This window comes from Plantibacter sp. T3 (assembly GCF_902506515.1).
GTDB lineage: Bacteria > Actinomycetota > Actinomycetes > Actinomycetales > Microbacteriaceae > Plantibacter > Plantibacter auratus.
The window spans coordinates 3351075-3574390 of record NZ_LR733286.1 but is presented as its reverse complement, the minus strand read 5'-3'; the positions used below and the strand labels follow the sequence as shown (position 1 = coordinate 3574390).

195 protein-coding genes (1 of these 195 only partly in view) are annotated in these 223316 nt (G+C 69.4%); 113 read left to right on the top strand and 82 right to left on the bottom strand.

Annotated features, from left to right (window positions below; all coding sequences use genetic code 11):
- Window positions 1–29 precede the first annotated feature (29 nt).
- Window positions 30–581, top strand: a complete 552-nt coding sequence (locus GV015_RS16865; protein WP_079706975.1) for a GIY-YIG nuclease family protein — start codon at window positions 30–32, stop codon at window positions 579–581.
- A 39-nt stretch (window positions 582–620) separates the two neighbouring features.
- Window positions 621–1562 carry a linear amide C-N hydrolase gene (locus GV015_RS16860; RefSeq protein ID WP_079706976.1) on the top strand — a complete coding sequence of 314 codons (942 nt, stop codon included), beginning with the start codon at window positions 621–623 and terminating at the stop codon, window positions 1560–1562.
- A gap of 10 nt (window positions 1563–1572) precedes the next feature.
- On the opposite strand, the gene GV015_RS16855 is transcribed toward GV015_RS16860, so the two are convergent.
- Complete coding sequence (locus GV015_RS16855) at window positions 1573–2556, bottom strand: LacI family DNA-binding transcriptional regulator (protein ID WP_159879509.1); 984 nt, start codon at window positions 2554–2556, stop codon at window positions 1573–1575.
- Between the two features lie 36 nt (window positions 2557–2592).
- On the bottom strand, window positions 2593–3321 hold the full coding sequence (locus GV015_RS16850; RefSeq protein ID WP_064296395.1) for an SDR family oxidoreductase: 729 nt from the start codon (window positions 3319–3321) through the stop codon (window positions 2593–2595).
- A 221-nt stretch (window positions 3322–3542) separates the two neighbouring features.
- On the opposite strand from GV015_RS16850, the gene GV015_RS16845 reads away from it, so the two are divergent.
- Window positions 3543–4235, top strand: a complete 693-nt coding sequence (locus GV015_RS16845) for a nucleoside/nucleotide kinase family protein (RefSeq protein WP_159879508.1) — start codon at window positions 3543–3545, stop codon at window positions 4233–4235.
- An 85-nt stretch (window positions 4236–4320) separates the two neighbouring features.
- The gene (locus GV015_RS16840) at window positions 4321–5814 is read left to right on the top strand and encodes a mannitol dehydrogenase family protein (RefSeq protein WP_159879506.1); all 1494 of its coding nucleotides are present in this window, start codon (window positions 4321–4323) and stop codon (window positions 5812–5814) included.
- Window positions 5815–6714: 900 nt separating this feature from the next.
- On the opposite strand, the gene GV015_RS16835 is transcribed toward GV015_RS16840, so the two are convergent.
- The 3 genes from GV015_RS16835 to GV015_RS16825 form a co-directional block, all read right to left on the bottom strand.
- Window positions 6715–7929 (bottom strand): DUF222 domain-containing protein, encoded by a 1215-nt coding sequence (locus GV015_RS16835; protein WP_159879504.1) that lies wholly within the window; start codon window positions 7927–7929, stop codon window positions 6715–6717.
- Between the two features lie 329 nt (window positions 7930–8258).
- A complete protein-coding gene (locus GV015_RS16830; RefSeq protein ID WP_159879502.1) occupies window positions 8259–8879 on the bottom strand; it encodes a type II CAAX prenyl endopeptidase Rce1 family protein in 621 nt (206 codons plus the stop codon).
- 225 nt (window positions 8880–9104) lie between these two features.
- A complete protein-coding gene (locus tag GV015_RS16825) occupies window positions 9105–10313 on the bottom strand; it encodes an HAD-IA family hydrolase (RefSeq protein WP_159879500.1) in 1209 nt (402 codons plus the stop codon).
- A gap of 356 nt (window positions 10314–10669) precedes the next feature.
- Between GV015_RS16825 and GV015_RS16820 the strand changes: the two genes are divergently transcribed.
- The 6 genes from GV015_RS16820 to GV015_RS16795 all read left to right on the top strand — a co-directional run bounded on the left by GV015_RS16820 (window position 10670) and on the right by GV015_RS16795 (window position 16262).
- Entirely contained in the window at window positions 10670–11707 is a 1038-nt protein-coding gene (locus tag GV015_RS16820) for a LacI family DNA-binding transcriptional regulator (RefSeq protein WP_159879498.1), read from the top strand.
- Window positions 11704–12798 carry a class I mannose-6-phosphate isomerase gene (locus tag GV015_RS16815; protein ID WP_159879496.1) on the top strand — a complete coding sequence of 365 codons (1095 nt, stop codon included), beginning with the start codon at window positions 11704–11706 and terminating at the stop codon, window positions 12796–12798. The genes GV015_RS16820 and GV015_RS16815 overlap by 4 nt, the downstream gene beginning before the upstream one ends.
- 130 nt (window positions 12799–12928) lie before the next feature.
- Window positions 12929–13690, top strand: a complete 762-nt coding sequence (locus GV015_RS16810) for an ATP-binding cassette domain-containing protein (RefSeq protein WP_079707372.1) — start codon at window positions 12929–12931, stop codon at window positions 13688–13690.
- Window positions 13687–14772, top strand: coding sequence for an ABC transporter permease (locus GV015_RS16805; protein ID WP_079707371.1), 1086 nt, complete (start codon window positions 13687–13689; stop codon window positions 14770–14772). The genes GV015_RS16810 and GV015_RS16805 overlap by 4 nt, the downstream gene beginning before the upstream one ends.
- A gap of 71 nt (window positions 14773–14843) precedes the next feature.
- Window positions 14844–15839 (top strand): ABC transporter substrate-binding protein, encoded by a 996-nt coding sequence (locus GV015_RS16800; protein ID WP_056013014.1) that lies wholly within the window; start codon window positions 14844–14846, stop codon window positions 15837–15839.
- A gap of 123 nt (window positions 15840–15962) precedes the next feature.
- A complete protein-coding gene (locus GV015_RS16795) occupies window positions 15963–16262 on the top strand; it encodes a hypothetical protein (RefSeq protein WP_159879495.1) in 300 nt (99 codons plus the stop codon).
- 38 nt (window positions 16263–16300) lie between these two features.
- On the opposite strand, the gene GV015_RS16790 is transcribed toward GV015_RS16795, so the two are convergent.
- Together GV015_RS16790 and GV015_RS16785 are read right to left on the bottom strand one after the other, a co-directional pair.
- On the bottom strand, window positions 16301–17119 hold the full coding sequence (locus GV015_RS16790; protein WP_159879494.1) for a class II fructose-bisphosphate aldolase: 819 nt from the start codon (window positions 17117–17119) through the stop codon (window positions 16301–16303).
- A gap of 55 nt (window positions 17120–17174) precedes the next feature.
- Entirely contained in the window at window positions 17175–17945 is a 771-nt protein-coding gene (locus GV015_RS16785) for a DeoR/GlpR family DNA-binding transcription regulator (protein WP_159879493.1), read from the bottom strand.
- A 132-nt stretch (window positions 17946–18077) separates the two neighbouring features.
- On the opposite strand from GV015_RS16785, the gene GV015_RS16780 reads away from it, so the two are divergent.
- The 13 genes from GV015_RS16780 to GV015_RS16720 all read left to right on the top strand — a co-directional run bounded on the left by GV015_RS16780 (window position 18078) and on the right by GV015_RS16720 (window position 32923).
- Window positions 18078–19667 (top strand): FGGY-family carbohydrate kinase, encoded by a 1590-nt coding sequence (locus tag GV015_RS16780; protein WP_159879492.1) that lies wholly within the window; start codon window positions 18078–18080, stop codon window positions 19665–19667.
- The gene (locus tag GV015_RS16775) at window positions 19664–20449 is read left to right on the top strand and encodes a DeoR/GlpR family DNA-binding transcription regulator (RefSeq protein ID WP_159879491.1); all 786 of its coding nucleotides are present in this window, start codon (window positions 19664–19666) and stop codon (window positions 20447–20449) included. The genes GV015_RS16780 and GV015_RS16775 overlap by 4 nt, the downstream gene beginning before the upstream one ends.
- Window positions 20446–21495 (top strand): 1-phosphofructokinase family hexose kinase, encoded by a 1050-nt coding sequence (locus GV015_RS16770; protein WP_159879490.1) that lies wholly within the window; start codon window positions 20446–20448, stop codon window positions 21493–21495. Before GV015_RS16775 ends, GV015_RS16770 begins: the two co-directional genes overlap by 4 nt.
- Window positions 21492–22979, top strand: a complete 1488-nt coding sequence (locus GV015_RS16765; protein WP_159879489.1) for a rhamnulokinase family protein — start codon at window positions 21492–21494, stop codon at window positions 22977–22979. Before GV015_RS16770 ends, GV015_RS16765 begins: the two co-directional genes overlap by 4 nt.
- Complete coding sequence (locus GV015_RS16760) at window positions 22976–23818, top strand: class II aldolase/adducin family protein (RefSeq protein ID WP_159879488.1); 843 nt, start codon at window positions 22976–22978, stop codon at window positions 23816–23818. The genes GV015_RS16765 and GV015_RS16760 overlap by 4 nt, the downstream gene beginning before the upstream one ends.
- On the top strand, window positions 23815–24561 hold the full coding sequence (locus GV015_RS16755; RefSeq protein ID WP_159879487.1) for an SDR family oxidoreductase: 747 nt from the start codon (window positions 23815–23817) through the stop codon (window positions 24559–24561). The genes GV015_RS16760 and GV015_RS16755 overlap by 4 nt, the downstream gene beginning before the upstream one ends.
- 57 nt (window positions 24562–24618) lie before the next feature.
- Window positions 24619–25386, top strand: a complete 768-nt coding sequence (locus GV015_RS16750) for an SDR family oxidoreductase (protein WP_159879486.1) — start codon at window positions 24619–24621, stop codon at window positions 25384–25386.
- A gap of 64 nt (window positions 25387–25450) precedes the next feature.
- Window positions 25451–26506, top strand: a complete 1056-nt coding sequence (locus GV015_RS16745) for a DUF4432 family protein (RefSeq protein WP_159879485.1) — start codon at window positions 25451–25453, stop codon at window positions 26504–26506.
- Window positions 26507–26665: 159 nt separating this feature from the next.
- Entirely contained in the window at window positions 26666–28075 is a 1410-nt protein-coding gene (locus GV015_RS16740; protein ID WP_201299404.1) for an L-fuculokinase, read from the top strand.
- Window positions 28076–28163: 88 nt separating this feature from the next.
- Window positions 28164–29084, top strand: a complete 921-nt coding sequence (locus GV015_RS16735) for a hypothetical protein (RefSeq protein ID WP_197479028.1) — start codon at window positions 28164–28166, stop codon at window positions 29082–29084.
- Window positions 29085–29171: 87 nt separating this feature from the next.
- Complete coding sequence (locus GV015_RS16730; RefSeq protein WP_159879483.1) at window positions 29172–30161, top strand: LacI family DNA-binding transcriptional regulator; 990 nt, start codon at window positions 29172–29174, stop codon at window positions 30159–30161.
- 74 nt (window positions 30162–30235) lie between these two features.
- Window positions 30236–31387: a CPBP family intramembrane glutamic endopeptidase gene (locus GV015_RS16725; protein WP_159879481.1), complete on the top strand. Its 1152-nt coding sequence runs from the start codon at window positions 30236–30238 to the stop codon at window positions 31385–31387.
- Window positions 31388–31468: 81 nt separating this feature from the next.
- Window positions 31469–32923 (top strand): LCP family protein, encoded by a 1455-nt coding sequence (locus tag GV015_RS16720; protein ID WP_159879480.1) that lies wholly within the window; start codon window positions 31469–31471, stop codon window positions 32921–32923.
- A 12-nt stretch (window positions 32924–32935) separates the two neighbouring features.
- Here the strand turns inward: GV015_RS16720 and GV015_RS16715 are convergent, their stop codons facing one another.
- Together GV015_RS16715 and GV015_RS16710 are read right to left on the bottom strand one after the other, a co-directional pair.
- A complete protein-coding gene (locus tag GV015_RS16715; RefSeq protein WP_159879479.1) occupies window positions 32936–33841 on the bottom strand; it encodes a LysR family transcriptional regulator in 906 nt (301 codons plus the stop codon).
- 130 nt (window positions 33842–33971) lie between these two features.
- Entirely contained in the window at window positions 33972–34835 is an 864-nt protein-coding gene (locus GV015_RS16710) for an endo alpha-1,4 polygalactosaminidase (protein ID WP_159879478.1), read from the bottom strand.
- Between the two features lie 60 nt (window positions 34836–34895).
- Between GV015_RS16710 and GV015_RS16705 the strand changes: the two genes are divergently transcribed.
- From GV015_RS16705 to GV015_RS16695, 3 genes are all read left to right on the top strand, one after another.
- The gene (locus GV015_RS16705; protein WP_079707354.1) at window positions 34896–35090 is read left to right on the top strand and encodes a hypothetical protein; all 195 of its coding nucleotides are present in this window, start codon (window positions 34896–34898) and stop codon (window positions 35088–35090) included.
- Between the two features lie 99 nt (window positions 35091–35189).
- Entirely contained in the window at window positions 35190–35765 is a 576-nt protein-coding gene (locus GV015_RS16700) for an isochorismatase family protein (protein ID WP_159880357.1), read from the top strand.
- A 78-nt stretch (window positions 35766–35843) separates the two neighbouring features.
- Window positions 35844–38114 carry an efflux RND transporter permease subunit gene (locus tag GV015_RS16695; protein ID WP_159879477.1) on the top strand — a complete coding sequence of 757 codons (2271 nt, stop codon included), beginning with the start codon at window positions 35844–35846 and terminating at the stop codon, window positions 38112–38114.
- Window positions 38115–38247: 133 nt separating this feature from the next.
- Here GV015_RS16695 and GV015_RS16690 read toward each other — a convergent pair whose 3' ends face one another.
- Window positions 38248–39042 carry an alpha/beta fold hydrolase gene (locus GV015_RS16690; protein ID WP_236555515.1) on the bottom strand — a complete coding sequence of 265 codons (795 nt, stop codon included), beginning with the start codon at window positions 39040–39042 and terminating at the stop codon, window positions 38248–38250.
- Window positions 39043–39076: 34 nt separating this feature from the next.
- On the bottom strand, window positions 39077–40801 hold the full coding sequence (locus GV015_RS16685) for a thiamine pyrophosphate-binding protein (RefSeq protein WP_159879476.1): 1725 nt from the start codon (window positions 40799–40801) through the stop codon (window positions 39077–39079).
- A 222-nt stretch (window positions 40802–41023) separates the two neighbouring features.
- Between GV015_RS16685 and GV015_RS16680 the strand changes: the two genes are divergently transcribed.
- Window positions 41024–42211, top strand: a complete 1188-nt coding sequence (locus GV015_RS16680) for a DUF4192 family protein (protein WP_159879475.1) — start codon at window positions 41024–41026, stop codon at window positions 42209–42211.
- Here GV015_RS16680 and GV015_RS16675 read toward each other — a convergent pair.
- The gene (locus tag GV015_RS16675; protein ID WP_124769726.1) at window positions 42196–43653 is read right to left on the bottom strand and encodes a helix-turn-helix transcriptional regulator; all 1458 of its coding nucleotides are present in this window, start codon (window positions 43651–43653) and stop codon (window positions 42196–42198) included. The two genes, GV015_RS16680 and GV015_RS16675, sit on opposite strands and share 16 nt — an antisense overlap.
- Before the next feature lie 123 nt (window positions 43654–43776).
- Between GV015_RS16675 and GV015_RS16670 the strand changes: the two genes are divergently transcribed.
- Complete coding sequence (locus tag GV015_RS16670) at window positions 43777–45642, top strand: phosphoenolpyruvate carboxykinase (GTP) (RefSeq protein WP_159879474.1); 1866 nt, start codon at window positions 43777–43779, stop codon at window positions 45640–45642.
- A gap of 43 nt (window positions 45643–45685) precedes the next feature.
- Here the strand turns inward: GV015_RS16670 and GV015_RS16665 are convergent, their stop codons facing one another.
- The 7 genes from GV015_RS16665 to GV015_RS16635 all read right to left on the bottom strand — a co-directional run bounded on the left by GV015_RS16665 (window position 45686) and on the right by GV015_RS16635 (window position 54293).
- Window positions 45686–47614 (bottom strand): ABC transporter ATP-binding protein, encoded by a 1929-nt coding sequence (locus tag GV015_RS16665; RefSeq protein ID WP_159879473.1) that lies wholly within the window; start codon window positions 47612–47614, stop codon window positions 45686–45688.
- 182 nt (window positions 47615–47796) lie between these two features.
- Window positions 47797–49143: an MFS transporter gene (locus GV015_RS16660; protein ID WP_079707347.1), complete on the bottom strand. Its 1347-nt coding sequence runs from the start codon at window positions 49141–49143 to the stop codon at window positions 47797–47799.
- Window positions 49144–49346: 203 nt separating this feature from the next.
- Window positions 49347–49817 (bottom strand): 6,7-dimethyl-8-ribityllumazine synthase, encoded by a 471-nt coding sequence (ribH, locus tag GV015_RS16655; protein WP_064294813.1) that lies wholly within the window; start codon window positions 49815–49817, stop codon window positions 49347–49349.
- Between the two features lie 83 nt (window positions 49818–49900).
- Window positions 49901–51184: a GTP cyclohydrolase II gene (ribA, locus tag GV015_RS16650; protein WP_159879471.1), complete on the bottom strand. Its 1284-nt coding sequence runs from the start codon at window positions 51182–51184 to the stop codon at window positions 49901–49903.
- Complete coding sequence (locus tag GV015_RS16645; protein WP_159879469.1) at window positions 51181–51876, bottom strand: riboflavin synthase; 696 nt, start codon at window positions 51874–51876, stop codon at window positions 51181–51183. Before GV015_RS16645 ends, ribA begins: the two co-directional genes overlap by 4 nt.
- Window positions 51877–51897: 21 nt before the next feature.
- Window positions 51898–52974 carry a bifunctional diaminohydroxyphosphoribosylaminopyrimidine deaminase/5-amino-6-(5-phosphoribosylamino)uracil reductase RibD gene (ribD, locus tag GV015_RS16640; protein WP_236555514.1) on the bottom strand — a complete coding sequence of 359 codons (1077 nt, stop codon included), beginning with the start codon at window positions 52972–52974 and terminating at the stop codon, window positions 51898–51900.
- 332 nt (window positions 52975–53306) lie between these two features.
- Complete coding sequence (locus GV015_RS16635; protein WP_064294816.1) at window positions 53307–54293, bottom strand: sugar-binding transcriptional regulator; 987 nt, start codon at window positions 54291–54293, stop codon at window positions 53307–53309.
- A 134-nt stretch (window positions 54294–54427) separates the two neighbouring features.
- Here GV015_RS16635 and GV015_RS16630 point away from each other — a divergent pair, with 134 nt between their 5' ends.
- The 3 genes from GV015_RS16630 to glpK all read left to right on the top strand — a co-directional run bounded on the left by GV015_RS16630 (window position 54428) and on the right by glpK (window position 58680).
- The gene (locus GV015_RS16630) at window positions 54428–56164 is read left to right on the top strand and encodes a glycerol-3-phosphate dehydrogenase/oxidase (protein ID WP_159879467.1); all 1737 of its coding nucleotides are present in this window, start codon (window positions 54428–54430) and stop codon (window positions 56162–56164) included.
- A gap of 147 nt (window positions 56165–56311) precedes the next feature.
- Entirely contained in the window at window positions 56312–57064 is a 753-nt protein-coding gene (locus GV015_RS16625; protein WP_079002885.1) for an MIP/aquaporin family protein, read from the top strand.
- Between the two features lie 101 nt (window positions 57065–57165).
- Complete coding sequence (glpK, locus tag GV015_RS16620) at window positions 57166–58680, top strand: glycerol kinase GlpK (RefSeq protein ID WP_079707342.1); 1515 nt, start codon at window positions 57166–57168, stop codon at window positions 58678–58680.
- Window positions 58681–58772: 92 nt separating this feature from the next.
- Here the strand turns inward: glpK and trpS are convergent, their stop codons facing one another.
- From trpS to GV015_RS16605, 3 genes are all read right to left on the bottom strand, one after another.
- Complete coding sequence (gene trpS / locus GV015_RS16615) at window positions 58773–59777, bottom strand: tryptophan--tRNA ligase (protein WP_159879465.1); 1005 nt, start codon at window positions 59775–59777, stop codon at window positions 58773–58775.
- Between the two features lie 71 nt (window positions 59778–59848).
- The gene (locus GV015_RS16610) at window positions 59849–60694 is read right to left on the bottom strand and encodes an exodeoxyribonuclease III (protein ID WP_079707339.1); all 846 of its coding nucleotides are present in this window, start codon (window positions 60692–60694) and stop codon (window positions 59849–59851) included.
- Window positions 60695–60703: 9 nt separating this feature from the next.
- Entirely contained in the window at window positions 60704–62011 is a 1308-nt protein-coding gene (locus tag GV015_RS16605; protein ID WP_159879463.1) for a YihY/virulence factor BrkB family protein, read from the bottom strand.
- 57 nt (window positions 62012–62068) lie between these two features.
- Between GV015_RS16605 and ptsP the strand changes: the two genes are divergently transcribed.
- Window positions 62069–63727 carry a phosphoenolpyruvate--protein phosphotransferase gene (ptsP, locus tag GV015_RS16600; RefSeq protein WP_159879461.1) on the top strand — a complete coding sequence of 553 codons (1659 nt, stop codon included), beginning with the start codon at window positions 62069–62071 and terminating at the stop codon, window positions 63725–63727.
- Between the two features lie 84 nt (window positions 63728–63811).
- On the opposite strand, the gene GV015_RS16595 is transcribed toward ptsP, so the two are convergent.
- The 5 genes from GV015_RS16595 to corA form a co-directional block, all read right to left on the bottom strand.
- Entirely contained in the window at window positions 63812–64579 is a 768-nt protein-coding gene (locus GV015_RS16595; protein ID WP_064294822.1) for a succinate dehydrogenase iron-sulfur subunit, read from the bottom strand.
- Window positions 64580–64581: 2 nt separating this feature from the next.
- On the bottom strand, window positions 64582–66384 hold the full coding sequence (gene sdhA, locus GV015_RS16590; RefSeq protein WP_086474106.1) for a succinate dehydrogenase flavoprotein subunit: 1803 nt from the start codon (window positions 66382–66384) through the stop codon (window positions 64582–64584).
- Window positions 66385–66410: 26 nt separating this feature from the next.
- Complete coding sequence (locus tag GV015_RS16585; RefSeq protein ID WP_064294824.1) at window positions 66411–66857, bottom strand: succinate dehydrogenase hydrophobic membrane anchor subunit; 447 nt, start codon at window positions 66855–66857, stop codon at window positions 66411–66413.
- The gene (gene sdhC, locus GV015_RS16580; RefSeq protein ID WP_255376691.1) at window positions 66857–67285 is read right to left on the bottom strand and encodes a succinate dehydrogenase, cytochrome b556 subunit; all 429 of its coding nucleotides are present in this window, start codon (window positions 67283–67285) and stop codon (window positions 66857–66859) included. The genes GV015_RS16585 and sdhC overlap by 1 nt, the downstream gene beginning before the upstream one ends.
- A gap of 194 nt (window positions 67286–67479) precedes the next feature.
- Window positions 67480–68604: a magnesium/cobalt transporter CorA gene (corA, locus tag GV015_RS16575; RefSeq protein WP_071262530.1), complete on the bottom strand. Its 1125-nt coding sequence runs from the start codon at window positions 68602–68604 to the stop codon at window positions 67480–67482.
- 107 nt (window positions 68605–68711) lie between these two features.
- Here corA and GV015_RS16570 point away from each other — a divergent pair, with 107 nt between their 5' ends.
- Together GV015_RS16570 and GV015_RS16565 are read left to right on the top strand one after the other, a co-directional pair.
- Window positions 68712–69827, top strand: a complete 1116-nt coding sequence (locus GV015_RS16570) for a mannose-1-phosphate guanylyltransferase (RefSeq protein WP_064294827.1) — start codon at window positions 68712–68714, stop codon at window positions 69825–69827.
- Between the two features lie 13 nt (window positions 69828–69840).
- Window positions 69841–70329: a hypothetical protein gene (locus GV015_RS16565; RefSeq protein ID WP_079707335.1), complete on the top strand. Its 489-nt coding sequence runs from the start codon at window positions 69841–69843 to the stop codon at window positions 70327–70329.
- A gap of 40 nt (window positions 70330–70369) precedes the next feature.
- Here the strand turns inward: GV015_RS16565 and GV015_RS16560 are convergent, their stop codons facing one another.
- Entirely contained in the window at window positions 70370–71371 is a 1002-nt protein-coding gene (locus GV015_RS16560) for a hypothetical protein (RefSeq protein WP_159879459.1), read from the bottom strand.
- A 263-nt stretch (window positions 71372–71634) separates the two neighbouring features.
- Between GV015_RS16560 and GV015_RS16555 the strand changes: the two genes are divergently transcribed.
- From GV015_RS16555 to GV015_RS16505, 11 genes are all read left to right on the top strand, one after another.
- Window positions 71635–73341, top strand: a complete 1707-nt coding sequence (locus tag GV015_RS16555; protein WP_236555513.1) for an ABC-F family ATP-binding cassette domain-containing protein — start codon at window positions 71635–71637, stop codon at window positions 73339–73341.
- A 296-nt stretch (window positions 73342–73637) separates the two neighbouring features.
- On the top strand, window positions 73638–74744 hold the full coding sequence (locus GV015_RS16550; protein WP_159879457.1) for a BMP family protein: 1107 nt from the start codon (window positions 73638–73640) through the stop codon (window positions 74742–74744).
- 140 nt (window positions 74745–74884) lie between these two features.
- Window positions 74885–76399 carry an ABC transporter ATP-binding protein gene (locus GV015_RS16545; RefSeq protein ID WP_124769712.1) on the top strand — a complete coding sequence of 505 codons (1515 nt, stop codon included), beginning with the start codon at window positions 74885–74887 and terminating at the stop codon, window positions 76397–76399.
- Entirely contained in the window at window positions 76396–77682 is a 1287-nt protein-coding gene (locus GV015_RS16540; RefSeq protein ID WP_124769711.1) for an ABC transporter permease, read from the top strand. Before GV015_RS16545 ends, GV015_RS16540 begins: the two co-directional genes overlap by 4 nt.
- Window positions 77679–78980, top strand: a complete 1302-nt coding sequence (locus tag GV015_RS16535) for an ABC transporter permease (protein ID WP_085512244.1) — start codon at window positions 77679–77681, stop codon at window positions 78978–78980. Before GV015_RS16540 ends, GV015_RS16535 begins: the two co-directional genes overlap by 4 nt.
- A 2-nt stretch (window positions 78981–78982) precedes the next feature.
- Window positions 78983–79402 (top strand): cytidine deaminase, encoded by a 420-nt coding sequence (locus GV015_RS16530; RefSeq protein WP_064294834.1) that lies wholly within the window; start codon window positions 78983–78985, stop codon window positions 79400–79402.
- Window positions 79399–80691: a thymidine phosphorylase gene (locus tag GV015_RS16525; RefSeq protein ID WP_159879455.1), complete on the top strand. Its 1293-nt coding sequence runs from the start codon at window positions 79399–79401 to the stop codon at window positions 80689–80691. The genes GV015_RS16530 and GV015_RS16525 overlap by 4 nt, the downstream gene beginning before the upstream one ends.
- A 119-nt stretch (window positions 80692–80810) precedes the next feature.
- Window positions 80811–81728 (top strand): DUF559 domain-containing protein, encoded by a 918-nt coding sequence (locus tag GV015_RS16520; RefSeq protein WP_159879453.1) that lies wholly within the window; start codon window positions 80811–80813, stop codon window positions 81726–81728.
- A gap of 5 nt (window positions 81729–81733) precedes the next feature.
- A complete protein-coding gene (locus GV015_RS16515; RefSeq protein ID WP_124769708.1) occupies window positions 81734–82921 on the top strand; it encodes an adenosine deaminase in 1188 nt (395 codons plus the stop codon).
- A 120-nt stretch (window positions 82922–83041) separates the two neighbouring features.
- On the top strand, window positions 83042–83509 hold the full coding sequence (locus GV015_RS16510) for a PTS sugar transporter subunit IIA (RefSeq protein ID WP_079707326.1): 468 nt from the start codon (window positions 83042–83044) through the stop codon (window positions 83507–83509).
- Window positions 83506–83778, top strand: a complete 273-nt coding sequence (locus GV015_RS16505) for a PTS sugar transporter subunit IIB (RefSeq protein ID WP_064294838.1) — start codon at window positions 83506–83508, stop codon at window positions 83776–83778. Before GV015_RS16510 ends, GV015_RS16505 begins: the two co-directional genes overlap by 4 nt.
- Before the next feature lie 57 nt (window positions 83779–83835).
- On the opposite strand, the gene GV015_RS16500 is transcribed toward GV015_RS16505, so the two are convergent.
- The gene (locus tag GV015_RS16500; RefSeq protein ID WP_159879451.1) at window positions 83836–85539 is read right to left on the bottom strand and encodes a phospho-sugar mutase; all 1704 of its coding nucleotides are present in this window, start codon (window positions 85537–85539) and stop codon (window positions 83836–83838) included.
- Window positions 85536–86369, bottom strand: a complete 834-nt coding sequence (locus GV015_RS16495; protein WP_079707324.1) for a purine-nucleoside phosphorylase — start codon at window positions 86367–86369, stop codon at window positions 85536–85538. Before GV015_RS16495 ends, GV015_RS16500 begins: the two co-directional genes overlap by 4 nt.
- Window positions 86370–86497: 128 nt before the next feature.
- Between GV015_RS16495 and GV015_RS16490 the strand changes: the two genes are divergently transcribed.
- Window positions 86498–87934 (top strand): NAD(P)H-quinone dehydrogenase, encoded by a 1437-nt coding sequence (locus GV015_RS16490; protein WP_079707323.1) that lies wholly within the window; start codon window positions 86498–86500, stop codon window positions 87932–87934.
- A 38-nt stretch (window positions 87935–87972) separates the two neighbouring features.
- Here GV015_RS16490 and GV015_RS16485 read toward each other — a convergent pair whose 3' ends face one another.
- From GV015_RS16485 to GV015_RS16475, 3 genes are all read right to left on the bottom strand, one after another.
- Window positions 87973–89610 (bottom strand): LuxR C-terminal-related transcriptional regulator, encoded by a 1638-nt coding sequence (locus GV015_RS16485; protein ID WP_159879449.1) that lies wholly within the window; start codon window positions 89608–89610, stop codon window positions 87973–87975.
- Between the two features lie 54 nt (window positions 89611–89664).
- Window positions 89665–91425, bottom strand: coding sequence for a biotin carboxylase N-terminal domain-containing protein (locus tag GV015_RS16480; protein ID WP_079707321.1), 1761 nt, complete (start codon window positions 91423–91425; stop codon window positions 89665–89667).
- Window positions 91426–91521: 96 nt separating this feature from the next.
- Window positions 91522–92172, bottom strand: coding sequence for a nucleoside triphosphate pyrophosphatase (locus tag GV015_RS16475; protein WP_159879447.1), 651 nt, complete (start codon window positions 92170–92172; stop codon window positions 91522–91524).
- 62 nt (window positions 92173–92234) lie between these two features.
- Between GV015_RS16475 and GV015_RS16470 the strand changes: the two genes are divergently transcribed.
- The 4 genes from GV015_RS16470 to GV015_RS16455 all read left to right on the top strand — a co-directional run bounded on the left by GV015_RS16470 (window position 92235) and on the right by GV015_RS16455 (window position 96571).
- Window positions 92235–93539: a class I SAM-dependent RNA methyltransferase gene (locus GV015_RS16470; RefSeq protein WP_159879445.1), complete on the top strand. Its 1305-nt coding sequence runs from the start codon at window positions 92235–92237 to the stop codon at window positions 93537–93539.
- A 77-nt stretch (window positions 93540–93616) separates the two neighbouring features.
- The gene (locus GV015_RS16465; RefSeq protein ID WP_079707415.1) at window positions 93617–94273 is read left to right on the top strand and encodes a response regulator transcription factor; all 657 of its coding nucleotides are present in this window, start codon (window positions 93617–93619) and stop codon (window positions 94271–94273) included.
- 67 nt (window positions 94274–94340) lie between these two features.
- Window positions 94341–95513: a sensor histidine kinase gene (locus GV015_RS16460; protein WP_159879443.1), complete on the top strand. Its 1173-nt coding sequence runs from the start codon at window positions 94341–94343 to the stop codon at window positions 95511–95513.
- The gene (locus GV015_RS16455) at window positions 95510–96571 is read left to right on the top strand and encodes a hypothetical protein (protein ID WP_159879441.1); all 1062 of its coding nucleotides are present in this window, start codon (window positions 95510–95512) and stop codon (window positions 96569–96571) included. Before GV015_RS16460 ends, GV015_RS16455 begins: the two co-directional genes overlap by 4 nt.
- Window positions 96572–96831: 260 nt before the next feature.
- Here GV015_RS16455 and GV015_RS16450 read toward each other — a convergent pair whose 3' ends face one another.
- The 3 genes from GV015_RS16450 to GV015_RS16440 all read right to left on the bottom strand — a co-directional run bounded on the left by GV015_RS16450 (window position 96832) and on the right by GV015_RS16440 (window position 100660).
- Window positions 96832–98103 carry an HNH endonuclease signature motif containing protein gene (locus GV015_RS16450; protein ID WP_159879439.1) on the bottom strand — a complete coding sequence of 424 codons (1272 nt, stop codon included), beginning with the start codon at window positions 98101–98103 and terminating at the stop codon, window positions 96832–96834.
- A 707-nt stretch (window positions 98104–98810) separates the two neighbouring features.
- Entirely contained in the window at window positions 98811–99062 is a 252-nt protein-coding gene (locus GV015_RS16445; protein WP_159879437.1) for an acyl-CoA carboxylase subunit epsilon, read from the bottom strand.
- Complete coding sequence (locus tag GV015_RS16440) at window positions 99059–100660, bottom strand: acyl-CoA carboxylase subunit beta (protein ID WP_071262519.1); 1602 nt, start codon at window positions 100658–100660, stop codon at window positions 99059–99061. Before GV015_RS16440 ends, GV015_RS16445 begins: the two co-directional genes overlap by 4 nt.
- Window positions 100661–100799: 139 nt before the next feature.
- Here GV015_RS16440 and GV015_RS16435 point away from each other — a divergent pair, with 139 nt between their 5' ends.
- Window positions 100800–101591, top strand: a complete 792-nt coding sequence (locus GV015_RS16435) for a biotin--[acetyl-CoA-carboxylase] ligase (RefSeq protein WP_159879435.1) — start codon at window positions 100800–100802, stop codon at window positions 101589–101591.
- Here GV015_RS16435 and GV015_RS16430 read toward each other — a convergent pair.
- Entirely contained in the window at window positions 101575–102387 is an 813-nt protein-coding gene (locus GV015_RS16430; RefSeq protein ID WP_159879433.1) for an EI24 domain-containing protein, read from the bottom strand. The genes GV015_RS16435 and GV015_RS16430 overlap by 17 nt on opposite strands.
- Before the next feature lie 101 nt (window positions 102388–102488).
- On the opposite strand from GV015_RS16430, the gene GV015_RS16425 reads away from it, so the two are divergent.
- Entirely contained in the window at window positions 102489–103046 is a 558-nt protein-coding gene (locus GV015_RS16425; RefSeq protein ID WP_231884331.1) for a PH domain-containing protein, read from the top strand.
- A 129-nt stretch (window positions 103047–103175) separates the two neighbouring features.
- Window positions 103176–104321, top strand: coding sequence for a 5-(carboxyamino)imidazole ribonucleotide synthase (locus GV015_RS16420; protein ID WP_159879431.1), 1146 nt, complete (start codon window positions 103176–103178; stop codon window positions 104319–104321).
- A 62-nt stretch (window positions 104322–104383) separates the two neighbouring features.
- Here GV015_RS16420 and GV015_RS16415 read toward each other — a convergent pair whose 3' ends face one another.
- Window positions 104384–106219 carry a sulfite reductase subunit alpha gene (locus GV015_RS16415; protein WP_079707414.1) on the bottom strand — a complete coding sequence of 612 codons (1836 nt, stop codon included), beginning with the start codon at window positions 106217–106219 and terminating at the stop codon, window positions 104384–104386.
- Window positions 106220–106242: 23 nt separating this feature from the next.
- Window positions 106243–111825, bottom strand: a complete 5583-nt coding sequence (locus GV015_RS16410) for a glutamate synthase-related protein (RefSeq protein ID WP_236555510.1) — start codon at window positions 111823–111825, stop codon at window positions 106243–106245.
- Window positions 111826–112215: 390 nt separating this feature from the next.
- Here GV015_RS16410 and mvk point away from each other — a divergent pair, with 390 nt between their 5' ends.
- The 5 genes from mvk to GV015_RS16385 are packed head-to-tail and all read left to right on the top strand — an operon-like array spanning window position 112216 to window position 117740.
- Entirely contained in the window at window positions 112216–113154 is a 939-nt protein-coding gene (mvk, locus tag GV015_RS16405; protein WP_079707312.1) for a mevalonate kinase, read from the top strand.
- The gene (gene mvaD, locus GV015_RS16400; RefSeq protein WP_236555508.1) at window positions 113151–114209 is read left to right on the top strand and encodes a diphosphomevalonate decarboxylase; all 1059 of its coding nucleotides are present in this window, start codon (window positions 113151–113153) and stop codon (window positions 114207–114209) included. Before mvk ends, mvaD begins: the two co-directional genes overlap by 4 nt.
- Window positions 114206–115423, top strand: a complete 1218-nt coding sequence (locus tag GV015_RS16395; protein ID WP_071262515.1) for a phosphomevalonate kinase — start codon at window positions 114206–114208, stop codon at window positions 115421–115423. The genes mvaD and GV015_RS16395 overlap by 4 nt, the downstream gene beginning before the upstream one ends.
- Complete coding sequence (locus GV015_RS16390) at window positions 115420–116487, top strand: hydroxymethylglutaryl-CoA reductase (RefSeq protein ID WP_079002857.1); 1068 nt, start codon at window positions 115420–115422, stop codon at window positions 116485–116487. Before GV015_RS16395 ends, GV015_RS16390 begins: the two co-directional genes overlap by 4 nt.
- Before the next feature lie 59 nt (window positions 116488–116546).
- Entirely contained in the window at window positions 116547–117740 is a 1194-nt protein-coding gene (locus tag GV015_RS16385; RefSeq protein ID WP_159879425.1) for a hydroxymethylglutaryl-CoA synthase, read from the top strand.
- 221 nt (window positions 117741–117961) lie between these two features.
- Here GV015_RS16385 and GV015_RS16380 read toward each other — a convergent pair whose 3' ends face one another.
- Together GV015_RS16380 and GV015_RS16375 are read right to left on the bottom strand one after the other, a co-directional pair.
- Entirely contained in the window at window positions 117962–120055 is a 2094-nt protein-coding gene (locus GV015_RS16380; protein ID WP_159879423.1) for an acyltransferase family protein, read from the bottom strand.
- Window positions 120056–120187: 132 nt separating this feature from the next.
- A complete protein-coding gene (locus GV015_RS16375) occupies window positions 120188–121291 on the bottom strand; it encodes a VIT1/CCC1 family protein (RefSeq protein ID WP_079707308.1) in 1104 nt (367 codons plus the stop codon).
- A gap of 146 nt (window positions 121292–121437) precedes the next feature.
- Between GV015_RS16375 and purE the strand changes: the two genes are divergently transcribed.
- Window positions 121438–121959, top strand: a complete 522-nt coding sequence (gene purE, locus GV015_RS16370) for a 5-(carboxyamino)imidazole ribonucleotide mutase (protein ID WP_079707412.1) — start codon at window positions 121438–121440, stop codon at window positions 121957–121959.
- Window positions 121956–123329, top strand: a complete 1374-nt coding sequence (locus GV015_RS16365) for an LCP family protein (RefSeq protein WP_236555507.1) — start codon at window positions 121956–121958, stop codon at window positions 123327–123329. Before purE ends, GV015_RS16365 begins: the two co-directional genes overlap by 4 nt.
- A 40-nt stretch (window positions 123330–123369) precedes the next feature.
- Here GV015_RS16365 and GV015_RS16360 read toward each other — a convergent pair whose 3' ends face one another.
- The 3 genes from GV015_RS16360 to GV015_RS16350 are packed head-to-tail and all read right to left on the bottom strand — an operon-like array spanning window position 123370 to window position 125944.
- A complete protein-coding gene (locus GV015_RS16360) occupies window positions 123370–124506 on the bottom strand; it encodes a glycosyltransferase family 1 protein (RefSeq protein WP_159879421.1) in 1137 nt (378 codons plus the stop codon).
- Complete coding sequence (gene rfbD / locus GV015_RS16355; protein WP_124769689.1) at window positions 124503–125354, bottom strand: dTDP-4-dehydrorhamnose reductase; 852 nt, start codon at window positions 125352–125354, stop codon at window positions 124503–124505. Before rfbD ends, GV015_RS16360 begins: the two co-directional genes overlap by 4 nt.
- Window positions 125351–125944: a GtrA family protein gene (locus GV015_RS16350; RefSeq protein WP_159879419.1), complete on the bottom strand. Its 594-nt coding sequence runs from the start codon at window positions 125942–125944 to the stop codon at window positions 125351–125353. The genes rfbD and GV015_RS16350 overlap by 4 nt, the downstream gene beginning before the upstream one ends.
- Window positions 125945–126044: 100 nt before the next feature.
- Here GV015_RS16350 and GV015_RS16345 point away from each other — a divergent pair, with 100 nt between their 5' ends.
- The 6 genes from GV015_RS16345 to GV015_RS16320 all read left to right on the top strand — a co-directional run bounded on the left by GV015_RS16345 (window position 126045) and on the right by GV015_RS16320 (window position 133140).
- Window positions 126045–126650, top strand: coding sequence for a dTDP-4-dehydrorhamnose 3,5-epimerase family protein (locus tag GV015_RS16345; protein WP_124769687.1), 606 nt, complete (start codon window positions 126045–126047; stop codon window positions 126648–126650).
- A 2-nt stretch (window positions 126651–126652) separates the two neighbouring features.
- A complete protein-coding gene (gene rfbA, locus GV015_RS16340; protein WP_079707304.1) occupies window positions 126653–127522 on the top strand; it encodes a glucose-1-phosphate thymidylyltransferase RfbA in 870 nt (289 codons plus the stop codon).
- 2 nt (window positions 127523–127524) lie between these two features.
- Complete coding sequence (locus GV015_RS16335) at window positions 127525–128811, top strand: glycosyltransferase family 1 protein (RefSeq protein ID WP_201299402.1); 1287 nt, start codon at window positions 127525–127527, stop codon at window positions 128809–128811.
- Complete coding sequence (locus tag GV015_RS16330) at window positions 128804–129733, top strand: NAD-dependent epimerase/dehydratase family protein (RefSeq protein ID WP_159879417.1); 930 nt, start codon at window positions 128804–128806, stop codon at window positions 129731–129733. The genes GV015_RS16335 and GV015_RS16330 overlap by 8 nt, the downstream gene beginning before the upstream one ends.
- A gap of 108 nt (window positions 129734–129841) precedes the next feature.
- Complete coding sequence (locus tag GV015_RS16325; protein WP_159879415.1) at window positions 129842–131809, top strand: cell wall-binding repeat-containing protein; 1968 nt, start codon at window positions 129842–129844, stop codon at window positions 131807–131809.
- A gap of 107 nt (window positions 131810–131916) precedes the next feature.
- On the top strand, window positions 131917–133140 hold the full coding sequence (locus GV015_RS16320) for a cell wall-binding repeat-containing protein (RefSeq protein ID WP_159879413.1): 1224 nt from the start codon (window positions 131917–131919) through the stop codon (window positions 133138–133140).
- Window positions 133141–133206: 66 nt separating this feature from the next.
- Here the strand turns inward: GV015_RS16320 and GV015_RS16315 are convergent, their stop codons facing one another.
- Window positions 133207–134301: a glycosyltransferase family 2 protein gene (locus tag GV015_RS16315; RefSeq protein WP_236555506.1), complete on the bottom strand. Its 1095-nt coding sequence runs from the start codon at window positions 134299–134301 to the stop codon at window positions 133207–133209.
- Window positions 134302–134345: 44 nt separating this feature from the next.
- Window positions 134346–135206: a glycosyltransferase family 2 protein gene (locus tag GV015_RS16310; protein WP_159879411.1), complete on the bottom strand. Its 861-nt coding sequence runs from the start codon at window positions 135204–135206 to the stop codon at window positions 134346–134348.
- 146 nt (window positions 135207–135352) lie between these two features.
- Between GV015_RS16310 and GV015_RS16305 the strand changes: the two genes are divergently transcribed.
- From GV015_RS16305 to GV015_RS16285, 5 genes are all read left to right on the top strand, one after another.
- Window positions 135353–136264, top strand: a complete 912-nt coding sequence (locus tag GV015_RS16305; protein WP_159879409.1) for an ABC transporter permease — start codon at window positions 135353–135355, stop codon at window positions 136262–136264.
- A 2-nt stretch (window positions 136265–136266) separates the two neighbouring features.
- Window positions 136267–137466: an ABC transporter ATP-binding protein gene (locus tag GV015_RS16300; RefSeq protein WP_159879407.1), complete on the top strand. Its 1200-nt coding sequence runs from the start codon at window positions 136267–136269 to the stop codon at window positions 137464–137466.
- A gap of 99 nt (window positions 137467–137565) precedes the next feature.
- The gene (locus tag GV015_RS16295) at window positions 137566–137811 is read left to right on the top strand and encodes a hypothetical protein (RefSeq protein ID WP_079707297.1); all 246 of its coding nucleotides are present in this window, start codon (window positions 137566–137568) and stop codon (window positions 137809–137811) included.
- A 1-nt stretch (window position 137812) separates the two neighbouring features.
- The gene (locus GV015_RS16290) at window positions 137813–138643 is read left to right on the top strand and encodes a rhamnan synthesis F family protein (RefSeq protein ID WP_236555505.1); all 831 of its coding nucleotides are present in this window, start codon (window positions 137813–137815) and stop codon (window positions 138641–138643) included.
- Window positions 138644–138646: 3 nt separating this feature from the next.
- The gene (locus tag GV015_RS16285; RefSeq protein ID WP_159879405.1) at window positions 138647–140707 is read left to right on the top strand and encodes a glycoside hydrolase family 99-like domain-containing protein; all 2061 of its coding nucleotides are present in this window, start codon (window positions 138647–138649) and stop codon (window positions 140705–140707) included.
- 69 nt (window positions 140708–140776) lie between these two features.
- On the opposite strand, the gene GV015_RS16280 is transcribed toward GV015_RS16285, so the two are convergent.
- The 3 genes from GV015_RS16280 to GV015_RS16270 all read right to left on the bottom strand — a co-directional run bounded on the left by GV015_RS16280 (window position 140777) and on the right by GV015_RS16270 (window position 144596).
- The gene (locus GV015_RS16280) at window positions 140777–143140 is read right to left on the bottom strand and encodes a hypothetical protein (protein ID WP_159879403.1); all 2364 of its coding nucleotides are present in this window, start codon (window positions 143138–143140) and stop codon (window positions 140777–140779) included.
- Complete coding sequence (locus tag GV015_RS16275; RefSeq protein WP_159879401.1) at window positions 143137–143595, bottom strand: hypothetical protein; 459 nt, start codon at window positions 143593–143595, stop codon at window positions 143137–143139. Before GV015_RS16275 ends, GV015_RS16280 begins: the two co-directional genes overlap by 4 nt.
- Before the next feature lie 110 nt (window positions 143596–143705).
- Window positions 143706–144596 (bottom strand): class I SAM-dependent methyltransferase, encoded by an 891-nt coding sequence (locus GV015_RS16270; RefSeq protein ID WP_159879399.1) that lies wholly within the window; start codon window positions 144594–144596, stop codon window positions 143706–143708.
- Between the two features lie 206 nt (window positions 144597–144802).
- Between GV015_RS16270 and GV015_RS16265 the strand changes: the two genes are divergently transcribed.
- The gene (locus GV015_RS16265; protein ID WP_159879397.1) at window positions 144803–146725 is read left to right on the top strand and encodes a hypothetical protein; all 1923 of its coding nucleotides are present in this window, start codon (window positions 144803–144805) and stop codon (window positions 146723–146725) included.
- On the opposite strand, the gene GV015_RS16260 is transcribed toward GV015_RS16265, so the two are convergent.
- Together GV015_RS16260 and GV015_RS16255 are read right to left on the bottom strand one after the other, a co-directional pair.
- Window positions 146695–148278 (bottom strand): DUF2142 domain-containing protein, encoded by a 1584-nt coding sequence (locus GV015_RS16260; RefSeq protein ID WP_159879395.1) that lies wholly within the window; start codon window positions 148276–148278, stop codon window positions 146695–146697. The genes GV015_RS16265 and GV015_RS16260 overlap by 31 nt on opposite strands.
- A 16-nt stretch (window positions 148279–148294) precedes the next feature.
- Window positions 148295–149863 carry a DUF2142 domain-containing protein gene (locus GV015_RS16255; protein ID WP_159879393.1) on the bottom strand — a complete coding sequence of 523 codons (1569 nt, stop codon included), beginning with the start codon at window positions 149861–149863 and terminating at the stop codon, window positions 148295–148297.
- A 234-nt stretch (window positions 149864–150097) separates the two neighbouring features.
- Here GV015_RS16255 and GV015_RS16250 point away from each other — a divergent pair, with 234 nt between their 5' ends.
- The 4 genes from GV015_RS16250 (at window position 150098) to GV015_RS16235 (ending at window position 154835) form a co-directional block, all read left to right on the top strand.
- A complete protein-coding gene (locus GV015_RS16250) occupies window positions 150098–151297 on the top strand; it encodes an acyltransferase (RefSeq protein ID WP_159879391.1) in 1200 nt (399 codons plus the stop codon).
- Between the two features lie 59 nt (window positions 151298–151356).
- Window positions 151357–152424 carry an NAD(P)-dependent oxidoreductase gene (locus tag GV015_RS16245; protein WP_079707288.1) on the top strand — a complete coding sequence of 356 codons (1068 nt, stop codon included), beginning with the start codon at window positions 151357–151359 and terminating at the stop codon, window positions 152422–152424.
- Entirely contained in the window at window positions 152408–153703 is a 1296-nt protein-coding gene (locus GV015_RS16240; protein ID WP_159879389.1) for a hypothetical protein, read from the top strand. The genes GV015_RS16245 and GV015_RS16240 overlap by 17 nt, the downstream gene beginning before the upstream one ends.
- 76 nt (window positions 153704–153779) lie before the next feature.
- Window positions 153780–154835, top strand: coding sequence for an acyltransferase (locus GV015_RS16235; protein WP_159879387.1), 1056 nt, complete (start codon window positions 153780–153782; stop codon window positions 154833–154835).
- Here GV015_RS16235 and GV015_RS16230 read toward each other — a convergent pair.
- From GV015_RS16230 to GV015_RS16220, 3 genes are all read right to left on the bottom strand, one after another.
- A complete protein-coding gene (locus GV015_RS16230) occupies window positions 154768–155166 on the bottom strand; it encodes a DUF2304 domain-containing protein (protein WP_236555503.1) in 399 nt (132 codons plus the stop codon). The two genes, GV015_RS16235 and GV015_RS16230, sit on opposite strands and share 68 nt — an antisense overlap.
- Complete coding sequence (locus GV015_RS16225) at window positions 155163–155906, bottom strand: glycosyltransferase family 2 protein (RefSeq protein WP_079707285.1); 744 nt, start codon at window positions 155904–155906, stop codon at window positions 155163–155165. The genes GV015_RS16230 and GV015_RS16225 overlap by 4 nt, the downstream gene beginning before the upstream one ends.
- 126 nt (window positions 155907–156032) lie before the next feature.
- Window positions 156033–156920, bottom strand: coding sequence for a glycosyltransferase (locus tag GV015_RS16220; protein WP_159879385.1), 888 nt, complete (start codon window positions 156918–156920; stop codon window positions 156033–156035).
- 90 nt (window positions 156921–157010) lie between these two features.
- Here GV015_RS16220 and gmd point away from each other — a divergent pair, with 90 nt between their 5' ends.
- The 5 genes from gmd to GV015_RS16195 all read left to right on the top strand — a co-directional run bounded on the left by gmd (window position 157011) and on the right by GV015_RS16195 (window position 163635).
- Window positions 157011–158042 (top strand): GDP-mannose 4,6-dehydratase, encoded by a 1032-nt coding sequence (gmd, locus tag GV015_RS16215; protein WP_201299401.1) that lies wholly within the window; start codon window positions 157011–157013, stop codon window positions 158040–158042.
- Window positions 158043–158047: 5 nt separating this feature from the next.
- Window positions 158048–158983 carry an NAD-dependent epimerase/dehydratase family protein gene (locus GV015_RS16210; RefSeq protein ID WP_079707283.1) on the top strand — a complete coding sequence of 312 codons (936 nt, stop codon included), beginning with the start codon at window positions 158048–158050 and terminating at the stop codon, window positions 158981–158983.
- Window positions 158980–160167, top strand: coding sequence for a DegT/DnrJ/EryC1/StrS aminotransferase family protein (locus GV015_RS16205; protein WP_124769667.1), 1188 nt, complete (start codon window positions 158980–158982; stop codon window positions 160165–160167). Before GV015_RS16210 ends, GV015_RS16205 begins: the two co-directional genes overlap by 4 nt.
- A gap of 124 nt (window positions 160168–160291) precedes the next feature.
- On the top strand, window positions 160292–161119 hold the full coding sequence (locus tag GV015_RS16200; RefSeq protein WP_079707406.1) for an HAD family phosphatase: 828 nt from the start codon (window positions 160292–160294) through the stop codon (window positions 161117–161119).
- The gene (locus GV015_RS16195) at window positions 161116–163635 is read left to right on the top strand and encodes a glycoside hydrolase family 65 protein (RefSeq protein WP_159879383.1); all 2520 of its coding nucleotides are present in this window, start codon (window positions 161116–161118) and stop codon (window positions 163633–163635) included. The genes GV015_RS16200 and GV015_RS16195 overlap by 4 nt, the downstream gene beginning before the upstream one ends.
- A 109-nt stretch (window positions 163636–163744) precedes the next feature.
- Here GV015_RS16195 and GV015_RS16190 read toward each other — a convergent pair whose 3' ends face one another.
- A complete protein-coding gene (locus GV015_RS16190) occupies window positions 163745–164839 on the bottom strand; it encodes a glycosyltransferase family 1 protein (protein WP_159879381.1) in 1095 nt (364 codons plus the stop codon).
- A 73-nt stretch (window positions 164840–164912) separates the two neighbouring features.
- Between GV015_RS16190 and GV015_RS16185 the strand changes: the two genes are divergently transcribed.
- Window positions 164913–165902 (top strand): glycosyltransferase family 2 protein, encoded by a 990-nt coding sequence (locus GV015_RS16185; RefSeq protein WP_159879379.1) that lies wholly within the window; start codon window positions 164913–164915, stop codon window positions 165900–165902.
- On the opposite strand, the gene GV015_RS16180 is transcribed toward GV015_RS16185, so the two are convergent.
- Window positions 165899–167179, bottom strand: coding sequence for a lipopolysaccharide biosynthesis protein (locus tag GV015_RS16180; RefSeq protein WP_159879377.1), 1281 nt, complete (start codon window positions 167177–167179; stop codon window positions 165899–165901). The genes GV015_RS16185 and GV015_RS16180 overlap by 4 nt on opposite strands.
- 102 nt (window positions 167180–167281) lie before the next feature.
- Window positions 167282–168127, bottom strand: coding sequence for a glycosyltransferase family 2 protein (locus GV015_RS16175; RefSeq protein WP_159879375.1), 846 nt, complete (start codon window positions 168125–168127; stop codon window positions 167282–167284).
- Between the two features lie 120 nt (window positions 168128–168247).
- On the opposite strand from GV015_RS16175, the gene GV015_RS16170 reads away from it, so the two are divergent.
- Window positions 168248–169312: a glycosyltransferase family 4 protein gene (locus GV015_RS16170; protein ID WP_159879373.1), complete on the top strand. Its 1065-nt coding sequence runs from the start codon at window positions 168248–168250 to the stop codon at window positions 169310–169312.
- The gene (locus GV015_RS16165; protein WP_159879371.1) at window positions 169312–170424 is read left to right on the top strand and encodes a glycosyltransferase family 4 protein; all 1113 of its coding nucleotides are present in this window, start codon (window positions 169312–169314) and stop codon (window positions 170422–170424) included. The genes GV015_RS16170 and GV015_RS16165 overlap by 1 nt, the downstream gene beginning before the upstream one ends.
- Here the strand turns inward: GV015_RS16165 and GV015_RS16160 are convergent.
- On the bottom strand, window positions 170310–171647 hold the full coding sequence (locus tag GV015_RS16160) for a hypothetical protein (protein WP_159879369.1): 1338 nt from the start codon (window positions 171645–171647) through the stop codon (window positions 170310–170312). The two genes, GV015_RS16165 and GV015_RS16160, sit on opposite strands and share 115 nt — an antisense overlap.
- Window positions 171644–172564 (bottom strand): polysaccharide pyruvyl transferase family protein, encoded by a 921-nt coding sequence (locus tag GV015_RS16155; protein WP_159879367.1) that lies wholly within the window; start codon window positions 172562–172564, stop codon window positions 171644–171646. The genes GV015_RS16160 and GV015_RS16155 overlap by 4 nt, the downstream gene beginning before the upstream one ends.
- Window positions 172565–172747: 183 nt before the next feature.
- Between GV015_RS16155 and GV015_RS16150 the strand changes: the two genes are divergently transcribed.
- Window positions 172748–174193, top strand: a complete 1446-nt coding sequence (locus GV015_RS16150) for a sugar transferase (RefSeq protein WP_159879365.1) — start codon at window positions 172748–172750, stop codon at window positions 174191–174193.
- A gap of 22 nt (window positions 174194–174215) precedes the next feature.
- Here the strand turns inward: GV015_RS16150 and GV015_RS16145 are convergent, their stop codons facing one another.
- The 3 genes from GV015_RS16145 to GV015_RS16135 are packed head-to-tail and all read right to left on the bottom strand — an operon-like array spanning window position 174216 to window position 178163.
- On the bottom strand, window positions 174216–175493 hold the full coding sequence (locus GV015_RS16145; protein ID WP_159879363.1) for an O-antigen ligase family protein: 1278 nt from the start codon (window positions 175491–175493) through the stop codon (window positions 174216–174218).
- A gap of 7 nt (window positions 175494–175500) precedes the next feature.
- Window positions 175501–176928, bottom strand: coding sequence for an O-antigen ligase (locus GV015_RS16140; protein ID WP_159879361.1), 1428 nt, complete (start codon window positions 176926–176928; stop codon window positions 175501–175503).
- 56 nt (window positions 176929–176984) lie between these two features.
- The gene (locus GV015_RS16135; RefSeq protein ID WP_086474313.1) at window positions 176985–178163 is read right to left on the bottom strand and encodes an acyl-CoA dehydrogenase family protein; all 1179 of its coding nucleotides are present in this window, start codon (window positions 178161–178163) and stop codon (window positions 176985–176987) included.
- Between the two features lie 197 nt (window positions 178164–178360).
- Here GV015_RS16135 and manA point away from each other — a divergent pair, with 197 nt between their 5' ends.
- Window positions 178361–179560: a mannose-6-phosphate isomerase, class I gene (gene manA, locus GV015_RS16130; protein WP_159879359.1), complete on the top strand. Its 1200-nt coding sequence runs from the start codon at window positions 178361–178363 to the stop codon at window positions 179558–179560.
- Window positions 179561–179591: 31 nt separating this feature from the next.
- Here the strand turns inward: manA and GV015_RS16125 are convergent, their stop codons facing one another.
- Entirely contained in the window at window positions 179592–180572 is a 981-nt protein-coding gene (locus GV015_RS16125; protein WP_159879357.1) for a GlxA family transcriptional regulator, read from the bottom strand.
- Window positions 180573–180665: 93 nt separating this feature from the next.
- On the opposite strand from GV015_RS16125, the gene GV015_RS16120 reads away from it, so the two are divergent.
- From GV015_RS16120 to GV015_RS16100, 5 genes are all read left to right on the top strand, one after another.
- Window positions 180666–180809 (top strand): hypothetical protein, encoded by a 144-nt coding sequence (locus GV015_RS16120; RefSeq protein WP_159879355.1) that lies wholly within the window; start codon window positions 180666–180668, stop codon window positions 180807–180809.
- A 54-nt stretch (window positions 180810–180863) separates the two neighbouring features.
- Window positions 180864–181826 carry a UDP-glucose 4-epimerase GalE gene (gene galE / locus GV015_RS16115; RefSeq protein WP_159879353.1) on the top strand — a complete coding sequence of 321 codons (963 nt, stop codon included), beginning with the start codon at window positions 180864–180866 and terminating at the stop codon, window positions 181824–181826.
- A gap of 186 nt (window positions 181827–182012) precedes the next feature.
- Window positions 182013–182342: a WhiB family transcriptional regulator gene (locus GV015_RS16110; RefSeq protein ID WP_079002812.1), complete on the top strand. Its 330-nt coding sequence runs from the start codon at window positions 182013–182015 to the stop codon at window positions 182340–182342.
- A 111-nt stretch (window positions 182343–182453) separates the two neighbouring features.
- Window positions 182454–185804, top strand: a complete 3351-nt coding sequence (locus tag GV015_RS16105; protein WP_159879351.1) for a glycosyltransferase — start codon at window positions 182454–182456, stop codon at window positions 185802–185804.
- The gene (locus GV015_RS16100; protein ID WP_159879349.1) at window positions 185794–187227 is read left to right on the top strand and encodes a DUF5719 family protein; all 1434 of its coding nucleotides are present in this window, start codon (window positions 185794–185796) and stop codon (window positions 187225–187227) included. Before GV015_RS16105 ends, GV015_RS16100 begins: the two co-directional genes overlap by 11 nt.
- A gap of 16 nt (window positions 187228–187243) precedes the next feature.
- Here the strand turns inward: GV015_RS16100 and GV015_RS16095 are convergent, their stop codons facing one another.
- Window positions 187244–187681 carry a metallopeptidase family protein gene (locus tag GV015_RS16095; protein WP_159879347.1) on the bottom strand — a complete coding sequence of 146 codons (438 nt, stop codon included), beginning with the start codon at window positions 187679–187681 and terminating at the stop codon, window positions 187244–187246.
- Window positions 187682–187788: 107 nt separating this feature from the next.
- Here GV015_RS16095 and GV015_RS16090 point away from each other — a divergent pair, with 107 nt between their 5' ends.
- Window positions 187789–187998 (top strand): DUF3499 family protein, encoded by a 210-nt coding sequence (locus tag GV015_RS16090; RefSeq protein WP_369808449.1) that lies wholly within the window; start codon window positions 187789–187791, stop codon window positions 187996–187998.
- Window positions 187999–188080: 82 nt separating this feature from the next.
- On the top strand, window positions 188081–189571 hold the full coding sequence (gene ahcY / locus GV015_RS16085; RefSeq protein WP_121292048.1) for an adenosylhomocysteinase: 1491 nt from the start codon (window positions 188081–188083) through the stop codon (window positions 189569–189571).
- Window positions 189572–189593: 22 nt separating this feature from the next.
- On the opposite strand, the gene GV015_RS16080 is transcribed toward ahcY, so the two are convergent.
- Window positions 189594–190454, bottom strand: coding sequence for an RDD family protein (locus GV015_RS16080; protein WP_085513390.1), 861 nt, complete (start codon window positions 190452–190454; stop codon window positions 189594–189596).
- Between the two features lie 67 nt (window positions 190455–190521).
- On the opposite strand from GV015_RS16080, the gene GV015_RS16075 reads away from it, so the two are divergent.
- The gene (locus GV015_RS16075) at window positions 190522–191517 is read left to right on the top strand and encodes a stage II sporulation protein M (protein WP_079707261.1); all 996 of its coding nucleotides are present in this window, start codon (window positions 190522–190524) and stop codon (window positions 191515–191517) included.
- Window positions 191518–191520: 3 nt separating this feature from the next.
- Here the strand turns inward: GV015_RS16075 and GV015_RS16070 are convergent, their stop codons facing one another.
- Entirely contained in the window at window positions 191521–191916 is a 396-nt protein-coding gene (locus GV015_RS16070) for a DUF5997 family protein (protein ID WP_056012681.1), read from the bottom strand.
- 98 nt (window positions 191917–192014) lie between these two features.
- Here GV015_RS16070 and GV015_RS16065 point away from each other — a divergent pair, with 98 nt between their 5' ends.
- The gene (locus GV015_RS16065; RefSeq protein WP_159879345.1) at window positions 192015–192881 is read left to right on the top strand and encodes a LysR family substrate-binding domain-containing protein; all 867 of its coding nucleotides are present in this window, start codon (window positions 192015–192017) and stop codon (window positions 192879–192881) included.
- 60 nt (window positions 192882–192941) lie between these two features.
- Here GV015_RS16065 and GV015_RS16060 read toward each other — a convergent pair whose 3' ends face one another.
- The 5 genes from GV015_RS16060 to GV015_RS16040 are packed head-to-tail and all read right to left on the bottom strand — an operon-like array spanning window position 192942 to window position 198611.
- Window positions 192942–194249 carry a DUF58 domain-containing protein gene (locus GV015_RS16060; protein WP_159879343.1) on the bottom strand — a complete coding sequence of 436 codons (1308 nt, stop codon included), beginning with the start codon at window positions 194247–194249 and terminating at the stop codon, window positions 192942–192944.
- Entirely contained in the window at window positions 194250–195239 is a 990-nt protein-coding gene (locus GV015_RS16055) for a MoxR family ATPase (protein ID WP_159879341.1), read from the bottom strand.
- Window positions 195236–196453 (bottom strand): DUF4350 domain-containing protein, encoded by a 1218-nt coding sequence (locus tag GV015_RS16050; RefSeq protein WP_159879339.1) that lies wholly within the window; start codon window positions 196451–196453, stop codon window positions 195236–195238. Before GV015_RS16050 ends, GV015_RS16055 begins: the two co-directional genes overlap by 4 nt.
- On the bottom strand, window positions 196450–197118 hold the full coding sequence (locus GV015_RS16045; RefSeq protein WP_159879337.1) for a DUF4129 domain-containing protein: 669 nt from the start codon (window positions 197116–197118) through the stop codon (window positions 196450–196452). Before GV015_RS16045 ends, GV015_RS16050 begins: the two co-directional genes overlap by 4 nt.
- A complete protein-coding gene (locus tag GV015_RS16040; protein ID WP_159879335.1) occupies window positions 197115–198611 on the bottom strand; it encodes a hypothetical protein in 1497 nt (498 codons plus the stop codon). The genes GV015_RS16045 and GV015_RS16040 overlap by 4 nt, the downstream gene beginning before the upstream one ends.
- A 163-nt stretch (window positions 198612–198774) precedes the next feature.
- Here GV015_RS16040 and mtrA point away from each other — a divergent pair, with 163 nt between their 5' ends.
- The 5 genes from mtrA (at window position 198775) to hpf (ending at window position 204465) form a co-directional block, all read left to right on the top strand.
- Entirely contained in the window at window positions 198775–199458 is a 684-nt protein-coding gene (mtrA, locus tag GV015_RS16035) for an MtrAB system response regulator MtrA (protein ID WP_064295232.1), read from the top strand.
- Window positions 199459–199464: 6 nt separating this feature from the next.
- Window positions 199465–201156 (top strand): MtrAB system histidine kinase MtrB, encoded by a 1692-nt coding sequence (gene mtrB, locus GV015_RS16030; protein ID WP_124769640.1) that lies wholly within the window; start codon window positions 199465–199467, stop codon window positions 201154–201156.
- Window positions 201149–202882 carry an LpqB family beta-propeller domain-containing protein gene (locus GV015_RS16025; RefSeq protein WP_159879333.1) on the top strand — a complete coding sequence of 578 codons (1734 nt, stop codon included), beginning with the start codon at window positions 201149–201151 and terminating at the stop codon, window positions 202880–202882. The genes mtrB and GV015_RS16025 overlap by 8 nt, the downstream gene beginning before the upstream one ends.
- A 95-nt stretch (window positions 202883–202977) precedes the next feature.
- Complete coding sequence (locus GV015_RS16020) at window positions 202978–203679, top strand: ComF family protein (protein ID WP_159879331.1); 702 nt, start codon at window positions 202978–202980, stop codon at window positions 203677–203679.
- A 141-nt stretch (window positions 203680–203820) separates the two neighbouring features.
- Complete coding sequence (gene hpf / locus GV015_RS16015; protein WP_064295235.1) at window positions 203821–204465, top strand: ribosome hibernation-promoting factor, HPF/YfiA family; 645 nt, start codon at window positions 203821–203823, stop codon at window positions 204463–204465.
- Here the strand turns inward: hpf and GV015_RS16010 are convergent.
- A complete protein-coding gene (locus GV015_RS16010; protein WP_124769637.1) occupies window positions 204440–205060 on the bottom strand; it encodes a PadR family transcriptional regulator in 621 nt (206 codons plus the stop codon). The genes hpf and GV015_RS16010 overlap by 26 nt on opposite strands.
- A gap of 226 nt (window positions 205061–205286) precedes the next feature.
- Between GV015_RS16010 and secA the strand changes: the two genes are divergently transcribed.
- Window positions 205287–208115, top strand: a complete 2829-nt coding sequence (gene secA / locus GV015_RS16005) for a preprotein translocase subunit SecA (protein ID WP_079707252.1) — start codon at window positions 205287–205289, stop codon at window positions 208113–208115.
- A 94-nt stretch (window positions 208116–208209) separates the two neighbouring features.
- Here the strand turns inward: secA and GV015_RS16000 are convergent, their stop codons facing one another.
- Window positions 208210–208710 carry an Rv3235 family protein gene (locus GV015_RS16000; RefSeq protein WP_236555501.1) on the bottom strand — a complete coding sequence of 167 codons (501 nt, stop codon included), beginning with the start codon at window positions 208708–208710 and terminating at the stop codon, window positions 208210–208212.
- 147 nt (window positions 208711–208857) lie between these two features.
- Here GV015_RS16000 and GV015_RS15995 point away from each other — a divergent pair, with 147 nt between their 5' ends.
- Window positions 208858–209448, top strand: coding sequence for a hypothetical protein (locus GV015_RS15995; RefSeq protein ID WP_159879329.1), 591 nt, complete (start codon window positions 208858–208860; stop codon window positions 209446–209448).
- 32 nt (window positions 209449–209480) lie between these two features.
- Here the strand turns inward: GV015_RS15995 and GV015_RS15990 are convergent, their stop codons facing one another.
- The 4 genes from GV015_RS15990 to GV015_RS15970 form a co-directional block, all read right to left on the bottom strand.
- Window positions 209481–209777: a helix-turn-helix domain-containing protein gene (locus GV015_RS15990; protein ID WP_159879327.1), complete on the bottom strand. Its 297-nt coding sequence runs from the start codon at window positions 209775–209777 to the stop codon at window positions 209481–209483.
- A gap of 1253 nt (window positions 209778–211030) precedes the next feature.
- A complete protein-coding gene (locus GV015_RS15980) occupies window positions 211031–212113 on the bottom strand; it encodes a DUF4062 domain-containing protein (RefSeq protein WP_159879323.1) in 1083 nt (360 codons plus the stop codon).
- 60 nt (window positions 212114–212173) lie between these two features.
- Complete coding sequence (locus tag GV015_RS15975; protein WP_159879321.1) at window positions 212174–212686, bottom strand: hypothetical protein; 513 nt, start codon at window positions 212684–212686, stop codon at window positions 212174–212176.
- The gene (locus GV015_RS15970) at window positions 212644–213087 is read right to left on the bottom strand and encodes a hypothetical protein (RefSeq protein WP_159879319.1); all 444 of its coding nucleotides are present in this window, start codon (window positions 213085–213087) and stop codon (window positions 212644–212646) included. The genes GV015_RS15975 and GV015_RS15970 overlap by 43 nt, the downstream gene beginning before the upstream one ends.
- A gap of 966 nt (window positions 213088–214053) precedes the next feature.
- Here GV015_RS15970 and GV015_RS15960 point away from each other — a divergent pair.
- A complete protein-coding gene (locus tag GV015_RS15960) occupies window positions 214054–214368 on the top strand; it encodes a hypothetical protein (RefSeq protein WP_159879315.1) in 315 nt (104 codons plus the stop codon).
- Window positions 214365–214634 (top strand): hypothetical protein, encoded by a 270-nt coding sequence (locus GV015_RS15955; RefSeq protein ID WP_159879313.1) that lies wholly within the window; start codon window positions 214365–214367, stop codon window positions 214632–214634. The genes GV015_RS15960 and GV015_RS15955 overlap by 4 nt, the downstream gene beginning before the upstream one ends.
- Before the next feature lie 220 nt (window positions 214635–214854).
- Here the strand turns inward: GV015_RS15955 and GV015_RS19325 are convergent, their stop codons facing one another.
- Window positions 214855–215073, bottom strand: coding sequence for an MT-A70 family methyltransferase (locus GV015_RS19325; protein WP_371416585.1), 219 nt, complete (start codon window positions 215071–215073; stop codon window positions 214855–214857).
- 89 nt (window positions 215074–215162) lie between these two features.
- On the opposite strand from GV015_RS19325, the gene GV015_RS15945 reads away from it, so the two are divergent.
- Complete coding sequence (locus GV015_RS15945; protein WP_201299445.1) at window positions 215163–215720, top strand: hypothetical protein; 558 nt, start codon at window positions 215163–215165, stop codon at window positions 215718–215720.
- 159 nt (window positions 215721–215879) lie between these two features.
- Here the strand turns inward: GV015_RS15945 and GV015_RS15940 are convergent, their stop codons facing one another.
- Window positions 215880–216503 (bottom strand): hypothetical protein, encoded by a 624-nt coding sequence (locus GV015_RS15940; protein WP_159879307.1) that lies wholly within the window; start codon window positions 216501–216503, stop codon window positions 215880–215882.
- Between the two features lie 74 nt (window positions 216504–216577).
- Between GV015_RS15940 and GV015_RS15935 the strand changes: the two genes are divergently transcribed.
- From GV015_RS15935 to GV015_RS19315, 4 genes are all read left to right on the top strand, one after another.
- Complete coding sequence (locus GV015_RS15935) at window positions 216578–216718, top strand: hypothetical protein (RefSeq protein ID WP_159879305.1); 141 nt, start codon at window positions 216578–216580, stop codon at window positions 216716–216718.
- 57 nt (window positions 216719–216775) lie between these two features.
- Window positions 216776–217285: a hypothetical protein gene (locus GV015_RS15930; protein ID WP_159879303.1), complete on the top strand. Its 510-nt coding sequence runs from the start codon at window positions 216776–216778 to the stop codon at window positions 217283–217285.
- On the top strand, window positions 217248–217466 hold the full coding sequence (locus tag GV015_RS19320; protein ID WP_159879301.1) for a phage terminase large subunit: 219 nt from the start codon (window positions 217248–217250) through the stop codon (window positions 217464–217466). The genes GV015_RS15930 and GV015_RS19320 overlap by 38 nt, the downstream gene beginning before the upstream one ends.
- Before the next feature lie 315 nt (window positions 217467–217781).
- Window positions 217782–217952 carry a Mu-like prophage major head subunit gpT family protein gene (locus GV015_RS19315; protein ID WP_371416575.1) on the top strand — a complete coding sequence of 57 codons (171 nt, stop codon included), beginning with the start codon at window positions 217782–217784 and terminating at the stop codon, window positions 217950–217952.
- A 410-nt stretch (window positions 217953–218362) separates the two neighbouring features.
- Here the strand turns inward: GV015_RS19315 and GV015_RS15915 are convergent, their stop codons facing one another.
- From GV015_RS15915 to GV015_RS15905, 3 genes are read right to left on the bottom strand one after another with little or no spacing between them, the layout of a single operon-like run.
- Entirely contained in the window at window positions 218363–218995 is a 633-nt protein-coding gene (locus tag GV015_RS15915) for a hypothetical protein (RefSeq protein ID WP_159879297.1), read from the bottom strand.
- Between the two features lie 20 nt (window positions 218996–219015).
- Entirely contained in the window at window positions 219016–219543 is a 528-nt protein-coding gene (locus GV015_RS15910) for a hypothetical protein (protein WP_159879295.1), read from the bottom strand.
- 19 nt (window positions 219544–219562) lie between these two features.
- Complete coding sequence (locus tag GV015_RS15905; protein ID WP_159879293.1) at window positions 219563–220120, bottom strand: hypothetical protein; 558 nt, start codon at window positions 220118–220120, stop codon at window positions 219563–219565.
- 251 nt (window positions 220121–220371) lie between these two features.
- Between GV015_RS15905 and GV015_RS15900 the strand changes: the two genes are divergently transcribed.
- The 4 genes from GV015_RS15900 to GV015_RS15885 all read left to right on the top strand — a co-directional run.
- The gene (locus tag GV015_RS15900; RefSeq protein WP_159879291.1) at window positions 220372–220641 is read left to right on the top strand and encodes a hypothetical protein; all 270 of its coding nucleotides are present in this window, start codon (window positions 220372–220374) and stop codon (window positions 220639–220641) included.
- A 117-nt stretch (window positions 220642–220758) separates the two neighbouring features.
- Window positions 220759–221079 (top strand): Lsr2 family protein, encoded by a 321-nt coding sequence (locus tag GV015_RS15895; RefSeq protein ID WP_159879289.1) that lies wholly within the window; start codon window positions 220759–220761, stop codon window positions 221077–221079.
- A gap of 625 nt (window positions 221080–221704) precedes the next feature.
- Window positions 221705–222361 (top strand): hypothetical protein, encoded by a 657-nt coding sequence (locus GV015_RS15890; protein WP_159879287.1) that lies wholly within the window; start codon window positions 221705–221707, stop codon window positions 222359–222361.
- Window positions 222361–223316: the 5' portion of a P-loop NTPase gene (locus tag GV015_RS15885; RefSeq protein WP_159879285.1), read on the top strand. The gene runs 310 nt beyond the window's last position; 956 of the gene's 1266 nt are visible here — the first part of the coding sequence; the start codon lies at window positions 222361–222363; the stop codon falls past the right edge of the window. Before GV015_RS15890 ends, GV015_RS15885 begins: the two co-directional genes overlap by 1 nt.

Genomic DNA, 223316 nt, shown 5'->3' with positions numbered 1-223316 from the left:
GTGTCGGCGGGGTGGGGGACACTCGGGGGATGCCCCACAGACGATGCGTACAACCCGGGTGCGACGCCGCGGCACCGGTCGACGCGCCCGTCGCGCTCTGCGAGGATCACCTGGCCCTCGCCGCCGACTGGGCGGAGCGCCGCTGGGGTGTGGTCGACGCCCTGCCGTCGCCGTGCATCATGTGCGGCTCGCGGCTCGGCCGTCACTACCCGTCCGCGTGGTTGTGCGCCGCGTGCGAGTGGCGGCAGGGGGACGTGCCCGACGACGACCTCGCCCGGCCGCGGATCGACGTCGTCTACTACCTCCGTCACGGCGACCGCGTGAAGATCGGCACCACGACGAACCCTCGCCAGCGGTTCGCCGCGATCTGGCATGACGAACTGCTCGCGCTCGAACGCGGCGACCGGCACGTCGAGCGTGCGCGTCACGAACAGTTCGCCCGCGAGCGCCTCGAACGCTCCGAATGGTTCACGGGGTCACCCCGACTGCTCGCCCACATCGCCTCGGTCGCCCGCGACGTCGACCCCTGGGACCTCTACAGCCGCTGGCTCAGCGAGGCCGCGGCGCTGCGTGGGCGATAGCCCCTCCGGTGGGCACCACGCGCGGGGTACGCTCAGCGCGTGTGCACTCGAATCTTCTGGAACGACAACGCGGTCGCCAAGACGGTCAGCCGCTGCATGGACTGGTCGGAGAGCGACGAACCCGAGCTGTGGTTCGTCCCGAGCGGTACCGACCGAGGTGGCACGGGCGACGCCACCTCGCACCGGTGGACCTCCCGGTACGGCAGTGTCGTCACGAGCATGTGGGGGATGGGGACCGTCGACGGCCTGAACACGGCGGGCCTCGGAGCACACGCGCTCTACCTCGACCCGGAGGACGTGACGTTCGCCGAGCCCGACGGCCGTCCGACGGTCTCGAACGCGCTGTGGGTGCAGTACCTCCTCGACAGCTACGCCTCGGTCGCCGAAGCGATCGCCGACATCGACACCGTCCGCATCACGTCCCCGATGTTCCGCGGCCTGCAGATGGGGATCCACATCGCGATCGAGGACGCCTCGGGTGACTCCGCGATCATCGAGCCGATCGACGGCCGGCTCGTCGTCCACCACGGCCGCGAGTTCACCGTGATGGCCAACTCGCCGAGCCTCGACGAGCAGATCACCAACCGCGACCGCTACCGGCCGTTCGGCGGCGAACTGCCGCCTCCCGGCGACATCACCTCGGTCGACCGGTTCGTGCGCGCCTCCTACTTCCTCCACTACCTGCCGGAGCCGGCGGACACCGTCGAGGCGGTGGCGGGCGTGTTCCAGCTGATCGCGAACGTGTCGGTGCCGTACGGCGCGCCGTACTCGACGGGCGACGTGTACCCGACCTGGTGGCGGGCCGGTGCCGACCTCACGAACCTGGTCTACTACTTCGGCTCGACACGGAGTCCGAACATCTTCTGGATCGAGCTCGACGAACTCGCGGACGTCGGTGAGGTCCGTCGCCTCGACCCGCGCGACCCGAGCCGCGTCGGCGACCAGACCGCGGAGCTCGCGCCGGCGACGTTGAGCTACTAGCCGGGAAGGCTCAGAGCACCGCAGGCGATACCCGACAGGAGTCGCGCTCGACGAGGTGCACCGGGAGGACCGTGCTCCGGCGGTATCGCGCGTCGGGGCGGTCGAGTCGGTCGATGATCCGTTCCGCAGCGAGTCGGCCGAGGGCCTCCGGGTCCTGCGTGATCACGGACACCGAGGGTCGCAGGAGCTCGGCCAGCGGGAAGTCACCGAACGCGACCAGTGGGAGCGGTTGCTCGGCGAGTGCGGGCAGCAACGCCATCGTGCAGACGGCGTTCGACGAGAAGAGAGCAGTCGCCTGCGAGTCGATCGCCGCCAGCGCACGCGCCGCCCCTTCGCGGGTCGCCGCACCGAGGGCGATGAGCTCCTCGTCGGCGGGCAGCCCGGCTTCGGTGAGTGCCGCCCGGTACCCGCGCAGCCGCTCGGCGGTCGTCGGGAGGGCCAGCTCGTCGCCGACGAAGGCGATCCGGCTGTGGCCGTGCTCGACGAGGTGGGTCGTCGCCGCGAACGCCCCGCCGAAGTCGTCCTGCGTGAAGGCGTCGGCAGCGAGCCCGCCTGGCGCGCGGTCGACGAACACGAACGGCGTCCGCGACGCCCATGCACTCAGCGAGCTCTGGTCGTCGCCGATCGGCGCGAGCACCACTCCGGCCAGCTGACGCCGGAGCATCGGCTCGAGGACCGCGCGCTCGCGGTCCGGGTCGTCGCCGAGGCTCGTCACGAGCGTCGACATGTCGTGATCGCGCGCCGTCCGCTCCACCGCACGCGCGATCTCGGCGAAGAACGGGTCGACGATGTCGGGGACGGCGACCCCGATGACCGACGGGCGGCCCGAGCGGAACGCCGTCGCGAGGGAGTTCGGCACGTAGTCGAGCTCCCGCATGATCGACTCGACCCGTTCTCTGGTCGCCGGGAGGACGTGCGGGTCGTCGTTGAAGACCCGCGAGACCGTCTTCGCGCTCACGCCGGCGGCAGCGGCGATCTGGCGCATCGTGGCCATGCTCGGGTCCCTCCCGTTCGGTCCTGCCGGATCGGGTCAGCGCGCGGTGTAGCCGCCGTCGATCGGCAGCGAGACGCCCGAGATCATGCCGGCGGCGTCACTCAGCAGGAAGGTGATCGGGCCGGCGATGTCGTCCTCGGTGGCCCACTTGCCGAGCGGCATCGCCTCGAGGAAGGGACCTTCGATGTCGGGGCGGCCCCAATACCAGGCGGACATCGGCGTCATCACGACCGTCGGGTTGACGGCGTTGACCCGGATGCCGTACTTCCCGAGTTCCAGGGCCGAGACCCGCGTGATGTTGTCGAGCGCGGCCTTCGACGAGCCGTAGGAGATGTGGCCGGAGAGGGCGACGAGGCTCGCCTGGCTCGAGACGTTGACGATCGCCCCGCCGCGCTCTTGGCGGATCATCTCGCGGGACGCGTACTTGGTGACGAGCAGCGACCCGCGTGCGTTGATGCTGATGACCTTGTCGAACACGTCGATGTCGGTCTCCTGTGGGGAGGCGATCTCGCCGCCCCAACCGCCGGAGTTGACGACGCCCCAGATGTCGCGTCCCTCGATCGCGTCGCGGATGCTGTCCTCCGAGGTGAGGTCGAAGGGCAGCGGTTCGGCGCCCGTCTCGGCGGCGATGGCGTCGAGGTGCTCGACGTTGCGACCGGAGGCGATCACCTGCGCGCCCGCTGCCACGAGGTGGCGGACGGTCGCGCCGCCGATGCCGCCGCTCGCTCCCGTGACGAGGATGGTGCGGCCGTTGAAGTCAGTCATGAGGTGGTCCGATCGACGTGATGAGGCCCGTGCGTCGGTGCACCGGGTCGGGAGCATCATAACCACGGAATGGCAACCATGTCACCCGTGACATGGATTTCACCAGCAGATCATGACACCGGTGACATCCGGTGTTGACACATGCATCCCCTGGACCTACCGTGAGTCGGGCGACGGCGCGTCCGCGACCGGTCGGCTCCCAGGAGAGGTCAGGCATCACGATGAGCGGCATCACGATCGGGACCGACCTCGACGGCCTCATCGATCACGCCCGTTCGCTCGCCGCCACCGGGTCCCGCCGGATCCTCGGGATCGTCGGTGCGCCCGGTGCGGGTAAGTCGACCGTCAGCGACGCGCTCGCCGCCGCGCTTGGCGACCAGGCCGTCATCGTCGGGATGGACGGCTTCCACCTCGACAACGCCGAGCTCGTCCGCCTCGGGCGACGCGACCGCAAGGGCGCGCCCGACACCTTCGACGTCGACGGCTACGTCGCACTGCTGTCCCGCCTCGCGCGTGCTGGACGCACCGCCGATTCTCCGGGCACACCGATTTACGCACCCCGGTTCGACCGCTCGCTCGAGGCGTCGATCGGCAGTGCCGTCCTCGTCCGCCCCGAGGTGCCGCTGGTGATCACGGAGGGCAACTACCTCCTGTTCGACGACCACGGCTGGCAGGGTGTCACCGCGCATCTCGACGAGTCCTGGTACGTCGACGTGGACGACGAGGTGCGCCGCGACCGACTCATCGCCCGACGCCTCGGTCACGGCCACCCGCTCGACGAGGCCGAAGCCTGGGTGCTCGGCGTCGACGAGCCGAATGCCCGCCTGGTCGACGCCACCAAGCAGCGTGCCACCCGCATCGTCACGCTCGACGCGTCGACGCCGGTGGAGACCGAATCCACCCACGGCACCTGATCCACCCTGCAGCCGCAGCACGCTCGACCTGCACCACCCTCGACCTGCACCACCCGGAACCCGCTCACCGACGAGAAGGCACCACATGACCCAGCTCTCCGACGCCGCCCTCACCGCTCTCGACGAGCAGGTGGCCGTCCCCGCCTACGACCGCTCGGCCATCCGACCCGGCATCGTCCACTTCGGGGTCGGCGCCTTCCATCGTGCGCACGGGGCGATGTTCGTCGACCGCGTGCTCGGGCTCCCCGGCGACGAACACGCGTCCTGGGGACTCGTCGGCGTCGGCACACTGCCCGGTGACGCCGCCATGCGGGACGCGCTCGGCGCTCAGGACCGGCTCTACACGCTCGTGACGACGAGTCCGGACGGCGAGGTCGAGGCGCGCGTCGTCGGATCGATCGTCGAGTACCTGTTCGCTCCCGACGATCCGGAAGCGGTCCTCGCGCGGGTGAGCGATCCGTCGACGCGGATCGTGTCGCTCACGATCACCGAGGGCGGCTACGGGGTGAACGATGCGACCGGGGCGTTCGAGCCGAGCGACGGTGCGACGCTCGCGGACCTCGACGGGCTGCCTGCGGGGGCGCTGCCGCAGAGCCCGCTCGGGTTCATCACGGCGGCCCTCCGTGCCCGACGCGACGCCGGTGCGGTTCCGTTCACGGTCATGTCGTGCGACAACATCCAGGGCAACGGGCACGTCGCCCGGACCGCGATCCTCGCCTTCGCCGAGCGCATCGACCCGGCGCTCGCCGCCTGGATCGCCGCCGAGGTGCGGTTCCCGAACTCGATGGTGGACCGCATCACGCCGGCGACGACGGACGAGCAGCGCGCGTTCGTCTCCGAGCGGTTCGGGATCGACGACCGCTGGCCGGTGCTCTCGGAGTCGTTCGAGCAGTGGGTGCTCGAGGACGACTTCTCGGACGGCCGTCCGCCGTACGATCAGGTGGGCGTGCAGCTCGTGGAGGACGTCGAGCCGTATGAGCTGATGAAGCTCCGGTTGTTGAACGCTTCCCACCAGGCGATGAGCTACCTCGGGCTGCTGGCGGGGGAGACGTACGTGCACGACGTCTGCCGTGACGAGCTGTTCTCGCGGTTCCTCCTCGGGTACATGCACGAGGAGGCGAGGCCGACGCTCGCGCCGGTCCCGGGGATCGACATCGACGCGTACTGTGCAGAGCTGATGCGCCGGTTCGGCAGTGAGGCGATCAAGGACACGTTGGCGCGGCAGATCGTCGACGGCTCGGAGCGCATCCCGAAGTTCCTGCTCCCGGTGGTCCGTGAGCAGTTGCGGACCGGCGGCGGGATCGCGCGCTCGGCGCTCGTCCTCGCAGCGTGGAGTCGGTTCATCGAGGGTGTCGGTGACGACGGGCGGGAGCTTGCCCCGGTCGACCGGCGGTTGGCCGAGTTGCAGGCAGCCGTCGCGCAGGAGGCGGAGCGCCCCGGCGCGTTCCTCGACCTGGAGGTCGTGTTCGGCGACCTCGGATCGGACGCGCGACTGCGCGAGGCGTTCATCGCGGCCCGTGCGCGGCTGGCGGCCGTCGGTGCGCGGGTGGCGGTGGAAGAGGTCGTCGCCGCGGGGTGACCCTGCGGCGGTCGGACGGGGCCTTGACGGCCCTTCGGCCGGTTGAGGGGGCGCTCGGTCGCTGCGTCGTTCCCGTCCTCGAGTGCTGGTGGTTCACGTCTCGGTCCTTGAGCTTGTCGAGGGGCAGGTTCAACGGCTGTTCGTGTGCCCTTCGACAGGCTCAGGGACCGGGGTGGCCGGGTTGTCGAGGACGGCGTCGGTCGCTGAGCGTGTACGAGGCATGGTGGTTCCCGTCTCGGTCCCTGAGCTTGTCGAAGGGCAGGTATGACGGTTCGTCGTGGGCCCTTCGACAGGCTCAGGGACCGGGGTGGCCGGGTTGTCGAGTAGGGCGTCGGTCGCTGGGCGTGTCCGAGGCAGTGTGGTTCCCGTCTCGGTCCCTGAGCCTGTCGAAGGGCAATGGGGCGGTTCCTCGTGGGCCCTTCGACAGGCTCAGGGAACGGCGCCCCGGATGCGGAGCCTGCGTTCGGCCGGCGGGCGTGTCGAGACGTCATGGTGTCCCGTCTCGGTCCCTGAGCTTGTCGAAGGGCAGGTATGACGGCTGTTCGTGGGCCCTTCGACAGGCTCAGGGACCGGGGTGGCCGGGTTGTCGAGTAGGGCGTCGGTCGCTGGGCGTGTACGAGGCAGGGTGGTTCCCGTGTCGGTCCCTGAGCTTGTCGAAGGGCAGGTATGACGGCTGTTCGTGGGCCCTTCGACAGGCTCAGGGACCGGGGTGGCTGGGTTGTCGAGTAGGGCGTCGGTCGCTGGGCGTGTCCGAGGCAGGGTGGTTCCGGTCTCGGTCCCTGAGCTTGTCGAAGGGGGGGTCCCGTGTCGGTCCCTGAGCTTGTCGAAGGGTGGTTCCCGTGGCGGTCGCTGAGCTTGTCGGAGGGCAGGCGGGTGTGCAGGCAGAGGGGTGCCCCGGGTTCAGGCGGCGAGGTGGAGGCGTCCGCCTCGGATGGGGGTTTGGTGGCGGTCGATGTGGCTGGGTGGGATGAACCAGGGGACACCGTTTTGGATGGTGATGGTCCAGTGGTCGTCGTGGATGCGGTGGTGACCGGTTTCGAGGGTGTCGTGGTCGGCGCGGATGATGACGGTGACGGGGGTGAGTTCGGTGGCGGCGCTGCTGCAGCCGGCCAGGTGTCGGAAGGTCTCGGTGAGGGCGATGGCGCGTCGCCGGTCGGTGGGGATGAGCGACGGCCCGTCGGGCATGGGGTTCCCGGACCCGTCGGGTTGGTCGGCGGGGTCGGCCGTGTCGGGGTGGGTGAAGTGGGGTTTGCGGTGGGTGGCGGCGATGAGGGCGTCGAGGCCGGCGCGGATGAAGGCGGCGCTTTCGGGGGCGAGTTCGGCGCGGAGGAGGGTCATGCCGGTGGGGAGTTCGTGGATGGTGCAGCGTTCGGCGCGGCGGAGGAGTTCGTCGCGGGGTTCGCGGCCGTCTTGGTCGAGGCGGGTGCGGACGAGTTTCGCGATGCGGGTGACGTCCTGCAGGGGCGCGTGTGCAGCGTGCTCGATGGCGATGACCGACGCCGCCTGGAGTTCGGGTTTGGTGCAGATGCGGCTGGCGTTGCGGAGCTCGCGGACGATGACCGCGGCACCGTCGACGCTCAGGGGTGCCGGAGGGCTGCCGAGGGCAGCCGACGCGTCACCATCCGTGGTGGCCGACGAGGATGACCCGCTGGGTCCGTCGGCCGGGGCGGTTGTGGCGTCGGAACCGGGTGCCGGTTCGAGGGCGGCAGCGACCGCTGGGAACGGGCATTCCTCCAACTCGCCGAGCAGCCCGCGCGGCTGGGTGATCGCGGCACCGACCTCCGCGATCGCTGCGCCGCGGGCGCGCGCCACCCGCCACCGCTCGGACACCATGACGCCCGGGTTCGCGTAACCGGCGGCGCGCACGAGCGTGCCGTCGCGGCGGGTGGGCGACGGGCGCAACGCGATCGCGCCGACGACGCGGGCAGCGAGGACCTCGACCGCGTGCTGCACGGCACCGAGTTCGTCCAGGACCCGGAGGACCGCCTCGTCGTTCATGTTCTCGAGCTGCTCCGCGACACCGGAGCCCGGACGGATCGCATCGAGCGCGCCCTGCCAGACCGCATCGAACCCGGCCGCGGCGGCGGCGAGCGGGTTCGGTGCGGTGCTGGTCATGGATCCATCCAAACACGGACCACTGACATTCGAACGTGCACCGAATCGGTCCCTGATCTGGGAGTTTTATCCGACACTTGATGTTTGCTCGGGGTGCCCTTCGACAAGCTCAGGGACCGGCCGTGACACGGTCGCCGAGCCGGTCGAGGTGCGAAGGGGGAGGTTGTTCGTGGGCCCTTCGACGGGCTCAGGGAACGAGTCTCCGCAGTCGTCGAGGTGCATTGCGGAAGGGATCAGTGAGAGCGTCCGCAGGACCAGGGGTTCAGCGCTCGGTCGTCAAGTCGGTCGAGGTGCTCGCCGATGGTCGCGTTCGGACGTGCGGCCGGACCTCACGCGAAGACGAAGTAGAACGACAGGTGGAGCGTCAGGATGAGGTGCATGGTCGTGAACCGGCGACGGAGCCACGCGAGCAGGAGGCCGAGTGCGAGCATGCTCAGTGCCGGGAGCGGGTTCGGCACGAGCCCGAATTTGTCGGGGAGCAGGATGACGTGTCCGAGGGCGAACAGGACGGCGACGACGGGGATGACCGCGCGCGACGGCAAGCGCGCGGCGAGATGGTGTTGCAGGAGTCCGAAGGTCAGGTAGTCCTGCCAGAACACTGAGACGGTCATCCAGAAGATGTAGAGCAGCACCGGGAACTCGAGCTCGTAGTGCAACGGCAACGCGAGTGCGAGCACGACCGGGATGACGTACAGGAACCGCTGCCGAGACGGTGCGAAGAGTTCACGGGTGTGGGTCTGCTGCAGGATGGCGATGGCGATCACCAGGAGGCCGGCGATCAGGGACTCGAGGAACACCACGAGGGTGTCCTCCTGCACCGCGAGACGGACGGGGCCTCGGTCGGTGATGCCCGGGGTCAGGCACCACAGGGCGAACCACGCCGCGGCTATCGCGAGTGCGGAGAACAAGCGGAGGGATTGGCGCGAGGGGGCGTTTTCGACGGTCGACATGGCAGTCGATATGTTAGCAGTGTTATTTCAGATGCAAGGCAAGGGGGATCGCAACCGCCCGAGGCGGCGGCGGAGAACGAGCCGTCGTCGTGGGGTAGTCGTCACGATCGAGGAGGGGTTCGGAGGCCCTTCGACAGGCTCAGGGAGCGAAGGTGCACGGTTGTCGACGTGCGGTGGGGAGGGTACTCGGAGGCCCGTCGACAGGCACCGGGATCGGGCTGCCGCTCAGCCGAGCGAAGCCGGGACGAGTCGGAACCCGCCCTCGGCGACCGGCTCGAGCCGCAGTTGGAAGAGGCCGTCGATCACGAGGTCCGCATCGAGTTCGTGCGCCTCGTGCGTCCCCGCGATGCCCACCGTCCAGCAGCCGGCGGCGCGCGCTGCGGCGAGCCCGGCCGGTGCGTCCTCGAACACGACGCACGGCTGCGAGTCCATGCCCAGCCGGGTGCGGCCGAGCAGGAACGGTTCGGGGTCCGGCTTGCCCTTCGTGACGTCGTCGAAGGTCACGACGACCGCCGGCCGCACGAGCCCGGCGGCGGCGATCCGGTTGGCGGCGATGAGCCTCGTGCCGCTCGTGACGATCGCCTTCGCGTCGTCACCGAGCGCCGCGAGCGCCTCCGCCGCCCCTGGGAGCGCGATGACGTCTGCGACCTCGTCGGCCTCGATCTCGATGATCCGCGCGAGTGCTCCGGCGACCTGCTCGGGCGGGAAGATCGCGGCGAGCACCTGGGCAGCGGGCTGGCCGTGTCCCGCGGCGAGCAGGTCGCCCTCGAGGCCGTACTCGCGGGCGAGTTGCGCCCATGACCGGTTCACGGCCGGCGTCGAGTCGATGAGGGTCCCGTCGAGGTCGAAGAGCCCGGCGGCGAAGACCTGGTCGAAGATCGGTGCGGAGGCCTGGATGGTCCGTCCGAGACCGAGCGCGCGTTGGACGGCGGCGAGCTGCTGCGAGGTGGACAACGCGGCTTCGATCGACAGGTGCTCGATGGCGGGCGGGGTGTCGGTGGACGGGTCGACGATGTGTGTGTCCCGCTCGGCACCGCGTTCGGCGCGGCGAGCCGCGAGCGTGGCGGCATCGGCGTGCAGCCAGACGACCTTCGGGACGACCCCGGCCGCCTCGACGAGCGCGTCCCATTCGGCGCCGCCACGGAGCTCCGCGGTGAAGGGTGCGACGAGTACCGCGCCGACGCCACTGTCGCGCTGGTCGGCGAGGACCGCTCGGAGGGCCGCGTACCGCGCAGGGCGCATGGTCGGGCGCAGCTTCGCATCGTTCCAGTGGAGTGGTTCGGCGCTGTCGGGATCGCTCACCGCGCCGAGACCGTCGAGCAACGGATTGGTGATGGTGTCGAGGTCGAGGAGCGGGAGTCGGAGGGCTCTGGCGAGCTCACGTCCGAGGGTGGTCTTGCCGCTTCCGGCTGCTCCTGCGACGACGACGATCACGCTGACTCCTCGATGATTCCGGGGTGGCGACCCGCATCCGAGGGGTCTGAACGCCTCTTCGATGCGAGTTCCAAATGAATTTGATCTCTTTCAGACAACGTTGCTTGACAACGTTGTCGGTCTGCGGTCAGTATAGGCGCACGAAGGAACGACGGGGTTCTGCAGCTGCACCACCCCGACCAATGACAACGCTGTCAGGAGGTGGAGCCCATGGGCACCTGCAACCCCGCGATCACCGCGACCAGTCCGATCCGGACACGTGCGCACGTCCCGTCGCTCCGGACCGGCTGCGACGTCCGACCCGTTCCGCTTCCCGTCAGGGGGACCCGCTGATGCGGCCGCCCGGGATCAAGGATGTGGCTGCGCAGTCCGGCGTCAGCATCAAGACCGTCTCGCGGGTGGTGAACGGCGAACCGTCCGTGCACCCCGAGACCCGAAGCCGCGTGCTCGAGGCGATCGATCGCCTCGGGTACGTGCCCAACACGGCCGCCCGTTCTCTGAAGTCCGGCACCGGCGGCGCTATCGGCGTCCTCATCGACTCGCTCGCCGACCCGTTCTTCGCCTCGCTCGTGAGCGCCATCGAGGCCCGTGCGCTCAAGGAGGGCCTCAGCGTCCTCGTGGCGAGCACCGGGCTCGACGAGGGGCGCGAGCGCGACCAGCTCACCGGGTTCATCGCCGGCCACCAGGTCGCCGGCGTCATCATCGCCCCGGTCGCCGCGGAGCTGCCCTACCTCGAGGCGTTCCGGAACGTGACGCCAGTCGTCGCCGTCGACCGTCCGCTCGCCGCCTTCGACAGCGTCGTGGTCGACGACTACGCCGCCACCCAGCTCGCGATCCGCCAGTTCGTCGAGCTCGGCCACACCCGCATCGCCTTCTACGACCGGGACGAACGCTTCCTCACCATCCGTCGGCGCTACCAGGGCTACACCGACGTCCTCGCCGAGGCCGGCATCGACCTCGACCCGTCGCTCGTCTCCTGGACCATCGACGGCTCGCTCGACTACGCCGCCGAGACGGAGCGCCTGCTCGGACTCGAGGACCCGCCCACTGCGTTCTTCGCGTCGAACGCGAAGGCGGCGATCGGTCTGACGACCTCCCTGCACCGCATCGGGCGGGAGGGGACGGCGCACATCGCGTTCGGCGACTTCACCCTCGCCGACGTCCTGCGACCGGCCGTCAGCTGCATCAACCAGGATCCGTTCGTCATCGGTACCGCCGCGATCGAGCGACTCCTCGAACTGCGCGAATCACCGGCCGACGAGCCGCGCGAGTGGGTCGTCCCGACCTCGCTGGTGTCGCGTGGTTCCGGGGAGATCCCCGGCCCGGCACAGCGTCACACCGTGGACGCGCGTACCGCGTCCACCACGAGCATGGTCGGAGGACCAGCAGCATGAGCACGACCCAGCCCACGAGGCTCGCCCAGCCGACGCGACTCGCGCCGAACCTCATCGAGCACTTCTACCGCGGCGGCGACCGCATCGCCGGCCTGCGCGGCATCGAACAGCAGAGCGAGTTCCAGCCGGAGGAGTGGCTCGGGGCGACCGTGAGCCGCGCCGACCAGGAGCCCGGCGGCGCCATCGGCCTCGCCCGCACCGTCGACGGCGTCCTCCTCCGCGACCTCGTCGCGGCCGACCCCGCGCACTGGACCGGAGCGGGACCGGACCACGGCACCCACGCCGCCGACACCGGCATCCTCGTCAAGCTGCTCGACGCGCGTCAGCGGCTCCCCGTCCACGTGCACCCGGATCGGGCGTTCGCCGCCTCCCACCTCGACTGCGCCTACGGCAAGACGGAGGCCTGGTTCATCCTCGACGCCGAGCCCGGTTCGGCCGTCCACCTCGGATGGAGCGAGGACGTCGACCCCGACGAACTCGACCGTCGTCGTGACGCCCAGGACAGCGAGTGGATGCTGTCGCACATGAACCGGATCGTCGTCGAGCGCGGCATGGGCATCCTCGTCCCGGCCGGCACGGCCCACGCGATCGACGGCGGCATCTTCCTCGCGGAGGTGCAGGAACCGACCGACCTCTCCATCCTCCTCGAGTGGTCGGTCACGACCTCGACGCGCGACGAGTCGCACCTCGGTCTCGGATTCGAGACCGTGATGGGCGCGGTGTCGACGACGGCACTCCCGCAGTCCGAGATCGAACACCTCGTCGTGCTGCACGACCTCGACGCCCGCACGGACGCGCCGGTGTCGCTGTTGCCCGAGGCCGCCGACCCCTACTTCCAGCTCTTCGCCGTGGCGCCCGGCACCGATGGCAGCGCACCCGTGGACGCCGGCTTCTCGGTGGCCCTCGCGCTCACCGGCGCAGGCGCACTGGTCTCTGAGACCGGCGCCGAGGCCGTCGAGTTCTCCGCCGGAGAGGTCTTCGCCGTCCCGGCCGGGTTCGGGCCCTGGACCGTCAGCGGCTCGGGCACCGTGCTCGCCGCCGGCCCCGGTGCGGGCTGGCCGGCGACCCTCGCGTCGGGAGGCATCCGATGACGCCACCCCTCGACGCAGGACCCACGATCACGCAGCAGCTCACCACACACCACCGCCTCGAACGGCGGTACGACAGCCACCACACGCCGGACCCGTCCACCGGGGCCGGCTGGAAAGGAACGAGAACGACATGACGACTCCCGTCTTGGAGGCCAGAGGCCTCACCCGGCAGTTCGGGCACGTCCGCGCCCTCGACGAAGCGGACTTCGAGGTCTACCCCGGCGAGGTCACCGCCCTCATCGGCGACAACGGGGCGGGCAAGTCCACCCTGGTCAAGGCACTCTCCGGCAACCTCGCGGTCGACAGCGGTGTGATCAAGTTCGAAGGCGAACCGATCACCCTCACCTCGCCCATGCAGTCGAGTGCGCTCGGCATCGAGACGGTCTACCAGGACCTCGCCCTCGCGCCCCACCTCGACCCTGTACAGAACGTCTACCTCGGCCGCGAGATCATGCGGCCCGGCCTCGGCGGGCTGCTCGGCCTCATGAACGTCAAGGAGATGAGCAAGCAGTCGCGGCACGCCTTCGACGAACTCGGCGCGACCGTCCGCTCACTCACCGACCCGGTGGGCGCGATGTCCGGTGGGCAGCGCCAGGCGATCGCCATCGCCCGCGCGGTGCACTGGGCCAACAAGGTCGTCTTCCTCGACGAACCGACGGCCGCCCTCGGCGTCCGCCAGACGAAGAACGTGCTCGAGACGATCCGCCGGGTGCGCGACAAGGGCATCGCGGTCGTCTTCATCAGCCACTCGATGCCGCACGTCATGGAGGTGTCCGACCGCGTGCAGGTGCTGCGGCTCGGCCACCGCGCGGCGACGGTCGATACGAAGGACACGAACATGGAAGAACTCGTCGGTCTCATGACCGGTGCCAGCACGAGGAACGTCGCATGAGCGCGGTGAAGCAGGCCGAGATGGGGCCGGAGACGACCGCCATCGAGACGGCCAAGGATCGGGAGACCCCGATCAGGAAGCTCTTCAAGGCCCAGGCCTTCCAGATCTTCATCGTCCTCCTCGTCGTCATCGCGATCTTCTCCGCGATCGCGCCCGACACCTTCGCGCAGCTGTCCAACCTGCGGCTCGTCGTGCAGAACGCCTCGATCCTCGCGGTGCTCGGCGTCGGCATGACCTACGTCATCATCACCTCCGGCATCGACCTCTCGATCGGATCCGTCCTCGTCTTCTCGGGCGTCGTGTCCGCGACGACGATGCGGGCCATGGGCGGCGACGACTGGGGGACCGCGATCGTCGGCATCATCGTCTCGATCGGCGTCGGCATCCTCTGGGGCACGTTCAACGGCATCCTCATCTCCAAGGCGAAGGTGCCGCCGCTGATCGTCACCCTCGGTAGCCTCGGCATGGCGCTCGGCCTCGCCCAGATCCTCACCGGCGGTGTCGACATCCGCGAGGTGCCGTCGGTCCTCACCGACTCGATCGGGTACGGCAACATCTTCGGCGCGGTTCCGATCATCTCGGTCATCGCCCTCGTCGTCGTCATCATCGGTGCGCTCGTCCTCCACAAGACGAAGTTCGGCCTGTACACCTACGCGGTCGGCTCGAGCGAGGAGGCGGCACGACGCGTCGGCGTGAAGGTCGACCGTCACCTCATCCGCATCTACGCGATCTCCGGAGGCCTCGCTGGTCTCGCCGGCATCCTGTCGCTGTCGCAGTTCGGCACCACCGCGATCGCCGGTCAGTCGCAGACGAACCTGAACGTCATCGCCGCGGTCGTCATCGGTGGCACCTCGCTCTTCGGCGGCTACGGGACGATCTTCGGCACCGTCGTCGGTCTGTTCATCCCCGCCGTCCTCCAGAACGGCTTCGTCATCACCGGCGTGCAGCCCTTCTGGCAGCAGGTCGCGGTCGGCGCCGTCCTCATCCTGGCCGTCTACGTCGACCAGGTCCGCCGTTCCTCCGCAGCCCGCGGTGGGTCCACGAGCTTCTGGCGAGCCCTCGTCAGCAGGAAGAAGAAATAACCCCTTACACAGATCAACACCCCCCGCACCATCCCAGTAGTCCAGCAGTTCAAGAGAAACGGGTAATCACAATGAAGTGGAAGAAGTCAGTTCTCGGAGTCCTCGCGCTCGGCGCGTCGGCAGGCCTCATGCTCACCGGTTGTTCCGGTGGCGCGAGCTCGGGCGGCAGCAGCGCAGGCGCAGGTTCCGACGGCTACAAGATCGCGTTCATCCAGGGCGTCGCAGGCGACGAGTTCTACATCTCGATGCAGTGCGGGATCGAATCGGCGGCGAAGGATGCCGGCGCGACGGTCACGACCCAGGGTCCGGAGAAGTTCGACCCGACGCTGCAGAAGCCGCTCGTCGACTCGGTCGTCGCCTCGAAGCCGGACGCGATCCTCGTCGCCCCGACCGACGTGAAGGCCATGGAGGCACCGCTGAAGGCTGCGGCCGACGCGGGCATCAAGGTCGTCCTCGTCGACACCACCGTCGACGACCCGTCGTTCGCGGTCTCGCAGATCTCGAGCGACAACAAGGGCGGCGGCGCTGCGGCGTTCGACGCGATCAAGGAAGCGCACCCCGAGGGCGGCAAGGTCCTCGTGGTCTCGGTCGACCCCGGCATCTCGACCACGGACGCCCGTGCCGAGGGCTTCCAGGAAGCGGTCAAGGGCGATGACAAGTTCACCGACCTCGGCGTGCAGTACAGCCACAACGAGCCGTCCACGGCTGCCGAGATCGTGACCGCGGCGCTCCAGAAGGACCCCGACATCGTGGGCATCTTCGCAGCGAACCTGTTCGCGGCCGAAGGTTCCGCGACCGGTGTCAAGCAGGCCGGCAAGGAGGACTCGGTCACCATCGTCGGGTTCGACGCAGGTCCCGCCCAGGTCAAGCAGCTGAAGGAGGGCACCGTCCAGGCGCTCGTCGCTCAGGAGCCGGCCACCATCGGCAAGGACGGCGTCGCCCAGGCGATCGCCGCACTGAACGGTGACAAGGTCGAGGCCAAGATCGAGACCGGCTTCACCATCATCACCAAGGACAACGTCGACGGCGACGCGAAGGATGCCGTCTACCAGTCCAAGTGCGGCTAGGCCCTCAGGCCACCCCGCACCACCAGACCGCGACGGCGTCGGAGCTTCGAGCTCCGGCGCCGTCGCGCTGCGTCCGGCAGCTCCGCCTCGACGCCACCCTCCACGGGGTGCGAGAATCGCGACATGACCCAGGTGATCGTCGCGGCGACCGCGGTGCGCCGGCTGTCCGACGATGCTCCGGGACGGATCGAGGCCGAGATCGTCGATGCAGCGGGGCGAGCCCACCGCCTGGTCATCACGGTCCCCGAACGCGCGAGCCGGACGGTCACCGCGTCGACCGACGTCCCGTTCCGACTCGGGCTCCGGGCCGAGTACGTGCGTATGGAGGGACGGGCCGTGGTGATCCGGTTCGCGGACGGCGTCACCACCACCGAGGGCCTCGGCGGGGTCTGCCTGGACCCGGACATCGTCCACTGGTTGTGAACGACTCGATCGACCGACGGTCGGGTCTGCGACGAGTCCTATGCGACGAGGGTGAGGAGCCGCGCGACCTCGGCGGCGACGGCGTCGCGTGCCGGGCCGAGGTACTTCCGCGGGTCGACGAGTGACGGGTCCGCGTCGAGGCGCTCACGGACGGCTCGGGTGAAGACGCCGTTGATGTGGGTCGAGATGTTGATCTTGCGCATGCCCGCGTCCACCGCCCGCACGAGGTCCTCGTCGCTCACGCCGCTCGAACCGTGCAGGACGAGCGGGACGGGGACGGCTGCCGCGAGTTCGCGGATGAGGCCGAAGTCGAGGGTCGCGCTCCGCGAGGTCATCGCGTGCGAGCTGCCGACCGCGACCGCCAGGCCGTCGACGCCGGTGCCCGCGACGAACGCCGCGGCTTCACCGGGGTCGGTCCGGACGCCGGGCGTGTGTGCGCCGCCCTTCCCGCCGATCGCCCCGAGTTCCGCCTCGACCCACACGCCCTGCGCCTGGGCTGCGCGGGCGACCGCTGCGGTGCGCTCTCGGTTCTCCTCGTCGGGGAGGGTCGCTGCATCGAACATGACCGAGGTGAATCCGAGCCGCACCGCCTCCTCGACGAGCGTCTCGTCCTCGGCGTGGTCGAGGTGCACGGCGGTCGCGGTGCCGGCCTCGCGGGCGAGCTCCAGGCTCGCGAGCCCGATCGGCGCGAGGCCGCCGTGGTACCTCGCCGCGTTCTCGGACACCTGCAGGATGACGCCCCGGCCCGCGAGCTCCGCGCCGCGGAGGATGGCCTCGCCGTGTTCGAGCTGGATGACGTTGAAGGCGAGCACGGCGCGCTGCGCGTCGAGGAGCGCGGCGGTGGAGACGAGCGTCATGGTGGTTCCTCTCGGGGTGCACGCGGGATGATCGACCCGGTGCCGGTGGGGATGGTCAGGTGGTGGCCAGCAGCAGCTCTGGACCGCTCTCGGCGAGCGAGTCGACGGTGTCCGGGTCGAGCCCGTCGTCGGTCACGATCTGATCGAACTCGTCGAGTCCCGCGGCCCGGTGGAACGAGGTGGTGCCGAACTTCGCGGCGGTGACGGCGAGGATGCGTCGTCTGGAGATACCGAGCATCGCCCGCTTCACCTCGGCCTCCTCCGGCAGGGTCGTCGTGGCTCCCGAGGTGAGCCCCACCCCGTTGGCGCCGAGCACGGCGACGTCGGCGTGGAGTCCGGACAGCCGTTCGACGGTCCACGCACCGACGGTCGCCTGCGTGACGGCGCGGACCCGCCCGGGCAGGGCGAGCACGGTGAGTCGCGGTCGGCCACCGAGCAGAGCGACGATCGGCAGGCTGTTCGTCACCACGAGGAGTCGGCTGGAGTGGGGGAGGAGTGCGGCGACCTCGAGGGTCATCGCACCGGAGTCGAGCAGGACGACCCCTTCCTCGGGGAGCTGCTCGACGACGAGGCGGGCGACGGCGGCGCGCTCGATGCGCTCGCCCTCGCGGCGTCGTTGGAGGCTGGGCTCGAACGCGGGTCGCCGGGCGAGGACCGCGCCACCGTGGTGGCGGCGGATGAGCCCCTGTCGTTCGAGCACCGCGAGGTCGCGACGGATGGTCTCCGGTGTGACGCCGAGTCGGCTGCTCAGCTCGGCGACCGACAGTGCGCCGTCGCCGTCGCGGGCGCCCGCGAGGATCGCGGCGTGACGCTCTGCTGGGTACATGACTGCTCCGTCCGGTCTGGCCAGCGTATCCGAATCTGTCCGATATCCCTTCCGATTCGGTGGGATCGGTGCAAAGATCAACATGATCGGGCGCACCCGACGACGACGATGACGACGAACGGAAGGCCGCCGATGGCTGAGCACGGGCCGCACAGCGCACCCCACGAGTCGGGGTCGCGGTTCCTGCTCGGGATCGACGTCGGGCAGACCGCCGTCAAGGCCGTCCTGCACGACGAGCGGTTGCTGCCGGTCGCGGTCGCTCGGCGCGCGAGCCCCGTCGACCGCCCGGTCGCCCGGCACGCCGAGCGGTCGCAGGACGCCCTGTGGGCCGCGGTCGCCGATGCGGTGTCGGAGGTGATGGCGACGTCGGGTGTCGACCCGACCCTGGTCGCCGCCGTCGGGATCACCGGCCACGGCGACGGCCTGCACCTCGTGACCGCCGCCGGAGAGCCGGTCGGCCCGGCCATCACGGCGATGGACTCCCGGGCGCACGTCGAGGCCGCCGAACTCGCGGCTGACCCGGACCGGCTGCGCGTGGTGCTCGAACGCTCCGGACAGCTGCCGACGCCGGGCGCCGCCGGCAACCTCCTCCGCTGGTTGCTCCGCCACGACCCGGAGCGTGTGGAGCAGGCAGACGCGATGCTCTTCTGCAAGGACGTGGTCCGCCTGCGGCTCACCGGCGAGATCTCCACCGACTACTCCGACGCCTGCGCCTCCTTCCTGGACGTCGGGACCGCCACCTGGGGCGCCGAGGTCCTCGATGCCTACGGCCTGCCCGCCGAACTGCTCCGTCTGCTGCCGCCGATCAACCCGAGCGGCACGATCGTCGGCTCGGTGCTGCCGGAGGCCGCCGCGGTCACGGGCCTCGTCGCCGGGACACCGGTCGTGTCGGGACTCCACGACGTGCAGGCCTCGTCGATCGGTATGGGAGCGCTCGTCCCCGGACGGCTCGCCCTCGTGGCCGGCTCGTTCAGCACCAACGGCGTGACGACGACCCAGCCCGACGTGGACCCGCGGTGGCAGTCCCGCCTCTCGATCACCCCGGACCTGCGGATCGCGATGTCCACCTCGGCGACGGCATCGCCCTCCTTCGACTGGACGCTCCGGCTCCTGGGCGTGACTGACGCCACCGGCCGTGACGCGCTGATCGCCGAGGCCGCAGCACTCCCTCCGGAGGAGCAGGTGCCGCTCGTCCTGCCCTTCCAATCGGACTCGCCGCTCGGCGCCGAAGCCTCGGCCACCCTCGCCGGCGTCCGAGACTGGCACACCCGGGCGCATGTGCTGCGCGGAGCACTCGAGGGCATCGTGCTCATGCACCGCTGGCACACCCGGGCGCTCGGCGAACGGTTCCGGTGGGACGAGCCGATCGTCCTGGGCGGCGGCCTCGCGCGGTCGCGGCTGTACGTGCAACTCGTGGCCAACGCGCTTCGAGCGCCCGTGACGGTCGTCGACTCGGAGGAGGCCGGAGCCCTCGGCGCTGCGATCGTCGCCGGGGTCGCCACCGGACTCCTGCCGTCGGTGGAACAGGCCCAGCACGACGTCGTCCGACACGCGCCCGCCGTCCTGCCGACGGACGCCTCGGCCGCGTACTGGGCCGGGGTCGGACACGCGTTCGACGAGCTCGTCGAGGCCCTCGGCCCCTGGTGGCGACGACGGGCCGAGGAGTCGAGCCCCGACGGTCCGGCGTCCGAACGCGACGACCGTGCCGGGGTGGAACGATGAGCGCGTCCGTCGGCGGCCGCGGGACGGTCACGTCCAGTCCGGTGGACGACCGGCGTCGGGAGATCCTCACCCGACTCGACCAGGACGGGCGGGTCGAGGTCGGCGTGCTCGCAGTGGACCTCGGCGTGACCGAGGAGACGATCCGGCGCGACCTCCGCGTCCTCGAACTCGACGGACGTCTCCGACGCGCGCACGGCGGGGCGGTGCGTACCGACCTCGACCCGGGCCAGGATTCCGGGGTGTCCGGTGCGCTCGCGGCGCAAGCGCTGACCCTGGTCGACCCGGGCTCAGCGGTCTTCCTCGGCGCGGGCTCGGCCTGCGAGGCGCTCGCCGCGGGTCTCGCCACGACCGCCGGGACCGTCATCGTGACCGCTTCGGTGCCGGTGGCGTTGGCCGCTGCCGCTGCCGAGGAATCGGCCGTCGTCCACCTTGTCGGCGGGACGGCGGACGGGCGGGGCGTCCTCACCGGCGCCTGGGCGCGCCAGCAGCTCGCCGGCCTCCGCCTCGACGTCGCGGTCGTCGAGGCGCTCGGTGTCTCCGCGGACGGCCGACTGCTCCACGCCTCGCCGGAGGAGGCGGCGGTCGTCGCTTCGGCGGTCGAGCTGGCCTCCACGACGATCCTCCTGGGCGACCCGGCGACGTTCGGCGCAGACGGCCTCGCGGCCTCCGTCCCGGCCGCTCGTCTCGAGGTGGCGGTGGTGCATCAGGGCGTCGACGAACCGACCCTCGACACCCTCCTCGCGACCGGCGTCCGCGTCGAGACGGTCGGGGTGGACGCATGAGCGGCATCGTCACGGTCACGCCGGCGGCCGCGATCGACCAGACCTACCGCGTCGACGGGCTGCGACTCGGCGACGTCAACCGGGCGGTGGGCGTGTCGATCGAGCTGAGCGGCAAGGGCGTCAACGTCGCGCGGGCGGTCACCCTCTCTCGGCTCGCGGTCCGTGCGGTGGTGCCGATGGGTGCGGACGGACGGATCCTCGCCGACGACCCGGCACTCCGGACGTTGCTCGCCGTGGTCCCGACCGACGGTCGGACGCGGGTGAACACGACCATCCTGGACGCCGCGACCGGGACGACCAAGGTCAACGAACCGGCGATCCCGCTGCGCGCCGAGGACTGGGCCGCCGTCGTCGCGACCGCCGGGGCCGAGATCGACCGGATCGGCGCGGACTGGCTCGTCCTCTCCGGCACGATCCCGACTGTCCAGGGTGGCACCGGCCTGGTCGACATCCTCCAGTTGCTCCGTCAGGCGGGTGATCGGGGAGCGCGCGTGGCCGTCGACACCGCGGGTGCGGCGCTCGAGACCGCCGTCGCGAACCTCGACCTCGTCCACCTGCTCAAGCCGAACGCGCACGAGCTCGCCGAGCTCACCGGCCGTGAGCTGCTGACGATCGGTGATGTCGCCTCCGCCGCCGACGAACTGCACCGTGCCGGCTGCGACCTCGTCTACGTGAGCATGGGGGCCGACGGGGCGCTCCTCCGCACGGCGGCGGGCTTGTGGCACGCGCACGTCGCAGCCACGGTCGTGAACACGGCCGGTGCCGGCGACGCCTCGTTGGCCGGATTCCTCGTCGGACTCCACGGCGAGGACGGACGGGACGATCCGGCGGCGGCGGTCGCTTCGGCCGCCGCCTGGGGTGCACTCGCCGTGTCGAGCGCGACGACCATCCTCACCTCCCTCGAGGCGCTGACCACACCGGTCGCCGTCCAGGACCCCGACCCGACGACGCCGCTGAGCGAACCGGCCACGCCGCCACACGACGAGGCGACGACGCCGCTGAGCGAACCGGCCACGCCGCCACACGACGAGGCGACGACGCCATGACCGATCAGACCGTTCCACGCTTCCACGCCGCCGTGGACCTCGGTGCGTCGAGCGGTCGCGTCATGCTCGGGCGCTGGGCCGACGGCCGCTTGGAACTCACCGAGGTACACCGGTTCCCGAACGGCCCGATCATGCAGGACGGTCGACTCCGGTGGGATGCGGAGCGCCTGTTCGAGGAGACCATCGTCGGGCTCGCGGAGGCCGTCCGGATCGCAGCGGCCGCCGGCGGCGTGCTCGACGGGATCGGGGTCGACAGCTGGGGCGTCGACATCGCACTCGTGGGGGTCGGCACCGGTACGGCGTTCCCGACCGTGCTGCATCACCGCGGCGCCGACGCTGATGGACCGGCCCGTGCCGCCATGCTCGTCGACGCCGTGACGGCCTACGCGGTGACCGGCGTGCTGGAGCAGACCATCAACACCTCGTATCAGCTGCGGTCCCGCGCCGAGGAGCTCGAAGCGCGCCGCGCCGACGGCGATCGCCCGACCGTGTTGCTCGTCCCGGACCTCTGGGTGTGGCTGCTCACGGGCGTCGTCGGAGCGGAGCGCACGATCGCCTCGACGACGCAGCTGCTCGATCAGGGCACCGGCGACTGGGCGGCGGAGCTCATCCGTCGCTGGGGTCTCGACGGCTTCGACTTCCCGCCGGTGGTCGCACCGGGGACGGTCGCCGGCCCGACGACGCCGGAGGTCACCGCGCGTCTCGGGTCGAGCGTGCCGATCCCCGTCCACCGCGTCGCGGAGCACGACACCGCGTCAGCCCTCGCCTTCGCCCGCCCGGACGGCGCGGAGCTCCTCGTCTCGAGTGGCAGCTGGTCCCTCGCCGGGGTATGTCTGCCGGCGCCGGTGCTCACCGAGCGCGCGCGGGCCGCCGGCTTCACGAACGAGGCCGGTGTCGCCGGATCCTCACTGCTCCTCCGCAACCTGGCTGGGATGTGGCTGCTCACGGAGTGCGCCCGCGCCTGGTCCGCCGAGGACGGCAGCGCGGTCGACCTCGTCGAACTCGTGGCGGCCGTGTCGGAGATGGAACGAGACGCAGCCACGGACGTCACGCCCGCCGTGTTCGACGTCGCCGACCCCCGGCTGCTCGTCCCGGGTGACATGCCGGAACGGATCGCGACCCTCTGCCGGGAGACCGGACAGCGTCCACCGGGGGGACGGAGCGACGTCGTGCGCAGCGTGGTCGAGAGTCTCGCGGTCGCCTACGCCGAGACGGTCCGGGCCTGCGAGGCGATCACCGGGGTGACGATCCGTTCGGTCCGCATCGTCGGCGGCGGATCGCGCAACCGGCTCCTGTGTGCCCGCACGGCGGCACGGACCGGTCTTCCCGTCACCGCTGGTCCTGCGGAGGCCTCGGCGCTCGGCAATCTGGCCGTGCAACTCGTCGCGGCCGGCCACGCACCGTCACTCGACACGGTCTACCGGCACGGCCAGGACGGCCAGGACGACCACGACAACCACGACCATGAGCGGACACCGACATGACCGACCGCATCGACCAACCGGAGACCGAGACGGACCTCCTCGACCGCTTCGTCGCCTTCTCGCGCGACCTCGGGCGTCCCGATCGGGCGTGGGCGCTCCTGGCGGAGGGCAACACCTCCCTGCTCCTGACCGAGGACGGTGCTCGGGCGATGCTCGTGAAGGCGAGCGGCGCGTCCCTGGCCGTGGCGACCACCGAGGACGCGGTCCGTCTCGCGATCGGACCGGTGCTCGACCTCGTCGACTCGCACACGGGCGGGGATACCGAGGTGGCCGCGCTGTTCGATGCCGCGGCGCTCGCCGGGAACGGTCGGCGCCCCTCGGTGGAGGCGATCCTCCACGCCGTCTGCCTCGACCTGCCCGGCGTCGTCGCGGTCGGCCACACCCATCCCGTGCCGGTGAACGCGCTGTTGTGCTCGCCGTCGGCCGACGCCCTGACCCGCGGGTCGCTCTTCCCCGACCAGATCGTGGTCCTCGGCACCGATCCGCTGCTCGTGCCGTACGTCGACCCCGGGCTCGAGCTCGCCCGCACGGTCCGCCGCCTGGTGCGCGAGCAGCTCGCAACGACCGGCCGGGTGCCGAAGGTCGTGTACCTGCAGAACCACGGGATGTTCGCCCTCGGATCGAGTACGGCCGAGGTCCTCCGGATCACCGAGATGGCTGTGAAGGTCGCCCAGGTGCTGCTCGGAGCGCTCGCCGCCGGCGGGCCGGTCTACCTGAGCGACGAGGCCGTCGCCCGCATCGACACGAGACCCGACGAACTGCTGCGTCGAGCCGCGCTCGCCGCGCAGGAATCAACCACCGACCGCGCCGGGACGGCGCACGGAAGGACCACGACATGAGCGTGTCGACAAGCGCCACCGACCTCACCGGGCAGGTCGCGATCATCACCGGAGCGTCCTCGGGCATCGGCCGCTCGTACGCCCAGGCGCTCGCCGCTGCCGGGGTGCGCACGGTGCTCGTGGGACGCTCCACCGAGCGACTCTCGGGCGTCGCCGACGCCCTGCCGACACCGAGCGTCTTCCTGGCGGGTGACCTCGCCGACCCCGCCGTGTCCGAGCAGGCCGTCGCCCTGGCGCTCGCCGCCTTCGGACGCCTCGACATCGTCCTCGCCAACGCTGGCCTCTACGTCGGCGGTGACGTCGTCGACACCCCGATGACAGCGATCGAGGAGCTCGTCGGCGTCAACGTCCTCGGAGCGATGGCGACGGTTCGCGCAGCGCTGCCGCACCTCGTCGAGCAGGGCGCGGGCGACGTGCTGGTGACGAGCTCGGTGTCCGGGCACCAGGACATCCACTGGGAGCCCGTCTACTCCGCGACGAAACACGCCATGCAGTCGTTCGTCCACACCACCCGGCGGAACCTCGTCGGATCCGGGGTGCGGATGGGCGCGGTCGCCCCCGGCGTGGTGCTCAACGAACTGTGGGGGATCGCCGAGGGGGCCTCAGGCGTGGAGGACCAGATCGCCGCGCGCACCGGCATCCGTTCCGAGGACGTCGCCGAGGCCGTGCTCTTCATGCTCACCAGACCCCGGCACGTCACCATCCGCGACCTCGTCATCCTGCCCACCGACCAGGAGATCTGAGCGACTCGCGTCGCCCGACGACACCTCCACCAGTCCGCCCCGATCGAAGGACCGCACATGTTCTCTGACCTCCACGGCCGCACGGCCGTCATCACCGGCGGGGCCCGCGGGCTCGGCTACTCGATCGCCAGGGCGCTCGCCGCGCAGGGCGTCCAGGTGGCGCTGCTCGACCTCCTGCCGACCGTCCACGAGTCGGCCGAGCGGTTGGCGTCCGAGTACGGCGTCCGCACCTCGGCGCATGCGGTCGACGTCACCGACGCCACCGCCGTCGAGGCCGCCTTCGCCGCTGCGGAGGCCGAGCTCGACGCGCCGTCGCTGCTCGTGACCGCGGCGGGCATCACCATCTGGGGCGACAGCGTCGACGTGCCGGCGGACACCTGGCGGAAGGTGCTCGCCGTGAACCTCGACGGCACCTTCTTCGCCGCGCAGTCCTTCGCCCGTCGTGCCATCGCGGCGGGTCGGCCCGCCTCGGCCGTCTTCATCTCGTCGATGTCGGCGTTCATCGTGAACCAGCCGCAGTTCCAGGCCTCGTACAACGCCTCGAAGGCGGCGGTCAGTCACCTCGCGTCGTCACTCGCGGTCGAGTGGGCACCCTCCGGCGTCCGGGTCAACGCGATCGCCCCCGGGTACTTCCTCTCGGACATGACCCGCGAGTTCACCGAGGCGAACCCCGACCTCGCCGCCGAGTGGACCGCGGGCATCCCGGCGGGCCGGATGGGCCAGCCTGAGGACCTCCACGGGCTCGTCCTGCTGCTCGCGTCCGACGCGTCCTCGTACCTCACGGGCCAGAGCCTCGTCATCGACGGCGGCTACACCGCCCTCTGAGCCAGCCCCGCCCGCCGAACCGTTCGACCCGACCGCACCGACCGCACCGACCCGAGGACCCGCCATGACGACGCCGCCGCCCGAACAGACGCCTGACGACCAGGCCGACCGCGACGCCGTGTGGGGCGCCCGGCGTCGACGCTTCGTCGAAGCCCGATCCGGTGCCGTCGAGCGTGCGTGGGCTCCGCGTGCGGTCCGCGTCGACGACGGGCCGTCGACGGGCCGGCGCCAGATCGAACTGCGCCATCTCGGCGGACTCGAGGTCACGGTCGAGGTCGACCAGTTCCTCGACCTCGGCGAGGCCTCCTGGAACGGCGAGGTCGTGTCCTTCGTCGCGCCGACGACCGCTCCGCAGGCCGAGAGCTGGGCCCGTCGCTGGCAGGGCGGTCTGCTGACGACCTGCGGGCTCACCGCGGTCGGTGTGGCCGCGGAGGCGGACGGTGGGATGCACGGTCGGGCGCATCGCATCCCGGCGACCCTCACCCGACGGGAGGGGCGATGGACTGCGGCGGGCCGGTACGAGCTCCTCGTCGACGGCCTGCTCCGCGAGGGCGCCGTCTTCCAGCAGAACCTCACGGTGACCCGCAGCATCCGAGCCGAGGTCGGTGTCGCGCGGATCCGTCTGCACGACGTCGTCCGGAACGAGGGGTTCGTCGCCGAGCCGGTGCGCCTGCTCTACCACGTGAACCTCGGCTGGCCGGTGCTGCACGGCGGTGCCGTCGTGGCGGCTGAGGCCGACGTCCCCGGCGGGGCGGGGTCCGAACGCCCGGACGCCGGTGGCTGGCGGCGGGTGATCGGCGAGCCCGAGCCGGCGGCCGACGAGCAGGTCGACGCCCTTGACGCGGTCGCCGGGCCCGACGGCTGGTCCCTCGCGACCCTGTCGGGCGAGGCAGGCACGGTCACGGTCCGGTTCCGGCCGGAGCAGTTGCCGTTCCTCACGGTGTGGCGGAGCACGGCCGCGGGGTCGTACGCCCTCGGTATCGAACCCGGCACCTGCTGGCCGAGTCACGCCGCCGGTCCGGATCGCGGGAAGGCGGGTCGGATCGTGGAGCCCGGGGAGTCGTTCGAAGTCGACCTCGAGATCGTGTTCGAGCCGGCGGCGGACGACTTCGGCGACTGAGCCCACCGGCCTCCGCCAGCATCCGGTTCCCGGTTTCCGAAGAATTCACGCTGGGGTATGTCATCGATGACATGAACGATGTATGCTCGCCATGACATCGATGACATGAAGTCATCGTCGGAAGCCGACACGGACGTCGGAACCTGAACGGACACCGCCGTGCACCCTGCTGCGAACCTCGACTCGACCGCCGTCACCTCCGTGGCCTCGGATCGACTCGTCGCCGGCCTCGACCTCGGCAGCACCGGCGTCAAGATCCTCGTGACCGATGCCGACGGCGCCGAGGTCCTCATCCACCAGCTGCCCACCCCGTGGCTCGCCGGTCCAGGCGGCACGACCGTGATGGAGGCGGCGTCCCTCATCGCCACCGTCAGGGAGCTCCTCGACCACGTCGGTGCGGAACTCGTCGACCGGTTCGGGCCGGCCGCGCGGGTCCGGGCGCTCGCCGTCTCCGGCATGGGGGAGTCCGGGATCGTCCTCGACGCCGTCGGCCGGCCCGTCGCGCCTGCGATCGCCTGGTTCGATCCGCGCGGCGCCGAACAGCTCGCGGCCCTCCCGGCCGAGATCGCCGAGCAGTTCGCCGGTCGGACCGGCCTGCCGCTCGGCGTGCAGGTCTCGGTCATCAAGCTCCTCCACCTCCGAGACGCCGGACTCGACCTCGCCGGAACGCGCTGGCTCAACCTGCCGGAGTACCTCGTCTCGGCGCTCGGCGGCGAGGAGGCCGCCGAGTACTCGCTCTCGTCGCGCACCGGCCTGCTCGACCAGGACACGGGTGAGCCGTGGCTCGAACTGCTCGACCACCTCGGCGTCGACGCGTCGTTCCTCCCGCCGTTCACCGACGCCGGTGCCCCGCTCGGCGCCGCGAGCAGCCCGTGGGTGCCGCCGGTCTTCTCCGGTGCAGCCCTGACCGTCGCCGGCCACGACCACCTCGTGTCGGCCGTCTCCACCGGCTCGTTCCCCGCCGAGCGGTACCACGTGTCGATGGGCACGGCCGAGGTCCTGCTTCGACGCCTCGACGAACCACTCCCGTTCGCCGCCCGGGAACGCCTCGCCGAGGTGTTCATCAACTGCGTCCGTCACGTCGTGCCGGGCACCTGGGTGCTCGTCGCCGGCGTCAAGACCGGCCTGCTCATGCGTCGCACCCTCCAGCTCGTCGGGGTGACCGACCGCGCAGGGCGCGACCGCCTGGACGACGAGATCATGGCGCTCCCGGCGGGCGGGCTGCTCGGCGACGGTGACATCTCGGTCGCGGGCGCCCGGAACGACGACGGCGTCCTCAAACTCACGGTCCGTGCCGACGGCGCAGGACCGGCAGAGATCTTCGAAGCGGTGCTCCAGCACGGCAACGACGAACTCGCCGTGCTCATCGCGGCGATGGACCGCGAGGTCGCACCCGCCACCTCGGCGCTGCTCACCGGCGGCTGGGCCAGCATGCGGTCCGTGCAACGCGCCCGAGCCGCCGTCCTGCCCGGCGTGCAGGTGTCGCACCGATCCCAGGACACGGCATACGGCGCAGCCGTCTTCGCCGGGGCCCTCCTCGAACCAGCCATCTCCCGACCACACCCCTGACCGACCGACCACCCGACGACCCAGACCGATCCTCCCCGGCGCGACCGCTGCCGGGATCAGACCCCATCCGAAGCACAAGGAGCACCTCATGAACGCAGTAGCCACCAGGACCAACGAGCTGACGACGCTCGAACGCCGCGCCATGGCCACGATCAGCACCCCGGGCGGCGGCATGCTCATCGTCGCCGGCGACCAGCGCAACGGCATGAAGGCCGTCATGACCGACGCCCCGAACGGCGCGGCCGGCATCAGCCGTGACGAACTCGCCGAGGCCAAGAGCGACCTCGTCCGGTTCCTCGGCAACCACGCACCCGCCATCCTCCTCGACCCGGAGGTCGCCCTCCCGCTCGTCGTCGACGAGCGCACCCTCTCCCGCACGACCGGTCTCGTCGTCGGCATGGACTCCTCGGGCTTCGACACCGAGAACGGTCTGCGCCGGACGAAGTACGTCCCCGGCATGGACGCCCGCCGAGTCCGCGAACTCGGTGGCGACGCCGCCAAGATGCTCTTCTACCTGCGCTCCGACCAGCGCGAGGCCGAGCAGGTCGTCATCGACGAGATCGCCCGCCTCGTGGAGGAGTGCACCGCCGAGGGCGTGCTGCTCATCGTCGAGATCCTCGTCTACCAGCTCGACGGCGAGAGCGACGAGGCCTACGCCGAGATCTTCCCCGAGCTCGTGCGCGGCGCCGCGGAGATCTCCGTCGCCGCCGGTTCCAAGGTCCTGAAGCTCCAGTACCCGGGCTCCGCAGAGGCCGCCGCAGCCGTGACCGAGGCCGCCGCCGGCGTGCCGTGGGCCGTGCTCTCCGCCGGGGTCGACCACGAGACCTTCGTCGGCCAGGTCCGCACCGCGGTCGAGAACGGTGCCGGCGGCGCGATGGCCGGTCGTTCGCTGTGGAAGGATAGCCTTTCGATCTCGTCGGCGAAGCGTGAGGAACTGCTCACCAACCGTGCGCTGCCTCGCCTCCGTGAGCTCGAGCAGGTCATCGAGACCGCGCTCGCCGGTCGCTGACGGATCGCGGGCGGCGTCCTCGGTCGCCGCCCGCGAACCAGCCCGATCCGACCACGCCACCAAGGCGGAACCACCCGAGGAGCAGCCATGGCCACGATGCAGGACGTGGCGTCCCTCGCCGGGGTGAGCTCGAAGACGGTCTCCCGCGTGTTCAACGACGACCCGCACGTGCTCCCGGAGACGCGGTCGCGGGTCGAATCGGCCATGCGGGAACTGAACTACGTCCCGAACGTCCTGGCGCGCACCTTCCGCGCCGGGCGGTCCTCCTCCGTCGGCGTCGCGGTCCCGGACGTCGTCGACCCCTTCTTCGCCGCGGTCGTCCGCGCCGTCGAGGAGGTCTGCTCGGTGTCGGGCATCACCACCCTCGTCACGAGCATCGGCGACGACCCGGCGCGCGAGCGTGCCGTGCTCGACTCGCTGCTCCGCTCGCAGCTCATGGGGCTCGTTCTCGCGCCCGTCGCGGAGGACCAGTCGTGGCTCGCGCCGTGGGCCGAGCACACGCCCATCGTGTTCGTCGACCGGGCCCCCGGTGGACTCGACGCCGACAGCTTCGTCGAGGACGACCACCGCGGCGCCTACCTCGCGACGAGGCACCTGCTCGAGCATGGGCACACCCGGGTCGCCTTCATCGCCGACTCGGCACACCCGCCGAGCACCCGTCGCCGACTCGAGGGCTACCGTTCGGCGATCGCCGAGAGCGGGATCGACCTCGACGACACCCTCGTCAGCCTCGACGCGACGGACCGCGAACCGGCCGCCGCCGTGGTCGACGGTCTCCTCGGCCTCGCCTCCCCGCCGACGGCCCTGTTCTCGGCCAACGCGCGGGTGACGATGGCGCTCGTCCCAGCGTTGCGCTCGCGGGGGATCGCCTCGCTCGGCTTCGGCGACTTCCCGATGGCAGACCAGCTCGATCCGGCGGTCAGCGTCATCGAACAGGACCCGGCACGACTGGGCCGCCTGGCCGCTACCCGGGCGCTCGCCCGCTTCGGTGACGCGGACGGTGAGCACGAGCGCAGCACCGTCGTCCCCGTCGGGCTCCTCCTGCGAGAGTCCTGCGGCTGTCACCTCACCGCGTGATCCCCCGGGCGGCGGATGCGCCCCGCGCCGTCGCTCCGTAGCGTGGGAAGCTGTTCGCGACCACGGGGGATCACATGCAGCGACCGGACGACACACCGACCGAGGGCGGCTGGGCGCCGATCGGACAGCCCGCGCCTGGACCGATCCGGACGCCGCTCGCCGGCGGATCACCTGCACCGGCCGCGGCTCCGGTGATCGGTGCCGCCGGGCGGGCCGTGCTCGCGCAGCAGCCGGAGTCGGCGGCGGACCGCCAGCGCCGGCGCAACCGCGAGCTGGCCCCGATCCTGCCCACCAGGGTCCCGTGGGTCGCCGTCACGGTCTTCACCGTGCTCGCCGTGGGCCTCGCCTGGCTCATCGCCGCACCGCTGTGGCTGTCGGGTGAGGGACTCGCGAACCCCTGGTTCCAGCTCATCGCCCTCGGCATGATGTACACCCCGACCATCGCCGCGCTCGTCGTGGTGCTGTTCGTCGCCCGCCCGAGGAGCATCCCGCGGCTGCTCGGACTCGCGCCGCTGCGTCCCCTCGGCCGGACCCTCGGGCTCTGCGCGGCGGCGCTCGTCGGGTTCCCCGTCCTCGCGTTCTGCTCCATGCTGCTCGGGCAGGCCATGGGGCTCATCGAGCTCGACCTCGTCGGCCTGTCCGGTCTCGCCGCCATCATGACCGCCTCGGGCGCCGGCGAGCTCGGGCGGGACGACCTCACCACGGTCGCCCTGGTCCAGCTCCTCACCCTGCCCCTCGGCGTCCTGGTGGCATCGCTGTCCGCGTTCGGGGAGGAACTCGGCTGGCGCGGCTGGTTGCTGCCGAACCTCCTGCCGCTCGGCACCTGGCCCGCCCTCCTGCTCTCCGGGGCGATCTGGGGCGTGTGGCACGCACCGCTCATCCTCCTCGGCTACAACTACCAGCGGACCGACGTCCTCGGCCTGCTCCTCATGGTGGGCTGGTGCGTGCTGCTCGGCGTTCTCATCGGCTGGTTGCGTCTCCGCTCCGCCTCGGTCTGGCCGGCGGTGATCGCCCACGGCGCGGTGAACGCCGCCGTCGGGGCACTGCTGCTGTTCGCCAGCCCGACGTCGATGCAGGACACCGGCAGTGTGTTCGGCACCCTGCTCGGCTGGCCGGGCTGGATCCTCCTCGCAGCGACGACGCTCATCCTGGTCGTCACCGGCCAGTTCGGTAAGCGTGCGGTGCCCGGGCTGCGTGGCTCGGAGGTCGCCTCGCCCGTGAGCTGATCTCCGACGCATGCGCGCCGCGTATGAGTCGCACCGGGCAGGCTGCTTGTCCGCCGCTTCGACGCTTGGTGCACTGGGACGATGCGCAGACCCGATCTCCCCGAGGCACCCGTCCGTCCACGTGCCGCTCACGCTCGCCGTCACGGCGGTGGGGTGAGCGCGCGGGTCCGCCGTCGGCGCCTCATCGTCGGCATCGCAGGCGGCCTCGTGCTCGCGCTCCTCGGGGGTGTCGGTGCGCTCGCACTGCGGCTGCAGGGCAACCTCAGCTCCGAGGCCATCGCCGCCCCGACCGGACGTTCGACCGAGCCCGCGCAGCCGGGCGCACCGGACCCGGCGGTCAACGTCCTCCTCCTCGGCTCCGACAGTCGTGACCTCGCGGTCGGCGACTACGGAGAGGACACCGGCACCAAGCGCAGCGACGCGATGGTGCTCGTGCACGTCTCCGAGGGCAACTCCCGGATCGACGCGATGCAGATCCCACGTGACACGCTGACCGACCTGTCGATGTGCACGGACACCGGCCGGGGGACGCCCGACGACTACGGCATGGTGAACGCGGCGTTGAACTCGGGGGCCGCCTGTTCGGTCGCCGCGGTGCAGGCGATGACCGGTGTGCCGATCGACCACTTCGTCGAGCTCGACTTCAGCGGCTTCCAGGCGATCGTCAACGGCATGGACGGGCTGGCGGTGTGTCTGCCGTCGGACATGGAGGACCCCTATTCGAACCTCGCGCTGCCCGCAGGAGCGCAGGTCATCGACGGGACGCAGGCGCTCGCGCTCGCCCGCACCCGGCACGCGGTGGGTGACGGCAGCGACATCTCCCGCCTCGGCAACCAGCAGATGGTGATGTCCGCGATCGTGCAGCGGGCGCTGAGTGCCGAGGTGCTCACCCGGCCGGACCGCCTCATCCGCTTCCTGGACGCGGTCACCTCCTCGCTCACCGTCGACACCGCGCTCGGCGACCTCGCGAGCCTGACCTCGCTCGCACACCGGGTCTCGCAGGTGCCGGCGTCGGCCATCACCTTCCTGACGATGCCGTGGACCGAGGCGCCGTCGGACGCCAACCGGGTCGTCCCGAGTGATGACGCCGCGATCGTCTTCTCGAGCCTCGCCACCGATGTCCCGGTGCCGATCGCGGGAACCGCTGATGCGTCCCCCGCCGAGCCGGTCGCCCCGGTCGAACCGGTGCGGGTCGAGGCGGTCAGCGTCCTCAACGGCTCGCAGACGAACGGGGTTGCGACGGCGACGGCCGACCGACTGACCGCCCTCGGTTACACCGTCGCGTCGATCGGCGACGCGGAGACGGACACCCCGGTCACGGTCCTGCTCGCGCGCGACTCGGACGCGGCTCGGGCGACGGCCGCCTCGCTCGCCCAGGAGTTGGGGATCACGGTCGTCGTGAGCGGCGAACCGGGACCGGACGAGGAGGACGTCGTGCTCGTCATCGGCGACGACTTCGCCTCACTGACCCCGCCTGCCGCGCCCGCGCCCGTCGAGGTCGAGTCCCGCAACGCCGCCGCGGACCTCTGCGGGTGACGCGGGGCGTCGTCAGTCCCCGGCTGGGACCCGCCCCGCCAATCGGAGGAAGGCACTCACGGCGGGTGTCCGGACGCTGTCGTGGCGCACGAGCAGGCCGATGCTCCTCGTGACCGGTGTCGGGAACCGGCGGACCCGGGCGCCGTTCGCCGCAGCCCAGTCGGCGAGACGCTCGGGCACCACGGTCAGCCCGACGCCGGCGGTCGCGAACCGCGTGAGCGCGTCGCGCTGGGTGGTCACGATGACCCGCGGTGGCTGCACGCCGAAGCGGGCGTAGGCCTCGTCGGTCACGGCGCGCATCGACGTCCCGCGCGGCAGGGTCACCAGGGTGTGTGCGGCCAGCTCGTCGCCGGTGATGGTCGGCGGCGTGTGCTCGGCCTCGCGCTCGGCGACGGTCCTGAGGCCGGGGAGGACGATCGCGAACCGCTGTTCCTCCAGGAGCCGCACCTCGACACCGGGGCCGGCGGTGGCCACATCGGCCACGCCGAGGTCGATGCGCCCGAGGTCGACGGCGTCGAGCAGTTCGGCGGAGTCGACGGCGCCCGTGACCTCGATGCGGACGTCGGGGTGCGCGGCGTGGAACCGGGCGACGAGCTCCGGGACGTGGGTCGCGACGAGCGAGGGGAGCGCGCCGATCCGGAGCGTACCGGCGGTGAGCGCCTGCTGGGCGTCGGCGAGTGCACGGAGCCCGTTCGCCTCCTGGAGCATCCGCCTCGCCGGGCCGAGCACGGACCGTCCGGCGTCGGTGACCTGCATGCGCCGACCGACCCGGGTGAAGAGCGCGAGCCCGAGGTCGGTCTCGCAGCGTTGGATGCGTCTCGTGAGCGAGGGCTGCGAGATCCGGAGGACGTCGGCAGCTGCGGCGTACGAGCCGTAGTCGACGACCGCGACGACCGCTTCCAATTGCTCCAGGTTCATGCGTCGTGGGTCCGGATCATGCCTCCACGCTACCGACACCTGCTGGAGATGCCTGGGCGCCGGGGCCCACCCCGCAACAGGACGCTTCGCCGCGGAAGCTCCTGCCCCGGGGCGGATCTCCTGCCGGGGCCTACCGAGCGCAGGCTTCGAAGACGTGGGCGGGGTCGCCGGCCGTCCGGAGGTCGCGGTCGCGCAGGATCGTGGAGAACGGGACCTGCGGATCAGCGCACACCTCGTCGAAGGTGCCGCGCAGGTCGTCGGTGTACTCGATGTCCAGCACGGCGCCTCCGTACACCTCGGTGTAGGTGGCGCACTCGTCGAAGCGGTGGCACTCCTCCGCGACGGCGAAGTCGAACCCGACGTCGTCCCGTCCTCGCGTGCCCAGCTCGGCGGCGTTCTTCTGCCCGATGAGGAGGCCCGCGTCGTGTGCGAGGTCGGCGTACCGGGTGGCGAGGGCGATCGCGTCCTCCACGGTGAGTCGACCGTCGGACCGGGTGTACGAGTCGAGGTTGTCGATCTCGACGGCGTCGAAGCCGGCCTCCGCGCAGCGGGTGATGCTCGCACCGACCCGCTCGGCGATGCGCGCGCGACGGTCGTCGGTGGAGAGGTCGAAGATGAGTTCGTCGGGCCAGTTCTCGTCGATGACCGGTTCACCGGCGTCGTCGGTGAGGACGAGGTCCGGCTCGGCCAGCCAGGCCTCGCGATCGGCCGGCTGGCTCTGGAACCCGTTGACGTAGCAGATCGAGTACCGGTCGGGGTCGGGGGAGTCGGTGCTGTCGCGGGCGACGCCGCCCACGCCGGCCGCCGGCTCGTAGCCGCCACCGAGCTGGTAGTCGAAGACGACGTCCGTGGGGAACCCGCCTGCCGAAGGAGCCGACTCGGCGCCGGAGCGTGCACCGCTCGGGAAGGTGGAGCAGCCGGCGGCGGTGACCGCGAGCAGGAGGGCGGCGCCCGCCGCGATGAGTAGGTGCGCGCGACGGGGGAGACGGGTCATGGCTCCAGCCTAGGTCGCGGTCCCGTCCCCTGGTCGCCGCTCAGCCGGTACCGTTGGGGCATGAAGTATCTGGTGTTGTTCTCCGCGGGTGCCGCGCTCATCGTGCTCGGGGTCGTCTTCGCGTTGCTTCTGGAGCTGCCGGTCGGGTTCCGGATCGCCGGGCTCGTCGCCATGCTCCTCGGCACCGTCGTCATGGGTGTGAACATCGGTCTCCAGTTCTTCGACCGCCGCAAGGAGCGCGCACGTCGGCTCTGAACCCTGACTGCGCAACCACCTGACCCGGTCGGTTCCCCGGCGTTACCCTCGATGGAACCCACCTCCACCGAGGCGGGACGACGACAACCCGGAGGCATCGTGGCGCGCGCGCTCTTCATCATCGACGTACAGAACGATTTCACCGAGGGCGGTGCGCTCGGCGTGGACGGCGGCGAGGCCGTCGCCGCGGGGGTCACGCAGCTGTTGGCCGAGCACGGGGCCGATTACGCGCACGTGTTCGCCTCACGCGACTGGCATGATGCCGAGGGCGACAACGACGGTCACTTCGCGACGGGTGAGCCCGACTACGTGACGAACTGGCCGGTGCACTGCGTCGCGGGGAGTTCAGGCGCCGAGTACCACCACGCGCTCGACACCAAGAGCGTCGACACCCACATCCGCAAGGGCCAGGGCGCCCACGGATACTCGATCTTCGAGGGCGTGACGCCCGAGGGGCTGAGCCTCGACGAGGTCCTCACGGATGCCGGCATCACGGAGGTCGACGTCGTGGGTCTCGCGACCGACTACTGCGTCCGCCGGAGTGCGCTCGACGCCATCGAGCACGGCCTGCAGGTCCGCGTCCTCGCAGGTCTCGTCGCGCCCGTCGACCGGGCCGCCGGGGATGCGGCGCTCGCCGAGATCGCTGAAGCCGGGGGAGTCGTCGTCCTCGCCTGAACTCCGTCGCCGGGCACCCGACGCAGATAGTAAGCTAGCTGCATATTATTCGGAGCAGGGCGAGAACGGGGCGCGCGCATGACGCACGGACGACACGGCGGAACGCAGACGGACGCGGACACCCGGACGCAGCAGCGGGACCGTGCGGGTGCGCCGCGGTGGCTGCGGGTCCTGCTCCCCGCGGTCCTCATCCTCCTCTGGCTCACGGCCGCCGGCGTCGGCGGTCCGTACTTCGGGAAGGTGAGCGAGGTCGCGACCAACGACCAGACGAGCTTCCTCCCCGCGAGCGCGGATGCGACCGAGGTGCAGACGGCACTCGACGGATTCCGGGAGGGTGACGACATCCCGGCCCTCGTGCTGTTCGTCCGCGACGGCGGGATCACCGACGAGGACCGGGCAGCGATCGACGACGAGCTCTCAGCCCTGTCCTCCACCGAGGGCGTCGCCGACGGCGTCTCTCCGGCCATCCCCTCCGAGGACGGCGACGCGGTCGAGGTCTTCGTCCCGATCAGCGGCGACGCTGAGGTCGGCGACGTCGTCGAGGCCCTTCGTGCACAGCTCGCCGAAGCTGCCCCGGCGGGCCTCGACGTCTTCGTCACCGGCCCGGCAGGGTTCACCGCCGACCTCACCGACGCCTTCGCCGGCATCGACGGCATCCTCCTCCTGACCGCGCTCGGCGCCGTCTTCCTCATCCTCATCGTCGTGTACCGCTCGCCGGTCCTCCCGTTCCTCGTGCTCGGCACCTCGCTGTTCGCCCTCTGCACCGCACTCCTCACCGTGTGGTGGTTGGCGAAGGCCGGCGTCGTCCTGTTGAACGGGCAGGTGCAGGGCATCCTCTTCATCCTCGTGATCGGTGCGGCGACCGACTACTCACTGCTCTACGTTTCGCGGTACCGGGAGGCCCTCCGCGACCACGAGCGGCGGTGGGATGCGACGTGGGCTGCGCTCCGCGGATCGTTCGAGCCGATCGTCGCGTCGGGCGGCACCGTCATCGCCGGTCTGCTCTGCCTGTTGCTCAGCGACCTGAACTCGAACAAGGCGCTCGGACCGGTCGCCTCGATCGGGATCGTCTTCTCGGTCCTCGCGGCGCTCACCTTCCTGCCGGCGCTCCTGCTGGCCTGCGGTCGCACCTCGTTCTGGCCGTTGCGCCCGAAGGTCGGGAGCGAGCACCGGGTGCGCGCCTCGTCGACCGACGACACCGCCGTGCCGACCACCGGCCTGTGGGGTGGGATCGCCCGCCTCATCTCCCGTCACGCCCGCGTCGTCTGGATCGGGAGCACCCTGCTCCTCCTGGTCGCGAGCCTCGGCGTCTTCCAGCTCAAGGCGGACGGCGTCGCCCAGAGCGACCTCATCCTCGGCACGTCCGAGGCCCGCGACGGTCAGGCCGCCCTCGGTGAGCACTTCCCGGCCGGTTCGGCGAGCCCCGTGTACGTCCTCACGCAGGAGGGCGATGCCGCGCAGGTCATCGGGATCCTCGAGAAGGCCGACGGTCTCGACAGCGTCCAGGTGCTGTCGAGCGACTCCGCGACGGGCGCCGCGGATGCGACGGTGAGCGACGGGGAGGCGGTGTTCACGGCTCCCGCCGCGGGACCCCCGGGGACCCCGGTGGCGTCCGCCGAACCGACGGTCGACGACGGCCGCATCCTGCTCCAGGCGACGCTCGACGCGGCCCCGGACTCCGCGTCGGCGGAGGAGAGCGTGCGACAGTTGCGCTCGACCCTCGACGCCGAGGTCGGCACCCACACACCCGTCGGCGGCGTCACGGCGACCGCCATCGACTCGAACGACGCGTCCATCCACGACCGGAACCTCATCATCCCCGTGGTGCTCGCCGTCATCCTCCTCATCCTCATGCTGCTGCTCCGCTCGGTGCTCGCCCCGGTCCTGCTGATCCTCAGCGTGGTGGTGTCCTTCGGGGCGGCCCTCGGGGTCTCCGCGCTCGTGTTCAACCACGTGCTCGGGTTCCCGGGCGCGGATCCGAGTGTGCCGCTCTACGGCTTCGTCTTCCTCGTGGCGCTCGGGATCGACTACAACATCTTCCTCATGACGAGGGTCCGCGAAGAGTCGCTGCGGGTCGGAACGAGGGCCGGCGTGCTGCGGGGGCTGGCGATCACGGGTGGCGTGATCACCTCGGCCGGACTCGTGCTCGCGGCCACGTTCGCGGCGCTGGGCGTCATCCCGATCCTGTTCCTCGCGCAGATCGCGTTCATCGTGGCGTTCGGGGTCCTCCTCGACACGATCATCGTCCGGACGCTGCTCGTCCCAGCCCTCAGTCACGACATCGGGAGCGCCATCTGGTGGCCGTCGAAGCTCGCGAAGGGTCGGGTCGAGCACCGGCACGCGGCCTGACCGAGGGGGTCGCGGGGGAACCGTCTCCGGCCACTGAGCTCACCTTCCGGTCACTGAGCGCCCCTTCCGGTCACTGAGCTTGTCGAAGTGCCCCGGACAGGTCCTCCGCAGCGAGTACCCTGACCCAGGACGGCTAGCCTTGCTCGGCGAGGAACGCCAGCACGGCGTCCTTGAACGCCCGCGACGAGACCGCGTTGAAGTGTTCGCGGCCGGGCAGCCCCACGTAGCGGGCACTGGCGGCTTCGGCGAGCCGCCGACTCCCGGCGGCGACCGCGTCGTCGTCTCCGGTCACGAGCAACATGGGCAGTGGCGGCACCTCGGCCGTGCTCGGCTGCGGTCCTCCGCGGAGGCCGTCCACCAGGGCGATGAGCGCCTCAACGTCGTTGCCCGGGACGCCCTCGGCCATCGTCACGTACGTGTCGGTGAGGGCGTGGGCGATCGTCGTCCCGGTCCTCACGTGGTGACGGGCCGCCTCCAGGTCGAAGTCGCGGAGCGAGTCGCCCTCGGGGAGGCCGCCGAGACTGAGGGAGCGCACGCGGTCGGGGTGCCGGACGCCCAGCCGCCAACCCACCCGGGAGCCCAGCGAGTACCCGAGGTAGTGCGGCTCGTCGACGCCGTAGCCGTCGAGGACGGACAGGACGTCGTCGACGAGGATGTCGAGGCGGTATGCGGCCGGATCCGTCGGTTTGTCCGAGGCTCCGTGACCGCGTTGGTCGAGGGTCAGCAGGCGGTACCCGGCGCGCGTGAGCGTGCGTGTCCACCCGGCGAGGTCCCAGTTGAGTCCGGCGCTCGAGGCGAAGCCGTGCACTGCGATGATCGTGCCGAGGTCGCCTGTGCCCGGAGCCGGTTCGTGGAGGTACGTCGCGATCCGGATACCGTCCGTCGACATGACGTAGGTGGGTGCGGTCGGGGCAGGCTGAGGAAGCACCCGTCAACGATACCCGCGGTGGCACCGCGCAGGCTCAGTCGACGGCGACCGGTCGTGGTCCCTGCTGCATCATCTCGGAGAGGTACGGGGCGACGACGCTCGTGGAGATGCGGCAGTCGAGCAGGAGGACGCCCTGCGCTCCGGCGTGGACCCAGTCGGTGAGTCCGTCGAGGTCCGCGAGCGTGTCGATCGTCACGCCCTGGCCCCCCAAGGCCCGCGCGAGGGCGGCGAAGTCGACCTCGTCGATGAGCATCGGGGTCTGGTCGAGTCCACGCGAGCCGTACTGGTGGACCTCGGCTCCGTAGGCCGCGTCGTTGAAGACCACGATCACGCCGCTCGGCACCGTGCGGATGACGGTGTCGAGGTCGGGGAGCGCCATGAGGCCGCCGCCGTCGCCGGTGCAGAGGACGGTGGTGCCCGTGTGCCCGGCCGCCGCGGCACCGACGGCGCTCGGGAACCCGAGTCCGATCGACTGGTACGCCGTCCCGACCATGACGAGGCGGTCGGGGGAGGGGATGTCGAAGTACATCGGCGCCCAGCCGATGAAGTGGCCGCCGTCCTGCACGACCGTGCGGTCGGCCGGGAGCAGCTCGTCCAGTCGGTGCGCGACGCTTCGTGGGTCGAGGCGCCCGTCCGCGCACAGCCCGTCGCCGGTCGAACCGTCACCCAGGTCGCGGTCGAGGTGCGGTGCTGGGCGGGCGCGGCCGGCCGACGCGACCCATCCGGACCCCGCGCTGTCGGAGAGCCGTTCCAGGAGACCTGCGGCTGCGAGGGCCGCGTCACCGTGGATGAGCTCGTCGACCCTGGCGTTCGTCGGGGCGTCTGCGAGGTCGACCTGGATGACGTGCGCATCGGCGGAGAAGGCCTCGCCGAACCGCATCGTGAACTGGTTGAGGCCGGCGCCGACGACGAGCACGACGTCCGCTTCGGCGATGCGTGTCGCGGCGTGCTCCGTCGCGAAGCCGCCGGCCACCCCGAGATCACGGGGGCCGGAACCGAAGAGCCCGCGTCCGAGCGCCGTGGTGGCGGTGTGGGCGTCGAGCCGCTCGGCGAGCTCGCCGAGGACGGGTCCGGCGTCGGCCAGCCAGGCTCCACGCCCGGCCAGGATGAGCGGACGGTGTGCGCTGCGCAGGGCGGCGGCGGCGGTGTCCAGGCGCCGTGCGACGGGCTCCACGCGGGACGGCCGGACGAGCGCCGGGTGGTGTGGTGTCCCGTCCGCCCGCAGCGGCTCGTCGGACGCCACGGCGGCGAGGTCGTAGGGGATCGCGAGCACGACCGCGGTCCGGCGGTGGACGGCGTGCTCGATGGCCCGCAGCGTGGTCGCGGTGGCGTCGTCACGACCGACGGTGAAGGTGGGGGCACCGAGCCCGGCGGCGATCTGGAACTGGTCGACGTCCCAGGGGCGGGCACCGGTGGTCGGGGCGTCACCGACGACGAGGACCAACGGGATCTGGGCCATCACCGCCTCCGCGAGGGGTGTCAGGGTGTTGGTGAATCCGGCTCCGTAGGTCGCGGTCGCGGCAGCGAGACCGCCGCCCGCGCGGGCGTAGGCGTCGGCTGCGGCGACACCGCCGGCCTCGTGCCGCATGGCGGTGAAGCGGGTCGTGGTCGAGGCGAGGGCGTCGAGGAGGTGCGCGTTGCCGTTGCCCATGACGCCGAACACCTCGGAGACATGGCGGCTGAGTGCCTGTGCCACCCGGGCGGAGACGGTGGAGGAGCGGATCGACGTGAGAACGGTCGACGAAGCGTGTTCGGACATGGGAGACCTTCGAGAACGTGGACGGATGGGATTCCGTGTGTGTCTCGCCGGTGCTGGCCGCGCTATCGCCCTTTTTTCGAGCAACGACCCCGTGTTGCGGAGTCTGACGAGCACACTCTACTCCGCGGTGACCGCGCTGCACAGTGCGGCCGCGACAGCATCCGCTCCACATGCGTGACGCCTGCCGGGCAGTCGGACCCGGGTTCGATCGAGGCTTGCTCCATGACCCACATCGTGCAGGCCAATGCGGCCGAAGACCTCCTCGCCCTCATCCCCGGACTCGTCGGAAGCACTCCGAGATCGAGTCTCGTCGTCGTCCTGTTCGCGGGCCGTCACAGCCGCGGCGCACTCCAGGTGCACCTGCCGGCCGGAACGGACGTCGACCGGCAGGTGGCGGACGCCGCCGCGGAGCGCGCCCTCGGATTCGCCTGCCGGGCCCCGGGTGTCGACGCCATCGTGCCCGTGGTCTACACGGACGACGCGTTCGGAGCAGGGGCGGAGCCGCCGGGCAGGACCATCGCCGACGCGGTCCTCGAGCTGGCGAGTGCACAGGGGTTCACGGTCAAAGACGCGCTCTGCTCGGCCGCTGACGGCTGGGGCTCCTACCTCGACCCTGGACTCCCCGCCGGAGGGCGCTCGCCGGGGATCGTGGCCTCGGCGGCGGTCCCGCCGGTCCCGCCGCTCCCGTGGGAGCTCGTCACGACCGAGGTCCCGCGGGTGGACGTGGCGACGTTCGCAGCCGTCGACCTCGAGTACCGGGTGCTCTGCGCTCGACTGGCCTCCATGCTCGACGCGGCCGCCGATCACGCGCGCACGACCTGGCGGATCGACGTCGGAGACGCCGTGGAACGACTCGACGGCCTTCCTGCGGTCTTCGAGGACGCGCTCGCCCGCGGCGTCGATGCGATGACCGCTCGGGAAGTGGCCTTCCTGTTGCTGAGCCTGTCACGCCCGTGGGCGAGCGATCTCGCACTCATGCAGTGGGCGTTCGGGCGCGAGCTGGGCGAGGAACTCGACGACGCCGAACGCGCGTACGGGCATCTGCCGGTCGGGACGGACGACCCGGAGGTGTTCCACCGGGTCGCCCACCTGCTGGTCGGCGACGGACCGCATCCCGACGTCCAGCGCATCCGTGCGGCGAGCAGCCTGCTCCTCGGCGTCGCGGCGCGAGCGTCGGAGCCGGCACGCGTCGCGCCGCTCGCCATGCTCGCCTGGCTGTCGTGGGCGCTCGGTCAGAGCACGCGCACGGCCGCCTTCCTCACCGAGCTGATCGACGAGGAGCTGGACCACCCGCTGGCGGCGACCGTCGGTTCGCTGATCCGCCAGGGGCACCTCCCGGCCTGGGCGTTCTGCAGCACCCCGGGAACACGCGAAGGCGTCGCCGCCCCCAGCGATCAGCCCGCCGCGTGACGCTCGAGGAAGTCGTAGACCTCGGAGTCGTCGACGCCGGGGAAGGTGCCGCTCGGCAGCGGGGAGAGGATGTGGGTGTGCAAGCGGGCGCTCGGCCAGGCCTGCTCCCGCCACTTGTCGGCGAGGTCCGACGGCGGTCGACGGCAGCAGGTCGGGTCCGGGCAGGTGGAGACCGCACGCGTCGTGGTCTCCCGTCCGCGGAACCACTTCGCCTCGCCCCAGGGCACGCCGACCGAGATCGAGAACTCCCCGGCCTCGGTCGTGCCGGTCTGCGTCGCGCACCAGAAGGTACCGGCCGGGGTGTCGGTGTACTGGTAGAGCTCCGTGGTGCGGTTCGTCCGCGCGAAGGCGTTCCGCGCGCTCCACTTCCGGCACACGATCTGGCCCTCCACCGCGCCCGTCACGTCGACGGGCAGCGGCAGCGCATCGTTCTCATAGGCCTTCGAGATCGCCCCGTCCTCGGAGACCCGCAGGAAGTGCAGGCGCATGTCGAGCCGGGCGGTCGCCAGGTTGGTCAGGCGCAGCGCCGCGGCCTCATGGGTGACCCCGAAGGCGTCGCGGAAGTCCTCGACGGCCAGGTTGCGATCGCGCTTGGCCTGCTGCAGGAACGACACCGCGGCCGTCTGCGGCATGAGCGCCGCCGCAGCGAAGTAGTTGATCTCGAGCCGTTGCCGGAGGAACTCGGCGTAGCTCGTCGGACGCTGGTGCCCGAGCAGGCGGTGCGCCATCGCCTGCAGGGCCATGGACCGCAGGCCGTGCCCGCCGGGGATCGACGCCGGTGGCAGGTAGATGCGCCCGTTCTCGAGATCGGTGACGCTGCGCGCGGAGTGCGGCAGGTCGTTGACATAGATGAGATCGAAGCCGAGCTGTTCCGCCATGATGCTCACCGTGCGGTGGGTGAGTGCGCCGGTGCTGTGTCCGGCACGCAGCACTCGCGACTCCGCGAGTTCCTCGATCTCGGGCAGGTGGTTGTCACGCTCCCGCATCCACTCCCGCAACTCGGTGTTGGCACGCCGCGCCTCCTCCGGGGTCGCGATCGCCTCGCTCGCGTGCCGCTGCAGTTCGCGGTGCAGGCCCACGAGTGCGCGGAGGGCCTCGTCGGGGATGCCCTTCGACGGTTTGACGATCGGCAGGGTCAACTCGCCGTAGAGGGCACTGCGCTGGAGGCGGTCCAGCTCGATCTCCAGCGCCGCGCGGGGGTTCGGTGCCTCCTTCGACAGGAGGTCGGTCAGGTCGACCCCGAGCGCGGTCGTCAGCTCCTGCAGCACCGACAGCTTCGGCTCGCGCTTCCCGTTCTCGATGAGGGAGAGCTGGCTCGCCGCCAGCCCGACCCGTTCGCCGAGGTCGTCGAGGGTGAGGCCTCGCCGGGTCCGGAAGTGCCGGATCCGATGGCCGAGCGTGAGGAGCTCGGCGGCGGCGTTCGAGGCAGGAGTCGGCGTCATTCCTTCACCGTATCGAAAGAACCGCGATTCTTGAAGGAGGACAGGCCATCAAGATCGACCGAAACGGGCGCATGGTGGCTCTACGACCACTTCTTGACCGTCCCACCAACGCCGGAGGAACGCATGTCCATCGCAGCACTGATTCCCGATACCGCACCCGCTCCCGCCGCCGGCGTGGGGCTCCGAGCGGTGCCGCGCCCGAAGCGGACCGGCCTCGACGAGCTGCACGCCTGGGTCGACGAACTGGCGGCCCTCCTGGAGCCGTCCGCGATCCACTGGGTCGACGGCTCCGCGAGTGAGTCGCACCGGCTCACCCACCAGCTCGTCGAGGAGGGGAAGCTGATCAAGCTCAACCCGGAGTGGCGGCCGAACAGCTTCCTCGCCCGCAGCGATCCGCGCGACGTCGCGCGCGTCGAAGACCGCACCTTCATCTGCTCCGAGCAGGAGGAGGACGCCGGCCCGACGAACAACTGGCGGGATCCCGCGGTGATGCGCGACGAATTGCACGGGGTCTTCGCCGGCAGCATGCGCGGTCGCACGATGTACGTCGTACCGTTCTCGATGGGCGCGGTCGGCGGGCCGCTCTCGCAGCTCGGCGTCCAGATCACCGACTCGGCGTACGCGGTCCTCAGCATGGGCATCATGACGCGGATGGGCGACCGCGTCCTCGAGCTCATCGCCGACGGACAGCCGTGGGTCCGGACCGTCCACTCGGTCGGCGCTCCGCTCGAAGCAGGGCAGGCCGACGTGGTCTGGCCGTGCAACGACACCAAGTACATCGTCCAGTTCCCGGAGACGCGCGAAGTGTGGTCGTTCGGTTCCGGCTACGGCGGTAACGCACTCCTCGCGAAGAAGTGCTTCGCGCTGCGGATCGCCTCGGTCATCGGACGCGACGAGGGTTGGTTGGCCGAGCACATGCTGCTGGTCCGGGTCGTCTCGCCAGAGGGCCGGGCGTTCCACATCGCCGCCGCGTTCCCCTCTGCCTGTGGCAAGACCAACCTCGCGATGCTGCGGCCGACGATCCCCGGGTGGACGGTCGAGACCCTCGGCGACGACATCGCGTGGATCCGGCCCGGCGACGACGGCCGTCTGTACGCCATCAACCCGGAAGCAGGCTTCTTCGGGGTCGCACCCGGCACGGGCGCCGGCACGAATGCGACAGCCGTCGACACCTTGTGGGGCAACACGATCTTCACCAACGTCGCGCTCCGCGACGACGGAGACGTCTGGTGGGAGGGACTGACCCCCGAGCCGCCCGCCCACCTCGTCGACTGGCAGGGGCAGGACTGGACGCCCGAGTCGGGGCGCCCGGCGGCCCACCCGAACTCGCGGTTCACCGTCGCGGCGGCGCAGTGCCCGTCGATCGCCGACGACTGGGACGCGGCCGACGGTGTCCCGCTCGACGCGATCCTCTTCGGCGGGCGTCGTGCCACGAACGTCCCGCTCGTGGTCGAGGCCAGCAGCTGGGAGCACGGCGTGTTCATGGGTGCGACGATCTCCTCCGAGCAGACCGCCGCCGCCGAGGGCACGGTCGGGGAGCTCCGTCGCGACCCCTTCGCGATGCTCCCGTTCTGCGGCTACAACATGGCGGACTACTGGAGTCACTGGTTGCGGGTCGGCGGTGCACTCGAGCACGGCAAGGCGCCGCGGATCTTCCAGGTCAACTGGTTCCGGAAGGATGCCGACGGCTCCTTCCTGTGGCCTGGCTTCGGCGAGAACTCGCGGGTCGTCGAGTGGATCGTGCGGCGGCTCGAGCACGAGGTCGATGCACGGGAGTCGGCGATCGGCCGGCTGCCCGTCCTCGACGAGCTGAACCTCGACGGCATCGACGTGCCGGACGCCGACCTCGACGCCCTGTTCGCCGTCGATCGCGAGTCCTGGCTCGTCGAGTGCGACCTCACCGAGTCCTTCTTCGACACCTTCGGCAACCGGGTCCCGGCCGCCCTCCGTGCGGAACTCGCCGCCCTGCGCTACCGCCTCCGGTCCTGATGCGTCCGCTCGCTCGCCCGACCACGGTCGGGCGAGCGGAGCGTCACACGAGGAGCTGGTGCTTCGCGAGTTCGCGGTAGAGCGGGACCTCGGTCACGAGGTCGCTGTGGGTGCCGACGCCGACCACCCGACCCTCCTCGAGGACGACGATCTGATCGCTGTCGACGACGGTCGAGAGCCGGTGCGCGATGACGATGAGCGTGCGTCCCGTCGCGACCGCGTCGATGGCCTCGCGCATCATCTGCTCGTTGACGCCGTCGAGGCTCGAGGTCGACTCGTCCAACAACAGGATCGGGGGAGCCGCGAGGATGGCGCGCGCGATCGCGAGGCGTTGCCGCTCGCCACCCGACAACATGATGCCGTCCTCGCCGACCGGAGCGGCGAGACCGAGCGGGTTGCGGTCGAGGACCCCGCCGAGGTTGACCGCGTGCAGCACGCGCTCGCAGTCGGCGTCGCTCGCATCAGGTGACGACAGCAGCAGGTTGTCGCGCAGCGTGCCGGCGAGGACCGGGGCGTCCTGCTCCACGTATCCGATCTGGTCCCGGAGGTCGGCGCGGGGGATCGTGCGGATGTCCACGCCGCCCAGGCGGATGGCTCCGGCCGTCGGGTCGTAGAACCGTTCGATGAGCCCGAGGATGGTGCTCTTGCCGGCGCCGGACGGTCCGACGAGCGCCGTGCGTCTGCCCTGCATCGCGGCGAAGGACACCCCACGGAGCACCTGACGACCGAGCGCGGACTGCGCCTCGGTGAGTCGGGCGGCATCGGCGGCGACGACCTCCGGCGCGCTGGTGCCCTCGCTCAGCGCCTCGGTGGCAAGCGCTTCCGCTGCGGCCCGTTCGCGCTCGATGACCGCCGCGTCCGGGTAGGCGAACTCGACCCCGTCGAACTCGATCGCCGGAGCGGACGCTGAGGCGGTCCCGGGACGTCCGACCCGCGCGGCGATGGCCGCGTCGTCGTCGCCCTCGTCGGGCAGGTCGAGGATCTCCTGGATCCGACCGAGTGCTCCGAGCGCCTGGTTGACGCTCGTGATCGCGCCGAAGGCCTGGCCGAGCGGCATGATCATCATGAACAGGAAGAGGATGAACGCGACGAGACTCGCGATGGTGATGGCCCCGGACGCGACGCGGAACCCACCGACGCCCAGGACGACCAGGAACGAGGTCTGCATGGCGATGCCTGCGACCGGGACGACCAGCGAGGAGATCTTCGCGATCCGCACGCCGACGCCGTAGACCTCCTTGGCCACGCCGTCCACCGCGTCGATCTCGCGGTTGGTCGCGTTGGACGCCCGGATGGTGCGGATGGAGCTGATGGCTCGCTCGACCGCGGCGGCGAGCTCACCCACCTTGGTCTGCTGCTCGCGGCTGGCGACGCGGATGCGTCCGCTCAGGGCGACGACGACGACGACCGAGACGATGACGACGAGGAGGGTGAGGCCGAGCAGGACGGGGTCGATGATCGCCATGGCGATGAGCGCGCCGAGGAAGGTGATGGCACCGCCGACGGCGTCCACGAAGCCCTGCGTCAGGACGGCGTAGAGCATGGTCGTGTCGCTGCCGACCCGCGAGACGAGGTCGCCCGTCCGGCGCGTGTCGAACTGGCTGATCGGCAGCCGGAAGATGCGCGCGATCAGCTGGCGCCGGGAGGAGTACACGACCCCGGTGCCGGCGCGCTGGAGGAGGTAGTGCTGGTACCCGCTGATGACGCCGGAGACCACGACGAGCCCGACGAGGAGCCACGCCAGGTTGCCGAGCGACCGGCCCGCCTCGACGACCCCGATCACCTGGCTGACGATGAGCGGCTGGGCGAGTGACGCGGCCGCTCCGATGACGCTCAGGATGATGACGACGATGAGGATCGAACGGTGCTCGAAGATGTACGGCATGAGCTGCTTGAGGCTCGCGCGGGGACCGTCGTCCTTCGGTCGGCTGAACGGGTTGCGGCTGCGGGCCGGGCGCGCTGGGGTGCTCATGGTGCTCTTCCTCCGAGGTGCGGTGCGCGGCTCCGAGACGTCCATGGCGACGGCGCACCGTGGTTCAACTCTAGGCGACGGTCGCACGCGCCGGGCCCGAAGCCGACGCACCGAGCGCGGACGCACCGAGGGCCGGTGCGCGGAGACGTCCTCCACGCACCGGCCCTCGGTGGTCGCCTCGATCAGGCGTCGATGTCGACGTCCTTGGTCTCCTTGGAGACGATGAGGGCGACGAGCGTGATCAGGGCCATCGCCGAGAGGTAGACGCCGACCCAGAACGGGCTGCCGCCGCCGGCGCTCCACAGCGCGACGGCGATGAACGGTGCGACCGCGGCACCGAGGATCGACGACACGTTGTAGGAGATCCCGGACCCGGTGTACCGCACGTTCGTGGGGAACAGCTCGGGCAGCAGGGCGCCCATCGGTCCGAAGGTGAACCCCATGAGGCTGAATCCGATGATGAGCCAGATCATGACCCCGGTGAACCCGGCGCCGAGCAACGGGACCCAGACGAGACCGAACACGAGGATCGCGCTCGTCACGACGATGAGCGTCTTGCGGCGTCCGTACTTGTCGGCGAAGGGACCGGACACGAGCGTGAAGATCCCGAAGAAGACCACGCCGGCGATGAGCATGAGCACGAAGGTCGTGTAGCTGTAGCCGAGCCCGGCGACCGGGGCGTCGAGTGGCGCACGGCCGTAGCTCAGGGAGAACGTCGTCATCAGGTAGAAGAGCACGTAGGTGGCGAGCATGAAGAAGGTGCCGAGGAGCAGCTTGCGCCAGTGCAGCTTGACGACGCTCGCGAGCGGCGACCGCTGCACCTTGCCCTGCTCCTTCGCGTTCGTGAACGCGTTGCTCTCGACGAGACGGAGACGGACCCAGAGGCCGACGATGACCATGACGACTGAGAAGAGGAACGGGATGCGCCAGCCCCACTCGAGGAACGCCTCGGACGGCATGGACGGGTCGTCGCTCGGCAGGATCGCCGCGATGATCAGGAACAGTCCGTTGGCGATGATGAAGCCGATCGGCGCACCGAGCTGCGGGAACGTCCCGAACAGGGCGCGCTTGCCGGTCGGCGCGTTCTCCGTCGCGACGAGGGCGGCGCCCGACCATTCGCCGCCGAGCGCGAAGCCCTGACCGATGCGGAGGATCACGAGGAGCAGCGGGGCGACCCAGCCGACGAGCTGGTAGGTCGGCAGCAGGCCGATGAGGAAGGTAGCGATCCCCATGGTGAGGAGGGCGCCGACGAGGGTCGCCTTCCGACCGCGTTTGTCGCCGAGGTGCCCGAAGATGACGGCACCGACGGGGCGGGCCACCATCGCGGCGCCGAACACGGCGAAGGAGGCGAGGAGACCCGCGGTCGGGTCCTCACTCGGGAAGAAGAGGTGCGGGAAGACGAGGACGGCGGCCGTCGCGTAGACGTAGAAGTCGTAGAACTCGATCGTCGTGCCGATGAGGCTGGCGAGGACGACTCGGGAGCGCGGATTGACCGGGGCCTTGGTGACTGGGGTTGCTTCGAGAGACATGCGTGCGCGTTTCGGTTCGGGAATGGACGCCGTCGAAGCATCAGCACCGGTCGCGCACGCCCGCCGACGACGGCAGGATCAGAGGTTCGCCCGCTTGTGGCAGGACCATGACACTGTACGCCGAAGTACGGCATTCCGGTATTCGGTTGCCCGGACGGGCGTATACCGATACCGGAATGCCGCGTGATGCGCCTCTGCTCGGGTCAGCCGCGCAGCTCGCGGAGGACGACCGCGGTCGCGACGGCGGCATCAGCGGCCTCCGCCCCCTTGTCCTCCTTCGACCCGGGCAGCCCTGCGCGGTCGAGCCCCTGCTTCTCGTCGTCGAGGGTGAGCACGCCGAAGCCGACGGGCTTGCCCGTCTGGATGCTGACCTGCGTGAGGCCACTCGTCGCGGCGTCGGAGACGTACTCGAAGTGCGGTGTGCCGCCACGGATGATGACCCCGAGTGCGACGACCGCGTCGGCCCCGGCCTCGAGGGCGGCCTTGGCGACGACCGGGAGTTCGAAGCTCCCGGGGACCCGCACGAGGCGGTGGTTGGCGCCGCTCGCATCGAGGGCCTTGACTGCTCCGGCGATGAGACCGTCGGTGATGGTCTCGTGCCAGGTGCCGGCGATGACGACGATGTCGAGGCCGGTGCCGTCGACGCTGATGGTGGGGGATCCTTCGCCGCTCATGCGGTCTCCTGTCTTCTTCCCTCGAGCGCGTCGAGGGGTTGGTGGTGTTCTCGCTCCTCGAGGGAATCGAGGGCGGCGGTGGACTACTGGTGGGGGTGCGGTTCGGGTGCGAGCTCGAACCCGATGCTGTGGCCCATGCGGTCGCGCTTCGTCTCGAGGTAGCCCTCGTTGAACAGGCCGACGCCGACCACCAGGGGGACGCGCTCGCTCACGGCGATGCCGTGGTTCGTGAGCTGTCGCTCCTTCTCCGGGTTGTTCGAGAGCAGGCGCACGGAGGTGATGCCGAGGTCCGTCAGGATCGCGCTCGCCGCCGTGTAGTCGCGGGCGTCGGCCGGCAACCCGAGCGCGAGGTTGGCGTCGAGGGTGTCGAGACCGTCCTCCTGCAACCGGTAGGCGCGCAGTTTGTTGACGAGGCCGATGCCGCGCCCTTCGTGCCCGCGCAGGTAGACGACGACTCCGCCGTGGCGCTGGATGGTGTCCAGAGCACTGTCGAGCTGCGGACCGCACTCGCACTTGAGCGAGCCGAACGCCTCGCCGGTCAGGCACTCGGAGTGGACGCGCACGAGCGCACCGGTGGCCTGCGGGTCGCCGGCGATGATGGCGACGTGGTCGGCACCGGTCCTGCGGTCGCGGTAGGCGCGCAACCGGAACGAGCCGTGCGTGGTCGGGACGGTCGTCTCCACCTCGAACGACACGTTCGACGATTCGGGGATGGCCGCCTGGGCGGCGCGTTCCTCGGCGCAGACCGCAGCCGCATCGGGGTTCTCCTCGAGGAAGGCGATGAGTGCGGCGATCGTCGTGACGAGCACGTCCTCCCGCTCCCCGAGCGCGATGAGGCCGGGCAGGCGCATCATCTCGCCGTCGTCGGCGACGATCTCGGAGATCGCCCCGACGGGGACGAGCCCCGCGAGCTTCATGAGGTCGACGGCCGCCTCCGTGTGGCCGTCGCGCTCACGCACCCCGCCGTCGACGGCGCGCAACGGGACGATGTGTCCGGGGCGCGAGAGACTGGCGGGCACGGACGCCGGGTCGGCGAGCACGCGCAGGGTGTGGGCGCGGTCGGCGGCGCTGATGCCGGTGCTGAGCCGGTCGGCCGCGTCGACCGTGACGGTGTACGCGGTGCCTCTGGGGTCCTCGTTGAGCGCGACCATCGGCGGGAGGGCCAGGCGGTCGGCGATCTCGTTCGTCATCGGCGCACAGATGAATCCGGAGGAGTGTCGGACCGTCCACGCGATCCACTCCTGGGTGGCGGACTCCGCGGCGAGGATCACGTCGCCCTCGTTCTCTCGGCCTTCGTCGTCGGCCACGATGACCGGTCGGCCCTGGCGGAGTGCCGCGAGGGCCTCCGGGATGCTGGCGATGCTCATGCGTTGCCCCTTCCGGTGCCGGTGGTGCCGACCGGGTCCGCGGACTGCGGATCCTGGCCGATGCTGCTGGGGAATGCCGACTCGAGACGGCTGAATGCGAGCATGCGCTCGACGTGCCGGGCGAGGATGTCGGTCTCGAGGTTCACACGATCGCCGGGGACGCGCTCACCGAGCGTCGTCGCGGCCAGCGTCTCGGGGATGAGGGACACCTCGAACCAGGCTTCCGGTGCGTCCGGTGCGCTGATGGCGCTGACGGTGAGCGAGACGCCGTCGACGGTGATGGATCCCTTGTCGACGACGAGCGGCGCGAGTGCCGCGGGGAGCGAGACGCGCACGACGCGCCAGGCCTCGCCGGGCACCGTGGCCAGGACGGTGCCGGTGCCGTCGACGTGCCCTTGGACGATGTGGCCACCGAGGCGGTCGCCGACGCGGGCCGCACGCTCGAGGTTGACCGGAGATCCGACCGTGACGCCGTCCAGCGAGCTCATCGCGAGGGTCTGGGCCATGACGTCGGCCGTGAACGTCTCGCCGGTCTGCTCGACGACGGTGAGGCAGACACCGCTCACGGCGATGGAGTCCCCGTGCCTGGTGCCCTCGAGGGCGAGCGGGCCGCGGACGGTGAACCGTGCCGAGTCCTCGCCGTGGTCGATGGCGACGATCGTGCCGAGTTCTTCGATGATGCCCGTGAACATGGGTGGTCCGTTCTCTGGGGGTCAGGCGGTGAGGTCGTGGGCGGCCGAGGCGGAGGCGCTGCGGTCGGGTGTCGTGATGACGAGGAGGTCGTCGCCGAGTGGTTCGACGCCGACGGTGGTGAGGCGGATCACATCGCCGATGGTGTCGACACCGAGGTCGCCGATCGCGAGGCGAGGGCCGCCGAGGAGCACCGGGGCGAGGTAGGTGAGGACCGTGTCGGCGAGTCCCGCGCGGAGGAACGCTGTGGCGATGGTCGGGCCGCCCTCGATGAAGACGCTCCGGACGCCCGCGGCGCGGAGCTCGGCTAACAGCGCAGCCGGATCATGCCCGTGGTGGACGACGACCGGCCGGGGGTGGCGGTGGACGGAGGCGTCCAGGGGGATCTGGCGATCGCCCATGACGACGGGCAGGGGCTGCTCGGGTAGGAGGTCGCCTCGGTCGTCGCGAGCGGTGAGGCTCGGATCGTCGGCGAGGACCGTCCCCGTGCCGACGAGGATCGCATCGTGGGCGGCCCGTCGACGGTGGACGTCGTCGCGTGCGGCATCGCCGGTGATCCAGCGGCTCGTGCCGTCGCTCGCGGCGATCCGCCCGTCGAGACTCGAGGCCCACTTCACCGTCACGAGCGGACGCCCGAGGCGGGCGGTGGTGAGCCAGTCACCGAGGAGGTCCTCCGCCGGTCCGGCGAGTACGCCGCCGACGACGGTGACGCCGCCGTCGCGGAGTCGTTCCGCTCCACCTCCGGAGTGGTGGCCGGGGTCGTCCACGGCGAACACGACGCGCTCGACGCCGGCCTCGAGGAGGGCGACGGCACACGGTCCGGTCCGGCCCGTGTGGTTGCAGGGTTCGAGGCTGACGACGGCGGTCGCGCCGCGGGCCGCTCCGGGCGCGAGGTGGGACAGGGCGTCGACCTCCGCGTGCGGGGTGCCGGCTCCACGGTGCCAGCCCTCGGCGAGCACGGTGCCGTCGGCGTCGAGGACGACGCAGCCGACGCGGGGGTTGACGCCGCGGGCCGGGCCGTTGGCGGCGAGTTCGAGCGCGCGCAGCATGGCCTGCTCCTCGCGGACACTCGCCTGCGGTGCCTCAGTTCCTGCGCTCATCTGTCCGTCATCTCGGTCGGTACTGACACGAGTTCCGGGGTCGCGGGCAGGTGCTCGCCGGCGTCGACGATCGGCCGACGCCCGTGCTTCCTTCCATCCGGACTCGAACGCCGCCTGCGAGCAGACGCGTTCATAACCGTCGGTCCTGGAGTTCCACCAGGTCAACCGGGCCTCGCTTGCGCGAGACACGGGTCGCGGACTATCACCGCCGGTTCGGACTCTCACCGACCCCGGAGCACGTTACGTGTTGTCGATTCTAGGTCAACGGGCTGAGTGGGTGCCCTATTCCCGGTTCGGATGACGCCCGGTTGCAGCGCCTGATGCGGCCGGGGTCAGCGCTGGGCGTCGTGCTGGTCGATCGCCGCGCGGGCGGTCCCCTCGTCGACCACGAGGTCGGAGATGAGCCCGCCCGCCAACGCCCCGAGGAGCGGGGGCACCTTGGCGGCTCCCGCGACCACGCAGATCCGACGGGAGACGCCGCGCAGCACGTCGAGATCGGGCCCGGACGCACGATTGTTGAAGGGGATGTCGCGCCAGGAACCGTCGGCGCGGAAGAACACGGTCGCGACGTCCCCGACCGCCCCGGCGCTCGCGAGCGCCTCGAAGTCGCTGTCGTCGAGGTAGCCGCCGACGTAGACGTGGCTGGGCACCCCCGAGAGCTGCGAACCGAGACCGAACAGCGCGACGTCCATGCGGCGTTGGATCTCGAGCACGCGTCGGATGCTGCGTTCCCGCCAGAGGGCCAGCTTGGTCGACGGGTCGTCGAAGAAGGCGGGCACCGCGAACTGCTGCGCGTAGGCCCCGTAGGCGTCCGCGTACCGATGCAGGATCTCACTCGCGTAGAGGATGCCCGAGGTGCGCGTGTTGGCCGCACCGTTCAGCTGGACGATCTGCGAGTTGTGGGTCCGCTTGGGGGTGAGGTGCCTCGCCACCGCACTCACGGTCGAGCCCCATGCCAGGCCGAGCGTCATGTTCGAGTCGAACACCGAGCCGAGAAAACGTGCAGCCGAGAGGGCGACCCGCTCCAGGCGGTCGATGTCGCTCGTGTGGTCGGGGACCGGGACGATGTGGGCGGTCACGCCGAACCGGTCGCGGAACTCCGCCTCGAGCCGCGACGGCATGTCGTGCGGGGAGCGCACCTGGATGTCGACGAGCCCGCTTTCCCGCGCATATCCGAGCAGGCGGGAGACCGACGACCGGGAGGTGTGGAGCTCCTGGGCGATGGCCTCCATGGTGAGGTCCTGCACGTAATACAGCTGTGCGGCGCGGAGCGCCTCGGCCGTCCGGTCCGGCTGGCTGAGCGCGTCTGCGAGCGACATCGGGTCTCCTTGCACGTTTGTTCACTAGGGCTGTTCAGAGTTGCAGCGGGTGTCACGATGTATTCAGTCACATCATTCAGCGGCGCGCAATCCCGGCAGCGTCGCGTACCAACCGCGAAGAAGCGAGGCATCTCATGTCCCTCAAGTCGTCAGCTCCCCGTTCCACCGTCCAGTCCGTCATCGACCGCCCGCAGGCGTCGGTGCTCATCATCGGCGGCGGCATCAACGGCATCGCGACCTTCCGCGACCTCGCGCTCCAGGGCGTCGACGTCACGCTCGTGGAACGCAACGACTGGGCCTCCGGCGCCTCCGCCGCGTCGAGCCACATGATCCACGGCGGCATCCGGTACCTCGAGAACGGCGAGTTCCGTCTCGTCCAGGAGTCGGTGCAGGAGCGCAACGGGCTCATCAAGATCGCCCCGCACTACGTGAAGCCGCTCGAGACCACGGTCCCGATCTTCTCGACCTTCTCCGGCATCCTCTCCGCACCGCTGCGCTTCCTCACCCACAAGCAGGGCAAGCCGCAGGAGCGTGGTGCGCTGCTCATCAAGGTCGGCCTCACCGCGTACGACTCCTTCTCCCGCGACGGTGGCAGCGTGCCGCGTCACCGCTTCCACGGCCGGAAGAAGTCCCTCGCCGACCTGCCGAAGATGAACCCGGGCCTCAAGTACACGGCGACCTACTACGACGCCTCCATGCACGACCCGGAGCGTCTCGCACTCGACGTCCTCATGGACGGCCTCGCCGCCGGCCCGCACGCCCGCGCCGTCAACTACGTCGAGGCGGTCGGCATGGGAGCCGACGGCGTCGAGCTCCGCGACACCGTCACCGGCCAGACCTTCACCGTGACGAGCGACGTCGTGGTCAACACCTCCGGCCCCTGGACCGACCTCACGAACGCCGGCCTCGGCGAGCCGACGACCTACATGGGCGGCACGAAGGGCTCGCACATCGTCCTCGACAACCCGGAGCTCTACGCGGCCACCAAGGGGCGCGAGATCTTCTTCGAGCACGAGGACGGCCGCATCGTCCTCATCTACCCGCTCAAGGGCAAGGTCATGGTCGGCACGACTGACATCGACGCCGACCCGAGCACCCCGAGCGTCTGCACCGAGGAGGAGGTCGACTACTTCTTCGACCTCGTGAAGCACGTCTTCCCGACCATCGCGACCTCGCGCGAGCAGATCGTCTACCGGTTCTCCGGCATCCGCCCGCTGCCGAAGCACGACGACGAGGCCCCCGGCTTCGTGTCGCGCGACTACCGGATCGAGCGTCGGGCCGCCGCTGCACGTCCGTCCACCACCGTGTTCAGCCTCGTCGGCGGCAAGTGGACCACCTTCCGGGCCCTCGCCGAGCACCTCAGCACGGACGTGCTCAACACCATCGGGGCCCCGCGCCCCGTGGAGACCCTCGGCCTCGCGATCGGCGGCGGCGCCGGCTTCCCCCGCACCGACTCGGCGACGCGCACCTGGGTCGCCGCGCACGAGGACGGCATCGGTGCCAAGCGTGCCGAGCAGCTGCTGGGCCGGTACGGCACGAAGGCCGCCGCACTCCTCGAGCACCTGTCCGAGCACGGCGACGACCGCTTGCAGGGCGCTGCCGACTACAGCGTGCAGGAGCTGGAGTTCCTCGTCGAGCAGGAGCAGGTCGTGCACCTCTCCGACGTGCTGCACCGTCGTACGAGCCTCGCCTTCACCGGATCGCTGACCGCCGGCCTCGTCGACGAGATCGCCCGCGTCGTCGGCGGTGTCCTCGGGTGGGACGACGCCGAGCGGGCCGCGCAGATCGCCGCAGCGCTCGACCGCCTACGCGACGCCCACCAGGTCGACCTCCGGGTCGACGCCGCCAAGGAGGCCCCGGCGTTCTCATAATGCACGAATGTGCAGGCAAGGCCCTTGTCCTGTGCAACAGGAGCTGGCTACCTTACAAGCAACTGGTCAGTGCAACCTCGCCCAGCGGGGGCTCGCGCCTCGGCGTCGGGCCCCACACGGCCACACCTATGAAAGGTCAATGAAGACATGAACCTCGGAACCATCTTCCTCTCCGAGACCGTGGGGACGGCGATGCTCGTACTCCTCGGTACCGGTGTGGTCGCCACGGCGATCCTCACGAAATCCAAGGGCCTCGGTGGCGGCTGGCTGCTCATCAACTTCGGTTGGGGCCTCGCGGTCTTCGCCGGTGTCACGGTGTCCTACGCCTCGGGCGGACACCTGAACCCCGCCGTCACGATCGGCTTCCTCACCACGGGGTCGATCGACTTCGGTACGGCGCTCGTCTACTGGGCGGCGCAGATGGTCGGTGCCTTCATCGGTGCCGTGCTGACGTACTTCGCCTTCAAGCAGCACTTCGACCAGGAGGAGGACCCGGGCAAGAAGCTCGGTGTCTTCTCGACCGGTCCGGAGATCCGCAGCTACGGCTGGAACCTCGTGACCGAGGTCATCGCGACCTTCGTCCTCGTCTTCGTCGTGATGTCCTTCGGCAAGACCGGCCCCGACGCGGTGGTCATCGAGGGCGTCCCCGGGGGACTCGCAGCCCTGGGCGCCCTTCCCGTCGCCCTGCTCGTCGTCGGCATCGGTGCCTCCCTCGGTGGCCCGACGGGCTACGCGATCAACCCGGCACGTGACCTCGGTCCGCGCATCGCCCACGCCCTCCTCCCCATCAAGGGCAAGGGCAAGAGCGACTGGTCCTACGCCTGGGTGCCGGTCGTCGGCCCCCTGCTCGGTGGTGTCCTCGCGGCCCTCGCCTCGATGGTGCTGCTCCCGGCCGTCTGATCTGACGCTGCGGCGGTGACCGGACACGATCACCGCCGCGGCACCCCGGGGTACCGGTTCCGGTGCCTCACCTCGCAACGCACGCAACGAAGGAGTATCCAATGGCGGACTACGTCATCGCAATCGACCAGGGGACGACGAGTTCCCGGGCCATCGTCTTCGACAAGAGCGGATCGATCGTCTCGACGGGCCAGCTCGAGCACGAGCAGATCTTCCCGAAGGCCGGCTGGGTCGAGCACAACCCGAACCAGATCTGGAACAACACCCGCGAGGTCATCGGCCAGGCGCTCAGCAAGGCCAACATCACCCGGCACGCCATCGCGGCCATCGGCATCACGAACCAGCGCGAGACCGCCGTCGTCTGGGACAAGACCACCGGTCAGCCCGTCTACAACGCGATCGTCTGGCAGGACACGCGCACCCAGGACATCGTGAACCGCCTCGCTGCGGACGGTGGCGTCGAGCGCTTCAAGAAGACCGTCGGCCTGCCGCTGGCGACCTACTTCTCCGGCACGAAGATCGTCTGGATCCTCGAGAACGTCGAGGGTGCTCGCGAGAAGGCCGAGGCGGGCGACCTCCTCTTCGGCACGACCGACAGCTGGGTCATCTGGAACCTCACCGGTGGTGTCAACGGCGGCGTGCACGTCACCGACGTCACCAACGCCTCGCGCACGCTCTTCATGGACCTCGAGACCCTGCAGTGGGACGACGAGATCCTCAAGGCGTTCGGCGTCCCGAAGTCGATGCTCCCGGAGATCAAGAGCTCCTCCGAGATCTACGGCCACGCGTCCGACGACAGCCTCCTCCGCGAGACGCCGATCGCCGGCATCCTCGGCGACCAGCAGGCGGCGACCTTCGGTCAGGCCGCCTTCCAGCAGGGCGAGGCCAAGAACACCTACGGCACCGGTAACTTCATCATCTTCAACACCGGTGAGGAGATCGTCCACTCCGAGAACGGTCTGCTGACGACGCTCGGCTACAAGCTCGGCGACGCGAAGCCGCACTACGCGCTCGAGGGTTCGATCGCCGTGACCGGTTCGCTCGTCCAGTGGCTGCGCGACAACCTCGGCATGTTCTCCTCCGCTCCCGAGGTCGAGGCGCTCGCCAAGACCGTCGAGGACAACGGTGGCGCGTACTTCGTGCCGGCGTTCTCCGGGCTGTTCGCGCCGTACTGGCGTCCGGACGCCCGCGGTGCGCTCGTCGGGCTCACCCGGTACGTCAACAAGGGCCACATCGCCCGGGCCGCCCTCGAGTCGACCGCGTTCCAGACGGCCGAGGTCATCGACGCCGTCAACGCCGACTCGGGTGTCCCGCTGACGGAGCTCAAGGTCGACGGCGGCATGACCGCCAACGACACGCTCATGCAGTTCCAGGCCGACATCCTCGGTGTGCCGGTCATCCGACCGGTCGTCGCGGAGACCACGGCGCTCGGCGCTGCCTACGCGGCCGGTCTCGCCGTCGGCTTCTGGTCCGACCTCGACGACCTCGCGAAGAACTGGCAGGAGGACAAGCGCTGGGAGCCCAACATGGACTCCGCGGAGCGCGACCGCCTCTACCGCAACTGGAAGAAGGCGGTCACGAAGACCTTCGACTGGGTCGACGACGACGTGCAGTAGTCCCGACCGACCGGAACGGCCCGTCCTCCTCGCGGAGGGCGGGCCGTTCTGTCGTGGTCCGTTCGCCCGAAGATGGGCGAACGAGGGCGGGATCAGGCGCGGCGGAGGAGTCCGACGCGGTCGTAGACCTCTGCGAGGGTCTGCTCGGCGACCTCGGTCGCGCGGGCGGCGTTGACCGCGAGCAGGCGGTCGAGCTCGGCGGGGTCGTCGAGGAGCTCGAGCGCGCGCGCACGGACCGGCTCGAGTTCGCCCACGACGACCTCGGCGAGACCCTTCTTGAGGTCGCCGTAGCCACGACCCTCGAACTCGCCGACGACGGCCTCGATGGGGGAGCCGGTGATCGCGGAGTAGATGCTCAACAGGTTCGAGACACCGGGCTTCTCCTGTGCGTCGAAGGCGATGACGCCGTCGTTGTCGGTGACCGCACGCATGATCTTCTTCTGCGTGACCTTCGGCTCGTCGAGCAACCAGATGATCCCCGCCGGGGTCTCGGCGGACTTCGACATCTTCGATGTCGGGTTCTGGAGGTCGTAGATGCGTGCGGAGTCCTTCTGGATCTGCGCCTTCGGGACGACGAAGGTGTCGCCGAAGCGGGCGTTGAACCGCTCGGCGAGGTCGCGCGTAAGCTCGATGTGCTGCCGCTGGTCGTCGCCGACCGGCACGATGTCGGTCTGGTAGAGCAGGATGTCCGCCGCCATGAGGATCGGGTAGGCGAAGAGCCCGACCGACGAGGCGTCGCGTCCGTGCTTGGCCGACTTGTCCTTGAACTGCGTCATGCGCGCGGCCTCGCCCATGCCGGTGATCGTGTTGAGCACCCAGGCGAGCTGTGCGTGCGCCGGGACGTGCGACTGGACGTACAGGGTCGACGCCGAGGGGTCGATGCCTGCGGCGATGTACTGGGCGGCCGTGCGACGGGTCTTCTCGCGGAGCTCGGCGGGGTCCTGCGGCACCGTGATCGCGTGCAGGTCGACGATGCTGAAGAAGGCGTCGTGCTCCTGCTGCATCTGCTTCCACTGCAGGAGGGCACCGATGTAGTTGCCGAGGTGGAGCGAGTCGGCGGAGGGCTGCATGCCGGAGTACAGGCGTGGCTTGGTCATGTGGGTTCTCGCAGAGGGATGAGCGGCCGGAGCCGGGGCACGGAGTGGTGGGGTGGCGTGATGCCGGAGGGTCAGACGGCGTAGTCGACGACGACGGGGGCGTGATCGGACCATCGCTGGTCGTACGCGGCGGCCCGGTCGATCGTGTAACCGGACGCGAGGGCTGCGAGCTCGGGCGTGGCGAGCTGGTAGTCGATGCGCCAGCCGGTGTCGGTGTCGAAGGCCTGGCCGCGCTGGGACCACCAGGTGTAGGGACCGGGGACCTGGCCGGCGGACTGACGCCCGATGTCGACCCAGCCGAGGCCGGTGCCGGTCACGCCGTCGACCCCCGTCACGGTCTCGCCCGCCGGGCCGAGGTAGCGGTCGAAGTAGGACCGCTCGGCAGGCAGGAAGCCGGCACGCTTGACGTTGCCCTTCCAGTTCTTGATGTCGAGCTCGGTGTGGCCGACGTTGAGGTCGCCGACGACGAGGGACAGCGGGTTGTGCTCGCGCAGCGCGGGCAGCCGCTCGAGCATCGCCTCGAGGAAGCGGAACTTCTCGACCTGCTTGGGTGTGTCGACCTCGCCGGAGTGCACGTAGGTGCTCACGACCGTGACGAGGGTGCCGTCGATGTCGAAGTCGGCCTCGATCCACCGACCCGCGCTGTCGAAGTCGTCGGCTCCGAGGGCGACGCGGTGGATGCCCGCCGAGCGACGGCTGACGATCGCGACGCCGGCGCGCCCCTTGGCGGTCGCGGCATCGTGCAGGATGTTCCACTCCGGTCCGAAGAGCGTCTCGAGGTCGCTCGTCGCGGCGCGGACCTCCTGCAGGGCGAGGATGTCGACCCCGCGGTCTTCGAGCCAGTCGCCCATCCCTTTGCGGAAGGCCGCGCGGACTCCGTTGACGTTGACACTGGCGATGCGGAGGGGTGCAGACATGCCTCCAGCTTAGTCGCGGGGGCCGACAACGCCCTGGCCCCGGCGTCCGCCCGGGCGTCGGCGATGGGGTGGATCCGACGCGTCCGCCGCTGGCGACTCGGGGGGTTCGCCGTGCTCTCGGATGAGCTCGGCCGAGGCCTCCTCGGCGTGCCGGACGCGCCGACGGGCGAACCAGACCGCCGGGCCCTTGGCGCGCCGAAGGGATTCGCGAGCCTCCCGCAGTTCCGCCTCGGCGATCAGCCTCCTGGCCGCCAGCTCTTCGGCCGCCTGCTCCTCCGGCGTCGTCGTGCGCACACTGATGCCCTGGTCGTCGAGCCCCACGGCGATCCACGCGGCGGAGGCGAGGATGACGCGGCTCACGAGGTTGAACCACAGCATGAGGCCGATGAACACCGCGAAGGTCGCGAGCAACGGGTTCCGGGAGGCCCCGGCGATCACCGCGCTGCTCGCGACGCTCAGGAGCGAGAGCACCAGACTGCCGAGGAGCGCGCCGCCGAAGAGGTTGCGCCACGGGATCCGGATCCGGCTGAGCACGCGGTACATGGCGCCGAGGGTGACGAGGTTCACGACGACCGCGACGACCAGACCGACGACCCGGCTGCCGACGGTCACCCAGAAGGTGCCCTCCAAGCCGACGAGCGACAGCAGCCAGCTGAGTGCCTGTGTGCTGGCGACCGACAGCGTCGCGGAGACGAGGAGCAGGACGCCGAAGGCGAGTGCCAGGACGAGGTCGACGACCTTCAGCAGGAAGAAGCTCGCGGCGACCTTCGGGAGCGCGAAGATCGACCTGACCGCCTGCCGGGTGTAGTACAGCCAACCGATCGCCGTCCAGATGAGACCGACGGCGGCGATGACCCCGGTCCAGCCGAGCAGGGAGGCGCTCGACAACTGCTCCTCGGCGATGATGCCTTCGCCGTCGGCGCCGATGAGGCCGGGGACGGCGCGGTTGATGATCTCCACCAGCGCTTGGAAGACCTCGGCATTGTTGCCGAGCCAGATGCCGGTGATGGCGAATCCGACGTAGACCGCGGCGAACACGGCGAAGACGGCCTGGAAGCTGATCCCGGCGGCCAGGAGGTTGCCGTCCATAGCGAGATACCGATGGATGACGCGATAGGGCTTCAGCCGCATGACCCACGTCGTGGCGCGCTCCGCTCTCGCCGCGCGGGGCGCGAGTCGCCGGATGAACGGGTTCTCGCTGTTCTGGATCCATTGGAACACCAGTGGAGGTGGCGTCTGCTGGAGCCGCACCCTGGGGGTGGTACTCACGTCCGGCGCGTCGGCGGAGTCCTTCCTCGGCGCACGCGGATTGGTCACCGGACCAGCCTACAAGCGGGCCGGACCGGGGGAGAGGCGGTGCACTAGGGTCGAACCATGCGCGAGGCGGAGGGGCAACGCACGTTCACCGGCACCGGCGTCGGACGCGGCGTCGTGGCCGGTCCCGTGCTCCGCATGCCGGAGCCGCTTCCCGAACCGAGTGCCGACCCGTTCCGCGGGGACGTCACGCTCGAACAGGCCCGTGCCGTCGCGGCGCTCAGCGCGACGCGGGCCGACCTCGAGGAGCGGGCTCGACGAGCCGGCGGACATGCGCAGGACGTGCTCGAAGCGCAGGCGGTCATGGCCGACGATCCGGCGCTCGCGGAGGACGTCGCGACGCGCATCGCAGCGGGGCGTTCCGCGGAGCGCGCCGTGTTCGAGGCCCTGGCGACGGTCCAGCAGGTCCTCTTCAACCTGGGGGAGCCGATGGCGGCGCGCGCGACCGACGTCGGCGACGTCTCGCAACGGGTCATCGCGCGGTTGCTCGGTAGACCTGTCCCCGGACCACCCGAGTCGGACGAGCCGTTCGTCCTCGTCGCCGCGGACCTCGCTCCGGCAGACGCCGCGCTCCTCGATCTCGAGCGCGTGCTGGCACTCGTCACGAGTGGCGGCTCGGCGACCTCGCACACGGCCATCCTCGCGCGTGAGCAGTCGCTCATCGCCGTCGTCGGTGTCGCCGGGGCAGAACAGTTCGAGGACGGTGAGATCGTCCTCGTCGACGCCGGAGCCGGGGTCGTCACCGGGTCGCCGACGAAACGCGAGGTGCGGTCGGCCAGATCCACCGCGGCCGAACGCGTGCGGGTCTCGCCGCGCTCGCCGGGCGAACTGGCCGATGGCACTCCGGTTCCCCTGCTCGCGAACCTCGGGTCCGTCGCCGGCGCGGCCGGTGCCCTGGCCCTCGGCGCCGAGGGCGTCGGGCTGTTCCGCACCGAGTTGCTCTTCCTCGACCGCGCGGAAGCGCCGGGCGTCGCCGAACAGGCCGACCGCTACGGCGAGTTGCTCGCGGCGTTCCCGGGCAAGCGCGTCGTCGTCCGGGTGTTCGACGCCGGAGCCGACAAGCCGCTCGCTTTCCTCCGACCGGACGAGGCCGAGCCCAACCCGGCGCTCGGGGTGCGGGGCATCCGGGCGCTCCGCGCGCGTGACGAGGTGCTCCGAGACCAGCTCACGGCGCTCGCGCTCGCACAGGACGCCCACGAGGCGGACCTCTGGGTGATGGCCCCGATGATCGCCGACCTTCCCGAGGCCGCGGCGTTCGTGACCCTCGCGAAACGGCTCGGGCTCCGCACGGTCGGGACGATGATCGAGGTGCCGTCGAGTGCGCTGCTCGCCGCGCAGATCCTCGGGGTCGCGGACTTCGTGAGCATCGGGACCAACGATCTGACGCAGTACACGCTCGCGGCGGACCGTCTGCTCGGGCCGCTCGGCTCGTATCAGGACCCGTGGCACCCGGCCGTGCTGCGGCTCGTCAAGCTCGTCGGCGACGCCGGTCTCGCCTCAGGGCGCTCGATCGGCGTCTGCGGGGAGGCGGCAGCGGACCCGGCCCTCGCGGTCGTGCTCGTCGGCCTCGGGGCGACGAGTCTCTCGGTCACTCCGGCCGCGCTCGGCGACGTCCGGAGCGAGCTGCGCCGCTACACGCTCGAGGCGGCTCGTGCCATGGCCATGGATGCCCTGAGCGCGGCGTCACCGGCTGAAGCCAGAGCTGCCGCGCTGGCCTGATGTCGCACGACGCCCAGGTCGTCCCGCACGAACACGTCCGGCCCAGCGCAGTGCGCTGGGCCGGACGGACGAACCGGGTGTGGGCTAGGAGACCTTGCCGGAGATCATCGCCTGCTTGACCTCGGCGATCGCCTGCGTGACCTGGATGCCGCGGGGGCACGCCTCGGTGCAGTTGAAGGTGGTGCGGCAGCGCCACACGCCCTCCTGGTCGTTGAGGATGTCCAGACGGACCTGCGAGGCGTCGTCGCGGGAGTCGAAGATGAAGCGGTGCGCGTTCACGATCGCCGCCGGGCCGAAGTACTGGCCGTCGGTCCAGAAGACGGGGCACGACGAGGTGCACGCGGCGCACAGGATGCACTTCGTGGTGTCGTCGAAGCGGGCGCGCTCGGCGACCGACTGCACGCGCTCCTTGTTCTTCTCCGCGGGCTTGCCGGGCATGAGGAACGGCTGCACCTCGCGGAACGACGCGAAGAAGGGGTCCATGTCGACGACGAGGTCCTTCTCGAGCGGCAGACCCTTGATCGCCTCGACGTAGATCGGCTTCGAGATGTCGAGGTCCTTGATCAGCGTCTTGCAGGCGAGGCGGTTCCGGCCGTTGATCCGCATGGCGTCGGAGCCGCAGATGCCGTGTGCGCAGGAGCGACGGAACGTGAGGGTCCCGTCCTGTTCCCACTTGATCTTGTGGAGTGCGTCCAGGATGCGGTCCGTCGGGAACATCTCGACGTCGAAGTCCTCCCAGCGCGGCTCGGCGTCCACGTCCGGGTCGAACCGACGGATGATCAGGGTGACCGTGAAGGACTGGATCTCCTCCGGTGCTGCGGCCGGCGGGTTCTCGAGCGTTGCAGTGCTCATCGCTAGTACTTCCTCTCCATCGGCTGGTACCGCGTGATGACCACGGGCTTCCAGTCGAGCCGGATGTGGTCTGCCGCGTCGGACGAGTGCGGGTCGCCGGACAGGTACGCCATCGTGTGCTTCATGTAGTTCTCGTCGTCGCGCTTCGGGTAGTCGTCGCGCATGTGACCGCCACGGCTCTCCTGACGGTTGCGAGCGGAGTAGACGACGACCTCGGCGAGGTCGAGCAGGAAGCCCAGCTCGATCGCCTCGAGGAGGTCCGTGTTGAAGCGCTTGCCCTTGTCCTGGACGGCGATGTTCTGGTACCGCTCGCGCAGGTTGTGGATGGTGGCGGTGACGCCGGCGAGGGACTCGTCGGTCCGGAACACCTGGGCGTTACGGTCCATCTCCTCCTGCAGCTCCTTGCGGATCGTGGAGATCCGCTCGGTGCCGTTGGAGTTCCGCATCTGCTCGATGAGGCCGGAGACGAAGCCGGCGGGGTTCTCGGGCAGTGGCGTGAAGTCGACGCCCTGGACGTACTCGACGGCGTTGTTGCCGGCGCGCTTGCCGAACACGTTGATGTCGAGGAGCGAGTTCGTGCCGAGCCGGTTCGAGCCGTGGACGGACACGCACGCGCATTCGCCGGCCGCGTACAGACCGGGGACGACGGTGTTGTTGTCGCTCAGGACCTCGGCCTTGACGTTCGTCGGGATGCCGCCCATGGCGTAGTGCGCCGTCGGCATGACCGGGACGGGCTCCGTCACCGGGTCGACGCCGAGGTAGGTGCGCGCGAACTCGGTGATGTCGGGCAGCTTGGTCTCGAGGACCTCGGCACCGAGGTGGGTGCAGTCGAGGTAGACGTAGTCCTTGTTCGGCCCGGCACCGCGGCCTTCCGCGACCTCCTGGACCATGCAGCGCGCGACGATGTCTCGCGGGGCGAGGTCCTTGATGGTCGGGGCGTACCGCTCCATGAAGCGTTCACCGCTCGCGTTCCGGAGGATCGCACCCTCACCTCGCGCTCCCTCGGTGAGGAGGATGCCGAGACCGGCGAGGCCGGTGGGGTGGAACTGGAAGAACTCCATGTCCTCGAGCGGGAGACCCTTGCGCCAGATGATCCCGACGCCGTCGCCCGTGAGGGTGTGGGCGTTCGAGGTCGTCTTGTAGATCTTGCCGAAGCCACCGGTGGCGAAGATGACCGCCTTCGCCTGGAAGACGTGGATCTCGCCGGTGGAGAGCTCGTACGCGACCACACCGGACGGCTTGTCGACGCCGTCGACGTTCGTCATGATCAGGTCGAGCGCGTAGTACTCGTTGAAGAAGTTGATGCCGAGGCGGACGCAGTTCTGGAACAGCGTCTGCAGGATCATGTGGCCCGTGCGGTCGGCCGCGTAGCAGGCACGGCGGACCGGCGCCTTACCGTGGTCGCGGGTGTGGCCGCCGAAGCGACGCTGGTCGATCTTGCCCTCGGGGGTGCGGTTGAACGGCAGACCCATGTTCTCGAGGTCGATGACCGCGTCGATGGCCTCCTTCGCGAGGATCTCCGCCGCATCCTGGTCGACGAGGTAGTCGCCGCCCTTGATGGTGTCGAAGGTGTGCCATTCCCAGCTGTCCTCCTCGACGTTCGCGAGCGCAGCGGCCATACCGCCCTGCGCCGCTCCCGTGTGGGACCGCGTCGGGTAGAGCTTGGAGATGACGGCCGTCTTCGCTCCGGGGCCGGCCTCGATCGCGGCGCGCATGCCGGCACCGCCGGCACCGACGATCACGATGTCGAACTGGTGGTAGTGGATGCCGTCGATGACGGTGGACTCGGTGGTTTCTGTAGTCACGGTTTCCGTTGCTCGGTCTCGGTTGCTCAGTTGGCGGGGCAGAACGACGCGAGCAGGTCTGCAGGTGCGCCGGCGGGGCACGGGTCGAAGGTGAAGACGACCAGGGTCCCGAGGATGATGAGGATGGTGACGGCGGCGAGGATCGCGACCTTGAGGACACCGCGGATCGTGCGACCCGTGGCGTAGTCGTTGACGATGGTGCGCATGCCGTTTCCGCCGTGGATCAGCGCGAGCCACAGCATGGCGACGTCCCACCACTGCCAGAAGGGGTTCGACAGCTTGCCGCCGACGAAGGCGAAGTCGATGGCCTTGATGCCGTCACCGACCATGAGGTTGACGAACAGGTGGCCGAAGATGAGGACCAGCAGGATCACGCCGGAGACGCGCATGTAGATCCAGCCCCACTTCTCCCAGTTGACGCCCTTGCGGCGCGCGGGACGAGCGGGGGTGCGGGGAGCGGCGATCGTCGTCATCAGTGGCCCATCTCGCTGAACACGTTGATCAGGTGGCGCGGCGTGAAGCCGAGCATCGTCACGACCCAGAGACCGATGACGATCCAGAACATGGGCCGCTGGTACTTGGTGCCCTTCGACCAGAAGTCGATGAGGATGATGCGGATGCCGTTGTACGCGTGGTAGGCGATGGCGGCGACGAGCGCGACCTCACCGAGCCCCATGATGGGGTTCTTGTACGTGCCGATGACCGCGTTGTACGCCTCGGGGGAGACCCGCACCAGCGCGGTGTCGAGGACGTGCACGAGGAGGAAGAAGAAGATGGCGACGCCGGTGATCCGGTGGAGCACCCACGACCACATGCCTTCACGGCCCCGGTACAGGGTGCCGGCCGGGCGTTTGGATGTCGTGGATTCCAACGGTGACGTTCGCGTGAGACTCGCGGTCACGAGGTCCTCCCTGATAGTCGCTATCTGCGGCAGATCGTTCTGCCGTGCGGGGGTTGTTGCCTGCCGTGCGTCGAATCGGCGCGCTGGACCAAGTGTAGGCGTGGGATGCGCGGTCCCGCCGCTAAGGCTGGCCTAACTGTCTCGACGTCGAGAGAGGCCGGACATCTGCGCGACGACCGCGCGACACCGGGTGTTCACAACCAGTTCCGACGCTTGAACACCTTGTAGAGGATGACGCTCGTGGTGGCCATGAGCGCGAGCGCCATCGGGTAGCCGAACCACCACGACAACTCCGGCATGTGGGTGAAGTTCATGCCGTAAATCCCCGCGATGAGACTCGGGCCGAACAGGATGGCGGCCCAGGAGGAGATCTTCTTCACCTCGTCGCCCTGCTTGAGGCTCGCCTCGGTCATCTTCGCCATCTCCTCGTTCTGGCGTTGCCCGACGAGGGTGCTGTTCACGGTCAGGATGTCGCGCAACAGCTCGCGGTAGGCGTCGATCCGTTGGTTGACGCTCGTGAGGTGGTCGGCGACGTCGCGGAGGCCGCGTTGCAGTTCGTCGGCGACCCCGTACTTCGCGCTGCCCTGCTCGAGCGACAGCATCACGTCGCTGAGCGGGTGCGTCGCCCGTTCGAAGGCGATGACCTCGCGGGAGAGCTGGTAGATGCGGCGGGACACCTGGGATTCGCCGACGAAGACCTGCTCTTCGATCTCGTCGATGTCGTTCGAGAGCCCGGCGACGACCGGACCGTAGCCGTCGACGACGGCGTCGATGATGGCGTACAGGATCGCCTGCGGACCATAGGCGAGGAGTTCGTGCTCCTGCTCCATCCGCGCCCGCACGTGCGACAGGTCGGGGGACTCGGCGTGCCGGAGGGTGATGACGAAGTTCGGACCGACGAAGACGTGCAGCTCGCCGAACTCGACGGTCTCGGTCTCGTCGACGTAGTTGGCGGCCCGGAGGACGACGAACAGGACGTCGTCGTACCGCTCGATCTTCGGCCGCTGGTGCGCGGTGATGGCGTCCTCGACGGCGAGCGGGTGCAGACCGAACTCAGCCGCCAGGACGCCGAGCTCGCCTGCGTCGGGCCGGTAGAGCCCGATCCATGCGACGCCGTCCGGGGTCTCATGGAGCGCGCGGAAGGTGTCCTCGAGTGAGGTGAGCGTCGAGCTGCGGGAACCGTGGCGGTAGATGCAGGCGTTGACGATGCTGTTGCGGCCGTCCAGGTCCGCTGCGTCCGGCGGACCGACGGGGACCGGGGGAGCCTGCTTGCTGCCGAAGGACGGGATCGGGATCCCGAGGACGTTGCGTCCAGCCATGCTCGTACCGTTCTTTCTCGTGCTCGATCTGGCGCTCATCGTAAACCCGTCAGATGACGCTTCCGTGCCGTCGTCCTCAGGCTGGAGCCTGGCGGTACGCTCGGGGGATGACCACGCCCCTCGAACGCTTCTACGCAGTGATCCCGGCCGGCGGCATCGGCAGTCGTCTCTGGCCGCTCTCGCGAGCCGACGCACCCAAGTTCCTGCACGACCTCACCGGCTCCGGCAGCACGCTGTTGCGCGCCACCTGGGACCGCCTCGCGCCGATCGCCGGCGACCAGCGCATCATGGTCGTCACCGGGCGTGCGCACCGCGCGGCCGTCGAACAGCAGCTGCCCGACCTCGCCGACGCCAACGTGGTCCTCGAGAGCGAGCCGCGCGACTCGACCGCCGCGATCGGGCTCGCCGCAGCGATCCTCGTCCGTCGCGAACCCGACGTCATCGTCGGCTCGTTCGCCGCCGACCACGTGATCCGCGGCGACCGCCTGTTCCGGGCCGCGGTCGCCCAGGCCGTCACGGCCGCCGAGGAGCGCTACATCGTCACGATCGGCATCCAGCCCACGGAGCCCGCCATCGGCTTCGGCTACATCAAGAGCGCCCGCGACCTCGGCATCCGCGGGGCCGAAGGGGTCATGCTGGTCGACTCCTTCGTCGAGAAGCCCGACCTCGCCACGGCCAAGCGGTACGTCTCGAGCGGCGAGCACCTCTGGAACGCCGGGATGTTCATCTCGCGAGCCGACGTCCTCCTCGAGGAGATCGGTCGGCAGAAGCCCGAACTCCTGGCGGGTCTCCTCGAACTCGCCGAGGTCTGGGACGACGCGGCGGCCCGTGGCCCGGTCGTCGACCGCGTCTGGCCGGCGCTCGAGAAGATCGCGATCGACTACTCCGTGGCTGAGCCCGCCGCGGCCGCCGGTCGCATGGCCGTCGTGCCGGCGCACTTCGACTGGGACGACGTGGGCGACTTCGCCTCGCTCGCCAAGCTCAACTCCGGTGGGCGCAAGTCCGACCTCGCCATCCTCGGTGAGAACGCGCGGGTGCTGTCGGACGCCTCCAGCGGCATCGTCGTCAGCCAGACCGGTCGGGTCATCAGCCTCATCGGTGTGCAGGACATCGTCGTCGTCGACACCCCGGACGCCCTGCTCGTCACCACGAGCGCCAACGCGCAGCGGGTGAAGAGCGTCGTGGACGCCCTCAAGTTGTCCGGTCGCGACGACGTCCTCTGATCGGCGACCGACGGTGACCGCGCTGCGCGAGCTGCTCCTGCAGGCGGGCGCGCGTCTCCAAGCCGCAGGCGTGCGTGACGAGGCCCTGGCGGAGGTCTACACACCCCGCGGACTCCCGCTCGTGAAGCGGGCACCCGCGCTGCGGCCGATCGGCCGGGCGTGGCGCCTCGGGGTCGTCCTGCTCTCGGCCGACGGTCGCCTCTTCACCGCCGCCGAATCCACTCGGGCCGTGGAGCCGAAGTGGTTCAACCACCGCTCCTCGGAGGTCGAGCACCGTCGGATCGCGCAGCAGGCGGCCCACCGCGGCCCGTTCGCCGAGGGCGACGTCGTGAACTTCGAGGTCGTCGAGCTCGCGCTGGACGAGGCGTCACTCCGGGAAGGTTCAGGCCCGCTGCGACTCGTCGACGACACCGTCATGCTCCGCTGGGCCGGGCACGACCTCGGGCTCACCCCGCTCGACGCCTACCTCGACGACCGCGTCGCGCTCCTCATCGGCGAATGACCCGTTCGTTCGCCCATCCTTGGAAGAGCGAACCGGGCGATCAGACCGCGGGGCCGAACCACTCCGTGTAGAGCCGCCAGAAGTTGCGGTTGCCGTAGGCACTGCAGGCGTCGCCAGTGCCCGAGACGTTCGCGAGGGCCGCGGCGTTCGGTTGGTACGGCGTGTAGAGGTAGAGGTTCGCCGTCGCCTGATTGCGGATGTCGACCTGGGTACCGCCGCAGGCCGCGTCGGGGCTGTACTGGATGTAGACCGATCCCAGGTGATACGCCCGGTGATAGGACTCGCCCGGCACGTTGAGCGGGTACAGCGTGTACTGCCGGAACTGCCATGCGGAACGGTAGACCTGGTTCTGGAACCCGAAGTAGTCCGCGTCGCAGCTCGCGCTGAAGTTCGGGCCGGTGTCGGGGCAGCCCCAACCCATGGCGCGCGCGTAGCCGTACTCGCTCGGCCCGGTGATGAGCGACTGCTCCTTCTGCATGAGGACGAGCAGCACCTTGGGGTTGATCCCGCACGCGTGGGCGACCTTCGCGACGATCCTCGCCGCCGACTCGTTCACGGCGCCGCGGTAGGCCTCGCAGTGCCCGGGCTCGGCCGCCGGGACGGACTCGGTGCTGGCACGGAAGTCCGCCAGGCACGGCACGCCGTCTTTCGGGGTACAGGGCTGGGAGGCGAAGAACGCCTGGACGTCCGCCTCGCTCATGGCGTTCGCGTCATAGAAGTTCGCGTCGCTGATGATCTCGCCCGGGTCGAAGTCCGTGCCGCGGACCGTGGGCGGCGCCGGCTGGGCAGGCTTGCTGGGAGCCGGCTTCGTCGGCTTCGGGGTCGCCGTCGAGGGCGTGGTCGGCGAGGGACTCGGGGTGGGCGTCGGCGTCGTCTGCGTCCGACTCAGCTGCGAGCTCGCAGCGGCCGCGGTCGCCGGCGTGGTCGGCAGTGCGCCGAGTGCGACGAGCGCACCGATACCGAGCGCGGCGAGCAGCGAGGCCGCGGTCGATCGATGCGCACGGCGACGCCGCGCGGGCGAGGGGACCGACGGAGCACGCATGACGACCAGCCTAATCGGGACCGGTGACGTGCAGGGCTTGCGGCGGCCGACAACCGACGGATAGCCTGAGATCACTGTGAAGAACTGAGCGAATCGACGTCCCGCGCCTGCGGCAGACCATCACGAACGTGATGTGCCCGGCGGGAATCCATCGAGGTACGCCAGACGCTTCCAGGTCCGCCCAGGAGTTCGAGCCCAGCGCTCACTCCTGACGTGTCGGACGACGACCGTACCCGGCGTGCCCCATCTCGAAAGGGGCCTCCATGCGAGCACCCATGACCCAAGCAACACCAGTCCACCGTCGCGCCGCTTCGACCTTCGGGCGATCCATCGACATCCAGCAGCTCCGCGCCGACGGCGTCACCCGCTCCTACGGCGACCGCGTCGTGTTGCGCGACGTGGACCTCGTCGTGTCGGCCGGGGATCGTTTCGGCCTGATCGGCGAGAACGGCGCGGGGAAGTCCACGCTGCTGCGCATCCTCGCCGGGATCGATGAGCCGGACGACGGCGAGGCCGTCCGCCCGCTGCGCACCGGCATCCTCATGCAGGAACTCGAGCTCCCGGAGGACACGACGGTCGGCGAGTTGCTGGAGCAGGCGCTCGGCGAGGTCCGCGCAGTCGAGCAGGAGCTCGAGACGTCGGCGGCGGCACTCGGTGAGACGGGTTCCGCCGGTGACGGTTCCGCCGAGCAGCGGTACGCCGCCGCGCTCGATGCGGCGGAACGTGCCGACGTCTGGACGGCGGACGCCCGGTTGGACGCGGTCGTCGACGGCCTCGGCATCGCCGCGATCGAACGGTCGCGACGACTCGGTGAGGTGAGCGGGGGACAGCGATCCCGCTTCGCCCTCGCCGCGCTCCTCGTCGCGAGACCGACCGCACTGCTGCTCGACGAGCCGACCAACCATCTGGACGACGAGGCGGTCGCGTTCCTCCGCGGCCACCTGTCGGAGTGGCCGGGTCCGGTGCTCTTCGCGAGCCATGACCGCGCCTTCCTCGACGAGGTGGCGACGGGGCTCGTCGACATCGATCCGTCCCGCCCCGTCCCCGTCGGCGAGGCGTCACCCGTCGTGGAGTTCGGCGGGCCGTTCAGCGAGTACCTCGACTGGAAGGCAGCGGAACTCGATCGCTGGTCGGCGCGTCATGAAGAGGAGCAGGCCGAACTGCGCCGCCTCGCGTCCGCGGTGCACGACGTCGCCCCGCGGATCAACCACGATCGGGGCATCCGCGACAACAACCGCATGGCCTTCGGCATGCGCGGCGACCGCGTCGAGCAGCAGATCAGTCGGCGGGTGCGGAACGCGCAGCTCCGACTCGAGGTCCTCGAGCGCGAGCAGGTGCGGCGCCCGCCTCGCCAGCTCTCGTTCGCAGGGATCCCGAGCGGATCGACGGTCCTCGACGAGGGGGAGCAGCTGCTCGACCTCGCCGACGCCCGCGTGGACGGCCGGCTGCACCTCGAACGCCTGCAGCTGGCACCCCGGTCGCGGGTGCTGGTCACCGGGGCGAACGGTTCGGGGAAGTCGACGCTCCTGGCGGTCCTCGCCGGGTCGCTGCGCCTCGATGCGGGGACCGTCCTCCGGCGGAAGGGGCTCCGCGTGGGGCTCCTCGAGCAGGACGTCGCGTTCCCGGATGCGGAGCGATCACCTCGGGAGGTCTACGACCGGACGCTCGGCGAGGCGCGTGCAGCGCGCACCCCGCTCGCGGGTCTCGGGCTCCTGGGGCTTCGCGACCTCGACCGCCCGATCGGCCAGCTCTCCGTCGGGCAGCAACGCCGTCTGGCCCTCGCGCTGATCATCGCGCGGCCTCCGCACCTGTTCCTCCTGGACGAGCCGACGAACCACCTGTCGCTCACGCTTGCGACGGAGCTCGAGGACGCCCTCGGCGACTATCCGGGCGCGGTCGTCATCGCGAGCCACGACCGATGGCTCCGTCGGCGCTGGAGCGGCGACACCCTGATGCTGGACCGCCGCTGACCGGGATCCCGGTCGGTTCGGCCTGGGCTCCGAGCCGCGCTCGGTGCCCAGGTGGGAACCGCAGCTACCCGGAGCGCAAGGCGACCGCCGACGGGGCCGCTCCGCGCTCACGTGCGCAGCATCACGGCCCGGCGATGCGCGTCTGCGCATCCGCGTGTTTCCGGCGCATGACGCCGGTGCCACCGTTCTGTAACGCTTCGGTCGCGAAGCCGGGATCGTCCGTTCGGCGGTCGTCGTATTGGGTAACGTAACCCCATACGCCCCGTGACCCGCGGGGCTGCATCTTGGAGGCTACCTTGGCAATCTCAACTCGGAAGGCCGCTGCGGGCGCAATCGCCGGCGTCGGTCTCATGGCACTGCTCGCCGGCTGCGCATCGGCTCCCAGCACCGGCGACGGCGACTCGACCGGTGCCGCATCCGACTTCCTCCCGTGCATGGTCTCCGACGCCGGTGGCTTCACCGACAAGTCGTTCAACCAGCTCGGCTACGAGGGTCTGACCGAGGCGGCGAAGGAGCTCGGCGTCGAGCCCATCACCGTCCAGTCCGACAAGGCCGACGACTACAAGCCGAACCTGCAGAGCCTGGCCGACCAGGGCTGCTCGCTCATCGTCAGCGTCGGCTTCGCCCTCTCCGCCGACACGGTCGACGCGGCACTCGCGAACCCGGACGTCGACTACGCGATCATCGACGACGCGGCCGACAACGACTTCGACGGCAAGGTCGACGCCCCGAACATCAAGCCGATCCTGTTCGACACCGTCCAGGCCGCGTTCCTCGCGGGCTACGCGGCGGCCGACTACTCGAAGACCGGCGTCGTCGGCACCTTCGGCGGCCAGCCCTTCCCGTCCGTCCAGATCTTCATGGACGGCTTCGCCGAGGGCGTGGCGTACTACAACGAGCAGAAGGGCAAGAGCGTCCAGGTCGTCGGTTGGGACGTCGCCGCTCAGACCGGTTCCTTCACCGGTGGCTTCGAGGCGAACGACACCGCCAAGCAGCTCGCCCGCACACTCATCGACCAGAACGCCGACGTGCTCCTTCCGGTCGGTGGCCCGATCTTCCTGAGCGCGATCGCCGAGATCCAGGAGACCGGCAAGGACATCGCCATGATCGGTGTCGACGCCGACCTGTACGAGACCAACGCCGAGAACAAGGGCCTGTTCCTGACCTCCATCCTCAAGGGCATGAAGGCCGGCGTCGCCGACACCGTGACCGAGGCCGGTGGCGGCAAGTTCGACGCAGCTGCGTACATCGGCACCCTCGAGAACGAGGGCGTCGGCCTCGCGCCGTTCCACGACTTCGAGTCCAAGGTCTCCCCGACCCTGGCCGACGAGCTCGACACGATCAAGGCTGGCATCATCGACGGTTCCATCAAGGCGACCTCGGTCTCCTCACCCGTCAAGTAGTCCCTCTTCACCCGGGCCCTCGCCCGGGACTCCGGGGGGAGGTCGCGATCCGCGACCTCCCCCCGCTTTGTTCGCGGCACGGCCGGACGGCGATCCCGACCGCCTGTGTCGACATCCGACACGTGACTAGATTGGGACCCATGAAGCTCGAGCTCCGCGGCATCACCAAACGGTTCGGTGCACTCACCGCCAACGACCACATCGACCTCACCGTCGAACCGGGAGAGATCCACTGTCTCCTCGGCGAGAACGGTGCCGGCAAATCCACCCTCATGAACGTCCTCTACGGCCTCTATCAGGCCGACGAGGGCGAGATCCTCCTGGACGACGTCGTCCAGCACTTCCAGGGCCCTGGCGACGCCATGGGCGCCGGCATCGGCATGGTGCACCAGCACTTCATGCTCATCCCCGTCTTCACCGTCGCCGAGAACGTCATGCTCGGCCACGAGCAGACCAAGGGCGGTGGCCGCCTCGACGTCGCAGCGGCCCGCAAGCTCGTCATCGACATCTCCGAGCGGTTCGGCTTCAGCCTCGACCCGGACGCCATCGTCGGCGACCTCCCGGTCGGAGTGCAGCAGCGCGTCGAGATCGTCAAGGCGCTCTCCCGCAACGCCAACGTCCTCGTCTTCGACGAGCCCACCGCCGTGCTCACCCCACAGGAGACGGACGAGCTCATGGCGATCATGAAGCAGCTGAAGGACGAGGGCACGTCCATCGTCTTCATCACCCACAAGTTGCGAGAGGTCCGCGAAGTCGCCGACCGCATCACCGTCATCCGACTCGGCAAGGTCGTCGGCGAGGCCTCGCCCACCGCGACGAACGCCGAGCTGGCGTCCCTCATGGTCGGGCGTCCCGTCGAACTCACGGTCCACAAGGAGGCGCCGAACCTCGGCGACACCACCTTCACCGTGCACGACCTGTCCGTCGTCGACCACCTCGGCCAGCTCGTCGTCAACGGCGTCAGCTTCGAGGTGCGCGAGGGCGAGGTGCTCGCCATCGCCGGCGTCCAGGGGAACGGGCAGACCGAGCTCACCGAGGCGATCCTCGGGCTGCAGCCGCACACCAAGGGCAGCATCAAGCTCGACGGTGTCGAACTCGTCGGGTCCACCCCGCGCAAGGTGCTCGACGCCGGCGTCGGCTTCGTGCCGGAGGACCGATCCGAGGACGGGCTCGTCAAACAGTTCACCATCGCCGAGAACCTCATGCTGGACCGATCGACGGGTGCACCCTTCGTGAAGGGCGGCAACGTCCAGCGCGGATTCCGCGACGAGTTCGCACGCGAGAAGTCGCAGGAGTTCGACGTTCGGTCGCAGGGCATCGAGTCGCCGGCCGGCTCCCTGTCGGGCGGCAACCAGCAGAAGGTCGTCCTCGCCCGTGAGCTCAGCCGTGAGCTGCGGCTGTTCGTCGCCGCACAGCCGACCCGCGGGATCGACGTCGGCTCGATCGAGTTCGTGCACAAGCGCATCGTCGCCACGCGCGACGCCGGCATCCCCGTCATCGTCGTGTCGACCGAGCTCGACGAGGTCGTCGCGCTCGCCGACCGCATCGCGGTCATGTACCGCGGCGGCATCGTCGGGATCGTCCCGGCATCGACCCCCAGAGAGGTCCTCGGCCTCATGATGGCCGGCGAACTCCCGGCAGGAGCAGCAGCATGAGCGAGACGTCCCACACCCCGCCCGGAACGGTCCAGCCGGTGGCACCGGGCGAGGCGAAGCCCGACACGACCCAGCCGCGCTCGAACAAGGTGCTCGCCGAGATCCTCAACTCGAGCATCGTCATCTCGATCCTCGCTGTCGTCCTGGCGATGGTCGTCGGTGCGATCCTCATCGCGCTGACCGATCCGAAGGTCCACACCGCCGCCGGGTACTTCTTCGCCCGCCCGGGCGACACCATCGCGGCGGTCTGGCAGTCGGCGACCGGTGCGTACGGCGCGCTCTTCCAAGGGTCGATCTACAACTTCAAGCGCCCCGACTTCCTGAACGGCATCCGCCCGCTGACGGAGACGCTGACCTTCGCGACCCCGCTGATCCTCGCCGGACTCGGTGTCGGCCTGGCGTTCCGGGTCGGCATGTTCAACATCGGTGGGCGCGGTCAGATGCTCATCGCCGCCGCCTGCGCCGGATGGGTCGGCTTCACGCTCGACCTCCCGCCCGTGGTGCACCTGCTCGTCGCGATCGCCGCCGGCATCATCGGTGGCGCGTTCTGGGGCGGCATCGTCGGTGTCCTCAAGGCCCGCACCGGCGCGCACGAGGTGATCATCACGATCATGCTCAACTACGTCGCGTTCTACCTCATCACCTTCATGCTCTCCACGCAGGGGCTGTTGCAGGCTCCCGGGTCGAACGTGCCGAAGAGCGCGGGGATGGCGGAGAACGCCGTCCTGCCCAAGCTCCTCGGTGACCGCTACAACCTGCACGCCGGTTTCCTCATCGCGATCCTCGCGGTCGTGTTCGTGTGGTGGTTGTTCAGCCGGTCCTCGATCGGCTTCCGCTTCCGCGCGGTCGGTGAGAACCCGAACGCCGCGCGCGTCGCGGGTATCGACGTGAAGAACACCTACGTGTACGCCATGCTCCTGTCCGGCGGACTGATCGGTCTCGCCGGCGTCTCGCAGGTGCTCGGAACGGTGACCTCCGGGTTCGACAACGGCATCGACGCCGGCATCGGCTTCGACGCCATCACCGTCGCGCTCCTCGGACGCAGCCGGCCGGGCGGCATCCTCATCGCCGGCATCCTGTTCGGTGCGCTCAAGGCCGGTGGGTACTCCATGCAGGCCACCCAGGGCGTCAACGTGCCGATCGACATCGTGCTCGTCCTCCAGGCGCTCATCGTGCTGTTCATCGCGGCTCCGCCGCTCGTGCGGGCGATCTTCTTCCTGCCGAAGCCCGACGGTTCGACGCGCCGAACGCGTCGCTCCGCCAAGAAGGAGGTGTCCGCATGAGTGGATTCACGCTCGACAAGCAGACGCCGCAGCCGGCTCCCGACGCCCCGATCGTCCTCGAGACGGTCGCCGTCCGGAGCTGGAAGGCCCCGATCGCGTTCGGGATCTTCACCGTCATCGCGTTCCTGTTGTTCGTCATCTGGCACCGCGACGGCAACAGCACGTTCCGGCTCTCCAGCGACGGCGACGTCATCCAGCTGCCGACGGTCGTGCTCCCGTCCACGGTCACCGGCATCGTCGTCACGATCCTCCTGGCCGCCATCACGGCACTGAGCGCGTACCTCGTCACGACGGGCAAGAAGGTCCCGCTCTGGCTCATCACCGTGTTCGGTGTGCTGTTCATGGTCGGGTTCCTGTCGTGGGCCGCCGCGGGCAAGGCGATCCCGATCACCGGGCTCCTGCTCGGCACAGTCGCCCTGAGCGTCCCGCTCATCTTCGGTGCGCTCGGCGGCGTCATCTCCGAGCGGGTCGGCGTCGTGAACATCGCGATCGAGGGCCAGCTGCTCGCCGGCGCGTTCTCGTCCGCCTTCGTCGCCTCGGTGACGGGGAACGCCTTCCTCGGGCTCGTCGCGGCGATGATCGCCGGCACGCTCGTGAGCTTCCTGCTCGCGGCGTTCTCGATCAAGTACCTCGTCGACCAGGTCATCGTCGGTGTGGTGCTCAACGTCCTCGTCGTCGGACTCACGAGCTTCCTGTACTCGCAGGTGCTCACGAAGAACGAGGCGCTCTTCAACAGCCCGCCGAAGTTCCCCCGGATCAACATCCCGATCCTCAGCGAGATCCCGCTCATCGGGCCCGTGCTGTTCCGCCAGACGATCATCATCTACCTGATGTACATCGCCGTGGCCGTGGTCTTCTTCTGCCTGTTCTACACGCGCTGGGGCCTCCGCCTCCGCGCCGTGGGTGAGCACCCGCAGGCGGCCGACACCGTCGGCATCAACGTGAACCGGACCCGGTTCTGGAACGTCGCGCTCGCGGGCGCGATCGTCGGCCTCGGTGGGGCGTACTTCACCCTGGGCTCGGTCGGCGCGTTCAACAAGGAGATGACGGCGGGCGCCGGCTACATCGCGCTCGCGGCGGTCATCTTCGGACGCTGGGACCCGCTCAAGGCGACGCTCGCCGCGCTGCTGTTCGGCTTCACACAGAACCTGCAGTTCGCGTTGAGTGCCATCGGCTCCCCGGTGCCGAGCGCGTTCATGCTCATGCTCCCGTACGTGGTGACGATCTTCGCGGTCGCCGGACTCGTCGGCATCTCCCGCGGACCGGCAGCCGCCGGCAAGCCCTACGTGAAGGGCTGATCGTGAGCGACACGACGACCACGCCCCCCGTCGACTGGGAGGCGCTGCACACCGCGGCCCGGGAGGCGATGGGGCACGCCTACGTGCCCTACAGCCGCTTCCCGGTCGGCGCGGCTGCCCTCGTCGACGACGGCCGGATCATCTCCGGCTGCAACGTCGAGAACGCCAGCTACGGCCTGACGCTGTGCGCGGAGTGCGCGCTCGTCTCCGCCCTCCACATGTCGGGCGGAGGACGCCTCGTGGCGTTCGCCTGCGTCGACGGCAAGGGCGAACGCCTCATGCCGTGCGGCCGGTGCCGACAGCTGCTGTACGAGCACTCGACGGCGGGCATGCTGCTCGACACCGTCTCCGGCATCCGCACCATCGACGAGGTCCTGCCGGACGCCTTCGGACCCCGTCAACTCGAGGAGTACCACGCATGAGTTCCGTAGAAGCATTCGACGTCGTCGACCTCATCCGCACGAAGCGCGACCGCGGCGAGCTGTCGACGCCGCAGATCGACTGGCTGATCGACGCCTTCACCCGTGGCTATGTCGCCGACGAGCAGATGTCGGCGCTGGCGATGGCGATCCTGCTGAACGGCATGGAGCGGCGCGAGATCCGCGACCTCACGATGGCGATGATCGCGAGTGGCGAGCGGATGAGCTTCGCATCGCTCGACAAGCCGACCTCGGACAAGCACTCGACGGGCGGCGTGGGCGACAAGATCACCCTGCCGCTCGCCCCGCTCGTCGCCGTCTTCGGCGTCGCGGTGCCGCAGCTGTCGGGCCGCGGGCTCGGGCACACGGGTGGGACGCTCGACAAGCTCGAGAGCATCCCCGGCTGGCGTGCGGCGCTGACGAACGACGAGATGATGGCGCAGCTGGAGGCCGTCGGCGCGGTCATCTGCGCCGCCGGCTCCGGTCTCGCCCCGGCCGACAAGCGTCTGTACGCCCTGCGCGACACGACGGGCACGGTCGAGGCGATCCCGCTCATCGCGTCGAGCATCATGTCGAAGAAGATCGCCGAAGGCACCGGGGCGCTCGTCCTCGACGTCAAGTTCGGCTCCGGCGCCTTCATGCAGGACTACGAGCGCGCCGAGGAACTGGCGCGCACGATGGTCGCGCTCGGGACGGACGCCGGTGTGGCGACGACAGCACTGTTGACGGACATGAACGTCCCGCTCGGCCTCGCGATCGGCAACGCGAACGAGGTCCGCGAGTCCGTCGAGGTCCTCGCGGGTGGTGGTCCGGCGGACGTCGTCGAGCTGACGCTCGCCCTCGCGCGGGAGATGCTGACCCTCGCCGGGCAGCCGGACGCTGACGTCGAGGGCGCCCTCGCGGACGGTCGGGCCATGGACGTCTGGAAGCGCATGATCCGCGCACAGGACGGCGACCCGGACGCACCGCTGCCGGTCGCCAAGGAGACCCACGTCGTCACGGCGTCGCGCGACGGCGTGCTGGCGACGCAGGAGGCACTGCCGTTCGGCATCGCGGCCTGGCGCCTCGGTGCCGGTCGGGCCAGGCAGCAGGACCCGGTCATCCACGCGGCGGGCATCGACCTGCACGCGAAGCCGGGCGACGAGGTCCGGGCCGGACAGCCGCTCTTCACGCTGAGTGCCGACGACGCGGCACGCTTCCCGCGGGCGCTCGAGGCCCTCGACGGTGCGTACACGATCGAGGACACCGCGCCCCCGCGCGGCCCCATCGTCCGGGCCCGCATCGAGGCCTGAGCCCGTTGAGGTGAGGCAACTCGTCGTCCATCGCCGTTCCGGACGACGAGTTGCCTCACCTGAGGACGCGACCTGTGGAGAACGACGGGGGAACCTCCTGCCGGCGGCACGATCGAGGGATGACCTTCCGATCCTCGATCCCGATCATGGCCGGGCCGAAGTCCGCTCAGTCGGCGGTGCGCGCCGGGTTCACGCCTCGTCAGCTCCGGAACCCCGCGCTCGGTGCTCCCTTCCACGGGATCCGAACGCCACCGGGCTATCCGACTGACCTGTACCACCAAGCGGTCGCCTACCTGAGTGTTCTCCCGATCGGGGGAGCCTTCAGCCATCAGACGGCCGCTGCTCTGCACGGCATCCCGACGCCCAGGTCGACGAGCCCGGACGTCCCGCTGCATGTCATGTCCCCTGCTGGCGTCCGGGCGCGAGAGGGGCGCGGCGTGGTGGGACATCGCGGCACCCTCGGTCCGGGAGACGTCGTCGATCTCGACGGACTCCCGGTCACCAGTGTCGAGCGGACCTGGTGCGACCTCGCGACGGTGGTGCCGCTCCCGGCCTTGATCGCCGCCGGCGACGCCCTCCTCTGGTTCCTGGATCCTCGGACGTCCCTCGATCGGCTCCGTGCGGCCGTCGAGGAGTATCCATCGCGTCGTGGCGTCGTCGCCCTTCGGTCGGCGATCCCGCGGTTGCATGACCGCTGCCAGTCGCCGAAGGAGACGGAGCTCCGGTTGATCCTCGAGGCATCGGCGCTCCCGAAGGCGGAGCACAACGCCGAGATCGTCCTCCACGGCTCCGGGCGAGTGGTCCGGGGCGATGTGGTGTTCCGTGACCAGCGTCTGGTCCTCGAGTACGAGGGAGACCATCACCGGACCGACCGGTCGCAATGGCGGAAGGACATCGCGCGCACGGAGGAATTGGCACATGAGGGATGGACGGTGATGCGCTTGACCGCCGACGACCTCCGTCGACCGTCGATGCTCGCGGAGCGCATCCGGGTGCGCCTCGGCGGCCCCGGCCGAGTTGAGGCGGTTGGTCGTTGAGGGCGATGGGGAGTGACGAAGTGCCTCACCTCGACGGAGGGCTGAGCGGTACAGTGAACCCCGTGACCTCTGCAGACGAATCCCCCCTCTCCGGCGTCGACCTCCGCGCGCTCCCGAAGATCTCGCTCCACGACCACCTCGACGGCGGTGTGCGGCCCGCCACGATCATCGAGCTGGGCGAAGCGAACGGTGTCGACGTCCCCGTGTCGGACCCCGACGGCCTGGCCGACTGGTTCTACACGCAGTGCAACGCCGGCTCGCTCGTCGAGTACCTGAAGACCTTCGACCTCAGCACCGCGGTCATGCAGACCGAGGAGGGGCTCGTCCGCATCGCGCGCGAGTTCGTCCAGGACCTCGCTGCGGACGGCGTCATCTACGGCGAGGTGCGCTGGGCTCCCGAACAGCACCTCACCCGGGGTCTCAGCCTCGACGCAGTCGTCGAGGCCGTCCAGGAGGGCATCGAGCTCGGCATCAAGGACGCGGCCCACTCCGGCTCCGACATCCAGATCGGCCAGCTCGTCACGGCCATGCGGCATGCCGACCGCGCGCTCGAGATCGCTGAGCTCGCCGTGCGCCATCGCGAGCGCGGCGTGGTCGGGTTCGACATCGCCGGCGCTGAGGCGGGCTTCCCCGCCAGCAAGCACCGGCTGGCGTTCGACTACCTCGCGGCCGAGCTGTTCCCGGTCACCGTCCACGCGGGGGAGGCCGACGGCATCGAGTCGATCCGGAGCGCCATGCTCGACGGCCGTGCGCTGCGACTCGGCCACGGTGTCCGCATCGCGGAGGACATCTTCATCGAGCGCGACGACGCCGAGTCCCTCTACGCCACGCTCGGTCCCGTCGCGGAGTGGGTCCGCGACCGCAAGATCCCGTTGGAGCTCAGCCCGCAGTCGAACCTGCAGACCGGAGCCATCGCGGCCTGGGGCGAGGAGCTCGAGGACCACCCGTTCGACCTGCTCTACCAGCTCGACTTCGCCGTCACGGTGAACGTCGACAACCGCACGATGAGCGACACGAGCCTGACGAAGGAGCTCGCGCTCCTCTCCGAGGCGTTCGACTACGACCTCACCGACCTGGAGACCTTCCAGCTGAACGCCGCCGCCGCGACGTTCCAGCCGCTGGAGATCCGTGAGGCTCTGGCGGACCGCATCAGCGAGGCGTTCGACGAGTTCCTCGACGACGACGAGGACTGACGATGCCGGCAGGTGCTGTTCCGGCGACCGCCTGGGCGGCACCTGCGCGGCAGGCTTCCAGCCTCGGAGCGTTACGATGGTTCCGATCCATTCGGGTCGACCGATCCTCTGATTGAAGCGATGCCACTCCCAGAACTGTCCGAAGCAAGCGTCGCGCTCCACGTCGAAGCCGACGACTGGCGCGAGGCGATCCGCGTAGCCGGAGCGCTGCTGTCCGACACCCACGCGACGGACGCCGCATACACCCAGCGGATGATCGACGTCGTCGAGGAGTTCGGCGCATATGTCGTGATCGCGCCGGGCCTGGCGCTCGCGCACGCCCGACCGGGTGCCGACGTCCACGACGACGCCCTCGTCGTCGCGACCCTGGCTGCTCCGGTGCGGTTCGGACACCCCCACAACGACCCCGTCTCGGTGGTCCTCGGCCTCGCCGTCACCACCGCCGAGTCGCACGTGGGCTGGGTGGCGGAGATCGCCAATGTCTTCAACGACGAGACCGCCATCCCGCGGCTCGCAGCGGCCACGACGCTCGACGAGGTGCGCGCCGTGTTCGGTGCGTCCCCCCTGCGCATCGGAGACCAGGCATGAAGATCGTCGCCGTCTGCGGTTCGGGGGTCGGCTCCTCCGCGATCCTCAAGCTCAACGCCGAACGCGCGCTCGAACGCCTCGACCTCGAGGCCGATGTCGTCGCCGGTGACATCGAGAGCCTCGGCACGACCGCGGCCGACGCCCAGGTGATCCTGACCTCGCCGGAGCTCGTCGAGCGCATCGGCAAGACCTTCGCCGACATCGTCGTCATCGACAACTACTTCGACCTCGCCGAACTCACCGAGAAGCTCGAACGCGCCATCGGCTGACCGGTGCGGCCCGGTCTCCGGGCCGCACACCGCCAGGCCGCTCAGCCCGTCGAGGCGCTAGGAGACGAGCGCCGTGAGATCCGTCCGCAGCGCGGCGAGCCGCGCGGTGACCGTCGCCGCCCGCTCGGCGGCGTCGCCGTCGGCGGACTGGACGTCGACGTACACCTTGAGCTTCGGTTCCGTGCCGCTCGGCCGGATCATGACCCGGGTGCCGTCGTCGAGCCAGACGCGCAGGACGTCGCTCGGCGGGAGCGCCTCGAAGCCGTCGGCGAGGTCGTCGATCCGGGTCACCCGGGCTCCCGCGAGCTCCGTCGGCGGGAGTGCCCGGAGCCCGGACATGACCTCGCCGATGCGGCTGAGCTCCGCGTAGCGGATGGAGATCTGGTCGCTGCCGAAGGAACCGAAGGTGTCCGCGAACCGGTCGAGGAGCCCCGCGACGCTCTCGCCCGCCTGCGCCGACGCCGTCGCGAGACCGAGGAACGCCACGGCGGCCGAGATGCCGTCCTTGTCGCGTACGGTCCCGGGGTTCACGAGGTAGCCGAGGGCCTCCTCGAAGCCGAAGATCATGCCCGGCGTCCGGGAGATCCACTTGAACCCGGTGAGCGTCTCCCGGAACTCGAGGCCGTGCGCCTCGGCGACGATGCGCAGGGCGGGGGAGGAGACGATCGAGCACGCGAGCGTGCCCTCGGGTGCCGCGTCGCCGTCGAGTGCGGCACTGGCGGCCTGGGCGGCCCGCCAGCCGAGGAGGAGACCGACCTCATTGCCGGTGAGTCGACGGAACCCCGACGGCGCCGCGTCGTCGGGGATCGCGATCGCCAGGCGGTCGGCATCGGGGTCGTTGGCGATGATGATGTCGGCGCCGACTGCTCGCGCCGTCGCGAAGGACAGGTCGAGTGCGCCCGGCTCCTCCGGGTTCGGGAAGCTGACGGTCCGGAAGGTGGGATCGGGATCGATCTGCTCGGTGACGAGTTCCGGTGCCGGGTACCCGGCGGTCTCGAGGACGCGTCGGGTCGTCTCCCAACCCACGCCGTGCATGGCCGTGTAGACGACGCGCAGCTGGCCGCCCGCCGGGGCGGGTGCGACGGCCGCGGTCTCGGCGACATAGGCGTCGACGACGTCCTCGCCCGCGATCTCGAACCCGTCGTTGCGCGGGAGGTCCTGGACGAGCGCCGTCTCGGCGATGCGCCCGATGTGGGCGGCGATGGCCGCGTCGGCGGGGGAGACGATCTGGGACCCGTGGTGCTCACCGCCCAGGTACACCTTGTAGCCGTTGTCGGCGGGCGGATTGTGACTCGCGGTCACCATGACTCCGGCGGAGGCGTCGAAGAACCGCACGGCGAACGCGAGGACGGGCGTCGGGAGGAGCCGTGGGAGCAGGATTGCGCGGACACCGGCACCGGCCATCAGCTCGGCGGTGTCGCTGGCGAACACGGCGGAGTTCTTCCGGCCGTCGTATCCGATGACGACGCTCGGCGTCACGCCTGCCGGCGCCTGCTCGATCAGGTAGGCGGCGAGCCCGGCCGCGGCCTGCGACACGAGAACCCGGTTCATCCGGTTGGAGCCGGCCTCGATGCGACCGCGGAGCCCGGCAGTGCCGAATTGCAGTCGGGTGTCGAAGCGGTCGTGCAGCTCGGCGACGGCCACGTCGTCGGACACCCGGGCGCGTTCGACGAGGCCTGCCAGTTCGGCCCGGGTCTCGTCGTCGGGATCCTGGGCGAGCCAGGCCTCGGCGGTCGCGAGCAGGCTCGTCGCCTCGCTCACAGGGCCGCGACGATCTGCGCGAGGAGCTTGCTGATCACCGGCTCGGCCGCCTGGCCGGCTTCGATGACCTCGGCGTGGCTGAGCGGCGTCTGCTGGATGCCGGCGGCGAGGTTGGTGATGAGCGACATCCCGAGGACCTCCATGCCGGCCTGACGTGCGGCGATCGCCTCGAGCGCGGTCGACATGCCGACGATGTGGCCGCCGATCGCCTTCGCCATCTGGACCTCGGCCGGGGTCTCGTAGTGCGGTCCGCGGAACTGCGTGTAGACGCCTTCGTCGAGCTCCGGAGCGACGCTGTGCGCGATGTCCCGCAGCCGCTTGGCGTAGAGGTCGGTGAGGTCGATGAACGTCGCGCCCTCAAGCGGCGAGTCGGCCGTGAGGTTGATGTGGTCGCTGATCAGCACGGGCGTGCCGGGCGTCCAGTGGTCCTTGATGCCGCCTGCGCCGTTTGTCAGCACCATGATGCCCGCGCCGGCCGCAGCGGCCGTCCGCACGCTGTGCACGACACGCCGGACACCATGGTTCTCGTAGTAGTGCGTCCTGGCGCCGATGACGAGCGCACGCTTCCCGCTCGGGAGCAGGACCGAGCGCAGGGTGCCCACGTGGCCCTCGAGCGCCGGCTTCGAGAAGCCGACGATCTCGGAGGCCGGGATCGTCGCCGTCGTCTCGCCGATCAGGTCGGCCGCCTTGCCCCAGCCACTGCCGAGGGTGAGTGCGATGTCGTGGCGTTCCACGCCGGTCTTCTCAGCGATCTGGCCGGCGGCTTCGCGGGCGATCTCGAAGGGATCGACATCGGACAGATCGAGTGGGTTCGCAGAGGTTTCGGACATCCTCTCACTCTAGACAGGGGCGGGGCCGCCGCCCAACCGTGCCGACCCCGCTCATCCGCGCACGATGCCCACCGCCGCAGGCCCGAACGGGTTTGGTCCCGCCCCTGGTGGCGCGCGAGAATGGACGCATGGCCTACGAGTTCGAACGCAAGCAGCGAGTGGCGATCATCGGAGGTGGACCCGGCGGGTACGAGGCTGCCCTCGCCGGGGCACAGCTCGGGGCCGACGTCACGCTTGTGGAGCGCACGGGTGTCGGCGGCGCGGCGGTCATCACCGACGTCGTCCCGTCCAAGAGCCTCATCGCCACGGCCGACGCGGTCGGGGCCATCGGCGAGGCGGCCGACCTCGGTGTGCAGTTCTTCGTCCGCTCGGAGACCACCGGCAAGCCCAGCCGTCCCGAGGTCGCCGTGAACCTGGCTGCCGTCAACAAACGGCTGCTCGGATTGGCCCGCCAGCAGTCCGAGGACATGCGGGCGAGTCTCATCCGTGCCGGTGTCCGCATCGTCAACGGTCAGGGGCGGCTCGACGGACCGAACGAGGTCATCGTCTCGACCGACCTGTCCGGCGGCACCGACTTCGACCGCATCGAGGCTGACACCGTCGTCGTCTCCGTCGGCGCGAGCCCGCGCCAGTTGCCCTCCGCCCTGCCGGACGGCGAGCGCATCCTCACCTGGACGCAGCTCTACAACCTCACCTCCGTCCCCGAGCACCTCATCGTCGTCGGCTCGGGCGTCACGGGCGCCGAGTTCGCCTCCGCCTACACGGCGCTCGGCTCGAAGGTCACGCTCATCTCGAGCCGCGACCAGGTGCTGCCCGGTGAGGACGCCGATGCGGCAGCGGTCATCGAGAACGTCTTCAAGCGCAACGGCATGACGGTCCTGTCGAAGTCGCGGGCCGACTCCGTCACACGGACCGAGACCGGCGTCGTCGCCACGCTCTCCGACGGGCGCACGGTCGAGGGTTCGCACTGCCTCATGGCGGTCGGTTCGGTGCCCAACACCGCCGGGATCGGTCTCGAGGAGGCTGGCGTGCAGCTGACCGATTCCGGGCACATCCGTGTGAACCGGGTGGCCCGCACGAGCGTCCCCAACATCTACGCCGCCGGTGACTGCACGACCTTCCTGCCGCTCGCGTCCGTCGCGTCGATGCAGGGTCGCACCTCGATGCTGCACGCGATGGGCGACGCGGTGAACCCGACCGAGATCCGCAACGTCGCCGCGAACATCTTCACGCAGCCCGAGATCGCGACTGTCGGCTGGACCCAGAAGCAGATCGAGGACGGCATCGCCCAGGGCGAGATCTACAAGCTGCCCCTCGCCCAGAACCCGCGCGCGAAGATGATGGGCATCAAGGACGGTTTCGTCAAGCTGTTCGCGCGGACCGGCAGCGGGACGGTCATCGGCGGGGTCATCGTCGCCCCGAAGGCCAGCGAGCTCATCTTCCCGCTCGCCCTCGCGGTCGAGCAACGGCTGAACGTCGACCAGGTGGCACGTGCCTTCACGGTCTACCCGTCACTCACCGGGTCGATCACCGATGCTGCGCGCGCCATGCACATCGTCGAATAGGCGTCGTCCTCGTCCAACCGGCGCTGAGACGCCGGAGTTCACCGATCGCGGTTCGCGAGCACGATGCGTGCGACGGCGACCCGCGAGCGCACGCCCCAGGCCTGGAAGACGGCGCTCAGATGCTTCTCCACGGTCTTGCGGGAGATGCCGAGGGCCGTCGCGATCTCGTCGTTCGACAGGCCGTCCGCGACGAGTTCGGTGAGGTCCCGCTGTCGGGGCGTCAGCGGCGCGGTCGGGACGGGGACGGCGGTCAACGGCAGCGTGGCCGGGAGCCGAGAGGGGAGCTGGCGGCGGGACACGATCCCGAACGCGGCGAGCACCCGGGTGACGTGCGCGTCGACCGTGCGCGAGGAGAGCTGGAGGACGGACGCTATCTCCGCCGTCGAGTTGCCCTCCGCGGAGAGCAGGGCGACCTCGCGTTCACGGGGCGACAGTCCGTCCCAACCGGATCCGGCGACCGGCGCGAGACGTCGGCCGATCGCCTTCAGCTCCCGGGCGGCGGAGCGGGTCGCGGCGGTGTGCCCGCCGAGGACCGCCTGCTCGGCGAGCGCGGCCAGCTCACGGACGGCCTGCGTCCGGTCGGACATGGCGATGAGGGCACGCGTCGCGAGGATCTCGCCGATCCCGGCTTCCAGCATGCGGCCGTCGACCAACGCGCGGGTGGTCGCCGTGCGCGCGAGCGCCAGCGCCTCGGCGGGTCGCCCACGGAGGAGTTCGAGCTTGCACTGCATCCGGAGGATGGCCGGCCCGGGGACCCTGCGGTCGACATCGGCGGCGATGAAGCCGATGAGGCGTTCCGATTCGACGAGGTCGCGGTCGAGGAAGGCGCTCGAGACGAGCAGCTCGATCGCGAGGGCGCGGTCCTGGACGGACAGGCCGCTGAAGTCGTTCCCCGAGGCGCTCCTCGCGAGGGCTGCGGCTCCGTGGTCGTCCGCGAGGGCGGCGAGACCGTAGCCGACGAGGAGGTAGCACGTCGTCTGGAAGGCGCCCGTGGGCTCGGGGATGGCCTGGCGGACGCGGCGTGCGAGTGTCCTGGTCGCCCCCTGCTCAGCACGGTTCCCTGCGACGAGGCACTGCACGGCCTCCGCGTACAGCGCGGTCGGTCCGCTCCCGGCCCGCTCGAACATCGCGAGCGCGGCGGCCTCTGCCTCGGCGACGCGTCCCTCGTTGAGCAGGAGGCGGGCGAGGACCCCGTCGACGAGCGTCCGGTACAAGCGGCCCGGGGTGGCGGCGATGTCGTCGGCGAACGCGTCGGCGAAGCGCCGGGCGGCGTGGATCAGGACGTTGACGACGGCACCCTCGACCAGCAGATACCCGACGAGCCAGGCCAGGGCCGGCTCGAGGTCGCCGCCGTCGTCGACGAGGGCGTCCGCCTCCGCGAAGCACCCCTCCAGCTCCGAGCCGGACGAGCGGTCCGAGCCGAGGGCCAGCCCGGCGGCCCCGAGCACGAGCAGGCGCGTCGTCCGGTCGGAGTCCGTCGAGGCGGCGAGCGCGTCCACCGCGTCCCGGCGACAACCCGCGAAGTCGGCGGTGGTGAACCGGGCGTAGGACAGGAGGGCGAGGACGCGGGGATCGGACGCCGCGTGCGGCTCTGCCTCGAGCAGCGCGATCGCACCGGCGGCGTCGAAGTCCGCCACACGATCCAACGCATCTTCGAGGAGGTCGGCTGCTGACACCTGTTCAGCGTATCGTCGCCGGGTCCGATGCGACGCCCGAAGGCGCCGGTCGGGTCAGCTGATGGTGAGGAGCTGGTGACCCGAGGAGACCGTGGCACCGACCGTCGCGTCGATCGCGCCGACCGTGCCGTCCTTGTGCGCCGTGATGGGCTGTTCCATCTTCATCGCCTCGAGGACGACGACGAGGTCGCCCTTCACGACGACATCGCCCTCGGCGACCGCGAGCTTCACGATGGTCGCCTGCATGGGCGCCGATACCGAATCACCCGTCGCACCCGAGACCACCGCTGCACCACCGCGGCGGTGTGGGGCGGGAGCGGCGACCGGTGCACCGACGTTCAGCCCCAGCTGTCCGCCCGGAAGGCTGACCTCGAGCCGCTTGCCGCCGACCTCGACGACCACCGTCGAGCGGGCAGCGGGTGCCTGCTGTGCATCGATGGATCCGTCCCAGGGCTCGATGTCGTTGACGAACTCCGTCTCGATCCATCGGGTGTAGACGCCGAAGGTACCGTCCTCCGCGGTGAACGCGGGGTCGCGGACGATCTTGCGGTGGAAGGGGATGACGGTGGGGAGGCCGGCGACCTCGAACTCGTCGAGCGCGCGACGGCTGCGCTCGAGCGCCTCCTCGCGGGTGCGTCCCGTGACGATGATCTTGCCGAGGAGCGAGTCGAACGCGCCCGAGATCGTGTCGCCGGCCGTGACGCCGGAGTCGAGCCGGACACCGGGGCCGCCGAAGGTCTTGAAGACGTGGATCGGGCCCGGCTGCGGGAGGAAGCCGCGTCCCGGGTCCTCGCCGTTGATGCGGAACTCGAAGGAGTGGCCGCTCGGCTGCGGGTCGTCGTAGTCGAGGACGCCGCCCTCGGCGAGGCGGAACTGCTCGCGGACGAGGTCGATGCCGGTGATCTCCTCGGAGACCGGGTGCTCGACCTGCAGGCGGGTGTTGACCTCGAGGAAGGAGACGGTGCCGTCCTTGCCGATGAGGAACTCGCAGGTGCCGGCACCGAGGTAACCGACCTCCTTGAGGATCGCCTTCGACGCGCGGTACAGCTCCGTCACCTGGTCGTCGGTGAGGAAGGGTGCCGGTGCCTCTTCGACGAGCTTCTGGTGGCGACGCTGCAGCGAGCAGTCGCGGGTGGAGACGACGACCACGTTGCCGTGCGCATCGGCGAGGCACTGTGTCTCGACATGGCGCGGCTGGTCGAGGTACTTCTCGACGAAGCACTCGCCCCGTCCGAACGCTGCGATGGCCTCGCGGGTGGCTGACTCGAAGAGCTCGGCGACCTCCTCGCGCTCACGGGCGACCTTGAGGCCGCGACCGCCGCCGCCGAAGGCAGCCTTGATGGCGACGGGTAGGCCGTGGATGTCGACGAAGTCGAGCACCTCCTCGGCACCCGAGACGGGGTTGAGCGTGCCGGGGGCGAGCGGAGCGCCCACCTTCTCGGCCACGTGGCGGGCCGAGACCTTGTCGCCGAGCCGCTCGATGGCCTCGGGCGACGGGCCGATCCAGATCAGCCCGGCGGCCATGACGGCACGCGCGAAGTCAGCGTTCTCGGCGAGGAAGCCGTAGCCCGGGTGGACGGCGTCGGCGCCGGACCGTCGGGCGATGGACAGGAGCTTGTCGATGACGAGGTACGTCTCCGCGCTCGTCGTCCCGTCGAGGGCGTAGGCCTCGTCGGCGAGACGGGCGTGCATGGCGTCGCGATCCTGGTCGGCGTAGACGGCGACGGAGGCGATCCCGCTGTCCTTCGCGGCTCGGATGACGCGGACGGCGATCTCGCCACGGTTGGCGATGAGGACCTTGGTTATACGTGGCACAGTCCACGAGCCTACCGGGAGGCCCGGGTGAGCCTTTGGCTCACACGCACAAAAAAGCCGCAGGAACGACGTGTCGCCTCTACAAGTGCTGGGGTGTCAGAGGGCGCCGCGCCGGTTGCGGAGCTCGTGCCAGTCATGTCCCAGCGTGCGGACGAGACGCCGCAGGGTCGGGAGCGAGAGGCCGACGACGGTCGACGGATCGCCCTCGATGCGGGTGATGAAGGCGGCACCCAGACTGTCGATCGTGAACGCTCCCGCCACCGCCAGGGGCTCGCCCGATGCGATGTACGCGTCGATCTCGGCGTCGTCGAGGTCGTCCGCGAAGGACACCTCGGCGCTCGCGACCGCGCCGATCCCGACCGGCGAGGCACCGGTGCAGTCGATGAGCCAGTGACCGGAGTACAGGGTCCCCGTCCTCCCGCGCTGGGCGTGCCAGCGTTCGCGGGCGCGCTCGGGCGTGTGGGGCTTGCCGTGGACGACGCCGTCGAGGACGAAGACCGAGTCGCCGCCGAGGATGAGGTCGACCGCGTCGCCACGTTCGCGCACGACGGCCAGAGCGGCCTCCGCCTTCGCACGGGCGAGGAGTGCCACGACCTCGTCGGGGGCGAGCGGCGCACCCGCGGCACGGGTCGCGTCGTCGACGGCCTGCTCCTCATCGACCGACGACGAGACGACGATCGGCTCGATGCCACTCGACCGCAGCAGGGCGAGTCTGGCCGGTGACGTGGAGGCGAGCGTGAGGCGCATGACGGTTCCTTCTGCAGTGGACGGTGGACTCCCTGCAGCCGCCCGTGTGACATGCTCGACGCATGAGCACGACGACTGCACGCACCGTGGAACTGGACATCACCAACGTAGCCCACGGGGGTGTCTTCGTCGCCCGGCACGAAGGCCGGGTGGTCTTCGTCCCCGACACGCTCCCCGGTGAGCGCGTGCGGGCGCGCATCGTCGACGAGAACGAGAAGCGCTTCTGGCGGGCGGAGACCCTGGAGGTCCTCACGCCGTCCGAGCACCGCCGTCCGCACGTCTGGGCCGAGGCCTCCGTCGACCGCGAGCCGAGCGAGCGGGCCGGGGGAGCGGAGTTCGGACACATCGAGCTCGCCCACCAGCGCGCGTTGAAGCACCAGGTCCTCTCGGAAGGGCTCGAGCGGTTCGCCGGCGTCGCTCCCGAGTTCACGGTCGCCGCGGTCGACGGCGAGACGGCCGACGGCACCCGGTGGCGGACGCGGGTCTCCCTGCACGTCGACCAGCACGGCAACATCGGCCCCTACGCCTCGAGGTCCCACCACGTCGTCCCCGTCGACGACCTGCCGCTCGCGATCGAAGCGGTGGCCGAAGCGGCCAAGCTCGAGGAGCTGCCGCACGGCACCACCTCCATCGACATCGTCGCCTCCTCGACCGGGGCGGTCCGCGTCCTGACGCGTGCGGACGAGGCGGGAGGCGGCGACCGCCGACGCGGTGGCGGGCGCGGTCGACGCGGGGGACCGAAGCCGGTCCGTCCCGCGGCAGACCCGATCCGCGAGCTCGTCGGCGAGCGCGAGTTCATCGTCGACGCGAACGGATTCTGGCAGGTCCACCGTCAGGCTGCGACGACCCTCCAGCAGGCGGTGTCGGCGGCCATCGACGACGCGCGCTTCGACCCGCGCGCCGCGAACCTCGACCTCTACGGCGGCGTCGGCCTCCTGGCCGCGGGCGTGGGGGACCGCTTCGGCTCCACCACCCGCATCACGACCGTGGAGAGTGACGAACGCGCCACCGAGTACGCGGGCGAGAATCTGTCCGAGTGGGTGGGCGCACAGGCCGTCACCGCGAAGGTCGACGCCTTCCTGCGGTCGGAGATCGCGACGGGCAGCCGGATCGAGCGGTCCCGGTACGCCACCGCGACCGTCGTGCTCGACCCGCCCCGCTCGGGTGCCGGCGCGGAGATCGTCGCCATGCTCGGCGAGCTGCGGCCCGCGTCGATCGTCTACGTCGCGTGCGACCCCATCGCGCTGTCCCGCGACGTCGCCCTCCTTGCCGAGCAGGGGTACGAGCTCGACCACCTCGCGGCCTACGACCTCTTCCCCAACACGCATCACCTCGAGGCCGTCGCGGGCTTCTCGCGAACGGCTTGAGCGGGCCCGTGCCGACGGAGGCGACTCGCGATCCGGCCGTCGCGCCCGGCGGGTCCGTCACTCGCTACGATGGTGCCGTGGTGACCGTCGCAATCATTGATGATCACGAGTCCGTCAGGCTCGGGATCGAAGCGGTGTGTGCGCACGCCGGGTATCAGGTCGTGGCGAGTGCCCCGACCGCCGTCGAGTGCATCGCCGCGTTGAACGGCGTGGTGCCGGACGTCGTCGTGCTCGACCTCTCGCTCTCCGACGGCAGCACGCCGACCTCGAACATCCAGGCGGTGCAGGCCGTGGGGGCGCACGTCCTCATCCACTCCATCGCGGATCGGGTCGCACTGGTGCGCGAGGCGCTGGCCGCCGGAGCGTCCGGGGTCATCCCCAAGTCGTCACCGACGGACACGGTCATCGCCGCCATCGGCACGGTGGCCCGTGGCGAGGCCCTGAACAACATCGAGTGGGCGAGCGCGATCGACGCCGACAGCGACTTCGCCCGGGCGCAGCTGGGCCGTCGTGAGCGCGACGTCCTGCACCTCTACGCGTCCGGCCTGCCGCTGAAGACCGTCGCCATGCAGCTCGGCATCGCCTACTCCACGGCCCGCGAACACATCGACCGCATCCGGGTGAAGTACGTCGAGGTGGGTCGCCCGGCACCGACGAAGGTCGACCTGCTCCGCCGAGCGGTCGAGGACGGGATCCTCCCCGGCCTCGATCAAGGCGGGACGGATGTCTCCTAGCTTCCGGGCACCGACCAGGCATCCAGCGATCCCCGCGACCACGAAAGATGCCCAGGTTCAGCGCCGGATGCTGAACACCGCGAACTTCGAACGCCTCCTCGGCCGTTCGGTCGCGATCATCGGACTCGTCTTCGGACTGCAGACCGCGTTCACCACGCTCGGGCAGGGTGTCCAGATCACCGGCTGGTTCGGCGTGGTCTACGTCTCCCTCGTCTTCGGGACGATGTTCGGCGCCATCATCTGCTGCTTCTTCCTGTGGCACCACCGCATCGCCTCCGGCGTCTTCGCCGCCGTGTTCTTCGTGGCCCTCCTCATCTGGCCCGCGGTGAACGTGCAGGCGTCGGCGGACATCAACCAGGAACCGTGGATCTGGTACCTCTGCACGATCGCCGTCGCGTTCGCCTGCATCCCGCTGCAGTTGCGGGGGGCCATCGTGTACCTCGTGGTGACCTCGGTCATGTACGGGGTCAACCGCGTGATCGACGCGGACTTCGCGCCCGCGTCCTTCGAGATCGGGGCGCTCGACGCCTCCTACGCGACGATCATCGGTGGGCTCATCGTCGTGCTCGTCGGGCTGTTCCGCGTGCTGGCCGGTCGGGTCGACACCGCGAGGGCGGCGGCCCTCGCCACCTACGACGCGGCCGTCAAGCAGCACGCCACGGAGGTGGAGCGCGTCGAGGTCGACTCGATCGTCCACGACAGCGTCCTCGCCTCCCTGCTCGCCGCGGATCGGGCGCTGACCCCGAAGTCGGAGGCGCTCGCCGTCATGATGGCGCGGGTCGCGATCGAGCAACTCGAGGGCGTCGGGGCGCCGATGACGAACGAGGACGAGGTCACCGGGCTCGCCGAGCTCATCGAACGGCTGCGTGCGGCCGCGTCGATGCTCGGTGAACCGTTCTCCGTCACGGTCGAGGGGGCGTCCGGCCGGGTCCTGCCCGTCACGGTCGCGAATGCGGTCTACTGGGCGACGGTGCAGGCGATGGTCAACAGCGTCGAGCACGCGGGTTCGGGAGCGGCGCGGAGCCTGTCGATCGAGGGCACGGTCTCCGGTGGCGTCTGCGTCATCGTCGGCGACGACGGCGTCGGGTTCTGCCCCGAGCAGGTCGCTGAGGAGCGGCTCGGGCTGAAGGTCTCGATCGTCGAGCGCGTCGCCGCGGTCGGCGGCCGCTCGACGGTGATCTCCCGTCCGGGTGAGGGCGCCGTCATCCGCATCGAGTGGTCACCGGAGCACGGCTCGTGACCCCGGCACCGCGGTACGCCCTCGTCATCCTCGCCGCCCTGTTCTCGGCGTACCACCTGCTCCGTGCGGCGCTGACGCTCGAGACACCCCGCGACGTCGTCCCGGTCCTCATCGCGATGCTCGTCTACGCCGTCGCGAGCGTCCTGAGTCTCTGGCCGATGGGCACGACGCGCATGCCGTCGTGGCTCGCGAGCATCAACCTCGCGACCGCGATCATCGTCCCGTTGCTCGTGACCAGCCAGCTCGACCCCACGCGGAACAACGGGTACGCCACCTGGCACGTCGCGTCGATCGGGACACTGATGACGATCACCGTGGTCCGGCAGCGGGAGGCGGTCGCCTACATCGGGATCGTCTTCCTCACGTTCCAGTCGCTCCTCTGGGCGGGTCCGGGACTGGCGCTCGGGATGGGTGTCACGGGCAGCCTCATCTGGGTCATCCTCGCGAGTGTGCTCACCCGATCGATCGCCGGGGCCCAGCACGACGCCGAGCGCCTCACGCAGGCGGAGCATGCGACCTCGGACTGGCAGGCGGCGCAGTACGCGCACGTACACGAGCGGCGGCGACGCCTCAGTCAGACGGGCCGCCTCGCGACCCCGATGCTGCGTACGATCATCGCCAACGGCGGCAGGCTCTCCGTGGCCGATCGCACGGAGTGCCGCACGTTGGAGGCCAGTCTCCGCGACGAGATCCGCGGGCGTCACCTCCTGAGCGACCCGGTCCGGTCCGAGGTGCTCGCGGCCCGGCGGCGCGGAGCGATCGTGAACATGCTGGACGAAGGTGGCCTCGAGGAGCTGGACGCCGGCGTCCTCGACGCGATCCACGAGCAGATCGCCGAAGCGCTCGCCGCCTCGCACGCCACGCGCCTCATCGTGCGGAGCGTCCCGGACGACGAGCGCGTCGCGGTGACCGTGGTCGGCCTGCGCGCGGTGCACCGCGATCCGGGCGTCGCTGCGGGTCCGGACGACGACGACGAGGAACTCGACGTCTGGCTCGAGATCCCGCGCGACGGCTCCCGTGCCGGCGTGGGCGCGGTCGGCGTGTCCGACGAGGACTGAACCGCTCCAACGGGGACGCTGCCCGTCGACAGGCTCAGGGACCGTTCCCGGTGAACCTCCTCCGGTCACTGAGCTTGTCGAAGTGCCCACGAGGAACCCTTCGATCAGGGACCGAGGCGTTCCCGGTGTAGCTCCTCCGGCCACTGCGGTGTCACGACCCAGCTGCCCTTCGACAGGCTCAGGGACCGAGGCGTTCCCGGTGAACCTCCTCCGGTCACTGAGCTCGTCGAAGTGCGACGCAGCTCAGGGACAGGCAGCGGTCAGAACGGCGCGGGGTCCGGTTCCGTCCGATGGCGCTTCCCGTCAGGTGTAGTCCACTCGAGCGCCCCGCCGGGCCCGTGGTCGAGGTTCCATCCGGGCAGATGCTTCATCCGGTGGTGATGTCGGCAGAGGCAGGCGAGATTGCCGACATCTGTGGTGCCGCCGTCCTCCCACGCGACCGAATGGTCGAGATCGTAAGCCCTGGCCCGTCTCCCGCAGCCTGGTGCCCGACAGGTGCCGTCCCGGAGGCGGACCGCGCGTTGCAGATCGGCCGGGACCCGGTACTGGTTGCGTCCGACGGAGAGCATCGCACCCGTCTCTGGCTGGACGAGGATCCGGGTGAAGCTCGGGGCGTTCACCGCGATGCGCGACGCGGTCTCCGGGTCGATCGGGCCGTACCCGTCGAGCATGGCCGGTGCGTCGCTGACGCCGGCCATACTGAGCGCCGGGACGGTGATCTGCACGGTCGGCTTGATGTGTTCCTGGACCTCGATGGGGTGCGGGAGCACTGGGCTCGACGCCACGTCGTCAGGCGTGACGCCGGTGAGCGCGAGCGCCGCGAGGGCGTCGGCCTGCAGTTGGGCGCACGTGCGGGTGTCACCGGCCTTGCGTGACTCCGCGGCAGCCGCTTCGACCCGCTCCGCGAGGCCTTGCGCGACGGGCGCGGTGGTGAACAGGTGTACCCACGCCATGCCGTCCGCTGCCGGCTCGAACTCCACCCGGCGGTCCGCCTCGGACCGCCGGGCGCGTGCCGTAATGGACTCGGGGTGAAGGCGCTCGCGCAGGACGCGGGCGCGCCTGCGGAGGTTCGCGTTGGTGGACTCTTCCGCAACCGCCAGGACCTCAGCGAGGAACACCGCCCGCCCCGCGGTCGGCACGTCACTGAGTTGATCGATGATCGTCTGCGCGTGCCGCGCTGAGATGCGGCCGGCCTCGAGGGACGCGAGCACGGCGGGTGCGTCGTTCACGAGACGCTCGGCGTCGTTCGTCGCCCGCTGGACCGTCTGCTCGGGCGTGCGGGTCGCCATCGCGAGGGCTGCGCAGGTCGACCGGCGGGAGAGCGCCTGCCGCTCGGCAGGCGGGAAGATCGCCGGAACCGTGACGTCTGCGAAGGCGTCCGCGTAGGAGGCGGAGCGGGCGAGGAGCCGAGCCTCCTCGGCGTCCAGGTTGGCGCGACGCCGCTGGATGTCCGCGTAGTGGTCCGAGAACTCCGCGAGCTGCGCGGCGTACTCGTCGCTCGCACGGATCGCGGTCAGGGTGGTCTCGGTCATGACTCCAGTCCACCATGGACCACTGACATTCCAGATGCGGAGTCGAGTTGGTTGTGGAAGTTGCTCGTGGGCCCTTCGACAAGCTCAGGGACCGGAGAAGGTTGCTCAGGGACCGGAAGAGGATCACCGGAGCGGGAGGTTCCTCGTGTGCCCTTCGACAGGCTCAGGGACCGGCGGGGGTTGCTCAGGGACCGGTGGGGCGTCGCCGGTTGTGGATGCTTCTTCGTGTGCCCTTCGACAGGCTCAGGGACCGGAGGGGGTTGCTCAGGGACCGGAGGGGGTTGCTCAGGGACCGGAGGGGGTTGCTCAGGGACCGGAGAAGGTCGCCGGAGCGGGAGGTTCCTCGTGTGCACTTCGACGAGCGCATGAGCCGGACACATCCGAGCACAGCTCGCACGATCACTGAGCCTGTCGACGTGCCAGGTCCCGGATGAACGAAAGGAGGGCCAGCACCCGATGCTGGCCCTCCGTGACGTTCGTGGGTCAGAGCGGTAACCCGAATACCGCTCTGACCCGCCCCCGAACTCCTGCCCGCTTACCCTAGATGGAGCAGGAGCTGGTGAAGTGGTCTCGATGAGACGCAACTTTCGAGAATGATGATCCTCCATCAGGGGTACCCCCGACAGTCGGCACTATGGAGGACACGAATGGGGGACAGCACCGCGCGCCACGAGGGGCAACCGGCGTGAGTCCTCCGTCGAGACGGCTCAGCCCGTGAACGCGCGCCAGTGTCCTGGGCCCACGGTGATCCCCGTGCGGAGGTTCCGCCTCGTCCGCTCCCACGTCGACGGGACGCGAGGTGCCGGGGCGGTGTCGGCGTCGCGCAGCGCCTGTTCGGCGATCGCCACGCTCAGCACCGCGGTGAGTGCCGCGAGCTCCTCGTCGGTCGGGGTACCGAGCTCGATCCGGAGATCGATCGACGACGGCTCGGTCGTGCTCGGCTCGGTGCCGGTGCTCACAGCGGGATGTTCCCGTGCTTCTTGGCGGGCAGGCTCGCACGCTTCGTCCGGAGTGCACGGAGCGCCTTGATGACCGAGACCCGCGTGGCCGCCGGCTCGATGACGCCGTCCAGCTCGCCGCGCTCGGCGGCCAGGAACGGGCTCGCCACGTTGTAGGTGTACTCGTTCGCGAGGCGCGTGCGCACGGCGGCGACGTCCTCGCCGGCCTCCTCGGCCCGCTTGATCTCGCCGCGGTACAGGATGTTGACGGCGCCCTGCCCACCCATGACCGCGATCTCGGCCGTGGGCCAGGCGAGGTTGATGTCGGCTCCGAGCTGCTTCGAGCCCATGACGATGTAGGCGCCGCCGTAGGCCTTCCGCAGGATGACGGTCACCAGGGGCACCGTGGCCTCGGCGTAGGCGTAGAGGAGCTTCGCGCCGCGGCGGATGACGCCGGTCCACTCCTGGTCGGTGCCGGGCAGGTAGCCGGGGACGTCGACCAGGGTGAGGATCGGGATGCTGAACGCGTCGCAGAACCGGACGAACCGACTCGCCTTCTCGCCCGCTTCGATGTTGAGCGTCCCGGCCATCTGGGAGGGCTGGTTGGCGATGACGCCGACCGACCGTCCCTCGACGCGCGCGAAACCGATGACGATGTTCGGGGCGAAGAGCGGCTGGACCTCGAGGAAGTCGGCGTCGTCGACGACGTGCTCGATGACGGTCTTCACGTCGTAGGGCTGGTTCGGCGAGTCGGGGATGAGGGTGTTGAGTCGGCGGTCCTCGTCCGTCGTCTCGAGCTCCACCTCGACGTCGAAGACCGTGGCCTCGGACAGGTTGTTGTCGGGCAGGAAGCCGACGAGGGTGCGGGCGTAGTCGAGGGCGTCCGGCTCGTCGCTCGCGAGGTAGTGGGCGACGCCCGAGCGGGTGTTGTGCGTGTACCCGCCGCCCAGCTCCTCCATGCCGACGTCCTCGCCCGTGACGGTCTTGATCACGTCGGGGCCCGTGACGAACATCTGGCTCGTCTTGTCGACCATGATGACGAAGTCGGTGAGCGCGGGGGAGTAGACGGCGCCGCCGGCCGCCGGACCCATGATGATGGAGATCTGCGGGATGACCCCGGAGGCCTGCGTGTTGCGTCGGAAGATCTCGCCGTACTTGCCGAGCGCGACGACGCCCTCCTGGATGCGCGCGCCGCCGGAGTCGAGCATGCCGATGATCGGGACGCCCGTCTTCAATGCGAGGTCCATGATCTTGATGATCTTGTCGCCGGCGACCTCGCCGAGCGAACCGCCGAAGATGGTGAAGTCCTGCGAGTACACGGCGACCTGGCGGCCGTGGATGGTGCCGGTACCGGTGACGACGGCATCGCCGTACGGCCGTGAGCGGTCCATGCCGAAGGCGGTCGTGCGGTGCCGCACGAACTCGTCGAGTTCGACGAAGCTGCCGTGGTCGAGCAGCTGCTCGATGCGCTCCCGCGCGGTGAGCTTGCCCTTCTTGTGCTGCTTCTCGATGGCGGCTTCGCCGCTCGCCGTCACGGCCTCGTGATAGCGGTTCTTGAGGTCGGCGAGCTTCCCGGCCGTCGTGTACAGGTCAGGGCCGGAGGTGGTTTCGTCGGTCACGCTTTCACCTTACCCGGTGGTACCACGGCCGACCCGTTGACGATCGGGTACAAGCGGCGCGCCGATCCGTTGTCGGCATCGTCCAAGCGTGCCGGCGGGCGACGCAGGCGCCGACGACCGGCCTCAGTAGGGTTGTGCCATGGATCTGCCCCTCACCGCCGCCCTCGTGCCACGCCTCGAGATCCTCGCCCACGCCGGCTCCACCAACGACGAACTCGCCCGACGCGTGCGCGAGGACGGCGGCGACGCGTGGCCCGACCGCTCGGTGGTCCTCACCGACGACCAGCGCGGGGGACGAGGCCGTCTCGGTCGCGTGTGGACGGTGCCACCCGGCACGTCACTCGCCGTCTCGGTCCTGCTCCGGCCGGTCACTCCGTCGGGTGATCCGCTCCCGCTGCAGGCCTACGGCTGGCTCCCGCTCCTCGCGGGTGCGGCGCTCGCGGAATCGCTCCGGGAGCTCGGGGTGCCCGCCGACGTGAAGTGGCCGAACGACGTGCTCATCGGCGGTCGGAAGGTGTCCGGCATCCTCGCCGAGCTGCTGCCGAGCGGGGACGCGGTGATCCTCGGGACCGGTGTCAACCTCCGTCAGCGTGCCGAGGAACTGCCGACCGACCGGTCCACCTCGCTCGCGCTCGCCGGGCTCGCCGATCCTGACCCGGACACCGTCCTCGTCGGCTACCTGCGTGCGTTCGGCGCCCTGTACGACGCCTACCTGGCCGCGTCCGGTGACGCCGAGGCCAGTGGGCTCGGAGCGGCGGTCACCGAGCGATGCGTGACGTTGGACAGCTCGGTGCGGGTGGAGCTCCCCGGCGGCGACGTCCTGACCGGCACGGCCGAGCGGATCGACGCGGACGGGCGGCTCGTCGTCCGACCGACCGACGGTGGTGCGCCGGTCGCGGTGGCGGCCGGCGACGTCACGCACGTGCGCTGAGCGTTCCCGCCTGTTCGCTGAGGGACCGGCGTGCGAGCACCGTCGCGCCGGAGACGGCTGCCGGCATGACCAGCACGGACAGGACCGGCACGAGGAAGAGGACCGCGACCGTCATCCCGAAGCCCAGGGTGCGGGCGCGTCTCCTGGCGAGGACCTGGCGGCGGTCGCGTAACGACAACCCCCTCGCGTCGAACGCGTAGCCCGTCAGTTCGAGGGCGAGGAACCAACCGCTCACGGCGAGCCCGAGCACCGGGACCACCGTCTGGCCGATCACCGGGACGAAGCCGAGGAGGAAGAGGACGGCCGCCGTCGGGATGGTGAGCAGGAGCAGGCCGAGTGCCCGGGTGACACCGGTGAGGAGTCCGCGCCAGGCGGACTCACCCGACTCCGGAGGAGCGTCGCCGAGGGTGCGTTCGACGTCGGCCCAGATCCGCTCGTAGAAGGGATCGCCGACGAAGAGCGTCGCTGCGGCGTAGGCGTACAGCATCACCACGACGGCGACGGCCACCAACGCCACCGCGGCGGCCACCCGGATGGACGAGCGGTACGGCTCGTCCCAGGTGTCGGCGAACGGTGTCGCCCAGTCGACGATCGTGGCGGCATTGACGCCGAGGAGGACGAGCAACGCGATGAACACGACGCCCACGATCGCGGCGGGGACCATGCCGAGCAGCATGCGCTTCGGCGAGGTGCCCCAGAGGCGGAACCCGCCGAAGAGGATGCCGATCCCCTCGAGGAACGACCCGACCACGCCGGGGTGCTGCGCCGTCGGTGCGGTGCTCTCGGCCGGTTTCACGCCTTCATGCTAGCCGGGCGGCCGATGCACGGATGTTCGGGATCGCCGACGGGCGGGGTGGGAGCAGGCGGCGGGTTCCCGCGACTGCTAAGAATGGGAGTATGGCTGATCCCGGTATGACGGGGCCGGGCAGGCCGGCTCCTCCCGCGGCGGCGACCGAACGTGTGGTCGCACGCCTGCGTCCGCATGCCCGGCGGCTCCTGCTCCCCGCCCTCCTGCTCATCGCGGTGAGCGGCGCCGGTGCGTACTTCTTCGGCTCGTTCGACCTCGAGTGGCAGAACTGGGCCGTCCTGATCGGCGGCGGGGTGATCGTGCTGGTCGCCTGCGTCCTGCCGTTCATCGCCTGGCTGTCGGTCCGCTACGTGATCACGACCCGGCGACTGATCGTCCGTCGCGGGTTCTTCGTGCGGACGCGCCAGGAGCTCTACCACGCCCGCGGCTACGGCATCACGGTGCACAAGAGTTGGGTGCAGAGCGCCTTCGGGAGCGGTAACGTCCGGGTGACGAGCGGTGGCGAGGTGCCGGTCGTCCTGAGGGACGTGCCCGGTGCGGTCCTCGTCCAGAACGCCCTGCACGAGCTCGTCGCGGAGAACCAGAGCATCGCCGCGCCGTACCCGGCAGCACCGCCTCCGATGCAGCAGCCACCGGTCCGACGCTGACCGGTGCGGGGCGCGCCCGGCCGGTACGATGTTCCAGTCGGGGCACCCGCCGATCCGCCTCCGGATCCGCCCGTCCCGCCTGCTGAAACGAGACCCGCCGGCCGGTCGCCGGAGAGCTGGAGTGAACCCATGAGCATTCGCGTCGGAGTGATCGGCGGCGGTCAGCTGGCCAGGATGATGGTGCCGGCGGCCGTGAACCTCGGACTCGACATCCGGGTGCTCGCCGAGCAGGAGGGCATGTCCGCCCGACTCGCCACCGTCGAGGTGGGCGACTACCGCGACGCGGACACCGTGCTCGCCTTCGCCGAGACGGTCGACGTCATCACCTTCGACCACGAGCACGTGCCGCAGCACGTCCTGCGGGCACTCGTCGACGCCGGTGTGCAGGTGCACCCGGGACCGGACGCGCTCGCCGTCGCCCAGGACAAGCTGCTCATGCGCGAACGCCTGACGGAGCTCGGACTGCCGGTGCCCGACTGGGCGCGCGTGCACGATCAGGAGGAGCTTGCGGCCTTCCTCGCCGAGCACGGCGGGAAGGGCGTCGTGAAGACGCCACGTGGTGGCTACGACGGCAAGGGCGTCCGTGTCGTCCATGGACCGAACGAGGTCGACGACTGGTTCACGGCGCTCTCCGAGGACGCCAACGGCGGAGCACTGCTCGTCGAGGAGCTGGTGTCGTTCCGGCGCGAGCTCGCCCAGCTCGTCGCCCGGCGCCCGTCCGGCGAGGTGGTGCCATGGCGCGTCGTCGAGACCGTGCAGCTCGGTGGGGTGTGCAGCGAGGTCATCGCTCCGGCGCCCGGCTCGGCTGGTCGGCTCGCCGACACCGCGGAGGAGATCGCCGTGACCGTCGCGACCGCGCTCGGGGTGACGGGCGTCCTGGCCGTCGAACTCTTCGAGACCGACGACGACCGCCTGCTCATCAACGAACTCGCCATGCGTCCGCACAACAGTGGGCACTGGACGCAGGACGGCAGCGTCACGAGCCAGTTCGAGCAGCACCTGCGCGCCGTCCTCGACCTGCCCCTCGGCTCGACGGGCTGCCACCGCGATTGGACCGTCATGGTGAACGTGCTCGGCGGGCCTGCCGAGGGGACGCTCGACGACCGCTACCCGCAGGTCCTCGGTGCGCACCCGGTGGCGAAGGTGCACAACTACGGGAAGGACCCGCGCCCCGGGCGCAAGGTCGGCCACGTCAACGTCGCGGGCGACGACCTCGACGACGTCGTGTACGAGGCACGTGCCGCCGCAGCGCTGCTCGGCGCCGAGAACGCCTGACCGGACGCCGAGCCTGTCGAGGCGCGCCCTTCGACAGGCTCCGGGACCGGTCGAGGAGCGCCTCAGTACACGTCGCGGATGTAGCGCTTCTCGCGCTTGAGCGTGTGCACGTACTCGGCCGCGGCCTCCGTCGAACGCCCGCCGTGTTCGGCGATGAGCTCGTGCAGCGCCTGGTCGACGTCCTTCGCCATCCGGGAGGCGTCACCGCAGACGGCGAAGTGGCCGCCCTCCTCCAGCCAGGCGTAGAGCTCCTTGCCGTTCTCGCGCATCCGGGTCTGGACGTACACCTTCTCTCGCTGGTCCCGGGAGAACGCGAGGTCGAGGCGGTCGAGCACCCCTCCGGTGAGCAGCTCGCCCAGTTCGTCCTCGTAGATGAAGTCGTGCGCCCGGTGCTGGTCGCCGAAGAACAGCCAGTTCCGACCGGTGGCCCCGCGCTCGCGGCGCTCTTGCAGGAACGAGCGGAACGGCGCGATCCCGGTTCCCGGGCCGACCATGATGAGCGGCGCATCGTCGTCCGACGGCACCCGGAAGCCGGCGTTGGCCGAGACGAAGATCCCGCTCGTCCCGCCCTCGGCGACCCGGTCGGCGAGGTGCGTCGACGCGACGCCCCCGTGGGCCCGGTCACCGACGGCGTAGCGGACGCTCGCCACGGTGAGGTGCACCCGCCCGTCGGCAGCCAGCGGGCTGGACGAGATCGAGTAGGCGCGGTGCTGGAGGGGACGCAGGACGTCGAGGAGCGACTCGGCGTCGAACCGCACGGACGTGGAGCGCAGGAGGTCCAGGATGTCCCGTTCGCGCAACCAGGAGTCGAGCGTCTCCGCCTGGGCGAGCGCCAGGATGCCGGCGAGCTCCGAGTCGGGCGCGCGGTCCGCGAGCTCGGCCACGAGGTCCTTCGAAGGGGTCCGGATCTCGAACCCGTGGGTGAGCCGGTCCGCCAGGGTCGAGCCGTCGACCGACTCGTCCGCGGTCGCATCCAGTTCGGCGATGATGGCATCGACGAGCGCCGGGTCGTTGCTCGGCATGACGCCGAGGGCGTCGCCCGCCGCGTACTCGATGCCGCTGTCGCCAAGGTCGAACTCGTAGTGCCGGATCTCCTTCGACGAGGCCGGCCCGGAGAGGACGCGGTTGACGGCGAGGGTCGCGCCGTACGGCGTCTTGCGGGTCCACGGTGAACGCGTGCGGCCGGGCTTCTTCGCCGGTTTGGCGGCCGGCGCGGGAGCGGATGCGGCATCGGCGTCCGTCGGGGCGAGGGCGCCGAAGAGCGACAGGGCCTGCGTGGTCCACGCCGCGGCGGGCTCCTCGTAGTCGACGTCGCAGTCCACGCGGGCGAGGATGCGTTCCGCGCCGAGCTGCTCCAGACGCGTGTCGATGAGCTTGCCCGCCTGGCAGAACCCGTCGTATCCGGAGTCGCCGAGCGCGAGCACGGAGAACTTCAGGCCGTCGAGGCGTGGTGCGGTGCTCGCCTGGAGCGTCTCCCAGAACAGTTCGGCGTTGTCGGGCATCTCCCCTTCGCCGTAGGTGGAGGTGATGACGACGACGTGTCCCATCGCCGGGAGCCGGTCCACCTCGACGTCGTCGAGTCCGATCGTCGTCACCGCCACACCGTAGCCGGAGGCGGCTCGGCCGAGATCCTCCGCGATGGCCTCCGCAGTGCCCGTCTGCGTCCCGACGAGCACGTGCAGGGCGAGCTGCGGTGTCCGGCCACCGGCGTCGGTGACATCGATCGCGCTGGAGCGGACCCCCGCCAGGAATCCGGCGAGCCAGACCCGCTGCTCGGGGCTGAAGGGCGCGTCAGCCGGGATGAACGGGTCGTCTGCGCTGCTGCCGAGCGCGGCGAGCGCCTCGAAGAGCACCGGGCTCGGTGTGCTGGTGGCCGCCGGGGCCTGGGTCGAGGTCATCGTCCCCTCCAGTTCGGGCGCGTTCATCGGGAACCCGCCAGGGTCAGTTCGGCCAGAGCGGCCGATGCAAGGAGTGCTTCGGTGCCACCGGTCGCTGCGGATCGGGTCCGGTTCTTGGCGTGCTGGTGCATGATCCACCCCGTGGTGCCCGGGTGGTCGATCGACAGCACGTTCCGCAGGCGCAGGGCTTCCGTGTAATCGTGGAGGCGCTTCGCGGCGATCATGGCGGCCAGCGCCTCGTCGTCGTACCGTTCGAGCAGCTCTCGAGCCGCCCGCTGCACCCGCTGCATGACGAAGAAGTCCTCGGTGAGGATGAGCGTGCGGACACTCGCCTGCACGAGCGGGTGCGACGGGTCGTCGACGCCGGGCGTGCGGGACATCGCGACCTCCTGGGCGAGCTTCAGCACCGTGTAACTCGTGAGGAGCGCGTAGACGTCCTGCGGGTCGGCCGCGGGCTCGCCGAGTCCGGGGGCGCGACCGCCGCGGACCGGCCGGCGGTCGCGGTAGTCGAGCTTGAAAGTGCGCAGCTGCTGTGCCGCGAGGGCCGCGCCGAGCTCGTCGAGGAGTTCCTTCCGGCTCTTGGCCGCGAGGATCGCGTCGCTGTCCTGGTAGAGCAGCAGCGCGCGCGGCATGCCGAACACGAACTGGTGCCTGGCCGTGTCCCACTCGGCGAGCAACCGGGAAGCGAGCGGCGAGCCGGTCGCCTCGACGTGCCACTCCAGCAGCAGGAGCACGGCGGCCTCGTGGAACGCCGCCTGCTCGCCCTCGGTGATCGATCCGAGGAGGAGGGAGTCCGCGCTGACCTTGCTCGGCAGTTCGCCCCGCGGGTCGTACTGGTAGACGAAGCCACCGCTCATCCCGTTGCCGAAGCCGATCCCGAAGCCGCCGAGGTTCAACACGGCGCCGTTGGTCATGTACTCGCAGGCGTAGTCGCCGACGCCCTCGACGACCGCCGTGGCGCCCGAGTTGCGGACGGCGAAGCGGTCGCCGGCCTCGCCCTGGACGAAGGTGCGGCCACCGGTCGCCCCGAAGAGCGCGAAGTTGCCGATGAGGACGTTGCCGCCGTCCTCCGAGCTGCCGCCGCCGGGGGAGAGGATCGCGATGGTGCCGCCGGATGCGCTCTTCCCGACGCCGTCGTTGCAGGTGCCGGTGTGTCGCCAGTGCAGGCCGTCGACGCAGAACGCCGCGTACGACTGCCCCGCGGAGTGCTCGGTGCGGATTGTCACGGTGTCGGCGGCGAGCGAACGGTGGCCGCGGTCGTCGGTGACGACGGAGGGGATCGCCGCCGCCTGGTCGTCGTCGAGCTCGTGGTTGAGGATGCGCTCGAGGTCGATCGCGAGCTGCCCGCCCACGGAACGCCAGCGGTTGCCGAGTCGGATCCCGCCGTCGGCGTCCTCGGCGCCCAGGTCGAGCGTCGTCCGGCCGTCGTCGAAGAGTCCTGCCCGTACCCGCTCGATGAGGGCGTCGTCGAGCGTGAAGTCCTTCTCCAGGTACACCGGGTCGGTGACGACGACCTCGGGGACGACCGCGAGCATGGCACGCAGGTCGAGGTCCGCGACGGCCGCCGGGTGGTCGACGAGGTGGAGGAGGTCGGTGCGACCGCGGGCTTCGCGAAGCGAGCGGAGGCCGAGGATGGCGAGCCGCTCGCGGACGTCGTGCGCGATGTTCAGGAGGTACTGCGCCAGCGCGCGCGGGTCGCCGTCGAAGGTCTCCGGGTTGGTCGTGAGACCAGCCGGGCACTTCACGTTGCAGTTCTTCGCCATGACGCACTTGAGCATCATGAGCGCAGTGGTCCCGAACTCGAAGCTGTCGCCGCCGAGCAGGGCGGAGATGACGACGTCGCGACCGGTCTGGTGCGCGCCGGAGCAGCGCAGGGTGACCTTCGATCGCAGACCGTTCGCGCTGAGGGCCTGGTGGACCTCGGCGATGCCGATCTCGGCGCTGCGTCCGGCGTACTTGAGGCTTGTCACGGCGGCTGCGCCGGTCCCACCGGTGTTGCCGGCCACGTTGATGACGTCGGCGCCGGCCTTGGCGACGCCGACGGCGATCGTGCCGATGCCCTCGGAGGAGACGAGCTTGACGACGACGCGGACCCGTGCCGCCTTGCAGTCGTGGATGAGCTGCGCGAGGTCCTCGATCGAGTAGGTGTCGTGGTGCGGCGGCGGCGAGACGAGCTCGATGCCGGGCGTGCCACCCCGGGCAGCGGCGATGTCCACCGTCACCTTGGGAGCCGGGAGCTGACCGCCCTCGCCGGGCTTGGCACCCTGGCCGATCTTGATCTCGAGCTCCTGCAGCATCGGGTCGGCGAGGTAACCGGCCCAGACACCGAAGCGCCCGGAGGCGAACTGCTTGATGCGCGAGCCGCGGATGGTGCCGTAGCGGGACAGGTGTTCGCCGCCCTCGCCACTGTTCGACATCCCGCCGACCATGTTGGTGCCGTGCGCGACCGCCTCGTGCGCGGTCGCCACGAGGGCGCCGTGGCTCATCGCCCCGGACGCGAGGGATCGGGTGATCTCGCTCGCCGGCTGGACGAGGTCGGTCGAGATGCTCTCGGCACCCTCGACGAGCATCGAGAAGTAGTCGTCGGCGGACCCCGTCGCCTCCACGATGAGGTCGCCACCGGAGATCCAGTGCCCCGTCACCTCGCCGCCGAAACGGTGGACGTAGTACTCGCCGAGCGCCGAGACCCGTGTGAGGTCGCCCGCGAGCGGTCCCGTGAGCTGCAGCCGGTGCCGCCCCTGCTCGGTCCGCGTCGCACGCAGGCCGCGGACGACGATCGAGGAGTTGCCGACGGGGCCGAGCCGGTCGAGCTCGCGCGCGAACTCCTCCGGGGTGGTCAGTCGGGTGATGTCCTCCGGCAGCACGAGCACGTCGCGGAGGGCCGCCGGGCGACGGCGGCGCTCGGTCGTCATCGACTGGACGAAGGAGCGGTAGCCGGGCGTGATGGTGAAGGCGTCGATCTCGTCGTCGTCGAGGGCGTCGAAGGAGGTGTGCTGGTAGGCGTCGTCGTCGATCCCGAACGCGTCCTCCAGGTTCCCGATGGTGTGGAGGCGCAGCGGGTCGTCGCCGAGCGTGCCGCCCTCGCGGTCGACGGCCGTGGTGTCCGCTCGCGGCAGCTGCACGGGCTCCTCGGTGAGGTCGACGAAGCCGCGGACCGCGGTCGTCCCGTAGGAGTGGCCGGCGCCCTCGGCGCGTTCCTTGAACAGGCCGAGGAGCGGGACGTCCGCGTCGCTCGACGTCGTCAGGGCGCGCTGGTGCCAGGCGCTCGCCGTCCGGGCGATCCCGGCGAAGCCGACGCCGCCGACGGGGGCGCGGAGGTGCGGGAAGGCGCGCGCGAGCACGGGGTCGCTCGTGTCGAGGTAGTTCGGCTCGAAGAACTCGCCGCCGATGTAGCTCTCGACGGTGCAGAGGCCGACCCGGCCCATGGTCTTCAGGAGCGACTTCTCGGCGGCGTAGGCGAACCGGCGGAACGCTGCTTCCACCTCGTCGGGGTGCTGCTGCTCGGCGCGGAGGCGGACAGCGAGCGGGTGGACGGCCGACGCACCGAAGCCGAGGGCGGAGGCGACGTGGTGCGAGGACGGCAGCTGGCCGCTGTCGACCACGAGCGACACGCGGAGCCGGAGGCCGTCGTCGATGAGTCGCTGGTTGACGGCCGCCACGACGAGGATGAGCGGCAGGGCGGCACCCTCCGCGTGGACGCCGCGGTCACTGAGGATCGCGATGCCGCCGTTCTCTGCGGCGAACCCGGCGACCGCCGCGGCCACACGCTCGACGGCGGCCTCGAGCGCGTCGGCGTTCGCCTGCGCGTCTACCTCGGGCCGGTAGAGGATGTCGAACCACGCGGCCGGCGACTCGTGCTGAGCGCTGAGGCGCCGCAGTTCGTCCTCGCTGATGATGGGGGATCGGAGGACGAGTTGCTTCGTGCCGACCGTGCCGCTGCCGGGCTTCGGGCCGAGCGCGACCCGGAGGGTCATGCCGTCCGCCTCACGGATGCTGTCGAGCGGCGGGTTGGTCACCTGGGCGAAGCGCTGGGAGAAGTACTTCGCCAGGCCGCCCTCCTGGTCGGACAGGGCGTTGATGGCGTTGCCGTAGCCCATCGCCGAGATCCGCTCCTTGCCCGAGGCGAGCATCGGGTCCGTCATGAACCGGAAGCTCTCCTGGTTGAGGGAGTACGCGACGTAGCGCTGCACCTGGCTCAGCCCACCGCGGTAGGCGAACGCGTCGTCCGCCGAGGCCGTCGGTGCCGACACCGGGACGCCCCGGTCCTCGAGCGCATCGAGGTCGGTGGCCGATGCGGCGAGCATCGCCGGGTAGTCCTTGCGCGCCGCGAGGAGCTCGAGCGCCTCGCCCGTGCGGAGGCGCGTGCCCGTGCGGTGGTCGTAGGCGAGCATGCCGCCGGCCTCGATGCGACCGCGGTGGACCACCTCGTCGTCCGGGAACGGCAGCTGCCCGGCCTCGGAGGTGACGCAGAGGTAGTCGGCCGTCTCGACGCTGCGCAGCGGGCGCAGGCCGAGCCGGTCGAGCCGGGCGCCGACGGTCGTGCCGTCGTTGAAGATGAGCGCGGCCGGGCCGTCGTTCTTCTCCTCGACGAGCGAGAAGTACTCGAGCATCGCGCGCACCTCGCGGCTCAGGGTGCGATCGTTCTCCCAGGCCGGGGGCATGACGGACACGACCGCCTCGAGCAGTTCGAGTCCGTCCTCGACCACGCGGCTGTGCAGCGTCTGGTCGAGGCGCGAGCTGTCCGACTGGCCCCTGGCCCGGATGATCTTCCGGCCTCGCGATGCAGCCAGCGCCGTCTCGGACAGACGGTTCTTCCGGTCGGTGTTGAGCTCGCCGTTGTGCGCCATGAGGCGGAAGGGCTGCGCCATCGACGGGTGGGGAGCGGTGTTCGTCGAGAACCGGGTGTGGAAGGCGAGGGTCCTGACCCGGTGCAGGGGGTCGGCCAGGTCGGCGAAGTAGGGGATGACCTCGCCGGAGTTGAGGCGTCCCTTGAGAACCTGGGTGCGCGTGCTGAGCGACAGCGGGTAGAGGCCGTCGAGGGTGAGGTCCGTGTAGGCCGTCGCCTCGATCGCGAGCAGGGCCGCGTGTGCGCGCTGGTCGAGGTCCTCCGTGGAGGCGTCGTCCGAGGGCTCGAAGATCCACTGCCGGATCGGCAGTTGGTACTGCACGGCCTTCGGGCGCAGGACGGCGTCGACCGTCGGCACGGCACGGGCGAGCAGCACGGTGAAGCCGGCCTCGCCGAGCGAGCGTTCGATGAGCGCCTCGGCGTCACCGATCCGACCGTGGTCGACCGGGAGGAAGACGTTCGCGACGCCGAACCGCCCGGCGACGAGCGGCTTGCCGACGAGGGAGCTGAAGAAGTCGACCGAGAGGTCGATCTGCACGCCCGCTCCGTCGCCGACACCCTCGGAGGACATGCCGCCGCGGTGGGGGATGGCGCACAGGGCGGTGTCGCCGAGTGCGATGACGTCGTGGCTCTGCACGCCGTCCTTCCGGGTGATGAAACCGACGCCGCAGTCGCTCTTGTCGGTCTGGCGATCGACGAGGTCTGGCAGGGGCGACGGTGCGGCGGTGCGCGGGCGCGGTGGAACGGAAGACGAGATCACGACGGGGTACCCCTCGGAATGCGGGCGCTGGACGGCCCGGAGACGGTGAGATGACGGGACCGGATCTACGTCGCTGGAGGGAGGGTCCGTGTCGACGCGGGCGCTGGGTGCGGCGGCCGTCGTCTGCATGAATGGAGGTGTTCCGATACTAACCGGGCCGTCCCGCCCACTCAACCGTAACGAGCCGAACCGGGCCGTTCGGCGTAGGCTGGGTGTTTCCGGTACGCATGGGACACGCCGTGAGCGCTCCGGCAGCTCCCGTCGACGGCCCATCGTGCAGCGCCCGGATGCGCTGCGGGACGGCTCACGAGCCGGCCCCGTGGCGGATCGGATCGCGACCGGACGACCGATGTGCAGCCAGCTGCATGTTTTTCGGACCAGAATGGTGAAATGACGACAGAGCACACGGCTGCGACCGGTCGCGGCTTCGCGCACGCCAAGGCGATCCTGCTGGGCGAGCATGCCGTCGTGTACGGGTCTCCAGCCGTCGCCCTGCCCATCCCGTCGCTCCGGGTCGAGGCGACCGCCCGACGCATCGACGGAGCCTCGGTGCTCGACACCGAGATCTCGCTCGGCCCGCTCGACGCCTCCGATCCGCTCGGGACCACCGTCCTCGAGACCCTCGCGCACGTCGGTGCGGCACCGGCCGGTGTCGAGGTCGTCGTCCGCGGGACCCTGCCGATCGGCCGAGGCCTCGGTTCGAGTGCCGCGGCCGCCAACGCGATCGTCGACGCCGTCGCCGACCTGCACGGCGTGGCGCTCGACGACGCCGACCGGTTCGAGCTCGTGCAGCGCGGCGAACGCGTCGCCCACGGGACGCCCAGCGGTCTCGACGCCCGGGCCACGAGCGCCTCGACACCCATCCTCTTCACCGCCGGCCGCGTCGAGCATCCGCCGATCCGCTTCGGCGGCAGCTTCGTCGTGGCCGACACCGGTGCGCGCGGGTCGACCCGGAAGGCGGTCGCCGACGTCCGCGCCTTCGTCGAGCTGCACCCCGAGCGTGGTCGCGCGCTCCTGGCCGAGCTCGAACGCGGGACCGTGGCGGGCGTCGCCGACCTCGCCGCGGACCGCCGCGACGACCTCGGGACCCGCATGGACGCGGCGCAGGTCGTCCTCGACGAACTCGGCGCCGGCCACCCGGCCATCACCGCGCTCATCGCGGTCGCCGCGGGGAACGGCGCCCTCGGCGCGAAGCTGACGGGCGGCGGGCAGGGCGGATGCATCATCACCCTCGCCGCAGACCCCGCGTCAGCCCGACGCATCTCGCAAGCCCTCCTCGAGGCCGGAGCACTCGGCACCTGGACGATCGACGCGGAGGACTACGCGTGACCCTGACCCCGCAACAGCTCGCGACGACCGCCTCGGAGGAGGGCAGTGCGACCGCGCTCGCCAACCCCAACATCGCCCTCGTCAAGTACTGGGGCAAACGGGACGAGGCGCTCATCCTCCCGTGGACCGGAAGCCTCTCACTGACCCTCGACGCAGCGCCCACGACGACGACGGTGCGACTGACGGACGCACACGACGACGTCGTGCTCCTCGGTGGACGACCCCTCGAGGGCACCGCCCGCTCCCGCGTCACGCGCTTCATCGACCTCGTGCGCGCGCTCGCCGGCCGGGACGAGCGCGTCACCGTCGACTCGCACAACGAGATCCCCACGGGCGCCGGCCTCGCCTCCTCGGCCTCGGGCTTCGCTGCGCTGGCGCTCGCCGCATCGACCGCGTTCGGACTCGACCTCGACCGCCGCGCCCTCTCCCGGCTCGCGCGCCGCGGCTCGGGCTCGGCCTCCCGCTCGATCTTCGACGGGCTCGCGGTTTGGCATGCCGGTCATGACGACGAGAGTTCCTTCGCCGAGGGGGTGCCGGCCTCCGGGCTCGAGCTCGGCATGGTCCTCACCGTCCTCGACGCCCGGGCCAAGTCGGTCTCCAGTCGCGACGGCATGCGGCGCACGGTCGACACCTCCCCGTACTACCCCGCCTGGGTCGAACGCACCCCCGTCGAACTCGAGGAGATGCTCGCGGCGATCTCCCGCGCCGACTTCACCGCGGTGGGCACGATCGCCGAGCGGAACGCGATGCGGATGCACGCCACGATGCTCGGCGCCGAGCCGCCGGTCCGGTACTGGGGACCGGCGAGCGTGGAACTGCTCGATCTCGTCGCAAACCTCAGAGGCGACGGCCTCGAATGCTATGCGACGATGGACGCCGGCCCGAACGTGAAGATCCTGTGTCGAGCCGACGCGGTCGACGAGCTCGCGACTCGGATCCTCGAGGCGCAGCCCGACATCGGCGTCATCCCCGCCAGAGCCGGACGGGGCGCGAGGCTCATCACCTCGGAGCCCGGCGGATCGGCGGGCGAGCAGACAACGGAAGGAGCGCGATGATCGAGATCAAGGCGCCCGGCAAGCTCTTCGTGGCCGGCGAGTACGCCGTCGTCGAACCAGGGCACCCCTCCATCCTCGTCGCGGTCGACCGGTGCGTCACCGTCCGACTCGAGGCGAGCGAGCACGAGGGCCGCATCTTCTCCGACCAGTACGGCCGAGCGCCCATCATCTGGCGTCGCAACCGCAACGGGGTCGTCGTCGAGCACGAGGAACGCCCGCTCGACCACGTCCTCTCCGCCGTGAGCACGATGGAGACCCTCGTCGCCGAGCTCGGCGTCGCGCAGCGGTTCTCCGCGCTGTCCATCACGAGCGAGCTCGACGACGCGAGCGGCCGGAAGTTCGGCCTCGGCTCGAGCGCGGCCGTGACGACCGCCACCATCCGCGCCCTCGACGAGTTCTACCAGCTCGACCTCACCCGCACGCAGATGCTCAAGCTCGCGATCCTCGCCACCATCGACGTCGCGCCGGCAGCCTCCGGGGGCGACCTCGCGGCGAGCATGTTCGGCGGCTGGCTCCGCTACACCTCGCCCGATCGGGCCCGGCTGCGGGAGGTGCGCCACCGAGAAGGGGTGCTCGCCGCCCTCCGCGACCCCTGGGCCGAGCTGGGGCTCGAGCGACTGTCGCCGCCGACCTCGCTCCGGCTCCTCGTCGGATGGACCGGCGAGCCCGCCTCGACCACGCGTCTCGTCGACGAACTGCAGTCCCGCAAATGGGCGGAGACCGCCCACTACACCTCGTTCCTCGCGGCCAGTCGCGCCGCCGTCGACGCTCTCACGATCGGCTTGAACGACGAGGACCCGGCCCTCGTGCTCGGTGCCGTCCGCTCCGCGCGCGCGACGCTCGCCGGTCTCGGCCGCGACGCCGGTGTCGACATCGAGACCGCCGCGCTCGCGCAACTCTGCGACGCCGCCGAGCGCCTCGGCGGGGCGGCCAAGTCCTCCGGTGCCGGTGGTGGCGACTGCGGGATCGCGTTCATCGGCCAGTCCGTCTCCACCGCCGCCCTCGAGGACGACTGGTCGGCCCACGGCATCGAGCGGCTCCCGCTCACGGTGCACCCGCCGACCGGCCTCATCGACGCCGCCCACAGCCCGTGGGGGCCGTCGGAGATCAGCCGTACCGACGACGACGCGGTCGAATCCATCAGATCCACCTACGCTCGTGCCTTCGCCGAGCAGCACGACGTCCTCCGGGGCGGAACGGAACCCCACGCATGAGCAACGAACCCGACGGCGTCGCACCGGTCCCACTCAAGTGGATCGGTCCGCTCCACCTGAGCGGCAACGTCATGGAGGGCGAGCAGGAGGTCCCGCTCGCCACCTACGAGAGCCCGCTCTGGCCGTCGGTCCGTCGGGGCGCCCGCATCTCCTCCATGGTCCCCGGCGGCATCCGCGCGACGCTCGTCGACGAGCGGATGAGCCGCTCCGTCCTCTTCGAGGTCGACTCCGCCGGCGACGCCCTGCAGGCACTCCGCGAGATCGAGCGCAGCCTGCCCGAGCTGCAGGCCGTCGTCGCCCAGTCGAGTCACTTCGCCGAACTCATCGAGATCAACTCGCAGATCGCCGGCAACCTGCTCTTCCTGCGCCTCGAGTTCCGCACCGGTGACGCGTCCGGCCACAACATGGTCACGCTCGCGGCGGACCGTCTCATGCCGTACATCATGGAGCGTTGGCCGATGCTCCGCTACGGCTCGATCTCCGGCAACTTCTGCTCCGACAAGAAGGCGACCGCGGTCAACGGCATCCTGGGTCGCGGCAAGAACGTCGTCACCGAGATGACGATCCCGCGGGCGATCGTCGAGCGGTTCCTGCACACGACGCCCGAGCAGATCGTGCAGCTGAACGTGCGCAAGAACCTCGTCGGGACGATCCTCGCCGGCGGCCTGCGCAGCGCGAACGCCCACTACGCCAACATGCTGCTCGCGTTCTACCTGGCGACCGGCCAGGACGCGGCGAACATCGTCGAGGGCTCGCAGGGCGTCACACACGCCGAGGTGCACGACGGCGACCTCTACTTCTCCTGCACCCTGCCGAACCTCATCGTCGGCACGGTCGGCAACGGCAAGGGGCTCGGCTTCGTCGAGGAGAACCTCACCCGCCTCGGGTGCCGCGAGGACCGTGAACCCGGCGCCAACGCCCGGCGACTCGCCGTCCTGTGCGCTGCCGCCGTCTGGTGTGGCGAACTGTCACTCCTCGCCGCGCAGACCAACCCCGGTGAGCTCATGGCCGCCCACCTGAAGCTCGAACGCAGCGCGCAGACCGCAGCCGGCGCGCCCGCCTGACCCTCCCACCGCACCGGGGGACCGGTGCATCGTCGACGCTCGAACGGAGCACCCCGCACGTGAACACCAACCAGACCAGCAGCCCCGCCGTCGGCATCGACGACATCGCCTTCGCGACCGGGGCGAACCGCATCGACCTCGCCGAGCTCGCGGGGCGCTTCGGTGTCGAACCCGCTAAGTACTACGTCGGTCTCGGCCAGAGCGAGATGAGCGTCCCGGCCGCCGACGAGGACATCGTCACGATGGCCGCCGCCGCTGCCGCGCCCATCATCGAACGCCACGGCAGCGACCGGCTCAGGACCGTCCTGTTCGCCACCGAGTCCGGGATCGACCAGTCGAAGTCCGCTGGCGTCTACGTGCACCGGCTGCTCGGCCTGCCGCAGGCGGTCCGCGTGGTCGAGCTCAAGCAGGCCTGCTACTCGGCCACCGCGGCGCTGCAGTTCGCTGCTGCGCTCGTGGCGCGGAACCCCGAGGAGACCGTCCTCGTGATCGCGAGCGACGTCGCGCGGTACGAACTGCACTCCAACGCCGAGCCGACGCAGGGCGCCGGGGCCGTCGCCATGCTCGTGGCCGCCGATCCGGCCATCCTCGAGCTCGAGACCGCGACCGGCGTCTACACGCAGGACGTCATGGACTTCTGGCGCCCGAACCACAGTGCGACGGCGATCGTCGACGGCAAGCTGTCCATCTCCGCCTACCAGGACGCGATCGAGGGGGCCTGGGCGGACTACCGGTCACGCGGCGGAGCGGACTTCTCCGAGGTCGACCACTTCTGCTACCACCAGCCGTTCACGAAGATGGCGATCAAGGCGCACCGGCACCTGGCCAAGTCGCTCGGCTCCGAGCGCACCCAGGAGGAGTTGGACGCACAGATCGAGCCGACGACCGGGTACAACCGCCGGATCGGGAACAGCTACACGGCCTCCGTGTACCTCGCACTGCTCGCGCTGCTCGACGGCGACGACGACCTCACCGGTCGGCGCATCGCGTTCCTCAGCTACGGCTCGGGTGCGGTCGCGGAGTGCTTCAGCGGCATCGTGCGTCCGGGCTACCGCTCGGCTCTGCGGAGCGACGCGAACCGTGCGCAGCTCGATGCGCGGACGGTCGTCGACGACGCCCGCTACCTGCAGCTCCTCGAGGACGCGGCGTCGGCCGACGTCCACGACTCCGACCGCCCTCGCGAGACCGGTGCGCCGTTCCGTTTCGCGGGCGTCGTCGGCGACCGCCGGCAGTACGAGCCCACCTCCGCCTGACCGCTCCCGCGTCCGAGCTCTCCTGGGTGGTCGCCAGCGCGGTGCGCTGACGTCACCGCGGGTCGGGGACGTCAGCGCGGGTCTCCGGAGGGGCGCGCTCACGCGTGTGCCCCGCGGTCGTGCCGGTTCCGCCGCGCTCGCGTCAGCGCACCGCGCCGACGCCGGGTTCGACACCCTCGCGTCAGCGCACCGCGCTGGCACTCCACCCGATCGGGGACTGGTCACCCTCGGGAGGTGGCGGCTCGGATCCGGTCGACGAGGAACGGGCCCAGGGTCCGCGACCAGGTGGCCGTGATGTGGTGCAGATCGCGATAGACGAGCACGTTCCCGACGGCGAGCGGACAGGTCCCGGCGGCGCAATACAGCTCGCCGAGATCCACGACCGGCACGGCGCCGTCGGTCATCGCCGCCGTGGCGGTGTTCAGGTCGAACGTCGGGTACGCCTCGTCCACGGGGAAGGCGCACGCCCCAGCGATGAGCTCGGCGGCACTCGTGCGGTCGACGCACGCCGCGGCCGCGGTCGGCACGCGGGGATTGTCCCGCAGCACCACGATCGACGTCCCCTGCTCGAGCACCGGTCTCCACGCCGCGAGCGTCGCGCTGCGGATCGCGGCCTGCACGGCCACCGAGGTCTCGTCCGGACTCTTGGAAGTCACCAGGATGATGTCGTACGGCCGCTCACTCGTGAACGCCTCCTGCATGAGCGTCCGCCGGGCGACGCAGGCCGCCGAGTCGTCCGGTCCCGGCTCCCGCCACTCGCAGCCCTTGCCGACGTACACGTCGAGTCGCCAGTTGCGTGTCTCGAGCTGGTCGACGAGTCCGGGGATGAGCATCGTGGCGTGCGAGTTCCCGGTGAGCGCGACCCGCGTGGCGTCCGGGCGCTCGGAACCGAAGGTGCAGCCGGGGAAGTCCGGTGCGTCGGCCGCCGCGGAGCACCGGAAGGTGTCGCCGGTGTCCTCGGTCCGCACCGACAGCGGCGGTAGGAGTTCGTCCGCCAACGCCGGATTGGTGCAGCCCGACACGGCCGCATCGGCACCGAAACACGGCTCGCCGTCCGCGACGTAGGCGTCCACGGTGCTCGCGAGGGTGCGTTGCTCGGTAGCGACGGTCAGCAACCCCGCCGTCGGGATGCAGAGCACGAGTGCGGTCGCCACGCCCGCCAGCAGGACGGTCCGTGCGGAGCGTGCGTGCGCGAAGACGGGGGTTCGTCGCACAGGGTCCTCGACGAACCGTTTCGTCAGCGCGGCGAGGACCACGGCGATGACCAGGAGTGCCGTAGCGACAGCCCACCCGAGCGGGTCGTCGAGCGCGACGGGCACGCCGAGCACCCACGGCGCGACCACGATGAGCGGCCAGTGCCACAGATACAGCGGATAGGAGAGATCGCCGAGGAGGAGCGACGCACGTGTGCGCGCAAGGGTCGTCACGGACCACCGGTGGGTCGACGACCCACCGACGATCACGAGGAGCGTCCCGAGGACCGGGAGGGCGGCGGCGATCCCGGGGAACGCCGTCCGCTCGGTGAAGGCGACCAGGGCGACCGCCAGGAGGACGACACCGAGGACGCCGGAGACCGTTCGCCACCGGGTGCGGTGCACGACCACGACCGGCCCGAGGAGCGCGAGCAGACCGCCGGCCGCGAACTCCCAGGCACGGGTCGGCGTGGCGAAGTACGCCGGAGCCGGGTCCGCCGCCGTGTACACGATCGAGCACAGGAGTGAGGTGGCACCGATGATCCCGAGCGCAACACCGAGGGTGCGGCGGAGGTCTGACGGTCGACGCCGGGTGAGCCACACGCACAGCACGACGACGAGCGGCCAGCCGAGGTAGAACTGCTCTTCGACGGAGAGCGACCAGAAGTGCTGGACCGGTGACGCGGCGCTGCCCTGTGCGAGATAGTCCACGGAGCTCCCGGCCAGGAACCAGTTCTCCCAGGAGGTCGCGCTCGCCACGGTCTCGGTGAAGAACTGCGTCCAGGCGCTCGGCGGGGCCAGCCGCCAGATCAGGACGGCGGTGACGGCGAGGACGAGCAGAGCGGCCGGCAGGAGTCGCCGGATCCTCCGGGCCCAGAACGCCGGGAGGTCGACGCGGCCAGTCTGGTCGGCCTGGCGTGCGAGGTGGCTCGTGATCAGATAGCCACTGACGACGAAGAACACGTCGACGCCGACGTACCCGCCGGGCAGGAGGCTCGACGACAGGTGGAAGACCACGACGGACAGGACGGCGATCGCGCGGAGCAACTGGATGTCAGGCTGCGTTCGCGGAACCGCTCCGAGGAGGGGAGACACGTCGGTCCGGTCCTGCACCTGCCTCACGCGCCCTCCTCCGCCCTCCGGGTCGACGGACGGCGGGCTTAGCGTAGGGAACGCCGGTGACGCACTCGTGGACGGCAGATGACGTGTTCGCATCGACTCCCGGTGTCGCGCGGCGGACGACCGACGGCCGGGTCAGCCGACGTTCGCGCCGAAGAGCAGGCCGAGCACGTAGGTCGCCGCAGCAGCGCCGTACCCGATCGCGAGTTGTCGCAGTGCCCGGCGAAGCGGTGGCCCCCCGGAGAGCAGCCCGACGACGGCGCCGGTGCCGAGCAGGGCCACCCCGACCAGGAGCGCGGCGACCAGCAATGCAGCGACACCCTGCAGTCCGAACAGGTAGGGCAGGACCGGGATGACGGCGCCCGACGCGAAGAAGCAGAAGCTCGAGAGCGCGGCACCGAGCCCGGTCCCGATGGCCTCGTGCTCCATCGCCGTCCGGGCCTCGCGCTGGTAGGTGCCGGCGCCGACGCGGGCCAGGACGTCCGCTGCGTGGGCCTCGGCTTCACCGACCTCCATGCCGCGTGCCCGGTAGACGAGCGCGAGTTCATTCGCGTCGACGTCGAGGTGGGGGAGGGCGTCGTCGGCCGCCGGGTTGGGGCTGGACGCCTCGAGCAGTTCACGCTGCGACCGGACCGAGACGTACTCGCCGGCTCCCATCGACAGCGCGCCCGCCAGGAGGCCCGCGAGCCCGGCGGCGAGGACGACGCCGTTGCCGACGCCGGTGGCGCTCATGCCGATGACGAGCGCGAGGTTCGAGACGAGTCCGTCGTTCGCTCCGAACACGGCCGCCCGGAAGGTTCCGGACAGGCGGTTGCGTCCTCGGGCGGCCAGGCCCCGGACGACCTCCTCGTGGATCTGCTCGTCGGCGGCCATGCGCTCGGTGGCCGCCCGTTCGGTCGCGTAGGGCGAGCGCGACTCGGCGCGCTGGACCAGCGCCAGGACGAAGACTGATCCGAACCGCCTCGCGAGCCAGCCGAGCAGCCTGGTCCGCAGGTCACCGCGTTGCGGCTTGCCGACGTCCTCCCCGAGCAGGGCGATCCAGTGCGACTCGTGGCGTTTCTCGGCCTCCGCGAGCGCGAGCAGGATGTCGCGCTCCTCACCGCTCCGCCGCCCGGCGAGATCCCGGTAGACGGCGGCCTCGGCGCGTTCGTCGGCGAGGTACCCGCGCCACCGCCGCAGCTCGCGCTGGCTGGGCGGCTCGTGGCGTGCTGCGGATCCGTCCGCGGTCGACGTGCTCATCCGCCGATTGTCCCAGACACCTGTCGACCGGTGCGCTGCGCGGTACCGAGGCGTCCCCGGACTGGGGGCTCCTGGGCGAGGGCTTGTCCGCCAGCTGCGGTGCGTCCTGAGCCGATCTTCAGGCACCGCGATCTACGATGGTGCTCATGCCCGAGAACTCCGCCCCGTCCCGTGACGCCCCGCCGCTCGTCGGCGTCGTGATGGGCTCGGACTCCGACTGGAACGTCATGAGCGACGCGGCGCAGGTGCTCCGCGACTTCGGCGTGCCGTTCGAGGTCGAGGTGCTGTCGGCCCACCGCACGCCCGAGAAGATGATCGCCTACGGCAAAGCCGCCCACGGCCGTGGCGTCAAGGTCGTCATCGCCGGTGCCGGTGGAGCGGCGCACCTTCCCGGAATGCTCGCCTCCGTCACCACGCTCCCGGTCGTCGGCGTCCCGGTGCCGCTCTCCCGCCTCGACGGCCTCGACTCGCTCCTGTCGATCGTGCAGATGCCCGCTGGCGTGCCGGTCGCGACCGTGTCGATCGGCGGCGCGAAGAACGCCGCGCTGATCGCCGTCAAGATCCTCGCCACGGCCGACGACGCCCTGCACCAGGCACTCGTCGCCTACGCCGCGGGCCTCGCCGACTCCGTCGAGGAGAAGAACCGGAACCTCAAAGCGCAGCTATGACGAGTGCAGCCACCGCCGCGAAGCCGATGCGGTATCCCGACACCCGTTCGCGCGAGGTGATGACGAAGCGCGCCTGGTGGCTGGTCCTGCTCAACCTGCTGATCCCCGGCTCCGCGCAGGTGCTTGCCGGGAACCGGAAGCTCGGTCGGTTCGGCCTCGGGTTCACCCTCTTCCTCTGGCTGCTCGTCGTCGTCGGCGTTGCCCTCATGTTCCTCGCCCGCGAGGTGCTCTTCACCCTCGCGACGAATCCGATCGCCCTCACCGTCGCGCAGATCCTCCTCGCCGCCTACGCGATCCTGTGGATCGTGTTGACGCTCGACACCCTGCGGCTCGTGCGCCTCGTGAAGGCCTCGCCGAACGCCAGGCTCGGTGTGGCGCTGTTCACGACCCTCGCCATGGTGCTGGTGGCCGGTGGGGCCGGCTACGGAGCGGTGGTCGCAGGCGCCACCCGCGGGTCGATCTCCTCCATCTTCGGCAACACCGGCCCGTCGGAGCCGCCGGTCGACGGCTACTACAACATCCTGCTGCTCGGTGGCGATGCAGGTCCCGACCGCGACGGCATGCGGCCGGACAGCATGTCGGTCGTCAGCATCAACGCCGAGACCGGACAGGCGACGACCATGTCGATGCCGCGTGACCTCGTCGACATCCCGTTCCCCGAGGGCAGCGAGATGGCGTCCCTCTATCCGGACGGCTACGACGACTCCTGCGACGTCGACGTCTGTCAGCTCAACTCGATCTATACCGAGATCGAGCTGAAGAACCCCGAACTGTTCCCCAAGGCGACGGCTGAGGCGAGCGAGCCCGGCATCGAGGCGATGAAGCAGGCAGCCGAGGGCATCACCGGGCTGCACATCCAGTGGTACGTCCTCATCGACATGTACGGCTTCGCCACGCTGATCGACACGCTCGGTGGCGTCGACATCGACGTCAAGGAGCGACTGCCGATGGACGGCGACGCCGACCTCGAGAACGTCACGAAGTGGATCGAACCCGGCGAGCAGCACATGGACGGCTGGACCGCGCTCATGTACGCCCGGTCGCGGCACTCGACGAGCGACTACGACCGCATGGAGCGCCAGCACATCCTCCAGACGGCGATGCTCAAGCAGTTCAACCCGGCGAACGTCCTCGCGCGCTTCCAGGACGTCGCAGCTGCGGGAGGCGACGTCGTCAAGACCGATGTGCCCCAGGGCATGCTCGGCTACTTCGTGAACCTCGCGCTCAAGACGCGCGAGCTGCCGATCAACTCCCTGCAGTTCGTCCCGCCGACGATCGACCCGGAAGAGCCCGACTACACGCTCATCCACCAGATGGTGCAGGACCAGCTGTTCCCGCCGTCGCCGAGCCCGGAGCCGGACGCCGGCTGAGGCCGCTCTGAGAGGTCGTCCGTCCGGCTCGGCGTCGGTGTCAGATCTCCGCGTGCAGCTGCCAGACGCGTTCGGCGGAGTCGCGCCAACTGAAGGCCTGCTCGCGGTCCATGCCGAGGATGCGCAGGCGGGCGAGGCGTTCGCTGTCGCCAATGACGTCGTTGATGGTGGCGATGAGTCGATCGGCGTACCCCTTGGCACCGGACTCGACCACGACGCCGGCGCCGCCGCCGACCTCGACGAGCGCCGGGACGTCGGAGTGGATGACGGGCGTGCCGAAGCGGAACGCCTCGACGAGTGGGAGCCCGAACCCCTCGGCGAGACTCGGGTAGATGAAGGCGGTCGCGCGATCGAGGACGACGGCGAGGTCGGCGTCGTCGAGGAACCCGAGCGCACGCACGCGACCCTCCGGCAGCCCGGCCTCGTCGGCGACCTGCGCGAGGGTGACGTCGCCCCAGCTGTCCGTGCCGACGATGAGCAGGGGGAGGTCGGGTGCACCGGGTCGTCCGAGGCCGGTGATGAGTTCGGTGATGCCGCGACGGGGGTCGAGTGAGCCGACCGACACGAGGTACTCGGCGGGGAGGTCGAGCGTCCGTGCTCGACCGTCGGCGTCGGTCGGGATGGTGAGCGTGGTCGCGGCGGCCCCGCCGATGACGCGGACGCGGTCGCCGAGATCGACGATGTCGCGCAGTTCGTCGGCGACGGCGTGCGTCGGGACCACGATGGCGTCCGCGTGCTTCCGCGCCCGCTTGACCATCGCCTTCTGCCACGCCACCGACATCGGTGTCAGTGACGACGGGTGCGACCAGGCGAGCGTGTCGTGGATGGTGACGACGATCTGGTTGCCGTCGTTGATGCGGTCGTGGCGGTTGAGCGGGGCGAGCAGGCCCGGGGCGTGCACCATGCCGTTCGCGGTGCCGGGTGCGACGATGCCGAGCTGCCAGGCGGCACTGAGCTCGCGGCGCGGGAGCGTGGTGCGATGCAGCGTCGCCAGTCCGGGGAGCTTGGACTCGAGGAGGTCGATCTTCTCCTTCGATACCGCCGAGACGATGCCCTCGACGTCGCATCCCGCTGGGGCGCTCGCGATGAGCTCACGGGTGAGTTCCTCGGAGTAACGACCGACCCCGCCGGCGACCGGCGCGACGATCTGGTCGACGACGACGCGCAGGGTGGTCACGGTGCCGTGACGACGCCGTGCTGCGTCGCTGCCTCGAAGGCCTCCCGCCAGTCACGCATCGGGGCGAGACCGGCGGTGGCCCAGGCGTCGTGGCCGAGCACCGAGTAGGCGGGGCGCGGCGCGGGGCGGACGAACGCCGAGCTGTCGGTGGGGGAGACCCGGGCCGGGTCCGCGCCGACCGCCGCGAAGACCGCCTGGGCGAACTCATACCAGGAGGCCTGTCCGGCGTTGGTGCCGTGGTAGACCCCGGCAGGAGCGTCGGCGTCGAGCAGTGCGACGATTTGCGCGGCGAGGTCGGCGGTCCACGTGGGCTGACCCAACTGGTCGGTCACGACGGCCGGGTCGACGCCGTTCGCCGCGAGCTTCGCCATGGTGGCGGCGAAGTTCGGTCCGTTCTTGCCGTACAGCCATGCCGTCCGCACGATGTAGCCGCCGTTCGGGTGCTCGGCGAGGACGGCGCGCTCCCCGTCGGCCTTCGTCCGGCCGTACGCGCTGATCGGGGCGAGCTCGTGGTCCTCCTGGTACGGCGAGGTCGCGGAGCCGTCGAAGACGTAGTCGGTCGACACCTGGACGAGCTTCGCGCCGGCCTCCCGAGCGGCGATCGCGAGGTTGCGGGCCCCGATGGCGTTCACGGCCGCGGCGTCTGCTTCGTGCGACTCGGCGTCGTCCACCTTCGTGTAGGCGGCGGCGTTGATGACGGCCGAGTGCCCTGCGACGGCGGAACGGACGGCCTCGAGGTCGGTCACGTCGAGCTCGGCGCGACCGAGGGCGGTGACCTCGCGACCCGTCAGGGCCTCCTGCAGGTCGTGGCCGAGCATGCCGGAAGCGCCGGTGATCAGGTACGTCAAGATAGGGGTCCTCTCGGGAGTGGCCCGTTCATCGTACCCGGCTCGGGCAGGGCGGAACCTGTCGGTGCCTGAGTCGCCGGTGGCTCCTCGAACAGCGTTCGCTGGGCCTCCTCAACGCGAGCGAGGTTGGCGAGGCCGTCCGCCCGATGGTGTCCGTAGACCCAGAAGCGGTAGAGGAAGAAACGGAAAAGGGTCCCGAGGCCGAGCCCGATGACGTTCGAGGCCAGGTTGTCGGCGAGCAGCGAGGTGAAGCCGAGGACGTAGTGGCTGACGTAGAGACACCCGACGGCGATGGCCATGCCACCCAGGGAGACGATCACGTACTCGCCGAGTTCCAGGACGAAGTTCTTCCGGCGATGCTCGCGGAAGGTCCAGTACCGGTTGCCGATCCAGTTGAAGACGATGGCGACCGAGACACTGATGACCTTGGCGCCGAGCGGGGACTGCGCGACGTGGTCGTGCCCGAAGACGCCGACGCGCAGCAGGTTGAACACGAGCACATCGAGGCCGAAGCCGATCAGCCCGACGACGCCGAACTTCACCGCGTACGCGGAGACACCGTTCCAGAGGCGGCGGAGCAGAGGGATCATGGCGGGCCGTTCTGTGCGCGGACACTCGATTATGCCTGAGACAACCGGTGACGGAACCGCGGAATACTGTCGCCGAGCGCCGACTTGGTAGACTCCCCGGGTGCAGATCCGCGAACTGAACGTCCCCGACAGCTATGAGATCACGCCGAAGCAGTTCGGCGACGACCGAGGCGTGTTCCTCGAGTGGTACCGCTTCGACAAGCTCGAAGAGGCCTCCGGTCGGTCGATCAAGCTGGCCCAGTCCAACACCTCGGTGTCGAAGCGCGGCTCGGTGCGCGGCATCCACTTCGCCGACATCCCGATCGGGCAGGCGAAGTACGTCACGGCCACCCGCGGTGCCGTCCTCGACTACGTCATCGACATCCGCGTGGGCTCACCGACCTTCGGCCAGTGGGACTCGGTGCTGCTCGACGACACCGACCGCAAGGCGATCTTCATCTCCGAGGGCCTCGGCCACTGCTTCGTCGCCCTGACCGACGACGCCACCGTCAGCTACCTCGTGACCGACGTGTACCGCCCCGACCGCGAGCACGGCATCAACCCGCTCGACGAGCGGATCGGTCTCGTCATCCCACCGGAGGCCGGCACGCCTCTGCTCTCACCGAAGGACACCGAGGCCCCCGGTCTCGACGAGGCGGCCGCCGCCGGCCTCCTGCCGACCTGGGACGACGCCCGGGCGTTCTACGCGACCTTGAAGGGGAACTGACGATGCGCGGCATCATTCTCGCCGGTGGATCCGGCACGCGTCTCTGGCCGATCACCAAGGGCATCTCCAAGCAGCTCATGCCCATCTACGACAAGCCGATGATCTACTACCCCCTGTCGACGCTCATGATGGCGGGGATCAAGGAGATCCTCATCATCACCACCCCGGAGTACAACGAGCAGTTCCGGGCGCTCCTCGGCAACGGCGACGACCTCGGCATCCGCCTCGAGTACGCCGTCCAGCCGTCTCCGGACGGCCTTGCGCAGGCGTTCATCATCGGTGAGGAGTTCATCGGAGACGAGAGCGTCGCCCTGGTCCTCGGCGACAACATCTTCCACGGCACCGGCCTCGGTTCAGCTCTCCGCAGTCACAACGACATCGACGGCGCGCTCATCTTCGCCTACCAGGTCGCCGATCCGAAGGCCTACGGCGTCGTCGAGTTCGACGACGACTTCAAAGCGCTTTCCATCGAGGAGAAGCCCGCGCAGCCGAAGAGCAACTATGCGGTGCCCGGACTGTACTTCTACGACAACTCGATCGTCGAGATCGCCAAGACGATCGAGCCCTCCGCCCGAGGCGAGCTCGAGATCTCGACGGTCAACGAGCGCTATCTGGAGCGCGGCACCCTGCAGGTCCAGGTGCTCGACCGTGGCACCGCCTGGCTCGACACCGGCACCTTCGAGTCGATGATGCAGGCGTCCGAGTACGTGCGTGTGATCGAAGACCGCCAGGGCTTCAAGGTCGGCTGCATCGAGGAGATCGCGTGGCGTGCCGGTTGGATCGACGATGAGCAGCTCGCAGCCCTCGCCGCTCCGCTGGTGAAGAGCGGTTACGGTCGCTACCTGCAGACGCTGCTGGCCCAGCAGGCCTGACCGTGTCGCCTCTCAGCTCGCGGCTGACGGCGGTACGCACCCGCGCCGCCCGTGTCAGGACCCGTGCCGCCCGCCTCCTCCGGTTCTTCAAGGACCTCGGTCCGAAGGCCTTCCTCGGTCGGGTGTTCAGCAAGCTCTCGACCCAACTGAGCCTGCAGAACGCCGGCGGGGAGATGCTCGTCAACCTCGAGCACGCCGCAGCCGTCGACTGGACGGTGCCCGGCGAACGCTTCGCGAACCCGGTGACCGTCGCCGACGGCCCGGTCCGCATGGCCTGGATCATGTCGCCGCCGGGAGCCGAGAGCGGCGGCCACCAGAACCTGTTCCGGTTCATCGACTTCGCTGAACGGGCAGGTCACCACTGCACGATCTACCTCTACGACAATCTGCACCTGACGCCGAGTCTCGACGCGACGAAGCAGATGCTCGCCGCTTCGAAGTCGTACCCGGATCTCAATGCCGACATCCGGATGTACGACGCCTCCGTCGGCGTGGACGCGGACACCCAGGCGTTGTTCGCCACCGGCTGGGAGACCGCCTACGCCTCCTACCTCGATCGCTCGACGGCGAAGCGCTTCTACTTCGTGCAGGACTTCGAGCCGTACTTCTATGCGATCGGCTCGGAGTACATCCTCGCGGAGAACACCTACCGCTTCGGATTCCACGGCATCACGGCTGGCGGGTGGCTGGCCCACAAGCTCAGCACCGAGTACGGCATGGCATGTGACTCCTTCGACTTCTCGGTCGACACCTCGCTCTACCGGATCACGAATGAGCGTCCACGGAACGAGATCTTCTTCTACGCACGCCCGGTCACCTCGCGGCGCGCGTTCGAGCTCGGCGTCCTCGCGCTGAAGGACTTCTCGGAGCTGAAGCCGGATGTCACCATCAACCTGGCCGGTTGGGACGTCTCCGGATGGGACTTGCCGTTCGCGTACAAGAACCACTCCAGCATGCAGCTGGCCGAGCTCAACGAGCTCTACAACCGCTGTGCTGCGGGGCTCGTGTTGTCGCTGACCAACATGTCGCTGCTCCCGCTCGAGTTGATCTCGAGCGGCGTCGCCCCGGTCGTGAACGACGGTCCGAACAACCGCATGGTGTCGGACAACCCGTTCATCGAATACGTGCCTCCGGTGCCCATGGCGCTCGCTCGGACGCTCGCCGGCGTCTTCGACCGGCCGGATGCGACCGCTCGTGGTCTGGCCATGTCCGCCTCGGTCGCCGGTGCAAGCTGGAGCGACTCGGGTGACGCGTTCGTGTCGGCAGTCGAACGGGTCATGCGTGGCTAAGGCACTGGTCATCGGTGCGAACGGGTTCATCGGTTCGCACCTCGTCGACGCGCTCGACGGTGCCGGCCACGAGGTGACCGCGTTCGACCGGTTCAGCTCTGGCACGACGACCTTCAGCTCCGAGCGGGCCCGAGTGCTGACCGGGGAGTTCCTCAGTCGGAGCGACCTCGAGGAAGCCGTCCGAGGTCAGGAACTCGTGTTCCATTTCCTGTCGACGACCACGCCGGCGACGGCGGAGAGCGATCCGACGCTGGACGTCCGCACCAACATCGCCCAGACGATCGAGCTCCTCGAGTCGAGTGTCGCCGCGGGTGTCGGCCGATTCGTGTTCGCATCGACCGGCGGGGCGATCTACGGGCAGCAGGGTCAGGACGTCTACTCGGAGACGGACCAGGCGCTCCCGATCTCGCCCTACGGCATCGGCAAGCTCGCGATCGAGCACTACCTCGACTACTTCCGGGCGAAGCACGGTCTGGCCTCGACGGCCCTGCGGGTGTCGAACCCCTACGGCACTCGCCAGCGTCCGAACCGCAAGCAGGGGCTCATCCCGATCGCGCTGAGACAGATCGCTCTCGGCCGGCCGATCCAACAGTTCGGCGACGGGTCGATGGTCCGCGATTACGTCTACGTCGAGGATCTCGTACGGATGATCCTGCCGGTGGTTGCGACCACGCCGGAGCACTCCACCTACAACCTCGGCAGCGGCATCGGGTTCTCCGTGTCCGAGGTGTTCGCCTCCTTGCGTCGCGTCACCGGCGTCGACTTCGCGATCGAACGCCTGCCGCAACCGAAGACGTTCGTCGATCGGGTCGTCCTGGACGTCTCCCGGTACGAGGGCGAGTTCGGTCGGCCGCAGTCGCCGACCTCACTCGACGACGGCGTCAGCGCGCTCTGGGCCGAACTGGGACGGGACGCCGGCTGACAGGGTCCGGCTCGAAGGGTCTCGTCGGGGACCGCAGCGTGGCGTCTCTCCGGTGCTGGTCCGCTCGATACCCTCAGAGGACGACATCCCCGAGCGGAAGGCCCCGAGATGCCAGAGACGATCGGGGCCCGACACGTCGGTCCGAGACCACGACGCAGAACCTCGGTCGCGATCGGCGCGGTCGTCGCCATCGCGGTGGCCTCGACTGCCCTCGGTGCCGTCCCCGCGGCCGTGGCCGAGGCTCCGCAACCGGCTCCGACGGGCGCCTACGTCTCTGCACCGTCCGTCGCACCGGATGGCGCGTTCACCGTGGACTTCATCGGCGAGACCGCCGAGTGCGGTGACGGCGGTGACGCGTTCTCCCAGAGCTGGGCGTTCGTCGACGCCGCAGCATCGACACCGCTGCCGTCGCCCTCGGAGGCGAATTCAGCGCTCGGCGTGACCTCCCGGGACGGTCAGATGTCGGCGTCGATCCCCGATGGTACGGCCGGGTCCCTGCAGCTCACGTGCACACCCTCGGGAGGTGGCGCAGCACAGACCATCTCCCTACCGCTGACGGTCCGTTCGGGCCCGACGGCGACCAGGTGGAGTTGGAGCATCACGGGCCCCGTCGGGGCGGGAGCCGTGGTGACCGCCAGCGCGTTCGGCTTCACGCCTGGTGAGCAGGTGACGGCCTCGATCACGAACGTCACGCGGGGACTAGCGTCGGGCGGCGACCTGTCCGGTGCGGTCGCTGCACCTGTCGGGGCGACGGTCGACGGATCGGGTGCGGTGACGGTCGACATCGTCGTTCCGAGCGGCTGGGTTCCCGGGGACGACCTGGACCTCTCGATCGCGGGCGCCACCAGCCGGTTCCGCCTCGCGTCCGGTCCGGGCACCCCGATGCCACTCAGCTCGACGGAGGCGCTCTCGACGAGCGGGGCGGTCTTCTCGGGAGGCGACCTCGTCGTCCGGGCAGGAGGGTTCGCACCGGCGGAGACGGTCACCTTCTCCCTGCACCCGTCGACGGGTTCCGCTGAGCAGGTCGGAGCGCTGGTCGCCGATGCGGGCGGCGGGGTCGCGGGGACGCTTCGACTGCCGGCCGACGCTCCCGCCGGCGTGCAACGACTCTGGGGGGTGAGCGGGTCCGACGACGGACGACTGGTCTCCGCCGCGCTGACCGTGGCCGCTTCGCCGGAGGTCGTCCGGATCTCGGGGGAGGACCGCTACCAGACCGCGGTCGCGACGGCGCAGGCGTTCGCTCCGTTCGACACGGGTACCGGAACCGTCTACCTGACGTCGGGGAACACCTTCCCGGACGCGCTGGGAGCCGGAGCCCTCGCCGCCTCGATCGGTGCGCCGGTCCTCCTGACGGCACCGGAGGTCCTGCCGGACGCGGTGCGGGCGGAGCTGCTCAGATTGCGTCCCGCGACGGTGAAGGTGGTCGGTGGGACGTCGGCCGTGTCCGACGCGGTCCTCAGCCAGGTCACGGGGCTCGCATTCGCACACGGTACGACCCGCATCGGTGGGTCGGACCGGTTCGAGACGAACCGACTGCTCATCGCGGACGCGCTGCGTAGCGCCTCGACGGTCTACCTCGCGATCGGGTCCAACTTCCCGGACGCACTCGCCGCCGGCCCGGCCGCAGCCAGTCTGGGAGGTGCCGTGGTCCTCGTCGACGGTGGTGCGTCGACCGTGGACGCTGCGACGCTCCGGATGATCGCCGGGCTCGGGGTCCGCGACGTCAGACTCGTGGGCGGGCGTGCGGCGATGAGCGCCGGTATCCAGTCGCAGTTGGAACACCTCTACCCGGGCAAGGTGACGCGGTATGCGGGAGCCGACCGCTACGACACGGCCGCGCAGATCGTGGCCGCCGCGTGGCCGGGCGCCGTCGATCAGGTGCTGTTGGCCTCGGGGGCGAACTTCCCCGACGCACTCGCAGCCGGCGCGTTGGGTGTACCGATGCTCACGAGCGGGTCCACCTGTGTGTCGTCTTCCGTACTCGACCGCCTTGCGGCGTTGCAGCCCAAGACGGTGTCGGTGGTCGGCGGGACCACGGCACTCACGCCGGCGGTGGCGGCACTGAAGCGCTGCTGACCCCGATCATCGGAGCCGTGCCTCGAGGGTGCAGTACTGAGGTGATCACCTCTGCTAGAGTTCAGCTCGCCTGCCGAACCCGAGCGGTCGGCGGCAAGGACAGCGCTGTGCACAGAACGTTCGCTCCACGCGGTCGATTGGCGATGCTCGCCGTGGCGGCGACCATCGCTCTCGCAAGCGCCGGCCTGATGGCTGGCACAGCCGCTCCAGCTCAGGCGGCGACGGTCAGACTGGCGGGCGACGATCGATTCTCGACGGCGGTCGCCATCTCGCAGGCAGCGTTCCCCGACGGCGGGGCCACCGTTGCGTACTTGGCGACCGGCTTCAACTTTCCGGACGCCCTCAGCGCGGCGCCCGCAGCGATGGTAGAAGGTGGTCCACTCCTCCTCACGATGCGCGATCGGCTTCCCGAGACCGTTCGAGCGGAACTCTCGCGCCTCGGCGTCACGAAGGTCGTCGTCGTCGGCGGTGTGAACGCCGTCGACGCTTCGGTGGTCGACGAACTCGGTGTTCTCGGTATCACCGTCGAGAGAGTCTCGGGTACAGATCGGTTCGCGACGTCGCGAGCGCTGATTCAGCGAGCGTTCTCGGTGACCGGAGCAACGCAGGTCTTCCTCGCGACAGGATCCAACTTTCCCGACGCCCTCTCCGCGGGGGCCGCAAGCGGACCCCGCGGGATCCCGGTGTTACTGGTCGACGGAAGCTCATCGGGCCCTAGCTTGGATGATCTGGGACTGTTCCAGGCGTTGGGAACGACGAGTGCGACGCTCATCGGCGGTTCGGCCGCTATCGGGGAAGGCTACGCGGGCGGATTGCGGAAGTCCGTCTCATCCGTTGGCCGCATCGCCGGCCAGGATCGCTACGAGACGTCGGTCCTCATCAACAGTCAGTTTCCATCGGGAAGTTCGTCTGCCCTGATTGCAACGGGAACCGCGTATGCGGACGCACTGGCGGGTGCCGTCCTCGCGGGCCGCACCGGCTCGTCGCTGTACGTCGTGACGCCGACTTGCCTTCCGCCTGTCGTCGCCAACGGTTTGGCTTCGGCAGGAGTTACGGAACTGACCTTGCTCGGTGGTGCCGCGGCGCTTTCTCCCGCTGTGGCAGATCGCTTCGTCTGCCTTCCGCCACCTGCGCCGGCTCCTGCTCCGAACCCGCCTCCGGCGCCGGCGCCACCGCTCGGTTCAGCAGGGAACCCGCATCGGGACGGTGTCACTCCGGGGGCGTTCTGTAAAGCTTCGCTCGACGGGCAGTACGGCCGAACGGCGACCGGGCTCCTGATGGTCTGCTCGCGATCCGCGACAGATTCCAGACTTCGGTGGCGTCAGGCCTGACTCAGCATCGGCGGGACCACGGCACTCACGCCGGTGGTGGCGGCACTGAAGCGCTGCTGAGACCGGTCAGCGACGGCGGACGAGTCGTGCGAGTCGATCCGTGGCGCGCACGACCCGCCTCGAGCGCAGGGCCGCCGCCTCACCTTCCACAACGGCGAGGCGGGCTGCGAGGTCGGCCTCGCGCTCCGCTGCGGCTTCGAGTCGATCCTCGAAGCCGGAGGCGATGCGCTTCGCCCGCTGCACACGGTCGTACCGGAGCGCCTCGCTGAAGGCGAGCTGTGCTTTCCGGGTCGCCTTGTCGAAGTCCGCATCCGGCACGGGCGCCGTGAGCGCATCGGCGAGCACGTCATCGCGCACCAGGGTGCCGTCGACCGCTCCCTGCTCGAGCTCCTCGGGCGTGGGGTGGCGCATGAAGTAGTACGGCAGCAGCGCACCCGCCTTCAATCTCGCATAGTCGCGCATCCCGTGGTGGTTCGGGCTGGGTGTCAACTCGGGGTTGCTCTCGTAGGCGCGCCCGGAGATCTCGACCTTGTTCTTGTACTGCTTCCACGAACGCCACGGCAGGTGGAGGACCTCGATGGCGAGTTCCGGCGGCGGGGAACCCTGCGACGCCAGGCTCACGAAGTGGTTGCCCTGGATCACGTCGATGTCGGGGGACCCGATGTGCACGGCGTCCGGGGTCGGGTGGGCACGCACCCCGGCGAGCTCGAGCTGGTCCTGGGTTCGGGCGTCGCGGTAGACGAGCCGATCGAAGCCGGTGCCGTCCTTGGCCGGTGCGCCGGTCAGGTTGACGACCGGGACGAGGAAACTGAGGTAGGTCTTGGGGATCTGCTCGAACACCTCGTGGAGGGTCTTGGTGCGATCGACGGGCAGGAAGAACTCGTCGGCATCGGCGTTGATGACCCAGTCCGCTCCATAACGGGTGTAGGCGTCGCGCGCCATCTGCGTGACCACGGGCGCCTGCTGCTTGCGGTGCACCGGGTCATGACGGAGGTCGATCCGCCCCTCGGCCGCGTAGCGCTCGAGGATCTCGGTGGTGCCGTCGACCGACCCGTTGTCGGTGACGATGAAGGTGTCGACCCCTTGGGCCTCGTGGTGGTCGAGCATGGCCGCGATGATGTCCGCTTCGTCGCGGACCATGATCGTCATGGCGAGTTTCATCGAGTGTGTTCCTGTCGGGTCGGCATCGGGACAACCGCTCCAGCTTACGCGTCGGTCGGTCCGGTGTGGTCGTGGTGCAGGTAGGCGTAGAACTCGTCTTTGATGTACGCGAGCGTATGGTTCTGATTGGTCTCGTCGAGGACGAACGTGACGGGGAGGTCCGCCTTCTCCAGACGCCACCCGAGGCGGGCGGCCAGGAACGACATCCAGATGTCCTCGAGGAACCGGTACCGCTCGGGCAGGTCGGTGAAGAACGCGTCATCCGTGACGATCTCGGAATCGCAGACGCAGCCGCCGGTGCCGACGTAATCGGCCCGCTCGCGGTCGGCGAGATCCGTCCGGTTCCAGTAGGAGCCGTGGTTCGCATAGGCCCAGACCCCCGCGATCACCCGCTCGCCCGCTCGTTCGAGGAGCGATCGGATGAAGTCCGGTTCGACGTCCTGATCGTCGTCCAACATCACGAACGGTCCGCGATAGCCGGCGAGTCTGAGCTTGCGAGCCGCCCAGAAGCGTCCGATGCCGCCGATGTTCTCCGGGCTGGCGCGGAACTCGATGCTGCGGAGCGCACCGCCCACGCCGACCTCCGCGATGACCCGGCGATAGTGTGCCTCGTCGTCCGGCTGGTTGTTCCAGAGCACCAACCGGAGGTGGCGGTCGACTCGTTGGTCGCGCAGCAGACGGATCACGTCGGCGAGCCGCTCCCGCCGGTTCCACAGGCACACGACGACCGCGAGGTCCTCCTCGTGCACCTCACCCGCCAGGAGCTCGATGGTGAACCGTCCGTCGAGCATCCGCCGCATCCGCTGGTCGGCCCGGCGCTGCTGGTAGGCGAGCACGGCTCCACGGTAGTCACGCGCCGCGCGGCCGAGGGCGCGCCGCGGGAGGCTCCGGTATCCGTCGGGCACACCGACCTCGCTTTCCTGGAGATTGCCTGGCGGGAGTCCGCTTCGAACCCCAGCACGCAGTCTCTCATGTTCACTCCTGTATCCTCGGAGGCGTCTCTGCTCGAAATCAGCGGAGAGCTGTTTCGAACTGCTAGGAGATCCACTGCATGGCTATTGCTGCGCCGAGCCCGGACGATCGGGCGGAACGACTGGCGGGACTGCCCTGGGAGGACGCCGGTTCACCCGGGTCGTCGCTGGGGGGTTCCACCTCGCAGCTGAAGGACATCTGGCGGCACCGCGAGCTCCTCGGTCTGCTGACGAACCGCGAGGTGAAGGCGCGGTACAAGGACAGCGCACTCGGCTTCTTCTGGAGCCTCATCAAGCCGCTCATGCAGCTGCTCATCTACGCGGTCGTCGTCGGGCAGTTCCTCGGAGCAGCCCGCAACATCGAGAACTTCGCGATCTACCTGTTCGCGGGTCTGACCGCCTACGGGCTCTTCAGCGAGATCGTCGGCGGCTCGACCTCCTCGATCATCGCCAACTCGGGCCTCGTCAAGAAGGTCTACCTACCGCGTGAGATCTTCCCCCTCTCCGCTGTGGGCTCGGCGATCTTCAACTTCTGCATCCAGTTCGTGATCCTGTTGGTAGCCGCCGCGTTGTTCGGGACACTGCAGTTCTCAGGCAACCTGCTGTTCGGCCTCGGCGGCTTCTTCGTGCTGCTGGTCTATGCGACGGCGATCGGACTCCTGCTGTCCGCCCTGAACGTCTACCTCCGCGACGTGCAGTACCTGGTCGAGGTGCTCCTCATGCTCTTCATGTGGGGTTCGCCGATCCTGTATCACTGGACGTTCGCGGTGCAGCACATGCCGGGTTGGCTGGCCGACATCTACCTCAACAACCCGATCACGCTCGGGGTCATCGGATTCCAGGAAGCGTTCTGGGCGAGCACAAGCAACGGCGAGACCCTGCCCGACCTCGGGCTCCGCCTGGCCATCGCCGCCGTGGTCGGCATCGTCCTCCTCTTCGGAGCCCAGCGCGTGTTCGCGAAGCTCCAGGGCAACTTCGCGCAGGAGCTGTGAACATGAGCACCTCAGTCCCCATCGTCCGTCTCGACGACGTCTCGAAGCGGTTCGTCATCCGCAAGGAGAAGAGTCTCAAGGAGCGGCTGGTCAACGCCGGCCGGTCGGCGAAGCACAAAGAGGACTTCTGGGCTCTCCGGAACATCTCGCTGGAGGTCGACTCAGGCTCGACCATCGGGCTCATCGGGCCGAACGGCTCCGGCAAGAGCACCCTGCTCAAGGCGATCGGCGGCATCATCGAGCCGACCAGCGGTTCGGTGAAGCGTCGCGGTCGGCTCGCCGCGCTCCTCGAGCTCGGTGCCGGGTTCCACCAGGACCTCACCGGTCGCGAGAACGTGTACCTCAACGCCTCGATCCTCGGGCTGTCCCGCAAACAGACCGACTACTACTTCGAGGACATCGTCGAGTTCTCGGGGATCCGTGACTTCATCGACACGCAGGTGAAGTTCTACTCGAGCGGCATGTACATGCGGCTCGCCTTCGCCGTGGCGATCCACGTCGACCCCGACCTGCTCCTCGTCGACGAAGTACTCGCCGTCGGCGACGAGGCGTTCCAGCGGAAGTGCCTCGACAAGATCCGGTCCTTCCAGGCCGAGGGCCGCACGATCGTCATCGTCACCCACTCCCTGGGCCAGGTCACCGAACTGTGCGATCGCGCCGTCCTGCTGAACCGCGGCGAGGTGCTGTTCGACGGCGAACCGCACGTCGCGACGACGGAGTTCCGCGACGTGCTCGAGGAGCGACGTCAGGAGGAGATCGCCGAGCACCCCGAGGAGCAGGAGGGCGCCGGACGCATCATCTCGGTGAACGCCCACGCCGTCGGTAAGGCGGTCGGTGAGCCCGTCGCGCCCGGAGACGACCTCATCGTGTCCGCGACCTTCTCCCACAGTGAAGGGCTTGACGACTGGATCGCCGCGGTGCAGATCGACAGTGCGCTCGGCCAGGTCGTCTACGGCACCACGAGCAAGCGCATCGGACTGTCGCTCCCGCGGCTCCGGAGCTCCTGCACGGTCGACTTCGTGCTCGAGAAGGTGACCTTCGGCGAAGGCAAGTACTTCGTCAACGTGTCGCTGATGACCCACGACGGGGTCCACCTCGCAGACCGGCCCCAGATCGCGTCGTTCGATGCCCCGCACTTCCAGCTTGCCGTCGGGACCGTGCACGCCGTGCCGACCGCCAGCGTGGTGGATTCCGTCGCGTGACCTCTGGGTCTCGCCTACACGCAAGCCCAGCGAACTCCAAGTCGGCGCCTCGGTAGGATGGAGCGTTGACTCGTGGGGAACGGACGAAGGTGGGACGACGTGACTGAAGAGGCCGGAACCGGAGAGCTCCGACAGGCGAGGCTCGAGATCGCCCGCCTGCGAGCGGAAGCGGCCCGCCTGGCACGTCAAGCCGACGACGCAAAGCGGCTGCTCCGGGCTGAGCGTGCGAAGTCTGCGAAGTACGCGGAGCAGGTGCGCGAACTGCGCCGATCCTCCTCCTGGCGCCTGACGAAGCCGGTGCGAGCCGTGAAGCGGCGCGTGTCATCGCTCCGCAGGGGCCGCTGAGGTGGGCGGTACCGTTCTGCGTGAGGTCCTCCCTCGGGTGGTGATCGAGCGCCCTCGAGCGCTCCCGACGCACCCCGAGCGGGTGGCGTTCGTCGCCAGTTGGGGCGCGGATCCGCACGTCTCACGGTCGCTCTCCACTCTCGTCTCGGAGCTCGCCCGTTGCGGCTACTTCGTCGTCGTCGTCCGTGCGTCGGACTCGGTCGAACCACTGGTCTGGCCGACGCCTCCCGAGGCGCTGGTGGTGCGCAAGCCCAACATCGGGTACGACTTCGGTTCATGGGCGACCGGGATGGCGTTGTACCCGCAGCTGCTCCGGGCCCCGTTCGTGCTGCTTGCGAACGATTCACTCGTCGGCCCGTTCGGGTCGCTGCAGCCGATGCTCGAGGACTTCGAGACTCGCGACACGGACGTCTGGGGCGCGACGAACACGCTCCAGTTCTCGCCGCATCTCCAGAGCTACCTCCTGGGCTTCCGGAACGGGATGCTCCGGGACCGCCCGGTCCGCACCTTCTGGCGCACGCTCGTCGACCACGACGACAAGCAGCAGATCATCGACCAGTACGAGATCGGGCTGAGCGAGCTGCTCCACGTCGAGGCCTACGTCACGAGCGCCTGGATCGATCACGCCCAGGTCGTCGAACCGGGGGAGAACCCGGTCATCCGTGGCTGGCGCCGACTCGTCCAGCTCGGGTTCCCGTTCGTGAAGCGGGAGATCATCACCAACCCGAGCGTGGTCGCCGACGGCGTCCGCGCTCGCGAGACCGTACGAGCCGCCTTCGGGGAAGACCCGATGGACTGGTTGCCGACCACACCGGACACGAAGCCGAGGTAAGACATGAGACGAATCACCCCCGGCGGCGCGAAGCGGTTCGCCGGCCGCAAGATGATCTCCGCGGGCGTCAAGCTCGCCGAGCTCGACCCGGCCATCGTCCAGCACCACGTGCCGACGGCCTATCCGGCCGGGTTCGAGAACTGGCTGCGACGACGCAACGACCGCCTGACCTCGCTCTTCCCGAGCGAGTGGCGCATGCGCGAGGCGTCGACGGTGCCCGCCGCGCGCGTCGCTGTGGTCGTGCACGTCTTCTACGCCGAGCTCGTGCCGGAGATCCTCCACGAGCTGCAGCACCTGCCCGTCGAGTTCGACCTCATCGTCACCAACGCCACCGGCGTCCCGCTCGACCTCGACACCTCGTCCCTCGACCGCGTCGGGCGGGTCGAGGTGTACGAGGTGAACAACCAGGGACGCGACATCCTGCCGCTCGTGTCGCTGGTCAACGCCGACATCCTGGAGCCGTACGAGCTGGTCCTCAAGATCCACACGAAGCGCAGTGCCTGGCGTGCCGAGCACACGGAGCTCAGCGGCACGGGCGATGAGTGGCGCCGTTCGTTGTACGCCGGCCTGCTCGGCTCGCCGGAGCACGTCGAGTCCATCCTTTCGGCATTCGCCGGGGACCCGTCCCTCGGTCTCCTGACCGCCGACGGCAACCTCGTCGGTCCCGAGTTCTGGGGCGGCGACCAGCAGATCGTCGAGGCGCTCCTCAAGCGTCTCCAGCTCGAACTCGAACCGGAGACCCTCCACTTCGCGTCCGGTTCGGTCTACTGGGTCCGCGGCTTCATCCTGCAGGGTCTCCGCGCGCTGCAGTTGAGCGAGTGGGACTTCGAGGCGGAGGCCGGGCAGGTCGACGCGACCACGGCGCACGGCGTCGAGCGCCTCATCGGCATCGTCACGGAGGAGGCCGGATACGACCTGCGCGAGGTCGGTTCGCTCACCGCCTCCTCGACCGATGTCGAGTCCGACGGTTGGAAGCGGTTCCGACGGGATGCCGAAGTGGAACCGCGGGCCAGGGCGGTCCCCTTCTACCTCCCGCAGTTCCACGCCTTCCCCGAGAACGACCAGTGGTGGGGCACCGGCTTCACCGAATGGTCGAACGTCGCCGGAGCACAGGCCATCTACGAGGGGCAGAACCAGCCGCTGCTCCCCAGCGACTTCGGCTTCTACGACCTCCGGGCGCCCGGTACCCGGCGGAAGCAGTACGACCTCGCCCAGTCCATGGGGATCGAGGGCTTCATGTACTACTACTACTGGTTCGCGGGCAAGAAGCTCATGAACCTGCCGGTGGAACAGCTGGTCGCGGACTCCGATGACGAACCGTTCTGCATCATGTGGGCGAACGAGAACTTCACGCGGCGATGGGACGGACGTTCGACGAACGTCCTGATCGGTCAGGACTACGAGCGGGTCCCCGCGACGCAGTTCATCCACGACGTCATCGACCTGCTCACCGACGACCGCTACATCCGAGTCGACGGTCGCCCGGTGCTCGGTGTATACCGGATCACGCAGATCCCCGAGTACCGTTCGGTCGTCGCCTACTGGCGTCAGGTCGCTCGTGAGGCCGGGTTGGACGACCTCCTGCTCCTCAGCGTGGACGTGAGCGGCGCGTTCGACGGGGTCGAAGGCGACCTCTCCGAGCACGGCATGGACGCGTACATGGAGTTCGCTCCCCACAACAAACTGTGGAGCCCATGGGACCGCGCGGACACGGAGTTCGACGACCGGTTCCAGGGGAACACGTTCCGCTACGACGCCATGGTGGAGAACGCCGAGCTCACCTTGTTGGAGGGTGTGTCCGATGACCGCTACCCGGGCGTGATGGTGAACTACGACAACACGGCCCGACGCCAGTGGCAGCCGGATCTCTGGTGGGGCTCGAACCCGTACACGTTCCGACGCTGGTTCGACGCGGCCGTGTCGGCCGTCGCGGACCGCGATCGCGAGCACCGTCTGGTCTTCGTCAACGCCTGGAACGAATGGGCGGAGAGCGCCGTCCTCGAACCGACGCTCCGCTTCGGCAAGTCCTACCTGATGGCGATCCGCGACGTCCTGTACCGCTGAGCGCGATTCGCGCGAACGTCGAAGGGGCTGCACCGAACGGTGCAGCCCCTTCGACGTTCACGGCTCCGGTCAGGGAACCGTGGTCGCCTTGCACCCCAACTTCACGCTGGTCGATGCTTCGTAGATGCACACGTTCCGCGCCCCGGACGCCGCCGGAACCGTCAGGTCGAACCCATGGTCGGTGCCGGCACCCGGGTAGAGGCCGTCGAACCAGGACAGGGTGCTGTTGGCGCGGTAGGCGGCACCGACCCCGTCGACGTCCACCCAGACGAACGACGTCGTCGTCGCCGGGTCCACGCCGGGCTGGTACGCCCAACCGGTCACCCGGACCGTGCCCGCCGCGGGGGTGATCGTGTCGAACGATCCGGTCGCGGTGGTCGGGGTCGGCGTCGGTGCGACCGGCGTCGGCGTGGGGGTGGGCGTGGGGGTGGGCGTCGGCGTCGGCGCGGGTGCCGGAGCCTTCCCGGCGCCGACGGTCACCGTCTTGCAGCTGAACAGCACCGAGGTCGCGGATCCGTAGGCACAGATCCGGTAGGTCCCCGGCCCCTTCGGCAGGGTGACGTCGAACCCGTGGTTCTTGCCGGCTCCGGGGAACAATCCCTCGAACCAACTGAGGCTCGTGTTCGCCTTGACCGCGGTTCCGACGCCGTTGATGTCGAACCAGACGTAGGACGGGTCCTTCGTCGCGGAGTTGTAGGCCCAGCCGGTCAGCTTGATGCCGCCGTCGACGGCGGTCGCGGTGTCGAAGGAACCGTATTCTGCCGGAGCGGGGACGTTGACGGTCTTGCAGCCGAGCAACTTCGAGGTCGCCGAACCATAGACGCACACTCGATTGTTGCCCGCCGTCGTCGGGATCGTGAGGTCGAACCCGTGGTTCTTCCCCGCCCCCGGGAACATGCCCTCGAACCAGCTCAGTGCGGTGTTCGCGCGGTAGGCGGAACCCTTGCCGTTGACGTCGACCCAGACGAACGTCGAAGCCGTGGTACTCCGGTCGAACGCCCAACCGGTGAGCCGGAGCTGATTCGCCGAGGCCGTCGCGGTGTCGAACGACCCCACCTCCTCGGACTTCAGCGTCACGGTCTTGCAACCCAACCGACCCGAGATCGCGTCGACGCACACGTTGTACGTCCCGAGTGGTCTGTCGAGCTTGATGGAATACCCGTGATTGGCACCGATGCCGGGGAAGTATCCGTTGATCCAGGGCAGGGAGACGTTGGCCGCGACCGCCGGTTCAGCCTTGCCGTTCACGGAGACGGTCACGTTGGTCGGGTTCTTCGTCGTGTAGTCGACTGCCCAACCGCTGAGGATCATGCCGCCCGGGACCTGCGTCGCAGTGTCGAACGATCCGGCACCCTTCGGGACGGTGACCTGCTTGCAGCCGAGGAGCGTGTTCATGGTCGAGTTGTAGACGCACACCTCGTACGTCCCCGGCGGCTTCGCGATGGTCCCGTCGAAGCCGTGATTCGGGCCGTAGCCCGGGTAGAGGGAGTTGAACCACGCACGGGACGTGTTCGCCAGGAACGGTCCTCCCTGGCCGTTCACGTTGACCCACACGTATGCGGGCGCCGTGCTGTTCGGGTTCATCGCCCAGCCGGACACGGAGATGCCCTGGTATCCACCGGACACGCCGTCGTACGAGCCGTACGAGGAGCCCGTCGTCGGACCGAACCAGTCCGTGTAGATCCGCCAGAAGTTCCGGTTGCCGTAGGCACCGCAGCCGTCGCCGGTGCCGTAGAGGTTGGCGAGCGCGGAAGCGTTCGGCTGATAGGGCGTGTAGTTGTAGAGTCCGGCCGTCGCAGCGTTCTGGATGTAGACGGTGCTCGAACCGCAGGCGGCGTTCGGATTGAACCGTACGGCGTTGTTGCGACCGGGGACGTGGTTCCAGCGGGTCGGGTTCGCCTGGTAGTTCTTGAACTGCAGGGCGGCCGCGTACACCTGGTTGAAGAAGCCGTAGTAGTTGGTGTCGCAGTCGGCCGTGTCCGGGCAGCCGTAGCCCATGGCGCTCCGGTACTGCCGCGCGGAGGGCCAATCGTCCGTGATGAGGCTCTGCTCCTTCTCGAGCATGACGATCAGGACCTTCTGGCTGATGCCGCAGGCGACGCCGACGCGCGTGATGATCTCCGCCGCGCTCTGGTTGCCTCCCGAGTACGCCGCACATCTGCCGGAGACCGCCGCGCGGTTCGGGGTGTTCTCGCGGAAGTCCTTGAGGCAGGTGTAGCCGGACCGACAGGTGGACACCCGAGAGTTCAGCACCGACTGCACTGCTGCCGCCGACATGGAGATGTCGTTGTAGAAGAGCTGGTCGCTGATGATGTTGCCGGGGTCGAAGTTCCGTGCCTCGGCGGCTTCGGACGTCTCCGGCGTCGAACCGACGACGAGGCCGGCCACGAGGAGCGAGAAGATGGCGAAGAATGCCGCCAAACGATGTTTCACGGGATCTCCAGAGTGGTCGGGGCGGAGGTCGTCGTGACCGCCGCTGAAGCGTAGTCGAGCGTGACGGACCAGGTGCCCGTGAGCAGGGCGCCGGTGTCCAGCTGGACGACCCCGCACGAGGTCTGCCCGGCGTCAGCAGCCCCGACGGACTCGATGCGCTGTTCGTCGCCGGGCCCCGTCAGGACGTAGGTGCACGAACCGTCGTTCTCGATGACGCCGGCGACGTAGCCGGAGATCGAGATGGTCGCACCGTCGGGATCGATGGTGGCGAACACGATCACGGCCTCCGGCTCGATCGGCGCCGGCTCCGGGCTCTTGCCCGGTACCTCGCTGGTCGAGCCGGTCGGTGAGGGGCTGGAGTCGGGAGCCGCGTCACCGCCGAAGCAGCCGGTCAGCCCGAACGTGGCCACGAGACCGACCACTGCGAGCAGTCCTCCACGACGTGCGACCAGCATCGGCTTCCTCTCATCCACCCCCGGATGGGTGACCGGCGGTTCTCGGCTCAGTATACGGCCGGACTGGAGAGTCGCTGAGAACGGCCCCGAACCGCTGCGTTCCGTGCAACTCAGCGCGCGATGCGGCGCTGCAGCCCGTTCACGGCGCGGCGGGCGAAACGCTCGGCCCGCGCGATCGGGCCGGCCTCCTCGCGCCTGAGGACGACCATCGCCTGTTCGAACAGCTCTCCGGTCGGGATCCAGGACTCGACGACGAACCCGTTGGCGCCCCACGTGCGCTCGACGAACTCCCGGGGTGCGGCCGCCCAACCGTAGAACGACTGTTCGCGCGGTCCGTCATCGCCGCCGCCTCCGAAGATGAATTCGCCGTTGCGGAACTGCTCGAGCGCGAGCTGCGCGTCGGGGACCACAGCCGCGAGGTTCGTCGCGAACGTGTCGGCCTCTCCTGCGGCCACCGCAGCCTGTGCACCGGCGACCTGGGCGAGGAAGTTCTCCTCGAGCACCGTGATGAAGACCTTGCTCCCCGGCCGGGTCATCCGCGCGAATTCGGCGGACCACCGGCGGTGGGCCTCCTCGGAGAGGTGGGAGAACACGCTGAACGCCGTCACGGCGTCGAAACTGCCGCTGTGGAAGACGGTGGGCGGCATCGGGCGGTTCGTGACCGCGTTGACGCCGGGCAGGGTGTGGTGCAGGAGCGCCGTCATCTGTGTGTCGACGTCGCTCGACCAGATCTGGTCCGCCCGGAGGCGACTCATCAGGAGGCGGGTGATCCGGCCCCAGCCGGAACCGAAGTCGAGGACGAGGTGTTCGCCCTGGTCGCCTGTCGGCCACCGGTCGAAGGCCGCTCCGATGAAGCGCTCCGCCTCTCGGTAGGCGTCGAGGTAGCTCGCGCCGACGAACTTCTGCTGGATACGCCGCGGTGGATTGGACGGTGCCTGGACCCTGGGGTCGACGATCCCGGGGACGTCATCGAGGGTCTCGGCGTCTGCGAGTCGTTCCACGTAGGAACGCTGGGTCTCGGCTTCAGTCAATCGGGGCCTCCTGGTGGGAACGGGTGGGTTCAGTCTTCCACGACCTCGGAAGCGACGGGTGACCTGTGACGAGCGGTCCGTGCTCGGGCGGTGACGATCGTCATCAGAGCTGCAGCTGTCGACTAGGCTCGCGGAGGGCGACCGGGCCGACGGCCGCCGCGGATGAGGGGGCGGTCGTGGTCGAGGTTCGTCGTCAGCAGACGGATCCGGGGGAGACCGGGACCGTCGCGCACCGCAGCAATGCATCGCCTCCCCTGGCGCTCTCGTCCGGGACGGTCCTCGCGGCCGCCTACCTGGTCGGCGTCGTCCTGCTCGCCGTCTGGGCGCTGTGGTTCGGGGGAGCGGGATGGCCGCTCTGGCTCGCCGTCTGGCTCGGTGTCGGTGCGCTCGTCGCCCATCGGACGGACTGGTTCCTCGGCATCGCCGCCGGCCCTGCCGTCGGTCTCTTCGTCGTCACGATGCTGCTCCGTCTGACGCCCCTCCTCGGTGTCGGCATCGCCACACCGGTCCTGATCGTCCATCTGGCGATCGGCGTCGCCGTGGCGGTGCTGCTCTGGCGACACGGTGTTCTGACGCTGGATGCTCGCCTCGTCCGACCGCTCCGCCAGATCCTGGTCGCCTCGGCGAGCGCGCTCGCCGGACTCGTGGCCGTGTTCGCGATCGTCGTCGTCCCCGGCCGGTGGAACATCGCGTGGGTGACGAGCGGCGACTCCATCACCAGCCTGATGTTCTCCCGATACATGTTCGGCGACGGCGGGATCAGCCCGGAGCGGACCAACCCGGTGCCGGTCCCGTATTCGCTCGTGGCCGCAGCGCTGGCACCCGGGCGGCATTCCATCCCACCCGAGGAGTATCTGCGACACGACCTCGGTCAGCTCGCCCAACTCTGGATCCTGGTGCTCCTCGGTGCTGCCGTCCTGGCCGGTGCGGTCGTCGTCGCGTCGCGGGGTACGGCCTCCTGGTGGGTCACGACCCCCCTTGCGCTGGTCGCCGGTGCGCTTCCCCTCAGTTGGTTCGTCGCGGGGAACGCCCTGCAATTCGGCTTCTTCAACGCTGCGCTCGCCTGTTTCCTGCTCCTGGCCGGGTGGCTCGTCTACCTGCGCGCCGAGCAGTACCCGGTGCCGGCCTACGTCGTCCTCACGCTGATCATCACGGTGCTCCTCGGCACGTGGGGTCCGGTCGCCATCGTCCTGGGGTCGGTGCTGCTCGTCCTCGCCGGACGGAACCTCCGAGTGCTCACCAGCAGGGTCGACGTCCCCCGGTTCATCCTGGTGATCGCGGCGACCGCGCAGATGGTGGGGTACGCGTTGTTCGTCACCGTGCCCGACTTCCTCCGTGAGCAGGGTGCGCTCTCCGCCGACGGCGGCATCTTCACCTCCACGTCCAACACCGCCATCGCGGTCGGGGCCGCTCTGCTCGTCGTCGCCGCGTGCGCCCGCCTGCAGCAGGGCCGATCGCACGTCTTCGCCGGCGTCCTCGCCCTCACCGGCGCGGGGGCGCTGCTGGTCGTCGTCTTCGTCCTCCTGCGCCACGCCGTGCCCAACCCTTGGGGGTACTATCCGGCGAAGTTCGCCTGGTTGCTGGAGGCGCTGGCGCTCGTCATCATCCTCGCCCTGATCGCTCAGGCGCTGTCCGTCCGGCTGGACCAGGTGCGGAGCGCCCGTGTGGTCCTCGTCGCCGGTGGCATCGTGCTGGTCGGATCGCTCGCGTGGCAGATCACGCCGCTCGGCCCGGGAACCTCGGCGGTGTCACCGATCGTCGAGGTCTGGCGGAAGACGGGTATCGCCGCGTCGGGCGACGCCGCGGAGCTCGCCATGCGGTTCGCGACGCCGGGGGAGAAGAACATCCTGGTGGGGTACGCCGATCCCTCGACGGACGCCTACGTGAACTCCTGGAGCCTGCAGATCAACACGACGGACGCGACCGACCCCATCCGGATCTCCGCCTACGCCCTGGACGTGACGAAGATCGACGACGTCTGCACGGCGATCGGTCGGTTCGAGAGCGGAGCGACGATCCGGACGCGGAACCCCGACCTCGAGGCCTCCCTGCGTGCCGAGTGCTCGGATCAGGACTTCTCGGTCGTCCTCGACGGCTGATCGTCCAAGCGGTCGGCGCTCGGTTCGACGGCCCGATGGTCGGGTGCTCCCAGGAAGAGCTTCCTGCTCAACCAGACGGCGACGACGAGCACGAGGAGGAGCGCGACCGACAGCGGGCGCCAGCCGATGGGCGGCTCCCAGCTCGGGTCGAAGACGAATCGGCCGAAATCGCCGTCGATCCCGACGGCGTAGCGCCTGAGGGTCATGACGAAGGCGAACAGGTGGCCGATCGCCAGGAGGACGAACCCGCCGACGACGAACCGCGCGATGCGACGGTCGGCACCGATCCCGACACCGGCGTCGTCGAGCGCCAGACCGGCGACGATGACGAGGCACAGCAACATCGCGAGCATGTAGCGGCCCTGCCAGATGTATCCGTACTGCGCGTAGACGGAGAGGGTCGTGAGGACGGGCACGACGAGGCACACGACGAGGAGGCCCCAGACCGCGACGGTGGTGCGTCGTCGACCCCACACGACGGACGCCGACAACAGGAGCAGCAGTGCGGCGCTCCACGCGATGATCGTGGCTGACGGGGCGGGGGTGTCGACCCAGCCGAAGAACCCGATCATGCCGAACACCCAGTCGATGGACTGGATGAAGGTGTAGCCGGCCGCGAAGAGATAACTCACGATCCCGAGACTCGCGGGGGCCGAGCCGGCGAGGGCTGGCGGTTGCAGGTACCAGGCGACGGTCACGAGACCGACGACGGCCGCCCCGACGAGCAGTGCCAGGCCTGGTGGCGACTTCAGGAGGGCCGCCACCCGCGGCCGGTTGCCCAGGAAGATGGCGGCGACGACGATGAGGAGCACCCAGAGCAACGAGATGCTCCGCGTCGTCATGAGCAGGCTCGCGGTGACGAGCGCGAGGCCGGCCTGTTCCCAGAGCCGTCGTCCGGTGGCCGTTCCTCGGGTCATCGCGAGCAACGTGGCGAAGAGCCCTCCGGCAGCCGCGACCTCGAGGCCGTTCGGGTTCAGGGAACCACTGAGGTAGAGCACCATCGGGGTGACCCCGACGATCGCGCCGACCATGGCCCACCGCCAGCGGGGGAGGAGGGTGAGCTGCATGACCATGACGGCGAGCGCGAGGGCGCAGACCGCGGCCCCGGCGATGCGCATGGCGTAGAAGGCCGCGTCACCGGTGACGAAGAGTGACGGCCAGCCGACGATCGCGTAGAACGCCGGACTGTTGAGCCCGGCCGAGGACCCCGTGGTCACGAGATCCTCGTCGCGATCCCGGAGTCCCGCCTGGCAGTCGGCGGTCAGTTCGCCGTCGAAGGCGAAACACACGAGCTGATGCGCGTTCGCGATGTTCTCGGGTACCGTCGCCTCGGTCAGGCTCGGATTCTCGGGCCAGGGCACGGACACGAGCTCTCCGCGCGCCACCGCAGCGGCGCGGATGGCGTGGGACGGTTCGTCCGGAATGGACCCGATCGGCGAGGCCAGCGCCCAGAGGACCATCGGCGCCAGGATCGTGACGAATGCGAGGAGGAAGGTCAGCCAGCGTCGTCGCTCCCAGCGGGTGGGGGCGGAGCTGCGGGCGGGAGAATCCATGTGGTGGAGGTTCCGATCAGGTCGATGCGCGACGGTTCGCGGTTCCGTCGCCGATCAGCTTAGCGGCGGGTCCGAGCGGATCCTCAGAGCGCCGCCCCGGTGTCTGGGCGACGGAGCCGACCGGCGCGTCCTGGTCGTTGAGGAGGCGTCGGCGAAGGAGGACGGCCCCGGCCGTCAGCACGACGAGATATGCCACGGAGAGCGGCAGCCAGCCGGCGGGAGGCTGCCAGGTGACGTGCTGGAGCATGTCGGCGAAGGAATACTGCGAACCGACGGTGTACCGCCGCAGGGTGTTCACGAAGGCGACGAGGTGCGCGATCACCAGGGCGCCGAGTGCGATCGTCGCGAGTCGACGGGTCGTCCTCACCCCGAGGACGACGTCGCTCCCATCGATGACGACGCCGCACAGGACGAGGAGGACCGCGAACATCGCGAGCGTGTACCGTCCCTGCCAGATGTAGCCCATCTCGGTGACCAGGGCCGCCTGGACGAATGCCGGGACGAAGACCAGGACGAGCACCAGCAGGAGCGGGGCGAGCAGAGCGCGACCTCGGCCCACGATGAAGGCGGCCGCCACGAGCGATCCCGCCGCGACCGTCCAGATGGCCATCGCGGAGAGCGGGAGTGCCGTGTCGATCCAGCCGAAGAGCCCGATCCACCCCTGGGCGTAGTCGAAGGTGCTCACGAGCATCTGGAGGAATCCGGTCCAGTACCCGGTGCCCACCTCCGGATACGTCTGCCCTCCGTCACCGTAGGTGGTGAGCGGGGTCAGGAACCAGGCCATCGCTCCGACCGCGACGAGCCCCGAGACCACGACGGTGACGATCGCGGCCGGTCGTCTGAACAGGTCCTTCGCGGATCGCCAGTCGGCGGCGAGGAGCGCGGCGACGACGATGACGAGCACCCAGAGCAGTGAGATGCTGCGGGTGCTGGACAGGAGCAGTGTCGCGAGGACGACCATCGCTCCGCGCTCCCAGAGCAGTCGCGTCGACGAGGCGCGCCTGAGGGTGAGGAGCAGGACCGAGATCAGGGCCACCGCGGCGGTGACCTCGACACCGTTGGGGTTGAGCGTTCCCGACAGGAACGCGACCATCGGTGTGAAGCCCGCGACCAGCCCCATCAGGGCGAACCTCGCCCGTGGGAACTGCCAGAGCGACATCGTCGCGATGGCGAGCATCGCCGCGTTGAGCAGGGCGCTCATCCCGCGCATCCCGTACAGGGCGGCGTTGCCGTCGAGGACCAGCGTGGGCAGCCCGGTGATGGCGTAGAAGAGCGGGTGGTTGGAGTTCGCCGTGGTGACGGCCGGGGTCGGTGTGTCGTCGGGGTCGACGGGTCCGTCGCAGCTCGCGCTGACGTCGGGCTGGTAGGCGTAGCAGGTGCGCCCCTGGGTGTCGGCGATGTACTTCGGCACGAGCGACTCCGAGAGCCAGGTCTCGCCCGCCTTCGGCTGCCCGGTGAGGTCGCCACGGACGACCGCGGCGGCGCGGATGAAGTGGGCCGGCTCGTCAGGCGAGGAGCGCAGCGGGGAGGCGAGCGACCAGAGGAGGTTGGCTGCGAAGAAGCAGACGAACGCGATCACGAACACGCGCCAACGGTTCCTGACCGGGCGTGCGCCACCGGACGGTTCGAGCGGGCCTGCGAGCGAGATGATGTTCCATTCGACGTGATGACGGGCGATCGTGCGCCGACCGCGGAGACTGCAGACAGTTTATGCGGAAGCCGTCACGGGCGACGGCTGACGACGGGGTATCCTGACTCCACCTCGGACCGCCCATCGGCGTCCGTCCAGGGGCCGGCCCCGCACTCAGGAATGGAACGCATGACGTCGACGACGAACGTCCCGTACGACCAGCCGCGTCGTCCGGGCAAGCGTCTCCGCCTCCCGGGCGGTGGCATGTCGCTCAGCGAAGGACTGGGCGGCCACCGCAACTCGCTCGGCGTCCTGCGGCTCATCCTCGCGTCCATGGTCATCTTCTCGCACGCGTTCCCCACCGGGGGCTGGGGGGAGGATCCGTCGAAGGGGTGGACGAACGGCCAGGAGACGATCGGTGGGTTCGCCGTGGTCGGCTTCTTCACGATCAGCGGCTACCTCATCGCGAAGAGCGGTGCGTCCGCGGACATCCTCCAGTTCGTCTGGCGGCGCGCCCTGCGGATCTTCCCGGCCTTCTGGACCGTGCTCCTCGTCGGTGCCGTCATCGTCGGACCGATCGCCTGGCACCTCTCCGGCCGCGGTCTGCGCGACTACATCGGGGTCAGCCCGGTCGCCTACGTCTTCTCCAACGCGGACCTCACGATGCGGCAGTGGGGAGTCTGGGACATCTTCCAGAACACGACGCCGTACGGCGAGGTCGTCCAGTACAGCGTCTTCAACGGCTCGCTCTGGACGCTCACGCTCGAGTGGGGGTGTTACATGCTGATCGCCGCCCTCCTCGTGGTCGGCGTGCTCCGCCATGCCCGCTGGGTCGTGCCGGCGCTCGCCGCAGGGTTCTGGCTGGCCGACATCGCCTACAGCGTCGCACCGCAGATCGTGACGGTGTTCATCCCGCAACTGGTCGACGCGAACCCCATCAAGCTGGGTCTCGCCTTCCTCATCGGTTCGTCGCTCGCGATGTACTCGAAGCGGATCCCGCTGAACGACTGGATCGGCGTCGCGTGCGGTGTCGTGGCGGCGGTCACGCTCGTGACCGGAGGGTGGGTGCTCCTCGGGTACCCGGCTTTCGCCTACTTCATCCTCTGGCTGGCGGCTCGCCTCCCGAAGCGCGTCCAGTGGATCGGCGCCAAGAACGACTACTCCTACGGCATGTACGTCTACGGGTTCCTCGTCCAGCAGTTCACCGCCTTCCTCGGGTGGAACGCCCTGGGTTACTGGCCGTGGGTCGGGCTGACCATCCTCGTCACCTCGGCGTGCGCGTGGTTGAGCTGGCACGGGGTCGAGAAGCGGGCGATGGCGTTGAAGGATCGCGGTCCCGGGCGGGGACTCGAGTGGCTCGCGACGCGTCGGACCGCGGATCCCGTGTGACGGTGACCGCGTCGAGTACCATCGAATGTCGGCCCGCCTACAGCTAAGGACACCCATTCGTGACTGCAACAACGCTCGGAACCGTTCTGGTGACGGGAGGCGCCGGCTTCATCGGCTGCGCGCTGTCCCACAAGCTCGCTGCCACAGCCGAGCGGTGGGTCGTCATCGACAAACTGCACCCGCAGGTCCATCCGAGCGCAGAACGGCCAGCCGACCTCCACGAGGCTGCCGAGCTGGTCGTCGGTGACGTCACCGACGCCGCCGCCTGGGACGCCCTGCTGGCGGACGTCGAGCCGGACGTCATCGTCCACCTGGCCGCCGAGACCGGCACGGCGCAGTCCCTCCACGCCGCCACGAGCCACGCTCAGGCGAACGTCGTCGGAACGACGGAGATGCTCGACGCACTCGGCCGGGCGGGGCAGGTCCCGGGACACTTCGTCCTGTCGTCGAGCCGGGCGGTCTACGGCGAGGGCCAGTGGCGGCGCACCGACGGGTCCGTGTTCGAGCCAGGGCAACGTTCGCACGCTCAGTTCGAACGTGGCGAGTGGGACTTCCCGGAGGCCTCACCCCTGCCCAGCCGGGCCGCGGTCACCATGCCGGCCCCGACGAGCGTCTACGGAGCGACGAAGCTCGCCCAGGAGCACATCCTGTCCGCTTGGACCGCCGCCCACGACGCGAAGCTCACCGTCCTCCGGCTGCAGAACGTGTACGGTCCCGGCCAGTCGCTCATCAACTCCTACACCGGCATCGTCTCCCTCTTCTCCCAGCTCGCGATGGACGGCGGCACGATCCAGGTGTACGAGGACGGTCGGATCGTCCGTGACTTCGTCTTCATCGACGACATCGCGGAGTCCTTCCGCGCGGTCATCACCGCCGGACCGTCCGCCGACGTGTCCCGCTTCGACATCGGTTCCGGCGTCGGGACGACCATCCTCGAGCTGGCACAGGCCATCGCGGCCTATCACGGCGCGCCCGCGCCGGTGATCAACGGGATGTACCGCGACGGCGACGTCCGGCACGCCGAGTGCAGCATCGACGACACGCTCGCCGGACTCGACTGGGCCCCGGCCTGGGACGTCACGCGGGGGGTCGCGGCGCTGCAGGAGTGGATTGCCGCCCAGCGATAGCGCCGTTCCGCCCGAGGCCGTGCGCCGCGGGCCGAACGGTGCCGTCCTGATCCTCGCGGCGACCGCCATCGGGGGAGGCGCGGGCTACCTCCTCCAGATCATCACGGGCGCAGCCCTCGGGACGGCGGCGTACGCGCCGTTCGCGGTCTTCTGGTCGGCGCTCTACCTGCTCATCAGCGCGCTGTCGGGCGTCCAGCAGGAGGTCGCGCGTGCCACCCACGTCCTCGGTGAGGGAGCACGGGGCGCATCCCGTGCGCCGGTCGTCCGCAACTTCGCGGTGGTCGCGGCGCTCATCATCGCTGTGCTCATCGCCGGCACCGCCTGGATCTGGGTTGGCGCGGTCTTCCCCGCGAACGGCTGGTCGCTGGTGCTTCCGCTCGTCATCGGCCTCGCCGCCTACGTCGTGGTCGCTGCGACCGCGGGCGTGCTCTACGGCCTCTCGCTCTGGGGGTCCGCTGCGGCCCTCACGATCGTCGACGGGCTCGTCCGGTTCGCCATCGTGGCCGTCATGCTCTCGCTCACCACCGATATCGCGGTCCTCGCCTGGGGCGTGACGCTTCCCTTCGCCATCACCCCGCTCATCCTCTGGCCGTTCATCCGACGCGGTGTCGTCGGGCGGTTCGGGATCGACGTCGGACCGCGGGAACTCAGCTGGAACGTCCTGCGGACCGTCACCGCCGCCGCCGCGACCGGGGTCATGGTCAGCGGCCTGCCGCTGATGATCCAGGCGACCGGCGACATCGTCTCCTCGGACGCGTTCGGTTCCCTGAGTTACGCCATCACCCTCACCAGGGCACCGATCGTCATCGTCGTACTCGCACTGCAGAGCTATCTCGTCGTGGTCTTCCGTACCGACGCCGACGCCATGCTCGGCCGGGTCGTCCGGTTCGCGATCATCGTGCTCGCCGGTGCGGGCCTCCTCGCCTTGCTCGCCTGGTGGCTCGGTCCCTGGGCGCTCTCGATCCTGTTCGGGCGTGCGGACGTGCTGTCCGGAGGCACCATCGCCCTCCTGGTGGCGACCGCGGGCCTCGTCGGTGTCCTGTGCGTCACGGGCGCGGCCACCCTGTCGCGCGCGCAGCACGGGCCGTTCGCCGGTGGCTGGATCGTCGCCGCCGTCTCCACGATCATCGCGTTGCTCCTGCCGCTGGGCTTGCACGAGCGCACGATCCTCGCGATGGTCGTCGGCCCGGTGGCCGGTCTGATCGTGCACATCGTCGCTCTGCGCCGGCCGGCGTCGGTGCACCTCGGCCCGCCGGCGCCGGACGACCCGATTTCCTGATCCGGGGCGGCGCGGATAGCGTGGGCGGGCGCATCGACAGGCCGCAGCACAGCCCGTCACCGTCAGGAGGCAGACCGTGAGTCCCAATTCGTTCACCGCACTGCGCCTCATCGCGGCGGTCGCAGTCCTCGTGCGGCACTCGCTCATCATCCTGGACGACGAGATCTCGCCGTTCGGTGCGCTGGACATCCCCGCACTCGGGCTCTGGGTCTTCTTCGTGGTCTCCGGGTTCCTGCTCCCCGGCGCGTGGGAACGCCGTCCGCAGCTCGTGCGATACGTGTCGGCCCGGGTCCTGCGCGTCTTCCCCGGACTCTTCGTCAGCCTCCTCGTGACGGTGGTCATCATCGGCGCGATCGCCACGCCACTCGGCGTGCGCGCATACCTGTCGGATCCGCAGACGCTCAACCACCTCACGAAGAACCTCGTGCTCCTGCCGGACTACACGCTGCCGGGTGTGTTCTCGGACAACCCCTACGCGAACGCCGTGAACGGTGCCCTCTGGTCGCTCGGACCGCTGTTCGCGATGTACCTGTTGGTGCCGGTCATCGGATGGATCCCGTGGCGGCGGGTGCGGGCCTCGGTCTGGACGGGGCTGCTCGTCTGGTGCGTCGTCGCTCCGCTCGTCGACGCGATCCCGACGCGTGACATCGTCTGGGGCAACTTCGTCGACGACATCCTCCGGGTCGCCGCGTTCTTCTGCGCCGGCGCGGCGCTGCGCGAGTGGCGTGTCCCGCTCCGACTCGACGCGGCGATCATCGCCGCGTCCGTGTTGGCCATCGTGATGGTGCTCGAGCCGGAGCTGACCTGGTTCTTCGCGCACCTCGTGGTCCCGTACGTCCTCGTGACCGTCGGGTCGCAGCCGATCCCGGTCCTGCGATCGGCCGGTCGCTTCGGAGACCCGAGTTTCGGGATGTTCCTGATCGGTTTCCCGGTCCAGCAACTCGTCATCCATCTGAACCCGCAACTCGACTGGGTCCCGAGCATCCTGACGACGCTCGTCCTGTCGGTCGCCTACGGCTATCTGCTGTGGTGGTTCGTCGACCAGCCGCTCGCGAGGATGCGGGTCAGCTCGCGTCGTCCGGGGACGAACCGTCTCGAGGCACCTCGGCCAGCCGCTGTTCGAGCGCCCTGATCCGAAGATCCTGCAGAGCGCTCTCCTCTGCCAGCGTCCGGCTCCGGTTCTCGAGGGTGGTGAGCTCCGAGCTGTGCTGAATGCTCACGAGGAACAGGATGAAGATGCTCACGAAGAACACGAGGTTCGTCGGGATCTCGACGCCGATGACGCCGGCGGCCCAGACGAGGACCTGCGGGAACACGCCGATGACGAGTGCGAGCAGGCCGGCGATGAGCCACCAGACGGCGTGCCGTTCGCGCAGTCGCCGTTTCCGCAGCATCTCCACGACGATCCCGAGGGTCAGGACCGCGCCGACGATGCCGAGGATGTAGGTGCCGATGGGGATCATGCGGTCACCACCTCGTCTCCGTTGTGCAGGGCCACGGGCGGTCGGATGAGCGCGAACACGAGCGCGAGACCGGCTCGTGCGAGGTACTTGGCGGCCTTGAGGGGATTGTGGGAGGGCGTGCCGCCCGCGCGAGGGCGCATGGCGACGGGGACCTGGCGGATCACACAACCCGAGCGGGCGGCGATGACCAACGATTCGATGGTGTCTCCGAGGTACTCCGCGGGGTAGTGCTCGGCGAACAGTCGCACGGCGCGGGGGCCCGTGGCGCGGAAGCCGCTCGTCGTGTCGGTGAGTCTCGTCCGCGCGACCCTGCTGAGGACGCCAGAGAGCACGACCATCGCCCACTTCCGTGGACCACGCACCTCGTAGTCGCCCTCTCCGGCGAAACGGGCGCCCAGCACCAGGTCGGCGGTCTGCAGCTCCTCGACGAGTCGCACGACACCCGAGGGGTCGTGCTGGCCGTCGGAGTCGACCTGCACCACGTTCCGGTACCCATGGGCGAGGGCGTACTTGAACCCGGCACGCATCGCGCCACCGACGCCGAGGTTGTAGGGCAGTTCCGCGACGATCGCGCCGGCCGACCGGGCTTCGACGGTCGTGTTGTCGGTCGAGCCGTCGTTGACGACGAGCACGGCGACGCCCGGGAGTTTGGCGTGCACCTCGCGGACGACGGCGGCCACGGACGCCTCTTCGTTGAGCGCCGGCATGACGATGAGCGTGCCGGCGAGAGAGGTCGTCATACGGGGAATCCTAGCAATCGGGGGCGGAGCCGACCCGTCGACAGGCTCGGGGAGCGGGATCCGGGGCGGGGAGCGAAGCCATCGTCCTGGGCGAGGGTGCGGTGCGTGGGCGGGATGGGGTCCGGCTCAGACTCGCGCGAACACGTGCTCCAGCAGGGCACGGCGTCCTGCGGTGTTCTGAGCGCGCAGGGCTGCGGGCAGCTCGCTCAGGGCGTTGGCGCGGGAGGTCCAGTGGTTCGCGGCGGCGCGCGCGGCCCGGTTCCATCCCATCGCCCGGAGATCGCGCCGGGCCTCTCCGAACAGCGTGCGCTCCTGACGGAATTTCGAGCCGTCCGGACCGGTGACCGCGGAGACGCTCTGCGAGTGCCGGCGGTAGGCGAAGCAGATCTCGTCGTCGAGGACCAGACTCCCGCCGTCCTTCGTGATCTCGAGCAGCATCGCAAGGTCCTGCACGACATCGAGGTCCAGTCGGAACTCGTGCTTCCTGAGCGCCTCGACCCGCCAGACGAGCGACGGGAAGTACGTCCAGTTGCCGCGGAGCAGGCTCGTCGCGAGCTGCTCCCCCCGGTACTCGCGGGCACCGGTGCCGGAGAACCGGTAGAGCGCTTTGATCCGGTCCGCGAGCGGACGGGAGGGTGTGCCGTTCTCGTCGATGACCGAGACACCGGGCTGGATGATCGAGGCCTGCGGGAATGCGGCGATGAGCTCGCGCACGCGGCGGACGTAGTCCGGCAGCATGACGTCGTCGCAGCCCATGATGACGGAGAACTCCCCGGACATGAGGGACACGCACTTGCGATAGTTCTTCGAGGGGCGGAGGTTCACCTCGTTGCGGATGTAGGTGATGCGCGGATCGCCGAGCCCGACAGCCCACCGGCCCGGGGCGAGGTCCGGGTAGACGTCGTCGACGATGGTCAGGTGCCAGTCGGGATCGGACTGCGCGAGGACGCTCTCCACCGCCGCCTGGAAGTGGTCGAAGCGGCCGTAGAAGGGCATCATGATGTCGAGCGTCACTCAGGTAAGCTAGCAACGATTCTCGGGCAGTGCGGAATTCTTCGACGATCTCCCGGCCCGATCACACGCACCGATCCAGAGCGGAACCTCATGACTGACACCCCCGTGAAGAAAGCTGTCATCACCGGCATCACCGGTCAGGACGGCAGCTACCTCGCCGAGCTCCTGCTGTCGAAGGGCTACGAGGTGCACGGCTTCGTGCGTCGCGCGTCGACCTTCAACACCGGCCGGATCGACCACATCTACGACCCCGAGGCGACCCACGACGGTTCGCCCAGGCTCCAGTTGCACTTCGCCGACCTGGCCGACGGGTCGCGCCTGGCGACGCTGCTCGCCGAGGTCCAGCCAGACGAGGTCTACAACCTCGCCGCCCAGTCCCACGTGCGCGTCAGCTTCGACGAGCCGGAGTACACGGGCGACACGACCGGCATCGGGACGGTCCGGCTCCTCGAGGCCATCCGTCAGGTCGGTCTCCACTGCCGCTTCTACCAGGCGTCGAGCTCCGAGATGTTCGGGGCGACGCCGCCGCCGCAGAACGAGGAGACCCCCTTCTACCCGCGCTCGCCCTACGGCGTCGCGAAGGTCTACTCCTACTGGATCACCCGGAACTACCGTGAGGCCTACGGCATGTTCGCGGTCAACGGCATCCTGTTCAACCACGAGTCGCCGCGACGCGGTGGCACTTTCGTGACCCGCAAGATCACCCGCGCCGCGGCGCGCATCGCCGCCGGCCAGCAGGACTTCCTGTACATGGGCAACCTCGACGCCGTCCGCGACTGGGGCTACGCGCCCGACTACGTCGAGGGCATGTGGCGGATGCTGCAGGCCGACGAACCGACCGACTTCGTCCTGGCCACCAACACCGCGTACACCGTGAAGGACTTCCTGCAGTTCTCCTTCGAGCGGCTCGACCTCGACTGGGAGAAGTACGTCAAGTTCGATGAGCGCTACCTCCGTCCCACCGAGGTCGACGCGCTGATCGGCGACTACGCGAAGGCCGAGTCGGTCCTCGGCTGGACCCCGAAGGTGCTGCCACCGCGCCTCGCGCAGATCATGGTCGACTCCGACGTCGCCGAGCTTGAGGCGTCGGGCAAGCCCTACATCGACACCGCGGAGGTCTAGGCGCGGTGCGCGTCCTCCTCACCGGTGGAGCCGGCATGCTCGGTTCGAGCATCGCCGAGGTCTGGCCCACGCTCCGCGCTGCCGACGAACTGATCGTGGCGACGCGCGCAGACGCCGACCTCACCGATCGTGCCGCCGTCGCCGCCCTCATCGGGCGCACGTCGCCGGACGCGATCGTGCACGCCGCCGCGAAGGTCGCCGGCATCCAGGCGAAGCTGCAGCGTCCCACCGACTTCCTGCTCGACAACCTCCTGATCGACACCTCGGTCATCCGAGGCGCGATCGACGCCGGTGTCCCCGAGCTGCTCTACGTGTCGAGCGCGGCGATCTACCCCGAGGGGCTCCCACAGCCGATTGGCGAGGGCGCACTCCTCAGCGGCACGCTGGAGGGCGCGAACGAGGGATATGCGCTCGCGAAGATCGCCGGGACGAAGCTCTGCGAGTACGCGAGTCGGCAATACGGGTTCGCCTATCGCGCAGCCGTGCCGTCGAACCTCTACGGCCCGGGCGACGACTACACCCACGGTCAGGCGCACCTCATCGCCGCCGCCCTCGGCAAGGTGCACGCCGCCGTGACGAGCGGCTCCGACGAGGTCGAGGTCTGGGGCGACGGCACCGCCCGACGCGAATTCACCTACACGCCCGACCTCGCGGCGTGGCTCGTCACGCAGCTCGGCTCGCTCGACGCATGGCCCGTCACGCTCAACCTCGGGCCGGGTGTCGACCACAGCATCACCGAGTACTACGAAGCAGCCGGTCGCGCCGCCGGCTTCACCGGTCACTTCCGGTACGACGCCACCAAGCCGTCCGGCGTGCACCAGCGCCTGCTCGATTCGGCCGCCGCCCGTGCGCTCGGCTGGAACCCCACCACCCCGCTCGCGGCCGGCGTCGCCGCGAGCTACCACGCCTACCTCGCAGCTCAGGAGCCACAGACAGCATGACCGACGACACTTTCGACTCCGGTTTCCCCCTCGCCACCTCCTCCTGGGATGCTGCGGAGTACGCCGCCATCCAGCGCGTCGTCGACAGCGGCCGCTTCACCATGGGTCCGCTCGTCGCGCAGTTCGAGCGCGATTTCGCCAGTGCGTTCGGCGCCGGATTCGGCGTCATGGTCAACTCCGGGTCGAGCGCGAACCTCCTCGCGATCGCCGCTGCGGTCCTCGACGAGCGGGTCGACCTGCAGGCGGGCGACGAGGTCTTGGTGCCCGCCGTGTCGTGGGCCACCACCTACTACCCGCTCCAGCAGTACGGCCTCATCCCGAGCTTCGTCGACATCGACGTCGACACCCTCAACCTGGACCTGTCGCTCGCCGAGGCCGCCATCACCCCGCGCACCAAGGCGATCTTCGCGGTCAACCTCCTCGGCAACCCGAACGACTTCGCGGCGCTCACGGCACTCGCCGAACGTCACGGTCTCCTCCTGCTGGAGGACAACTGCGAGTCGCTCGGCGCGAAGGACGACGGTCGGTTCGCCGGAACGGTCGGAGCGATGGGCACGTTCAGCGCCTTCTTCTCCCACCACATCTCGACGATGGAGGGCGGGATGATCCTGACGGACGACGAGGCCACGGCGCAGATGCTCATCTCGCTGCGGGCCCACGGCTGGACCCGTGGGCTCCCCGAGAAGAACGCCGTCCACGACAAGTCGGGCGACGAGTGGGACGACCTCTTCCGCTTCGTCCTTCCCGGTTACAACGTCCGTCCGCTCGAGATGTCCGGCGCGATCGGCATCGAGCAGATCCAGAAGGTCCCGTCGCTCATCGCGGGTCGTCGGGAGAACGCCGTGTACTGGACGGAGCGCTTCGCCGACCTCGATTCCGTGCGCATCCAGCGCGAGCAGGGCGAGAGCAGCTGGTTCGGCTTCTCCCTCGTGCTCGAGGGCGCGCTCGCCGGCCGACGCAAGGAGGTCGTGCAGGCGTTCGCTGCCGAGGGGATCGAGTCACGGCCCATCGTGGCGGGCAACTTCACGAAGAACCCGGTCATGAAGTACCTCGACGCGAAGGTCCCGGCCGAACTCCCCGCCGCCGACAAGATCCACGAGGACGGGCTGTTCGTCGGCAACCACCACTTCCCGGTCCACGCCGGTATCGACCGCGTGTACGACGTGGTGGCCAAACTCTCCTAGGCTGGGTCTGCGCGGCCGCCCCACCGGTCCGCAGCAGCTTCCGTTCCACTGTCCACCTCTTCCCCCAAACCGACGAGGACCGTGCACCGTGACCCAGCCGATCAACGCGCCATCGAACGACGTCCTGACCCTTGGCGAGGCGGCCTCGCGGCTCCTCGGCTGCCGGGCGGTGCTGTTCGACCTCGACGGCGTCATCACCCCGACCGCCGAGATCCATATGCACGCCTGGGCGAAGCTCTTCACCGACGAGCTCCTCGCCCATGGGATCACCGAGCCGTACACCGACGCCGACTACTTCCAGTACATCGACGGCAAACCGCGGTACGACGGGGTGCGCGCGATGCTCGCGTCACGCGGCATCACGCTCCCCGAGGGTTCGCCGACCGACGCGCCTGAGCTGGAGACCGTGTGCGGTCTCGGCAACCGGAAGAACTCGGTGTTCACGGCCGTCCTGGAAGCGGACGGCATCGCCGCCTACCCGGGATCGTTGACCTTCCTCGACACGGTCGAGCAGGCAGGGCTCGAGGTCGCCGTGGTGTCGAGTTCCAAGAACGCCGAGGTCGTCCTCCGAGCGGCAGGACTCCGTGAGCGGTTCCCGGTTGTGATGGACGGCGTCGTCGCCGCGCGCGAGGGGATCGCCGGCAAGCCCGCGCCGGACACCTACGTCGAGGCCGGTCGTCTGCTCGGTTACGCGCCGTCTGAATGCGTCGTCGTCGAGGACGCGCACTCCGGGGTCGAGGCCGGTCGACGTGGCGACTTCGGACTCGTGCTCGGCGTCGATCGCGGCATCGGGCACCAGGCGCTCATCGATGCGGGAGCCGACGTCGTGGTCGACGACCTCGACGAGCTCGTCGACCCACTGCGGTCGGCTTCGCGAACAGCGGGGCCGGACGATCCGGCCGACTCCCAGACCTTCACGGCACCCCACGACTCCTCCGAGGACCAGGCATGAACCACATCACCAGCGACCCGCTCGACCGTCACCGGTTCCCGCTCGACGACTGGGCACTCGTCGAGACCCATGTCGACGCGGACGACGAGGGCACGACCGAGACCCTGTTCGCGCTCGGCAACGGCTACCTCGGCTTCCGCGGCAACGTCGAGGAGGGCCGCGACGGCCACGTCCACGGCACGTTCATCAACGGGTTCCACGAGACCTGGCCGATCCGTCACGCCGAGGAGGCGTTCGGCTTCGCCCGCGTCGGTCAGACGATCGTCAACGCGCCCGACACGAAGGTCGTGCGCCTCTACGTCGACGACGAGCCGTTGATCCTCAACGACGCCGACCTCCTGAGCTTCGAGCGTCGCCTCGACTTCAAAACCGGTGTCCTCAGCCGTGAACTCGAATGGCGGACGCCCTCGGGCAAGCGGGTCCACATCCGCTCCCGTCGCATGGTGTCCTTCACCGACCGCCATCTCGCGGTCCTCGACTACGAGGTCACGTTGCTCGATGCGGATGCGTCGCTCGTGCTCTCCAGTCAGATCATCAACCGGCAGGACCGTCAGGACGACTACCTCACGAACGCACCCGAGCCGGGGATGGGCGACCCGCGCAAGGCGGAGTCCCTCACCGAGCGGGTGCTGCAGCCGCGGTTCAAGCTCATCGACGGTCCGCGCGCCATGCTCGGTTACCAGACGACGAACTCCGGGATGACGATCGTGGCCGGCGCCGACCACATGATCGAGACCGAGAACGAGTACGAGGTCTCGACGCACATCGAGGCCGATCTCGCGAAGCACGTGTACACGATCCGCGGCCGCGCGGGCGTGCCCACGAAGCTCACCAAGATCATCAGCTACCACACCTCCAACGCCGTCCCTCCGAAAGAACTCGCCGACCGTTGTGCCCGCACGCTCGACCGTTCCGCGGAGAACGGCATCGAATCGGCGATCCGCAACCAGGAGCTGTGGCTCGAGGACTTCTGGGCGCGCTCCGACGTCGAGGTCCACGGACAGCCGGCAATCCAGCAGGCGACGCGCTGGAACCTCTTCCAGCTGGCGCAGGCGTCCGCACGCACGGACGGTGGCGGTGTCGCGGCGAAGGGCGTGTCCGGCTCCGGGTACGGCGGCCACTACTTCTGGGACACCGAGGTCTACGTCCTCCCGTTCCTCAGCTACACGGCGCCGCTCGTCGCGCGGAACGCCCTCCGGTTCCGTCAGAACATGCTCGACGCCGCCCGCTCACGCGCGACCGAGCTCAACCAGCACGGCGCCCTGTTCCCGTGGCGCACGATCAACGGGCTCGAGTCGTCCGCGTACTACGCGGCCGGCACGGCGCAGTACCACATCGACGCCGACATCTCCTATGCGCTGCGGCAGTACGTCGCGGCGACCGGGGATGAGGACTTCCTCGCCCGCGGAGCCGTCGACATCTTCGTCGAGACGGCGCGCATGTGGGCCGACCTGGGCTTCTGGCGCGCGAACGGCAAGGACTCGTTCCACATCTACGGGGTCACGGGGCCCGACGAGTACACGACCGTCGTGAACGACAACCTCTACACGAACGTCATGGCGCGGGCCAACCTGCTGTCGGCCGTCGAGGCCGTGGAGCGCCTCCGCGAGGACGATCCGGCCTCCTTCGAACGCCTGGTCACGCGGCTGTCGCTCGACGACGCCGAGATCCGCGAGTGGCAGCGCGCCGCCGAGCACATGCACATCCCCTTCGACAAGCGGCTCGGCATCCACCCGCAGGACGCCCAGTTCCTCGAGAAGGAGCTGTGGGACCTCGACCACACCCCTCCCGAGCACCTCCCGCTGCTCCTCCACTTCCACCCGCTCGTCATCTACCGGTTCCAGGTGCTCAAGCAGGCGGACGTCGTGCTGGCTCTGCTCCTGCAGGGCGACCACTTCACCGACGAGGAGAAGCTCGCCGACTTCGACTACTACGACCCGCTGACGACGGGTGACTCGACCCTGTCGGCGGTCGTGCAGTCGATCATCGCCGCCGAGGTCGGGTACCAGCGGCTCGCGCTCAAGTACTTCTGGTCGGCGCTGTTCGTCGACCTCGCCAACCTGCACCGCAACACCCCGGACGGTGTGCACGTCGCCTCCACCGGTGGGGTGTGGAGCGCGCTCGTGCTCGGCTTCGCCGGGATGCGCGACCACGGCGGCGTGATCTCCTTCTCGCCGCGACTGCCGGTCGACTGGCAGGGCATCACCTTCCGGCTCACCGTCAAGGGCACGCGGGTGCGCATCTCCGTCCGGCGCACCGAGATGCGGTTCACCGTCGAGGAGGGCGATTCCGCCTCGTTCGTCGTCGGCGGCGGCAACGTCCTCGTCGAAGCCGGCACGACGGTCACCGTTCCGCTCGACAACCAGGGTCCGCACCTCGTCGGCGAGCCGAGCGCGAGCGACATCGAGGGCAGCCGCCGTGCCGACGGTTCGCTCATCACCGTGTCGATGCCGACCATCGCGCTCGGGCCGGCGGACACCGAGTCGATCCCGATCATCCAGCCGCAGTCGGAGTAGGCGACTCCCGTCGTCCACTGACCCGCTCGACCGACCGTCGAGTGGGTCAGTCGACGACGGTCGGCTCCGGGCTCGGTTCCTGGCCGCTGGGACCGGGGACGGCGCCGCGCTAGACGGTCAGTGCCCGCCGGAACGTCTCGAGCGTCTGGGTCGCCGTGCGCTCCCAGGAGAACCGCTTCGCCTGTTCAAGACCGGCCGCGGCCAGTCGTCGCATCTCATCGGGCCGGGTCACGGCGGTGCGCATGACCGACGCGATGCTGTCGAGTGACGTGGGGTCCAGGTACAGGGCCGCGTCGCCGCACACCTCGTGGTAAACGGGGATGTCGCTCATCATGACGGGGAGGCCGACCATCATGGATTCGAGCGCCGGGAGGCTGAACCCGTCGACGAACGAGGGCATCGCCATGATGGTCGCTCGTCGGTAGAGCTCACCCAGTTCCTCGCTCGTGAGCCAACCTTTGAGTTCGACCCAGTCCTGCATGCCGGTCTCCTCGACGACCGCCTGCAGGGGATCGTCGCCGTGACTTCCCGTGATCACGAGCCGCGGCCGTTCGTGCTCGAGGAGCAACGGCAGGGCGCGGATGAGGCTCGCCCAGTTCTTGTGCGGGCGGCGGTTCCCGGTCGCGAGGACGAACGGATGCTCCTGATCCGGGTCGCGGTCGCCGTCGATCGTCGGCATGGTGCCGGCCAGGGGCACGAGGTCGATCCGGGCCCGCGGGACGTGCAGGTACTTCTCGATCTCGGCACGTGAGACCTCGCTGATGGTGAGGACCCTGGTGGCGTTCCTGGAGGTGAGGCGCTCCATGAGCTTCACGGGAGCGGTGTACAGCGGCGTCGTCATGAGCTCCGGATTGCTCCAGTACAGCATGTCGTGCATGGTGACGACCGACGGCATCGACGATCGCGCCGGCCCGAGCGTGGCGGGGGAGTGGATGAGGTCCGCCCCGTGTCGCTTCGCCTGGCGGGCCACCTGGAACAGCTCGCCGTAGGCCCAGATGAACCGGTTCTCCCCGCTGATCCCCGTGTCCACCATCTCACCCGGGAACCAGGAGCGGTCGAGCTGGTAGCCCTCTCGGCTGGCGAGCCCCACGAACTCGAACTCGCTGCCCTGCCGGCCGATCTCGCGGTACAGCTCGCGGGCGTAGGTCTCCATACCGCCCTTCGTGCCGGTGTACGAGAGGAGGTCGACGGCTACGCGGGGCATAAGGCACGAGGATACCAGTGGGGCGGCCGGGATAGGCTGTCGGGTGGTCCGGTGAGCGGTGAGGAGCGGATCCATGCCAGCAGCATCAGTCGACGCACGCGTGTCCGTCGCCCTCTGCACCTACAACGGTGGGGAGTTCCTCGCCGAGCAGCTGGAGAGTGTCGCGCGGCAGACGGTGCTGCCCGGCGAGATCGTGATCAGCGACGACGGGTCGACCGACGGTACGTCGGCCATCGTCGAGCGGTTCGCCGAGGCGTCGCCGATCCCGGTCCGCTTCCTGCGGAACCCGACCGCGCTCGGCGTGACGCGCAACTTCGAGAGCGCCATCCGCGCGACCGTCGGGGAACTGGTCGTCCTGTCCGATCAGGACGACGTATGGCGGCCCGACCGCGTCGAGCGTGCCCTTGCCGCCTTCGACGCGCGTCCGGAGCTCCAACTGGTGTGCTCGGACGCCAGGCTCGTCGGAGCCGACGGTACCCCGCTCGGCACCACCCTGTTCGCCTCGCTGTCGATCGGGCCGTCCGAGCGCGACCGTATCCGCGCGGGCGAAGCGTTCGGCGTGCTCTTGCGACGCAACCTCGTCACTGGCGCGACCGCGATGTTCCGACGTGCGGTCTTCGACGCGGCAGCGCCGTTCCCCGCTCCGTGGGTGCACGACGAGTGGTTGGCGATCGTGGCCGCAGCACGAGGACCGATCGAGTTCCTGGACGAACCGCTCGTCGACTACCGGCAGCACGGCGCGAACCAGATCGGGATCGTCGAGCCGACGCTGGCGTACAAGATCTCGAGACTGATGCAGCCGGGGCGCCAGCGCAACCGCGACATCGCAGATCGCGTCGCCGGTCTCGCTTCCTGGCTCGACGATGCCCGTGAGCCCGCGCCGCGCGCCGACCCCTCGGCCGTCGTCGCCAAAGCGGCCTTCGAGCGGTTCCGTGCCGATCTCGCTCCGGCCCGGTGGCGACGGATCCTCCCTGTCATGCTGCGTGCTCCCCGCGGCGAGTATCAGCGGTATGCGAGCCAGGGGGCGCTGGACATCGTCAGGGATCTGCTGCAGCCGGCCTAGCCTCGAGTCACCTGCCAGACGGCCGCGCCGACCACGACGACGCCGAGGGCGAGGAGGCCGCCCCGCCACGGGGCTCGGTGGCGCGCGGCGAGGAGGAGCAGCGCCATCACGACGAGTTCCCGGGCGTTCACGAGCCAGGCCGCGAGCTGCAGGTCGTGGAGGGCGATGATGCCGACCGGGAGGGACAGCAGCACGCCGACCGCTTTGACCGGACTCGCCCAGCGCATCCGGCTCTCGGCCTGGAGGACCGCCGTGACCGACCAGGCGACGACCGAGGGAGCGACCGACAGGGCGAGGACGGGGACGAGTGCGAGGGCGGGGTCCCAGTCGTCTGCGAGGACGGGGTCCACGACCAGCTCAGCCCCGATGCTCGTCGCCACGGCGGCCACGACCGCCAGGACCAGCGATCGTCGGAGCGAAGCCTCCGTGACCGCGACGATCTCGGACCCACGGCTGTCGCGTGCCGCCTCGGCGAGGACCGGCCGGAGGACGTTGATCGTGGCCAGCGCCGCCGCATCGCCGATGCTCCGTGACAGCGACATGGCGAACGCGTACTGGCCGAGACGTGCCCCGCCGGCGAGAGCCCCGATCGAGAGGCGGTCGGTCTGCCCCTGTCCCCAACCGAGGAGCGAGAACAGCGCCGTGTGCAGGTAGTCGCCCAGGACGTTCACGGTCGGTTCGCGGGAACGCGCGTCGGCGGCGGACGCGCTGGGGAGTCGCGCTGCACGTCGCCGGTTGAGCAGGGCGAACCCCGCCTCCGCGAGCATCGCCTGCAGGGCGCTGGCGAGCAGCGATCCCGTCGCCAGGAGGGTCGGCACGCTGCAGAGCAGGGCTGCTGTCGACGACCACGCCTGATGCGATGCGATCTCCTTCCATCTCCCGGCTCGCTGCAGGCGGACCAGGGCGTCGATGCCTACGGCCGAAGCCGCCGGGACGAGGACGAACGGCGCGAGGGCGATCGCCTGCCATCGGTCCTCCGCGTGATGCGTCAGGAGCAGGGCTCCGACGGTCACGGCGAGCGCGGCGCCTCCGATCAGCGCGGACCAGACCCGGAACCGGTGGACGAACCGGTCTCCGGCCTCGGTGCCTCCGTGGACGACGGCGGTCTGCCGGGCGGCCGTGTCGCCGACGGTCTGGACGAGCGTGAGGGCGAGGACCATCCACGCGTACATGCCGACGAGGGACGGCGTGAGGCGGGCGGCCAGGACGAGCATGACGAGCGCCGACGCCACCCGGGGAAGGATCCGCTCGACGATCGCCCAAGCGAGGTGGATCATCGTCCGCTCACCCGCACGGTGGTCGATCCGCGTCTCGGTCGGTGAGCGTTGTCGTGGCGTCGGCGGGACCCTCGTCGTCGTCGGATGCCACGATCGTCGTGATCACAGGTACCACGTCCTCGATTGCAGGCTCTCGAATGCGCGCCCTGCCCTCGACGAGAGCCGCTCGACACCACGTCGACGGCGCGTGCCGTCGCGGCTGGGGCTGATGACCTGGAGCGCTCCGACGACGAGGACGATGGGGAGCTCCCAGCCGAAGGACCTCGGCATGCCCAGCCCACGGTGTCGTCGGAACAACCGCACCGTTCCCCGGCCGTAGCCGAAGAACTGCCGAGCCACGGCTCGAAGGTCACCGCGAAGTCGGTACTCGACCACGGCCTCAGGGACCGCGGTGGTCGGGTGACCAGCCGCCGCCGCCCGCCAGAAGAAGTCCGTCTCGTCGCCGCCGCCGAGCAGGGTCTCGTCGAATCCACCGAGCCGGTCGAACACCCGTCGTTGAAACCCACAGTTCGCTCCCGGCGGCCATGGATGGAAGCCGTGCACGGTGCTGACGGCCTCCTGTCTTCCCGCAGGTGTGCCGTCCGGGAGGGTCCGCTCGAGCGCGCCGCCGACGCAATCCGCACCGGCTTCCAGCGCGCGCCGGTGAGCCTCGATCCAGCCGGCCTGGACGACGTCGTCGGCATCGCAGAGGAGCACCGCTGAACCCCGTGATGCCCGGATGCCGGTGTTGCGAGCGTGGTTGATACCCGGCCTGCCGCTCGCGTCGACGAGGCGAACGCGCCCGTCCTTCTCACTGAACCGGCGGACGAGTGCTGCGGTGCCGTCGACAGAGCCGTTGTCGGCGACGATGATCTCGATGTCGACGGACGAGCCTTGAGCGAGCAGGGCTTCGAGTTGCGTGGCGAGGGTCTCCGAGCCGTTTCGGCAGGGAATGACGATCGAGTACACGGGCCTCCGGATCTGGCATGGGCGAGGTGACCAACTTTGGCGTCGACTAACATACAACATATGAGATATGAGCCTGATCGTCGTCGTCCACCCGCTCATCCCGTTCGACGAGCGGCAGACATGACGACCGTGCTCCATGTCACCGACTGCTACGCGGGTGGGATCCCCGTGGCGATCGAGGCCTACGTGCGGAATTCGCCGCCGGGTGTCGAACATCACCTGCTCGCGCAGATCCCGGACGGCGCCCCGCTCGACGAGACACTGTCCGACTGCTTCGCCTCCGTGACCGCGCTCGGGCGGCGGCCGCTCGCTGCCGTGCGAGCGATCCGGCGGGTGCGCCGTCGTACCGGGGCCGACATCGTGCACGCCCACTCGAGCTTCGCCGGTGCGTACGCGCGGGTCGCCCTGCGCAGCTCGCCGCGGACCCGCATCGTCTACACCCCGCACTGTTACGCGTTCGAGCGCGCCGACCTCTCCGTCTGGAGCCGCCGTACGTTCCGGGCCGTCGAATGGTTGCTGTCCTTCAACGTCGAGACCATCGCCGCCTGTTCCGAGGGCGAGGCCGCAGCCGCGGAACGGCGCGGCCCCCTCAGGCCGCGCGTCGTCCACGTGCCGAACGTCGTCGCGGTTCCGCTGCCCGATACCCGCCGAGAGGGCGCGGGGCGGCACCGGCCGCTGCTGGTCGCGAGTCTCGGACGCGTCGCTCCACAGAAGGATCCGATGCGGTTCGCCGACGCCGCGGCGTCGATCGGTGCCCGAGGGATCGAGGTGGTCCCGGTCTGGATGGGTGATGGCGCGGACGACGACGTCGCCCGGTTGGAAGCCTCCGGTGTGCACGTCACCGGGTGGATCCCGCATGCCGAGGTGGGCAGGCGGCTCGCGCAGAGCGACGTCTACCTCCACACCGCCGCCTGGGAGGGGTTCCCGCTCGCCGTCCTGGAGGCGGTGCAGGCCGGTGTCCCGACGCTCGTCCGGCCGATCGCCGCGTTCGGGACGCTCCCGGACGGCCTCACACTCGACGGTGGTCTCGAGGCGCTGATCGCCAGCAGACTGGCCGGACCCCGGGCGTTCGCCGCGTGGGCCGAGACGAACGTCGCCCGCTGGTCGGATCGCCTTCGGGGCCACACTCCCGCCCATCAGCGGACGGCGCTCGCCGAGGCCTACCGGATACCGCAGGTGGCCTGATGCGGGTCGCTGTCGTGCAGTGGGGCCGCACCGGTGCGGGCCCGCTCTTCGCCGCCGAGTTGGCTCAGGCGCTCCGCGACGGCGGGTGCGACGTCGTCGTGTCGCACTCGCTCGACGCCGAGGTGGCCGATCGGTTCGTCGCCCTCGACGTGCCGGCCTTCCCGATCCGCACGTATCGCGACAAGCGCGGCGCGGCGCTCGGTCTCCCGCGCCTCCTGTGGGCGGCGCTCCGGCTCGACCGCTTCCTCCGGCGACATCGCATCGACGTCGTCGTCATCGCCATGGAGCAGCTCTGGCAGGGGGTGGTCGCGCCCGTGTTCCGCTTCGGCGGTCGTCGGAGTCTGCTCTGCGTCCATGACGCGACGATGCACCCCGGGGACTTCTCGCGGCTCGAGCACCTCCTGCGTCGTGCCGAGCGCCGGGCGGCGGACGGAGCGATCGTGTTCTCCGCGCCGGTCGCTGCCGCACTCACGTCCCGTGGCGAGTTCCGCGCGGACCGCGTCCACGAGACCGTCCATGCCGCGTACCGTGTCGACGCGGACCGTGCCGTGGTCCGGTCGACGTACCGGGAGGGTGTTCCGGTCATCGGATGCTTCGGTCGGCTTTCGGCGTACAAGGGGCTCGGTCTGGGGGTGGAAGCGATCACCGAACTGCGCCGCCGCGGGATCCGGGTCCGGTTGCGGGTCGTCGGGTCCGGGACCGACGACGCCCTCGGCCTCCTCCGACACGAGGACGACGAGCTCGAGAACCGCTGGGTCGGCCAGGAGGAGATCGCGCAGGTGGTCGGCGGGTTCGACATCGCCCTCCTGCCGTACACCGAGTCCAGCCAGTCCGGTGTGCTCGCCTACGCGATGGCGCTCGGGGTGCCCTCCGTCGTGACGCCGGTCGGCGGCCTCGCCGAGCAGGCGATCGCGTCAGGATCGGGCATCGTGGCCATGGCGGTGACGTCGACCGCGCTCGCCGACGCGCTGGAGCAGATCCTCGCCGACGCCGGTCGTTACCACGCGCTCTCCGCGGCGGGGGTGCTCGCTGCAGCGGGTCCGTTCTCCTGGGCGCGCGTCGCGGCCGACGTGCGCGTCGCGGCAGCATCCGTCGTGTCCACGGGGCGCTGACCCCTTCGAGATGCGGCGGATGGCGGCCCCCACCGGGCCGGGGCTCCCGTCGCTCCGGGCCGCAGGCTCAGGAGGAGGCACACGGCGACGATCAGCATCGGTGTGAGATGCCGGAGGAACGAGCCGTAGTCCGGCTCGAAGATCGACTGCACGATCAGGAAGGCGAGGATCGCCGCGAACAACCGGTTCTGGAACGCCGTGAGGACCGACGAGCCGCGGGGCGCTCGGATCCTCGCCGACCGGATCGCGGCGATGAGCGACCCCCAGATGGCGAGCAGGACGAGCGCGACGACGAGGTAGATCGCCCCGCCGCGGAGCATCAGCGGGATCGGGATGATGAACGAGGCGAAGGTGAGGGCACTGTTGACGAACCCGGACACGGGGCCGGCACCGGGGAAGAACTGCACGATCAGGGTGTTGACCGATTCCGCGCTGCGGTGCTCGTTCACCGTGAGGCGGTAGTGGTCGAGGTCGACACCGACGATCAGCGGGAAGACGACGGAGAGCCCGGCGTAGAGCGTGAGAATGACCGCCAGCGTGGCTGTCCAGCCGCGCCGCGCCCGCAGCGCGAGACGGAGCGCCAGATAGAGGCCGGCTACGAGGAACCAGTACGTGCGGAAGCCCTGGGCGTAGAGCAGCATCGCGGCCACCGGCACCAGCTCGGCCGACAGGCCCCGTCCACGGTGCGCGATGAGGGCGAGTACCGCGCCCACGGTCAGCAGGTCCTTCGTGTACGCGCCGTGGTAGACGGCGGCGAGTGCGACGCAGCTGATGATGATGGCCCAGTCCACCCACTCGGCGGTCGTCGTCCGGGTGCGCGAGATCGCCACCGTCAAGACGAGCAGGTAGCTCGCGACACCGACGAGGGCGGCGAGCGTCGGCAGCTCGGCGAGGCCCATCCAGCGGTAGACCGCGGCGATGAGCTGGAACGACGAGTCGGCCTCGGTGAACGTCCCCCGGTTCACGCTGATGATCGTGCCCTCGTCGTTCGCGAAGTGCCCGGGCAGTCCTGGTTGGTCGGCTGCCACCCAGGCGAGCGCGAGGAGCGAGGCGATCATGAGGAGCGCACCGCCGGCGAGCGGACGGTCAGGTCCCCGCCCGCCGATATCGGGCGTCGGTCGCGTCAGCTGCCGACGCCACGCGGCACGGTGGGCGCTGGCCTCCGCGCGGGCTCTGGCCGCGTCCCGCCGCGTCAGCTGCGCGGAAGGCTGCCCGGAGGTCACGGACGGATCGTGTGCTCGAAGCGCAACCTCGGCTGGAGGTCACCGAACCAGGTCTCCGCGTAGTTCGACAGCTTGCGGTTGTTGTTGTCGAGCGCGACGACCCGGCGGCCCATCTGCAGCCCGATGAGCATGGCGTGGAGGCGATCGGTGACGACCACCTCGCCGCGGGCGATCAGCCGGACGGCGGCGTCGAATCGGCGTTCGGCTCGCCGCATCCACGCGGCATGGTCGCGCTCCATGAGGGGTTTCAACACCGAGTGCTTCGCCGCCCGCCAGCCGAGCCACTCGTGCGCCCGGAGGTCCAGGGGGTCGGCCGGCCAGTCGGCGCCCTCGGAGTCCGCGAGCCCACCCGCGGTCTCATCGTCCGTCCGGGCGATGACGATGCGTCGCTGCGTCGGTTCGGGGGCGCTGATCGGGCCGAGGAGATGCACCGCGTCCGGCGAGAGGCTGAGGTCGTCGACCTCGTCGCGGAGGAGGTCGTAGGAGCTCTGGTCGCGAACGGCGACCCGCAGCTTGGGCCGGGCGGCGAACCGTCGGGAGAACGCCCGGCGGTCTGCATCCGTAGGGAACACGACCGACTGCGGTGCCTGGATGAGCAACGTGTCGACCGGGAGGTGCTCTGCGAGATCGTAGCGAGCCTCGCTCAGCACCGGGTAGAGGCCTCCGAGATTGCCGCCGCCCTGGATGAGGACCGGGATCGACGAGTCCCGGACCCGCTCCGGGATGCTGCCGGCGCTCGAGGTCGTGCGGACGGCGATGTCGTGTGTGCGCCAGAACCTGGCCTGTCCGAGGGCGATGGCCGAGTCGCCCGAGTTCCGGTGATCGGGGAACTGCGTGTAGTGGAGTTCGGTGACACCGCGATGCAGCTCGACGAAGGAGGCTTCGGCGCGCTGTCGCATGGTCTCGAGGTAGGGCATGGGTGCTCCGTCCGGATCGACACCGAGCGTTGCGCTGGAATCGGATACTTCAGTTGGTCGAATACATTATGCTCGATCATCGCCGGGTCGTCTCGCACTCCGGCCATCGACCTCGCCCACCGACCGGTGCGCGCCGAGGCTCGATCCGATGCACACCGGAACATCCCCAGGGAGGCCACCGTCATGCCCTTCGTCGAAGCCCGCCGCTGCTGGGAGCGACGGTGCTCGCGCATGGTCCTCGTCCTCGACCTCCTGGCCGTCACCCTGGCGCTCACCGTGACCCAGCTCCTGTGGTGGGACGCGTACTGGCGCGGGACCGTGGAGGTCGTGGGGCCGTTCGGACGCCTCGACCTCGGCTACCCGGCGGTCACCCTCGCGCTCGCCGTCGCGTGGTGGTCGCCCCTGGCGGCTGCCCGGTCGCGCCACCCGCGGGTCCTGGCGGACGGCTGGACGCCGTATCGGCGGGTCGTCGTCGTGACGACGACGGTCTTCGGCACGGTGGCGATGGCGTCCTACCTCCTCAAGCTCGAGATCGGACGCGGGTTCCTGCTCACCGCCATGCCGCTCGGGGTCGCCCTCCTCCTGGCGGTCCGTTGGGGCGCCCGTCGACACCTCCGTGCGCGGCGACGCGGAAGCGCACTCGTCTACCGCACGCTGCTCGTGGGGGACCGCGACCAGGCGGTGCATGTCGCCGAGCGCATGCGCCGGGGAGACTGGGCAGGGCATCGGGTGGTGGGCGTCGCGACCCCGGGCATCGTCGACGATGACCGCATCGTGGGTGCCCCCGTCCTCACCGGGCGACCCTCGATCGTCGACGCCGCCGAGGAGGTCGAAGCGGACACGGTGATCCTCGTCGGCCCCGTCGAACTCACCCCCGCCGAGCTCCGCCGCCTCGGTTGGGACCTCAGCGAGCGCGGGGTGAAGTTCATCATCGCGCCGACGCTCACGGGTGTGGCCTCGACCCGCCTGCACCTGCAGGCGGTGGCCGGTATCCCACTCATCCACGTCGACCACCTGGAGCTGTCCCGGCTCGAGGCGGCGGCGAAGCGGGCGTTCGACGTCATCGGTTCCGCGACGCTGCTCCTGCTCCTGGCCCCGGTCATGCTCGTGGTCGCGCTCGCGGTGAAGACGACGAGTCGGGGGACCGTGCTGTACCGGCAGGAGCGCGTCGGCCTGCGCGGCCGCCCCTTCCAGATCCTGAAGTTCCGCTCGATGGCCGCAGACGCCGACACCGGAGCAGCCCTCGCCAGGCAGCAGCATGCGGACGAACTGCTCTCGAAGGTTCCGGACAACCCGCTCGTGACGCCGATCGGACGGATCCTCCGGAAGTACTCGCTCGACGAGCTCCCGCAGCTGTTGAACGTCCTGGGTGGTTCGATGAGCCTCGTCGGCCCGCGGCCTCACCGTGGGTGGGAGGTCGAACGCTACGACCTGCTCGCCCAGCGACGCCTCCTGGTCAAGCCGGGTATGAGTGGACTGTGGCAGGTCAGCGGGCGGTCCAACCTCTCCTGGGACGACTCCGTCGATCTCGACCTGTACTACGTGGAGAACCGGTCGGCCGCGATCGACCTGAAGATCCTCGCGCAGACGGTGCGGGCGGTCGTCGCCCCGGGAACCGATGCACGGTGATCCGGCGCCGCTCGGGCCGGGTTCAGCGTTCCGGAAGCTTGTGCCGCCAGCTCAGCCCGCCGGCACCGATGACCGCGCAGACGACGAGGAGCAGCCAGCCACCGCTCAGCAGCAGGCTGCTCTCGGCAGCGCCCGATGCGAGCAGGGTCACGACGATGAGCGCGGCCCAGACGTGCACGACGCTGCGCCGATTGGTCGCGATGAGCCAGGTCCGCACGAGCGCCAGACCGCCGAGGAGGAGGAACAGGGCGAGCCCGATCAGTCCGAGCTGCAGGTACACGTCCAGGTAGGCGTTCAACGCCGAGTCGTTCGTGCGGCCGAGGCTCGCGTCGATGAACCGGTACGGGACCGCATCGGAGACCCAGCCGCCCGTCCACCCCCAGCCGTTGAGTTCGCTCGGGGCCAGGCGTCTCAGGGTCTCCTGCCAGAGCGCGTAGCGTTGCTCGATCTCGAGCCCGAGACCGAGGACGCGGAACACCTCGGATCGGAGGAGGTACCCGACCAGGCCGACGAGCGCGAGGACGGTGAGGAGGACGAACTGCCAGGTGCGGCGGAGTTCCGGTCGGAGTTGCCTGAAGACGTAGAGCACGGCGGTCGCGATGCCGAGGGCCGCGGCGAGGAGTGCGACGCTCGGCGAGCGCGTGCCGAGGATGAGCCCGATGGCAAGGGCGATGGACCCGATCGTCACCCCGTGCCGCACGGAACGGGTCCGCCACTCGACGACGAAGGTGACGAGACCGAGCAGGGCTGCGATGCCGAGGGCGCTCCGGGTTCCGAAGACCCCTTCCAAGGGGCCGCCGAAGGCGAGGTTCCCGCTGATCCCGAGGAACGGCAGCGGGGTGTCGATGAGGACGCCGCTCACGACCTCGAGCGCCAGGGACGTGCCGAGGAGTGCGCGGACGGCGGTGCCCGTCGCCCGGACGATCTGGATGGTGTCGCGGGTCAGCGCGATCACGATGGCGATGAAGGCCCACGCGAGCTGCCCGCCGATGGCGGGTAGGGTCGCGAGGGGCGTGGCGCTCCACACCACCGACACCGCGCTCCAGGCGAGGAACAGCAGGACCGAGATCGGCAGGAGGCCACGCCACTCGATGATGGGGAGGCGTGCGAGGAGGATGCCCGTGCCGATCGTCGTGAGGCCGACGAGCATCGCGCTGAAACCGGCGACACCGATCAGGCTCGTGACGAGGTGCTCGCCGAAGGCGGTCGCGACGGCGATGGTGGCGAACGCGGCGGCCAGCGGCGCTGACGAGAGGACGCGTGCGGCGACGGAGAACGCGTCGAAGTCCGCCGGTCTCACGCCGGGCTCATCCGCCGACGACGTCGCGCCGGTGCGTGGGTGCGAGGTCGGCCGAGGTCGCGACGGCGGGGATCGGCCAGGCGGGTTCCTGCTTCGTCTTCACGACGAGGAGCACCAGGAGGACCCAGCCGGATTCGATGAGCAACCGACTCTCCGCGACCGACTGCACGACGAGGGAGACCGCGATGAGGACGGGGGCGAGCGAGAGGGCCGTGTACGGCCGCCGTGCGTCGAGGTCGACGCGTGGACGGTCGACGGCCAGGAACCAGGTGCGCGTCAACATGGACAGGACGACCGCGGCGAAGAGCACGAGGCCGACGACGCCGAGTTGGAACCAGACGTCGAGCCAGGCGTTGTGCGCCTGGAGCTGTCGGACGCCGCGTCGGATGACGAGGTCGGTGAAGAGCGGCTCCCACGGTGCCCACGGGCTCGAGAAGCCCCAACCGAAGACCGGTCGCTGTTCGATGAGGCGCCACACGGTCGCCCAGATGTCGAGTCGACCGGTGAGGTCCGGGCTCTTCCCGAGGAGGCCGAGGAGTTGCGTCCGGAAGACGACCGCTCCCACCGCGCCGACGACCCCGATGCCGAGGAAGCCGAGGTACACCGGTGTCCTCGCCTCCGGGCGAGGTGCCCGACGGATCGCCAGTGCGGCGGCGAGCACCACCGCCGTCACCACGGCGGCGAGCAGGATGGTGGTCGAGAAGCTCAGGAGGAACATCACGACGGAGAGACCGAGGCGGATGAGCAGGGTCCAGCGACGTTCGGGGCCGGCCAGCCTGGCTGCGCCGGGCTCGTCGCGGCGCGCCGCCAGCCGGAGCCCGAAGACGATGATCCCGAGCAACGCCACCACGGCGAGGAGGTTGGCGTTCCCCGAGATGCCCTGGATGCGTCCTCCGGAGAACAGGAGGTCCCGCGACCAGTAGTCGAGCAGGGGCGGGTCCGCCGCGTCACCGGCGTAGAAGTTCGGGAGCACCGGGTGCCGGATGATCGCTGCGACGACGAACTCGAAGAGGAGGGAGAGTGACAGCACCCACGTCACGGCACGGCCGAGGACCCGGATGACCTCGGGCCAGGAGAAACAGCCCGCGAGGGTCACGCCGAGGACGGTGCACAGCGCCGCACCGAGCAGGGTCGCGGCCGTGCCGCTCGGGTAGGCGGACCAGGCGAGCGAGACGATCGACAGCACCCCGTAGCCGACGAGCGACCACGGCACCCGTGTGCGCCGCCAGTTCGGTCGGACGACCATCAGGCACGCGAGCGCGGCACCACCTGAGACGAGTGCCACCGCCGTGTAGCCCCAGATGGTGAAGAGGTTCGTCCAGAACGTCCCGGCGAGAACTGCGAACGTCGCGAACACGGCGACGTGTCTGACGACGAGCGCGCGTGTCGTCAGCGCTGCCGGCGGGCGGGGCGGGGCGGGTTCGGTGGACAGCATCGTGCCCCCAGGGTAGCGGCTGCGGCCGGCACCGAGGCCCTGGTCCGGCCCGGTGGTCAGACGAACGCCGCGGTGCCGGTGATGGCCCGCCCGACGATGAGCGCGTTCATCTCCCGCGTGCCCTCATAGCTGTAGAGGGCTTCGGCATCCGCGAAGAACCGGGCGGCGTGGTAGTCCAGCACGATGCCGTTCCCACCCATGATCTCCCGTGCCCAGGCGACCGTCTCGCGCATCCGCGCGGTGCAGAACGCCTTGGCGAGCGCGGAGTGCTCGTCGCGCTGGGTGCCCTCGTCGAGCATCTGCGAGACCCGGACGCACATCGCCATCGATGCCGTGATGTTCCCGAGGCACTTCGAGAGGAGGTCCTGGATCAGCTGGTGGCCCGCGATCGGCTTGCCGAACTGCACGCGCTCCTTGGCGTAGGCGACCGCCGCCTCGTACGCGCCGACAGCGACGCCGACACTCGACCAGGCGACGCCCGCGCGGGTGAGCCGCAGGACCTTCGCCGTGTCGCGGAAGGAGTTCGCGTGCTGCAGCCGGAGGCGCTCGGGGACCCGGACGTCCTCGAGGGTGATGTCGGCGTTCTGCACCATGCGCAGGCTGATCTTGCCCTCGATCTTGGTCGCGGAGTAGCCGGGGGAGTCGGTCGGCACGATGAAGCCCTTCACCTGACCGTCGGCCGTGTCCTTCGCCCAGATGATCGTGATGTCACTGAAGGTCGCGTTGCCGATCCACCGTTTGGAGCCGGACAGGATCCAGTCGTCGCCGTCCCTCGTGGCCGTGGTGCGAAGCCCCTGTGCGCTGTCCGACCCCGACTGCGGCTCGGTGAGGCCGAACGCACCGAGGACCTCGCCGGAGGCGAGCTTCGGAAGCCACTCGTCCTGCTGCTCCTGGGACCCGCACTCGCTGATCGAGCCCATGGTGAGGCCGTCCTGCACCCCGACGAAGGTGGAGATCGACGCGTCGATCCGGGAGAGCTCCATCGAGGCGAGGCCGCGGAACACGGCGCTGTTCTCGAACGGCGTCGTCTCCGGCCAGGCCCACCGGGCGACGTCGAGCTCGAGGAGCGGGGTGATGAGGTGCTTCGGGAACTCGGCCCGCTCCCAGTACTCGTTCACGATCGGCTTCGCCTCGGTCTCGGCCCAGGCTCGGAGGCGGGCGATGGCCTCCTGCTCGGGAGCCGTCAGGAGGCTCTCGAAGCCGTAGAAGTCGCTGGCGAGGGGTTCGAAGATCATGGTCCGTTGCTCCATTGCGTCCGCTGGCGCCGGATCGGCGTCCCGGCCAGCCTAGGCAGGTGTGCTCGGCGCGGACAACGGCTTGGTAGTTTGGTGCACGGTGCCGGGCGACCGCGTCGCACGGCTTGTAGGACGACGCCAAGCGGCCCCAGGGTCCGGCTGGCGCGTCACCCTCGTCCGTCGAAAGGGCCCCACCCATGTTCGTGCCGCTCCGTGCCACTCCTCGTGACTACGCGTGGGGGTCGTCGACGGCGATCGCGGAGGTGCTCGGGTCCGAGCCCTCGGGACGTCCGGAGGCGGAACTCTGGCTCGGCGCACACCCCGGGGCCCCGACGCCGATCGCGGATCCATCGACGGTGGGGGGACATGCCGACCTCGAACGTTGGCTCGCCGCCGATCCCGCCGCGCTCGGCGGGCGCGGCTCGCTGCCGTTCCTCCTCAAGGTCCTCGCAGCGGCCCATCCGCTCTCGCTGCAGGCCCACCCCGACCTGGACCGGGCCGCCGCGGGCTTCGCCGCCGAGAACGAACGCGGGGTGCCGCTCGACGCTCCGCACCGCAACTACAAGGACGCGCTCCACAAGCCGGAACTCATCGTCGCGCTCCGGGACGGCTTCGAGGCGCTCTGCGGGTTCCGCGAGCTCGCCGCGACCGATGCGCTGCTCGTCGACCTGGTGGCCTCGGCACCCGATCCGGCTGCGGCAGCGCGCATCACCATGCTCCGCGGGATGCTGGCCGCCCCCGACGGGCTCCGCGACACCGTGCGGATCCTGCTCGAACAGCTCCCCGGCGGGCTACTGGACGCCCTCGTCGCGTCCGCCGCGGCTCCCGGTTCGGGTGCATTCGACGCCGAGCGGGCCCTGGTCGGGCGGCTCGCGGAGGAGTATCCGGGCGATCCGGGCATCGCGGTCGCCCTCCTGCTCAACCTCGTCACGTTGCGAGCGGGGGAAGCGCTCTACCTCCCCGCCGGCAACATCCACGCCTACCTCCGGGGGATCGGCGTCGAGCTCATGGCCGCGAGCGACAACGTCCTGCGCGGGGGGCTCACGCCGAAGCACGTCGACGTGACCGAGCTGCTCGAGGTCCTGGAGTTCGAGCCGAGGCCGGTGCCGTGGCTGACCCCGACGGACCTGGGCGGTGGACGCAGCCTCTTCGTGCCGGACGTGCCGGACTTCGAGCTGCTGCGGGTGGATCTGCCCGCAGAGCCGTCTGAGCAGGATCCATCGTTCCACCTCCCCGGACCCGGCATCGCGATCGTGACCGACGGTTCGGCGCGGATCACCGGAGCCACCTCGTCGGTGGAGCTCGATCGAGGTGGCTACGCCTTCATCACGCCCGACGAGGCGGAGCTGCGCTTCTCCGGGACCGGGACCCTCTTCCTCGCGACGACCCAGGGCTGACCGCCCGGCCGGGTGGTCCGGTCCAGGTGGCTCAGGCGCTCTCCCGCACCCCGAAACTCCGCCGGTAGGCGGCGGGCGTGGTGCCGAGGACGCGGTCGAAGTGGTGACGGAGGACCGCCGCGGTGCCGAACCCGGTGTCCGCAGCGATCCGCTCGACACCGTGGTCGGTGCGTTCGAGCATCTCCTGCGCTCGGAACAGGCGTTGTCGGTTCAGCCAGGCGGCCGGCGTGCTGCCGAGCTCTGAGCGGAAGCGGCGTGCGAAGGTCCGCTCGGACATGTGCGCCTGCCGCGCGAGACGCCCGATGGGCAGGTCCTCGGCGAGGTGGTCGAGCATCCAGTCGACGACCGGGGCGAGCGACTCGCACTGCTGCGCCGCGACGGGGGAGAGGACGTACTGCGCCTGACCACCGTCGCGCTGGGGCGGGACGACCATCCGGCGGGCGATGACGTTGGCGCTCGCCGCGCCGTACTCCTGTCGTACCAGGTGCAGACACGCGTCGATGCCGGCAGCGGTCCCCGCGCCCGTGATGACCTTGCGGTCCTCGACGAACAGCACGTCGGGGTCGACGGTGGTGCCCGGGAACATCGTCTGCTGCTCGCTGGTGTACATCCAGTGGGTCGTGCTGCGGCGACCGTCGAGCAGCCCTGCCTGACCGAGGACGAACGACCCGCTGCACACGCTGAGGACCCAGGCGCCCCGCGCCTCCGCCGCTCGGAGGACGCCGAGGTAGGCCTCGTCGACCGCTCCGCCACGCGATCCGCCACGACCGGTGATCACCACGAGGTCCGCCTCGGCCGCGAAGGACAGGTCGTCGTTGACGATCATGTCGAAGCCCCGCGCACCGTCGTCGCTCAGGTTCATCCGGACCGGACCTGGGTCCTTCGTGACGATGCGGAGGTCGAAGGCGGGACCGCCCTGGTCCGACCGGTCGATGCCGAAGACCTCGCAGACGACGCTGAACTCGAACGGTTGCAGCCCCGGAATGGCGAGCAGGGCGACCTTCGACAGCATGGGACCTCCGGACGATCGATTTGGCAGGAATGTGCTGCTTTCCGTCCATCCTGCCACTGGTGGCAGTTTTTCGCCATTCCTAGAGTTTCAGACATGTCCATCATCGCACTCGTCGTCGGCTTCCTCATCGTCCTCGTCGCGGTCGTCGCCTCCGCCGCGACCATCCGTGCCGTCCTGACGGACGGCTATCGCCGCGTCCCCGTCCGCCCCGCCGCACGGGGCACGCGCCTCCAGTAGTCTGGTCACTCCGTCTGCAGCACGGCAGGTGGAGGACTCCCTGGAGGAAGCATCGTGGCGTGGCTGGTGACGGGCGGAGCCGGATACATCGGAGCCCATGTGGTTCGGGCCTTCCAAGCGGAGGGGATCGACGTCGTCGTCCTCGACGACCTGTCGAGCGGGCACGAGCGCTTCGTCCCGGCCGGGGTGCCGTTCGTCCGCGGAACCCTGCTCGACGGCTCGGTCCTCGAGCGCACCTTCTCCGAGTTCGAGCTGAGCGGTGTCGTCCATGTCGCCGGGTACAAGTACGCGGGTGTCTCCGTGCAGCGCCCGCTCCACACCTACGCCCAGAACGTCACGGCCACCGCGATGCTGCTCGCCGCGATGGAGGAGCACCGGGTGGAGCGCATCGTCTTCTCGTCGAGCGCCGCGGTGTACGGGACGACGGACGTCGACCTGGTCACCGAGGACACCCCGAAAGCGCCCGAGTCGCCCTACGGCGAGTCCAAGCTCATCGGCGAGTGGCTGCTCCGCGACCAGGGTGTCGCCACCGGGCTGCGTCACACCTCGCTGCGGTACTTCAACGTCGTCGGTTCCGGGACGGACGAGGTCTACGACACGAGCCCGCACAACCTCTTCCCACTCGTCTTCGACGCGCTCCTCGCCGGACGCACCCCCCGCATCAACGGTGACGACTACCCGACGCCGGACGGCACCTGCGTCCGCGACTACCTGCACGTCGCGGATCTCGCGGCCGCGCACGTCGCCGCAGCCAAGCGGCTCGATGCGGGTGAGTCCCTCGAGGCCGCCTACAACCTCGGGAGTGGGGACGGGTCGAGCGTCGGCGAGATCATGACCGCGATGGCGGAGGTGACCGGGATCGACTTCACCCCCGAGATCATGCCGCGGAGGGCGGGCGATCCTGCGCGGATCGTCGCGTCCGGTGCGCTCGCAGCTCGCGATCTCGACTGGCGGATGCGACACGATCTGCGCCAGATGGTGGAGAGCGCATGGCGGGCCAGGCGCGCCGCCGATTGACGTCGCGCGACCGCTCGATCCGCCCAGGCGGGCCCCGACACCCAGTTCGGGTCACACCCGGCGCGTCGCGAACCCTCACCTCGTGATTGAGGCTTTACGATGTGCGACTTGACTCGACCATAACTACAAGGGTGTAATTATGTATCGCGCCGCGTGGCGCAGGGTACGACTAGGTGGGGAGACGGTATGGCGATTCCTGAGTATCGTGCCGGAGTACCCGACGACTGGTTCGTCGATCCGGTCAATCTCGGAGTCCCCGGCGTCCGTCAGCCCGCTGCGGAGGGCGAGGACGACACCCAGCTCTCCTGGCAGACCGACGCGCTGTGCGCGCAGACCGACCCCGAGGCGTTCTTCCCCGAGAAGGGTGGCTCCACGCGCGACGCGAAGCGGATCTGCACCAGCTGCGACGTCAAGTCGCAGTGCCTCGAGTACGCGCTCGCGAACGACGAGCGCTTCGGCATCTGGGGCGGCCTCTCCGAGCGCGAGCGCCGGAAGCTGCGCAAACGCGCCGTCTGACCCGTCGCCGGACGCTGACCGAACCGCTCACGACTCACCGGAACACCCCCGATTCGGGGCGCGCCCGCTCGGTTCCCGCTCTTCCGGCCGGACCCGCTTAGTCTGAATCCGATGTCTCCCCGAGTAACGGCGATTCTCGTGGTGCGCGACGGCTCAGAGCCGCTCGCACGCACGCTCGACGCCCTCCGTGCCCAGACCCGTCCGGCGGACGGGATCATCGCCGTCGCCACCCGCGCGAGTGAGGCGACGATCGAGGAACTCGGTCGCGTCCCCGGCATGAAGCTCGTGACCTCGACCGAGGACCTCAGCTTCGCGCAAGCCGTGGCCGCGGGCGTCCGCGTCACCGATCAGCCTGAGGACGCCGAGCAGATGCTCTGGTTGCTCTCCGAGGACACGGCTCCCGAGCCGACGGCGCTCGCCGCCCTGTTGGGCGCCCTCGAGGTCTCGCCGTCCGTCGGTGTGGCCGGCCCGAAGATCCTCGACTGGGACGACGCATCGTTCCTCCGGCGCTACGGCGAGACGATCACCACCCTCGGGGCGGCGGTCCCGGTGGTCGAGGACGAGCTCGACCAGGCCCAGCACGACACGATGAACGACGTGATGGCGGTCGGTCCGGCCGGCATGCTGGTGCGCCATCAGCTGTGGGACCAGTTGGGCGGCTTCGACCAGGCCCTCGTGGCGGACGACGCCCTCGACTTCTGCATCAGGACCCGCCTCGCGGGCTATCTGGTCGCGGTCGTGCCGACGGCGCGGGTCGCCTCCGCCGGCGAAGGCATCGCCGGGCCCTCCTGGTCGAACCGGCTCGGCGCGCGTCGTCGTCGCCATCGCCAGGCCCGCGCCGCACAGCTCCACCGGCGTCTCGTCTATGCGCCCGGGATCATGGTCCCCGTGCACTGGCTCAGCCTCGTGCCCCTCGCCATCCTGCGGGTCATCGGCCACTTCGTGAAGAAGCAACCCGAGCTCGTGCTGGGCGAGCTCTCGGCGGCGTTCGCCGTCGCGTTCTCCGGAACGAAGGTCGGGAGTGCCCGGCGCCAGCTCGCGAAGAACCGGACCTTGGGCTGGTCGAGCATCGCCGGCTTGCGGATGCGACTCGACGAAGTCCGACGCAAACGCGCGCTCGCGCGGGAGGCGACGCAGATCGGCTTCATCGGTGAGGAACGCGACCTCCGCTTCTTCTCCGGCGGAGGCGCCTGGGTCGTCCTCGCGACGGCGGTCATCGGAGCGGCGATCCTCGCTCCGCTCCTCGGAGCCACGTACCTCACCGGTGGGGGACTCCTCCCGCTCTCGGCGACAGTCGGCGAACTCTGGCAGCACATCGGCTTCGGGTGGCGCGACGTCGGTCTCGGCTTCGTCGGTGCCGCCGACCCGTTCAGTGCGGTCCTCGCGGTGCTCGGGACCATCACCTTCTGGCAGCCCTCCTTCTCCCTGGTCCTGCTCTTCCTGCTCGCGCTGCCGCTCTCGGCGCTCGGCGCCTGGTTCGCCGCCACCCGGCTCACGGAGCGCAGCGGTCCTCGTGCGGTGGCGGCGCTGCTCTGGGCGCTCGCCCCGACGCTCCTGACCGCGCTCGCCGATGGTCGTCCCGCGGCCGTCATCGTCCATGTCCTGCTGCCCTGGCTCTTCTACGCGGGTGTGGTCGCGTCCCGGTCGTGGGCCGCAGCCGGCACGAGCGCCTTCCTGTTCGCAGCGATCACAGCGAGCTCTCCGTCCCTCGCCCCGGCGTTGCTCGTCATCTGGGTCGTCGCGATGGTCTTCGCCGGTCGGGGTGTCGCCAGGGTCGGACTCATCCCGATCCCCGCCATCGCGCTGTTCGCCCCGCTCATCTGGCAGCAGGGGCTCCATCGCGACAACTGGCTCGGACTCCTCGCCGACCCGGGCGTCGCGACGCCCGGGACCGCGGCGTCCGGCTGGCAACTGTCCCTCGGCTTCCCCGGCGGCAGCCTGGGTGGATGGAGCCAGCTCGGCGCAGCGCTCGGGCTACCGGGTGCGACTCCCGCCATCGTGGTACCCGCGCTGCTCGCGCCACTCGCGATCGTCGCTCTGCTGGCCCTGTTCCTCCCGGGCTCCAGACGGGCCGTCCCGTTGCTGATCGCGGCGTTCCTCGGACTCGTGTCGGCGGTGTTCGCCACGCATCTCCTCCTCGCCTCGGCCGCCGGAACGGCCGTCCCCGTCTGGGCCGGCGCGGCGATCAGCCTGTACTGGCTCGGGATCGTGGGTGCTGCGACCCTCGGCCTCGATCGCATCCCGCGGTTCCGGGCTGCCCCGGCGCTCGTCATGGTCCTCGCCGCCGCGGTGATCGCCCTCCCGCTCGCGCTCGCGCAGCCCCTCGGCACCTCGGTGGTCCGTGAGAGCTCCGGTCGCCAGCTGCCCGCCTACGTGACGGCCGCTACACAGACCGATCCGCGGCTCGGCACCCTCGTCATCACGCCCGGCGACGACGGGACCATCACCGCAGTCGTCATCCGTGGACAGGGGGAGACGCTCGACGGCCAGTCCACCATCGCCCAGACGGCCCCCGGCGTGTCCTCGGACGACCGCGTCGTCGCCGAGCTCGCCGGCAACCTCGCGTCGCAGAGCGGACTAGACCCGACGGAGACTCTCGTCGAGCACGGCATCGCCTTCGTGCTGCTGTCGCCGGTCGCCGACGGCGAAGAGCAGACGGCGGCGGGTCAGACCGCCGGCCGTGCGGCGAGCGCGCTCGACGCGAACGCGGCGTTGGTCGCCGTCGGTGACACGACGAGCGGGACGCTCTGGCGCACCGTCGCGGACGTCGGCACCGGTCCCGAGCTCCCCACCTCCAACGTGCTCGGCACCCTCATCGGTGTCGGCCTGGGCGTCGTGTTCCTCATCACGTTGCTCCTGAGCATCCCCAACGGTGCGTCCCGCGACGGGTACCGGGCGGGATCCAGGAAGCCTGCGAAGCTGAAGGGCCGTGCCGCCCGGAAGGCGGCCGCGTCCGGGGCGACAGTCGCCGTGATCGACGACGACGCTTCCGGCACCTACGACGACGAGGACCCGACCGCCGATCTCGACGAGGAGGCGGAGGGACCCGAGTCGGCCACCACCGCCGACGCGTCGACCCGCCCGTCCAAGCCGCGCTGGTGGCGTCGGGGTCAGGCCTCCGCCGCGGCGCCCGCGCCCGCGGCGGTGACCGCCGAACCAGCCGATGACGCCGAGTCCGTCGATGACCGTGCATCGGCCGACGACACCGTCGTTCGCGATGGAACCGTGGCGGTCACGGACGACACCGTCGACACGGACCACGACGTGACCGGGTCGACTCCAGACGCCGACACGAACACGAACACGAACAACACAGCCGGCCAGGTCCCCGACGAACCGGCGGTCGCCACGGGCGATGTCGCCGTGCCCGATCCGGATCCGAGCGACTCTACCGAGACGACGCCGGATCCCGACACCACCCGCCGGGACACCCCGGGAACGGAGCAGCCGCATGCCCAGTAAGCGCGGAGTCGCCATCACCTCCGGTCGGATCGTCACCGGCCTCGTCGGGATCGGGATCGCCGCGGTCACGATCGCGGCGGCCGGGCAGTTGCCCCTCCCGACGGTCGAGATCGCCCCTCAGGACATCCGAGTCACCCCGGTGGCCGGTGACCAGTCGGTCGTGTGTCCTGGGCCGCTGCTCGCCCTGGCCCAGGATGCGACGGCCGCCACGGCAGCCGGCTCCTTCGGCCCGGCGACCGTGGACTTCGGAGCGAACGGGGTGACGCCCACGACGAGTGAGTTGGCCGCACCCGACAACACGAGCGGTACGGCGGACGGTGGACCCACGGTGATCACCGTCCCCGGCGCGACCGACGGGACGGTGACGCCCCTGAGCGGCGCGCAGTCGCAGATCGCCGCGGAAGCCGAGGTCGCCGGTCTGGCGGCCGCCGCTTGCACGCCGGCATCGGCCGAGAGCTGGCTCGTCGGCGGATCGAGTGACATCGGTCGCACCACGCTGGTCCTGCTGAGCAATCCGTCGGCCGTCGATGCGAACGTGACCCTCGAGGTCTTCGGCGCCGCCGGGCGGATCGACGCTCCGGGTGCCGCCGGGATCGTCGTCGCCACGGGCACGCAGCGGGTGATCGCCCTCACCGGCCTCGCACCCAATGAGCCCACCCCGGTCGTGCACGTGACGAGCGAGGGCGGCCAGGTGGTGGCCGCGCTCCAGCAGAGCACGGTCCGCGTCCTGACCCCCGGTGGCGTCGAGGTCCAGGGGCCGACCGCGTCGCCTTCGACCGACCTCGTGATCCCCGGCGTCGTCGTCACGGCCCCCGCGGCCGCAGGGGCGAGCTCCGACACCGCGTCCGTCGACGACCGGGCCACGGCCCTCAGACTGTTCGCGCCGGGATCCGAGCCAGCCGACGTCGTCATCACCGCCACCCGAGAGAACGCGAAGGACGAGCCGATCGTCATCGACGCGACCATCCAGCCGGGCGTTCCCGGTGAGATCGCCCTGGCCGAACTCCCGGCCGGTGAGTTCTCGCTGGAGGTCACCTCGACCCGACCGGTGGTCGCGGCGGCCCGGACGAACTCGCGCGGCGGAACGCTCGAGGACTTCGCCTGGTTCGGAGCGACGCCCGCACTCGACGACACCGCGGCCCTCACGGTCCCCACCGGGCCGGGGCAGAAGCTCCACGTCTTCAACCCGTCTGGCTCCGACGCCGAACTCACGTTGACGGGGGCTGACGGCAAGGAGACCACGGCGAAGGTCGGCGCTGGAGCGGCGGTGACCATCGGCGTCGGCGCCGGTCAGAGCTACGTCCTCGCCGGGGCCGACGGCCTCCACGCCTCGATCAGTCTCGCCGCGGCGGGGCGGCTCACGTCGCTGCCGGTCACGCCGCCGAACCCGCTGGCGGCACCGATCAGCGTCTACCCGCGCTGACCGCAGCGGCCTCGGGTCAGAGGAACCGGTAGCGCTCCGGCCCGAGGTCCCAGGGGTCCTTGCCGAGGAGCTCGGCGACGGCGCGGAACACGCAGCTCTCCACCATCATGCGCTGATGCAGCTCGTCGTTCCGGTGGAGCTTGCTCATCCGCTGGATGGGCAGCCGGTACAGGATGATGCGTCGGCGTCCTCGGTCGACGAACCAGCGGTCGACGCCGTCCGTCCCGGAGTTCTGCGCCGGCATCGCGCCGACCTCGAACCGGACGTCGGCGAGTTCGGCGGGCCAGGCTCCGCGGAGGTAGTCGGCGGTGGTGGCGACCGTCAGGTCGAACTGGTCGATCCGGGTGTCGATCGGTGGCACGTCCGGTCCGACGACGCTCGAACGACCGTTGCGACCGTGCCGTGATCGGCGGCGCGAGAGGGCGCCTCGCGTCTCCTCGTCAGCCTGCGCCATGCGTCCAGTCTAGGTGTGGTCGGCGGCCCGGTTCAGACCCGCTCGACCGGCGAGCCGGACGGTGCCGTCGGCGCCCGCGGGCTACGCTGGGGCAAATGGTGGACAGGATGTGTTCGAAGGTCGGCTGCTCGCGCGAGCCCGTGGCGACGCTGACCTACGACTACCGCGACTCGATGGCCGTCCTCGGTCCGCTGAGCATCGAGAAGAGCCCGCACAGCTACGACCTCTGCTCCATCCACGCCGTACGGCTGAGCGTGCCGCAGGGCTGGAGCGTCGTGAAGCACAGCGTCCTCGGCGACGTCGGCTACGGCTCCTGACCGTCGGCGCGCCACCGCCCCGTGCCGATCTCGGACCCGACATGAAGGTCCACGACGCCTGACGGTCTGCGAGAATGGCGTCATGAGTTCTTCCGCACCGTCTGCCCCCACGACCACCCTGCCCTACAAGGTGGCCGACCTGTCGCTCGCCGAGGCCGGCCGACACCAGCTCCGCCTCGCCGAGAACGAGATGCCCGGCCTGATGGCCCTCCGCGAGGAGTTCGGCGCGAGCCAGCCGCTCGCCGGCGCCCGCATCGCCGGTTCGCTGCACATGACGGTGCAGACCGCGGTGCTCATCGAGACACTCGTCGCGCTCGGTGCCCAGGTGCGCTGGGCGAGCTGCAACATCTTCTCGACCCAGGACGAGGCGGCGGCAGCCGTCGCCGTCGGTCCGCACGGGACCGTCGAGGCACCGGCCGGCGTGCCGGTCTTCGCTTGGAAGGGCGAGACCCTCGAAGAGTACTGGTGGTGCACCGAGCAGATCTTCGACTGGTCGACCGAGGCCGCCACGGCCGGAGCCGAGTGGACCGGACCCAACCTCATCCTCGACGACGGCGGCGACGCGAGCATGCTCGTCCACCAGGGCCGTCGGTTCGAGCTGGCCGGAGCGGTCCCCGACACGACCGACGCCGACAGCCATGAGTACAGCATCGTCCTCGACGTGCTCCGTCGTTCGCTCGCCGGCAGCAGCGACCGTTGGACGAAGGTCGCCGCCGACATCCTCGGCGTGACCGAGGAGACCACCACCGGTGTCCACCGCCTCTACGAGCTGGCGAAGCAGGGTGAGCTGCTGTTCCCCGCGATCAACGTGAACGACTCGGTCACGAAGAGCAAGTTCGACAACAAGTACGGCATCCGGCACTCGCTGCCGGACGGCCTGAACCGCGCGACCGACGTGCTCATCGGTGGCAAGGTCGTCTTCGTCGCGGGCTACGGCGACGTCGGCAAGGGTGCAGCTGAGGCCCTCCGCGGCCAGGGCGCTCGGGTCATCGTCTCCGAGGTCGACCCGATCTGCGCCCTCCAGGCGTCGATGGACGGCTTCCAGGTCGCGACCCTCGAGAGCGTCGCCGACCAGGTCGACATCATCGTGACGTGCACCGGCAACTTCAACGTCGTCACCCTCGACCACATCCTCGCGCTCAAGCACCTCGCGATCGTCTCGAACGTCGGGCACTTCGACAACGAGATCGACATGGCCTCGCTCGAGGCGCTCGAGGGCGCCGAGAAGATCGAGATCAAGCCCCAGGTCCACGAGTGGCGCCTCCCCACGGGGCGCAGCGTCCTCGTGCTCAGCGAGGGACGACTCATGAACCTCGGGAACGCGACGGGGCACCCCTCGTTCGTGATGAGCAACTCCTTCACGAACCAGGTGCTCGCACAGCTCGAGCTCTGGACGCGGATCGAGGAGTACCCGATCGGCGTGTACGTGCTGCCGAAGCACCTCGACGAGAAGGTCGCACGCCTGCACCTCGACGCGCTCGGCGTGCAGCTGACGACGCTCACGGGCGAGCAGGCCGACTACATCGGCGTGCCGGTCGAGGGCCCGTACAAGGTCGACCACTACCGCTACTAGGCGGTGCCGCCGGTTCCCCGCCTCAGCGGTCGGGGAACCGGTGCGGCTGACCGCTCAGCACCGGCTGGAGGAGTGACAGGCGCTGACGGGCCGCGAGTTGGGCCTGGTACTCGCGCTCCCGGCGGATGACGGAGACACCGACGAGGAACGCCTCCGGCGGAGCGATCGGCAGCGGCGACACGAATCGGGACACCTCTGCCGCGAGTTCGGCCGCCAATCGGGTCCTCGTGGCCGGGGTGAGCGATCCGGCCTGCTTGAGGAACTGGGTGACGCGCCGCGCCAGCGGGTCGGGCAGCCGGGCCACGTCGGCGCCGCCGGCCCAGGCGGCGAGCTGCGGTGGGATCATCGCGACGGGCTCCACCACCCGCGGCAGACGCTCACGTTGGCTGTAGGTCCCGGCGAGCACGTCGCCCAGACGCTTCGAGCGAGCACTGAGCAGGCCGGTGAGTGCTGCGATGCCGCCAGCTGTGGCGTAGATCTCGAAGTACCCGGTGAGGGCACGGATGAACGCGTGCCGGAAGCCGGGTGCACCGCCGTCGTCTCGGACGATGCGGGCACCGACCACGAGTCTGCCGAGCGACCGTCCGCGGGTGGCGATCTCGACCGCTGCCGGCAGGACGACGAGACAGAGCACCGTCAGGCCGAGCACGATGGCGGTGAACATCGCGGTGTCCATGGCGACCCCGGACAGGATCCAGGAGAACATCGCGAGCATGAGGCCGACGAACACGAGGATCGACACCACGTAGTCGATGATGGCGCCCGCCGCGCGCAGGATGAATCCGGTGGGCCGCACGTCGAGGGCGACCGCCTCGCCGGTGATCAGCTCGGTGCCGTCGTCTAGCGTCGTCTCGTGCAGCGGGACCCGGGCCGGTTCGGACATGTGCTCCATTCAAGCAGATGCGCGGGGGACCGGCCATGGAGCGCCACCAACGCGTAGCATGGCTGCGATGGACCTCGACGCCTACTCCGCAGCCCACCGTCAGGAATGGGACCGCCTCGACGCGCTCGGCAAGCAACGGTTCTTCAGCGGGCCGGAGGCCGATGAGCTGATCGACCGCTACCAGGCCGGAGCGACCCAGCTCTCCGCGATCAAGACGACGGCCGGATCGACCCTCGTCGGAGACCGCCTCTCGGTCTCGCTGTCGCGGGCGCGCCTCCGGTTCACCGGCGCCAGCGCGAACGTGTTGTCGAGTGTCCCGCGGTTCTTCGTCCTGGCGCTGCCGGCCGCGCTCTACCGGGTCCGGTGGGTGACCCTCGCCGTCGCGGTCGCGACGGTCGTCATCGCGACCCTGTACGCCGTGTGGATCGCCGGCAACCCGCAGGTCCTCGCGAACCTCGGCACCGACGCGCAACTCAAGCAGTACGTCGAGGACGACTTCGTCGCCTACTACTCCAACAACCCGGCCGCGAGCTTCGCCGGCCAGGTGTGGACGAACAACGCGTGGATCGCAGCGCAATGCGTCGCGTTCGGCATCAGCGGCGTCTGGGTCCCGTACATCATCGTCACCAACGCCCAGGGGGTCGGGCAGGCCGCGGGGGTCATGTTCGCCTACGGCAAGGGCGACGTGTTCTTCGAGTACATCCTCCCGCACGGCATGCTCGAGCTCACGGCGGTGTTCGTCGCGGCCGCGGCGGGTCTCCGCATCTTCTGGGCCTGGGTGGCACCGGGGCCACGGACGAGGGGCCAGGCGCTTGCCGAGGAGGGCCGAGCGCTGTTCACGATCGCCATCGGGCTGGTGATCGTGCTCTTCGTCTCGGGGCTCGTCGAGGGTTTCGTGACGCCCGCACCGTGGCCGTGGGCGGTCAAGATGCTCATCGGCGGGGGAGCGCTCGCCGCGTTCCTGACCTACATGTGCTGGTGGGGCGGTCGCGCGTACCGCTCGGGCGAACGCGGCGACCTGGCTGAGTTCGAGGCCGGCGCGAAGCGGATCGTCGCCGGCTGACGGCTACTCGCCAGCTTCGGATCGTGCGCGGCGCTCGGCGTTCCTGGCGTTGACCCGGGCGTTCTCGGCGTTCACCTCGGCGTGGACGGCGCGCTCCTGCACGAGCCAGGCGGGCAGCGTGCGGAGGAGCTCCTGGATCTGTTCGGTGGTCAACGCCTCGGTGATCTCGGCGCGAGCCAGACCGGAGGTCGACACGCCCAGCTTGCGGGCGACGACGTCGCGCGGGTGCGGTCCGTTCTTGCGGAGCTCGACGAGCCAGTCCGCCGGGTTCGCCTGCAGTTCGAGGAACGCCGACCGCGTGATCGGCTCCTCCTGGAACGACGCCGGGGTCGCCGGCAGATAGACCCCGAGCTTCTTCGCCGCGGTCGCCGGTTTCATGATCTGTTCGCTCGCACCCATCCGCTCAGCGTACCTCGCTGCGGTGTCCTCGCCCAACCAGCCGGATCACCCGTCGACTGAGCTGCAGTAGTGTGGCAAGCCGAGCAGTGGAGGCTTCGATGGACAGGCAGGACGACCAGGTCGACGGGATCGAGGTCGGCGACGACGGGCTCGGTGCCGACACGGTGCCGGAGATCGTCCCGCCGGCGCTGACCGTAGCCTACGCGCGCGGCGTGAACCCGGGGAAGTGGGCGCGCATCTGGAGCGAGCGCCGTCCGGACGACGAACTCCGCCTGATCCGAGTGGACCTCGACGAGCAGCGAGCGGTCCTGGCCTCCGGTGCGGCGGACGTCGTGCTCGCCCGGGTCCCGATCGACCAGGACGGGCTGAACACGATCGCCCTGTTCGAGGAACTCCCCGTCGTCGTCTTCGCCAAGGGCGCTGCACTCGGAGCCGAGGACACGGTCGGAATGGCCGCGCTCGCCGACGAGCAGCTGATCATGACGCCGCTCGTCCTCGAGTGGGCCGAACGTGCCGCCGTGCTCGGGTTCGACGCCCCGGCGGCCCCGTTGACCGACGACCCGGAGGCAGCGGTCGAACTGGCCGCGTCCGAGGTCGGGATCGTCGTGGTCCCGCAGTCGGTCGCGCGACTGCATCAGCGGAAGGACGTGGAATACCGTCCGATCGCCGGTCTTCCATCGATCCCGGTCGTGCTGGTCTGGTCGCAGGACCGCGAGGACGAAGCCGTGGAGGAGTTCATCGGCATCGTCCGCGGACGCACGGCCAACAGCTCGCGACGGTCCGCCCCGACCGAGCAGGCCGCCGCTCCTGCACCGCAGCAGGCCGCGAGACGACGGAAGGCGCCGAAGGCCGGTTCGACCCAGGGCACCGCCGCCGGGACGAGCCGAGGCGCCCAGCTCGCCGCGCGCAAGGCCAAGCAGGAGGAGCTCGCCCGGGAACGCCGCAAGAAGCGTAAGGGCCGCTGACCCGTCGATCCGGTTCCGGCCGGCACTCGGAGGAAGCCGCTCGATCGGCGACGGATCGGGCTAGAGCCGACCGGACGCCTTGAGCGCGATGTAGGCGTCGGCGAGCGCCGGGGGGAGGGTCTCCGGCGAACCGGTGACGACGTCGGCCCCGAGCTGTCTGATCGCCGCCGACACGCGTTCGATGTCCAGCAGGGCGCGTTCGGCCGCAGCGGCGCGGTAGACGGTCTCGCGGTCGCCGCGGTCGCGCGTGGCCTCGAGGGTCGCCGGGTCGACGACGCTCGTCACGACGACCGTGTGGCGCTGCGTGAGCTGGGGGAGGACGGCGAGGAGCCCGCGCGCGGCCCCGGGGGCGTCGATCGAGGTCTGCAGGACGACGAGGGCGCGCTGGTTCGTGATCTGCCTGACCTGGCCGGGGACGGCGTCCCAGTCGGTCTCGATGAGTTCCGGGTCGACGAGCGCCATCGCATCGACCATCCTGGAGAGGAGTTCGGCGCCGGTCGCCCCCTGGACGCGACCACGCACGCGACGGTCGTAGGCGAGATAGTCGATGCGGTCGCCTGCTCTCGTGGCGAGCGCGGCCAGGAGGAGCGCGGCTTCGAACGCGGTGTCGATGCGCGGCTCGTCGGCGATGCGCGCGGCGGAGGTGCGGCCGGTGTCGGTGACGATGACGACCCGGCGGTCGCGCTCTGGCCGCCAGGTGCGGATCATGACGTCGCCGCGTCGTGCCGTGGCACGCCAGTCGATCGAACGGACGTCGTCACCTCGCACGTATTCGCGGAGGGAGTCGAACTCGGTGCCCTGACCGCGGACCATGACGCTCGTCGCGCCGTCGAGCTCGCGGAGGCGTGCGATCCGGCTCGGGAGGTGCTTCCGGGAGTTGAACGCCGGCAGGACTCGGAGGTGCCCGGCGCTGTTCAGCGTCGCCTGTCGAGCCAGGAGACCGAGCGGACCGAACGACCGCACCGTGACCTGGGACACCCGTCGCTCGCCCCGACGGAACGGCGTGAGCACCAGGCTGACGCTCCGCCGCTCACCGGGCGGGAGGTCGACGCGGAGTCGCTCGGCGGGCGCGCCGGCGGACGGCTGCCAGGCGTCGCGTACCAGCGCCCGGACGCGGCGACCTCCGCGGTTGGTGAGGAAGAGGGTGCTCGTCGCCGAGTCACCGAGCCGGACCCGGGACGGCAGCTGCCGTTGCAGGACGATGTCCCGAGGCGAACCGGCGACCACGAGGTCGACCGTTCCGAGCGCGGCGGCGAGCACGAGCCATGCGATGAACGCCGGAGCTGCGTCGCCCGTGAGCACGCCGAGCACCACGATCGGCACGATGCCGAACGCGACGAGCGCGACGAACCTCCCGGTGACGGCCATCTAGATGGGCACCTGCACCTGCTGCATGATCGAACGCAGGATCGCGTCGACCGAGACACCCTCGAGCTCGGCCTCGGGCCGCAGCTGCATGCGGTGGCGCCACACCGGGAGGACCATCGTCTGCACGTGGTCGGGGGTGATCGACTGGTAGCCGCTCAGCCAGGCCCAGGCCTTCGCCGACGCGAGGAGGGCGGTCGTCCCTCGAGGGCTGACCCCGAGCCGGACGGACGGGCTGCGCCGAGTGGCACGCGCGAGGTCGACGATGTAGGCGAGGACGTCGGCGCTGGCACCCACGCGTCCGACCTCGAGCTGCGCCGCCCGCAGATCGGCCGCGCCCATGACCGGCCTGACACCCGCAGCCGTGAGGTCGCGCGGGCTGAACCCGGCGGAGTGCCGTCGGAGCACCTCCACCTCGACGTCGCGTTCGGGCACGTCGAGGACGAGCTTCAGCAGGAAGCGGTCGAGCTGCGCCTCGGGGAGCGTGTAGGTGCCTTCGTACTCGATCGGGTTCTGCGTGGCGGCGACGATGAACGGGTCCGGGAGTGGGAGCGAACGGCCGTCGACGCTGACCTGGCGCTCCTCCATCGCCTCCAGCAGTGCGGACTGGGTCTTCGGGGGTGTGCGGTTGATCTCGTCGGCGAGCAGGATGTTCGTGAACACCGGGCCCTCGCGGAACTCGAACTCGCCGGTCTTGGCGTCGTAGACGAGCGACCCGGTGACGTCGCCGGGCATGAGGTCGGGCGTGAACTGCACGCGCTTCGTGTCCAGACTGAGCGCGTGGCTGAGCGATCGGACGAGGAGGGTCTTCGCGACGCCGGGCACACCCTCGAGGAGCGCGTGGCCCTTGGCGAGGAGCGCGATGACGAGCCCGGTGACGGCGGCGTCCTGACCTACGACGGCCTTGCCGACCTCGATGCGGACCTGGGCGAGTGCCCGCCGGAGGTCGTCGCGGTTCGGTGCGGTGGATCCTGGCACGGGGGCGTCGGTCATGGATGGTTCCTTCCGGTGAGGTCCGTGGCGCGCGCGACGGCGGCTTCGAGATCGAGCAGGTGATCGGACAGGGAGACGAGGTCGGCGTCGCTCGTCGGTACGGCGTCGAGCAGGACGGACCGCACGTGCCGAGGGTCGAGTCCGGCGAGCCCGGCGACCGTGTCGGCGACCTCGATGACCGAGGCGTGGCGGGAGAGGCCTGCGGCGACCGCGAGGCGGGACACGGTGCCGATCCGCAGTGCGTCGAGCGCCCGCTGACGGTTGCCGGACCGCTGGTAGAGGCGTGCGCGCCCCTCCATCGTCTCGCTCGCGCGGACCGCGACGGGCAGGTCCTCGATGACGAGCGGGCCGAAGCGTCGTCCGCGCCAGAACATGGCCAGGATCGCCGTGACGACGACGGTGCCGGTGACTCCGGCGACCCAGCTCGGCGTCAGCTCGTCGAGGCTCGGGGGACCGGTGACCGGCACGTCGGCGAGGCTCGGCAGGTACCAGACCAACTGCTCGGTGGAGCCGAGCAGGCCGAGCGCGAGGGCGGCGTTCCCAGCACGGTCGATGACATCGTTCGTCAGGGCGTCGGCCGAGCCGAGCAGCACCCGTGCGCCGTCCGCCTGCGTCACGACCGCGCTCCCGCCGCCGTCGGCGGTGAAACAGCGCTCGGCGTCGGCGTCGGTGGTCGTGTACAGCGTCCAGCCACCGGTGACCGTCCCCGCCCGCTCGGCGGTGGGGTCGCCGCAGTCGGACGACAGGACGTCGGCGGTGTCCGAGCTGCCCGCGAACGAGACGCCGGGGAACAGGGTGCGGAGCGCCGCGGCCCGGGGGGTGACGACGACGAGTCCGGCGTCGGCGTCGCTCAACCGCTCGAGCTGCGAGGCGTCGAGCAGTCCGCTGGGATCGAACAGGAGGACGGTGCTGTCGGTGTCCTCGACCGCCTCGAGCGTCGCGTCGAGCGAGGTGGTCTCCGTCACGGTGACGCCCTCCTGGCGGAGCACCTGCGCGAGCGCGCGTCCGCCGTTCGGGGTCTGGTTGCCCGGGCTGAGCAAGGCTGCGTCGATCGACGCGCCTCGCGTCGCGAACATGAGCACGAGGGCGATCCCGACCGCGAAGACCGCCGCGACGATCCAGAACCGGTTCCGTCGCAGCCGGGTCCGCAGTCGTGGTGTGGCGACGTCGGGCTCGGGCTCCCGCTGCACCGTGGGCTTCGTCGTGAGCGTCACCGGACCAGCTCCTCGGGGTCGGCGAGCAGCTGCGGCGCGGCGGTGGAGAGCCGGGCGTCGAGCGCTTCGAGCTCACGGTACTGTGCCTCGGTGCCCGTCGCCTCGAGGTAGCGGACGGCATCGAAGACGTCCGCGGCCTCCGCGAGCGCGCGCCCGTCCTGCGGGAACGCGGCCGCAGCCCGGGCGGCGAAACCGTGCGCCGTCGTGCCGGGGGTGACCACGACGATCGTCCGCTCGGACAGTCCGCGAGCGATCGCCCGGTACAGCTCCTGGAGCGCGAGGGTCCAGTCGCCGGCCGCGGCGGCGGTCCTCGCGTCCTGGCGCAACCGATCGGCGGTCCGATCGTCGCGTTCGCCGAAGAGGTCGAGCTGACGGGCGCTCCGTCGGTTGAGGCGGGGGACGCCCCACACGATGAACGCGATGACGATCCCGACGACGACCACGGTCATCGCGATGATCGGGAACAGGCCGGTGAAAGGGCCCTCACCCGGCACCCGGAGGGAGTTCACCCAGTCCCAGAACGCCTTCGACACGATGTCCCACAACGACGGTTGCGCCGTCTGGTACTCGGGCTTCGACAGCTCACGCTGCAGGAGGTCCCGGGCGCCCGGTGCATCAGGGACGAGCGGGACGTCGAGGCGCGACGCGAGGAACAGTGGGCTCATCGGGTCGCTTTGCCTCCGGCGGCGGCGACGTCGAAGGGGTTGTCGACCGTCTCGCGACCGCCGGCGCGCGCCTCGACGAACCGCGCGAGGTCGAGGTCGAGCCCCTCCTTGCGCATCCGCAGGTCCACATAGATGACCGCCGACGTGGCACTGATGACGACGACCGTGATCGCACCGATGATGACGGAGACGAGCAGGGACAGGCCCTGCGCGGCGATGGTGGCGACGATCATGGTCGCCTCCGAGTCCACCCCGACGAACAGCACGGGGACGAGACTCGCGAGCAGGCTGATCGGGGTCGCGACGACCTGCGACGCGACACTGACGACCGAGGAGACGAGGAACTGGACGCCGAAGGTCCGCCAGAAATAGCCGTCGGTCAGGCGCCAGGAGCGAGCGAGCGAGGCGAAGACCTTGCCGTTCTCGAGGACGATGATGCTCGGTGTGAGGGAGAACTTCGTCCCGAGCCACACGGAAGCGGCGATCAGGACGAGCAGTGCGCCGATGCCCATGACCACCGTCAGGGCCACGCCCGCGGTCCCGCCGAGACCGGTGAGCACGAAGCCGAGGCCAACCGCGACGGCGATGAACACCGTCACGACACCGATCAGGAGGAAGGTGTAGCCGATGAGCGGCAGGAACCGCGCCTTCGTGCGTCGCCAGAGCACGCCGAGCGGCAACTTCTCGCCGAGGGTGCCGCGGGCGACCTCTTGCGCGATGATGCCCTGCAGGATCGCGCTGCCGGCGATCGAGACCGCCACCGGGATCAGGAAGGACAGGATGATGGCCGTGATCGCCCCGGCGCTGATGGCGTCCTCCTCGCCGGGGGCCGCCTGCGACAGCCGGCTCAACGAGAGCCAGGTGACGACGCCGACGATGACGAGGGAGAGGACGGCGGTGAGACCCTGCAGGAGGAGGGCGCTCCCGAACGTCGCCTTCGGGTTGCGTCGCAGCACGAGGAAGGGGGCGCCGAACAGGTCGCTGAAGGACAGCGGCCGGAGCGGGATGAGCCCCGGCTTCGGCGGCGGTGCCCATCCCTGCTGGGGACCCGGGGCCCAGGACGCACCGGTCGCGTACGGGTTCGCGTCGTAGGCGGCGGTCGGAGCCGAAGGAGGGGTCCCGTACCCGGGCTGCTGCGCCTGGGTATACGGCTGGGTGTACTGGGGCGGGATCTGCTGTGGATACGGCTGCTGGCCGTATCCCGGCTGTGGGTACCCCGCCTGCGCCGGATACGCGGGCTGTTGCGGGTGTCCCTGCTGCGGCGGGTACCCGGGCTGCTGCTGGTATCCCTGCTGCGGCGGGTACCCGGGCTGCTGTGGGGCTCCCTGCGGCGGCGGCGGATAGCCGGGCTGCTGTGGATGCCGCTGCTGCGGTGGCAGCGGCTGCGGTGTCGCCTGCTCCGGCGCCACCGGCTGTCGTGGCCCCTGCGGGGTCGCCCACGGGTTCGGATCCTGATCGCCCATCTCGCCCCCGGCTCGCTGTTCCGTGTCCATCAGCAACACCCCCTCGCCGTCTCGAACCCCTCCATGTTGTCACACCGAGCCTGCCCGCGACCGGCGGTTCGGCGGTTCTCCTGGACACTTCGACTACGCTGAGGCGAGACGTAAGGACACCGGTCAGGCAGCGCGGCCGGCCGGTCACACCCGAGACGGAGCTATGAACGCACGCATTCTCGTCGTCGACGACGACACCGCACTCGCCGAGATGATCGGCATCGTGCTGCGCACCGAGGGCTTCGAGCCGTCGTTCTGCGCGGACGGGGGCGGCGCGCTCCAGGCGTTCCGCGACACCAAGCCCGACCTCGTCCTCCTCGACCTCATGCTCCCGGGGATCGACGGGATCGAGGTGTGCCGCCTGATCCGTCAGGAGTCCGGTGTCCCGGTCATCATGCTGACCGCGAAGTCCGACACCGCGGACGTGGTGAAGGGGCTCGAGTCCGGCGCCGACGACTACATGGTGAAGCCGTTCAACCCGAAGGAGCTCGTCGCCCGGATCCGTACGCGGCTGCGCGCGCCGGCCGCCGACCTCGCGGAGACCCTCCGCATCGGCGACCTCACCGTGGACGTCGCGGGCCACGAGGTCCGTCGCGCCGACGGGGTCATCGGGCTCACGCCGCTGGAGTTCGACCTCCTCCTCGCACTGGCGAGCAAACCCCAGCAGGTGTTCACCCGCGAGATGCTGCTCGAACAGGTCTGGGGATACCACTACAAGGCCGACACCCGACTCGTGAACGTCCACGTGCAGCGGCTCCGCGCGAAGGTCGAGGAAGACCCCGACAACCCGAAGATCGTCATGACGGTGCGTGGCGTCGGATACCGCGCCGGCGCGGTCACCGGCTGATCCGACATGGCCTCCCGACTCGCCGGCTGGGCGGCCGACTGGCGGCTGTGGCGGAGGTGGCCGCAGCAGGTGCGCTCGCAGTGGCGGCGCTCGCTGCAGTTCCGGACGGTCGCCATCACGGTCGGCCTCTCGGGACTCGCCATCCTCCTGACCGGCGCCTACCTCTCGTTCAGCATCGGCAACGATCTCTTCCAATCCCGACTGCAGCAGGCGCTCGGCGGCTCCGGTCGTGCCATCGCGTCCGCGCAGAGCATCCTCGACGCGTCGGACGCCAGCGAGCGCGTCGCCCTCCAGCAGCTCATGGGGACCGTGCGGACCGATCTCCAGACGACCTCCGGCAGCAGCCTCATCGCCGCCTACCGGGCTCCCGGGCAGGACCCCAGCCAGGTCACGCCTCCGGGCTTCGAGTCGCCGGGGCTGGGAGGGGGTGTCATCTCGGACGCGCTCAGTGAGGCGGTCCGGGCCGACCCGGACACCCTCCAGTGGCAGTCGGTGACCCTCACATCCGCCGACGGCTCGACCACCGCCGGCATCGTCGTCGGTTCCATGGTGTCGATGCCGACCGCGGGGTCATACGAGATCTATCTGGGCTTCGACCTGAGCGACTCGGAGCAGACGCTCGGCTTCGTCCAACGGACGCTCTTCCTCGCGGGCGTCGGCCTCATGATCCTCGTCGGTGGTGCCGCGTGGTTCATCGTCCGCTTCGTGGCGACACCGATCCGGTTCGCAGCCGAGACGAGTCAACGTCTGGCCGGCGGCGACCTGGACGTGCGGATGCCCGAGAAGGGCGAGGACGAGCTCGCCATCCTCGCCCGCTCCTTCAACGGGATGGCCGCCAGCATGCAGAAGCAGATCAAGGAACTCGCGGAGCTCTCGCTCGTGCAGCAGCGGTTCGTGTCGGACGTCTCGCACGAGCTGCGCACGCCCCTGACGACCATTCGCCTGGCCGGCGACGTGCTCTACGACCAGCGCGACTCCTTCCCACCGGCCACCGAGCGGACGGCCGAGCTCCTCCACGACCAGGTCGGGCGGTTCGAGATCCTGCTGGCCGACCTGCTGGAGATCAGCCGCTACGACGCCGGCAGCATCGAACTCGAACTGGAACCGACGAGTCTCGTCCATCTCGCGGAGGAGGTCGTGGAGGAGCTCCGCCCGCTCGCGGAGCCGACCGGTTCGGACCTCCGGATCGTCGCACCGGGTGGCTACTCGGCGGTCCCGATGGACCCGAGGCGGATCCGGCGGATCGTGCGCAACCTCGTCGGCAACGCCATCGAGCACGGCGAGGGCAAACCGATCGTGGTGTCGGTGGACAGCAACGAGTCCTCGGTCGCGATCGCGGTACGCGACTACGGCCAGGGCATGACGCGTGAGGCCACCGAGCGCGTGTTCGACCGCTTCTGGCGCGCGGACCCGTCCCGCAAGCGCACCATCGGCGGCACCGGGCTCGGACTCGCGATCTCCCTCGAGGACGCGGTCCTGCACGAGGGGTGGCTGGAGGTCTGGTCGGAGCCCGCCGCCGGCTCGTCCTTCCGCCTCACCATCCCACGCGAACCCGGGACGGAGATCGTCCGCTCGCCCATCAGCCTGCCGCCCGACGATGCGATCGAGTCCATCGTCGACGAGCTCACCGCGCCGACGACCCGCTCACTCCCGACCGTGCGATCGGCCGACGACGACAAGGAGGATGCTCGTGGTTGACGTCCCCGCACGATCGCCGAGACGACGATCCGCAGTACGTCGGATCGCTGCGGCGGCGCTGCCGATGCTCCTCGTGGTGGTGCTCAGCGCCTGCGTGGGCATCCCGCGGGGCGGTTCCGTGCAGGACGGCGGAACGGTCGAGGGGGACGGCGGCGACGTCGACGTCAACTTCATCGCGCCGGGCCCCGCCGAGGGGGCGACGCCGGAGCAGATCCTCCGGGGCTTCATCGACGCCGCCGCGAGCCCGCAGAACAACTACGAGATCGCGCGCGAGTTCCTCGCACCCGCGCTCCGGTCCGACTGGGATCCCGACGCCGGAGTGACCATCGACCAGGGCGGCCGCACGTTCGCCCCGGTCGCCGACACGGTGCAACTCACCGTCAGCCCCGTCGCGGCGGTCGACGACCGGGGTGAGTACCGCGAATCGGGGAACTCGTCGCCGCTGAGCTGGACCTACTCCTTCGAGCAGGTGCGGGGGGAGTGGCGGATCGCGGCCGCTCCGCCGGGCATCGTCCTCGAGTCATCGACCTTCGCCGACGTCTTCGCGGCCTACTCACTGAGCTACTTCGACCCGAGTTTCACCCGACTCGTCCCCGACCAGCGCTGGTTCCCCTCGCGGGCGTCGACCGCGACGAGGATCGTGGGGGCGCTGCTCGACGGACCGGCGGAATGGCTGAAGGGCGCGGTGGCGACGGCGTTCCCCGAGGGGACCTCGCTCACGAGCGACGCCGTTCCGGTCGAGGCGGGGACCGCGCGCGTGGACCTGACCAAACCGGCCCTGCAGGCGGATGCCGTCACGCTCCAGCGGATGCAGCTCCAGCTGAGCAGCAGCCTCGTGCAGCTGTCGGGCAGCGTCGGCGGGGTGGCCGCCGTCTCGAACGTCGCGATCACCGTCGTCGGCAACTCCACGCAGACGGTCTCGCCGCTGTCGCTCGCCGCACCGCGGGTCGACCCCCGGGCGCTCGTCCAGCGCGGGGACGAGTTCGGCTTCGCCTCGGGGAACCGGCTCGAGGCCGTGCCGGGGATCTCGACGGCGGTCGTGGCGGCCGGGGCCGACGCGGCCGTGTTGTCCGCCGACCATGACCAGGCCGCGGTCCGTTCCGCCGCCGGTGTCACGGTGATCCAGGCCGACGGCGACATCCGGCTCGTCGACAACCGCCCGGGACTCCTTCCGCCGACGATGGACCCGTTCGGCTTCACCTGGACCGTGCCGGCGGCGGCGCCGTCCGCGCTGCTCGCGCACGACGCCGCGGGTGGCACGGTGCAGGTCGCGACGAGTTGGACCGGCGCGTCCACGATCGATTCGATCCAGGTGTCCCGGGAGGGTACTCGCCTCGTCGCGCTGCTCCGGGACGGGACGCAGTCGCGGCTCGTGGCCGCCGCGATCATCCGCGGTGACCGGAACGCGCCGTTGCGACTCGGCGATCCCGTCGAGCTCCGCGTCATGTCCACGGAGGCGACGACCGTCACCTGGGTCGACGACATCACCGTCGCCGTCCTGCTGGGCGGCGGTGACGGGACGACGATCGTCACGCAACAGATCGGCGGCCGCTCCGCGCCCGTACCGAAGCTCGCGGACGTCACGAACCTGGTCGGGGGCAACGGACCGACGCAACTGCGGGCCCTCACGAGTGACGGTCGGCTGCTGTTGCCCCGCGGGTCGAGCTGGCAGGAGGCGGGCAGCGACGTCCGGTTCATCGCGACCCAGCTGGGGTCGCCCGACTGAGTGAACGCGCTCCACAGCGCGTTCGGAGTGCCGAAGCCGTCCGCGTCTCGGACGATGCGCCACCGGACGCGCCGCGTGGGCGCGACCATCGGATGATGCGATCCTCGTCGAGTCGAAGCACGCCCCTCGCTCATGCCCGCGAGGCCTGCCTGGACGCATGGGCCCTCGTGGTCCCGGTCACGTGCGCCGGATGCGGTGCGCCGGACCGTGGGCTGTGCGACGACTGCCGCGGGCGTCTGGTCCGACCGGCGGCCCCCGACGACGACGCCCTCCTCGTGCGGTGGAACGGTGCGGACGGTATCCCCGGTCTCGCCGCCCGTCGCTACGACGGGTTCGTCGGCGCCATCCTCCTCGCCTACAAGGAGGATGCCCGGACCGGCCTCGTCCGACCGCTGGCCGCCGCACTCGAACCGGCGTTCCGGTCCGCCGTGCTCGAGGCGAGCCGGGCGATGGGCGGCGTCTCGCCGGAGATCGCGACGATCCCGGCCAGACGACGCGCCGCCCGCGATCGGGGCTTCCACCCGGTGGAGCAGCTCGTGCGCCGGCTCGGCGCCAGACCGTCGCGCCCGCTGCGATGGGCGCGGGAGCCCGCCGACCAGCGGGACTTCGGCCGGGCGGAGCGTCTCGAGAACCTCGCCGATGCCCTGGTCGCGCCACGGCGGCTCGACGGGCGCCGCTTCCTGCTCGTGGAGGACGTCGTCACGACGGGCGCCACCGTCGGGGAAGCGGTCCGGGCGATGCACGACGGCGGTGGCCTCGTCGTCGGTGTCGTGGCCCTCGCCAGGGTCGGACCGTGAACGGACGGCGGGTCACGAGGCCGGAAGATGAACGTTCCCTGAACACCGCTGATGACTTCCGCAGGCTCGGGCACTACGGTTGCAGAACGGCGTGAAAGGACCGCCCGGGACCGGGTGGTCAGCCGGATGAGGAGGTCGAACGTGGATATCAACATCGTCGGACTTGGACTCGGCATCACCGATCGGTTCCGCGAGTACGCGACCGAGAAGGCGGAGAAGGTCGCCCATCTGGTCGAGCAGGCGCAGTCGCTCGACATCAAGGTGTCCCGCCATCACGACGCCAACGGACGCAAGGGCGAGGACCGCGTCGAGCTGACGCTCGTCGGCCCCGGACCATTGGTCCGTGCGGAGTCGACCGGCTCCGACAAGTACGTGGCCTTCGATCTCGCGATCGCGCGGATGCTCGAGCGCGTCCGCCGCTCGAAGGACCGCAAGAAGGAGCACCGCGGCAAGCACCGCACCTCCCTGCACGCCGCCAGCAGCGAGGGGTTCAGCGGCGTCGACATCACTCCTGCCGCGCCGGAGCTGCTCGAGCAGGTCGCGACCGGCAGCGTCGCGACGCTGACCCACGAGGACGAAGAGCAGGAGGCGTACTCGCCCGTCGTCATCCGCACGAAGGAGTTCCCCGCGGAGTGGATGAGCGTCGAGGACGCCGTCGACCGCATGGAACTCGTCGGCCACGACTTCTTCCTGTTCATCGACGCCTCGTCGGAGCGGGCGAGCGTCGTGTACCGCCGCAAGGGCTGGGACTACGGCGTGATCAGCCTCGAGGACGGCTCGAACTAGCGTCCTGCACCCCGACCGACGCGGTCGCCCGGTTCGCCGGGCGGCCGCGTCGTGGCATGTCGGTGGCGACGTCGAAGACGGCGTCGTGTACCCGCAGGCGTGCCGAGGTCACCTCGAGCCAGTCGAGCTCGGCCAGGGAGCGTCGCCGTCTGGCTTCGAGCCCGATCCACGCGATGTCACCCTGCGGCGTCGGGGGGAGCGTCGACAGATCCTCGTCGAGCTGCTGCACGAGATCGAGCGCCCACGCGCGTTGGACGGCGATGACCCCGAACACGTCGACGCCGTCGAGTGACGCCGCGAGGGCGACCTTGTTCGGGAGTTCGTCTCGCGAAGCGCTGGCCGCGACGGGTGTCGCCCACCAGCGTTCGAGGACGTCGCGCCCGTCGGCGGTGATGCGGTAGAAGACATGCCCCTGCGCATCCACGGCGGCCCGCTCGACGAGCCTGTCCCGCTCGAGACGATCGAGGGTCGCATAGGCCTGGCCGACGTTGAGCGGTGTGTCGGGTGTCGTCCGCCGGTCGAACTCACCGCGCAGACGGTACCCGTAGTCGTCGCCGAGCGCGAGGATCGCGAGCAGACCGTGCTTGACCGACATCGAACCTCCATGAAATACCTACGCCGTAGGTGTCGCCAGCCTAGTGACCCGTCCGTCCCGCGCTGCGGCGGCGCTCCGTCGACATCCGTCCGCCCCTCGATACACAGCGTCCACTCAAGGGACTCCCCGCTAACATGTTCAGAGGACTGCCCCGTTCTGGTGCACCCCGTCCGTCCCGGTCAGTCGACCAGGACGGAGATCAGGAACACGTAATGGAGAGCAATTCGTGGCCTCACCACTTGAGAAGATCCTTCGCGTCGGCGAAGGTCGCATCCTCCGGAAGCTGACCAGCCTCACGAAGGCGGTCAATGCCCTCGAGGACGACTTCACGGAGTTGAGCGACGAGGAGCTGAAGAGCGAGACCGTCGAGCTGCGCGAGCGCTTCGAGAACGGCGAGACCCTCGACGACCTCCTCCCCGAAGCCTTCGCCGCGGTGCGCGAAGCTGCCCGCCGCACGATCGGCATGCGCCACTTCGACGTCCAGATCATGGGTGGCGCCGCGCTGCACCTCGGCAACATCGCCGAGATGAAGACCGGTGAGGGCAAGACGCTCGTCGCGACCCTCCCGGCCTACCTCAACGCCATCGCCGGCAAGGGCGTGCACATCGTCACGGTGAACGACTACCTCGCGTCGTACCAGTCGGAGATCATGGGGCGCGTCTTCCGCGCGCTCGGCATGACGACCGGCGTGATCGTCGAGGGTCAGACGCCGGAGCAGCGCCGCGAGCAGTATGCGGCCGACATCACCTACGGCACGAACAACCAGTTCGGGTTCGACTACCTCCGCGACAACATGGCGTGGCAGGCCAAGGACATGGTCCAGCGCGGTCACTTCTTCGCCGTGGTCGACGAGGTCGACTCCATCCTCATCGACGAGGCACGGACCCCGCTCATCATCTCCGGGAAGGCCTCCGGCGAGGCGAACCGCTGGTTCCAGGAGTTCGCCCGGCTCGCGGTGCGACTCGAGCCCGGTGAGGACTTCGAGGTCGACGAGAAGAAGCGCACCGTCGGCGTGCTCGAGCCCGGCATCGAGAAGGTCGAGGACTACCTCGGCATCGACAACCTCTACGAGTCCGCCAACACCCCGCTCATCTCCTTCCTGAACAACGCGATCAAGGCCCGCGCGCTCTTCAAGAAGGACAAGGACTACGTCGTGATGAACGGCGAGGTGCTCATCGTCGACGAGCACACCGGTCGCATCCTGGTCGGACGTCGCTACAACGAGGGCATCCACCAGGCGATCGAGGCCAAGGAGGGCGTGGCCGTCCAGGCCGAGAACCAGACCCTCGCGACCGTGACGCTCCAGAACTACTTCCGTCTCTACGAGAAGCTGTCCGGCATGACCGGTACGGCTGAGACCGAGGCGGCGGAGTTCATGTCGACGTACAAGCTCGGCGTCGTCCCGATCCCGACCAACCGCCCGATGCAGCGCATCGACCAGTCGGACCTCGTGTACAAGAACGAGGAGGCGAAGTTCGCGCAGGTCGTCGAGGACATCGTCGAGCGCCACGAGCAGGGCCAGCCGGTCCTCGTCGGCACGACGAGCGTCGAGAAGAGCGAGTACCTGTCGAGGCTCCTCGCCAAGAAGGGCGTCAAGCACGAGGTCCTCAACGCGAAGAACCACGCGCGTGAGGCCGCGATCATCGCCCAGGCCGGTCGACTCGGCTCGGTCACCGTCGCCACCAACATGGCCGGTCGTGGAACCGACATCATGCTCGGCGGCAACGCCGAGTTCCTCGCCGTCGCGGAGATGAACGCCAAGGGTCTCAGCCCGATCGACACCCCCGAGGAATACGAGGCCGCGTGGGACGAGGTCTTCACCGAGGTGAAGGCCGCGGTCAAGGAGGAGGCCGACAAGGTCATCGACGCCGGCGGACTCTACGTCCTCGGTACCGAGCGCCACGAGTCGCGCCGCATCGACAACCAGCTGCGCGGTCGCTCCGGCCGTCAGGGCGACCCCGGCGAGAGCCGGTTCTACCTGTCCCTCACCGACGACCTCATGCGCCTCTTCAACGCCGGAGCCGCGGAGAGCCTCATGGGGCGCCAGAACGTGCCGGACGACCTCGCGATCGAGTCGAAGATCGTCAGCCGCGCGATCCGCAGCGCCCAGTCGCAGGTCGAGGCGCGGAACGCGGAGATCCGCAAGAACGTGCTCAAGTACGACGACGTCCTCAACCGGCAGCGCGAGGCGATCTACTCCGACCGCCGCCACATCCTCGAGGGCGACGACCTCCACGATCGCGCACAGCAGTTCCTGGAGAGCGTCGTCGACGACGTCCTCGACGAGCACACCGGCGAGGGCAACGGCGACGACTGGGACTTCGACGCACTCTGGGCCGAACTGAAGACGCTCTACCCCGTCGGCCTGACGATCGACGAGGTCGTCCAGGAGGCGGGGACGAAGGGGCGGATCAACCGCGACTTCATGCGCCGCGAGATCCTCTCCGACGCCAAGCTCGCGTACACCAACCGCGAGGAGTCGCTCGGTGCCCCGGCGATGCGCGAACTCGAGCGCCGCGTCGTCCTCCAGGTGATCGACCGCCGCTGGCGCGACCACCTGTACGAGATGGACTACCTGAAGGACGGCATCGGCCTGCGGGCCATGGCGCAGCGCGACCCGCTGGTCGAGTACCAGCGCGAGGGCTACGCGATGTTCCAGCAGATGATGGGGCAGATCCGCGAGGAGAGCGTCGGCTTCCTCTTCAACCTCGAGGTCGAGGTCGCCGGCGAGGTCGATGCGGGCACCGCCGCACCGGCGATCACGGCCAAGGGGCTGACGCAGGAGACCCCCGACACCGAGAAGCTCAGCTACTCCGCTCCGAGTGAGCAGGGTGGGGTCGAGGTCCGCAACCAGCGCGGGCAGATCGAGAAGGCGGCCACCGAACGCGCACAGCGGCTCCAGCAGACGAACCGTCCCGCCGGCGATGCGGCTCCGGCGACGAAGGCCGCCCCAGCCGCGAAGGCGTCGCGCGGGGCCTTCGGTCAGCAGTCCGAGGCGCCTGCGGCTGCTCCGAGCAACCGTTCGGACCGTCGGAAGCAGGGCAAGAAGAAGTAGGCCCACGCCGGAACGAACGGGAGCCCTCCGGACCATGGTGACATCGGTTCGGAGGGCTCCCGTCTGTCCGGCGGCGGTGGAGACGCAGCGGCGGTCAGAGCACGCTCACCGAGGTCGCCCGCCAGCGGCCGTCCAAGCCCTCCAGCCGGATGGCCACGGCTCGGGACCGCGCTCGTCCGTGGACGATGACCACGGACTCGACGACGCCGTCGCGTGGCTCGGAGACGGTCACGGTGCCGATGGAGACGACCGGGACGGTGCCCGGGACGCCACGGACGCGTCGTGCCCGTTCGGCGAGGATCACGCGCTTCAGCAGGACGGTGTGCACGTCGGCGGTGATCCACCGCGCGAGCTGTGTGAGGTCGCGGGCTCCGGCGATCACCTCGATCACGCTCCGCGTGAGGTTCTCGAGCAGTGGTCGCGGATCAGGGAGTTCGGCTCGGGGCGCCGGCTGCGGCGCGAAGTAGTCGTCGGCGCCGGCGCGCGCCGCCGCCCGCATCTCCGGCGTGCGTCGCTCGGGGAGCGGAGGCGCCGGCCGGAGGCGAGCCGTGCGTGCTCCGGGCTCGTCGTCGTCGTGCCGGGCAACGGTGCTCATGGGGCCTCCGAGGGGTGAGCGGGCGCCACGAGTCGGGCGACCAGAATCTGACATGTCACACTCATCATGTCAGTTCCCTGGGGTCCAGGACCAGGGGTCTGTGGAGAACGCAGGACGCCGCCGCCCTCTGCGCACTACCGTCGGCGTATGCGTTGGGACAGCCTGTTCGACGATCTCGCCGGTCAGCTCGACGACGAGCTCGCCGTCGACGACGACGCCGTCCGCATCGAGGCCGAGCGGCTTCGGCGTGGGCGTCTCACGCTCCGCGAGCGGCTGGTCGCCCTCTGCGGCGACGCCGACGCACCAGGACCGCTCGTCGTCGAACTCGTCGACGGGACGACCTGGCGGCTGCGGGTCCGGAGCATCGGGAAGGACTGGATCCAGGCCGAATCCGGTACCCCGGGCGGCCGGGAGGTCGTCGTCCCGCTCGATGCCATCGCGGCGGTCGCCATGACGCAGACGCAGATCGATTGGAGTCTCGACGACGTCGTGGTCCGCGAACCGCGACTGCTCGACCGCCTGACCGTCTCGTTCCTGCTCCGTGATCTGTGTCGACGTCGTGCTGCAGTGGTCGTACGGACCCGGACGGGGAGTTGGACGGGCACGGTCGACCGGGTGGGCCGCGACCATCTGGATCTGGCCGTCCACGAGCCAGGGTCGCCGCGCCGCAGCCGGAGCGTCGAGCAGATCCGCATCATCGTGCTCGCGGAGGTCGTCATCGTCGAGCGTGCTGCCTGAGGCGTTTCGTCGGTCGACTGTCGGAACCGGGCTCAGCCGAGGGGCGGCACGGGCCGGAGCATCGGGGCGCCGGTGAACTCGGCGAGTTCGGTGAGCTGGGCCTGGTGCCAGAGGCCTGCACGACGTGCCTCCTCGTACTGACCGCTGATGAATGCTTCGAGTGCGGGGAACTCGATGCGCCACGGTCCGCTGCGCCCGATCCGGATGGCGGGCAGCTCACCGCTCGAGATGAGGTCGGCCACATGCTGGGCCGAGACGTTCAAGACCTCGGCCGTGTCGGCGACGGTGAGGAAGCGACCGAGCGGGGCCGCATCGCGCTGCGATTCCATTCCTCGATTATCCTCTCGCGCGAGCGTCGTCCGCCGGGCTGTGGATAACTTCGGCGCGATGTCCGGAGCCCGGGCAGCATGGGACCGGAGGCGGCGCGCGGGGTGCCCACGAAAGAGGAGACGGTGCGGGGAAACGAGCGAGGACACGGAGCGGAATCGGGAGGAGCGCGAGTCGACGGCGGCGAGCGGATGATGGTCATACCGCTTGGCTCGTAGAACAGCCTTGCGGGCAATAGAAAAAGCGCCGCATGTGCAGTGCTTTTGGTTGGCTCGTAGAACTGTTTCTATTTTGAGTCACCCTTTGTCACATTGCAATAGTCTAGGGATGGTTTCCTGATACCGACTTGGGGACGTGAAACGGCCAAGTAAATAGATGGAACATCGCTACCTGTACGGCGTGCAGTACGGGAGGTGCGTCAATGATGACCGGCACATTTACAATTCGGTGTAGTTATAGACGGCAATGAGCCAAAGAGACACCCTCACGGCCGACGAGGGATACTTCCAACAGTCAAACGGGGCCTTACAATACCGGCGTCCAGTTGGTTGGCTCTTCATTGTCTATAGCAATTGAAGGTAGTTGTGAGGGACAGTGGAAGACACCTATCCGCGATCGACAGGCATACCAGACCGTCTGGTTTGAAATCATGGATAGAGGACGAGGTAGGGTCTGCTCCGAGTCCTGTAGAGGTGCAAATCCTCACTCCCTCTCACATGCTTTCAATACCCAGGACTTCAGACGAATCGTAGGAAACGCTCGGGGAATACACAACAGCAAGGCCGATCAATGACAGGGCAACGCGGATTTGAACACCTCGCACATGTCAGAGTCCCCCTGAGTGGTAACGTTAAAAAAAGAGGGACTATTTGAAGCGGCCCGGAACAGCATCGGCTAGTAGACAGTGGTGGATGATATAGTGATCAGGACCAGGAAGAACGTCAGGAAACTGATTGCTGGAACTAATATTCGGATGGTCCGGCTTTTGCTCCGTGACCAGCCGATTGCCTTTGAGGAGACCGGCACCCAGATCACTCCCCATGCGCAGATCCCGACAATGATCCACGCTGCGGTTTTGTATCGGTCGTCGATAAAGAGCCCGCTTGCGAGCGCGACAATGCCCGTGAACATGACGACAATAATGCCTGCGAGGGCCCGAGTCGTGACGTCTCGCCAGAACAATGGGTCCTTGTACCAAAGACTCGGCCACCATGCTCGGTCCGTTTCAGGCTTGGCAGGTTCTTCCGCCATTTCGCTAGGCTTCCGTCTCGGCGATCGCGTGCGCCTCGATCGTTTCATCAGAGGCTTGATGACGTTCCGCGCGTAGCTCGGTTACCCATTGGTCTCCAGCTGGCGTCAATTGCCAGTATTTTTGGCTGTCTGACGCAAGGCGCTTCTTTGTACCAGCCTTGATGGCCTTCAGGGCGCGGAGCTGAACGATAATCGTGCTCCACGTGTCGCCGTCAAGCTCGACGCTCACCGTTCTGATATTTTTCACATCGGAAAGTTCCTCCATAAGGAGGTCCGTTTTGAGTGAACTCTCTAGGGTTTCGATTAGGTCGCTTGCCGAAGCTTCTTCGATCATGGAAGGTCCGATTACAAACATGACTTCGCTCCATGACCACTCGAACGCGTGGTACCGGGCGATGTGCTCCTTGCCGTTATATCCGCGGTAGATGAAGAGCATCTTGACTTTTGCTTGCCCGTGCGCGTAGTTCTTGTCGATCTCTTCGGCCTTCCCGGTGGCCTTGACCGCGACTGCCCTGGCCTCGGCGGCTTCAAGTTCGGCGATCCTCGCGCGAAGCTCGGCGTTCTCGGCACGCTGTTCATCGGTCATTGCGTGATTACCCCGCACCCAACCAGGGCGTGGGCGAGCCTTTTGCAACTTCATCACGCCTACGATCACTGCTGCTTGCAGGTCCGAAGGGGTGTCGTAGAAAGCCACCATGCGCGATTTGATCTTCTCTTGGAACGCATCGAGCTTCGCGGGCGCACCGTTCTGTGTCTCGATCTTGTCGCCGATGATGGTCCCAGGGTTTTTAGGGAGAAAGCCGATGACCGGGATGCCCTTTTCTACCGCGTAGTCGTATTCACGCTCGGTGTAGCTGACGCCTTCTGCGTCGACGCTCCCGTAGCGTCTGGCGCTGACGATGAGGTAGTAGTCACACTCATCGATGACGCCCTTGATCAGCGTCCACTGGTCGTCATCCGCGGCTGGAAACAGCTCCATGCCAGCCGGGAGGCAATCGATCTTGAGAAGGCCTTCCATGATGGCCTTCCGCTCATCGATGAGATCCTCGAACGTTGAGCTGATGAAGACTTGGTAGCGACGATCCATGTCCTCAAGTTAGCGGACCGATGCCGACATGGTTGCACGCTCGTCGGGAGAACGTAGTTGCTAGTCGGTCCAGTTCGCGAACGGACGCATGCCGTTGTGTGATGCTTTGAAGGCGCGGATCAGCCTCGTCTCTGCGTCGCGAGGGTCGTCCAGAACTTTCCAGCACACCAGGACTTCATCTGAATCAGCGAGTTGCCAAACCGCGCGCCCTCCGGAGTGACTACTGCTCTTCCGACTGTAGGGCGTGAGCCTGTCTCGTAGGCCGGCCGATCCTGCCGCCTTGCCTACGTAGATGACCGCGGTCTCCTGGACCCAGTGCGTGGCAAGATACTCCACGCTGTAGAGCTTCAGACGTGCTCGACGGACCGGGTTCTCAATCAGAAATACGGGCGGGTGGTTGCTTGCTCTGAGGAGCGCATAGACGCCGTGCGCGTCAGGGATGTGCTTGGGGTCAAGCCCGACGAGCGGGACGAAGCCCTCGAAGCCATCCATTTCGAAGCCCCTCCTGTCCCACGAGACTAGTGACTCTGTCACGAGCCCGCCCCAGTCCCGGAGGAAGAGCTGAACAACCATGGTGCTACGAGGATGAACACGATAACGGTCGCTGCGAACAGGACAACTGCGAGCTGAACGCGTCTCACTGCGGCGGGTAGCGCTGCTAGACGGTCTTGTGTCCTAGCGTTGCCGAGGCTGTCAGCGTACGCGTCGATGTCCGAAGCGGTGCGAATTTCGGGAAACTCCTTCAGCTTTCGTAGGTACGAGAGCTTCCTGCCCATAGAAGACGCCGTGAGAGCAAGAAATAGTAACGCTGCGACGAGAACACCGAATACGAGGACCTTTGGCCACACATCGTGCGGTTTCACCAGGTCATAGATCAAAGCAGCGATGAACGAGAACACGATCGCTGGCCCAGCACTTTGCGCAAGGTCCACCAGGGGCCGCGATTTCTTATTGGCGTGCCGATTCTGGGTCATGCTCCGCAGCGTATCGCACCTTCACTTGCTCGCCAACTAAGTTCCGATTGCAGTCATGAAACTGCCCGTCAGGATCAGGCGGGGCACAGAACCTCCGCCTCGCCATGGTCCCAAGTGTCGAGGCCTGGCGGGAGGTTACCCGCTCTCTTGCGGACTAGGTGGCGGACGATGGTTCGTTCCAGTTGTCCACGATCAGCACATCTCAAGTATGCTGAAAGACTTGACTATTGCGTCGATTGGCGCATACTAAGCGCGGTGCTTCGGCACACAGAATTCATAACTAAACACAGGAGCAATATCGCCATGTATGGAACTAGATCAATCAGCACAAATAGCAATCGAGCAAAGCTACTCGCAGGCACCGCAGGTGTATGTCTCGCCGGTCTCGTCTCCCTCGCGACCCTCAGCGTCGTGCTCGTAGGTGGCTACAGAGAGGTCGCTCAGGTCACGTCGAAGGCGGAGCCCGCCGCCGCGGAGCCCGCCGCCGCGGTGGTAGCAATCGAACACCCGACCGAACCCGTCGTGTCGACCCAACCAGGCGTTGCGCCGCAGGAGCCGGTCTCGACTACGGCATCCAAAGCTTCCACGCCGGTGGAAGTGGCGCCCGCGGTCGAGCATGCTCCTCACGCGGATCAGATGACCGCGGCGGGGATTGCCGAAGCGGACCAGACCATCGCTGAGGCCCTCATTTTCCGTGGCGGAGACTGGTACCTGTGGCGAAGTAACGTCGGCAGGCCTGCCATGCTCGCTACCGATCCAGTTGCACGCTTCACGGTTGTCAAGAACTACGTCGTCAATGTCTACGGCACGTGGTCAGCAGCGTCCGCTCAAGCTGCTTCATCCGGAGGCCTCTGGTAGATGGACTTTGCCTGCATCGCATGCAGCGCTGTCTTCAAGCGTTACAGCACCATTCAGACACGATGTAGGGCCTGTGCGTTGATCAAGTTGCATGGGAAGGCTCCGGCAGTGCGCACGCCCCTTAGGCGAAGTCAGAAGCCCATCAAACAGCGAGGCAAGGCGGCAAAACAGTGGGACACGTTCCGCGACAAGGTGGCCCGTCCCTACCTGGACAACAAGTTTGGCATCGCGTGCACCGACTGTGGCGCTTACCCGCCCAAGAAGGAAGACGGCACCTACTACCGGCACGACGTGGATCACAGCATCAACAAGGGTTCACATCTGGAGCTCAAGTTCGACGTGACAAACATGGTCTATCGCTGTCGGAACTGTCACATCCTGAAGACAGGCGTGCCGCAGTGGACCCCCAGGAGCGCAGCATGAGCGAGACAGTAGTCGCAGCAGCCATTCAGCACGGAGCAGTCGTCTTCACTGGCACGCGACATGGGCTCATCATCGGGCAGATGGTGGAGTTAGGGTATCTCGACCCGCCCAGCCAATCGCAGCGGGTTGCGTTTGAACAGCAAGGCTTCCTGACGAGCGAGGGTCGTTGGGTCGACCGTGCAGAAGGCATGCGGCTGACAGTCGACGCTGGCCAGCTCGAGTATCGCGAGCAGTTCCCGGAGCTATTCAGCGAGGACCTCTGGTAGTGGGTCGGCCCATCTCCATTGACGGGTTCGTCGTCCACAAGGGCGAAGAGGTAATCGCCGTGGGGACGGCAACGGAATGTGCCGACAGGCTCGGCATCTCCCGCAGCAGTGTCCTCTGGCAGGCTACGCCAACGGCGCACGCTCGAGCTGCCATGCAAGGCGCCGACTACATGGTCGCTGAACGGGTGAAGAGCGTGGATCTAATGTCTGCCCTGTCGACCTAGCCGAGCGCGACGCTTCGCTCGATTTCCCGGCGACCGTAGCCGCGGTGAACCTTTCCCCGAACCTCGTCTGCCTCAGACTCGTTACCCCACACGTCCCAGCCGTTTCGGCGGTTGCGGGCGAGCATCTCCAAGTACGGGCCCGGTGAGCAGGACTCGATGAACTCGTACTGCTCATCGGGTCTGCGGGAGTGCTCCCGCTTGCGCGTTTCAATCATGTTCACCTGAGAGCACGACCCTAGATGAAGGCCCCGACAACGTGCGCCCGCGCACCACACTGTTACCGGTGCTCTACTAGGCTCCGACCATGCGTGAGTTCTGGGATGGGATAGCTCAATGGTTCGGGTACGACTACTGGGCATGGGGGAGCGCTGCCGACTGGTTTGTGGGTCTGGCCACGGTCACGGCGTCCATCGTCGCTCTGAACCTCGCACTGCAAGCGAAGTCCAATGAGCGGAGGAGCACGGTGTCAGGAGTAATGGCCTCCGTGCAGGAGATAGCGGTGCCTGAGGATGAGTACCGTTCGTTCGCGATAAACGTCTCGAATGCAGGAGTATACGTCGTGTCGCAAGTCAAGGGGCACTGGACGTGGTTGACGAGAGAGGGCGAGCGGCTTCAGTCGGTATCGGCAGTCAACGGCATGGTTCCCGTGAAGCCGCAGAGCGAGAACAGAATCCAAGGTGACATGGAAACCCCATTCGCAAGGTCTGTGAGGTACATCGTTGAGGTGACGGATGTTCGCGGCCAGGTTTGGTACTACGACCTGCGCAAGGGTCGATACATATCTCGTCTGCGCTACAGGATGGTGATGCGTGGCAGAAAGATCAAGAAGAAAGAGACCACTAATCCTCCAGCGAGCAAGTAGGAGTCTCCGTCCTGGCCAGGGCCCTAACCTGGTGGCACGAACGATCGAACGTCCTGGTGGTCAACTCTCGACAGGGGTAACGATCCTTGGATAACTTGCCACTGCCGGAACTCCGATAATAAAGGCGGAGGGCCTTAAAGGTCGTTTGTGCTCGCGGCGTTAGGGTGCGTCGGCTTTCTCGTTAAGAAGGGGCACGACGTGATTGTAAAGTCCTTGAAGAGTATCTGGTGTGTAATCTATGTCTGGTTTTCTAAATTCTTCCAGTAACTTAGAAGCAGATTCCGGTAGGGATACATCGAACGCAGAATGAGATGCCAACCAGGCAACTTCATTACAGTTTTCTGCAAGAAGTTTAATTGTAGGATAGGTGTACTCTCCATAATAAAGAATCGCTTTATTAGGAAGATCTTTTTCGGCACCTGTTTCATCAATGTAAGTAAAGTCAGTTGAGACCTTGACTGCATCCATGAAGCTGTACCCAGACCTTTCTTCAAAACCGTAGTCTGTCCATGCTTGACGCATTTCTGCTGCACCGTCACCGGTGTTACACATTTCAAGTACGTCCATACGGGTATCCGCGAGCTCTGCATCGAGTTGGACATCCCTGACCATGTACTCCGGCTCAAGCTTCTCCGGTGCCGGTGCCGGTTCCGCGCTACAGGAAACGAGGGTCAATCCAATGGCGATGATCCCCAGCGCGGCACTCCCGCCAGTGACGGCGGTGGGCCTTGCCCGTCGGGCTCGATCAGCGACGGATTGGCGTGGATTTCGCTTGAGTGTCATGTCGCTGCTATCTGTCGAAGTCGGGTTCGGCCTGTCGTCGGCGCGTGAGGGCAGGATAGCAGGAAGCGGGGCTGGTGGCGTTCGAAAAAATGTTCGTCCCCCAAGGTGGGGTCGACGTCGGCGCGCCCGGCGAAGATTTGTTTTTTGTTTTGCAGATTGCCCGCACTGCCTTTAGCGAAGTAGTGCCGCAGGCCGAACGCGATTTTTCTAGCTAGCCCTGACCCCTGAGGCCTCTTTTCAAGCTGCCCAGAGTGTGCATTAATAGGGGCAGAATGGCCACAGACAAGCAAGAATTAGCAGTCCAGATCTACGTTGCAAACCGTGGCATTTCTAAGGCTGAGGCAATGAGACGCGCTGGGTACGCTGATGCGACCGCCCGTAACCCGAAGAACCTCACCGGCTCCCTCTCTTGGGAAGAGCTGATGGAGAGCTACCTCCCGGACGACAAGCTCGTAAAGACTCACCAGCAGTTGCTCGACGCGAAGAGGCTGGACACTGAGGTGTTCCCGATCGGTCTCGATGAGATGGTCATAAAGAAGCTCTTGGAAGAGGCCGGCTGTGTGATCCGCCACTACGAGCTGATCATGACAGGCAAGAACCCAGGCATCCACGTCTGGTTCTGGGCACCTGATCAAGCTGCTCGACGAGGCGCACTGGACCTCGCGTACAAGCTCAAGGGCAAGATGACGCAGAAGGTCGAGCACTCGGGGACAGTCCCGGTTGCAATGGTGGAGTTCCTCGGGGATGACGGACCGGCCTCAAGTACGAATCCAGTTTCTTAGCGAGTTCAAGGCACTCTTCAAGGAGTCCTGGCGCAACATCGTCTTCCACGGAGGGCGTGGTTCCGGTAAGTCCAAGCACATAGGGCTGGCGCTTATCCTGCGGGGCCGTCAGAAGAAGCTCCGCATCCTCTGCACCCGTGAGCTGCAGAACAGCATCGCGGACTCCGCCACAAGCTTCTGACCGACATCCTTGGGCCAAGGCCCTAGCTGACCTCACCGACGAAGAGAAGACATTCATCGACGAGCACAAGGCAGAACTAACTGACGAAGAGCGAACCAAGTTCGAGATCGCTGAGGAAGCTCCAGCTGAACCTGCGACACCTGCACCCGCGGAAGGCGGTGCCCCAGCGGAAGCAAGCGCGCTCCACGGCATCACGGCAGAGGAGGCGGCTCAGCTACGTGCTGACGCTAAAGCCGGCCGCGAAGCGAAGATCGAGCTCGACAAGAGCCGCTACGAAGTGGTCGTTCTCCCTCACCTGGGCAGTGCGAGCAAAAAGTGGGCTGTAGCCAACCTCAGCGGATCCGCGTAGCCATCAAGTTGCTCGCGAAGACCGACATCAACAGTGACCGTGCGTTCGATAAGGACATCTTCAGTTGGGGTACTCGTGCCCGTCACAACGTCGGCTACGGCAACCACCAACTAATCGTCGGCGCGATCGCGTCGTAGGAGGCTCACCCACGGCAGACATCACTTACACAGTTCAACTGGTCACGGGGTTCCCCTACCCGCAAAGCATTCGGGCAGGAGTCACGGTCCTCAAGGAGGGCGGCTACGAAGGCCCTCTAGACGACGATCAGCTCGCGGCGATCAAGGCTGACGAATACCTAGTGCTAGAGAGCAACGAACCAGCGACGCCGCTGGCGCCGACCAAGAAGCAACTCCTGGCAGACGCAGCCGCGGAAGGCTTGGAACTCGTTGTCACCGAACGAGACAAGGTAGACGTGATCGTTGCGGCGATCGAAGCTGCTCGAGAAGCTCGTCAGACACCACCAGAAGCCGTGGTTGAGCCAGTCGAACCAGCGAAACCGCCAATTCCTTCTGAGAGCTAGAGGCCTCACGCAGCAAGCGAGAGCGTCCTACGGGGCGCTTTTCTGCTCTGCGGTCTCGTTCTCGATCTCCTCGTTCAAGACAGCCATTGCCCTAGTCGCATCGGCAACAACGGTAGACACTTCTTCAACGTCGGCACTGATCGCTTGGTGGCCTTGGAGTGCGCGGAGAGCGTCGACTAAGCGAGCTGATGCCTTCTTCTGTTCGTGTATGGCCCACTCCTGGCCGGCATCGGCGTACGGCGGGAGGAGTGTCACGATTGTCGTCTTGAGGTAGGTGGTGAGAACCTCATGCATCGAGTTTGGGTAGACCAGGCGGAAGCGGCTCAAAACGAGCTGGAAATCATCCATCAGTTTGGTGCCCTCGGTGGCCACCATTGGAGCGAAAACGGCCGTCGGCCGTCCAATGCCCTTCGCCGCGAAGTCCCGAACGGCGTTCCCGACGTTGACTAGCTGCGCTCCGAGTTCGACCAGTTCCTTGATGTCCTCGCGCTGCTTCTCGCGCTTGTACTTCGTGCTTTCATTCCATCGCGTAAACAAAAAAGTCAGAACGCCACCCAGCAGAAGGAACACCCCAGCGGTGACAGGCACTCCCCACCAGGGGGCGGCTGCTACGGCGGTGATCTGCTCGACGATAGGTGATGGTGTGGGAGTAGGCGTCACGTCGTGACTGTACCAGTGCACTACTCGTCCTGCGGAAGACCCAGATAGTTGCGGACCTCAACCAAGAGTTCATTCCGTTTGTAGAACTGCCCCTGGTACGAACCATCTCGTTCCTTGGGATCAGTCGCGACGCCCGCGTAAACCTCACCTAGGTAAGAGCCGATCGCGAACACGAAGGTTTTGGGCACAATGATGATGAGTTCGTTAGCGGTGTTCCGCATCGCTTGCTGTTCATCCTCAAGTGCCGCGACGACGCGAGCCTTGACTGGCATGGAGTCGTCCAAGCCATCGGCTGCGTACCCGTTGTTCGTCTCCACGAGTGCATTGATGCGCTCGGCGTGGGCGAGCAAGGCTGCCGAGAGGGTTCGCACGATGTCGTGCCAGCGGAGATCCGCTTCGTGCTTCGCCCTGCTGCGATCGTTAGCACGGTTGAAGAGAAACCCGAGCACTGCACCCAACAAAAGGAAGCTCCCCGCAATCACAGGGACACCCCACCACGGTGCATCGGAGGTCGCAACCGCGGTGTGGATGGAGGCGAAGTTCAGCACGCCATGAGACTAGCGCGACCTAGCGCCCGTCAACCTGAATGCCCGACACCCTGAACTGCCCGTCAACGGTCTGGAAAGTGGTCGTATATGTTATTGGCTCCGCTGAGAAGTTCAGCGTATTCGGGTTGAGTTCTTTTGCGCGGTTTTTATCAGCATTGTTATAGCTTGTCGCATCTGTAGTCAGCACGGTGCTTCCGTCAGGATTCTGTTGCGCTGTAGTTCCTGAATTAACTTCGATCCAGGTCCGGTACGGTTCATCATTGCGGTTAGGGTCATCGGAGGTCTTGAACCAAAGCTCTAGACTTGCTCCATTTAGCTGTTGCAGGTTGCTCACATATTCGAGAAGCTGAGGCGACTCCTTCCAGTTCCCAATGAACGTTGAACTAGCCACCAGCGCGGCGTTCTCTGTGGCAATGTCTTGTATGACGGCAAAATCGCCCCCAGATTCAAAATAGGCAGTCCTGTTCTCGGCAGTTGCGCCCATCATGGCCCACTGCGAGAGGTGGCCCTCTACGTACGCAACGGCAAGCTCTTCGGGAGTGAGCGTGCTCGCCATCACGAGGCTCTCTGCGGTCACCGGGGGTGCTTCGGCGGCAGTCTCGCTCGGGGTGGAAATTGACTCGGGCGCGGTGTTGGCCTGCGGAGCCGGAATCGAGCAACCTGCGAGGAGCCCAACGAGGAGCGCTCCGGCGGCGATCCGTGCGACGGTGAAACGACTTCGAGACATGGACTTCCCCCTGTGTGAGCGCTATCGGTTCGGAGCGTACTGGATTCGACTACCCCGGCGCACGCATCTGCTTCACATTTCAGAAAGCTAAGGAGGAAACCATGGCAACAGCAGAACAAGTCCGTCAAATTGGGGACAAAGCGCAGGAGGTACTGGACGCGAACGAGTTCACGCCGGTCATCAGCGATCGGGTGAAAACGATCGCATACTTCGCGACCGATTCGGTGGCCATCGTCTCAGCGCTGGTGTTCACCATCCTGGCGATGATTGGTATCGTCAACGCGGTCGTGGCGATCACAATCAACACGACCATCGCCACGGCACTGCTCGGCTTGAAGCAGGCCTTTCGCCTGTCCGCGAAGAAGAGATAGCTGTCGACCGTTCAGGAGCCCGCTAGCGCGTTCTTGGTCGCCCACCTGAATAATCAGACGTCTATCCAAGCAAGCTCTTCACAGAACGTGAGGAGCTCTTGATGTAGTGTCTATCGCATGGCTAAGAAAACTGTAGTTTCCGTCACGGACGACATCGATGGTACGGAGAACGCTGAGACGGTGACCTTCTCCTACGACGGTAAGACGTACGAGATCGACCTGGCCGAGAAGAACAAGGCGGCGCTTGAGAAGGCGCTCGAATCCTTCATCAAGGCTGCTCGCGTCACCTCCTCGCGTCGTTCATCGACGAGCGGTACGAAGAGCAACAAGGAAGAGCTCGCGGCGATTCGCTCCTGGGCGAAGTCGAATGGCATCGCGGTCAGCGAGCGTGGCCGTATCAGCAACGATGTTCAGGAAGCGTACCGCTCGGTGCACTAGAAACTTGTTCAGTCAAAAACCCACCCGGTGAGCAACTACCGGGTGGGTTTTTGCGGTGCCCTACTGGTCTTTGCCTGCGTTTGGTTTTTGCAACAGCTCAGGGGTGAGACCCCTCTCGGGTCCGATAGGGGAGTGCTCGCCACCCCTGTAAGAGTGCGAGACAGGCTCAGAGCAGGGGAGCGCTCCTGCGCGCCTCACGTGTGAGTGATGCTCCTGAGGGTGGAGCTTGCATCGCCCAGTGCATCGGAGATCTCACCGAGCTTTCCCAGCTCGATCTTGACCTTGCTGGTGATCGAGATGATGTCTTTCGACTTCGCTCAATCCACGTTGGAGTAGCAGAGCTGGCTTGTGGATCGACACGGTTCGCAAAGTAGTCGAGCAGATCCGCGTCGTCGTGCTGGCGACCGAGCGGGGCCGCATCGCGCTGCGATTCCATTCCTCGATTATCCTCTCGCGCGGGCGGCGTCCGCCGGGCTGTGGATAACTTCGGCGCGATGTCCGGAGCCCGGGCAGCATGGGACCGGAGGCGGCGCACGGGGTGCCCATGAAGGAGGAGACGGTGCGGGGAATCGAGCGGGGACACGGATCGGAGTCGGGAGGAGCGCGAATCGACGGCGGAGAGCGGATGACCGACCGTCTCGCCGGACTGCGTCATGGTGTCGGCGGACGGCAGGTGTCCCGGTCGCGCATCTGGGTGGACCCACGCTTCCTGGTGGGCCTCATGCTGGTGGTCGCGTCGATCCTGGGAGTGTGGTGGCTCGTCACGACCTCGAGCCGGACGACCCCGGTGTATGCGGCGTCCGAGACGCTGACGCCCGGAACGCGGCTCGACCGCTCCTCACTCCAGGTGATCGACGCACGTCTGGGATCAGTCGAAAGCGGGTACCTCGGAGCCGGAGCGGCACCGCCGGCGGGAATCGTCGTCACGCGGACGATCGCGGCGGGGGAGCTCGTGCCGCTCGACGCGCTCGGCGAGGCGAGCGCCGTCGGCGTGACCACGCTCGTCGTCGAACCGGCCGGACGGCTCGGCGCCGACATCGTGCCGGGGACCGTCGTCGACCTGTGGGCGGCCGCGCCGGACGGCGACGGGTACGGAGTGCCGGAGGTGTTGGTCTCGGCCGCGACGGTCGTCCGGGTCGGCGAGGACGAAGGGCTCCTGTCCGGCCGCGGCTCGGTCGCCCTCGAGCTCGCCGTCCCACGCTCGGCCGTCGCGACGGTGCTCTCGGCGACGGCGGCGGCGCACCTGCTGTCCGTGGTCCCCACCGAGCCCGGCGAGCGCTGATGCTGCGCGTCGGACTCGCCCTCGATCCACGGGTCGAGGGCGAGATCCTCGCGACGATGCTCGACCTCGGACACCGCGTCGCCTGGCGCTGTCACGACGGCGCCGAACTCGAGGAGCGCGTCGGCGCCGGTACGCTCGTCGACGTGCTGCTCGTGTCACCCGGAGCCGACCGCCTGCGCGCCGAACTCATCGACCTCGCGGACCGCGTGGGCACGAGGGTCGTGGCGCTCGCGTCCGGCGAGTCCGAACGACGCCATGCGGCTGCGCTCGGTCTGGTCGACATCGTCCTCCTGCCGGTCGATCCCGAGGAGCTCGATCGGAGCATCGCGCCGCTCGACCTCGGCGGCGACAGCCCTCGTCCGGTCGCCCAGGCCGCGGGGCGGGTCATCGCCGTGTGGGGCGCGGCCGGGTCGCCCGGCACGACCACCGTCGCCGCGGGTATCGCCAGTGAGCTCGCCGCGCGCGGACGCCGGGTCGTCCTCATCGATGCGGACACCTACGGGTCATCCGTCGCGGCCATGCTCGGCCTCCTCGACGAGGCGCCCGGGTTCGCCGCGGCCTGCCGACTGGCCGGAAGTGGGGCGCTCGACATCGAGCAGCTCGAGCGGATCGCGGTCGTCCATCCGTCGCCGTCCGGCGCGTTCCGGGTCCTGACCGGCATCTCGCGCGCGGCACGCTGGACGGAACTGTCGACGGAACGCGTCGCGACGACCATCGAACGGTGCCGGGCGTGGATGGACGACATCGTGATCGACACGGCGTTCTGCCTGGAGGCGGACGAGGAGATCTCGAGCGACCTGTTCGCGCCCCGACGGAACGGGGCGGCGTTCGCCGTCCTCGGGTCCGCAGACCGGGTGGTCGAGGTCGGTACGGCAGACCCGGTCGGGGTCACGAGGCTGCTCCGTGGCCACGCGGAACTCGTCGAACTCGTCGACCCGTCGCGCATCTCGGTGGT

Excerpts from the sequence above, each read along its gene's own strand:
- GV015_RS16660 (WP_079707347.1), bottom strand. The coding sequence starts at position 49,143 with ATGTCTCTCGAAGCAACCCCAGTCACCAAGGCCCCGGTCAATCCGCGC.
- corA (WP_071262530.1), bottom strand. The coding sequence starts at position 68,604 with ATGGCTGGACGCAACGTCCTCGGGATCCCGATCCCGTCCTTCGGCAGC.
- GV015_RS16150 (WP_159879365.1), top strand. The coding sequence starts at position 172,748 with ATGCCCTTCGTCGAAGCCCGCCGCTGCTGGGAGCGACGGTGCTCGCGC.
- GV015_RS16755 (WP_159879487.1), top strand. The coding sequence starts at position 23,815 with ATGAGCGTGTCGACAAGCGCCACCGACCTCACCGGGCAGGTCGCGATC.
- GV015_RS16815 (WP_159879496.1), top strand. The coding sequence starts at position 11,704 with ATGAGCACGACCCAGCCCACGAGGCTCGCCCAGCCGACGCGACTCGCG.
- GV015_RS16850 (WP_064296395.1), bottom strand. The coding sequence starts at position 3,321 with ATGACTGACTTCAACGGCCGCACCATCCTCGTCACGGGAGCGAGCGGC.
- GV015_RS15890 (WP_159879287.1), top strand. The coding sequence starts at position 221,705 with ATGACCGACCGTCTCGCCGGACTGCGTCATGGTGTCGGCGGACGGCAG.
- GV015_RS16810 (WP_079707372.1), top strand. The coding sequence starts at position 12,929 with ATGACGACTCCCGTCTTGGAGGCCAGAGGCCTCACCCGGCAGTTCGGG.
- GV015_RS15895 (WP_159879289.1), top strand. The coding sequence starts at position 220,759 with ATGGCTAAGAAAACTGTAGTTTCCGTCACGGACGACATCGATGGTACG.
- GV015_RS16775 (WP_159879491.1), top strand. The coding sequence starts at position 19,664 with ATGAGCGCGTCCGTCGGCGGCCGCGGGACGGTCACGTCCAGTCCGGTG.
- GV015_RS15995 (WP_159879329.1), top strand. The coding sequence starts at position 208,858 with ATGCGTTGGGACAGCCTGTTCGACGATCTCGCCGGTCAGCTCGACGAC.
- rfbA (WP_079707304.1), top strand. The coding sequence starts at position 126,653 with ATGCGCGGCATCATTCTCGCCGGTGGATCCGGCACGCGTCTCTGGCCG.
- GV015_RS16730 (WP_159879483.1), top strand. The coding sequence starts at position 29,172 with ATGGCCACGATGCAGGACGTGGCGTCCCTCGCCGGGGTGAGCTCGAAG.
- GV015_RS16630 (WP_159879467.1), top strand. The coding sequence starts at position 54,428 with ATGTCCCTCAAGTCGTCAGCTCCCCGTTCCACCGTCCAGTCCGTCATC.
- GV015_RS16450 (WP_159879439.1), bottom strand. The coding sequence starts at position 98,103 with ATGACCGAGACCACCCTGACCGCGATCCGTGCGAGCGACGAGTACGCC.
- GV015_RS16585 (WP_064294824.1), bottom strand. The coding sequence starts at position 66,857 with ATGACGACGATCGCCGCTCCCCGCACCCCCGCTCGTCCCGCGCGCCGC.
- GV015_RS16425 (WP_231884331.1), top strand. The coding sequence starts at position 102,489 with ATGGCTGATCCCGGTATGACGGGGCCGGGCAGGCCGGCTCCTCCCGCG.
- GV015_RS15940 (WP_159879307.1), bottom strand. The coding sequence starts at position 216,503 with ATGACACTCAAGCGAAATCCACGCCAATCCGTCGCTGATCGAGCCCGA.
- GV015_RS16540 (WP_124769711.1), top strand. The coding sequence starts at position 76,396 with ATGAGCGAGACGTCCCACACCCCGCCCGGAACGGTCCAGCCGGTGGCA.
- GV015_RS16070 (WP_056012681.1), bottom strand. The coding sequence starts at position 191,916 with ATGGGTGCGAGCGAACAGATCATGAAACCGGCGACCGCGGCGAAGAAG.
- GV015_RS16635 (WP_064294816.1), bottom strand. The coding sequence starts at position 54,293 with ATGTCGCTCGCAGACGCGCTCAGCCAGCCGGACCGGACGGCCGAGGCG.
- GV015_RS16460 (WP_159879443.1), top strand. The coding sequence starts at position 94,341 with ATGCTGAACACCGCGAACTTCGAACGCCTCCTCGGCCGTTCGGTCGCG.
- GV015_RS16225 (WP_079707285.1), bottom strand. The coding sequence starts at position 155,906 with ATGACGACCTCTCTCGCCGGCACGCTCATCGTCATGCCGGCGCTCAAC.
- GV015_RS16855 (WP_159879509.1), bottom strand. The coding sequence starts at position 2,556 with ATGGCCACGATGCGCCAGATCGCCGCTGCCGCCGGCGTGAGCGCGAAG.
- GV015_RS16515 (WP_124769708.1), top strand. The coding sequence starts at position 81,734 with ATGGGGAGTGACGAAGTGCCTCACCTCGACGGAGGGCTGAGCGGTACA.
- ribH (WP_064294813.1), bottom strand. The coding sequence starts at position 49,817 with ATGAGCGGCGAAGGATCCCCCACCATCAGCGTCGACGGCACCGGCCTC.
- GV015_RS16670 (WP_159879474.1), top strand. The coding sequence starts at position 43,777 with ATGTCCATCGCAGCACTGATTCCCGATACCGCACCCGCTCCCGCCGCC.
- GV015_RS16520 (WP_159879453.1), top strand. The coding sequence starts at position 80,811 with ATGACCTTCCGATCCTCGATCCCGATCATGGCCGGGCCGAAGTCCGCT.
- GV015_RS15975 (WP_159879321.1), bottom strand. The coding sequence starts at position 212,686 with ATGGTTGTTCAGCTCTTCCTCCGGGACTGGGGCGGGCTCGTGACAGAG.
- GV015_RS16845 (WP_159879508.1), top strand. The coding sequence starts at position 3,543 with ATGAGCGGCATCACGATCGGGACCGACCTCGACGGCCTCATCGATCAC.
- GV015_RS16715 (WP_159879479.1), bottom strand. The coding sequence starts at position 33,841 with ATGAACCTGGAGCAATTGGAAGCGGTCGTCGCGGTCGTCGACTACGGC.
- GV015_RS16305 (WP_159879409.1), top strand. The coding sequence starts at position 135,353 with ATGGCTATTGCTGCGCCGAGCCCGGACGATCGGGCGGAACGACTGGCG.
- GV015_RS15945 (WP_201299445.1), top strand. The coding sequence starts at position 215,163 with ATGCGTGAGTTCTGGGATGGGATAGCTCAATGGTTCGGGTACGACTAC.
- GV015_RS15990 (WP_159879327.1), bottom strand. The coding sequence starts at position 209,777 with ATGGAATCGCAGCGCGATGCGGCCCCGCTCGGTCGCTTCCTCACCGTC.
- GV015_RS16435 (WP_159879435.1), top strand. The coding sequence starts at position 100,800 with ATGGATCTGCCCCTCACCGCCGCCCTCGTGCCACGCCTCGAGATCCTC.
- GV015_RS16100 (WP_159879349.1), top strand. The coding sequence starts at position 185,794 with ATGCCCAGTAAGCGCGGAGTCGCCATCACCTCCGGTCGGATCGTCACC.
- GV015_RS16205 (WP_124769667.1), top strand. The coding sequence starts at position 158,980 with ATGACCGACGACACTTTCGACTCCGGTTTCCCCCTCGCCACCTCCTCC.
- GV015_RS16720 (WP_159879480.1), top strand. The coding sequence starts at position 31,469 with ATGCGCAGACCCGATCTCCCCGAGGCACCCGTCCGTCCACGTGCCGCT.
- trpS (WP_159879465.1), bottom strand. The coding sequence starts at position 59,777 with ATGACCAAGCCACGCCTGTACTCCGGCATGCAGCCCTCCGCCGACTCG.
- GV015_RS16765 (WP_159879489.1), top strand. The coding sequence starts at position 21,492 with ATGACCGATCAGACCGTTCCACGCTTCCACGCCGCCGTGGACCTCGGT.
- GV015_RS16665 (WP_159879473.1), bottom strand. The coding sequence starts at position 47,614 with ATGAGCACCCCAGCGCGCCCGGCCCGCAGCCGCAACCCGTTCAGCCGA.
- GV015_RS16045 (WP_159879337.1), bottom strand. The coding sequence starts at position 197,118 with ATGAGCCCACTGTTCCTCGCGTCGCGCCTCGACGTCCCGCTCGTCCCT.
- GV015_RS16375 (WP_079707308.1), bottom strand. The coding sequence starts at position 121,291 with ATGAGCACGTCGACCGCGGACGGATCCGCAGCACGCCACGAGCCGCCC.
- manA (WP_159879359.1), top strand. The coding sequence starts at position 178,361 with ATGTTCGTGCCGCTCCGTGCCACTCCTCGTGACTACGCGTGGGGGTCG.
- GV015_RS16830 (WP_159879502.1), bottom strand. The coding sequence starts at position 8,879 with ATGTCGACCGTCGAAAACGCCCCCTCGCGCCAATCCCTCCGCTTGTTC.
- GV015_RS16260 (WP_159879395.1), bottom strand. The coding sequence starts at position 148,278 with ATGGATTCTCCCGCCCGCAGCTCCGCCCCCACCCGCTGGGAGCGACGA.
- ahcY (WP_121292048.1), top strand. The coding sequence starts at position 188,081 with ATGAGTTCTTCCGCACCGTCTGCCCCCACGACCACCCTGCCCTACAAG.
- GV015_RS19325 (WP_371416585.1), bottom strand. The coding sequence starts at position 215,073 with ATGATTGAAACGCGCAAGCGGGAGCACTCCCGCAGACCCGATGAGCAG.
- GV015_RS16010 (WP_124769637.1), bottom strand. The coding sequence starts at position 205,060 with ATGTCGGTCAAGCACGGTCTGCTCGCGATCCTCGCGCTCGGCGACGAC.
- GV015_RS16395 (WP_071262515.1), top strand. The coding sequence starts at position 114,206 with ATGATCGAGATCAAGGCGCCCGGCAAGCTCTTCGTGGCCGGCGAGTAC.
- GV015_RS16805 (WP_079707371.1), top strand. The coding sequence starts at position 13,687 with ATGAGCGCGGTGAAGCAGGCCGAGATGGGGCCGGAGACGACCGCCATC.
- GV015_RS16645 (WP_159879469.1), bottom strand. The coding sequence starts at position 51,876 with ATGTTCACGGGCATCATCGAAGAACTCGGCACGATCGTCGCCATCGAC.
- GV015_RS15900 (WP_159879291.1), top strand. The coding sequence starts at position 220,372 with ATGGCAACAGCAGAACAAGTCCGTCAAATTGGGGACAAAGCGCAGGAG.
- GV015_RS16095 (WP_159879347.1), bottom strand. The coding sequence starts at position 187,681 with ATGGCGCAGGCTGACGAGGAGACGCGAGGCGCCCTCTCGCGCCGCCGA.
- GV015_RS16135 (WP_086474313.1), bottom strand. The coding sequence starts at position 178,163 with ATGATCTTCGAACCCCTCGCCAGCGACTTCTACGGCTTCGAGAGCCTC.
- GV015_RS16490 (WP_079707323.1), top strand. The coding sequence starts at position 86,498 with ATGGCCTACGAGTTCGAACGCAAGCAGCGAGTGGCGATCATCGGAGGT.
- GV015_RS16570 (WP_064294827.1), top strand. The coding sequence starts at position 68,712 with ATGACCACGCCCCTCGAACGCTTCTACGCAGTGATCCCGGCCGGCGGC.
- GV015_RS16325 (WP_159879415.1), top strand. The coding sequence starts at position 129,842 with ATGCCAGAGACGATCGGGGCCCGACACGTCGGTCCGAGACCACGACGC.
- GV015_RS16800 (WP_056013014.1), top strand. The coding sequence starts at position 14,844 with ATGAAGTGGAAGAAGTCAGTTCTCGGAGTCCTCGCGCTCGGCGCGTCG.
- GV015_RS16685 (WP_159879476.1), bottom strand. The coding sequence starts at position 40,801 with ATGTCCGAACACGCTTCGTCGACCGTTCTCACGTCGATCCGCTCCTCC.
- GV015_RS16840 (WP_159879506.1), top strand. The coding sequence starts at position 4,321 with ATGACCCAGCTCTCCGACGCCGCCCTCACCGCTCTCGACGAGCAGGTG.
- GV015_RS15970 (WP_159879319.1), bottom strand. The coding sequence starts at position 213,087 with ATGACCCAGAATCGGCACGCCAATAAGAAATCGCGGCCCCTGGTGGAC.
- GV015_RS16105 (WP_159879351.1), top strand. The coding sequence starts at position 182,454 with ATGTCTCCCCGAGTAACGGCGATTCTCGTGGTGCGCGACGGCTCAGAG.
- GV015_RS16695 (WP_159879477.1), top strand. The coding sequence starts at position 35,844 with ATGACGCACGGACGACACGGCGGAACGCAGACGGACGCGGACACCCGG.
- GV015_RS16790 (WP_159879494.1), bottom strand. The coding sequence starts at position 17,119 with ATGACGCTCGTCTCCACCGCCGCGCTCCTCGACGCGCAGCGCGCCGTG.
- GV015_RS16155 (WP_159879367.1), bottom strand. The coding sequence starts at position 172,564 with ATGCCCTACCTCGAGACCATGCGACAGCGCGCCGAAGCCTCCTTCGTC.
- GV015_RS16510 (WP_079707326.1), top strand. The coding sequence starts at position 83,042 with ATGCCACTCCCAGAACTGTCCGAAGCAAGCGTCGCGCTCCACGTCGAA.
- glpK (WP_079707342.1), top strand. The coding sequence starts at position 57,166 with ATGGCGGACTACGTCATCGCAATCGACCAGGGGACGACGAGTTCCCGG.
- GV015_RS16675 (WP_124769726.1), bottom strand. The coding sequence starts at position 43,653 with ATGACGCCGACTCCTGCCTCGAACGCCGCCGCCGAGCTCCTCACGCTC.
- GV015_RS16785 (WP_159879493.1), bottom strand. The coding sequence starts at position 17,945 with ATGTACCCAGCAGAGCGTCACGCCGCGATCCTCGCGGGCGCCCGCGAC.
- GV015_RS16835 (WP_159879504.1), bottom strand. The coding sequence starts at position 7,929 with ATGACCAGCACCGCACCGAACCCGCTCGCCGCCGCCGCGGCCGGGTTC.
- ribD (WP_236555514.1), bottom strand. The coding sequence starts at position 52,974 with ATGAGCGCAGGAACTGAGGCACCGCAGGCGAGTGTCCGCGAGGAGCAG.
- GV015_RS16745 (WP_159879485.1), top strand. The coding sequence starts at position 25,451 with ATGACGACGCCGCCGCCCGAACAGACGCCTGACGACCAGGCCGACCGC.
- GV015_RS16315 (WP_236555506.1), bottom strand. The coding sequence starts at position 134,301 with ATGAAACTCGCCATGACGATCATGGTCCGCGACGAAGCGGACATCATC.
- mtrB (WP_124769640.1), top strand. The coding sequence starts at position 199,465 with ATGGCCTCCCGACTCGCCGGCTGGGCGGCCGACTGGCGGCTGTGGCGG.
- GV015_RS16390 (WP_079002857.1), top strand. The coding sequence starts at position 115,420 with ATGAGCAACGAACCCGACGGCGTCGCACCGGTCCCACTCAAGTGGATC.
- mtrA (WP_064295232.1), top strand. The coding sequence starts at position 198,775 with ATGAACGCACGCATTCTCGTCGTCGACGACGACACCGCACTCGCCGAG.
- GV015_RS16710 (WP_159879478.1), bottom strand. The coding sequence starts at position 34,835 with ATGACCCGTCTCCCCCGTCGCGCGCACCTACTCATCGCGGCGGGCGCC.
- GV015_RS16535 (WP_085512244.1), top strand. The coding sequence starts at position 77,679 with ATGAGTGGATTCACGCTCGACAAGCAGACGCCGCAGCCGGCTCCCGAC.
- GV015_RS16230 (WP_236555503.1), bottom strand. The coding sequence starts at position 155,166 with ATGATCCCCATCGGCACCTACATCCTCGGCATCGTCGGCGCGGTCCTG.
- GV015_RS16475 (WP_159879447.1), bottom strand. The coding sequence starts at position 92,172 with ATGCGCCTCACGCTCGCCTCCACGTCACCGGCCAGACTCGCCCTGCTG.
- GV015_RS16680 (WP_159879475.1), top strand. The coding sequence starts at position 41,024 with ATGACCCACATCGTGCAGGCCAATGCGGCCGAAGACCTCCTCGCCCTC.
- GV015_RS16040 (WP_159879335.1), bottom strand. The coding sequence starts at position 198,611 with ATGGACACGGAACAGCGAGCCGGGGGCGAGATGGGCGATCAGGATCCG.
- GV015_RS16250 (WP_159879391.1), top strand. The coding sequence starts at position 150,098 with ATGACGTCGACGACGAACGTCCCGTACGACCAGCCGCGTCGTCCGGGC.
- GV015_RS16545 (WP_124769712.1), top strand. The coding sequence starts at position 74,885 with ATGAAGCTCGAGCTCCGCGGCATCACCAAACGGTTCGGTGCACTCACC.
- ptsP (WP_159879461.1), top strand. The coding sequence starts at position 62,069 with ATGCGCGAGGCGGAGGGGCAACGCACGTTCACCGGCACCGGCGTCGGA.
- purE (WP_079707412.1), top strand. The coding sequence starts at position 121,438 with ATGCCCGAGAACTCCGCCCCGTCCCGTGACGCCCCGCCGCTCGTCGGC.
- gmd (WP_201299401.1), top strand. The coding sequence starts at position 157,011 with ATGACTGACACCCCCGTGAAGAAAGCTGTCATCACCGGCATCACCGGT.
- GV015_RS16770 (WP_159879490.1), top strand. The coding sequence starts at position 20,446 with ATGAGCGGCATCGTCACGGTCACGCCGGCGGCCGCGATCGACCAGACC.
- GV015_RS16560 (WP_159879459.1), bottom strand. The coding sequence starts at position 71,371 with ATGCGTGCTCCGTCGGTCCCCTCGCCCGCGCGGCGTCGCCGTGCGCAT.
- GV015_RS16415 (WP_079707414.1), bottom strand. The coding sequence starts at position 106,219 with ATGACCTCGACCCAGGCCCCGGCGGCCACCAGCACACCGAGCCCGGTG.
- GV015_RS16495 (WP_079707324.1), bottom strand. The coding sequence starts at position 86,369 with ATGTCCGAAACCTCTGCGAACCCACTCGATCTGTCCGATGTCGATCCC.
- GV015_RS15955 (WP_159879313.1), top strand. The coding sequence starts at position 214,365 with ATGAGCGAGACAGTAGTCGCAGCAGCCATTCAGCACGGAGCAGTCGTC.
- GV015_RS16750 (WP_159879486.1), top strand. The coding sequence starts at position 24,619 with ATGTTCTCTGACCTCCACGGCCGCACGGCCGTCATCACCGGCGGGGCC.
- GV015_RS16195 (WP_159879383.1), top strand. The coding sequence starts at position 161,116 with ATGAACCACATCACCAGCGACCCGCTCGACCGTCACCGGTTCCCGCTC.
- GV015_RS16350 (WP_159879419.1), bottom strand. The coding sequence starts at position 125,944 with ATGATCCCTCTGCTCCGCCGCCTCTGGAACGGTGTCTCCGCGTACGCG.
- GV015_RS16055 (WP_159879341.1), bottom strand. The coding sequence starts at position 195,239 with ATGACCGACGCCCCCGTGCCAGGATCCACCGCACCGAACCGCGACGAC.
- GV015_RS16725 (WP_159879481.1), top strand. The coding sequence starts at position 30,236 with ATGCAGCGACCGGACGACACACCGACCGAGGGCGGCTGGGCGCCGATC.
- GV015_RS16300 (WP_159879407.1), top strand. The coding sequence starts at position 136,267 with ATGAGCACCTCAGTCCCCATCGTCCGTCTCGACGACGTCTCGAAGCGG.
- GV015_RS16110 (WP_079002812.1), top strand. The coding sequence starts at position 182,013 with ATGGCGATTCCTGAGTATCGTGCCGGAGTACCCGACGACTGGTTCGTC.
- GV015_RS19320 (WP_159879301.1), top strand. The coding sequence starts at position 217,248 with ATGACGGACCGGCCTCAAGTACGAATCCAGTTTCTTAGCGAGTTCAAG.
- GV015_RS16795 (WP_159879495.1), top strand. The coding sequence starts at position 15,963 with ATGACCCAGGTGATCGTCGCGGCGACCGCGGTGCGCCGGCTGTCCGAC.
- GV015_RS16760 (WP_159879488.1), top strand. The coding sequence starts at position 22,976 with ATGACCGACCGCATCGACCAACCGGAGACCGAGACGGACCTCCTCGAC.
- GV015_RS16065 (WP_159879345.1), top strand. The coding sequence starts at position 192,015 with ATGGACAGGCAGGACGACCAGGTCGACGGGATCGAGGTCGGCGACGAC.
- GV015_RS16865 (WP_079706975.1), top strand. The coding sequence starts at position 30 with ATGCCCCACAGACGATGCGTACAACCCGGGTGCGACGCCGCGGCACCG.
- GV015_RS16120 (WP_159879355.1), top strand. The coding sequence starts at position 180,666 with ATGTCCATCATCGCACTCGTCGTCGGCTTCCTCATCGTCCTCGTCGCG.
- GV015_RS16125 (WP_159879357.1), bottom strand. The coding sequence starts at position 180,572 with ATGCTGTCGAAGGTCGCCCTGCTCGCCATTCCGGGGCTGCAACCGTTC.
- ribA (WP_159879471.1), bottom strand. The coding sequence starts at position 51,184 with ATGAGCATCGCCAGCATCCCGGAGGCCCTCGCGGCACTCCGCCAGGGC.
- GV015_RS16610 (WP_079707339.1), bottom strand. The coding sequence starts at position 60,694 with ATGTCTGCACCCCTCCGCATCGCCAGTGTCAACGTCAACGGAGTCCGC.
- GV015_RS16060 (WP_159879343.1), bottom strand. The coding sequence starts at position 194,249 with ATGGCCGTCACCGGGAGGTTCGTCGCGCTCGTCGCGTTCGGCATCGTG.
- GV015_RS16365 (WP_236555507.1), top strand. The coding sequence starts at position 121,956 with ATGACGAGTGCAGCCACCGCCGCGAAGCCGATGCGGTATCCCGACACC.
- mvk (WP_079707312.1), top strand. The coding sequence starts at position 112,216 with ATGACGACAGAGCACACGGCTGCGACCGGTCGCGGCTTCGCGCACGCC.
- GV015_RS16140 (WP_159879361.1), bottom strand. The coding sequence starts at position 176,928 with ATGCTGTCCACCGAACCCGCCCCGCCCCGCCCGCCGGCAGCGCTGACG.
- GV015_RS16595 (WP_064294822.1), bottom strand. The coding sequence starts at position 64,579 with ATGAGCACTGCAACGCTCGAGAACCCGCCGGCCGCAGCACCGGAGGAG.
- GV015_RS16420 (WP_159879431.1), top strand. The coding sequence starts at position 103,176 with ATGAGCATTCGCGTCGGAGTGATCGGCGGCGGTCAGCTGGCCAGGATG.
- GV015_RS16020 (WP_159879331.1), top strand. The coding sequence starts at position 202,978 with ATGCGATCCTCGTCGAGTCGAAGCACGCCCCTCGCTCATGCCCGCGAG.
- GV015_RS16625 (WP_079002885.1), top strand. The coding sequence starts at position 56,312 with ATGAACCTCGGAACCATCTTCCTCTCCGAGACCGTGGGGACGGCGATG.
- GV015_RS16185 (WP_159879379.1), top strand. The coding sequence starts at position 164,913 with ATGCCAGCAGCATCAGTCGACGCACGCGTGTCCGTCGCCCTCTGCACC.
- GV015_RS15980 (WP_159879323.1), bottom strand. The coding sequence starts at position 212,113 with ATGGATCGTCGCTACCAAGTCTTCATCAGCTCAACGTTCGAGGATCTC.
- GV015_RS16080 (WP_085513390.1), bottom strand. The coding sequence starts at position 190,454 with ATGTCCGAACCGGCCCGGGTCCCGCTGCACGAGACGACGCTAGACGAC.
- GV015_RS16000 (WP_236555501.1), bottom strand. The coding sequence starts at position 208,710 with ATGAGCACCGTTGCCCGGCACGACGACGACGAGCCCGGAGCACGCACG.
- GV015_RS16555 (WP_236555513.1), top strand. The coding sequence starts at position 71,635 with ATGCGAGCACCCATGACCCAAGCAACACCAGTCCACCGTCGCGCCGCT.
- GV015_RS16075 (WP_079707261.1), top strand. The coding sequence starts at position 190,522 with ATGGACCTCGACGCCTACTCCGCAGCCCACCGTCAGGAATGGGACCGC.
- GV015_RS15930 (WP_159879303.1), top strand. The coding sequence starts at position 216,776 with ATGGCCACAGACAAGCAAGAATTAGCAGTCCAGATCTACGTTGCAAAC.
- GV015_RS16275 (WP_159879401.1), bottom strand. The coding sequence starts at position 143,595 with ATGCTGGTCGCACGTCGTGGAGGACTGCTCGCAGTGGTCGGTCTCGTG.
- GV015_RS16705 (WP_079707354.1), top strand. The coding sequence starts at position 34,896 with ATGAAGTATCTGGTGTTGTTCTCCGCGGGTGCCGCGCTCATCGTGCTC.
- GV015_RS16735 (WP_197479028.1), top strand. The coding sequence starts at position 28,164 with ATGAACGCAGTAGCCACCAGGACCAACGAGCTGACGACGCTCGAACGC.
- GV015_RS16525 (WP_159879455.1), top strand. The coding sequence starts at position 79,399 with ATGAGTTCCGTAGAAGCATTCGACGTCGTCGACCTCATCCGCACGAAG.
- GV015_RS16780 (WP_159879492.1), top strand. The coding sequence starts at position 18,078 with ATGGCTGAGCACGGGCCGCACAGCGCACCCCACGAGTCGGGGTCGCGG.
- GV015_RS16470 (WP_159879445.1), top strand. The coding sequence starts at position 92,235 with ATGAGCACGACGACTGCACGCACCGTGGAACTGGACATCACCAACGTA.
- GV015_RS16505 (WP_064294838.1), top strand. The coding sequence starts at position 83,506 with ATGAAGATCGTCGCCGTCTGCGGTTCGGGGGTCGGCTCCTCCGCGATC.
- GV015_RS16170 (WP_159879373.1), top strand. The coding sequence starts at position 168,248 with ATGACGACCGTGCTCCATGTCACCGACTGCTACGCGGGTGGGATCCCC.
- GV015_RS16180 (WP_159879377.1), bottom strand. The coding sequence starts at position 167,179 with ATGATCCACCTCGCTTGGGCGATCGTCGAGCGGATCCTTCCCCGGGTG.
- GV015_RS16285 (WP_159879405.1), top strand. The coding sequence starts at position 138,647 with ATGAGACGAATCACCCCCGGCGGCGCGAAGCGGTTCGCCGGCCGCAAG.
- GV015_RS16190 (WP_159879381.1), bottom strand. The coding sequence starts at position 164,839 with ATGCCCCGCGTAGCCGTCGACCTCCTCTCGTACACCGGCACGAAGGGC.
- GV015_RS16165 (WP_159879371.1), top strand. The coding sequence starts at position 169,312 with ATGCGGGTCGCTGTCGTGCAGTGGGGCCGCACCGGTGCGGGCCCGCTC.
- GV015_RS16090 (WP_369808449.1), top strand. The coding sequence starts at position 187,789 with ATGTGTTCGAAGGTCGGCTGCTCGCGCGAGCCCGTGGCGACGCTGACC.